143 protein-coding genes and 1 pseudogene are annotated in these 165,175 nt (G+C 65.3%); 56 read left to right on the plus strand and 88 right to left on the minus strand.

What is annotated here, in order from left to right:
- Nucleotides 1-139: 139 nt before the first annotated feature.
- From DNX69_RS02010 to DNX69_RS02055, 11 genes are all read right to left on the minus strand, one after another.
- On the minus strand, nucleotides 140-1,399 hold the full coding sequence (locus DNX69_RS02010) for a phage major capsid protein (RefSeq protein ID WP_110784358.1): 1,260 nt from the start codon (nucleotides 1,397-1,399) through the stop codon (nucleotides 140-142).
- 108 nt (nucleotides 1,400-1,507) lie between these two features.
- A complete protein-coding gene (locus tag DNX69_RS02015; RefSeq protein WP_110784359.1) occupies nucleotides 1,508-2,047 on the minus strand; it encodes a hypothetical protein in 540 nt (179 codons plus the stop codon).
- A complete protein-coding gene (locus tag DNX69_RS02020; protein WP_133255961.1) occupies nucleotides 2,044-2,310 on the minus strand; it encodes a hypothetical protein in 267 nt (88 codons plus the stop codon). Before DNX69_RS02020 ends, DNX69_RS02015 begins: the two co-directional genes overlap by 4 nt.
- Nucleotides 2,311-2,441: 131 nt before the next feature.
- Nucleotides 2,442-3,122: an HK97 family phage prohead protease gene (locus tag DNX69_RS02025; protein ID WP_110784361.1), complete on the minus strand. Its 681-nt coding sequence runs from the start codon at nucleotides 3,120-3,122 to the stop codon at nucleotides 2,442-2,444.
- An 86-nt stretch (nucleotides 3,123-3,208) separates the two neighbouring features.
- Nucleotides 3,209-3,388: a hypothetical protein gene (locus tag DNX69_RS02030; RefSeq protein ID WP_110784362.1), complete on the minus strand. Its 180-nt coding sequence runs from the start codon at nucleotides 3,386-3,388 to the stop codon at nucleotides 3,209-3,211.
- 4 nt (nucleotides 3,389-3,392) lie between these two features.
- The gene (locus tag DNX69_RS02035) at nucleotides 3,393-3,593 is read right to left on the minus strand and encodes a hypothetical protein (RefSeq protein WP_110784804.1); all 201 of its coding nucleotides are present in this window, start codon (nucleotides 3,591-3,593) and stop codon (nucleotides 3,393-3,395) included.
- A 93-nt stretch (nucleotides 3,594-3,686) separates the two neighbouring features.
- Complete coding sequence (locus DNX69_RS02040; RefSeq protein ID WP_110784363.1) at nucleotides 3,687-4,280, minus strand: hypothetical protein; 594 nt, start codon at nucleotides 4,278-4,280, stop codon at nucleotides 3,687-3,689.
- 116 nt (nucleotides 4,281-4,396) lie between these two features.
- On the minus strand, nucleotides 4,397-5,572 hold the full coding sequence (locus DNX69_RS02045; protein ID WP_110784805.1) for a phage portal protein: 1,176 nt from the start codon (nucleotides 5,570-5,572) through the stop codon (nucleotides 4,397-4,399).
- 141 nt (nucleotides 5,573-5,713) lie between these two features.
- Nucleotides 5,714-7,393, minus strand: a complete 1,680-nt coding sequence (locus DNX69_RS02050) for a methyl-accepting chemotaxis protein (protein WP_110784364.1) — start codon at nucleotides 7,391-7,393, stop codon at nucleotides 5,714-5,716.
- A gap of 268 nt (nucleotides 7,394-7,661) precedes the next feature.
- Nucleotides 7,662-7,814: a hypothetical protein gene (locus DNX69_RS26210; RefSeq protein ID WP_165825164.1), complete on the minus strand. Its 153-nt coding sequence runs from the start codon at nucleotides 7,812-7,814 to the stop codon at nucleotides 7,662-7,664.
- Between the two features lie 238 nt (nucleotides 7,815-8,052).
- A complete protein-coding gene (locus DNX69_RS02055) occupies nucleotides 8,053-9,555 on the minus strand; it encodes a hypothetical protein (RefSeq protein ID WP_234826818.1) in 1,503 nt (500 codons plus the stop codon).
- A 309-nt stretch (nucleotides 9,556-9,864) separates the two neighbouring features.
- On the opposite strand from DNX69_RS02055, the gene DNX69_RS02060 reads away from it, so the two are divergent.
- On the plus strand, nucleotides 9,865-10,551 hold the full coding sequence (locus DNX69_RS02060; protein WP_110784366.1) for a methyltransferase domain-containing protein: 687 nt from the start codon (nucleotides 9,865-9,867) through the stop codon (nucleotides 10,549-10,551).
- Between the two features lie 209 nt (nucleotides 10,552-10,760).
- Here the strand turns inward: DNX69_RS02060 and DNX69_RS02065 are convergent, their stop codons facing one another.
- The 3 genes from DNX69_RS02065 to DNX69_RS02075 all read right to left on the minus strand — a co-directional run bounded on the left by DNX69_RS02065 (nucleotide 10,761) and on the right by DNX69_RS02075 (nucleotide 14,154).
- Nucleotides 10,761-10,931 carry a Flp family type IVb pilin gene (locus DNX69_RS02065; protein ID WP_110784806.1) on the minus strand — a complete coding sequence of 57 codons (171 nt, stop codon included), beginning with the start codon at nucleotides 10,929-10,931 and terminating at the stop codon, nucleotides 10,761-10,763.
- Between the two features lie 104 nt (nucleotides 10,932-11,035).
- A complete protein-coding gene (locus DNX69_RS02070) occupies nucleotides 11,036-12,436 on the minus strand; it encodes a TAXI family TRAP transporter solute-binding subunit (RefSeq protein ID WP_110784367.1) in 1,401 nt (466 codons plus the stop codon).
- A gap of 128 nt (nucleotides 12,437-12,564) precedes the next feature.
- Nucleotides 12,565-14,154, minus strand: a complete 1,590-nt coding sequence (locus DNX69_RS02075; protein ID WP_110784368.1) for an MDR family MFS transporter — start codon at nucleotides 14,152-14,154, stop codon at nucleotides 12,565-12,567.
- Between the two features lie 213 nt (nucleotides 14,155-14,367).
- Between DNX69_RS02075 and DNX69_RS02080 the strand changes: the two genes are divergently transcribed.
- Nucleotides 14,368-15,435, plus strand: a complete 1,068-nt coding sequence (locus tag DNX69_RS02080; protein ID WP_110784369.1) for a linear amide C-N hydrolase — start codon at nucleotides 14,368-14,370, stop codon at nucleotides 15,433-15,435.
- A 72-nt stretch (nucleotides 15,436-15,507) separates the two neighbouring features.
- Here DNX69_RS02080 and DNX69_RS02085 read toward each other — a convergent pair whose 3' ends face one another.
- On the minus strand, nucleotides 15,508-15,810 hold the full coding sequence (locus DNX69_RS02085) for a BrnA antitoxin family protein (RefSeq protein WP_110784370.1): 303 nt from the start codon (nucleotides 15,808-15,810) through the stop codon (nucleotides 15,508-15,510).
- Nucleotides 15,803-16,054: a BrnT family toxin gene (locus DNX69_RS02090; protein WP_110784371.1), complete on the minus strand. Its 252-nt coding sequence runs from the start codon at nucleotides 16,052-16,054 to the stop codon at nucleotides 15,803-15,805. The genes DNX69_RS02085 and DNX69_RS02090 overlap by 8 nt, the downstream gene beginning before the upstream one ends.
- Before the next feature lie 131 nt (nucleotides 16,055-16,185).
- On the opposite strand from DNX69_RS02090, the gene DNX69_RS02095 reads away from it, so the two are divergent.
- Nucleotides 16,186-17,358, plus strand: a complete 1,173-nt coding sequence (locus tag DNX69_RS02095; RefSeq protein ID WP_110784372.1) for a serine hydrolase domain-containing protein — start codon at nucleotides 16,186-16,188, stop codon at nucleotides 17,356-17,358.
- Nucleotides 17,359-17,670: 312 nt separating this feature from the next.
- Here DNX69_RS02095 and DNX69_RS02100 read toward each other — a convergent pair whose 3' ends face one another.
- From DNX69_RS02100 to DNX69_RS02110, 3 genes are all read right to left on the minus strand, one after another.
- The gene (locus tag DNX69_RS02100; RefSeq protein ID WP_110784373.1) at nucleotides 17,671-18,963 is read right to left on the minus strand and encodes a hypothetical protein; all 1,293 of its coding nucleotides are present in this window, start codon (nucleotides 18,961-18,963) and stop codon (nucleotides 17,671-17,673) included.
- A gap of 26 nt (nucleotides 18,964-18,989) precedes the next feature.
- Nucleotides 18,990-21,026: a S8 family peptidase gene (locus tag DNX69_RS02105; protein WP_110784374.1), complete on the minus strand. Its 2,037-nt coding sequence runs from the start codon at nucleotides 21,024-21,026 to the stop codon at nucleotides 18,990-18,992.
- 69 nt (nucleotides 21,027-21,095) lie between these two features.
- Nucleotides 21,096-22,235, minus strand: coding sequence for a patatin-like phospholipase family protein (locus DNX69_RS02110; protein WP_110784375.1), 1,140 nt, complete (start codon nucleotides 22,233-22,235; stop codon nucleotides 21,096-21,098).
- 314 nt (nucleotides 22,236-22,549) lie between these two features.
- Here DNX69_RS02110 and DNX69_RS02115 point away from each other — a divergent pair, with 314 nt between their 5' ends.
- Nucleotides 22,550-23,083 (plus strand): hypothetical protein, encoded by a 534-nt coding sequence (locus DNX69_RS02115; RefSeq protein WP_234826819.1) that lies wholly within the window; start codon nucleotides 22,550-22,552, stop codon nucleotides 23,081-23,083.
- 5 nt (nucleotides 23,084-23,088) lie between these two features.
- On the opposite strand, the gene DNX69_RS02120 is transcribed toward DNX69_RS02115, so the two are convergent.
- Nucleotides 23,089-24,411, minus strand: coding sequence for a caspase family protein (locus tag DNX69_RS02120; protein ID WP_110784376.1), 1,323 nt, complete (start codon nucleotides 24,409-24,411; stop codon nucleotides 23,089-23,091).
- 374 nt (nucleotides 24,412-24,785) lie between these two features.
- On the opposite strand from DNX69_RS02120, the gene DNX69_RS02125 reads away from it, so the two are divergent.
- From DNX69_RS02125 to DNX69_RS02135, 3 genes are read left to right on the plus strand one after another with little or no spacing between them, the layout of a single operon-like run.
- Entirely contained in the window at nucleotides 24,786-27,101 is a 2,316-nt protein-coding gene (locus DNX69_RS02125) for a TonB-dependent siderophore receptor (protein WP_110784377.1), read from the plus strand.
- Nucleotides 27,098-28,243, plus strand: a complete 1,146-nt coding sequence (locus DNX69_RS02130) for a PepSY-associated TM helix domain-containing protein (protein WP_110784378.1) — start codon at nucleotides 27,098-27,100, stop codon at nucleotides 28,241-28,243. The genes DNX69_RS02125 and DNX69_RS02130 overlap by 4 nt, the downstream gene beginning before the upstream one ends.
- Entirely contained in the window at nucleotides 28,240-28,446 is a 207-nt protein-coding gene (locus DNX69_RS02135; protein ID WP_110784379.1) for a hypothetical protein, read from the plus strand. Before DNX69_RS02130 ends, DNX69_RS02135 begins: the two co-directional genes overlap by 4 nt.
- Nucleotides 28,447-28,708: 262 nt before the next feature.
- Here the strand turns inward: DNX69_RS02135 and DNX69_RS02140 are convergent, their stop codons facing one another.
- A complete protein-coding gene (locus tag DNX69_RS02140; RefSeq protein ID WP_165825166.1) occupies nucleotides 28,709-29,626 on the minus strand; it encodes a LysR family transcriptional regulator in 918 nt (305 codons plus the stop codon).
- 103 nt (nucleotides 29,627-29,729) lie between these two features.
- Between DNX69_RS02140 and DNX69_RS02145 the strand changes: the two genes are divergently transcribed.
- From DNX69_RS02145 to DNX69_RS02160, 4 genes are read left to right on the plus strand one after another with little or no spacing between them, the layout of a single operon-like run.
- The gene (locus DNX69_RS02145; RefSeq protein WP_207803103.1) at nucleotides 29,730-31,085 is read left to right on the plus strand and encodes an acyclic terpene utilization AtuA family protein; all 1,356 of its coding nucleotides are present in this window, start codon (nucleotides 29,730-29,732) and stop codon (nucleotides 31,083-31,085) included.
- The gene (locus tag DNX69_RS02150; protein WP_110784381.1) at nucleotides 31,078-31,422 is read left to right on the plus strand and encodes an AtuA-related protein; all 345 of its coding nucleotides are present in this window, start codon (nucleotides 31,078-31,080) and stop codon (nucleotides 31,420-31,422) included. The genes DNX69_RS02145 and DNX69_RS02150 overlap by 8 nt, the downstream gene beginning before the upstream one ends.
- A 41-nt stretch (nucleotides 31,423-31,463) precedes the next feature.
- Nucleotides 31,464-32,423, plus strand: coding sequence for a TAXI family TRAP transporter solute-binding subunit (locus tag DNX69_RS02155; protein WP_110784382.1), 960 nt, complete (start codon nucleotides 31,464-31,466; stop codon nucleotides 32,421-32,423).
- On the plus strand, nucleotides 32,420-34,348 hold the full coding sequence (locus tag DNX69_RS02160) for a TRAP transporter permease (protein ID WP_110784383.1): 1,929 nt from the start codon (nucleotides 32,420-32,422) through the stop codon (nucleotides 34,346-34,348). The genes DNX69_RS02155 and DNX69_RS02160 overlap by 4 nt, the downstream gene beginning before the upstream one ends.
- Before the next feature lie 60 nt (nucleotides 34,349-34,408).
- Here DNX69_RS02160 and DNX69_RS02165 read toward each other — a convergent pair whose 3' ends face one another.
- The 4 genes from DNX69_RS02165 to DNX69_RS02190 are packed head-to-tail and all read right to left on the minus strand — an operon-like array spanning nucleotide 34,409 to nucleotide 40,178.
- Nucleotides 34,409-35,146 (minus strand): sulfite exporter TauE/SafE family protein, encoded by a 738-nt coding sequence (locus DNX69_RS02165; RefSeq protein WP_110784384.1) that lies wholly within the window; start codon nucleotides 35,144-35,146, stop codon nucleotides 34,409-34,411.
- Between the two features lie 54 nt (nucleotides 35,147-35,200).
- Nucleotides 35,201-35,710: a YcgN family cysteine cluster protein gene (locus DNX69_RS02170; RefSeq protein WP_110784385.1), complete on the minus strand. Its 510-nt coding sequence runs from the start codon at nucleotides 35,708-35,710 to the stop codon at nucleotides 35,201-35,203.
- Nucleotides 35,707-39,045, minus strand: coding sequence for a tetratricopeptide repeat protein (locus DNX69_RS26495; RefSeq protein ID WP_234826820.1), 3,339 nt, complete (start codon nucleotides 39,043-39,045; stop codon nucleotides 35,707-35,709). Before DNX69_RS26495 ends, DNX69_RS02170 begins: the two co-directional genes overlap by 4 nt.
- Nucleotides 39,042-40,178: an AAA family ATPase gene (locus tag DNX69_RS02190; RefSeq protein ID WP_110784386.1), complete on the minus strand. Its 1,137-nt coding sequence runs from the start codon at nucleotides 40,176-40,178 to the stop codon at nucleotides 39,042-39,044. Before DNX69_RS02190 ends, DNX69_RS26495 begins: the two co-directional genes overlap by 4 nt.
- A gap of 307 nt (nucleotides 40,179-40,485) precedes the next feature.
- On the opposite strand from DNX69_RS02190, the gene DNX69_RS02195 reads away from it, so the two are divergent.
- From DNX69_RS02195 to DNX69_RS02205, 3 genes are read left to right on the plus strand one after another with little or no spacing between them, the layout of a single operon-like run.
- The gene (locus DNX69_RS02195) at nucleotides 40,486-42,759 is read left to right on the plus strand and encodes a transglycosylase domain-containing protein (protein WP_110784387.1); all 2,274 of its coding nucleotides are present in this window, start codon (nucleotides 40,486-40,488) and stop codon (nucleotides 42,757-42,759) included.
- Between the two features lie 43 nt (nucleotides 42,760-42,802).
- Entirely contained in the window at nucleotides 42,803-43,381 is a 579-nt protein-coding gene (locus DNX69_RS02200; RefSeq protein ID WP_110784388.1) for a DUF1214 domain-containing protein, read from the plus strand.
- Nucleotides 43,378-43,947, plus strand: a complete 570-nt coding sequence (locus tag DNX69_RS02205; protein ID WP_110784389.1) for a DUF1254 domain-containing protein — start codon at nucleotides 43,378-43,380, stop codon at nucleotides 43,945-43,947. Before DNX69_RS02200 ends, DNX69_RS02205 begins: the two co-directional genes overlap by 4 nt.
- 32 nt (nucleotides 43,948-43,979) lie before the next feature.
- Here DNX69_RS02205 and DNX69_RS02210 read toward each other — a convergent pair whose 3' ends face one another.
- The 3 genes from DNX69_RS02210 to DNX69_RS02220 all read right to left on the minus strand — a co-directional run bounded on the left by DNX69_RS02210 (nucleotide 43,980) and on the right by DNX69_RS02220 (nucleotide 46,013).
- The gene (locus tag DNX69_RS02210) at nucleotides 43,980-44,861 is read right to left on the minus strand and encodes an oxygenase MpaB family protein (RefSeq protein WP_110784810.1); all 882 of its coding nucleotides are present in this window, start codon (nucleotides 44,859-44,861) and stop codon (nucleotides 43,980-43,982) included.
- Nucleotides 44,862-45,015: 154 nt separating this feature from the next.
- Complete coding sequence (locus tag DNX69_RS02215; protein WP_110784390.1) at nucleotides 45,016-45,795, minus strand: hypothetical protein; 780 nt, start codon at nucleotides 45,793-45,795, stop codon at nucleotides 45,016-45,018.
- Between the two features lie 17 nt (nucleotides 45,796-45,812).
- Nucleotides 45,813-46,013 carry a hypothetical protein gene (locus DNX69_RS02220; RefSeq protein WP_012495401.1) on the minus strand — a complete coding sequence of 67 codons (201 nt, stop codon included), beginning with the start codon at nucleotides 46,011-46,013 and terminating at the stop codon, nucleotides 45,813-45,815.
- 176 nt (nucleotides 46,014-46,189) lie between these two features.
- On the opposite strand from DNX69_RS02220, the gene DNX69_RS02225 reads away from it, so the two are divergent.
- The 3 genes from DNX69_RS02225 (at nucleotide 46,190) to DNX69_RS02235 (ending at nucleotide 49,020) form a co-directional block, all read left to right on the plus strand.
- Nucleotides 46,190-46,729: a hypothetical protein gene (locus DNX69_RS02225; RefSeq protein WP_110784391.1), complete on the plus strand. Its 540-nt coding sequence runs from the start codon at nucleotides 46,190-46,192 to the stop codon at nucleotides 46,727-46,729.
- 78 nt (nucleotides 46,730-46,807) lie between these two features.
- Nucleotides 46,808-47,890, plus strand: coding sequence for a polysaccharide deacetylase family protein (locus DNX69_RS02230; RefSeq protein ID WP_110784392.1), 1,083 nt, complete (start codon nucleotides 46,808-46,810; stop codon nucleotides 47,888-47,890).
- A 152-nt stretch (nucleotides 47,891-48,042) separates the two neighbouring features.
- Nucleotides 48,043-49,020: a DUF2336 domain-containing protein gene (locus tag DNX69_RS02235; RefSeq protein WP_110784393.1), complete on the plus strand. Its 978-nt coding sequence runs from the start codon at nucleotides 48,043-48,045 to the stop codon at nucleotides 49,018-49,020.
- On the opposite strand, the gene DNX69_RS02240 is transcribed toward DNX69_RS02235, so the two are convergent.
- The 5 genes from DNX69_RS02240 to DNX69_RS02260 form a co-directional block, all read right to left on the minus strand.
- Nucleotides 49,021-49,362, minus strand: coding sequence for a DUF1491 family protein (locus DNX69_RS02240; RefSeq protein ID WP_110784394.1), 342 nt, complete (start codon nucleotides 49,360-49,362; stop codon nucleotides 49,021-49,023).
- A 188-nt stretch (nucleotides 49,363-49,550) separates the two neighbouring features.
- Nucleotides 49,551-50,018 carry a DUF4411 family protein gene (locus DNX69_RS02245; protein WP_110784395.1) on the minus strand — a complete coding sequence of 156 codons (468 nt, stop codon included), beginning with the start codon at nucleotides 50,016-50,018 and terminating at the stop codon, nucleotides 49,551-49,553.
- Between the two features lie 6 nt (nucleotides 50,019-50,024).
- On the minus strand, nucleotides 50,025-51,197 hold the full coding sequence (locus DNX69_RS02250) for an ImmA/IrrE family metallo-endopeptidase (RefSeq protein ID WP_110784396.1): 1,173 nt from the start codon (nucleotides 51,195-51,197) through the stop codon (nucleotides 50,025-50,027).
- 213 nt (nucleotides 51,198-51,410) lie between these two features.
- Entirely contained in the window at nucleotides 51,411-52,196 is a 786-nt protein-coding gene (locus tag DNX69_RS02255; protein ID WP_425327284.1) for a peptidoglycan-binding domain-containing protein, read from the minus strand.
- Nucleotides 52,189-54,018, minus strand: a complete 1,830-nt coding sequence (locus tag DNX69_RS02260) for a PAS domain-containing sensor histidine kinase (RefSeq protein ID WP_110784398.1) — start codon at nucleotides 54,016-54,018, stop codon at nucleotides 52,189-52,191. The genes DNX69_RS02255 and DNX69_RS02260 overlap by 8 nt, the downstream gene beginning before the upstream one ends.
- A 405-nt stretch (nucleotides 54,019-54,423) precedes the next feature.
- Here DNX69_RS02260 and DNX69_RS02265 point away from each other — a divergent pair, with 405 nt between their 5' ends.
- Both DNX69_RS02265 and DNX69_RS02270 read left to right on the plus strand, forming a co-directional pair.
- Nucleotides 54,424-54,846: a DUF5330 domain-containing protein gene (locus tag DNX69_RS02265; RefSeq protein WP_110784399.1), complete on the plus strand. Its 423-nt coding sequence runs from the start codon at nucleotides 54,424-54,426 to the stop codon at nucleotides 54,844-54,846.
- 117 nt (nucleotides 54,847-54,963) lie between these two features.
- A complete protein-coding gene (locus DNX69_RS02270; protein WP_110784400.1) occupies nucleotides 54,964-55,392 on the plus strand; it encodes a SufE family protein in 429 nt (142 codons plus the stop codon).
- A gap of 24 nt (nucleotides 55,393-55,416) precedes the next feature.
- Here the strand turns inward: DNX69_RS02270 and DNX69_RS02275 are convergent, their stop codons facing one another.
- Nucleotides 55,417-56,031, minus strand: a complete 615-nt coding sequence (locus tag DNX69_RS02275) for a DUF6456 domain-containing protein (RefSeq protein WP_110784401.1) — start codon at nucleotides 56,029-56,031, stop codon at nucleotides 55,417-55,419.
- Nucleotides 56,032-56,152: 121 nt separating this feature from the next.
- Nucleotides 56,153-56,791 (minus strand): TetR/AcrR family transcriptional regulator, encoded by a 639-nt coding sequence (locus DNX69_RS02280; RefSeq protein WP_110784402.1) that lies wholly within the window; start codon nucleotides 56,789-56,791, stop codon nucleotides 56,153-56,155.
- A gap of 80 nt (nucleotides 56,792-56,871) precedes the next feature.
- Between DNX69_RS02280 and DNX69_RS02285 the strand changes: the two genes are divergently transcribed.
- A complete protein-coding gene (locus DNX69_RS02285; RefSeq protein ID WP_110784403.1) occupies nucleotides 56,872-57,612 on the plus strand; it encodes an SDR family NAD(P)-dependent oxidoreductase in 741 nt (246 codons plus the stop codon).
- A gap of 7 nt (nucleotides 57,613-57,619) precedes the next feature.
- On the opposite strand, the gene DNX69_RS02290 is transcribed toward DNX69_RS02285, so the two are convergent.
- Both DNX69_RS02290 and DNX69_RS02295 read right to left on the minus strand, forming a co-directional pair.
- On the minus strand, nucleotides 57,620-58,036 hold the full coding sequence (locus DNX69_RS02290; RefSeq protein WP_110784404.1) for a MucR family transcriptional regulator: 417 nt from the start codon (nucleotides 58,034-58,036) through the stop codon (nucleotides 57,620-57,622).
- 193 nt (nucleotides 58,037-58,229) lie between these two features.
- A complete protein-coding gene (locus tag DNX69_RS02295) occupies nucleotides 58,230-59,366 on the minus strand; it encodes a hypothetical protein (protein WP_349626945.1) in 1,137 nt (378 codons plus the stop codon).
- Here DNX69_RS02295 and DNX69_RS02300 point away from each other — a divergent pair.
- Together DNX69_RS02300 and DNX69_RS02305 are read left to right on the plus strand one after the other, a co-directional pair.
- Nucleotides 59,365-60,147 carry a class II aldolase/adducin family protein gene (locus tag DNX69_RS02300; RefSeq protein WP_110784406.1) on the plus strand — a complete coding sequence of 261 codons (783 nt, stop codon included), beginning with the start codon at nucleotides 59,365-59,367 and terminating at the stop codon, nucleotides 60,145-60,147. The genes DNX69_RS02295 and DNX69_RS02300 overlap by 2 nt on opposite strands.
- A 308-nt stretch (nucleotides 60,148-60,455) precedes the next feature.
- Nucleotides 60,456-61,787: a methyl-accepting chemotaxis protein gene (locus DNX69_RS02305; RefSeq protein WP_234826821.1), complete on the plus strand. Its 1,332-nt coding sequence runs from the start codon at nucleotides 60,456-60,458 to the stop codon at nucleotides 61,785-61,787.
- Nucleotides 61,788-61,824: 37 nt separating this feature from the next.
- On the opposite strand, the gene DNX69_RS02310 is transcribed toward DNX69_RS02305, so the two are convergent.
- The 7 genes from DNX69_RS02310 to DNX69_RS02340 form a co-directional block, all read right to left on the minus strand.
- On the minus strand, nucleotides 61,825-62,118 hold the full coding sequence (locus tag DNX69_RS02310) for a DUF3325 domain-containing protein (RefSeq protein WP_110784408.1): 294 nt from the start codon (nucleotides 62,116-62,118) through the stop codon (nucleotides 61,825-61,827).
- Nucleotides 62,115-63,689, minus strand: a complete 1,575-nt coding sequence (locus DNX69_RS02315; protein WP_110784409.1) for a PepSY-associated TM helix domain-containing protein — start codon at nucleotides 63,687-63,689, stop codon at nucleotides 62,115-62,117. The genes DNX69_RS02310 and DNX69_RS02315 overlap by 4 nt, the downstream gene beginning before the upstream one ends.
- 64 nt (nucleotides 63,690-63,753) lie before the next feature.
- Complete coding sequence (locus DNX69_RS02320; protein WP_110784410.1) at nucleotides 63,754-64,035, minus strand: DUF3649 domain-containing protein; 282 nt, start codon at nucleotides 64,033-64,035, stop codon at nucleotides 63,754-63,756.
- Complete coding sequence (locus DNX69_RS02325; RefSeq protein WP_110784411.1) at nucleotides 64,032-64,754, minus strand: cobalt ABC transporter substrate-binding protein; 723 nt, start codon at nucleotides 64,752-64,754, stop codon at nucleotides 64,032-64,034. Before DNX69_RS02325 ends, DNX69_RS02320 begins: the two co-directional genes overlap by 4 nt.
- A gap of 73 nt (nucleotides 64,755-64,827) precedes the next feature.
- Nucleotides 64,828-67,149 carry a TonB-dependent receptor gene (locus DNX69_RS02330; protein ID WP_110784412.1) on the minus strand — a complete coding sequence of 774 codons (2,322 nt, stop codon included), beginning with the start codon at nucleotides 67,147-67,149 and terminating at the stop codon, nucleotides 64,828-64,830.
- A gap of 334 nt (nucleotides 67,150-67,483) precedes the next feature.
- Nucleotides 67,484-68,890: a M20/M25/M40 family metallo-hydrolase gene (locus tag DNX69_RS02335; protein WP_110784413.1), complete on the minus strand. Its 1,407-nt coding sequence runs from the start codon at nucleotides 68,888-68,890 to the stop codon at nucleotides 67,484-67,486.
- A 202-nt stretch (nucleotides 68,891-69,092) separates the two neighbouring features.
- Nucleotides 69,093-70,703, minus strand: coding sequence for a helicase HerA-like domain-containing protein (locus tag DNX69_RS02340; RefSeq protein ID WP_110784414.1), 1,611 nt, complete (start codon nucleotides 70,701-70,703; stop codon nucleotides 69,093-69,095).
- 334 nt (nucleotides 70,704-71,037) lie between these two features.
- Between DNX69_RS02340 and DNX69_RS02345 the strand changes: the two genes are divergently transcribed.
- The 17 genes from DNX69_RS02345 (at nucleotide 71,038) to DNX69_RS02425 (ending at nucleotide 84,582) form a co-directional block, all read left to right on the plus strand.
- Nucleotides 71,038-71,409 carry a DUF2267 domain-containing protein gene (locus DNX69_RS02345; RefSeq protein WP_110784415.1) on the plus strand — a complete coding sequence of 124 codons (372 nt, stop codon included), beginning with the start codon at nucleotides 71,038-71,040 and terminating at the stop codon, nucleotides 71,407-71,409.
- A gap of 17 nt (nucleotides 71,410-71,426) precedes the next feature.
- Nucleotides 71,427-71,834, plus strand: a complete 408-nt coding sequence (locus DNX69_RS02350; RefSeq protein WP_110784416.1) for a DUF4332 domain-containing protein — start codon at nucleotides 71,427-71,429, stop codon at nucleotides 71,832-71,834.
- 65 nt (nucleotides 71,835-71,899) lie between these two features.
- Entirely contained in the window at nucleotides 71,900-72,757 is an 858-nt protein-coding gene (gene folP / locus DNX69_RS02355; protein ID WP_110784417.1) for a dihydropteroate synthase, read from the plus strand.
- Nucleotides 72,754-73,119 carry a dihydroneopterin aldolase gene (folB, locus tag DNX69_RS02360; RefSeq protein WP_110784418.1) on the plus strand — a complete coding sequence of 122 codons (366 nt, stop codon included), beginning with the start codon at nucleotides 72,754-72,756 and terminating at the stop codon, nucleotides 73,117-73,119. The genes folP and folB overlap by 4 nt, the downstream gene beginning before the upstream one ends.
- 1 nt (nucleotide 73,120) lies before the next feature.
- A complete protein-coding gene (folK, locus tag DNX69_RS02365) occupies nucleotides 73,121-73,612 on the plus strand; it encodes a 2-amino-4-hydroxy-6-hydroxymethyldihydropteridine diphosphokinase (RefSeq protein WP_110784419.1) in 492 nt (163 codons plus the stop codon).
- A gap of 157 nt (nucleotides 73,613-73,769) precedes the next feature.
- Nucleotides 73,770-75,641, plus strand: a complete 1,872-nt coding sequence (locus tag DNX69_RS02370; RefSeq protein ID WP_110784420.1) for a methylmalonyl-CoA mutase subunit beta — start codon at nucleotides 73,770-73,772, stop codon at nucleotides 75,639-75,641.
- The gene (locus DNX69_RS02375; protein WP_110784421.1) at nucleotides 75,638-76,102 is read left to right on the plus strand and encodes a GFA family protein; all 465 of its coding nucleotides are present in this window, start codon (nucleotides 75,638-75,640) and stop codon (nucleotides 76,100-76,102) included. The genes DNX69_RS02370 and DNX69_RS02375 overlap by 4 nt, the downstream gene beginning before the upstream one ends.
- Nucleotides 76,103-76,164: 62 nt before the next feature.
- Nucleotides 76,165-78,324, plus strand: coding sequence for a methylmalonyl-CoA mutase (gene scpA, locus DNX69_RS02380; protein ID WP_110784422.1), 2,160 nt, complete (start codon nucleotides 76,165-76,167; stop codon nucleotides 78,322-78,324).
- 5 nt (nucleotides 78,325-78,329) lie between these two features.
- Nucleotides 78,330-78,608 (plus strand): type II toxin-antitoxin system Phd/YefM family antitoxin, encoded by a 279-nt coding sequence (locus DNX69_RS02385; RefSeq protein WP_110784423.1) that lies wholly within the window; start codon nucleotides 78,330-78,332, stop codon nucleotides 78,606-78,608.
- Nucleotides 78,605-79,027, plus strand: coding sequence for a type II toxin-antitoxin system VapC family toxin (locus DNX69_RS02390; RefSeq protein WP_165825167.1), 423 nt, complete (start codon nucleotides 78,605-78,607; stop codon nucleotides 79,025-79,027). Before DNX69_RS02385 ends, DNX69_RS02390 begins: the two co-directional genes overlap by 4 nt.
- A 79-nt stretch (nucleotides 79,028-79,106) precedes the next feature.
- On the plus strand, nucleotides 79,107-79,421 hold the full coding sequence (locus DNX69_RS02395; protein WP_110784425.1) for a nucleotidyltransferase family protein: 315 nt from the start codon (nucleotides 79,107-79,109) through the stop codon (nucleotides 79,419-79,421).
- Entirely contained in the window at nucleotides 79,422-79,766 is a 345-nt protein-coding gene (locus tag DNX69_RS02400) for a HepT-like ribonuclease domain-containing protein (RefSeq protein WP_110784426.1), read from the plus strand.
- 40 nt (nucleotides 79,767-79,806) lie between these two features.
- Entirely contained in the window at nucleotides 79,807-80,595 is a 789-nt protein-coding gene (locus DNX69_RS02405) for a DUF3298 and DUF4163 domain-containing protein (RefSeq protein WP_110784427.1), read from the plus strand.
- 197 nt (nucleotides 80,596-80,792) lie between these two features.
- Complete coding sequence (locus DNX69_RS02410) at nucleotides 80,793-81,386, plus strand: beta-class carbonic anhydrase (RefSeq protein WP_110784811.1); 594 nt, start codon at nucleotides 80,793-80,795, stop codon at nucleotides 81,384-81,386.
- An 86-nt stretch (nucleotides 81,387-81,472) separates the two neighbouring features.
- Nucleotides 81,473-82,462 (plus strand): methylmalonyl Co-A mutase-associated GTPase MeaB, encoded by a 990-nt coding sequence (gene meaB / locus DNX69_RS02415; RefSeq protein WP_110784428.1) that lies wholly within the window; start codon nucleotides 81,473-81,475, stop codon nucleotides 82,460-82,462.
- On the plus strand, nucleotides 82,459-83,106 hold the full coding sequence (locus DNX69_RS02420; protein ID WP_110784429.1) for a pyroglutamyl-peptidase I: 648 nt from the start codon (nucleotides 82,459-82,461) through the stop codon (nucleotides 83,104-83,106). The genes meaB and DNX69_RS02420 overlap by 4 nt, the downstream gene beginning before the upstream one ends.
- Nucleotides 83,107-83,223: 117 nt before the next feature.
- Complete coding sequence (locus DNX69_RS02425) at nucleotides 83,224-84,582, plus strand: TIGR03808 family TAT-translocated repetitive protein (RefSeq protein WP_110784430.1); 1,359 nt, start codon at nucleotides 83,224-83,226, stop codon at nucleotides 84,580-84,582.
- Between the two features lies 1 nt (nucleotide 84,583).
- Here DNX69_RS02425 and DNX69_RS02430 read toward each other — a convergent pair whose 3' ends face one another.
- From DNX69_RS02430 to DNX69_RS02440, 3 genes are read right to left on the minus strand one after another with little or no spacing between them, the layout of a single operon-like run.
- On the minus strand, nucleotides 84,584-87,787 hold the full coding sequence (locus DNX69_RS02430; protein WP_110784431.1) for an ATP-binding protein: 3,204 nt from the start codon (nucleotides 87,785-87,787) through the stop codon (nucleotides 84,584-84,586).
- Nucleotides 87,784-88,476 carry a hypothetical protein gene (locus DNX69_RS02435; RefSeq protein WP_110784432.1) on the minus strand — a complete coding sequence of 231 codons (693 nt, stop codon included), beginning with the start codon at nucleotides 88,474-88,476 and terminating at the stop codon, nucleotides 87,784-87,786. The genes DNX69_RS02430 and DNX69_RS02435 overlap by 4 nt, the downstream gene beginning before the upstream one ends.
- A 5-nt stretch (nucleotides 88,477-88,481) precedes the next feature.
- Entirely contained in the window at nucleotides 88,482-89,483 is a 1,002-nt protein-coding gene (locus tag DNX69_RS02440; protein WP_110784433.1) for an endonuclease domain-containing protein, read from the minus strand.
- A 290-nt stretch (nucleotides 89,484-89,773) separates the two neighbouring features.
- Between DNX69_RS02440 and DNX69_RS02445 the strand changes: the two genes are divergently transcribed.
- Nucleotides 89,774-90,013 (plus strand): PilZ domain-containing protein, encoded by a 240-nt coding sequence (locus DNX69_RS02445; protein WP_110784434.1) that lies wholly within the window; start codon nucleotides 89,774-89,776, stop codon nucleotides 90,011-90,013.
- Between the two features lie 125 nt (nucleotides 90,014-90,138).
- Here DNX69_RS02445 and DNX69_RS02450 read toward each other — a convergent pair whose 3' ends face one another.
- From DNX69_RS02450 to DNX69_RS02475, 6 genes are all read right to left on the minus strand, one after another.
- Entirely contained in the window at nucleotides 90,139-92,436 is a 2,298-nt protein-coding gene (locus DNX69_RS02450) for a TonB-dependent receptor (protein WP_110784435.1), read from the minus strand.
- A gap of 152 nt (nucleotides 92,437-92,588) precedes the next feature.
- Nucleotides 92,589-92,930 (minus strand): hypothetical protein, encoded by a 342-nt coding sequence (locus DNX69_RS02455; protein ID WP_110784436.1) that lies wholly within the window; start codon nucleotides 92,928-92,930, stop codon nucleotides 92,589-92,591.
- A gap of 316 nt (nucleotides 92,931-93,246) precedes the next feature.
- Nucleotides 93,247-95,313 (minus strand): HAMP domain-containing methyl-accepting chemotaxis protein, encoded by a 2,067-nt coding sequence (locus DNX69_RS02460; protein WP_110784437.1) that lies wholly within the window; start codon nucleotides 95,311-95,313, stop codon nucleotides 93,247-93,249.
- A 433-nt stretch (nucleotides 95,314-95,746) separates the two neighbouring features.
- On the minus strand, nucleotides 95,747-96,256 hold the full coding sequence (locus tag DNX69_RS02465) for a TIGR03809 family protein (RefSeq protein WP_110784438.1): 510 nt from the start codon (nucleotides 96,254-96,256) through the stop codon (nucleotides 95,747-95,749).
- A 534-nt stretch (nucleotides 96,257-96,790) separates the two neighbouring features.
- Nucleotides 96,791-97,594, minus strand: a complete 804-nt coding sequence (locus DNX69_RS02470; protein ID WP_110784439.1) for a hypothetical protein — start codon at nucleotides 97,592-97,594, stop codon at nucleotides 96,791-96,793.
- Nucleotides 97,591-98,160: a sigma-70 family RNA polymerase sigma factor gene (locus DNX69_RS02475; RefSeq protein ID WP_110784440.1), complete on the minus strand. Its 570-nt coding sequence runs from the start codon at nucleotides 98,158-98,160 to the stop codon at nucleotides 97,591-97,593. Before DNX69_RS02475 ends, DNX69_RS02470 begins: the two co-directional genes overlap by 4 nt.
- A gap of 374 nt (nucleotides 98,161-98,534) precedes the next feature.
- Here DNX69_RS02475 and DNX69_RS02480 point away from each other — a divergent pair, with 374 nt between their 5' ends.
- Entirely contained in the window at nucleotides 98,535-99,680 is a 1,146-nt protein-coding gene (locus DNX69_RS02480; RefSeq protein ID WP_110784441.1) for a GGDEF domain-containing protein, read from the plus strand.
- A 77-nt stretch (nucleotides 99,681-99,757) separates the two neighbouring features.
- Entirely contained in the window at nucleotides 99,758-100,870 is a 1,113-nt protein-coding gene (locus tag DNX69_RS02485) for a DUF2336 domain-containing protein (RefSeq protein WP_110784442.1), read from the plus strand.
- Nucleotides 100,871-100,891: 21 nt separating this feature from the next.
- Here the strand turns inward: DNX69_RS02485 and DNX69_RS02490 are convergent, their stop codons facing one another.
- From DNX69_RS02490 to DNX69_RS02510, 5 genes are all read right to left on the minus strand, one after another.
- Nucleotides 100,892-103,102 (minus strand): TonB-dependent receptor family protein, encoded by a 2,211-nt coding sequence (locus DNX69_RS02490; protein WP_110784812.1) that lies wholly within the window; start codon nucleotides 103,100-103,102, stop codon nucleotides 100,892-100,894.
- A gap of 32 nt (nucleotides 103,103-103,134) precedes the next feature.
- On the minus strand, nucleotides 103,135-105,357 hold the full coding sequence (locus tag DNX69_RS02495) for a TonB-dependent receptor family protein (RefSeq protein WP_110784443.1): 2,223 nt from the start codon (nucleotides 105,355-105,357) through the stop codon (nucleotides 103,135-103,137).
- A gap of 57 nt (nucleotides 105,358-105,414) precedes the next feature.
- The gene (locus DNX69_RS02500) at nucleotides 105,415-105,798 is read right to left on the minus strand and encodes a DUF2946 family protein (protein WP_110784444.1); all 384 of its coding nucleotides are present in this window, start codon (nucleotides 105,796-105,798) and stop codon (nucleotides 105,415-105,417) included.
- Nucleotides 105,799-105,890: 92 nt separating this feature from the next.
- A complete protein-coding gene (locus DNX69_RS02505) occupies nucleotides 105,891-106,529 on the minus strand; it encodes an NrsF family protein (protein WP_110784445.1) in 639 nt (212 codons plus the stop codon).
- Between the two features lie 2 nt (nucleotides 106,530-106,531).
- On the minus strand, nucleotides 106,532-107,077 hold the full coding sequence (locus DNX69_RS02510) for a sigma-70 family RNA polymerase sigma factor (protein WP_110784446.1): 546 nt from the start codon (nucleotides 107,075-107,077) through the stop codon (nucleotides 106,532-106,534).
- A 252-nt stretch (nucleotides 107,078-107,329) separates the two neighbouring features.
- Between DNX69_RS02510 and DNX69_RS02515 the strand changes: the two genes are divergently transcribed.
- From DNX69_RS02515 to DNX69_RS02525, 3 genes are all read left to right on the plus strand, one after another.
- A complete protein-coding gene (locus DNX69_RS02515) occupies nucleotides 107,330-107,998 on the plus strand; it encodes a hypothetical protein (RefSeq protein ID WP_110784447.1) in 669 nt (222 codons plus the stop codon).
- Between the two features lie 86 nt (nucleotides 107,999-108,084).
- Nucleotides 108,085-108,864, plus strand: coding sequence for an enoyl-CoA hydratase (locus tag DNX69_RS02520; protein ID WP_110784448.1), 780 nt, complete (start codon nucleotides 108,085-108,087; stop codon nucleotides 108,862-108,864).
- Nucleotides 108,865-109,061: 197 nt separating this feature from the next.
- A complete protein-coding gene (locus DNX69_RS02525; RefSeq protein WP_110784449.1) occupies nucleotides 109,062-110,480 on the plus strand; it encodes a TolC family outer membrane protein in 1,419 nt (472 codons plus the stop codon).
- A gap of 33 nt (nucleotides 110,481-110,513) precedes the next feature.
- Here DNX69_RS02525 and DNX69_RS02530 read toward each other — a convergent pair whose 3' ends face one another.
- The 7 genes from DNX69_RS02530 to DNX69_RS02560 all read right to left on the minus strand — a co-directional run bounded on the left by DNX69_RS02530 (nucleotide 110,514) and on the right by DNX69_RS02560 (nucleotide 120,143).
- Complete coding sequence (locus tag DNX69_RS02530) at nucleotides 110,514-111,413, minus strand: siderophore-interacting protein (RefSeq protein ID WP_110784813.1); 900 nt, start codon at nucleotides 111,411-111,413, stop codon at nucleotides 110,514-110,516.
- A gap of 2 nt (nucleotides 111,414-111,415) precedes the next feature.
- Nucleotides 111,416-112,243: an ABC transporter ATP-binding protein gene (locus DNX69_RS02535; protein WP_110784450.1), complete on the minus strand. Its 828-nt coding sequence runs from the start codon at nucleotides 112,241-112,243 to the stop codon at nucleotides 111,416-111,418.
- A complete protein-coding gene (locus tag DNX69_RS02540) occupies nucleotides 112,240-113,298 on the minus strand; it encodes a FecCD family ABC transporter permease (RefSeq protein WP_110784451.1) in 1,059 nt (352 codons plus the stop codon). Before DNX69_RS02540 ends, DNX69_RS02535 begins: the two co-directional genes overlap by 4 nt.
- Nucleotides 113,295-114,461: an ABC transporter substrate-binding protein gene (locus DNX69_RS02545; RefSeq protein ID WP_110784814.1), complete on the minus strand. Its 1,167-nt coding sequence runs from the start codon at nucleotides 114,459-114,461 to the stop codon at nucleotides 113,295-113,297. The genes DNX69_RS02540 and DNX69_RS02545 overlap by 4 nt, the downstream gene beginning before the upstream one ends.
- Before the next feature lie 29 nt (nucleotides 114,462-114,490).
- The gene (locus DNX69_RS02550) at nucleotides 114,491-115,426 is read right to left on the minus strand and encodes an alpha/beta hydrolase (protein WP_110784452.1); all 936 of its coding nucleotides are present in this window, start codon (nucleotides 115,424-115,426) and stop codon (nucleotides 114,491-114,493) included.
- A gap of 9 nt (nucleotides 115,427-115,435) precedes the next feature.
- A complete protein-coding gene (locus tag DNX69_RS02555) occupies nucleotides 115,436-117,799 on the minus strand; it encodes a TonB-dependent siderophore receptor (protein WP_165825168.1) in 2,364 nt (787 codons plus the stop codon).
- Between the two features lie 208 nt (nucleotides 117,800-118,007).
- A complete protein-coding gene (locus DNX69_RS02560) occupies nucleotides 118,008-120,143 on the minus strand; it encodes a TonB-dependent receptor (protein WP_234826822.1) in 2,136 nt (711 codons plus the stop codon).
- A gap of 260 nt (nucleotides 120,144-120,403) precedes the next feature.
- Between DNX69_RS02560 and DNX69_RS02565 the strand changes: the two genes are divergently transcribed.
- Nucleotides 120,404-121,399: a helix-turn-helix transcriptional regulator gene (locus tag DNX69_RS02565; protein WP_110784455.1), complete on the plus strand. Its 996-nt coding sequence runs from the start codon at nucleotides 120,404-120,406 to the stop codon at nucleotides 121,397-121,399.
- On the opposite strand, the gene DNX69_RS02570 is transcribed toward DNX69_RS02565, so the two are convergent.
- The 5 genes from DNX69_RS02570 to DNX69_RS02590 all read right to left on the minus strand — a co-directional run bounded on the left by DNX69_RS02570 (nucleotide 121,396) and on the right by DNX69_RS02590 (nucleotide 128,977).
- A complete protein-coding gene (locus tag DNX69_RS02570; RefSeq protein ID WP_234826823.1) occupies nucleotides 121,396-121,611 on the minus strand; it encodes a hypothetical protein in 216 nt (71 codons plus the stop codon). The two genes, DNX69_RS02565 and DNX69_RS02570, sit on opposite strands and share 4 nt — an antisense overlap.
- A 234-nt stretch (nucleotides 121,612-121,845) precedes the next feature.
- The gene (locus DNX69_RS02575) at nucleotides 121,846-124,968 is read right to left on the minus strand and encodes an efflux RND transporter permease subunit (RefSeq protein ID WP_110784457.1); all 3,123 of its coding nucleotides are present in this window, start codon (nucleotides 124,966-124,968) and stop codon (nucleotides 121,846-121,848) included.
- Between the two features lie 155 nt (nucleotides 124,969-125,123).
- Nucleotides 125,124-126,362, minus strand: a complete 1,239-nt coding sequence (locus tag DNX69_RS02580; protein WP_110784458.1) for an efflux RND transporter periplasmic adaptor subunit — start codon at nucleotides 126,360-126,362, stop codon at nucleotides 125,124-125,126.
- Between the two features lie 217 nt (nucleotides 126,363-126,579).
- Nucleotides 126,580-127,977 carry a CoA transferase gene (locus tag DNX69_RS02585; protein ID WP_110784459.1) on the minus strand — a complete coding sequence of 466 codons (1,398 nt, stop codon included), beginning with the start codon at nucleotides 127,975-127,977 and terminating at the stop codon, nucleotides 126,580-126,582.
- 49 nt (nucleotides 127,978-128,026) lie between these two features.
- Nucleotides 128,027-128,977 carry a LysR family transcriptional regulator gene (locus DNX69_RS02590; protein WP_110784460.1) on the minus strand — a complete coding sequence of 317 codons (951 nt, stop codon included), beginning with the start codon at nucleotides 128,975-128,977 and terminating at the stop codon, nucleotides 128,027-128,029.
- 80 nt (nucleotides 128,978-129,057) lie between these two features.
- Here DNX69_RS02590 and DNX69_RS02595 point away from each other — a divergent pair, with 80 nt between their 5' ends.
- Complete coding sequence (locus tag DNX69_RS02595) at nucleotides 129,058-130,011, plus strand: NAD-dependent epimerase/dehydratase family protein (RefSeq protein WP_110784461.1); 954 nt, start codon at nucleotides 129,058-129,060, stop codon at nucleotides 130,009-130,011.
- Between the two features lie 6 nt (nucleotides 130,012-130,017).
- Here the strand turns inward: DNX69_RS02595 and DNX69_RS02600 are convergent, their stop codons facing one another.
- From DNX69_RS02600 to DNX69_RS02610, 3 genes are all read right to left on the minus strand, one after another.
- A complete protein-coding gene (locus DNX69_RS02600; protein ID WP_110784815.1) occupies nucleotides 130,018-130,683 on the minus strand; it encodes a class I SAM-dependent methyltransferase in 666 nt (221 codons plus the stop codon).
- Between the two features lie 824 nt (nucleotides 130,684-131,507).
- Nucleotides 131,508-133,529, minus strand: a complete 2,022-nt coding sequence (locus DNX69_RS02605; protein WP_207803104.1) for a pentapeptide repeat-containing protein — start codon at nucleotides 133,527-133,529, stop codon at nucleotides 131,508-131,510.
- Nucleotides 133,530-133,822: 293 nt separating this feature from the next.
- Nucleotides 133,823-134,254: a hypothetical protein gene (locus DNX69_RS02610; RefSeq protein ID WP_110784463.1), complete on the minus strand. Its 432-nt coding sequence runs from the start codon at nucleotides 134,252-134,254 to the stop codon at nucleotides 133,823-133,825.
- 630 nt (nucleotides 134,255-134,884) lie between these two features.
- Between DNX69_RS02610 and DNX69_RS26020 the strand changes: the two genes are divergently transcribed.
- On the plus strand, nucleotides 134,885-135,820 hold the full coding sequence (locus DNX69_RS26020; RefSeq protein WP_133255962.1) for a hypothetical protein: 936 nt from the start codon (nucleotides 134,885-134,887) through the stop codon (nucleotides 135,818-135,820).
- Nucleotides 135,821-135,856: 36 nt separating this feature from the next.
- Here the strand turns inward: DNX69_RS26020 and DNX69_RS02615 are convergent, their stop codons facing one another.
- The 3 genes from DNX69_RS02615 to DNX69_RS02625 all read right to left on the minus strand — a co-directional run bounded on the left by DNX69_RS02615 (nucleotide 135,857) and on the right by DNX69_RS02625 (nucleotide 141,771).
- The gene (locus tag DNX69_RS02615; RefSeq protein ID WP_110784464.1) at nucleotides 135,857-139,366 is read right to left on the minus strand and encodes an error-prone DNA polymerase; all 3,510 of its coding nucleotides are present in this window, start codon (nucleotides 139,364-139,366) and stop codon (nucleotides 135,857-135,859) included.
- A gap of 133 nt (nucleotides 139,367-139,499) precedes the next feature.
- On the minus strand, nucleotides 139,500-141,098 hold the full coding sequence (locus tag DNX69_RS02620; RefSeq protein ID WP_283809319.1) for a Y-family DNA polymerase: 1,599 nt from the start codon (nucleotides 141,096-141,098) through the stop codon (nucleotides 139,500-139,502).
- Nucleotides 140,986-141,771 carry an ImuA family protein gene (locus tag DNX69_RS02625; RefSeq protein ID WP_110784465.1) on the minus strand — a complete coding sequence of 262 codons (786 nt, stop codon included), beginning with the start codon at nucleotides 141,769-141,771 and terminating at the stop codon, nucleotides 140,986-140,988. Before DNX69_RS02625 ends, DNX69_RS02620 begins: the two co-directional genes overlap by 113 nt.
- Nucleotides 141,772-141,939: 168 nt before the next feature.
- Here DNX69_RS02625 and DNX69_RS02630 point away from each other — a divergent pair, with 168 nt between their 5' ends.
- From DNX69_RS02630 to DNX69_RS02645, 4 genes are all read left to right on the plus strand, one after another.
- Nucleotides 141,940-143,178, plus strand: a complete 1,239-nt coding sequence (locus tag DNX69_RS02630) for a putative DNA modification/repair radical SAM protein (RefSeq protein WP_110784466.1) — start codon at nucleotides 141,940-141,942, stop codon at nucleotides 143,176-143,178.
- A 149-nt stretch (nucleotides 143,179-143,327) separates the two neighbouring features.
- Nucleotides 143,328-144,815, plus strand: a complete 1,488-nt coding sequence (locus tag DNX69_RS02635) for a UdgX family uracil-DNA binding protein (protein WP_110784467.1) — start codon at nucleotides 143,328-143,330, stop codon at nucleotides 144,813-144,815.
- Between the two features lie 218 nt (nucleotides 144,816-145,033).
- Complete coding sequence (locus DNX69_RS02640; protein ID WP_110784468.1) at nucleotides 145,034-146,269, plus strand: ABC transporter substrate-binding protein; 1,236 nt, start codon at nucleotides 145,034-145,036, stop codon at nucleotides 146,267-146,269.
- 169 nt (nucleotides 146,270-146,438) lie between these two features.
- Nucleotides 146,439-147,719 carry a glycerate kinase type-2 family protein gene (locus DNX69_RS02645; RefSeq protein ID WP_110784469.1) on the plus strand — a complete coding sequence of 427 codons (1,281 nt, stop codon included), beginning with the start codon at nucleotides 146,439-146,441 and terminating at the stop codon, nucleotides 147,717-147,719.
- 122 nt (nucleotides 147,720-147,841) lie between these two features.
- Here the strand turns inward: DNX69_RS02645 and DNX69_RS02650 are convergent, their stop codons facing one another.
- Both DNX69_RS02650 and DNX69_RS02655 read right to left on the minus strand, forming a co-directional pair.
- The gene (locus tag DNX69_RS02650) at nucleotides 147,842-149,416 is read right to left on the minus strand and encodes an adenylate/guanylate cyclase domain-containing protein (protein WP_110784470.1); all 1,575 of its coding nucleotides are present in this window, start codon (nucleotides 149,414-149,416) and stop codon (nucleotides 147,842-147,844) included.
- 126 nt (nucleotides 149,417-149,542) lie between these two features.
- The gene (locus DNX69_RS02655) at nucleotides 149,543-150,127 is read right to left on the minus strand and encodes a DUF3124 domain-containing protein (RefSeq protein WP_110784471.1); all 585 of its coding nucleotides are present in this window, start codon (nucleotides 150,125-150,127) and stop codon (nucleotides 149,543-149,545) included.
- Between the two features lie 48 nt (nucleotides 150,128-150,175).
- Here DNX69_RS02655 and DNX69_RS02660 point away from each other — a divergent pair, with 48 nt between their 5' ends.
- Complete coding sequence (locus tag DNX69_RS02660) at nucleotides 150,176-151,906, plus strand: cation:proton antiporter (protein ID WP_110784472.1); 1,731 nt, start codon at nucleotides 150,176-150,178, stop codon at nucleotides 151,904-151,906.
- Between the two features lie 79 nt (nucleotides 151,907-151,985).
- Here the strand turns inward: DNX69_RS02660 and DNX69_RS02665 are convergent, their stop codons facing one another.
- The 3 genes and pseudogenes from DNX69_RS02665 to DNX69_RS02675 form a co-directional block, all read right to left on the minus strand.
- Nucleotides 151,986-152,417 (minus strand): hypothetical protein, encoded by a 432-nt coding sequence (locus tag DNX69_RS02665; RefSeq protein ID WP_110784473.1) that lies wholly within the window; start codon nucleotides 152,415-152,417, stop codon nucleotides 151,986-151,988.
- A gap of 10 nt (nucleotides 152,418-152,427) precedes the next feature.
- Complete coding sequence (locus tag DNX69_RS02670) at nucleotides 152,428-153,432, minus strand: hypothetical protein (protein WP_133255963.1); 1,005 nt, start codon at nucleotides 153,430-153,432, stop codon at nucleotides 152,428-152,430.
- A gap of 242 nt (nucleotides 153,433-153,674) precedes the next feature.
- Nucleotides 153,675-154,193 (minus strand): annotated as a pseudogene (locus DNX69_RS02675) (MarR family winged helix-turn-helix transcriptional regulator).
- A gap of 162 nt (nucleotides 154,194-154,355) precedes the next feature.
- On the opposite strand from DNX69_RS02675, the gene DNX69_RS02680 reads away from it, so the two are divergent.
- Genes DNX69_RS02680 through DNX69_RS02690 form a run of 3 tightly spaced genes read left to right on the plus strand, consistent with a single transcriptional unit; the run spans nucleotide 154,356 to nucleotide 157,890 of the window.
- Complete coding sequence (locus DNX69_RS02680) at nucleotides 154,356-155,396, plus strand: branched-chain amino acid ABC transporter permease (RefSeq protein ID WP_165825169.1); 1,041 nt, start codon at nucleotides 154,356-154,358, stop codon at nucleotides 155,394-155,396.
- 5 nt (nucleotides 155,397-155,401) lie between these two features.
- Nucleotides 155,402-157,174, plus strand: a complete 1,773-nt coding sequence (locus DNX69_RS02685) for an ABC transporter permease subunit (RefSeq protein ID WP_110784818.1) — start codon at nucleotides 155,402-155,404, stop codon at nucleotides 157,172-157,174.
- Entirely contained in the window at nucleotides 157,171-157,890 is a 720-nt protein-coding gene (locus tag DNX69_RS02690) for an ABC transporter ATP-binding protein (RefSeq protein ID WP_110784475.1), read from the plus strand. The genes DNX69_RS02685 and DNX69_RS02690 overlap by 4 nt, the downstream gene beginning before the upstream one ends.
- Here DNX69_RS02690 and DNX69_RS02695 read toward each other — a convergent pair.
- The 7 genes from DNX69_RS02695 to DNX69_RS26500 all read right to left on the minus strand — a co-directional run.
- A complete protein-coding gene (locus DNX69_RS02695) occupies nucleotides 157,828-158,682 on the minus strand; it encodes a GGDEF domain-containing protein (protein ID WP_110784476.1) in 855 nt (284 codons plus the stop codon). The genes DNX69_RS02690 and DNX69_RS02695 overlap by 63 nt on opposite strands.
- Before the next feature lie 308 nt (nucleotides 158,683-158,990).
- Entirely contained in the window at nucleotides 158,991-160,148 is a 1,158-nt protein-coding gene (locus tag DNX69_RS02700) for an ABC transporter substrate-binding protein (protein ID WP_110784477.1), read from the minus strand.
- Nucleotides 160,149-160,229: 81 nt separating this feature from the next.
- Nucleotides 160,230-160,649, minus strand: coding sequence for an acyl-CoA thioesterase (locus tag DNX69_RS02705; protein WP_110784478.1), 420 nt, complete (start codon nucleotides 160,647-160,649; stop codon nucleotides 160,230-160,232).
- 155 nt (nucleotides 160,650-160,804) lie between these two features.
- On the minus strand, nucleotides 160,805-162,700 hold the full coding sequence (locus DNX69_RS02710; protein ID WP_110784479.1) for a feruloyl-CoA synthase: 1,896 nt from the start codon (nucleotides 162,698-162,700) through the stop codon (nucleotides 160,805-160,807).
- Nucleotides 162,701-162,712: 12 nt separating this feature from the next.
- Nucleotides 162,713-163,519, minus strand: coding sequence for a crotonase/enoyl-CoA hydratase family protein (locus DNX69_RS02715; RefSeq protein WP_110784480.1), 807 nt, complete (start codon nucleotides 163,517-163,519; stop codon nucleotides 162,713-162,715).
- Between the two features lie 361 nt (nucleotides 163,520-163,880).
- Nucleotides 163,881-164,342 (minus strand): DUF3237 domain-containing protein, encoded by a 462-nt coding sequence (locus tag DNX69_RS02720; protein WP_110784819.1) that lies wholly within the window; start codon nucleotides 164,340-164,342, stop codon nucleotides 163,881-163,883.
- Nucleotides 164,343-164,463: 121 nt separating this feature from the next.
- The coding region (locus DNX69_RS26500; protein ID WP_234826824.1) for a TRAP transporter large permease at nucleotides 164,464-165,175 on the minus strand (712 nt) is incomplete at its 5' end.

Consider the following 165,175-nt stretch of genomic DNA (forward strand, 5'->3'; position numbering starts at 1 on the left):
AAAACCCTGCCGCGATGCCCCTGTTGTGGCCTCGCGGCAGCATCAAGCCGGCGGCGGAAACTTATGACGCAGTAGTACTAACCCACCCTACACCCCTCCCCTCTCCCCCGCGCGGGAGAGGGCGAGCGGGCGCTGCGCTTCAGCTCGCCGCGAACTTCACCAGCTTGATGGCGTCGAAATCCTGGACGCCGCCGCCGACGCGCTTGGTGGTGTAGAACAGCACGTAGGGCTTCGACGAGTACGGGTCGCGCAGCACGCGCACGCCCTGGCGATCGACGATCAGATAGCCGCGGCGGAAGTCGCCGAACGCGATCGACAGCGAATTCGCCGCGATGTCCGGCATGTCCTCGGCATCCGCGAGCGGGAAGCCGGCGAGGCTGGCGCGGCCGCCGGCGGTGACCGGCGGCTGCCACAGATAGGCGCCCGAGGAATCCTTGAACTTGCGGATCGCCGCCTGCGTCCGCCGGTTCATCACGAAGCTGGCGTTCTGGCGATAGCCCGGCCGCAGCGCGTAGATCAGATCGATCAGCACGTCGCCGGGCGCGGTGGCGGCGAACGCGCCGGCGGCGCCGGTCGAGATGGTGCCGAGCTTGCCCCAGCTCCAGGCGCTGTTGGCCGCGGTCGGCACGGCGAGGAAGCCCTTCGGCTTACTGACGCCGTCGCCGGACACGAAGGCGATGCCCTCCTGCTCGGCGAACGCCTGGTCGATCTCGCCGGCCAGCCAGTCGTCGATGTTCACTGCAGAGTCGTCGAGCAGCGTCGCGGTCGCGGCCGGCATCGCATACAGCTCCATCGCCGGAAACGACAGCGCATCCAGCGACGGCGACGCGGTCTGCGGCCGGGCGTCGCTCTCGCCGACCCAGCCGGTCGCCGGCCCGGTGGTGACGAACGGCTTCTTGTACACCCCGCCGGAGATCTCGCGCACGGTGGCGAGCGAGCGGATCGGCGAGATCGCGGCGAGCCGCGCCGAGATGGTGTGCTCGAGCTCGGTCGGCACCAGATAGCCGCCGTCGGGATCAGAGCCGACCGACAGCGCCTTGGTCTCCAGCCGGCGCAGGCTGGCGGCCTCGCCGCTGCGCACATAGGCCTCGAACGCGCTCTTGTGCTCGCGCTGATCGGCGGCCGGCTGCGGTCGCTCCGCCGCAAGCTGCGGCCGCGCCGCCTTCAGGGCGAGTTCGTCGAGCCGGCGCTGCTGGTGATCCAGCGCGGCGTCGATCCGCGCCAGCTTCTCCTCGGCCAGCACGTCGCCCTTGCCAGTCTCGATCGCCTTCAGCCGCGCGTCGTTCTCGGCCTTGTAGTCCTCGAACGCGCGCATCAAGGCATCGAACACCTGCTGCGCATCGTCGCCGGCAAAGCCGGCCTTGGTCTCGGGAGCAGCACTGACGCGATCGTAGTTCATCGGTCTCTCCTAGTTGAAGCTTGGACGACAGCCAAACAAAAACGCCGCGGCGGAAGCCACGGCGTGATAACTAGCCAATAGAGTAAGTAAGTTCAGTAGAACGTTGTTCTAAGCGGGAACCAGCTTGTGAGATGCATGCCGGAAATCGCGGAAAGCACGGCCAATCGTCTCCATCTCGGAAACCCTCTGAACCGGCTGCTCGTCGGAGGCAAGATACTCAGCCATCGCCGAACGAGCCTTCACGCCCCAGATCGGATGGGTATAAGTCATGGCCATAAATCCAGCCTGACAAGCCTTTAAGAAGAGCTCCGTTGATTCCGGCTTCTGGGACACGAACAGGACCTCTTCTTGGCCAATCGCCCTCGCACTCTTCTTGGCCTCCACCAGTCTACGACTGTACACCATGTAAAGACCCATCGCGGCGTTCTTGTTAGCAATACAAGTGTTGATACCCTCGAGTAATTCGAGCCAGTCCTTCGGGATTTCGGTCTTCAGCGATTTCTTTGTTAGATTGAAAAACTGGTCGGACCAGTACTCGTAAGCTGTCAGCCGTTTAATTTCCATCTCGGCAAAACGCGCGTAGCCCAAGAACGCCAGTACCGACGCTGCGACAAACGCAAGTAGAAGAAGCGCATGTGGCAAAGTCATTTTACCTTCCCTCGTGCTTGCTGGATTGCGCTCTGGATGTTGGACTGCTTGCCTTCGACCTTTCTTTGTACGTCAAGCATCAAGCGGCGATGTTTCAAGACAATCTCTAAAGTCTTGTTAAACGCTTGGACTAAAGCCGGGCCCCGAATGATAAAGGCTACACCGAACGATAGAGTCAACACGAGTAACAGCGCACCACCGAGTCCGATCCGCTCGACCACTTCCGGCCACTGGCCTGGATCAATTGTAACGTTACTGTTCACAATATAGTTCCGACCTCAACATCGCTTCAAAAAAAACTTGAGAAAATCTGAATTACAGTCGGAATCGAGTTAAATCAACGCGACATTCGAAGGCGATCAAGAACAAATCGAGCACACACCAGGGCATTCGGCTAGCCCTCTGTGAAACGTACTGCCCGGCTGCGACTGATCCCTGCCAGCGCCTGTTTGCGGCCGGCGCGGGTGGACAGCGTCGCCGCGATCCTCCCGCGCCGGATCGGCGATGCCGGTGCCTCCGCGGCATCGTCCGAACGGGTCGGTACTACGTCCTGCACGCGGCGCCACGCCGCCTCCGCCGCGGCGCGCTGCGGCGAGGGCCGCGGCGTGTGCTTGACGGTCGCGATCCGCGCGCCGTTCAGCAGCGGAAAGGTGACGATCGAGATCTCCCAGAGATCGACCTGATACAGCCGCCGCACCCGCGTCTTCGGATCGATCTGGCCGCGCACCGTGCGATAGCCGATCGACAGCCCGTCGATCGCGCCGGCGCGGAGCAGCGCCAGGAGTTCACGGCCGCGCGCCACATCCGGGATCAGCCGGCCGCGGGCACGCAGGCCCCGCAGGTCTTCGGCCAGCTCCAGCCAGACCCCGACCGGCTCGGCCGGATCGTGCTGGAACAGCATCGGGATTTTTCGCAAGCCGCGCTGCTTCAGCGTCTGGGTGAAGGCGCCGGGCATCACCATGTCGCGGGCCTGGTCGATCTCGCCGAACAGGCTGGCATAGCCGTCGATGCTGCCGTCCTCGGCCAGCGACAGCCGCGCCGGCAGCGGCGCAGGCAAAGGCGACGGGGCGAGCATGTGCGGCCTCGCAGGATACGAGTGAGTTCGGATGGCGATGGAGAACGCTGGTATGCGCGGCGGAGTAGCCGCGGGCTGCGCGGCGGTTACTTCGCCCGCTTGGCCGAGCGCTTGCGCGGCGGCGGCTTGGGCGCGGCGCGCCGCGCCGCCGGCTTGCGATGCGCGCCGGCCAGATGCGCCAGGAACTCGCGGAAGATCGTCTGCGGATCCTTCGCCGATTTGGTCTCGGCGCGGCCCCGGTTCAGCACGGTGGAGAGCCGCTGCATCGCCCTACTCCTCGTCAATCGCCCGGCGCCGCGCGCGGCGGTTGAACAGCTCGAGCGCGTGGACGAAATCATCGAACCGCCGCACCGCCGCCGCCCACTCGCGAAGCACAAACCACAATCCCAAACTGGCGCCGACTGCCCACAGCAGCAAAGCCACGTGAGCGAGGTCACCGCGCTCGGAAAACATCTTGATCAGATCGGACATCGGCATCTCGCCCGCAGACACCCGCGTAGTGGGGAGTCGTCCACCCGCCGTCAGTTATTCGGCATCAGCAGAGAAACGTTCTGCGCTCGCAGCTCAGCGGCGCAAAAACCCGAAGCCGTCGCCGGGTGGCTGCTCGTTGATATCTTCATCCCGCAATACGCGTGGCTCCGGCCCGGGTTTGAAGAAACCCGGGAAAGGAAAGGTTTTCGGTGGAAGATCCTTGCCGTCGACCCATTCGATGCTGGTCGGTAGTTCGCCGTCCCGCTCCATGAACTCCTTCACGGCGGGCCACGCTTGCGCGTAGGGAATAAACAGACCGATCGGCCGCAAATCGCCCTGCAGCGTCCGCAACCACTCCTTGATCCGGCTCATGTCACCCTTGGAGTAACAATCAAACGGCTGCCTGATCCGGCCATCCCATTTTCGGTAGTACAGGAAAATGCCGAAATCCGGCGTGCCCACCATCGTGAGGCTCGCGGTAACCTGATCGATCCCGGGCTGGCCGTCGGTGCCGTACAATCCCGAAATCTCGAGCCCGAACTCGTCGTTTCCGTGCGGATCGGGAGCCCACGGATTCTCGGCCGGCGCCAGGAAGTAAGGCGCTAGCTCGCCGGGCTCCGGCCAACCGTCCGGGTCCAGATCTTGAAAGTAGATCCGTTTCCTCACTTCCTTCTCCAGACTTGCCATTCCCCCTGCCGCATCACGCTCGCACGACCTGATCTTGCCTCACGAATCGTGACATGAGGATTGCCTAATTGCAGTCCGACTTTCGGCAACAGGTGCAGCCTGCGAGCCGCCCGTCCTCACCCCAGCCGGTCGCCGCCATCGATCGGTGCGTAGCCGACCGCTTCGCGCTTTTCGTTCAGGGTGAGGAACGGCGCTGCCGTGACGCGATCCCACAGCGCGGTGCGGTCGGGCGACAGCGCGTCGATCCGGTCGGTGTCGATCACCAGGCGGACGCCGTCTCCGAATTGCGGCGACAGCCACTGCGCCAGCGCATTGCCGACCCGCGTCGCCAGCGGCAGCACGGTCTGGCGCACGAAGCTGCGGTTGGCTTCCTGGTAGTTCGAGAATGTGTTGTCGCCCGGGATGCCGAGCAGCATCGGCGGCACGCCGAACGCCAACGCGATCTCGCGCGCGGCAGCGTGCTTGGCCTCGAGAAAGTCCATGTCCTTCGGCGACAGCGCCATCGCCTTCCAGTCGAGCCCGCCTTCGAGCAGCAGCGGCCGGCCGGCATTGGCGGCGCCTGCGTAAGTGTTCTCCAATTCGCGCTTCAGCCGCTCGAACTGGTTCTCGCTGAGCACCGCGCCCTCCGGGCCGGCATATACCAGCGCGCCCGAGGGCCGCGCCGAATTGTCGAGCAACGCCTTGTTCCAGCGCGCAGCGGCGTTGTGGGTGTCGACCGCGACCGCGGCGGCTTCGAGCGGCGCCAGGCCGTAGTGGTCGTCGAGCGGATGGAAGAACGTCAGATGCAAGATCGGCGAAACCGGAACGGCATGCTGATCGAACCGCACGGTGCGGCCGCCGACGCTGTAGTCATACGCCTCCGCCCAGCCATCGGCGCCGGGGATCAACTTGATGCGGTCGGGGCGCAGCGCGTAGAGCCCGTGCACGGCCTCGCCGAGCGTCACCGCTTCGATATAGGCGTTGCCGGCGAGCAGCAGATGCGCGTACAGCGTCTCCAGCAGCGCAGCGCCGTCCTGGCGCGGGTTGGGGCGCGCCAGCAGCGCGGCGAGCGGATGCGCCTCCTTCTCCTGCGCGCCGTCGAACACACCGAACACGCAAGCCGCTGCATTCTCCGCCACCAGCCTCACGCAGCGATACACGATCGCGTTGCCGACATATCCCTCCCGCGCCAGGCCGGTATAGTCCCGCGGCGTCCACCGCGGCCGTCCGCCGAACCCCACCGCAAGTACCTGCGCGGTGCGCGATGTCTTCGCTTCGGGGGCTCCGAGAAACGCCTTAAGACGCTCGAGCATCGGCAAATCCATCTGACGCTCCTGGTATGAGGGAGTTCCGTTGCCGACGCCCCAAGATCGGGGCGGCCGAAAACACGAAGGCCCCGCGCACGCAATATCAGCGCGCCGCGAGGCCCTTGTTCAAAACGTTCAGGCGGAAGATTAGCCGGCTGCGATCCGCGCCGCCTCGGCGGCCGCGCGTTGCATGCTGTTCGACATCTCGCTGGTCACGGTGCTCTGCTCTTCGACCGCGGCAGCGGTCGAGGTGACGTATTCGCTGACCTCGTTGATCGCCTGCTTGATAGCGTTCAGCGCCGTGGCGACATCGCCGGAGATCGAATTGAGGCTGCTGATTTCCTCGCCGATCTTGTCGGTGGCCTGCTTGGCCTGATTGGCGAGATTTTTGACCTCGGCTGCGACCACCGCGAAACCGCGGCCGGCCTCGCCGGCACGCGCCGATTCGATGGTGGCATTCAGCGCCAGAAGGTTGATCTGGCTGGTGATGTTGTTGATCAGCTCGACGATGCCGCTCATCGATTGCGCCGCGCTGGTGAGGCGCTGCGCCTGGGCGTCGGCATTCGACACGCGATCGACGGCGCCGGCGGCGGTCTCGCGGGACTTGGTCATCGTCGAGGAAATCTCGCGCACCGACGCGTTGAGCTCCTCGGCGCCGGCGGCCACGGTCTCCATCATGCCGCGCACCTTTTCGTTGCCGATTCGCGCGAGCACCTGCTGGGTGACGTCGGTGGCGTATTTCACCACCTTGAACGGCTTGCCGTTGAGGTCGAGGATCGGGTTGTAGGACGCCTGGATGTACACTTCCCGACCGCCTTTGCCGATCCGCTTGTACTCCGCCGCCTGGTACTGGCCGCGGCTCAGCGCTGCCCAGAATTCGCGATACGCAGCTCCGTCGCGTTCGGACGGATCGACGAACATGCTGTGCTGCTTGCCCTTGATTTCTGCGATCGAGTAGCCCAGCGCGTTCAGGAAATTGTCGTTCGCATTGAGGATCGTGCCGTCCATGCTGAACTCGATGACCGCCTGCGATTTGCCGATCGCCTCGATCTGCCCGGCGAGATCGGCATTCTTCAACTTCTCAGCGGTGACGTCGACGGCGAATTTCACCACCTTGGCGGGCTTGCCCTTGTCGTCGAAGATCGGATTGTAGGAGGCCTGAATCCAAACCTCCTTGCCACCCTTTCCGATCCGCTTGTACTCGGCGGCCTGGTACTGGCCGCGGTTGAGCGCCGCCCAAAATTCGCGATAGGCGCCACTGTCGCGCATCGCCGGCTCGACGAAAATGCTGTGGTGCTTTCCCTTGATCTCATCCAGGGTGTAGCCCATCGTCTTCAGGAAGTTCTCGTTGGCGGAACGGATCGTGCCGTCCATCTCGAACTCGATTACCGCCTGGGAGCGGTTGGCGGCGGCGACCTGTCCGGCGAAGTCGACGTTCTGCAGGCGGATCGCGGCGTCCGCCCATTCAACCACGACGCCGGCGCGGCTGCCGTCGGGGTTGTTCAGCGGCGTCGCCACCAGATCGAAGCTCCGGGTGCCGACCTTGATAGTGGCGCGGTGCACCGAATTGAGCGCCTTCAGCATTTGGCGCTGATGGCTGGGATTCTTATGGAAGCCGTCGATATTGGTGCCGACCAGGGTATCGACGTTGAAATTCGGCATTTCCTTCTTCATGTCCGGCTCGGCTTCGCGCAACAGCGCGGTCACCGCGTCGTTCATGTAGACGATATTGAGATCCGCATCCGACACCATGATGTTGGCGGATACCAGCTTCGTCGCCATCAACGCCAGAGCGCCGGAATCCTTCTTCGAGCCACGTCCAAACATTCCGGGTCTCCTCGCATCCGATTTTCATTCGGCTGCGAAGAGCTATGACCGGAGGATCGAAAACAGAGGCTTAACTACACGTCTCGTAGTATTACCTAACAATTACCAATTCAAATGTTCGCAACCAAATGCTCGTCACACAATTCAACATTTCTGGTGCAGCAGCTTGATGCCTTGCCGATACGTACGCGCCGACGGCGCTTGAATTTTGCACCCGCCCCGTAAGAATACCACCTGCATCAACCGACGGTGCTTGCGACGGTTCGCCTCACACCCTGAACCACACGAACCAGATCACCCCCAGGATCATCACCGCGAGGCCGGTACTGATCGTGAGGAGTGCCAGAACCGAGGGACCGCGCTCCCCCTGCCGCGCTTCGATCGGATTCTCAACGATACGGCCATTCTCACGCGTCGCCATGCATCCCTCCCTGGTTGATCCGGCGCAGTCCGCACGCCATCGAGGGTCCAACGCGTCATCCCGATACCTGTTCCCGACAGGTCGCCTTCGCCCTCGCAAGAATATCAAGAGGAGGTATCGGCGCAGAACGCGCGTTGAACAACGCCGAAGCGCCCGACACGTCAGCGTCGCGCCGTCGTCCAAACCCAATTGTGGAGCATGGCCGAACCCTATGCGAGGAGCGTCACGCTGTCAAGGACTATTTTCTTAGAGCGGGACCCCGGGCAGCGTCCTGCTGCCGCGCCTGGCTGCCGAGCAGCAGCCCGGCGAGCAGCATCAGGAAGCCCATCGCGGGGGGCGCGAACAGCGCCTCCTCCTGGAACAGGCCGTTGGTCAGCACCACCAAGATACCGAAGGCCGCCATCCCGAGCAGCAGGACGCCTGAGCGCGCATAGAGTCGCCAGCATGCCAACGCCACCATCGCGTAAAAGCCGAGGGGGACCAAAGCCGCCACGCCCATCTGATACAGGAGGACGCCGACCGAGCTTTCGGCGGCGCCCTCGACCGCGCCGGCCTGCTGCGCGGCTTGCCAGTTGATGCCGGAGAAGCCCTCCGTCAGATTGCCGCCCAGTCCGATACCACGACCGAGCGGCGCGTGCAGGAACCCATTCCATCCGCCCATCAGGCCGATGACGTGATAGTCCCCGATCTGTAGTCCAGTGCGAATCACGAAGCCTGCATAGGCTGCGAGCACCACCACCGCGCCGCAGAGCACCAGCACGGGGCCGACCAGGATCGTCCCGATCCAGGCGGCGGCGACGAACAGCACCATGATCGCCGCCCCCTTGACGCCGCACAGCAGCATCAACACGAGCGCCAAACCGCCGAGCCCCCCCCGCCCGACCGCGAGCAGGAACAACGCGAAGAAGCCGACGCCGTAGGCGAAGCTGACCGGGCTGATATTCGGTCCGTACAGCCGCAACATCTGGCCGAGGCCGAGTCCCTTCAGCAGCGTCGTGTTGAAGAAATCGACAACGAACAGATCCTTGATCCCGACGATTACCTTGCCGGTGGCCCGCATTTCGCGCTCCCACACGCCGGAGTTTGTCGCCTTGATCTCCTCGAGCCGCCAGTAAGCGTGACCGTTGGTGATGTCCAGCCAGGCGTCGCGGAACGCGAATTCGATGCCGCCGCAGATCACGACCAACACGGCGATCACCACCACATAGGGCGTCACTCGGATCCGGTGGTTGGCGGCTGCCAGCAGCGCTAGCTGAAACAGCAACACCGGCAGCGCGATGTTGCGAAGATAGATCGCCGCGGCCTTCGGCTCACGGGTGAGCCCGATGACGAAGTACACGCCCATCACTGCGAGCACCGCGGTGCTCGTCAGCAGCAGCCGGTTCAGCATCGGCGATCGCCGCGAAACCGCCGCCCGCGCGAAAGCCACCAGCCACAGCACCGCACAGATCAGGAAATTGTAGCCCTTCAGGAATTCGAGTTCGGACGGCTCGGTCACGAGAGGTGAAAACAGCGACACGAACACGTTCTGAAACATCATCAGAAAGATCGCGATCACCGGTCCCTGAGCGGGCATCGCGATTGCGATCGCGATCGCGACCAGCGTCTCTACCGTAATGGCCAGCATCGGGCTGGCGACATGCAGCAGCGGCGAGCACGCCGTGGCGGTGAGCGCAACGACGAAGGTCAGAAGGATCCTGCCGAGCGGTTCGCCCGCGAGGGGGACATCGGCATTCGGCATCGCGTCGGATCGCGCATCAGGAACAGCGGACGTGCCGGCGAGCCGCATGGTTCGTGCCTCTGTTGCGCTGGTCGGTTGAACCACGAGCGATAGCACGCAACGCCAAAGAACCGGTTAACCATCGTGAGTTCCCCTCGCCCGCAACTCGCGGTCCGGCGCAACGTTAATCATTCGGCAAGAAACGTGGTGTGCGAGCCATCCGCTCGCGACCGTTGCGCTTGATTCGCGACACACGCGCATACTACGAAAATGGCTCAATCGAAGACGTCACCAACAAGGCGTCACTGAACCAGACTGGAGCGCGGGATCATGCGGAGCATCGGACAGATCATTGGCGACTACGACAATCCGAACAGCCTCGGTTCCAAGTTTCGGCGTCGGCGCAGCGCCCCGCTGCGGCGGATGATCGAAGCCGTCTACGCCGAAAAGGGCGAGGTGCGGATTCTCGATGTTGGCGGCATGGAATACTATTGGGATATGCTCGGCCCGGATTACCTCGCCCAGCACAAGGTCTCGATCGACCTGCTCAATCTGAAGGACGACATCCGTCCGGTGAAGAATCCGGAGTTCTTCCGGGCGATCGAAGGCAACGGCTGCGAGCTGCCGTTCCCCGATAACGCTTACGACATCTGCCACTCGAATTCAGTGATCGAGCACGTCGGTAATTGGCACAACAAGCTGTCGTTCGCGCGCGAGACGACACGCGTGGCGCCGCGCTACTTCCATCAGACACCGAACTTCTGGTTCCCGTGGGAGCCGCATCAGAGCATGGCGTTCTATCACTGGCTGCCGGCACCGATGCAGCTGTGGATCGCGCGGCATCACCGGCTTGGCTGGGCCAAGACCAAGGCACAGACGGTCACCGACGGGATGTGGGCAGTCGAGCACGCCAGCATGCTGGATCGCACCATGGTCGACAGCCTGTTCCCCAACGCCAAGATCATCGTCGAGTACTTTGTCGGCCTGCCGAAGTCATTCGTTGCGATGCGCGCCTGACATCATTCAGTTCCGGCCGGAGCAGAACCGAAGCTCGCTGCTCGAACGACGGCGGCGATCTTCCTGCTCCGCCCGATCCGCGTCGCACGACGTGGAATCCGCTGCCCTGATGCACGCGGCTCAAAGCAAAAGCCGGACTCCGGGGAATATCGCGCCCAGAACCGGCAAGACACCGGTCCGATCCGGCAGGACATACGCCGGCGCGAAAGCTACGGCTTCTTGATCGCGTCGCTGACCGAGGTGTATTTGGCGGTCACGTTGGTACCGAGCGTGGTGATCACGGTGACGATCACGGTGCTGATACCGGCTGCAATCAGGGCGTATTCGATTGCGGTGGCGCCACTGGTATCTGCTCGAAAACGGGCAATCAGTCGTCGCACCGAACTCTCCTGCGCTCGCACCCCGCGCTCCGACTATGATCGGAACGGCGGCACCCTAGAGGTGACAAGTTACAGGAGTCTTGATGGCGATCCGCAAAACGCCGTCATGGATCGGTGGCTCGCAGCGCCGCAGGATGTGCCGGCACCAGACCGGGCCCGGCTCCGGTCAGCGCCGCACGACGATCCGCCACCGCGTGGTGGAACTGCTCCAGCACCAGGCTGAACGGCTCGAGATCTTCGATCGCGCCGTCGTCGTAACAGTCGAGCGTATCGCGTAAAATCTTATCGATCTCGTGCTGCAGGGTGTCCAGTGCCTGAAGCGTCTCCGCTTTGCGCGCCTTGCCGATCATGGCTAGCGCCCGATCGCGCATCTTGGTGCCGGCCTCGCGCTCGTCACGGGTCAAGTAACTACGAAACCAGGCGCCGGCCGAGCCGAGGCCGGACAACAGCAATACCAATCCCCAAATGTAGTCGCTGTTGCGCTCCATGAAGGTGCGATCGGTACCGTCGATGAACGCCGCAGCGCCGCGATGCGCAGGGATCGCCGCGTCCTTCTCGGTGTCGGGCGCTTCGATCTTGCCGGCGAGCGGCATCTCCCGGGCGATCTGCTGACGCGCGGCGAAGATCTGCCGCGCCAGCTTGGTCACCATCACCGACGACAGCGACTGTCGCGCCACGATCAGATGGTTGACGCTGACGGTATCGACCTTGTCTTCCGGCCGCGCGGGCTGGGTCGAGAAGATGCTGGCGGGGATCTCTTCCGAATCGTAGATCGGGTATTTCTTGGCAATCGCGTCACCAACATCGATCGGCAGGAAGCGCAACTCGCCCCTCGCCTTCGCGGTCGCGGCGATCGCTTCCCCGGTGATCTTGCTGTCGAGCGGGCCGACGGCGAGGAAGGCATCGAGCGACGGATCGCGCGCCATCTCGGCGAGCTGGCCGGTAGCGAACTGTTCCTTGTGGACCTTGTCGGGCACCACGCCGGACTCGGCCAGAATGATGTCGAACAGTTTGACGTTGGCCGGCGTCCGTCCAATCACGCCGACCCGGCGGCCGGCAAGATCGGCAATGGTCTTGACCGACTTCTTCCCCTTCCCGGCGGATGACGGCGCCCACAGCACCACGACGTTCTTGCGCAGCACCGCCACCGCCTGTGCATCGGCCGGCAAATCGAGATCGGCGCGGGTCACGGCAAGGTCGGCCTTGTGATCGCGAAACGCGTCGATGCTCGGCGTCGCCCCGCCCGTCACCAATGGCACCAGCCGCACCGCAGCCCGATCCCGGGCAAAGCTCTGGGCCAGCGCCTGGACCAGCTTCAGATCATCGCCGCCGCCCGGCCCGACCGCGATCTTCAAGCTCACCGGCCGCAGTTCATAGAACACCAAGGCGAGGACGCCGACGGCTACCAGAATGAGAGTCAGCACCGTTGCCAACGCAAAGCGGGCACGATTGCGCCGGCGCCGGTTGCGGAACGTATCGTTGCTACTGCCTTCCGGGGATGCCATCCCGCCACCCGCTTCTTGCGCCCGAACGGCGCCAGCCAACGCCGTGCACCGAGCTTCCGGCCGTTGTGCGGCAGCCTACTCGATTTTCAGTTGCGGGGTATCAGCAAATCCGCCGGCCCTCAGGCGCCCTACTCTGGGAGCGCGAGCGTCGGCTCGGGGCCGGCGAGCTTACGTTCTTCCATCACCACGATGCACAGCGCCGAGGCCGCCAGCATCAGCGCCGCCGCGCCGAATACCCAGCGGAACGCCGCCACCATGTCGGCGGCTGCGACGTTGCCGGTGACGTGGCGATGCTCGCCGCCGCCGAGCTGAATGTCGCCGCCGAGCGCAATCAGCAGAATCGCCGTGAACGCCGCGACCGTGAACGAGGCCATCAGAGCCCGAAAGAAATTCATCGCGCCGGTCGCGGTGCCAATCTGCGGCCGCGGCACCGCGTTCTGGATCGACACCACGCTGACCGGAAACACCGTGCCGAGGCCGAGCGAACACAGCGACAGCAGCGTCAGGAACAGCCACAGCGGCAGCGGCGTCAGCAGCGCGATCGCCGCAGCCATCAGCGCCGCGAAGCTGGTGCCGAGGATCGCGATCCGCTTGTAGCGCTCGACATGCACCATCGCCCGGCCAGTGAACGCCGCGCCGAACACCGAGATCGCCGCGATCGGGATCAGCGCCAGGCCGGATTGGCTCGCAGTCAGCTGATACACCGCCTCGTAATACAGCGGCATGTGCACCGTCAGCGCGATCATCGCCCCCATGGTGAAGGCGCCGCCGGCCATCGCCCACGGGACGACCGTCCCGCTCATCAATTGCAGCGGCAGGAACGGCTCGCGCGCCCGCAGCGCGTGCCAGACGAAGCTCACCGCCAACAGCACCGCCGCGCCCGACAGCGCCAGGATTGTCGGCGACAGCCAGGCAAAGCGATTGCCACCCCAGGTCAGCACCAGCATCACCGCCATTGCCGCAGACATCAGCAGCACGCCGCCGAGCCAATCCACTTTGCGGCGGCGGTGATACACCGGGATCTTCGCCATCTTCGGCAGCAGCAACGCCAGCGCGCCGATTGCGAGCGGCAGGTTGATCCAGAAGATCATCGACCAGTGCAAATGCTCGGCGAAGAAGCCGCCGAGGATCGGCCCGCCGATTCCGGCCGATACCCACACGCCAGAGAAATAAGCCTGATACTGGCCCCGCTCGCGCGGACTGACGACGTCGGAAATCACCGTCTGCACGATCGGCATGATGCCGCCGCCGCCCAGCCCCTGCAGCGCGCGGCCGAGGATCAGGACCAGCAAACTCGGCGCCAGCGCGCACATCACGGAGCCGGCGACGAACAGGCTGAGCGAGACGATGATCATCACCCGCCGGCCGTAAATGTCGGCCAGGCTGCCGAACACCGGAGCGACTGCGGTCGAGGACAGCAGATACGCGGTGATCACCCAGGACAGGTTTTCGACGTCGCCGAACTGCCGTCCGATCGTCGGCAGCGCGGTCGCGACGATGGTCTGATCGAGCGCGGCGAGGAACATCGCCAGCAGCAGGCTCATCAAGATCGCGCGAACTTCGCCCTGGGTCAGCGCACCGGCCGGCGCTAGCGGCGGCGCGTCGCCGAGATTGATCACTTCGGTCGGAATGCTGGAGAGTTCGGCGGCGGCTTCGTCGGACAGCAGATGGTGGGGCGCGCCCACAGGTTGACGGCTCTGGCGTTCGGACATGCTCATGCGGGCGCGGAATCTCGTCGGGCTGAAACGATGCGGGGGACATTCGCCAGTGCATCCTACTAACGCATCCCCTGCTGGGACGACAGCAACGTCAGCGCATGGGTGCACCGCGTACCGCTGCCGGTCCATGGACTCGGGATATGATCAGCAGCCGGCGGAATGTTCCGCATGGCAAAATACGCCCACGCTTCGTGTGGGGAACGGAGGTCAGCCATGATCGGGTTCAAGCGACGTCTCCTCGCCACCTGCGCCGGCGCAGCCGCCATCGCGGGATTGTTATGGCCGCCGGTCGCCGACGCCTGCACGCGCCTGGTCTATCTCGGCGCCGACAATCAGGTGATCACGGCGCGATCGATGGATTGGGCGCGCGACATCGGCACCAATCTTTGGATCTTCCCGCGCGGCATCACACGCTCCGGCGAAGCCGGCTCCAATTCTGCACAGTGGACCGCGCGCTACGGCAGCGTCATCGCGTCGGCCTATGATGTCGCGACTTCGGACGGAATCAACGAAGCGGGGCTGGTCGCCAATGTGCTGTGGCTGGCAGAATCGCAGTATCCGCCGTTCGACGGCTCCAAGCCGGGGCTGGCGCTGTCGCTGTGGCCGCAATATGCACTCGACAACTTCGCCACCGTTGCCGAAGCGGTCGACGCGCTGGCCAAGGAACCGTTCACGGTCGTCACTGACAAGATGCCCGGTGAGCAGCGCATTGCCACGGTGCACCTGGCGCTGTCGGATGCCTCCGGTGACAGCGCCATCATCGAATACATCGACGGCAAGCAGGTGATCCATCACGGCCGGCAATACCAAGTGATGACCAATTCGCCGACCTTCGAGCAGCAGCTCGCGCTGAACTCGTACTGGCAGCAGATCGGCGGCACGGTGATGCTGCCCGGCACCAATCGCGCCGCCGACCGCTTCGCGCGGGCTGCGTTCTATGTCGGCGCGATTCCGAAGACACCCGACCCGGTGGAATCGATCGCCGCCGCATTCAGCGTAATCCGCAATGTGTCGGTGCCGTTCGGGATCTCGACGCCCGATCAGCCGAACATCTCCTCGACCCGCTGGCGCAGCGTCGCCGACCACAAGCGCAAACTGTACTTCTTCGAATCCGCGCTGACGCCAAACGTGTTCTGGGTCGATCTGACCAAGATCGATTTCTCCGCCGACAAGGGCGTGGTGAAGAAGCTCGACCTCGGCCCCGGCCAGCGCAACATCTTCTCCGGCGAAGTGCACGATCGCTTCAAGCCGGCGGAGCCGTTCAAGTTTCAGGGGCTGTGAGGTCCGTCGACAGCGCAACAACAGAGTCGAACTGCAGTCTCCGAGAGCTTCTCCGGAGACGAAACGTCGGGGTCACTTGATCTTGTTGATGCGACGCAGATCGGCGTCGATCCGCGACTGCCAGCCGGGACCTCCGGCCTTGTAGGTGTCGATCACCTCCGGCGACAGCCGCAGTGACACCAGTCGCTTGGTCGGCGCCTTGTTCGGACCGCGCCCTCGGCGGATCGACGCGGCGAGATCGGGAAGAACTTCGGCGAATGGCTTGGCCTTCGCGAGATCCTCGGCGGTCCATTCCGGATTGTCGCCGACCTCGTCCCAATCCTGCTCGCTGTAGCCGCGGCCGGGCTGAAACGTCTTCAACGTCTGCTTAGCCATCGATCAACGCCCTTTCTTTCCGGCTTGCCGGTCGCATACTGATGATACTGACTGCGTCACGCCCCAACGGCTTGAACACGACGGTGATCACTTCCCCACAGTTTCGACCAAACGCCAGAAGGCGGCTCGAATGCGAAGGTCGGATCACCGCGCCTTCGAAGAACTCCAAGTCGAGCGCGGCGAAATCGAGGCCGTGATGCACGATATTGGCGAGCCGCTTCGGCTCGTCCCAGACAATGATCATCACACCAACTCATTATAATGTATCTACAATAAAATCGGCGTCAAGCTGGGCGAGCGGCAGCAGACGGGCTGCCAGCATGGACCGTCAGCGGCCGAGCGCCTACATCATCCGAGTACCCACCTGGAGTTTGCATGCCCCGTTCCGATCTCGCCGCGCCGGAGGACGCAGCCGGCGCCACGCTCGCCAATTGGCGCGAGCTGCCGTTCAGCCGCTGGTCGTTCCGCAACATCGAAGCGCTGATCCCGACCGAACCAATTGCCAACGCGCCGGATAATATCTGGTCCCTGCCTACGGCACCGCGCGAGCTCACTGGCTTTCGCGTCCGCGCCCAGGGCGGCGAAATGCTCGACCGAGACGGTTTCCTCACCGCCACCGACACCGACGCGCTGGTCGTACTCAAGGACGGGGCAATCGCGTTCGAGGCCTATGCGAACGGCACCACCGCCACGACACCGCACATCATCATGTCGGCGTCGAAATCGATCACCGGGCTGATCGCCGGGATCCTCAGCGAGCGCGGCCACCTGCAGCTCGACGCTGAGGTGACGACACTGATTCCGGAAACGGCAGGCACCGCCTATCAGGGCGCGACGTTGCGGCAGATGCTCGACATGCGGACCGGCATTCTGATCGACCTCGACGCGCAGCGCGCCTATGCGGCCGCCGCCGGCTGGGATCCTGTGCCGCCGGATCGACCGCCGACCGACCTCAAGTCGTTCTACAGCAACCTGGCGATCAAGCCGCAGCCGCATGGCGGGCCGTTTCGCTACGTCTCAGCCAACACCGATCTACTCGGCTGGGCGATCGAACGCGCCACCGGCACCCGTTTCGCCCAGCTGGTTTCCGATCTGTTGTGGCGCCCACTCGGGGCCGAGCAGCCGGCCTCGATCACCACCGACCGGCAGGGCCAGGCACGCACCACCGGCGGCTTCAGCATGGTGGCCCGCGATTTTGCCCGGATCGGACAGATGGTTCTCGACGACGGCCTGCGCGACGGGCGGTCGATCGTCCCGTCGTCATGGATCGACGATCTGTGGCGTGGCGGCGACCGGGATGCCTGGCGGCAGGGAGAATGGCAGAGGTTGTTTCCGTACCGGAATTTCAGCTACCGCGGCGGTTGGTACGTGATCCACGACGAACCGAAAGCGATGTTCGCGATGGGAATCCACGGCCAGAACCTGTTCGTCGATCCGGAGAGCCGACTGGTGATCGCCAAGCTGTCGTCGCAGGGAGCTGCAGTCGATAACGCCGCCTGGGCGGTGACGCACCGTGCGCTGCCGGAATTCCGCCGCTGCCTCGGCTGAGCGGCATTCTCGATCAGTTCGAGCTGCTGCCCCGAGATCCGGCAGCCGCCCCCGATCGGAATTCCAATGGCGATCCGACGACAAAGAAAGAGGCCCGGTCGCCAATCGGCGCCCGGGCCCAAGTCTAGGGAGGAAACGCCCCAAGGAAGGGGACCGCGACGAACCGCATCGCGGATGTTCAGTATGTGACACACTTGCCGCGTGTATTCTATCTGGGCAAATCCCGAGTCCGGGAATGCCCCGATCGTAGTTTTACGGATGCGACCGTGCCCTGCACAGCAGCAATCGCGGACCGGCCGGGCTGGCCGCAGGTCAGGCCACAACCTTGTCGAGCAGGTCGATCAGATGCGGCTTGCCGTCGGCGACGATCTTCACCTTGGCGGCCAGTTCCGGATTGTCCGCGAAGAACGCGACCAACCCCTGCTCCTCCGCCGACCAGTCCGGCCGCACACCGCCCTTCGGCGGCTTGGCCCGGTTCGCCTCCTTTGCCTGCTGCTTGGTCCAGTCGGCCTCGCGCGCGGCATCGATCTCCTCAATTGGATAGGTCAGATGGATCGTGTAGTCGTCGTCGACACCGCGCGCATCGAGCAGCATCTGCAAGGTGGCGCGCTCTGGATTGCCGTGGTCGCCGTTACCGGAAAACACGTAGTGATCGGCCGTGACCCGTTCGAAGAACGACGTCTCCATATTGTTGTCGCTGCCGTGGTGCGGCACTTTGAGAATGTCGACGTGCAGCGTCTCCCCCTCCGCCAGCTTGCCGGCCATCTCGAGCCCTTCGATGATCTTGTCGCCGCGGGCGTCGCCGGTCAGCAGCATGGTCTTGCCGCCGCATTCGGCCAGCAAAACGATGCTCGACAGGTTTGGCACTGATTTGTCGACGAACGCAGCCAGCATCGCCGACGCAGTCGGTCTGGTGCCTTCGCTCTTGCGCCGCCGCAGCCATTGATCGTGCAAGTCCTGCAGGGCTTGCAGCTCTTTCTGCATCGGGCCGGCGACGGTGATGGACACGCAATTGAGATCGACCGGCGCAACCTCCGGCGCGGTGAGGATCAGCTTGCCCTTGAACTTGTGGTTCGGCTTCCAGCCGAGATCGGCAGCGTCGTCGCGCAGGGTCCGCCCTTGCGGCACGCTGGCGAGCACGGCCTGCGCCGCGGCTTCCTCCTCGTTGTCGCCGACCTCGACGCCCGCGAACAGATTGGCGTCGGCGCCGGCCAGGATCGAGGCGGTGCCGAAGCCGCTCGTCAGTTCGTCCGGCTTAGTCGACAGCAGATCGTCGAAACTGTTGTGCCACAGGCTGGTGACGGCGAGCCGGAGACCGGCCGCCCGTCTGCGCTGCTCGTGGGTCAGATCGAGGATGCCGCGAATATGGTCGTCGTCGATATGGCTGACCAGCACGACGTCGACCGGCAGCGGATCGGCGGTGTCGAGCAGCCCGGCGCGCTCGCGCGCTGCCCGCAGCTTCTGCAGCCGCGGCTCAAGCGACTGCGCGTACACCGTTGCCGGTCCGCCGTCGATCAGCATCACCCGCGGCCTGTCCTCGGTGCCGTAATGCAGCATCAGGCAATCGCCCTGCCTTGCTCTCAGCACATCCAGACTGAAATACATCACCCTGCTCCTACGCGTCGGTGCCTTCAGATCGACTGGAATGCACGCAGAACGTCCAGCATGCCGTGCCCCTGGAAGCTGCGTTCGCGGCCGAGATCGGTGGCGCTGGCGCAGAGGATTTGCTTCACCCGCCGCGGCTGGCCGATCAGTTCCTCGTAGCGCGCCAGCAGCATCGCGGCTGCGCCGCTGACATGCGGCGCCGCCATGCTGGTGCCGGACTCCGGCGCCCATCCGTGGTTCAGCACGGTGGAGTAGACCCGCTCTCCCGGCGCCACCAGATCGGGCTTCAGACGACCGTCGCCGGTCGGGCCGCGGCTGGAGAAAAAGCTGATGCCGTAGGTCTGCGGCCAATTGCCGTGAGTCGAGCCGACGGTGATGACGCCATCGCCATTGCCGGGATCGGTGATGCTGAAGGCGGCGTAGTTCTCGAACGGACCGTCGACGGTCTGGAACTTCTGAAAACCACGATTGCCCGCCGCAGCCACCACGACGACGCCACTCTCCACCAGCCGTTCGCATTCGTTGCACACCGGCGTCCGGCCGCAGGCGTAGTTGCGGACGTTGTGCGGAATCGAGAGGCTGAGATTGACGCCGTGCACGGTGATGTAGTTGTGCCGCTCGTTGATGTAGCGGATGTACTGCAACGCCGCGATCACCGCGAATTCGGTGTCGGCCGCGGTCTTCCCCAGCACACGGAAGTCGTACAGCCGGATATCCGGGCACATGCCGTTATAGGCCGAGCCGACGAGATCGCCGTCGGCGCCGATGATGCCGGCAACGTGAGTGCCGTGCGGATTGGTCGGCGGTGGCGGATCTTTCAGCGTGATCAGCTTCTCGACGTCGCCCCAATTGATCGGCCGCCGGTTCTCGGCGTCGGCAGCGACCTGCTTGAGATATTTCTGCGTCGCCTCGAACGACAGGCCGGTGGTTCGCGCGATGCGATCGACCTCGGTCGGCCCGACATCGTCGACCTCGCTGGTGACGATCTCGCGGATCCGGGTGAAATCGAAGGTCTTCTTCACCCGGCTCGTATAAACTGGATTGTTCGGATCGGTCGTCGCCAGTTCATCGATCATTTGCAACGCTGGATGGCTGCCGTCGATCCCGGAATCGATCACACCCCAGACGATCCGGTCGCACATCACCCGGAACAGCGACTGTGCCGCGTCGGCCTTCACTGCAGGGACCGAGCGATCGAGCGCGGTGTCGGCGCGGCGGTTCAGCGACACCTGGAAGATGTACCCCTCGGCCAGTGCGTCACCGGCGAGTTCGCCTATCTCGGAGCTCTTGCGCACCAGTTCGGCGAGATCCTCCTCGACCTTGGGATAGGCCTTGAAGATCTCATCGACGATCTCGGCGGCAAACGGCGCATACTGCGCGAAGGCCAGATCCTCGTCGAGTTCGGGCAAGTTGAGCAGCGTCGCGGCGCTGCCTGTCGCCTGCCCCGGCAGTTGATCTTCGGCACGCCGCTCGCGCTTGCCAATCCAGAAGATCAACCCGGCGAGCGCGATATAGCGTTCGAGCGATGAGTAGTTGTCGCGCTCGACATTGATCCCTGCCTTGCGGGTGGCGCCGGGCGGCGTCTGCAGCAGCTTGATCAGCGCCGCCCGGCGCTCCTCGACCTGTTTGATCCGGCCGGCGCCCTGCTGCTGCCGCCACCACAGCGTCAGCGGCACCAGGATGCACAGCACTTCGTCGAAATACAGCTCGGCTGCGACCAGCCCCTGCAGATAAGCGATCTTGGCGGATTCGAGCCGGCGCGACAGTTGCGCATCGACCATCTCGTTGCGCGATCTGTTCCAGATCGGCCGTCCAAGCCGGATCATGCTGGCGACGTCGGCGGCCGTCGCCTTGAAGTGCGGGGTGATCAGCACGTCCTGACGCGCGCCGGGATCGAGCGCATAGGCGGCCCAGACATCGCCGAGCAGCGGCGAATCCTGCAAGACCCGGCGATCGTCGGCGGGGCCGAGCAGGATGGTCTCGACGATCTCGCCGGGCAGCGAGAACTGCTTAGGCCGGCCGTCATCGCCGCTCGGCCATGAGGACACGTCGCTCCGCGCCATTGCTTCTCTCCCGGAAAACGAGGCGACCAGCATCCGTCCGTGCGCTGAGCCGGCACGACCGCCCCGATCTCACACGCCCGATTGCGGATAAGGAAACTGTTTCGGCGCCGGCAACCCGGCATCGACGTGTTTCCGCAGCGCCGCGTCGCACACCGCGTAGCCCCAATTGATCAGCCGATCCTGGGTGACGTCGTCGAGCCGCTTCAGGCGGGTCGCGATCTCGGCGAGCTGCATGGTGCGGATGTGCGGGCACGGCAGCGCGTCGGAGAGCTGATAGTCGGTGATGTCGGTGCGGATGCCCCAATAGGCGCCGCGCCGCACATGCGATTTGAACGAGTCGATCAGTTGCCGCTTGCGCAACGAGCGGACCTGATTGTCGACCAGATTGAGCACACGATAGGAGTGCTGTGCCCAATCGGTCGCCGGCTCTTCCTCGGCAGCGACTTGGCCGCCGGCATCGCTGACCAGCACGGTCGTATAGCGCTTCCACGCCGTCTCGAGCCCGAGATTGTCGTAGACCCCGCCATCGGTCAGAAACACCCGGCTGGTGAACGGCTCGCGTTGCAGATCGTCGCCGGAATTCGGCGTGAATTTGGTCGGATCGAGCCGGAGCTGGAACGGCGACAGTACCGGCGGAAACGCCGACGACGCCGTCACCGCCTGCGCCAACGTCACCGTTGGATTCCGCACTTCGCCGACCCGATAGTCGCGCATATAGGGCTTGGCGAACCGCCACAGCACGCCCGACTGCACATTGGTGGCGTTGATGACGAAGCGCGGCGCGTCCGGCAGATCCTGCAGCGTGGCGCCGTGAAACAGCCCGTTGTCGTAGGCCTTGGCGATCTCGTCGCCGATCGACACGCCGGGCAGCGCGATCCCCCACAGGATCGATCCCGCATCGATGGTTTCGCCCGCGAAGGCGCGCAGCGGCGCCACCACCTCCCCCACGAACTCCGTCGTGGTGCTGCCCGCCGCAAAACTCAATGCCGGCCATTTCAACGCCAGCAGGCCGGCCGTGATCGAACCGCCCGATACGCTGGAAATCCGTTTGACGGTCTTCAGGATGCCGGCTTCGTGCAGCCGCCACAGCACGCCGACATGAAACACCATCGCGCGGTAGCCGCCACCGGACAGGCACAGCGCGATGCCGTCCTCGAGCTTCGGTGCGACGATTTCAGTCGGAACACGTCCTACAGGAGAGTCGGTCATGCCCTTGCCCTCACAAATCGGCTGGACGACCAGTCAGTTCAATTCCCGATGCGGCGCATGACGCGCCGACAATCCAACTATCAATCAAGCAGCAAAATACGACCTATGGTTGAACGCTAGCACCGCTCGATCCTGCTGTAAAGTAATCAGCTGCTAAGTGGCGCGTCGTCAGGTCGGGGTGCAACGCGTACACAAGCTGGACTTGACTGCTACCAGCGCACCGGCAAAGCTGGCAGAGGGAGGATGCGTCATTCTGCGCTTCGGTTCTCGATGCGCAGGCTGCGGATTGGTCCCCGATCGACCGATATCCGATCATGATGATCAGTCCGGAAGGCCGCTCGATGACGACAATCGCGACCCGATCCATCATCCGTGCCGCGCTGCTGTCGGCCACGCTGGCATTCGCCGCATCGCCACACCTCGCCGTCGCCCAATCCGGTAGCGCCGGCGGCAGCATCGGCAACACCGACAAGACGCTGTCCGGCTCCCGCAAGGTCGTCCGCGAGTCCGCCCCGCCGCGCCCGTCCCGCGCCAGCCGGTCCGAGCCCCGCGAGCGGCGCAGCACAAGACGTAGCAGCGGCGGCGGCGACAATTTCGACGGCGCCTGGCTGGTCGCCAGCGTCGGCCGGCCGTGCGGTGCGGCTTCAGAGGCCGTGCTGATCAGCAGCGGACGGATCGTCGGGCAATACACGTCCGGACGGCTCGCCGCGAGCGGACAGGCCACCGGCTCCGGATCGTCCGGCGGGGTGAGCTGGACATCGTCGGGACGGTTCTCCGGCCGTCACGGCTCCGGCACGTTCCGGCGCTCCGACGGCTGCGTCGGCACCTGGACCGCATCCAAGCAGTAGCCCCGTCAGCGGCCGGAGCCGTCGGCACAGACCGCGCCGATGATCCGGCATCCCTTGCCGGACTTCGCGCAGGAGCTCAGCGCCGCGTCCTTGGCGAGTTGCAGGCTCTCGCGGTCGAGCAGCGCCCAAGAGTCGCGCGAGACCGCAAACGCGCCGCAGCGCGAGCCGTAGAAGCTGAGTTCGACGGCGCACGGCGCCGAGCCACAGTTCGAGCGCGCGTCCGTCACCGCAGCCTTGCGGCTGCGATGATTCCAGGAGATGCCCCATTTCTCCTTGTCTGGATCGTAGACGATCGAGCCCCACGGCCGCAGATCGACGGTCTCGCGCAACCGGTCGAGCAGCCCCTCGGTCGCCTCCCCGGTCTGCGGCAGTTCGGCCTTCTGCTGATACTTGGTGATGGCGCGGCGCAGGCCGTTGCTCGGGTCGGGCTGATCGGGATCGAAATTCAGCTCGTACAGCCGCTCGCGCAATTCGCGCAGCTCGACCGCGCCGGTCAGCATTGCCCGGTCGCGGTCGCTCCGCGGCTCGCTCAGCCGCGCCTCCTCGGTCGTGGCCGTCCCGGCCGGCTGCGGCGCGACGAAGTAGAACGTGCCGTCGATCGGCGACGACGACACCCACGGCTGCTGCGCGCCGGCGGTCGCCCGCATCACCGCCAGGCCGACCTGGTTGAAGGTCTGAAAGATGTCGAGCCCGACGCGCCGCACCGTCGCCGACAGCGCACGCGTGTACGGGCTGTGGCCATCCGCGCCATCGAGCGCGACACTGCCGGGCTGGGTCGCATAGGAGATCAGCGTGCCGTCGGGCGCCCGCATCTGCGCCAGCCCGCCTCCGCCGGCGCGCAGCCCGCGCGCGCCGAACGGGTTGTTGCGGCAGGCATCGAGGACCACGATCTTCAGCCGCGTCCCCGCCCCCTGCATCTGCCGCAGCACGACGTTGACGTCGACCATCTGAAAATCGACATCGGCCTCCCGCACCGGATTGGCGGCGACCGGCACCAGATAATTGGCGCCGCCGACCTGGACGCCATGGCCCGCATAATAGAACAGCGCGACGTCGGCGCCCTCGCTCTCCCGACCGAATGCCTGAATCGCGCTGTCGAGCGCTGGCTTGTCGAGATCGAGCCGGGCGCCATCGCCGACCAGATCGAATCCGATCGCGCGCAGCGTGTCCGCCATCAGCGTCGCGTCGTGCTTGGGATTGTCCAGCCGCGCGACGTGCTGATAGCCGGAATTGCCGACCACCAATGCAACACGCTTGTCGGCGGCTGCTGGCGACTGCCACAGCGCCGCCACCACTATCAGCGCAACCCCGGTCGCGATCCGCCCCATGCCAGATCCGTTCAGCCCCGCTTTGAACCGCAGCCTACCCGGATTCCACGACGTGGCAAAAGCCAGTTTCGTCCGCATGTTACCAAGCTCGGCTCTGAGGACGGTCTCTGCAACGTCGTCGAGCGCCGATATCCCCGAGCCGGCAGCGCTTGATTGGAGCGATTCAAAAAGACGAACCGCTCGGCCCGTCGCTGTCGCCACGCACCGCTCGCTTCAATGAAATCAAGGCGATGATCCGCCGTGACGATCACTGCCGCGTTCTGGCTCGATGATCTTCAATCAATTCCAAACTGGCTTCGCGCAATAGCTTTGCAACAGCGTTGATACACGCGGCGGCATTCGAATACTCCCCTGCCTCGACTTGGGGGTGAGCGATGAAGTTCGTCAATGCCGGCGCGAATGCCGGTCGTAATTCTGTGGCCAGCGCACTGTTGCTGCGCAGCGCGTTGATCGCACCATTGGTGTCGATGCCGGCGGCGGCCGTCGCGCAAAGCGCTAAACCGCAAGCAACCGAGCTGCCCGCGGTCGAGGTCGCCGCCCCGGAGGCCAGCCGGCGCCAGGCGCAGCCGGCACGCGACAGAAGCCGCTCCGCGGCAGGCCGTGCGCGACGCCCCGCGCAGCGTGCCGTGCAAGCGCCGCAGCCGGTGCAGCCGGTGCAGCGCGCGGTGTTCGAGCGCGGCACCGATCCGGTTGCCGGCTTCGTGCCGAGCGTCAGCGCCAGCGGCACCAAGACCGACACCAAGCTGATCGAGACGCCGCAGTCGGTCTCCGTGATCAGCCGCGACAATCTCGATGCGCGCGGCATCGACACCGTGGCGCAGGCGCTGCAATACACCGCCGGCGTCGCGGTGCAGACGTTCGGCGGCGATCCCCGCTACGATCAGGCGCGCATCCGCGGCTTCGAGACCAACGGTTTTTCCAATTTCCGCGACGGCCTGCGCGACACCGCCAACGGCTCGGCCTATTTCTCGGTGTTCCGCAACGAACCCTACGGCGTGCAGCGCATCGACGTCGTCAAGGGCCCCAGCTCGGTGATGTACGGCCAGAGCCCGCCCGGCGGCCTGATCGACCTGATCAGCAAGCGCCCAACCGAGCAAGCGTTCGGCGAGGTGGTCGGCCTGATCGGCAGCGCCGACCGGCTGCAGGGGGCATTCGATGTCGGCGGCCCGGTCGACAAGGACAAAACCGTGCTCTATCGGCTCACCGGCGTGCTGCGGGATTCCGACGCGCAGGTCGCGAAGTTCTCCGACAAGATCAAGGACGACCGCGCCTATATCGCGCCGGCGGTGACTTGGCGGCCGACCAACGACACCACCCTGACGATCCTCAGCGACTATCAGCACGACGTCACCGGCATCGCCAGCCCGCTGTCGATCGCAACGGTCCGCGGCGGCAAGGTCGTCAACATGCGCGCGCTGCCGCTGTTTGCCGGCGATCCGTCGTACAACACCTTCGACCAGACCCAGTACCGGATCGGCTATCAGTTCGAGCACCGCTTCAGCGACAATCTGATCGTGCGCTCGCGGGCGCGCTACGGCCACGTCGATCTGGAGTATCGTTCCATTACCCAGGCCGGCACGCCGCTCGACACCCAAACCGTGTTTCCACGGAACGCGCGCCGAGTGCTCGAGAACAGCGACAGCTTCGGCATCGACAACCACGTCATCGCCAAGACCTCGACCGGTCCGCTGCAGCACACCGTGCTGATCGGGACCGATTATCAGGCGTTCAAGCTCGACGGCGAGTCATTCGGTGGCATCGCGCCGTCGCTCAACCTACTCAATCCGATCTACGGCCAGCCGGTGGCGATGCCGACGTTCCGGCTGCAGAGCTACAAGCAGAACCTGAACCAGGCGGGCGTCTATCTGCAGGACCAGATCAAGCTGCAGAACTGGATCCTGACGCTCGGCGGCCGCTACGACGCCGCCCAGCAGACCATCCTCAACCGCCTCACCGGCGTGCCGCAGCCGAACGACGACACCGCCTTCACCAAGCGCGCCGGCCTGACCTACGTGTTCGACAGCGGCCTCGCGCCCTATGTCAGCTATTCCGAATCGTTTCTGCCGACAGGGGGCGTCGATTTCAACTCCAACGCCTTCAAGCCCACCAAAGGGAAGCAATACGAGGGCGGCATCAAGTTCCAGCCGAACCGCGATCTCCTGTTCACAGCCGCGGTGTTCGACCTTACACAGGACAATGTGCTGACTGCCGATCCGAACCATCTGAATTACAACATCCAGACCGGCCAGGTGAATTCGCGCGGCCTGGAGCTGGAGCTGCTGGCCAAGCCAGTGCCGGGACTCAATATTCTGGCGAGCTACACGCTGCAGAATTTAAAGAATACCCAGAGCAACAACGGTGACGTCGGCAAGATGCCGGTGCTGATCCCCCGCCACATGGCGTCGGCCTTCGCCGACTACACCCTGCAGAGCGGACCGCTCGCCGGATGGGGCTTCGGCGCCGGCTTCCGCTACATCGGCGAGTCCTACATGGACACCCTCAATACGCTCACCAACGACGCGTATACGGTGTTCGACGCCGGGCTGCATTATCGCCAGCCGAAGGGCATCAACCTGGCGCTCAACGTCAAGAATATCGCCAACAAGGACAATACAATGTGCACCGCCACCGGCGGCTGCCAGTACATCGCCCCGCGGGTGATCACCGCGACCGCGAGCTATCGCTGGTGACCGGGACACGGAGCTTACGGATCTGGAGCAAGGTCCACACCTGGACCTCGCTGATCAGCATGCTGTTCATGCTGCTGTTGTGCCTCACCGGCCTGCCGCTGATCTTCCATGAGGAGATCGGGGAACTGACCGAAGAGCACTTCGTGCCGCCGAACCAGATGCGCGAGGCACCCGCTGCGCCGGTCGACGACGTTGTCCGGGCCGCGCAAGACTCCCGCCCCGGCGATCATGTACTGTTCGTCAACTGGCGCGACGAACAGCCGGGCGTGGTCGTGGTGACGATGTCGCCGACACCGAAGCCGATGCGCGGGCAATTCTATCGCCTGGTGATGGATGCCCACAGCAAGGCGGTGCTCGGCGAAGAGAAGCCGCAGCGCGGCGTGATGGACATCATCCTGCTGCTGCACAAGAACCTGTTGCTGGAGCTGCCCGGCGAACTGTTCCTCGGTGCGATGGGCCTCGTGCTTGTGGCGTCGATCGTCTCCGGCGTCGTGGTCTATGCGCCGTTCATGCGCAGGCTCGCCTTCGGCACGGTCCGGCAACGTTCGCGGCGGCTGAAATGGCTCGACCTGCACAATCTGTTCGGGATCGTCACCACGGTCTGGCTGTTCGTCGTCGGGATCACCGGCGCGATCAACACGCTGGCGATGCCGATGTACGATTACTGGCGGAGCCAGGAGCTGCCGCCTCTGCTGGCGCCGCACCGCGGCGAGCCGGTGGCGCAGGCATCTTCGCTCGACCAGGCCATCGCGCGGGTCCGCGCTGCGCTACCCGACGGCCGCCTCACCTCGATCACGATGCCGACCGCGGAGAATTTCGGCAGCCCGCGGCATCTGGTGGTGTGGATGAAGGGCGACTCGGCTTTGACGGCGCTGATTGCCACGCCGACGTTGGTCGACGTCGACCAGACCGTACCGGTGCTGGTGCCGCCGATGCCGTGGTACCTGACGCTGCTGCAGATGTCGCGGCCGCTGCATTTCGGCGACTATGGGGGCCTGCCGCTGAAGATCCTCTGGGCCCTGCTCGACCTCGTCTGCATCGTCGTACTGGCCAGCGGCCTGTATCTGTGGATCGCGAAACAGCGCTTCGGCGGCAGCGCCCGCAGCGCCCCGATGCAGCCCGCCGACGTGAGGCCCGCATGACCAGGACCCGTCGAGCGTCTCAGACCACCGCGCAGATCTTCGCCGCCCCGCTCGCAATCGGCGTCATCACCGCCCTCGGCCTGACGACGGCGTTGCTCGGCGATGGGCTGTGGGACTGGATTTCCTGGATCGCGCTCGCACTGCCCGTTGCGGTGGCGGTGGTGTACTGGCGCCTTGGCGCAAAACCAGCCCCGTCTCGATAGAGCCACGGCCCGTCCACACGCACAAAGTCATCGCCCGGCTCGTCCGGGCGACCCAGTATCCCAGAGCGCTGCTGTATTCGTCTCGTGGGGTCGAACAGGCCGAACGCGACCACTTTGGAATACTGGATCCCCGCTTTCGCGGGGATGACGACGCAGAGTGGGGCTACGCCGGTCATGTCATGCATGCGACCGCTCTCCTGGCAGCTCCGACGACTTCACCAATTCACACCCGCCCTCTGCAATTGGCCGCGTCTGGCCGCTGTCAGTCCGGTGGCTTGGCGGCGGTGAACACGCGCTTGTTGGCGGTCGCGAACGCCTTACGCACGGCTTCCAGGAGGAAGCGTGCCTGCGCCGACGGCGTGCGCTCCTTCAACGTCAGTACGCCCATCCGGCGATGGATCGCCGGCTCCTCGAGCGGCCGCACCGCTAACCGGCGTTCGTCGAACATCGCCAGGGTCAGCGCCGGCAGCGCAGTGACGCCGAGGCCGGCCGACACCAGCGTCACTGCCGACAGGATCTGCTCGACCTCGTAGCGCGGCCGGACGGCGATTCCGGCCTGCGCCATCGCCGCGTCCGTGAAGCGGCGCACCGAGGTGGTCGGCAGCAGCGCGATGAACGGATAGTCGGGAAGATCGCTCCATTGCGCGGTCTTGTGCCGCGCCAGCGCGTGGCCGCGTTCGCACACGAGAAAGAACGGATCGGCGCCGAGTTCTTCGTAAGCCAGTTCGGGATACGAGCCGGCCTGGATCGTCACCGCGAAGTCGACCACGCCGTTGCGCAGCAGCGCCACCGCGCGATCCTGCAGCACGTCGTGGACCGCGATGTCGATCTCCGGAAACTGTTTGGCGAAGGCACGTAGCGCGCGCGGCAGTACCGTGGCAGCGACCGACGGCAGAACCGCCAGCGACACCCGGCCGCGCTTGCCGGCGGCGCGCACCGCGATGCCATCGAGCGCGGATTCGAAATCGCGGACCAGATCCTCCGCGACCGCCGCGAGATCGCGGCCGTCTGGAGTGAGTAGTAATGAGCGCGTGGTGCGATCGAACAGCTTGAAGCCGATCTGCGCCTCGATCTTGGCGATGGTGCCGCTCAAGCTCGGCTGCGAAATCCCGAGCTTGTCGGCGGCCTCGCTGAACGAACGCGCGCGGCTCGCGGCGACGAATACCTGCAGCTGTCTCAAAGTTATATTCATAGGTATCGATTATATATCGGACTTTCTTCATCGTTGACACCTATTTTCCTCCACGGCATCGTTGCCGCCGACAAGAACACGAGGAAACGCGATGGGGATGCTGATCGGCGGCGGCGCCGGATTTTCGGGCGACCGTATCGACGCGCCGGTGGCGGTGGTGCGCGACCTGCGCGCGGCGGGGACACGCGCCGCGATCATTTTCGAGACGCTCGGCGAACGCACCCTGGCGCTGGCGCAATTGCGGCGGCGCGAAAACCCGTCGCTCGGTTACGAGCCGAAACTGAAGCCGCTGCTGGAGCCGGTGCTGAAGGACTGCCTCGAAGCCGGCATCACCATCGTCGGCAATTTCGGCGCCGCCAATCCGACGGCCGCCGCGCGACTGATCGCCGATCTCGCCGCCGAGCGCGGCACCAGGGCCAGGATCGGCGTGGTCACCGGCGACGACATGCTCGGCCCTGAGGGCCTTGCGGTCCTGCGCGAAGCCGCCCCGGATCTGCCGCGCGACGATCTACTCGTCTCCGCCAACGTCTATCTCGGCGCCGCGCCGATCGTGCAGGCGCTTGGCGACGGCGCGCAGATCGTCGTCACCGGCCGCGTCGCCGATCCGTCGCTGACGCTCGGCCCGCTGATTCATCATTACGGCTGGGCGTTCGACGACTGGTTGCGGCTCGGCCGCGGCACCATGGCCGGGCACCTGCTCGAATGCGGCGCGCAGGTCAGCGGTGGTTACTTCGCCGATCCCGGCTTTAAGGACGTGCCGATGCCGGAAGACATCGGCTTTCCGATCGCGCAGATCCAGTCGGACGGCGGCTTCGTGATCGGCAAGGCGAAGGGCGGCGGACTGGTCGATCGCCGCACCGTCACCGAGCAATTGCTGTACGAAGTGCATGATCCTGCCGCCTATCTGACGCCGGACGTGGTCGCCGATATCAGCGACGCCAGCGTCACCGAGCTCGGCGGCGACCGGGTGCGGGTCGACGGCGTCCGCGGCCATCGCCGCCCCGATACGCTGAAGGTGACGGTCTGCTACGACGGCGGCTGGCTCGGCGAAGGTGAGATCTCATATTACGGCCCGAACGCGCTGGCGCGGGCGCGGCTCGCCGCCGACGTGGTCCGGCGCCGCGCGCCCGGCAGCCTGAAGATCCGCTGCGACGCGATCGGCGTGCTCAGCGTGCTCGCCGATGACGGCGGCGATGCGTGGTCGATGATGAGCGGCGCCGACCCGCGCGCCGCGCGCGACGTGCGGCTGCGCGTCGCCTTTGCCGGGCCCGACAAGGCCTCGGTCGAGCGCGGGCTGGCCGAAGTGGAATCGCTGTACTGCACCGGCCCCGCGGCCGGCGGCGGCATTCGCCTGGCGATGCGACCGCGGATCGCCGCGACCTCGTGCTACGTACCGCGTGACGCGGTCGCCCCGAGGGTCGAGATCATGGAGGCCGGCCATGCGTGAGCTGCCGCTGCACGCCCTCGCCCACGCCCGCGCCGGCGACAAGGGCGACCGCCTCAACATCTCGCTGATCGCCTACGCGCCGGAACTGTACGAGCTGCTCGCGCGCGAGGTCACCACCGCCGCGGTGGAAGCGATGTTCGCCCACCGCAAGCCGACCGAGATCGCGCGCTACCTGCTGCCGAAGCTGTCGGCGATGAATTTCGTGCTCGACGGCGTGCTCGACGGCGGCGTCACCCAGGCGTTGAATCTGGATTCCCACGGCAAGACGCTCAGCTTCCGCCTGCTCGAGCTGACGATCGCCGTGCCCGACGAGCTCGTGCAATTCGCCAAGACGTAGACCACCACAATCAAAACAAACGAACAAACAGGAGGAACCCCATGCTCAAACGTCTCGCCGTCGCGGCCGCGCTGCTATGCGCCGGCACCACTCTGGCGTCCGCACAGCAGAAACTGCTGATCGGCTCGACCAGTTCGTCGTCGTCGCAATACGGTTACTTCGTCGCGGTGTCGCAGCTGATCAATTCCAAGGTCAAAGGCGTCGACAGCGCCGTGGTCGAGACCGGCGCCACCGTGGACAATCTGCGCCGGCTCGACCGCAAGCAGATCGACCTCGGCCTGGTGACGACGAACACCGGCTATCAGGCATTCGCCGGCAAGGAGTCGTTCGCCGGCAAGCCGGTCGATGTCCGCCTGTTGTGGGTCTACACCGCCGCGCCGCAGAACGTGATCGTGCGCGCCGACAGCGGCGTAGGCTCGCTCGCGGGTCTCGCCGGCAAGAAGTTCAATCCGGGGCTACGCGGCTCCTCGACGGAGAAGACCGCCGAAGCCGTGTTCAAGCTGCTCGGCGTCAATGTCGATGCGGTGCGCGGCTCGACCTCCGACATCGTCGACGCTGTCAAGGACAACCGCGCGATCGGTTACGTCAAGAGCGGCGCCGGCAACAAGCTCGACGGCTCGACCCTCGACATCGCCACCTTCACGCCGATCAAGGTGCTGTCGCTGACCGATGATCAGGCCAAGAAGATCCAGACCGAGATGCCCGATCTCGGCGTCGTGGACGTTCCTGCCGGCGCCGCCGACGGAGTGCCGGCCTACAAGACCTGGAGCTTCGGCCTCGCTGTGGTCGGCCGCGCCGACCTGCCGGAAGACGAGGTCTACAACATCGTCAAGGCGGTGATGGAGGACAGCAGCGTGCAATCCAACGCGCTGGCCGAACTGAAGGGCGCCGACATCGCCAAGATGACGGTGGACTACGGGTCGATCCCGCTGCATCCCGGCGCGGCGAAGTATCTGCGTGAGAAGGGCCTGACGATTCCGCAGCGGATCGCGCCGAAATGACCGGCGAAACCGAACTCAACGAAGAAGGCCGGACGGTGCACAAGCCGTCCGGCGCGCGGGCCTTCGGCGTGCGCTGGCTCTCGGTCGCGCTGTCGCTGTTCGTGCTCTACACCGCGGCGTTCGGGCAGTTCGACAGCCTGATCCAGCGGCCGGTGTTTGCCGCGCTGGTGGTGGCGATCACCGCCCTGCTCTACCCGCTCGGCATCGGCACGCGCTGGCGGCCGATCGGCATCGTGATCGATGCAGCCATCATCGCCGTCGCGGTTGCGGCCAGCGCCTATGTGGCGTTCAACCACGACCGTATCATGGTCGATCTGCCGACCGCCGAATGGTACGACCGCGTCCTCACTTTCGGTTTGGTGTTCGCGGTGCTGGAAACCGCGCGCCGGGCTGTCGGCCTGATCTTTCCGGGAATCGTGATCGCCTCGCTGCTGTACGCGTTGTACGGCCATCATCTCGGCGGTCCGCTGTCGCATCGCGCCTTCGACGCCGACTTCATCACCGAGACTCTGCTGCTCGGCGACCTCGGCATCTGGGGCCTGCTGACCGGCGTCGCCGCCACCACCATCGCCGCCTTCGTGCTGTTCGGCAGCGTGCTGCTGTTCACCGGCGCAGGCCAGACCTTCATGGATCTGGCGGTGCTGCTCGGCGGTCGTTCCCCGGGGGGCGCGGCCAAGATCGCCACCATCGCCTCCGGCCTGTTCGGCACCATCAACGGCAGCGCGGTCGCCAACGCCGCCACCGTCGGCAACTTCACCATTCCGCTGATGCAGCGGCTGAAATATCCGTCGGCCTTCGCCGCGGCGGTCGAGGCGGTCGCCTCCACCGGCGGCCAGATCGCGCCGCCGGTGATGGGCGCCGGCGCGTTCGTGATGGCCGAGATCATCGGCACCAGCTACGCCGGCATCATGCTGGCGGCGATCCTGCCGGCGGTGCTGTTCTATCTCGGCGTGTTTCTCACCATCCACGTCCGCGCCGTCAGCGGCGCTCTGCCCGTGGTGCCGGAGAACGAAATTCCGCAGTGGCGGCGCGTACTCACGTTCGCGCGGGTCGCGCCGATCATTGCCGCGTTCGGCGGTCTGCTCGCCGGCGTGTTCCTCGGCCGCTCGGTGCAGACGTCCGCATTCTGGGGCATCGTCGGCCTGATCGTCACCTACGCGGCGGTGCAGGTGCGCAGCCTCACCGATCTCAAGGCGCTCGGCGTCGTGACACTGGACTCGCTCGCCGATGCCGGCCGCGGCCTGGTGCTGATCGGCGTACTGCTGATCGGCGCGCAGATCCTGGTGGCGATGGTCAACATGACCGGGCTCGGCATTTCGCTGTCGAACCTGATCGCCTCGCTCGCCGGCGAGTCGATGTTCGTGCTGGCGCTGCTGGTCGCGCTGATCTGCCTCGTGCTCGGTATGGGCATCCCGACCACCGCGGCCTATGTGCTGGTCGCGGCGGTGCTGGCACCGGCGCTGATCAAGGCCGGCTCCGGCACCCTGGTGGCGCACATGTTCGTGTTCTACTTCGCCACCATCTCGGTGATCACCCCGCCGGTCTGCGTCGCGGTGTTCGTCGCCGCCGGCATCGCCAAGACGCCGTGGCTGCCGGTCGGCATCGGGGCCTGCAAGATAGCCGCGGTGACCTACGTCGTGCCGTTCCTGTTCCTGATGTACCCGGGCATGCTCGGCGCCGGCGGAGCACTGGCGATCGCGGATGCGACGATCTCCGGCATCCTGTTCGTGGTCGCGTTTGCGCTGCTGTTCGGCGGCGCGCGCATCACCGGGCTGCGGGCGCTCGACGTCGTCGCCACGGTGGCGATGGCCGGGCTGGCGATCGCGCCGTATCGGATCGGCCTCGTCGCCTCGGTGCTGGTCGGGATCGGATTGTGGTGGGCGTGGCGCAAGCGCAGTGCCGGCAATCGGCCGGCGCTGGCGTGAACGCAAGTCGGCGGGCCGGCGCGGGGCGCGATCAGCGATCACGCACCGCGCCGCTCATCCTCAGCGCAGGAACAGCCCGATCGTCAGCGCAATGCCGAGGGCGACGACGCCCACACGCAGCCAGGTTTCGTTGACCCGGCGCAGCACCCAGACGCCGAGCAAGTAACCGACCGTCGACGACACCGCCAGCACCAGCGCCTCGAGCCATTTCACCTCGGGCGAGAACGCGAACATCGCCACCGCCGAGGCGTTCATCGCCGCCGCCAGCGCATTCTTGGTGGCGCCGGCGTTGCGCGCGGTCATGCCGGCGATCGACAGCGCCGCCATCATCAGAAAGCCGATTCCGCCGCCGAAGTAACCGCCATAGACCGAGATCAGAAACTGAATGCCGATCAGCACCGGCGCGCCGACCTGCCCGGCTTGCGCGGTCGGCTTACGGCCGAAGCTGCCCCAAGCGAACATCGCGGTGGCGAACAGCACCAGCCACGGGATCATCTTGGCGAACACAGTCGGCGGCGTGATCAACAGCAGCAGTGCGCCGGCGGCGCCGCCCACAAGGCTGGTGAACACCAGCGCGCGGAAGCTGACCTCGCCGACGCCGCGCACCATGCCGCGGCCGGCATAGCCCGAGGCGAGCTGCCCCGGAAACAGCGCCACCGTGGAGGTGATGTTCGCCGACAACGGCGACAGCCCGGCCAGCAGCAGCGCCGGCAACGTGACGAACGATCCGCCACCGGCAAGCGTGTTCTGAACGCCGGCCCACAGGCCGGCGACGGCGATGATGATCAGCGCGGTCATGCAAGTCCTTCAATAGAGCGGCGGCGGGCGCCGCCGGTGGCGAGGGAAGCGGAGCTACCTCGGCCGTTGTTTCAGCTTGGCGCGCTTCGGCAGCAGGGCCGGCCACGACACGATGTGATCTTCGAGCTCCTCGACCGGGACCTCGGTCTCGGTCCGCTCCACCCGCCCCCGCACCGAGACGCCGGCCTCGTGCACGGTGTTCGGATCGCCGGAGATCAGCGGGTGCCACCAGTACAGGTCGCGGCCCTCGGCGACGAGCTTGTAGGCGCAGCTCGGCGGCAGCCAGGTCAGCTCGCGGACCTCTTTCGGGGTAAGCCGCACGCAGTCCGGCACCCGATCCGACCGGTTCGGATAATCCCGGCAGGCGCAGCCGCCCGCATCGAGCAGCCGGCAGCCGACCTCGGTGAAATAGATCCGCCCGGAGTCCTCGTCCTCGAGCTTTTCCAGGCAGCAGCGCGCACAGCCGTCGCACAGGCTCTCCCACTCGGTTGGGGAGAGCTGTTCCAACGTCTTGGTCTTCCAGAAGAAACCGTCCTGGGGGGAGCGCTTCTGCGGTTTTGTCATGCGATCTGGCGTTTACGCGGTCGTCCACGCTTACGCGCGGGCTTATCTGGAGTTGCAGGAGACCGGTCCGCACGCGAATTCAGCCAGCGGAACATCTTTTCGGCCGGTTTACGGACTTCCGGGCTGAAGTCCAGCAAGAACCGCTCACCGCGCACGAAAGCAACGAATGCCGCGTAGACCGGCGCCTGTCGTTCCGCCTGCCCGGATTGGTTGAACCACGCGATCAACTTCTCGCCATAGCCGCGTTTCACCGCGATCCGGAGCAGCCGGAGCAGGTCGTCAGAAAACGTCGAGTGAAGTTGCCCCTGGTCACCTTCCAGAGCACGTTGCAGATATTCAGCCGCCTCGCCGAAATTGTCGCTCGCGAGCGCGCGAGCTGCCTGAAGGAGGTCACATCCAACAGGATCGAGATCATCGAGCAAAACAACAATCTGATCAGCTTCGTCAAGCCGATCCAAGGCGACCAAGAGCCAAGCTAGATTGGCCCGCGGCAACACAGGATCGCCGGAGATTGCAACCGCTTTGCGATAGGCAGCCTCGGCTTCTTCAAAGCGGTCTGAATGATCGGCAATCACATTTCCTTGCCTACACCAAGCATCGTCATCGTGTGAGTTGAGTTCAATGGCGAAGCGTAGGCATCGCTCTGCCTCTGAAAACTGCCCCTTTTCAATGGCAATCACAGACGTCTCTTTGGCTGCCAAAGCCGCCACAATCTGCATACTAGGAACTCGAGGAACGCCTGTCGCGAAAAAGTCTCGGTAACGACTTGTCGCCTCTTCGAATACTGCGAACGCGTTGTCGATCTGCCCCAGAGACCTAAGGTTTAGTCCCTTACCAACCAACGCACCCAACACTAGTGAAAGTAGCTCCGGCTCCCGTACATTACCGAACTGTCTCACAATATCATCATACGATGCAATTGCCCCCTCAATCTGCCCCAAGCCCCCGAGCACCCCCCCCTTGTAGAATCGCGCAATCGCAACTCCCCAAAGAACATTAAGGTCCGACGAATGTCCAAACCGACTGATAATATCGTCGTAGATTGCTATTGCGTCATCGCTCCGACCATCCGCCTCAAGGGCCTGCCCTTTGTTGACCAAGGCTTGAGCAACTACTCTGAGAGATGACACCGCCCCGGAATAACCAAAACTGGTTATTACTTGATCAAAGATTGCAATAGCACTCGAATTTCTCCCCAATGCCTGCAAACCCGCCCCCTTGCAGACCATCGATCTAGCAACCTGTATACGCAGCTCCGGTTCATTGGCACCACCGAACCGATCGATAACTTTGTCACAAACGGATATCGCATCCACGTTCCGCGCAAGAGTTCCATATGAGACGGCCGTATTTACCAATGCGCGCGAAACCGCTTCGCGGAGCACCAGTTCCTCCGCTTCACCATTCCGACTGACCACCTCGTCATAACACGCGATAGCGTCTTCCAACCTTCCCAAGGCTTCAAGCATGACAGCTTTGTTGATGAGAGCGTCAGCCACTTCCCCTCGAATCTGAATATCCTCCATCGCCGCAAAGCGATTGACCACCTCGACATAGGTAACAATCGCTTCTTCGTGACGCCCCAACATTCCAAGCCTCGCTCCTTTGTTCACCAACGCTCGGGCGACTTGGAGTACCAGTCCAGGCTCTTCTGCCGCAGCAAAGTGTTTTGCTATCTCGTCATAAATCCCGACTTCATCATCAGAACGCCCAAGTTCTCCGATGGTAATCGCCTTATTGAATAGAGCACGAGCAACGTGGCTAAGCACGTCGGCATCCTTGTCTCCCGCGAAGCGCCGCACCACCTCATCATAGGCAGCAACTTCGTCATCCACTCTTCCCAATACCCCCAGCGCGACTCCTTTGTTAAACAGTGCACGAGCAACTTCTTCCCGAATCTCCGGTTCCTCGTAAGACCCGAATGCACTTACGACTTCGTCACAGACCGCAATTGCTTCTTCATTTCGTGAAGCAATCGCAAGTTGCTGAGCTTCGTCCAAGCGACGAACAATCTTGGTAAGAGCAGAGCGGCCACCCGACTTCACGGTTCGGTCGACCAACTCAAACGGCCCAATCGCCTCCAAAGCCTCACGATATAGCGGATGTAGTCGCAAGCTGACCTCTGCCTTCATCTTGATCAGCTCGGCAGGCGCATAGAAACTACTGAGGAACGCCGTCAGCCAGGCCACCTTCTGCCGGGTGCGGCGAGTGCCGTGGCGCATTAGGTACCAGATGTTGAAGAAACGCTCGACGAGCTGATAGCCGGCGCGCGCGCCGGAGGTTTCTACCTCCTCGATCACGCCGTCGTTCTTCAGCCGATTGAGCTGCGACGAGATCGTGGTGATCTCGACGGCGGTGATCTCGCCGAGCTGCTTCGACGTGACCGGATGCCAGTGCAGCGCGACGGCGTCGATGATCGCGCGCTGCAACTCCGTCTGGTATTCTTCGACGCGCGCTTTGTAATACGGCGTCATCTGATCGAGCAGCACTTCGAGATCGCGAAACACGCTGTCGCTCTCGGTGCGCTCAAGCAATTGATAGACCAGCACCAGCACCCGCGGATTGCCGCCGGTCAGATTATGCAGTGTGCGGATCCGCTCCGGCTCGCGTTCCAGCACCTCGCGCACCGGCCGGCCGGATTCGCCGCGCGCTTCGGCCAGCCGATACATACATTGCCGCAATTCGGTTTCCGACAGCGGGTGCAGCATGTGGGGATGAAAAAACTCGTAAAACGCGGCATCGCGATCGGCGCTCTGCCGCAGCATGTGCGTCGCCGCACCGAACACAATCGGCCCGCCGGGCGCCTGCAGCGCGCGCCGCAGCTCCCAATTCTGTTGCGGCGACAAAGCGTCCAGGATCAGATCGAGATTGTCGACCAACAGCACCGGTCGCCCACCGAGCCGCGCGCAAAGCAACTGGAAGGCTTGCGCAGCAGAGCCCGACTCGCGCCACACCTCCGTTGCGAGGCCGCGGTCGATCTCATCGGCGACGTCTTGCTTGCCGACGTCTTCGCACGATTCGGCGAGCGACTCCGCACAGTTGCGCCAGAATGCATCGAGCGATCGAACGTTGTACTGTTCCTCGCGGAAGCTCAGCGGAATGAACCGTTGCTCGAGCACCGGGTCGTCGGCGATGCCGATCGCAAGTCGGCGCAACAGGCTGGTCTTGCCCATGCCGCGCGGCCCGACGATCAGTTGATGCTCGGCGACCTCCGTCATGTGCCGCAGCTTGTCGAGCAGGAAATCGACGAAGTCGCCGCGCGCGACGAAACCGGCTAGGAAGTCCTCGCGGCCGAGACGACGTGGGTCGTATATGGCGATGCCGAGCGTGGTCATGCGTGGATATACTTCAACCAGTATCGACGCAGCAGGCCGGAACGAAAGCGCCAGCGGCCTTCGGTCTCGGTCACGAAGCCGTCGTTGGCCAAGGCAGTCATCAGATTCATCAGATCGCGATGCGTGACCGCGGGATGCCTTTGATTGACGCCGGCGAGGATGGTCGACGCAATCTCGCCGCCTCGGGCACCGCAGCAACAATCCAGGATCGCGTACAGAACATCGGTGTCCGGCTTTGGGAAGTTCTTGTTGAGGTGCTCTTCCCAGGCGACGAAATTATTGCGGTAGGCGTGCCCGAGGAGTTCGTCGAAGGCGCGGTCGATGTCTGCAATCGTCGGGACGGCCGTCGCTCCGCCATCGTTAGACGACAGCCTGATCCGATTGGCAATCAGTTCGAGATAATAGGGCGACAGCCAACCGAGCTCTGCGGCCAGATAATCGAAGCCGGCATCGTCGAGGACGAACCGCCACCGCACCTTGCGACCCGCACACAGCGCGTCGATGAACGCACGAGCCTCCTGCGCGGAGAACGGTTCGAGCGGAAAGATTTCGAGATCGATCAGGGCGCCGCCGAGCCCCAGCCGCCGCGCCACGACGTCGAGTCCGATCGATCCGGTCAGCAGCCAGCGCACGTTGGGGTAGGACTGGCGCAGCTTGCGCAAGTGATACAGGAACGCCTGCGCCGCCTCCGGCCCCTTCGAGATCAGCGCCGATACGAACAGCGAAATCTCGTCGATCAGGATCAGCACTTTGGCGTTTTGCTCGTGGAGAGAAGCCACCAGTGCCTCGGAGAATTGCTTGACGTCGACTCGGCCGATCGCACCAATCAGATTGCCGCCTTCGATGCTCGCGGTGGTGAGTTGCTCGAGCCGATGCAGGATCTGACCGCGAGCACGCTCGGCAAGCGACCCCGCATCCTCGATTTTCTTGCAGAGATCGCGGAGGAACTCTTCTTCGTTCGCCATCCCCTCGACATCCGAGAAGATCGTCAGCCATCCTTGCTGTTTGAGCTGCCGCTCGACCTCGTGCATCAGCCAAGTCTTGCCGACCCGCCGCGGCGCTAGCATCTGGATGCTCTTTCCTGCTTCCAGCAGCCGTAAAATCTCTTCCGTCTCGCAATCCCGGTGCGCCATCGGACGCCTCCACAATACCATTATTCAATATCGGCGATATATTCATTTTTGGATTTATTCGTCAATGAATAGTTGCGAAGCCGCCTAGCGCTTCACTTTGCTGAATTCGATCCGAACGAGCCGAGGTGTGGGCCGTCTGCCTCGGGGTTCCCCGAAATCGCTGCGGCACCATTGGTTTGTCTGCCCAGCTCCGCTAGAAGGAAAAGGATTTCGAAGCGCGTCGAATCGCCTTTGGTTTGCCGCAACGCTGCCGCAAGACGTCATTCCGGCGCCGAGGCGGCGTCGTTACCCAAGGGTCGGAAGCCCGGTGCCGAAGATTCTGCCAGACAATTGGAAGCAGCGGGTCCGGAACTGGTTTCTGGATCTCGACGCTCGCCTCGACTCGACGCTGTTCTCATCGGCGGTCGGTATCCGAGAACTGTGGGAGCGGTTCTCGACCTATATGGACCGCTTCTATGTCGGCGGCTGGAAGCGCTGGGTGTTCATCGAGCCGCTGTCGGAAGCCGCCTCGATCGGCCTGCTCGGCCTGATCGCGCTGCTGGCGCTGGCGCAGCCGGCGTTTCGCGAGACCGCCGACGAGGACTGGCTGAAGAAGTCCGATCTCGCCGTCACGTTCCTGGACCGCTACGGCAATCCGATCGGCAGCCGCGGCATCAAGCACAACGACGCGATCCCGCTCGAGGACTTCCCGGACAATTTGATCAAGGCCACCCTGGCCACAGAGGACCGGCGGTTCTACGACCATTTCGGCATCGACGTCGCCGGCACGCTGCGCGCGCTGGTCACCAATGCCCAGGCCGGCGGCGTGCGCCAGGGCGGCTCGTCGATCACCCAGCAGCTCGCCAAGAACCTGTTCCTGTCGAACGAGCGCACGCTCGAGCGCAAGATCAACGAAGCGTTCCTGGCGATCTGGCTGGAAACCCGGCTGACCAAGAACGAGATCCTGAAGCTGTATCTCGACCGCGCCTATATGGGCGGCGGCACCTTCGGCGTCGACGGCGCGGCGCATTTCTACTTCAACAAATCGGTGCGCGACATCAACCTCGCCGAGGCCGCGATGCTCGCCGGCCTGTTCAAGGCGCCGACCAAATACGCCCCGCACATCAACCTGCCGGCAGCGCGCGCCCGCGCCAACCAGGTGCTCGACAATCTGGTCGACGCCGGCTTCATGACCGAGGGTCAGGTGTTCGGCGCGCGGCGCAACCCCGCCTCGGTGGTCGACCGCCGCGACGAGAACTCGCCGAACTACTATCTCGATTGGGCGTTCGACGAAGTCCGCAAGATCGTCGACACCTTCCCGAAATCCTACACCGAGCGCGTGTTCGTGGTCCGCACCGCGATCGACATGAACGTGCAGCGCGCCGCCGAGGGCGCGATCGAGAACCAGCTCCGCCAGTTCGGCCGCGACTATCACGCGACCCAGGCGGCGACGGTGGTGGCCGATCTCGACGGCGGCGTCCGCGCCATGGTCGGCGGCCGCGACTACGGCGCCAGCCAGTTCAACCGCGCGGTCGACGCTTATCGCCAGCCCGGCTCGTCGTTCAAGCCTTACGTCTACACCACGGCGCTCTTGAACGGCTTCAAGCCGAACTCGATCGTGGTCGACGGCCCGGTCTGCCTCGGCAATTGGTGCCCGCAGAACTACGGCCACTCCTATTCCGGCTCGGTGACGCTGACCCAGGCGATCACCCGCTCGATCAACGTGGTGCCGGTGAAGCTGTCGATCGCGATCGGCGGCAATCCGAAGAACCAGTGGGACTCGGCCAAGAAGGGCCGCGCCAAGATCGTCGAGGTGGCGCGCCGCTTCGGCCTCACCGCGCCGCTGCCGGACACCCCGTCGCTGCCGATCGGCGCCGACGAGGTCACCGTGGTCGAGCACGCGGTGGCCTACGTCACCTTCCCGAACAAGGGCATGGCGGTGAGGCCGCATGCGGTGCTGGAAATCCGCACCGGCGCCGGCGATCTGGTGTGGCGCTGGGACCGCGACGGCCCGCAGCCGAAGCGCGCGATCCCGGCCAACATCGCCGCCGATATGGCCGGGATGATGAGCCACGTCGTCACCGAGGGCACCGCGCGCCGCGCCCGGCTCGACGGCATCCCGGCCGCCGGCAAGACCGGCACCACCAACAATTATCGCGACGCCTGGTTCGTCGGCTACACCGGCAACTTCTCCTGCGCGGTGTGGTACGGCAACGACGACTACTCGCCGACCAACCGGATGACCGGCGGCTCGCTGCCGGCCCAGACCTGGCACGACATCATGACCGCCGCGCATCAGGGTGTGGAGATCAAGGAGCTCGCCGGCGTCGGCATGGGCGAGAAGCTGCCGGCCGCGCCCGGCGCGCGCCCCACCGGCGCCGAGACCGCCGACGTCAAGCAGGCGCCGCCGGTGCTGACACGGCGCGGCGCCGAGATCCTGGTGCGGGTCGAAAAGATGCTCGACGACACCTTCCACACGCTCGATGCAGCTCCGGCTGCGGCGCCGGCCCAGACCGGCCGCAAGGTCTCGTCCGGCGCGGCGGGTTTCCCCGACAGCCTGGCGGCGGCGTCGAGCGACGCGCCGGCCGCGCGCAAGAATTGAGCGCGGCGATGATTGCCTTGACGACATCGGGGATGGCTGCGACGTGCGCCTGATAGTCCTCACTCTGTTGACGCTGCTGATCGCCGCCGGCGTCGGCATCGGTGCCACCTGGACCACCGCGACGATCGGCACCGATCTCGGCACGCTGACGATCGGCGCCTGGACGGCGCGGCCGCGCGTCGGCACCGCGGAAGTCGATCCCTACACCCGCGCCGCGATCGTGCGCAGCGGCGCGCTGCCGGTCGGCGCCGGCGACGGCATCTCGTTCCTCGCCACCACCGACGACAATAAGCGCCCTCTCGACGGCCGCTGCGACGTCGAGGTCAGCGGCGTCACTCCGGCGGCGCGGTTCTGGACGCTGACGCTGTACGATCCGCGCGGCAATCTGGTCGCCAACACGCTGGAGCGCTACGGCTTCACCAGCCAGGAAATCATTCGCGACGCCGAAGGCAAGTTCAAGATCCGGATCGCATCCCGTGCCCGCGGCGGCAACTGGCTGCCGACCGGCGGCGTCGATCGTTATTGGCTGATGCTGCGGCTGTACGACACGCCGGTCGGCATCGCCACCCGGACTCAACGCGACGCGCCGATGCCGGCGGTCGCCACCATCGGCTGCCCATGATCCGCATCGCCATCGCCATCGTCGCCGGTCTGGTGCTCGGCGGCATCGTGCATCTCGTCACCATCCTGGTATTGCCGCGGATCGCCGGCCAGGACGCCTACGCCCGGCTGACGCCGCTGACCCAGGTCAACGCGGTGACGCAAATGCCGGACGTCACGCCGAACAGCGCGCCGCTGCCGCTGCTCGATCCGGCATTCGCGATGGCGGTGTGCCGCTACGATCTCTCCAAGGGACCGATCAAGCTGGCAGTGCCGGTGAGCCAAGCCTACACTGCGGTGTCGTTCTACACCCGCAATGAAGTCGCCTACTACGCGATCAACGACCGCTCCGCGGGCCGCAAGGTGATCGAGCTCGACCTGATGACCGCCGAGCAACACGCCGAAATGCCCGAGGAAGAGGACGTCACGGCCGCCGACCGGCTGATCATCGACTCTCCCACCCCCACCGGTCTGATCGTGATGAAGGCGCTCGCCTCCGAGCCCGGCCTGATGCCGCAGGCACGGACCGCGCTGAAAGCCGCGACCTGCAAGGTGCAACCGGAGCCGCGAGCCAAGTCGCAATCCTGATCACAGCATCGGCAACCCGCCAGCGCTGATCGTCAAGCGCCCTTGGCGCGGGGAAACGTGCCCAACTCTTCGATATTGTAGCCTTCCGGATAGGTCCGGCCGCCGATCTCCTGCCACTTCGGCGCCCGGCGCTTCGGCAGCAGCTTCAGGATCACGCGGCGCAGTCCGAGCCCGCCCAAGGCGAGCGCGCGCAACGGAGCGGACGGATACTTGAATCCCAGTGCCTCGACCAGCGGCCGGTCGGTGATGGCCAGCGCAACCTGTCGCCCACCGCGATGCAGAATGCGCGGCACGAAGTAATCCGACAACACGAGGTCGATCGTCCGCTCGGAGATCAGCCGGTTCGACGGCGCATAGACGAACCGGGTCCGCTCGAACTCGTCCGCAAACGCGCGAAACGATTGAATGTCCGGATACAGCCCGTCGATGCCCATCCGCCGCCCGAACTCGTTCCAATAGACGAACCACAAATGCTGTTCGACCTCGGTCATCGGCCGATGGCCGAAGCGGCCGACCCAATCGATCGGCGCGAAGACGAAGGTCGAGAGGACGTACAGGTAATCGTCATTGGCGATGCGGAAGCGTCCGTGCATCGCGTTGATGCGGTCGAACGCGCGACGCGCCCGATCGCTGTCGAAGCCGTTGCGCAGCACCTCGCGGATCAGCAGCGCCGTATCGTCGTATCGCTTCGAGACGCGCTTCGAGAATTCGCCGGTTCGCGCCAGAAGCCCGGAAATCGACGGCACCGCATACGTGCGTAGCAGCGCGAATTCCAGCGCCTTGTTGATGTCCCACGGGAAGTCGATGTGAGCCATGCGCCAAACCGCACGCTGGGCTTCTGCCAATTCGGGAGAGCCGTTCGGTGCGGTCAAGGCGTCAGCCGTCGTGACCTGCGGCTCGAGCGAGTCGATCATCAGCATATCCTCCAATACCGCGCACACAGTCGTTTGCCGCATGGAGAATGGTCTTGCGTATAGAAGCTGGGAGGTCGTCACCGACATGCGGCGCCGCGTCATTGAAATGACGCGATGCGAGGTCCGCGGATCACCGGCGCCGACTACTCGCGGCTCATCCCTTCCGCACCACCGCCGCGCCCTGCGACGGCGGTTGGCCGGACCGGCCGATAGTGTTGGCCTGCGCTTCGAGTTCGGCGATCAGCCGGTCGGCGTCGGCCGCGATGCCGTCCGGCGCCATGATTACCAGCCGCTCCAGCGCCCAGCGATACGACGACGCGCGCCGCCGCAGGCACTGCTGCACCCATTGCACGATCAGCGCATTCTCTTCCATCCGCGCCACCGCGTCCTCGCGCTCGCGCGGCGACAGATCGGAGATGTACTTCAGGCTGGCGTTGCGCTTCTGGTCGAGCTCCAGCACCCGCGCCGCGGTGAACTGAAACGGCTCGAACATCGTCAGGTCGTTGCGCACGTCCTGGATCAGCTCGTTGTAGCGCGACGAGTGCGAACGATGCGGCTCGTCGATCAGCAGCTTGCCGTAGGCTGTGCGATCGAACGGCGGCTGCTGCCGCCACGGCGCGGCGATCGGCTGATAATCGCCGAACACGCTCTTCCACGCCGGGCGCGCGTGCGGAGCCTCGATCAGCGGATACGCCATGTCGCGCATCGTGCGCTCTTGGTCGGTGAGCTGAAACGCCGACGCCTTGAGGCCGATGCTGCCGGTCGCCTCGGCGCCGATCCAGCGATGCATGTCGTCGGTGACGAAGTCGCGGCGGGTGCGGCCGAAATCGCCGCCGGCGCAGCCGCCGAGTGCGAGGGCGGCGAGCGTGGGAAGGAGCAGAGCCGTTCGGGCGGCCCCGCCCCGGATCAGGACCGGACGGCCGACCGCGGACATTGACGAGCTGACTCTGTTCAGGAGCGAGCGCGGCGGCGCCGGCGCCGGCCGGGCGCATCGCCCTGCTTCGGCCCGCCGTCGCTGCCGGCTTCGGCGTGGCGCTCGATTCGGATCACCGGAAGGATCGTCACGGTAGCGGAGCGGTCGGACGATGCGACCATGGGCGACCCCGGCCGCCGCGATGCCGCATCCGCCGGGAATTCAATGATGGTGCCCATTCCGGTCTCTCCGCGTCCTTTCCCCGAGCCGATCACCGCGCGCCGCATTAAGGAGCCGTTATGGTTAATGCACTGTTAATGGCAGAGCGCCTCGCGGTTGCAACCCGGACGGGTGCGGTGCTAGCGTCACTGTCGGGGATGGGGAACCTGACGTCGACGTGAGGCTTGTGACCTCCATGATCGAGATTCCGCCAACCGATCTGCGTGCCCGCCCTCTCCCCGCCCTCGGCGCCCAGCCGATTGCGATTGCGGCCGCTGCCTTGTTGCTGATCGTCGCTGGAATCGGCACGATCTTTCTGTGGCGGATCGCCAGCGGCACAAGCCCCGAGCAGGAACGCGTCGTCGCCGGCCGCCAGGTGCAGGCCCGCGTCGCCCAGACCTCCGAACAGCTGGTGGAACGAACCAAGGGGCTGGAGCTGACCCAGCAGCAGTCGATCGATCAATTGCAGGCGCTGCAGGATCAGCTCCACGACATCCAAGCGCTGGTCGCGGCGCAGCGCAGCGAGATCCGCAAACTATCCGAGCAGATCGGCGAGATCGGCACGGGTCTCGACAGCCTGCGCCAATCCTTCGCCCAGGCGCAGCCGGCGGACACCGCCGAACGGCCGGCCGTCCGCAGTAAGCCGGCCGCGCGCGCCTCCCGCGCCACCCGCAGCAGGGCGGCCAAACCACGCGCCGCCAAAACGCAACGCAAATCCGCAAAACCGCGCCGTTAGCTCGAATTGCACACCGCCGCTTAACCAATTTGCGACCAAGTTCGCTTGGCGAGCAGCGAGTATGTGTAGGAGTTGACGATGCGTAAATTTGCGGTGCTGGCGGCCGGCTGTAGCGCGCTTGCCGTTCTGGTCGGACTCGGTGCCGGCCGCGCGTGGTTCAGCCTTCCGTCCGGGAAGATCGACGCCGCCCGCGCTTCGGCGACCTCCGACGAACTCGTCACCGGCACGATCGCTTCGCGCTGGCCGGTTCCCGGTGGCGCACCGCAGAGCGCAGCGCCGGCACCGGCTATCCTGCCGGCTCGCGCCACCACCGACTCCCCGATGAGCGCCAAGCCCACCGCGCTTCCGGCCCCCGCCCCCGCCCCCGCCCCCGCCCCGGCGCGGCAGACCTGCAGCAATCCGAACGCGCTCGGCATCTCGCGCACGGTCGAAATCGACACCACCGGCGGCCCGGGCCTCGGCATGTCGCAATATCGCGACTACGACTTCCTGCAGCCCGGCGAAGTCGCGTTGACCTTCGACGACGGACCGTGGCCGGTGAACACTCCGGCGGTGCTCGCGGCGCTCGCGGCGCAATGCGTCAAGGCGGTGTTCTTCCCGATCGGCAAGCATGCAAGCTGGCACCCGGCGATCCTCAAGCAGGTGATCGCGGCCGGCCACACCGTCGGCTCCCACACTTGGTCGCACGCCAATCTCGCCAGCAAGCCGTTTGCCGAAGCCAAGAGCGAAATCGAGAAGGGCATCAGCGGTGTGGTGCTCGCAGCCGGGCAGCCGACCGCGCCGTTCTTCCGCTTCCCGCAACTGCGCCAGACGCCTGAGCTGAAGGCGTATCTCGGCGAGCGCAACATCGCGGCATTTTCGATCGACGTCGATTCCGAGGATTTCCGGATTCACAAACCCGATCAGCTCGTCGCGGGCGTGATGGCCAAGCTGAAGAAGGCCGGCAAAGGCATTCTGCTGTTGCACGACTTCCAGAAGTCGACCGCGCAGGCGCTGCCCGAGCTGCTCGCTCAGCTCAAGGACGGCGGTTACAAGATCGTATTCATCACCGCCAAGGACAAAGTAACCACGCTGCCGGAATACGACGCCCAGGTCGCCCCGGCTCAGCCGACCGCCAGCGCCGCGAAGCCGATCGCCAAGGTGATCCGCACCGTCGATTAGCAGCGGTCATTACCCGAATAGTGATCTCGACCAGACGGGCGCGCCAAGCGCCCGTTTTCGCGTGTCCGGTCTACTTAACAAACCGTTGAGCTTAACGTGCTGTTAAAGCAGTCGAACTAATCTACCGGCACCTCGTACCATTTTGCATCGCCATGACCACGTTCACACCCTTTCCCGGATACGACGGGCTGATGTCGCTGTCGCGCCGCGAAGGCGTCGACATTCGCCCGACGCTGCTCAGGGTGTTGACCGATCTGTATGTGCAGAGCCCTTCGCACACCGACGAGGAAGAACGGCAATTCGTCGAGCTGACGTCGCGGCTGATCGACGAAGTCGACGACGCCACCCTCGCGGTGGTGCGCGCGCGGCTGTCGATCTATCCGCACACCCCGCGCGCGATCGCGCTGCGGCTGTCGCTGTCGGCCGCTGGCGATCAGCGCGTGCCGCTGGCTGCCCCCATTCCGCCGACGGCGGGTAGCGTCTCACCGGCCCGGCCCTCACCGCGTATCCCGACCGAGGCCGAACAGCGCGCCGCCAACCTGTCGATGCAGCCGGAGGACGCCGCGCAATTGTCCGAGATGTTCTTCTCGGCAACCGGTCCCGAGCGCACCCAGATCCTGTACAATCTCGCTGAAACGCCGCTGCGCCCGGCGGCACGGATTCATCCGCCGCGGGCGATGCGCGCCTCCGAAGTGCTGCACATGGCGGCATTCGTGTCCGATATCGAGAACTTCACCGCCGAACTCGGCGACGCGCTGCTGCTCACCACGGCGACCGCAGAGCGCGTCGTGTTGGACGAAGGCGGCGAAGCACTCGCCTGCGCGCTGAAGGCACTCGGCATCAAGGGCCAGGTGTTCGAGCAGATTTTGATGTTCCTCGATCCGGCCAAGGGTTCGTCGGTCGAATGGGTCTATCGGCTGTCGCGGCTTTATGATCGCTTGAGCGAGCGCGCGGCGCTGATCATGCTGGCGGCATGGCGCGGCGCCACCGTCGCCTCCACCCGCGCCAAATATCGCTCTGCGCTGTATGACGACGAGCGGCATCGCGCCCGCAGCGCCACGCCGCAGGCGCGCCCCGTGGTTCAGCCCGGCACCGCCTGGTCGCCGCGCATCGGCACCACGCGCAGCTAGCTACTTCGCCAGATCGAGAAAGTGCCGCCCGGCGCGATCTTCCGTCTCGACGATCCAAACGTCGGGATCGAACCGGATTTCCTTGGCGAGGCGCGCATCGACGTCGGCCTCCGGCTGCGGCGCCGGCGATGCCGGCACGAACACCCGATCGAACGGACGCTCGTCCTCGTAAGCAGTCTGCGGCGCCGGCACATACAGCATCGCCTGTCCGTTCAAGGTCACGACCTTGACGAACACCGCCCCCGCGTCCTCGGCGCCGCGCCGGCTCACCGCGCCGAACACGCCCTCAGTCTGGCAGCGGCGCAGATAAGCCGACACCCAAATCGCACTCTTCAGTCTCATGGAGCGGCTTGTAGAGGATTTCGGGAGCGGAGCAAATCGGAAGCATGAAAATTGCCCTGCCGCACCGACGCAACGCGGATGGCTGCGAGGCCGGGAGCGAGCTCGGCTATTTCCTTGTCCGCGACAAACTGGCCGAACGCTAGTTCATCGATGGCCACTTCACTGAGATATGTGAGCTTCGCCGCAAACTACCCGAGCACCCAATCCTGTTCATCGATCAATTTCATCAGATTAATGCAGTCGACCTTCATGGCGTTGCAGACGCCGGGAATCTTGCCGAGACTGCCTATCCCTGTCTCTTCGGTGACCACCGTATAGCCGTACACCTTGGCCAGAGCGATCACGAAAGGATCGGCTTGAAACTTCTCTTTACCCGCGGTCACCAAGCCCGTGTAGGTGTTCACGATATGATCAACTTGCAATTGTACGGCTTCGTCGGGCGTGGCGAACATGGCTTCGCGCAACTTCAACCATCCGTACAACTCTTCGGACCGCTTGCTGCATTCGCGTAGCACCAGCGTCGAAGACACCAAGCGACCGCTCGCGACGAGCTGATCGAATTGCTCCCATAGTTTCGGGAAACGGTTTGGCTTGTACCGTTCGTACCAGGCCGCAATTAGCGCACTGGTGTCGATGCAATAGATCGTTCCAGCCATGCCGGCTTAGCTCGCAATGCCGAACGCTGCCTTTTCCATCGCAGGAACCGTCGCAACCTTCATGTTCAAAAGACCTGCGACGTCGCGCAGCGTGAAATAGCGATCGTGATAGCCATGGAAAATAAGTTGAGTGAAAGTTCGGCCGAGCTGGCTCAGCACCACATAGTGGTACTTCGGGCCGCCTTCGGCGGCCTCCTTTTGCTCGTCGAGCTCGGCGTAGATCTTCTGAAACTCGGCCCGCTTGCTCTCGTAAAATGTTTGCGTTGTGCGGCCTAGCGTCAGCAGGCGGCGCAGGACGACCTCCTGGCTGACGCCGAAGCGCCGTCCCAGCGTCTCCAGTTCGTCGTCATCCCAGGTCCTCTGGCTGCCCTTCTGCACCACCAGCGGCTCCCTGAGTAGCCAGTGGCGCGGCATCAACGCCGCCGCGGCGACCGCGTTACAGAACGTCTCGACTTCGGGATGAGGCGCGTCGTTGCGATCGCCGCCTATATTGCTGACGCCGCTCTGGCGCAGCGTCAGGTGACAGAGTTCATGCAGCAGGGTGAAGACGCGCCCGTTGCCGCGATCCTTCCCGTTGATCAGGATCACCGGCATCGTCCGCTCGGCCAGGGCGGTACCGCGCATCTCGCGGATTTTGAGCCGAGGCACGACAAAAACCAGAATGTCCTTCGCTTCGATCGCAGCCCGCCAGCCCTCGAACGCCTTGCGGCCGAACCCCTGCTGGATGATCTCGGTGACACCGAGATAGTCGCGGAGGTGTCGGCCCAATTCCTCAACGTCGGATTTGAGCGTGGCCTCGATAGCGAACTTCTGAACCGGCTCGCCGAGCTGAGCGCGGACGGCCAGGGCGATCTCACGACGTTCCCGGGCGAGGCGGATGGCGTAGGTCAGAGGCGGCGAAAAGCCCTCGTGAACGCCGGGCAGACGCCGGAAATCCTGGATGGGCTGCCAGCCCTTCGGCGCCGTCCTGAGATAGAACAGGCTGACCGGTCGCTTGTAGAGGTCGGCGAAATCAAGCAGCTTGGCGAACGTCGGGGCCTCGTCGCCGCTTTCGAACGCGGCCAATCGCTCCGGGTCGATATCGAGACGGCGCGCGGCCTCGTCCGGGCTGAACCCGGCCTGCTCCCGCGCCCATGCAAGCATGGCCGGGTTGATCAAGGCCTTCACGCTCTTCGCCATCGTCCGCTCCCCGGAGGAGACTCTACTCCGGCTGGCCGGGAGCACAACTTCCAGGGTCGGTTCAGCAGTGCATTCGAGCTGTCGCACAATTGCGCCGGAGCGCAAAGGAACTCTGATATTACCGCGCCGCCAACTCGGTCCAATCCTCTCCAAGATGGGCCCGGCAGCTGGAAGGTCAACGCAGCGGCATAGCGATCTACCCGCCCCCGCCCCTTAATCGATCGAATGCCCGATCATCAGTCCGAGCTCGCGGACGACGCGGTCGGAGACCTGGCCGGTGACCGGCAGGTTGCGCGAGCGCTCGAACCGGGCGATCGCGGCGTGGGTATCGGATCCGGCGGTGCCGGTCGGCTTGAGCTGGCCGTAGCCGTATTGCGTCAGCGCGCGCTGCACCGCTGCGATCCGCCGCGACGAGGTGATCATCTGGCCGAGCGGATCGCGCCCGGCACTGGGAATAGCGGCCGGCGGACGCGGCACGTTGGCGGAGGCGGCGGCACCGTGCGGGGCGGTCGCACGCACCAGATTGCCAAGCGGATCTTCGGAGTCGGCGGTGCGGCCGCGCGCCGGGCGCGGCTCCGGCAGGCGGATATCGGCGGCCTTTGCCTCCACCGGTTTGATTTCGACCGCCTTGGCTTCCGCAGCCTTCGATTCCGGCGGCTTCAGCTCGGTCGCGGTCGGCTCCAGCAACTTCTGGTCGAGCGCCTTGGTGTCGGCGCGTTGCTCGGCATCGAACGGACGCGGACGCGGCAGCGTAACGATCGACACCGATGCGAGCGATGCCGACTTGCCGAACATCGGCGACGGGTGCTGCCCGGCCTGCATGAAGATCGCGTTGGTGACGATTGCGATCACCGCGGCCGAGGCGAACATCGCCGCGATGAAATCCTTCGGGCTCGACAGCATCAGCCGCATCGCCAGACCGCGCTCCTCACGATCTGCAACCACTGCCGCCGCGGCGCCGCGGCGCGACGATCCGCCGTCCTTTCGCTTTTTAGGCACTCTTCTTCACCTGGTAGTCTTGCGCCGGCGCATCCGCCGACGCCGTCGAATTCAACGCCAATGCGGTGACGTTGCTGGAAACCGGCATCGCCAGAGGCAGCGACACCGTGACGGTGGTGCCGCAATCGATCTGGCTCTGCACTTCGATCTCGCCGCCGTGCATCCGCACCAGACTCTTGACGATCGACAGCCCGAGGCCGGTGCCCTCGTGGCGGCGCTGATAGGTCTTGCCGGCCTGGAAGAACGGATCGCCGAGCCGCTTCAGATCTTCTTCGGCGATGCCGACGCCGGTGTCGCTGACGCGCAGCACCAGCCGCGAACCTTCGACCGCAGCCGAGACCGTGACCGTGCCGCCGCGCTCGGTGAACTTGATCGCGTTCGATACCAGATTGAGTAGGATCTGCTTGAACGCACGCGGATCGCCGACCACATCCGGCAGGTTTTCCGGCGCGCGCGTGACGAGGTCGATGCCGCTGTCGCGCGCCTTCAGCGCCAGCAGGTTGCAGCAATTCAGCAGCGCCGGCCGCGGCGCGAACGGCTCCGGCACGATTTCGAAATTGCCGGACTCCATCTTCGACATGTCGAGGATGCCGTTGACCACCGACAACAGATGCTGGCCGGAATCGTTGATCAGCTGCGCGTATTCCTTGCGGCGCTCGGCGCCGAGCATCAGCGCCTCCTCCTGCGCGATCATGTCGGAGAAACCGATGATCGCGTTCAGCGGCGTGCGCAGCTCGTGGCTCATGGTGGCGAGGAAACGGCTCTTGGCGGCGTCGGCGCGCTCGGCTTCGGCGCGCGCCTCGTCGAGCGCATGCTCCTGCAGCTTGCGCTCTGTGATGTCGCGCATCACCGCGACGACTTCAGTCTCGCCTCCGCTGGGGGCGGCCGATGCGGCTTCGAGCGGCCGGCAACGCATCTCGACCCAGACAAATTCGGGGGCCGACGGCCGGCCGCGTTCGTCGCGCACCACCTGACGACGAAGGCGGAATTCGACGCTGCCGGTCTCGCGGCCACGCGCCGCGTCCGAGATCGCTTTCAGATAGGCCGGACGATCGGCGACGTGGACGCGATCGAACAACCCGTGTTCGGCGAGCTGCGGCGACGCAACGCCGAGCAGGCTCTCCGCCGCCGGCGAAATGAAACGCACCGCGCCGCTGCGACTATGGCGCGAGATCACGTCGCCCATGTTGCGAGCGAGCAGCCTATAGCGCTCCTCCTCGACGTCGAGCAAAGCGCGGTTGGTGCGCGCCAGCCAGGCCGCGCCGTAAGCAAGGCCGGAGGCGTACAGCGTCGCCGAGGTGATTCCGAAGGCCGCGAGCGTGATGCCCGAGACCGCGCTGGCGGCGGGCGCCGGTAATACGCCGAACAGGCCGAGCCCGATCAGCAGCGCGGCACCTCCGAGCGCCAGCGACACCGCGAAGGTGACGATGCGGCGCGACGCCGACAGCGCCGCTTCGACCGGGATCACCACCAGCCACACAGCCGCGAAGGATTGGATGCCCCCGGTGAGCGCGGCGACGCCGATCACCAGCGCGGCGAGCGCCAGCGACGACAGGAAATGCGCATCCTCGTAACGTCCGGTGCGCGACAAGAACCACGCCACCAGGATCGGAACGATCAGCCAGGCGAACGCCGCCGCTTCGAGCGCGGTCGGAGCGCCGCGCAACACCAAGTACAAAGGAAAGGCCGCGAAGGCGGCGAGGCTACCGAGCATGCGCGGTGCGATGAAGGCACGATGCCGCGCGCTCGCGAGCGCGTCGTGACGCGCCGAGGGATGCAGCAACGCATCGAGACATTCACCGATGATCTTGGATACTGCCACGCTGCTCGCGCTCGCTGGTCGCCTCGTAACGGGAGGCGTTCTGCGCCCCACGTGTGGTTGGCCGAACCTGTCAGAGCGACCTTAAACGAACACTAAGGCGATCGCAGAGTGAGGCCCGCCCCGGCGTCGAGAGGGCTCGGCGCACCGCATTTGAACCGCATGGTGAACGCAAGGTTTCGAAGCGCGCGGCGATATGGTTTCGAATTGGTGGACGCGTATCGGTCGCGCGCCGAGAAGGCGAGCGACGTCAATCGAATGTTTACGCCGAATCGGCTCGGCGGAATTTTTCGCGGATTTCGCTCGAATTGTAAGTAACCGAATCACTCCGGATTCACTGCCGCTCGATACGACGGAGTTCGATTGCGAGGCCAATCGCAACGGGGATTTGGACGACGGGGACGCGAGATGTTCTTTCTGCTTCGCTTGGCATTTTGGATCGGCGTGGTGCTGGTGTTCCTGCCGCGCGAGTCGACACCGGATTCGGAGAAGCTGCCGCAGATCGGTGCCTCGGAGGCGGTGTCTGCGGCGAGCGCCGCGGTGTCGGACTTCAGTCAATTCTGCAAGCGCCAACCGGCGGCTTGCGAAGTCGGCGAACAGGCCGCGACGGTGATCGGCCATCGCGCGCAAGAAGGTGCGCGCAAGCTGTATCAGATCATCACCGAGAAACGCGGCGAACCGACCGGTGCAATCGGCGGCGGCGACGCGCCCGATCCGTCGTTGGCGCCGCGCGACACGCTGACGGCGGAAGACCTGAAGATCGAGTGGAAACTGCCCGGGGCGGAGACCGCCGCGGTCGATGCAGGCGCAAAGCCGACTGCCACCAATTAGGGCACCCCACGACCATCGGGGCAGGCGATTCTCGCTTTCGAGCACGCCTGCGAAGCCATATATCTGTCGGTACAGGTTCCATCGCGCGCGAACCGCGACCGACAGATACGGGGCACGATGACGATTGACGAGATCAGAGACAATTTCGCGCTGCTCGACGAGTGGGACGACCGCTACCGCTACGTGATCGAACTCGGCCGCACGCTCGAACCGATGCCCGAGGAAGAGCACTCGTCTGCGAACAAGGTGCAAGGCTGCGCCAGCCAAGTGTGGCTGTCGCGCAAGCTGACGCGCAACGCGGCCGGCGAGCCTGTGCTGAACTATCTCGGCGACAGCGACGCTCACATCGTTCGCGGCCTGGTCGCGATCCTGCTGACGCTGGTGTCGGGCCGCACGCCGCAACAGATCCTCGCCGCCGAGCCGATCGCGGTGTTCGACGAGCTGGGCTTCCGCGAGCATCTGACGCCGCAGCGTTCCAACGGTCTGCGTTCGATGATCGAGCGGATCAAGGCCGACGCCCGCGATACCCTCGCCGCATCGAGCTGATCAGCGCCGGTTCCCGCACCACCCTCACGGCACCACGAACGCCGCATCGTCCGCCAGCCAGGTGCGCAGCCGCGGCTGGGCCTGAACGCTGCGCGGCATCAGGCCGTAGTGCCGCGCCAGCCGATCGAGCCCGAGCTGCAGCACCACTTTGGCGGAACGCGACGGCCAGCCGCGTTCGCGCTCGACATCCTCCAGTCCGCGCAGGAAGCAGCAGACATCGAGCAGGATGCCGGAGAACTCTGGACCACAGGCCTCCACGGCGTGCTGCACCCGCTGCCGCGCCGCCACCACCACGTCGGCCATTTCCCCTGCCCCGCCCCCGCTGCCGGCGCGACCGGTCGGCGCTCCCCAGTTCGAGGTCACGCGTGGTGTCAGGTTGCCGCGGGTGAAATCGGCACGGAGTCGCTCGCCGGCAACGAACTGCTCGGCGCTGATCAGCGCGCGGCCGTCGCGCCCCTTGCGGCGGGCCAGCCATGCCAGCGGGCTTTCGCTATCGTCCATCGTGACGCGCGCCAGACCTTCGGCGGTCATGATGTCGCGCTCGGCCAGCGTCAGATGACTGGCGCGGAAGCCGTCGACCTCGGCCGTGCCTTGGTCGCGTGGTGTGGCGGACTTCCGCCCGCGGCGCTTGGTGTGCATCTCGTCCGCCTTTCCCAGAGCTTTGTTATGGGAAAATATTCTCATATCGAGCGGAGGACGGCAAGAGCGTCACGGCGCGATCTTCGGATTTTTTTCCTCTACCCGCAAGCCCAGCGCAGCTTCACAGACCGGCGCCCCACCCCGCTAAGGCGCGGTGCGCCACCGCCTCGAGCTCGGCCCGGGAGGCACCATCGCGAGCCAGGATCGACATACCGGCCTGGATCGCCTGGATGAGTCGGGCCTGTCCATGGACGTCGGCCGCTGCCGGCAGCTCGCCGTCCGCGACCGCCGCGCTGAGCCTCGCCTCGAGCCGCTGCAGCGCGCCCGCCCGGGCGCTCCGCACCAGTTCTCCCAGCGCGGCGTGCCCTTCGCTGCCGACCGCCGACAGCGTCACCATGCAACCGAGCGGGTGATCGTCCGGACTTCCGGTCAGCACTGCGGCGGAATCCAGCAGATAGGCCGTCACCGCCTCACGGGCGGTCGGGGCCGCGTGAAACCTGTCCCAGACCAGGTGCTCGTAAGAGGCCTCGTAATGCCGCAGCGCTTCGGCATAGAGCGCCTCCTTGGCGCCGAACGCCGCATACAGGCTCGGCGCCCCGATCCCCATCGCCTCGGTCAGATCGGCAATCGAGGTCGCCTCATAGCCCTTCGCCCAGAACAGCCGCATCGCCTGCGCCAGCGCCCGCCCCCGATCAAACGCCCGCGGCCTTCCGCGCGGCCGTGCGGTTCGATCGCCCGAGGTCGGTTCGGATTTCTGCATTAATCGCTATATAAATCGCTTGCCCGCCCGCCGCAATTCGCCTACGAATTATATATCGATTCCTACAAAATGAGGATGACATGGTTGAGCTGGCGGGCAAGCGGGCTCTGGTCACCGGAGCCTCTCGCGGGATCGGCGCCGGTATCGCGGTCGAGCTGGCCGCCAAGGGCGCGGACGTCGTGATCACCTATGAGAGGTCGGCAGAGCGCGCAGCCGAAGTTGTGCGCGCGATCGAGGGTAACGGACGCCGCGGCTTCGCGATTCAAGCGAACAGCGCCGATCCGGCGGCCTTGAAGTCCGCAGTGGACGAGGCTGCGGTCAAGCTCGGCGGCCTCGACATTCTGGTCAACAATGCCGGCATCGGGCATGTCGGACCCATCACGGAACTCGGCCTCGCCGATCTCGACGCGCTGCTGAACGTCAACGTGCGCGCCGTAGTGCTGGCGTCGCAGGCCGCGATCCCGCACCTCCGTGAGGGCGGACGGATCATTTCGATCGGCTCGACGCTCGCCGAGCGGGTGCCGTTCGCAGGCTCGACCGTCTACGCGATGACCAAATCGGCGCTGCATGCCTTCACGCGCGGACTGTCCCGTGAGCTGGGCCCGCACGGCGTTACCGTCAATCTGGTTCAGCCGGGCTCGATCGACACCGACATGAATCCGGCCAATGGCGAACAGGCCGACCAGCTCCGTGCCCTGACGGCGCTCGGACGCTACGGCAAGCCCGAGGAGATCGCCGCCGTGGTCGCCTTCCTGGCCAGCCCTGCGGCCGGCCTGATCACCGGCGCGATGATCACCGCGGACGCCGGCTTCTCAGCGTAGGGCCGCGTTACTTCCGCCGACGACGTTGCTGGCCGAGCCCCATCTTTTTGGCGAGCTGCGAGCGCTCCACCGCGTAGTTCGGCGCCACCATCGGGTAGTCCGCGGGAAGTCCCCACTTCTCGCGGTACTGCTCCGGCGTCATCTTGTACTGGGTGCGCAGGTGCCGCTTCAGTGATTTGAAGCGTTTGCCGTCCTCCAGGCAGATCAGATACTCCGGGGTCACCGACTTCTTCACCGGCACCGCCGGCTTGGAAGGCTCCTGCGGTGCCGCCTCGGGACGGCCGGCGGAGAGCCGCTGCAGCGCGGCGTGCACTTGGCTGATCAGCGTCGGGATCTCGCTGGCCGGGGTAGTGTTATGGCTGACATAGGCCGAAACGATCGAGGCGGTCAGCTCGACGTGGCTTTTGCCCGTGGTGTCACTCATCGACCGTCCTTCGTCGCTCGTTCGAACGCAAGCGCGGCGGGCCGCGGTGCGCTGCATAAATTGTACGGGATACTTGGCGCTAAACGGCAGATCGCCGACGCGCGACGACTCTAACCTTGCCGATACCGAAGTCTATTTTCGATGGTGCAGTCGAGCAAGGTAGACCAACAGACGAACGGTGCGCAGGCGTGCATCAGCTCCGCTGTTCGAGGTGGTCGCGAAGCTCGTCGATCGACTCGAACCGCATCATACCTTCCGGCATCTGCGCCTCGATCGAGCCATCGGAATACAGCGAGTACGCCATGCCGTCGACCACGCCGGACTTCAGGACGGTGACCTGCTGCATTTCCTCGCTGCGCGGCGCCGGAGTCGGCTCCAGCAGCCCAGATCGCTCGGTCGCCGGCGCCTCGTCGGCCCCAGTTGCGGACCGCTTCCGCGGCCAGGCATTCTCGAAGCTAGTCGCTGCTCCGCCAAGCAGATCACCCGACGCCGCATCACCGTCAGCCTGGGCCGCCCGCTCCCGCTCGCGCCGGGACGACGCGAACAGCAGGTTGCGCCGCTTCGGCGGCACCGTCTCCTCCTCGGGCTCGGACTCAGCCGAATCCTCTGCCAACGCAGAAGGCGGCGGCGGTGGCGGCTTGATCTCAGGCGGCGGCGCGATGCGTTGGCGCAGCCGGTCGCGCGCCGCAGCTTCTTGCTGCCACGGCGCAGAGCCCGCTGGCTCCGCTGCGGCCGGCAGAGGCTGCGGCGGCAACGACGGCTCCGGCCGGTCGCCTGGGAACAGCGCATCACTGTCAGTGCCAGCGGCGGGCGGCACAAACGTGGCCCGCGCCGGAGCTCTGGTCACGCCCGGTTCGGTCTCCTCGGCCGCCAGACCGGCACCGATCAGCCTCAGCTCACGGATCACCGCCGCCAGGCCGAGCAGCAGCGCGCCGGTGCACGCCCCGACCACACCCGACAGGATCAACGTGTTGCCGAAGCTGAACTCCTTGACCGGAACGCCGACCATGATCGACGCCGCTCCGGCCAGCAGGAAGACGATGCCGGCGACCAGAAGCAATATCATTCTCAACTCCACGCCGGGGCGCATCGCCACGGCAGCCCTCGTTACGATAGCGTCATCCGTGCCAGATCGGCAATCGCTGCAGAGCTTTACGAACAACTTGTTGGGCCGCGGTTGCGCGCTCCCGCCGCTTCCCGCCGCCGACGCGCGCCGCCCACCACATGCCTGCCGCGCTTCGGTCGGCGCTTGCTGCAAGACATTCGCAGCACTAGGCTCGCGCCACGTCAACGCGCCGGACAACGGCGCCCACAGGAAGAGGAAACGCATGTCGCCAGCCGAAGCCGCACGCCTGAGAGAAGTTCCCTCCGATATGACCGAGGCCGAATGGGAGCAGCGGGTCAACCTCGCCGCCTGCTACCGCCTGGTTGCGCTGTATGGTTGGGACGATCTGGTCGACACCCACATCTCGGCGCGGGTGCCCGGCCCTGAGCACCACTTCCTGATCAACCCCTACGGCCTGATGTTCGACGAGATTACCGCTTCGAGCCTGGTCAAGGTCGACCTCGACGGCAACCAGCTCAGCGACAGCCCCTACAAGATCAATCCGGCCGGCTTCACCATCCACTCGGCGATCCACGAAGTGCGCGAGGACGCGGGCTGCGTCCTGCATCTGCACACCCCGGACGGCACCGCGGTGGCGAGCTGTATGGAAGGCCTGCAGCCGCTGAACCAGACCGCACATTTCGTCACCGGCGACCTCGCCTATCACGACTATGAAGGCGTCGCGCTCGACCACGACGAGCGTCCGCGCCTGCAGCGCGACCTCGGCGACAAGAACCACATGCTGCTGCGCAATCACGGCACGTTGACGGTCGGCCGCAGCGTCGCCTCCGCGTTCGAGCGGATGTACCACCTCGAGCGCGCCTGCACGATGCAGGTCCGCACCCGGATGCTCGGCCCGACCGCCTATCCGATCGAGGACGTCGCGATCGACAAGAACCACGAGCGGATGACCAACCGCGACGCGATGGAGCTGCGCTCGACCAAGCTGGTGTGGCCGCCGCTGCTGCGCAAACTCGACCGTATCGATCCGAGCTATCGAACCTGAGTGACGCGTCGAGGTTGAAATCAGCGGCCGTAATGATAATGTGACCGCATCACCCTCTACGCTATCGGAATCCAAACGCCGCCCAATTCCGGGCGGCGTTTTTGCGTTGGCTTCCGTCAAGTCGCTCGGCTTTCGCTCTACTCCGCCGAACTCGAATTGGCCGTGCTGATATACATTCGCATTTCGATGCCAACGCACAGTTAACGACCTTGTATCAACATGGGCCACACCAACTCACTGATTCCCGAGGCTCCATGTCGCTCCTTTCGCCCATGCGCAAGACGATGCGCGACGCCGTCGATAATTCCGTGGCCGCTGAACTCGCAGAAATACGAGCTCGCGACGAGACCCTCGCCGCCTGTATCGATCGCATCGCTGAAGGCCACTATGACACGACGCTCCCCTCCGGCGACGATCAGCTCAGTCGCGCGATCGGTCGCCTCTTGCAAACGCTGTCCGGCAATGTCTCGCGCAATCTCGACCGAATGGTCGATCTCAGCATCCAGACCAGCGAGACCGCCGTCGCGTCAGCGAACCTGCTATCGTTCAGCCGCCAGATCGATCAGCGCTCACAGGCGCTGGCGAGCGCCAGCGAAGAGCTGGTGACGTCGATCGGCCAGATCGGCGTCACGGCGCAGAAGGCGGCATCCGAAGCTGCCGACATGCGCGTCAGCGCCCAGCACGGGCTGGCTACCGCAAACACCGCGGCCTCCGCCATGAGCCGCGTCAGCACCACCGCCGAACTGGCAGCGGAGAAAATCGCCGAACTCAGTGCTGCGTCCGACGCGATCGGTAGCATCGTGTCCTCGATCGATGCGATCGCGCGGCAGACCAACCTGCTCGCGCTGAACGCGACAATCGAGGCCGCTCGCGCCGGCGAAGCCGGACGCGGCTTCGCCGTGGTGGCAACCGAGGTGAAAGGACTGTCCCAGCAGACCAGCAATGCCACCGTCGACATCCGCAGCCGGATCGATCGATTGCGCGACGACATCGCCACTATCGTCAGCGCGATGTCGGACTGCACCAGCGCGGCAGTCGAAAGCCGCGAAGTGGTGAACTCGCTCGGCGAAGCGATGAACGGCGTCTCCGAACGCGTGGCCGGCGTGACCGACGGAATGGCGGAGATCGCCACCATCCTGAATCAGCAGTCACAGGCGTCGAGCGAGATCGCGAACGGAATCTCGACGATCGCCGAACAAACCGAGAAGTCCGTCGCCCAGGTCGGGCACATCTCCGATCAACTCGATCAGGTGCAGGCATTGGTCGGCGGAGATCTCGAGGAATTGTCCCGAATGACCTTCGACGGTCTGATCCCACGCCTCGCCAAGGCCGATCACATCGCCTGGAAAAAGCGGCTCGCCGATATGGCCGTTGGACGCGCCAAGCTGAGCAGCAGCGAATTGACGGATCATCACTCGTGCCGGCTCGGCAAGTGGTACTATGGCGACGCCTCGAAGGGATCGCGGACCCATCCAGCTTTCGCCGCTTTGGAACAGCCGCACGCGCTCGTGCATGAACACGGCAAAGCCGCCGCACGGCTGATGCAGTCCGGCGATCTCGCCGGCGCGATGGCAGAGATCGACCAGGTCGGACACGCCTCGAAGGAGGTGCTGCGACTGATCGATCGGCTCGTGAAGTAGCGTAGCTCGCTGCCTACAGCGAACGCAGATCGTGTGGTCAGGATCGTGCTTTGAGTACGCCCCTGCGGCCGTAACCGATCAGCGTCACGTAGATCAATGCCGCGGCCAACGTGGTGTGGCCGCTGAATTTGACCAGACCGAAGCCCCAGCCGGATGTGCCGACCAGCATGGCGAGCGCAGCCAGCAGTGCGCAGGTGCCGACGGCGCGGAGCGCGAGGACCACCGGCCGCCGCAGCGAACGGCGCAGGATGTCGTGCTGCGGCCGGCGCAGCCCGAACGCCAAGGCGGTGAAGCCCAGCAGGCAGAGAAGCTGCGCCAGCGCATGGCTCATGTCGCGGCCTCTCCGGAGATGGCCACGCGATCGCCGCGCAGCTCCGAGGCGCGCGAAGGACGCAGCCGTGCCCCGTGCCGCGCGGTGCGGATCGCCAGCACCGCATGCAGCAGCGCCAGCGCCCAGCACATCAGGTCGGTGCCGGCGAACACCCAGTCGCCGTTCGCGAGGCTGTGCCACAGCGGGCGCTGCGTCGTCGCAGCATTCAGCACCGGGACCAGCGCCAGCAACGCGGCGGCGGCCCAGAGCTGCTCGACCCACGCCGCCCTGGCCGGCCGCAGCAGCGCATGCAGCAGCGTCAGCCCCCAGACGATGAAAAACAGATGGACCTCCCAGAACGCCCGCTCCTGCATCTGAACAGGTAGCAGCCGGTTCGCCCACAGGAACCCCGTCATCGCGATCGACAGTCCGGGGATGCTGGCGATGTTGAGCCTCTCGACCAGCCGGAAGCCGACATGCGGCCGTTCCGGATCGGGCAGCTTCTGCCGCCGCTTCACCGTCCACATCACCAGCCCGGTGCCGACCATCGCGGTGCCCATCAGGCTGGCGAGGAAGTACAGCCACCGCGTCTCCAGATCGCTGAAGCGGCCGAGATGCAGCGCGTACATCACGCCGCGGGTCTCCGCTGCGGCGCCGACACGATCATGCACGGCGAGCAGCTTGCCGGTGGCGCCGTCGAACTCGACGTAATCGGGGCTCATCGATACGCGCCCGGCATCGCCCCTAGTTACTGCGATGCGTGCCGTCGCGTCGCCCGGATTGGTGGCGTTGACGCGCCCGACATCGATCGTTCCCCAGCGCTGCTGCGTCTGCCGCACCATCGCCTCGATCGACCCCAGCGGGACCTTGTCGCCGCTCGGCTTGCCGGCCTGGATGAAGGCGCTGAGTTCGGCGGTGAGCTGCTGGCGTTCCGCCGGCGTCTTGATGGCGGCGCGTTCGCCCCACGGCACGTACAGCGCCATCAGCGTCACCAGACCGGTGTAGGTGATCATCAGATGGAACGGCAGCCCGAACACCGACAGCGCATTGTGGGCGTCCAGCCAGGAGCGCTGGCCCTTGCCCCAGCGGAAGGTGAAGAAGTCGGTGAAGATCTTCTTGTGGGTGATCACGCCGGCCACGATCGCCACCAGCATGAACATCGCCGCGAGACCCGCGAGCAACCGTCCCCAGAACGGCGACATGTAGTAGAATTGAAAATGGAAGCGATAGAAGAAATCACCGCCGAGCGTGTCCCGTGCCTCGACGCGATGGCCGGTGACCGGATCGAAGTGGTCTTGACCGAACGCGCGTGCGCCCTTTCCGCCGGGAATCCGCCAGAACGCGTAGACGGTGTTGCTGCGCTCGTCGGGAAGTTTGATGCTCCACTGCGTCGCATTCGGCGCGATCCGGCCGATTTCGTCGGCGACCCGCTGCGCCACCACCGCCGGATCGAGCGGCTGCGTCAGGCGGGGCAGCTCCGGCCGCATCCACTGCGACAGCTCTTCCTTGAAGTACGACACCGTGCCGGTGAGGAACATCGCGTACAGCACCCAGCCGAGCAGCAGGCCGCTCCAGGTGTGCAGGCCGGACATGCTTTGCCGGAGGCCGCGATGGGTGGCTCGTCGATCGTGGGGCTTGGTCACGCCTCGCGCCTCATCAGGAAGCCGACCACGCCAGCGGCGCCAGCAGCGCGGCGAAGATGGCGAGGCCGATCCATACTCTCAGCGCGCTCTGCGCCGCGAATGCCCAGATCACCACGGACGCACAGACTGCGAAGCTCGCGAGCTGGCCGGTGAGCACCGCCTGCGGTTTGCTGATCGGCAGCGCCAGCACCGCAACGCTGCAAAGCGCAGCCAGCGCGTAGCCGCCGAGCAGCGCTGCGACGATGCGCGACGCCAGCGCACCGATCGACCGAACGCGATGCGCCCGCGCCGTCATTTACGCGGCGCAGCCGGCGTCGCCGGTGGACCGGGCGGAAGCGGCGGCAGCCCGTCCGGCTTCTCGTAAGTCACGGCGGTGGCGTAGCTGATTGCGTCGTACTTCTCGCCCGCACGCTCGCCCGCGGCCTTGTCGGTGACGCTGACTTCGGCGACGTAGATGCCCTTCCATGGCATATCGAAGGAGACGAGGCCCTGCGCGTCGGTGCGCGCTTCCTTCGCCCACCCCGACTGCGTCGTCAGCGTCACCTTGGTCTTCGGCTTCGGCTGGTCCTTGAACACCAGCTTGAACTGGCCCGGCTGCCCGGTCGGTACCAGATCGAGCGGCAGCTTCGGCTGCTGGGCGTTGAAGCCGGTGATCAGGCGGGCGCCCGGATAGAACCAGCTCCTTACCTCCTTGTCCTGCTGCTTCCAGGTGTAGAGCGGATAGTTCGCATCCTCGGCGACGATGCTGTCTCCGGTCGCCGCGGCGAACGGCAGCTTGAAGCCATCCGCCGACTTGGTTGCATCGGCGTTCTGCTCGCCCTTGGCGGAGACGAGTGTCGCGGTCACCTTGGCGAACTTGTCGAGCAGCCCCGGCGAGGCTTCACGCAGGTTTTCGCCGAACTCGCCGAACCGCACCACGGCTGCGCCGTCCGCCTGCTCGATCCAGATCTGGTGCGCCTGCGCGGAGGTCATCGCGCCGAGCATTGCAAGCATCGCGAGAGAGAGTTTTTTCATTCCGATCACCTTGCTTCGAAACGTGGGTGCCCGGCGCGAAGCCGGGCACGGTGTTTGCCAATCGCAGCCGCGATCAGAAATCGAACGCGGCCGACAACAAGTAGGTCCGCGGCGCGCCGACCGTGACGAAGGTCCCCGTGGTCAGCCAGTAGTTTTCGCCGGTGACGTTTTCAATGCTGGCACGGAAGGTCACCGGCTTGCCGGTGATCGCGGTCGTGGTGTAGCGCGCACCGAGGTCGAGCCGCGTCCAATCCGGGAAGCGTTGCGTCGGCAGGTTGGCGCTCGTCAGATACGAACCCGAGGTGTAGATCACCCGGCCGTTGAGCGCGAGCCCGCGCACCCACGGCGTATCCCAGTCGAGGCCGGCGGAGACGGTCGTATCCGGCACGCCGGCCGCATCGTTGCCTCGCTCCAGCGGGTTGGTCGGATTGGTCAGCTCGGGCTTGAGGAAAGTCGCGCTGGCCATGCCGCGCAGCCCAGGCAGGATCAGGCCGTACACCGACAGCTCGACGCCGCGGTTGCGCTGCTCGCCGTCATAGGCGAGTTCGTTGGCGGCGTTGCGGATCGAATTCGGCCGCGTGATCTGGAACACCGCCGCAGTGGTGGTAATGGTGCCCCAATCGACCTTGATACCGGCTTCCTGCTGCTTCGACTTGTACGGCGCCAGCACCGCACCGGTGTTGGCATAACCAGCACCGACGATTGTGCCACGGCTCAAGCCCTCGGCGTAGTTGGCGTACAGCGACACGTTGTGCCACGGCTTGATGACGATACCGGCGAGCGGCGTCGTGGCGCTGGCGTCGTAGCCGCTGGTCAGCGCCCCCGTGGTGGTGTTGAAGCTGTCCACCTTCACGTTCTGCTGGCGAGCGCCGAGCGTCAGCAGCACCGTATCGTTCAGGAACGACATCGTGTCGGCAATCGCGACACTGGTCAGCGTCGTGTCGGAAGACTTCTGCGGAGCGTTCCGTGCACCCGTGACGAACGGCAGCGGCGACGGATTGTAGATGTTCGACGGTACCGACTGCGCCGCGGAGTTGGCCACATAGGCGTTGCCGGCTTCCTGATTGAAGCCGGTGTAGGCGACGTTGACCGAGTGGCCGATGAAGCCGGTGTTGAACTTGGCCCGCACACCGGCATTGCCGCTGACCGTCTGGCTGTACGAGTCGTAGTAAGCGTTGATCAGCCGGAAATTGCCGAACTGATCGATGCCACCCGTATAGCCGGAGACCCGGGAATCCGGGAAGGTCTGGTAGTTCTCGCCCTGCCGATAGCCGAGGCCGGCATAAGCGGTCAGCCAATCGGTGATGTCGTATTCGAGCCCGGACGCGATGGTGTGATCCCGCTGATTCAGCACTGTCCCGGGATACCAGTTACCCCGCGCGTCCGGCGGCGCGGGAATGAACGGAACCCCCGTCTGGATGCTCATCTGCGGGCGGAAGTTCTTGGTGTCGTCGTTCTGGGTGATGGCGTCGAGCGTCCAGCGCAGACGATCGCCGCGATAGTCGACCGACAGGGCAGCGACGCCGCTACGCCAATTGCCACCGTCGACCGAGGCTTCGCCGTTGCGCGCGACGCCGTTGAAGCGAACGCCCCATTCCTTGTTGGCGCCGAACCTCTGGCTGGAGTCGAGCTGGACGCCGTAATTGCCGGCGCTCATGAAGAACGGCGTGACCCGCGCAAACGGCACCTCGGTGGCGCGCTTGGTGACGATGTTGACGGCGCCGCCGATGCTGCCGCCGGGCGCGATGCCATTGATCAGCGCGCCGGGGCCCTTGAGCAGTTCGATCCGCTCGATGATCTGTGCCGGCACACGGCTCGACGACACCAGACCGTACAGACCGTTGAGGCCGACATCCGTCGCATTGACCTGGAAACCGCGGATCTGGAACGTGTCGTCGAAACCGTTCGGGCCGGTCGACAGCCGCACTGACGAATCGTTGATCAGAGTGTCGGCGGCGGTGCGGGCCTGCTGATCCTGGATCAGTTGCGAGGTGAAGTTCACGGTCGAGAACGGCGTGTTCATCACGCTGGTCGAGCCGAGCAGGCCGAGCGTGCCGCCCTGCGCCACCTGGCCGCCCGCATAGGCCGGCGCCGGTGCGCCGATGGTGCGGGTCGAACCCATGGTGGTCGGCGGCGCGGCCGGAGGCGGCGGCGGTTCGGCGGCGCGGCGCGGCGCCACCCGCGCGGCGCGCTGTGGTGTGGCGCGCGGCTGCGCGGTGCGCGTGGCGGGACGTGCGCGCTGCTGCGGCGCGTCGACCGAGACCGGCGGCAGCACGCGCCGCTCTGCGTCCTGCGCCCGCACCGGCGATGCACTCAGGCTCGCCACAGTGGCCGTGACGACGCCCGCAGCGACGCCCAGGTAAAGACGATTCTTGTTGTTCTTGAAGTTGCTCACTCAACGCCCCCAATTCCAATGATTGGGGCCGGGGTAGGAGACGCAGACGAGAGAGGCAACGAGGTACGGTTTAGAATCGATATACGTCGATCGGAGCGCCGCACTAACAACTTAGAACGGCTCTATTGTTCCTGCTGTGACCGATTTGCGCGGCCTGCGTGTCGTCGCCGAATTTGCCGAAAGCAATCGCTTGCCAGGCAACGCCTATGATGGCGTTGCGCCACCACAAGCGATCGCGCAGCTCAATCTAGAACGATTCCGAACTTGCGCGACTTCGTCGAGGATCAGCACGAGGCTCGCGCAACGCGAGGTGACGTTGTGACGCGGTGTTCGTTCACCGCGGTGCGTCCGCAAGCGCGCCGAGAATCCGCACCCACGAGCGAATCCCCTTCTGAAAACTGTTCAGATCGTATTTCTCGTTCGGCGAATGGATATTGTCGTCGTCGAGCCCGAAGCCGATCAGCACCGAGTCGAGGCCAAGCGTCCGCTTGAAATCGGCCACGATCGGGATCGAGGCGCCGGAGCCGATCAACACTGCGTCCTTGCCCCACTCGTCGGTGAGCGCGCGGCTCGCTGCAGTCAGCGGCTTCATGTCCCACGGCAGCGCGATCGCTGCGCCGTTGGAGTGGTCGAGGAATTCGGCGCGGCAATCGCCCGGCAGCCGCGCAGTAACGTAGGCGCGGAAGGCGTCGCGGATCTTGTTCGGGTCCTGCCCTTCGACGATCCGGAACGACACCTTGGCCGAAGCTTCCGCGGCGATCACCGTCTTCGAGCCCTCGCCGGTGTAACCGCCGACGATGCCGTTGATGTCGCAAGTCGGCCGCGAGATCAGTTGTTCGATCAGCAGACGATCGTCCTCGCCGGCCGGAATCGACAGCCCGATCGGGCCGAGGAAACTCTCGGCGGTCAGGTTCAGCCCCTTCCACTGCGCCAAAATCTCCGGCGGCAGATCCTTTACCCCGTCGTAGAAGCCCGGAATGGTGATGCGGCCGTGCTCGTCGTGCAGGCCGCCGAGAATCCTGGTCAGCACCCGGATCGGATTCTGCGCGCCGCCGCCATAGACGCCGGAGTGCAGATCGCGGTTCGCCGCCTTGATCTTCACCTCTTCGTAGACCAGGCCGCGCAGCGAGGTGGTGATCGCCGGCGTCGCCGGGTCCCACATCCCGGTGTCGCAGACCAGCGCGAAGTCGGCGGCAAGGTCCTTCTTGTTCGCATCGAGGAACGGCACGAAGTTCTTCGAGCCGACTTCCTCCTCGCCCTCGATCACGATGGTCAGGTCGATCGGCAATTCGCCTGTCGCATCCTTCCACGCCCGGCAAGCTTCGACGAAGGTCGAGAGCTGGCCTTTGTCGTCCTGCGCACCGCGCGCCACGATGATCTTGCGGCCGTCGGCATGGTCGGCGATCACCGGCTCGAACGGCGGCCGGTGCCACAGCTCGACGGGATCGACCGGCTGCACGTCGTAGTGGCCATAGAACAACGCGTGCGGCCGGTTGCCGGTGTTGGTCTTGGCTTTGGCGACGATCGCCGGATGCCCCGCGGTCGGCCGCACCTCGGCGTCGAAGCCGATCGACGCAATGTCGGCGGCCAGATGCTCGGCCGCCACCTTGCAGTCCGCCGCGAACGCCGGATCGGCCGAGATCGACTTGATCCGCAGCAGCGCGAACAGCCGCTGCAACGCGGCGTCGAAATCGGCATCGGCGCGGGCGAGCACCGTTTGAACGTGAGAGCTGGCGGACATGATGTGTTCCTTCTTTAGATGTGTCCGATGCCGCGGCCCTCATCCTTCGAGACGCGGCCTAACGGCCGCTCCTCAGGATGAGGAAGCTGCGACATGTCGCAAAGAGCGAACGAAGGCGATCTCGCACAGCCTCATGGTGAGGAGGCGCGCAGCGCCGTCTCGAACCATGCTGCCACGCGCCTGTGTCCAAACCGCAAACGCCTCACCGACGCAACATGCCGCCGAGCGTGCCACGCACGATCGAGCGACCGACCGAGCCGCCTAGCGAGCCGCCGACCTTCTTGCCGAGTTCGGCGGCGAGGCCGCCGACCACAGTGGTGGCGACAGTGCGGGCGACGTTGCGCGCCACCACCTGGCCGGTCGTGAGCTTGCCGCGCGGCGTGTTGGTGCCGAAGATTGTCGATACCATGCTGCCGAGCTGGCCGAACAGGCCGCCGCTGCCGGGCTCGGCCTCGTCACCGGCGGACTTGCCGTCGATCCGCGCGCGCAGTTTCTCGTAGGCGGATTCCGAATCCACCGCGGTATCATATTTGCCCTTCACGGGGCTCGCCGCGATGATCGCCTTGCGCTCTTCCGGCGTGATCGGTCCGATCCGCGCCGACGGCGGCCGCACCAGGACACGCTCGACGATCGCCGGCGTGCCGTTGCCTTCGAGGAACGATACCAGCGCCTCGCCCTTGCCGAGCTCGGTGATCACCTTGGCGGTATCCAGCTTCGGGTTCGGCCGGAAGGTGTCGGCCGCGGCCGCCACTGATTTCTGGTCGCGCGGCGTGAAGGCGCGCAGGGCGTGCTGCACCCGGTTTCCGAGCTGCGCGAGCACGCGGTCCGGCACATCGATCGGGTTCTGGGTGATGAAGTACACGCCGACGCCCTTGGAGCGGATCAGCCGCACCACCTGTTCAATTTTGTCCATCAACGGCTTGGGCGCATCGTTGAACAATAAGTGCGCCTCGTCGAAGAAGAACACCAGCTTCGGCTTGTCGGGATCGCCGACTTCCGGCAGCTCCTCGAACAGCTCCGACACCATCCACAACAGGAACGTGGCGTACAGCCGCGGATTGTTCATCAGCTTGTCGGCGACCAGAATATTGACCACGCCGCGGCCCTGACTGTCGGTGCGGATGAAATCCTTGAGCAGCAGCGCCGGCTCGCCGAAGAATTTCTCGCCGCCCTGGTTCTCCAGAACCAGAAGCTGGCGCTGGATGGTGCCGACGGTCTGCTTGGTGACGTTGCCGAGTGCCTGCGCGGCCTGACGGATGTCGGCGTTGACGTCGCCATTGTCCGCCACCTTCTGGGCGATCGGCGCGATCGCGTCGAGCATCGCGCGCAGATCCTTCATGTCCATCAGCGGCAGGCCCATGTCGTCGGCGACACGGAACGCGACGTTGAGCACGCCCTCCTGCACGTCGTTGAGATCGAGCATGCGCGACAACAGCAGCGGCCCCATCTCGGAGACGGTGGCGCGCACCGGATGGCCCTGCTCGCCGAACACGTCCCAGAACACGGTGGTGAACTGATCCGGCTGGAATTTCAGCCCGATCTCCTGGGCACGCTTGAGGATGAAATCCTTGGCCTCGCCGACTTCCGCAATACCGGACAGATCGCCTTTGATATCGGCGGCGAACACCGGCACCCCGGCCCGCGCGAAGCCTTCGGCCATCACCTGCAGCGACACGGTCTTGCCGGTGCCGGTGGCGCCGGTGACCAGACCGTGGCGATTGGCGAGATTCAATGACAGCCACGCCGGCTGCTCGCCCTTCCCGATGAAAATCTTGCCGTCGGTATCACCGCTCGCGATGCCGCTCGCCGTCATCTTGTCGTTCCCTCGCCCGAAAACATCCCCACCGGCGATCGGTCGCCTGGTGCCGCACGCATCCTGCCTATCACAACGGAACCATTCAACGACGATCGCGGCGAGACGTTGTCGCGATATTCACCCTACCGCGCGCAACAACGCTTGATGCGTAGATTCCGACCGGCACGAGAGCGTATCCGGCGGCCACGGCTTTGCAATGTTGCAACACTGCCGGGACGAATCATACGGAAGGACTGTCGCGATCACTGGGGTCGCTTGTGTTTCGCGGAAGAGCAGATCAGGATGAATTCACAACATGGACCGGCCTCAGAGCCGGCGTGGCGGGGGCGTGATGGACGAGTTGATTGAAAGGCTGGCCGACAAGGCCGGTCTGGACCGGTCTGTTGCCGGCAAAACCATCGGCATCATTCTCGCTTTTCTCCGCAATGAAGGACCGCAGCAGCCGGTCCAGGCCTTGATCGACAGCATTCCGGGCGCCGAAGCCGCGATCGAAGCGGCGGACACATCGCGCAGCGGGCTGAGCCGCCTGATCGGCGGCGGAGGCGTGATGGCGATGGGCACGCGACTGCTCGGGCTCGGCCTCAGTGTCTCCGACATCCAGACCATCGCCCGCGAACTGTTCAAAGCGGGCCGCGACAGAATAGGGGCGGAGCAAATGGGCGCGATCCTCGAAGGCACGCCCGGCATCCGTCAATTCACCTGAACCTTGTATCGAGTGCCATGACATATCCAATCTCTCAGCTCGATGGCATCACCGAGGTCGCCGCGAGCAAATTGAAATCGGTAGGAATTCGCACCACCGAAGCGCTGCTCGAAGCCGCCCACACCGTGAAAGGCCGCAAGGCGCTGGCCGCCAAGACCGGCCTCACCGAGCAGCAATTGCTGCAATGGGCCAATCTCGCCGACTGCATGCGGGTTCCCGGCCTCGGCAAGGCCAAGGCCGATCTGCTGCGCGCCGCCGGGGTCTCGACCTTGCGCGAATTCACCCACCGCAATCCGGCACGGCTGGCGCAGAACATGAAAGAAGCCAATCTCAAGCGCAAACTGGTGCGCACCCTGCCCTCCGAGAAAGAAGTCGGCCAACTGATCGAACAGGCCCGCAAGCTGCCGTTGAAGATCACCTACTAATATCCGTCCCGGTGACGCCGCCAGGCGCTTGACAGGCTTTCGCGGACCGCGCAAAGCGCTGGCGCATGATCGCTTCCCCATCGCCGCCCGCATCGCCCGCCGCTCCGGCCGAGCCGCCACGGCTGCGCGATCTATTGGCGCGGCCCGCCGCGGCAGTGATGGGCATTCTCAACGTCACGCCGGACTCGTTCTCGGACGGCGGTGATTATCTCGCGCCCGAGCAGGCACGCGCCCATGCGGCCGAGATGATCGCGGACGGCGCCGAGATCATCGACATCGGCGCGGAATCCACCCGCCCCTACGGCTCGCAGCCGGTGTCCGCGGCTGAAGAGCTGCGGCGGCTGCAGCCGGTGCTGGACGCGGTGGTGGCGCTCGGCACGCCGGTGTCGATCGACACCATGAAGGCCGAGGTCGCAGCCTGGGCGCTCGACCACGGCGCGGCGATCGCCAACGACGTCTGGGGACTGCAGCGCGATTCCGAGATGGCCGGTGTGATCGCCGCGCGCGGCGCCCCGGTGATCGTGATGCACAACCGCGACGCCGCCGACCCGGAGATCGACATCGTCGCCGACATCAACGCGTTCTTCGAACGCTCGCTGAGCATCGCGGCGAAAGCCGGCATCGCCGAGGAACTGATCATCCTCGACCCCGGTATCGGCTTCGGCAAGACCCCGCAGCAGAGCATGATCACGCTGGCGCGGCTCCGCGAATTCGCAAGCTTCGGCCGGCCGCTGCTGGTCGGCGCCTCGCGCAAGCGATTTATTAGTAGCGTCGTGTCGAGCGAGCCGAAGCAGCGGCTCGGCGGCTCGCTCGCCGCGCATCTGATCGCCGTCGACAACGGCGCCAGCATCATCCGCGCCCACGACGTCGCCGCGACATCGCAGGCATTGAAAGTCGCCCACGCCATCAGGGACAGCCGATGAACGATACCATCTTCATTACCGGCCTGGTGCTGCACGCCCGTCACGGCGTGATGGAGCACGAGACCGAAGTCGGCCAGCGCTTCGTGATCGATCTCGAACTCACCGCCGATCTGACCGAGTCTTCGCACACCGACAAACTGTCCGACACGGTGTCGTATTCGAACGTGGTGGCGTGTACCACCGCCGCGTTCAAGGACGCCAACTACCGGCTACTGGAACGCGCCGCAGGCGCGGTCGCCGATTCGATTCTGGCGAGCTTCGACAAGATCACCGCGGTCAAGGTCACCGTTCACAAGCCGCACGCGCCGATCCCGGCGATCTTCGACGATGTCGGTGTGATCATCACCCGCAGGCGGAGCTGAGATGCCGCGCGCCCTGATCGCGCTCGGCGGCAATGTCGGCGACGTGCGCGCCACGTTCGACAAGGCGATCGCCAATATCTGCGGCATGACCCAAGGCGAGCTGATCGCGCGCTCGCCGGACTACGCGACGCCGCCATGGGGCGACGAACAGCAGGACCGTTTCGTCAACGCCTGCGTGGCGATCGACACCGCGCTCGATCCGCACGCGCTGTTGTTCACGCTGCACAAGATCGAGAAGCGTTTCGGTCGCGACCGCGCCAATGAACGGCGCTGGGGACCGCGGACGCTCGATCTCGATCTGATCGCCTATGACGACGCGGTCATCGACCGGCCCGATCTGACGCTGCCGCATCCCCGGCTGTTCGAGCGCGCCTTCGTGCTGGTGCCTCTGCTCGACATCGTGCCGGACCAGGTGATCGCCGGCCGCTCGCTGAAACAGGCTCTCAGCGGCCTGTCGACCGCCGGGATCGAGCGGCTACCGGACCGCGGCTGAGCCAGCGCTTCTCGGAATATCCCGCAACACGGTCGCCGCAGCGCAAACGCGCCTCATCTCGTCCTTATTGCCTCAAACAACTGTTTGGCATCGCCGCCCACCCGTGGCATTTTCCGGCCAAATCACGTTTCGGTACTCTGGGAGTTCGATTTCACCAATGTCTTCTGCAAACCAAGAGCTGCGGCTCGCCGCCGATTTCGCCCCGGCCGGCTATGAGGACTGGCGCAAGCTGGTTGACGGCGTGCTGAAGGGCGCGCCGTTCGAGAAGCTGATCAGCAAGAGCGCCGACGGCATCCAGATCGATCCGATCTATGTGCGGGCGCGCGACGCCGCGCTGATCGCCGGCCGCGCTCCCGCGGCACCGTGGCGGATCATGCAGCGGGTCGATCATCCGGAGCCGAAGCAGGCCAACAAGCAGGCTCTGCAGGACCTCGAAAACGGCGCCACTGGCCTGACGCTGGTGTTCGCAGGCAGCGTCGGCGCCCGCGGCTTCGGTCTGCCGGCCACGCAAGAGGCGATCGCACAAGCACTCGAGGGCGTGCATCTCGACGCCGGCATCACGATCGAACTGCAGTTCCCGCCGCAGTCCTGTGATGTGGTCCGCCACCTCGCCGAACTGATCAAGAGCCGCGGCACCGACCCGGCCGCCTGCGACATCCGCTTCGGCATCGATCCGCTCGGCGCGCGCGCCGTTGCGGGGGCGAGCGCCACCGAATGGAGCGAGATCGCCAAGGGCCTTGGCCAAGTCGCCACCGGCCTCGCAGGCGCCGGCTTCAAGGGCCCGTTCCTGGTCGCGGACGGCCGCGTGATCCACGATGCCGGCGGCTCGGAGGCGCAGGAGCTGGCTTACGTGCTCGGCTGCACCGTCGCCTATCTGCGCGCGCTGGAAGCGGCCGGCGTCTCGCTCGAGGCCGCCCGCGGCATGATCTACGCGCGACTGTCGGCGGATGCCGATCAGTTCCTGACGCTGTCCAAGTTCCGCGCGCTGCGGCTGTTGTGGGCGCGGGTCGAGCAGTCCTGCGATCTGGCGCCCAAGCCGCTGGTCGTCGTCGCCGAAACCGCGTGGCGGATGCTGACCCAGCGCGATCCTTACGTGAACATGCTGCGCGCCACGATGGCGACCTTCGCTGCCGCGCTCGGCGGCGCCAATTCGGTGCAGGTGCTGCCGCACACGCTGGCGCTCGGCCTGCCCGACACATTGGCGCGCCGCGTCGGCCGCAACACCCAGCTGATCCTGCTGGAGGAATCCAACCTCGACAAGGTCGCCGATCCGGCCGCCGGTGCCGGCGGCATCGAAGCGCTGACCAAGGAGCTGTGCGACGCAGCCTGGACCCAGTTCCAGGAGATCGAGCGCGCCGGCGGCGCCTTCGCCGCGCTGCAGGCCGGCCTGATCCAGCCGAAGGTCGCGGCGAGCCGCGCGGCCCGCGACAAGGCGATCGCCAAGCGCCGCGATGTGCTGACCGGCGCATCCGAATTCCCGAACCTGCACGAGGCGCAGGCCAAAGTGCTCGACGTCCAGCCGGCCGCAGTGCCGCCCGCCGGCGAGGCGAAGATAAGCTTCGCGGCGCTGACGCCGATCCGTGTTGCGACCCCGTTCGAAACGCTGCGCGACAAGTCCGACGCGGTGCTCGCCGCCAAGGCATCGCGGCCCAAGGTGTTCCTCGCCAATCTCGGCACTCCGGCCGACTTCACCGCCCGCGCCACCTTCGCCAAGAGCTTCTTCGAGACCGGCGGGATCGAGGCGGTCGATAGCGAAGGCTTCACCGATGCGGCTGCACTCGTGGGCGCCTTCAAGGCGTCCGGTGCGGCGTTCGCCTGCCTGTGCTCGTCCGACAAGGCGTATCCGACCTATGCGGCCGCAGCCGCCCAGGCGCTGGCCGCCGCGGGCGCCAAGCGGATCTATCTGGCCGGCCGCCCCGGCGAGCAGGAAACCGCGTTGCGCGAAGCTGGCGTTCAGGAGTTCGTGTTCGCCGGCGGCGACGCGCTGGCGACGCTGAGCGACGCCTGGAAGGACATCGAAGCGGCATGACCGGAACCGGCAAAGCGTTGCTCTCCGGCGGCTGCCAGTGCGGCGCGATCCGCTACGCGCTGTCGGCGCCACCGCTGCGCACGGCTTTGTGCCATTGCCGAATGTGCCAGAAGGCGACCGGCGGTCCGTTCGCCGCGATGGCCGAGATCGCCAAGGACTGCTTTGCCTGGACCCGCGGCACGCCCGCGTCGTTCCGCTCCTCCTCGGTCGCCGAGCGCTACTTCTGCAAGGACTGCGGCACGCCGCTGGGCTATCGGCTGCTCGAGAGCGACAGCATCGAGATCATGACCGGAACCTTCGACCGGCCGGATCGCGTGGTGCCGACCCTGCAGTACGGCACCGAAGCCCGGCTCGGCTGGACCGGCACCATCTCGAACCTGCCGAGCAAGACCACGTTGCAGAACTACGGGCCCGACAGGATGGCGCAGGTGTTCAGCTATCAGCAGCCGGACCACGATTAACCCGACGAAATGACGAAAAACGGCGACCGTGTTACGATGGGTTGCAGTGAGATCAGATAAAAATGAGCAAGATTCCGAACTTCGCCGAGATCGCGTTCCAGCCCACGGTCGCCCCTGCGCCTGCAGGTGAGGCCCAGCCGTGGCTGACGCCCGAAGGCATCCTGGTCAAGCCGGGCTACTCCGAGGCGGACGTCGCCGGCATCGATTTCCTCGACACCTGGCCGGGCGTCGCGCCGTTCCTGCGTGGCCCCTACCCGACCATGTACGTCAACCAGCCGTGGACGATCCGGCAATATGCCGGCTTCTCGACCGCCGAGGACTCCAACGCGTTCTATCGCCGCAACCTCGCCGCCGGTCAGAAGGGCCTGTCGGTGGCGTTCGACCTCGCCACTCACCGCGGCTACGACTCTGATCATCCGCGCGTCGCCGGCGACGTCGGCATGGCGGGCGTGGCAATCGACTCGATCTACGACATGCGCACGCTGTTCGCCGGCATCCCGCTCGACCAGATGAGCGTGTCGATGACCATGAACGGCGCGGTGCTGCCGATCCTGGCGCTGTACGTCGCCGCCGCCGAGGAACAGGGCGTCTCCCCGGAGAAGCTGTCGGGCACCATTCAGAACGACATTCTGAAAGAGTTCATGGTGCGTAACACCTACATCTATCCGCCGGTGCCCTCGATGCGGATCATCTCCGACATCTTCGCCTACACCTCGCAGAAGATGCCGAAGTTCAACTCGATCTCGATCTCCGGCTATCACATGCAGGAAGCCGGCGCGACGCAGGACCTCGAGCTCGCCTATACGCTCGCCGACGGCGTCGAATACGTGCGCGCCGGCATCGCAGCGGGCCTCGACGTCGACAAGTTCGCGCCGCGGCTGTCGTTCTTCTGGGCGATCGGCATGAACTTCTTCATGGAAGTCGCCAAGATGCGCGCCGCGCGCCTGCTGTGGGCCAAGCTGCTGACGCAGTTCGACCCGAAGCAGCAGAAGTCGCTTTCGCTGCGCACCCACTGCCAGACCTCGGGCTGGTCGCTGACCGCGCAGGACGTGTTCAACAACGTGATGCGCACCACCATCGAGGCGATGGCGGCCACCCAAGGGCACACCCAGTCGCTGCACACCAACGCACTCGATGAAGCGCTGGCGCTGCCGACCGACTTCTCGGCTCGAATCGCGCGCAATACCCAGCTGTTCCTGCAGCAGGAGAGCGGCACCACACGGATCATCGATCCGTGGGGCGGCTCGTACTATGTCGAGCGGCTGACCCACGATATCGCGGTGAAGGCCTGGGCCCACATCCAGGAAGTCGAAGCGCTCGGCGGCATGGCCAAGGCGATCGAAGCCGGCGTGCCGAAGCTGCGCATCGAGGAAGCCGCCGCCAAGACCCAGGCGCGGATCGACACCGGCCGGCAGTCGGTGATCGGCGTCAACAAGTACAAGCCGACCGACGAAGCGCCGATCGACGTGCTCAAGGTCGACAATTCGACCGTGCGCCGGCTGCAGATCGACAAGCTCGGCCGGCTCAAGAAGGAGCGCGTTCAGGCCGACGTCGACGCCGCACTGGCGGCGCTGACCCGTTCGGCCTCGGAAGGCAGCGGCAATCTGCTCGCGCTGGCGATCGATGCCGCGCGCAAAAAGGCCACCGTCGGCGAAATCTCCGACGCGCTGGAGACGGTCTATGGCCGGCATCGCGCCGAGATCAAGTCGATCACCGGCGTCTACAAGCGGGAGGTCGCATCGATGGCGGACCGGATGGAAAAGGTGCAGGCACTGATCGACGCTTTCGAGGACGCCGAGGGCCGCCGCCCGCGCATCCTGGTCGCCAAGATCGGCCAGGACGGCCACGACCGCGGCCAAAAGGTGATCGCCTCGGCGTTCGCGGATATCGGCTTCGACGTCGACATCGGGCCGCTGTTCGCCACCGCCGACGAGGCGGCGCGGCAGGCGGTTGAAAACGACGTCCACATCCTCGGGGTGTCGTCGCTCGCCGCCGCACATCTCACCGCGGTGCCGGAACTCAAGGCTGCGCTGAAGAAGCAGGGCCGCGAGGACATCATGATCATCATCGGCGGCGTGGTTCCGCCGCAGGATTACGACGCGCTGTACAAGTCGGGCGCCGAGGCGATCTTCCCGCCCGGCACCGTGATCGCCGACGCCGCCGAAGAACTGATCCACAAGCTCAACGCCCGGCTGGGGCATTCCAGTCAGGCGGCGGAGTAGCTGCAATGAAGCATGTTGCCATCGACGACGCAAAGTCTCGGCTTGAAGCGTTGGTGGCTGAGATCGAGTCGAGCGGCGACGACGTTGTGCTTACTCGCAACGGCGTTGCGGTTGCACGGCTGGTGCGGGAAGGGCCCCAGTCGCGGCACCTCGAGCTGACGCCCGAGCAGATCGAGAAGCGCCGACAAGCAATCGCCAGCATTCGCGAACGTGCGGCGGCGATCGACCTGAAAGCGACGCCCGAAGAGATCAAAAGCTGGATCAACGAAGGGCGTCGTGTTTGATTGTTCTCGATGCTTCGATCACGATCGCCTGGCTACTCAACGAGACAGGCTTCTCCGCGCGAGAGCTGAGCGAGGCCATCTTGGGCGAAGCCGTGATTGTGCCGGCGCACTGGTCGATGGAAGTCGGAAACGTTCTTCTGACCAACCTGAGACGAAAGCGAATCGCGGCGCACGACGTCGACGCTGCGCTCTCCGACTTGGCGACGCTGGACATCGAAATCGAACCGCCAATTCGGTCGGCGCAGATGTCCGATCTGTTGCGCTTCGCGCAGGACTACGGATTGACGTACTACGACGCGGCCTATCTCAGCTTGGCTCGTGACAGGGGCGCGACGCTCGCCACGCTGGATCGCCAGATGCAGCATGCGGCGGTTAACGCCGGTGTGATCATATTCCCGACCACTTCCTCAAACAATTGACCTGAGCGTTCGGCCATCTTCCGCGAGCGCTCGGCAACTGTGTCGTGCACAGATATGGCGTCTGTGGTAGGATGACGGCATGACCGCCCTCATCGACATGCCGCTGGACACCATCCTCGCCAGATTGCGCGAGAGGGGCGATGCATTGCGCGCCGAAGGCGTGGCCAAGCTATATGTGTTCGGCTCGCGCGCCCGCGGTGACGCGCGACCAGACAGTGATCTGGACGTGCTGGTGGAGGTGCTGCCGGATTACGAGCTGACTTGGAAGACGCCGCTTGATGTCGGCTACATCTGCGAAGCGGCTACAGGCATCCCGACACACGTCATGCTGCCCAGCGAGTTGACTCCACGTATCAGGGAGCGAATGGCCGACGATCTTGTCGAGGTGCTGTGAATGCCCCCTTCGATGGAAGACAGGCCCCTGGACATTCTGCGTTCGACGTCTCGCGTCCTAAGCCTCGTCGAGAGACGCAGCTTCGATGAATTCTCGCAAGACGAAGTGCGCGGTATGGCGGCCGAGCGTTATCTTGAGAGGGTCTGCGAGGCAGCACGCAAACTCCCGGATGAGCTGAAGCAAGAGGCGACCGACATAGACTGGCGTAAGATGACCGACTTTGCCAATCGGCTGCGTCATGCCTACCACGCGATCGACGTCGAGATCGTCTGGGACATTATCCATCATCATGTCCCTCCTCTGCGTTCCTTCGCCGAGCGGCGCATCGGCGCCGCCAATTCGTAATCGTTTTACCCTTCTCCTCGCGACTTTGGTCAGGCTCGACATGCTCTCATCTCACTTCCGTGCTTATCCGCTCGTCATTCTGGCCTGTCTGGCGATCGGCTCCCCCGCCCTCGCCGAGCCGGCGAAGCCGAAGCCTGACTTCGCCGTGAAGACCAAGGCGATCGACGGCACGGTGACGCTCGATGCGGCGATCAAGGCCGATGCCAAGCTCGCCGAGAACTGCCTGGCCGAGGGCAAGAAATGGATCGCGGCGCAGCGCACCGACGCCGAGCCGGAGTACAAGAGCGATCCGGAGCTGTTCCGCAACGGCCCGTGGACCTACGAGCGCAGCTACGCGGCGGATTCGGAGGTCGCCGGCCGCTACGTCTCGATCCTGCGCACCGACTATAGCTACACCGGCGGCGCCCATCCTAACACCGACATCGACACCATTCTGTGGGACAAGCAGCTCGGCAAGCGCATCAGCATCCGGCCGTTCTTCACCGATCTGTCCGACGGCAGTCCGGCGATGCAGGCGATGGTCAAGGGCGTGATCGCAGCGCTGAGGGCCGAGAAGAAAGCGCGCGGCACCGAGGATGACGGCGAAGACTACGTCAAGAGCATGGAGCCGAAGCTGCTGAAGATCGGCCCGGTGACGTTGGCGCCGTCGACAGAATCCGGCAAGAGTTCCGGCCTGACGTTCCACTACGCACCCTACGCCGTCGGAGCCTATGCCGAGGGCAGCTACGACGCCTTCGTACCATGGACCGCGCTGAAGCCGTATCTGTCGGCGGAAGGCAGCGCGATCTTCGGCGGCGATCTCCCGAAGCAGGATCGCAAGGCCGAGTGAGCCTGAGGGAACGTCACTGGCGGTTTAGAACAGGGCATCTGTGGCGCGCCCGGTTTCTAGCATAAGCGCACTCTCCGGCGCCGAATAACAAACGCCACTTCCACGCCAACTCTGCTTCTCTTGCCGACGATTCCCATTCGCTGAGCCGCCCGGCGCAGCGAGCGGGACGCTGTCAGCAAAGTTGCGGAGTGGACGACATGACTAAGTCAGCCGGCAATTACGACGCCGTGTTATCGGCCAACAATCAGTATGCTCAGGACTTCGGCGACAAGGCCAATCTGGCGCTGCCACCGGCACGGCACTTCGCGATTTTGACCTGCATGGACGCCCGGCTCGATCCTGCCAAATACGCCGGCCTCGCCGAAGGCGACGCGCACGTCATTCGCAACGCCGGCGGCCGCGCCTCCGACGACGCGATCCGCTCCCTGGTGATCTCCCACAAGCTGCTCGGCACCCAGGAATGGTTCGTGATCCATCACAGCGATTGCGGGATGCAGCTGTTCACCGGCGAGGTGATCGCCGATCTGCTCGAAGACAATCTCGAGACCGCCAGCTTCGATGGCCACAGCTGGAGCAATCCCAAGCACGGCGGTGGCTCGGTGGCCGGTCATTTCGTGCATTGGCATACGTTCCAGGACAATGCCAAGAGCGTCACCGAGGACGTCGCGCGGATCCGCAGCCATCCGCTGGTGCCGAAGCACATCCCGATCTACGGCTTCATTTACGACGTGAAGACCGGCCGGCTCGACGAGGTCGCGGAGGCCAGCGCCGCCGGCAAGCCCGCCGCCTGAGGCGTCATCAACAGGGAGATCCGACCGCGGCCGTTCCGCGCCGGACTCCCCTCGCTCCTGGCGCCCAATCGTTGTAAACGGGCGCCATGACTCTAGCCCGACGCACCGGCGACATTGCCAATCTCGCCAGCGAGGTCCGCAGCGGCCATCGCGCCGCGCTGGCGCGCGCCATCACCCTGATCGAAAGCCGCCGCGCCGACCATCAGGCGTCAGCCCGCGCGCTGGTGCAGGAGCTGCTGCCCGACACCGGGCGAGCGATCCGGGTCGGCATCACCGGCTCGCCCGGTGTCGGCAAATCGACGACGATCGACGCGCTCGGCATGTATCTGATCAGCCAGGGTCACAAGGTCGCGGTGCTGGCGGTCGACCCGTCCTCGGCGCGCACCGGCGGCTCGATCCTCGGCGACAAGACCCGGATGGCGCGGCTGTCGGCCGAGCCCGACGCCTTCATCCGGCCCTCGCCCTCCTCCGGCACGCTCGGCGGCGTCGCCGCCAAGACCCGCGAGGCGATGCTGCTGTGCGAGGCCGCCGGCTTCGATGTCGTGCTGGTCGAAACGGTCGGCATCGGCCAATCGGAAACCGCGGTCTGCGACATGACCGATTTCTTCCTCGCTTTGATGCTGCCTGGCGCCGGCGACGAGCTGCAGGGCATCAAGAAGGGCCTGGTCGAACTCGCCGACATGATCGCCATTAACAAGGCCGACGGCGACAACATTCCCCGCGCCAATCTCGCCGCCGGCGAGTATCGCGCGGCGCTGCATATCCTGACGCCACGCTCGATGCATTGGCAGCCGCCGGTGATCACCTACTCGGCCGCGACCGGCAACGGCATCGCCGAGCTGTGGCAATCTGTGCTCGACCATCGCACGGCGACGACGCCATCCGGCGAGTTCGACGCGCGGCGGCGCGAACAGCAGGTGAAATGGATGTGGACGCTGCTGGAGGATCGCTGGAAGGCGAAGCTGCGCAGCGATCCTTCGATCCGCGCCAAGGTCAGATCCACCGAGGCTGCCGTCGCCGAAGGCACGATCACGCCGACGCTCGGCGCCGACCAGGTCGCGGAGCTGATCGGATGAGCGGCCTGCGCATCCTGATCACCGGCTTCGGGCCGTTTCCCGGAGCGCCGTTCAATCCGACTCCCGCGCTGGTCGATCGTCTCGTGAAATTGCGCCGGCCGGCGTTGGACGACATCACGCGCGCCGGCCACGTCTTCAACGTCAGCTACTGCGCGGTCGATCGCGACCTGCCGGCGCTGCTGACGCAGCATCGGCCCGATGCACTGCTGATGTTCGGCCTCGCCGCGTCGACCCGGCACGTCCGGATCGAGACCCGCGCCCGCAACGCCATCACCACCCTGTGGCCCGACGCCGAGCAGGTGACGCTGCGTCACGGCCAGATCGCGCCGGGCGAAGCTGCGCGCGGGTTCGGCCCACATGGCGCGAGGTTGGCGCGCGCAGCGCAGCTCACCGGGATCGATGCGCGGCTGTCGCGCGACGCCGGGCGCTATCTCTGCAACTATCTGTGTTGGCGCGGAATCGAAGCGACGCAGGCGCCGGGGGGCCCGCGCCTCGCCGCCTTCGTGCATGTGCCGCTGATCAGCCGCGACGGCACGGCCTGGCCGGGAAGTCGGATCACCGCCGAGCATCTGGTCGATGCCGGCGAAGCGATGCTGCTCGAACTGGTGCGGCTGACCCGCGCGGCACGCCGCGCCGCAGCCTGAGCCGGGTTAACCCTACGGCCAAACATCGCTACTCCGGCGCGGCGCGATCGTCAGCGCCACGGCGGATTCTGCGTTAATCCTGGCAACAGCAGATCATCGCACAGGAGCACGCGCGCCATGGCCCCGCACCGCCGCGACGTCCTCGGCACTCTGGCATCCGCCGGCGCGCTGGCGCTGACCGCCACCCCGCTCGCCGCCGCTCCGACGTCGCGCCGCGGCCGCGATGCCGCGCTGTCCGGCGTCCGTCCTGATAGCTCCGAAGACCAAACCACCGCGCTGCAGCGCGCGATCGACGACGCCGCCGAGCGCCGCGTCCCGCTGGCGCTGCCGCCCGGCACCTATCGCACCGGACCATTGCGGCTGCCGTCCGGGGCGCAGCTTTCCGGCGTGCGCGGCGCCACCCGCCTGCTCTTCACCGGCGGGCCATCGCTGTTCGACAGCCAGGGCGCGGAGACGGCGACGCTGTCCGGTCTCGTCATCGACGGCGCCGGCATTCCGCTGCCGAGCCGGCGAGGTCTCGTGCACTGCATCGCCGCGCAGGACTTACGAATCCAGGATTGCGCCATCACCGCCAGCGGCGGCTCCGGCATCTGGCTGGAGGCCACGTCCGGCGCGATCAGCAACAACATCCTGACCAAGATCGCGGTCACCGGCGTGGTGTCGTTCGACGCCAAGGGCTTGCGAGTGACCGACAACACCATCATCGATACCAACGATAACGGCATCGAAATCCTGCGTACTGCGATCGGCGACGACGGCACACTGGTTACCGGCAACCGGATCGAAAACATCAAGGCCGGCCCCGGCGGCTCCGGCCAGTACGGCAACGCCATCAACGCGTTTCGCGCCGGCAACGTGGTGATCAGCGGCAACCGCATCAAGGATTGCGATTACTCCGCAGTGCGCGGCAATTCGGCCTCGAACATCCAGATCACCGGCAACAGCGTGTCCGACGTGCGCGAGGTGGCGCTGTATTCGGAATTCGCCTTCGAAGGCGCGGTGATCTCGGGCAACACCGTCGACGGCGCCGCGCTCGGCGTCTCGGTCTGCAACTTCAACGAGGGCGGCCGGCTCAGCACCGTGCAGGGCAACATCATCCGCAACCTCAAGCCGAAGCGGCCGATCGGCACCGCGCCGGACGACGACGCCGGCATCGGCATCTATGTCGAGGCCGACACCGCGGTGTCGGGCAACGTCATCGAGAACGCGCCGTCGTTCGGCATCGTCGCCGGCTGGGGCAAGTATCTGCGCGACGTCGCGATCACCGGCAACGTCGTGCGCAAGAGCTTCATCGGCATCGGCGTCTCGGTGATGGACGGCGCCGGCACCGCGACGATCACCGGCAACACGATCGCCGAAACCCCGCGCGGCGCAGTGGTCGGGCTCGATCATGCAAGACCGGTGACGCCGGACCTGACGGCAGCGGGCGCCACGAAGCTCGCGCAAGTGACGCTCGGCACCAATCACGCGCGGTGAGCTATCCTGCCAGGACAGACCGTCGCGCCAGAGAAACGACTTCGCTGGGTGTCGGCGGATTGGGCGGATGATAGCTCAGGCAGATCGGTGTGCGGACCTTGGCAGGTTTGCCGGATCCTTCCGTGGCGAAGTAGAATTCGCCTGCCTTGAGCTTGCCGATGTCGTCCGCCCGTCCGCCGCTGGCGGCAATGATATCCTGAGCTGCCGCGATGGTCGCCGGCGCACTCTGCTTGCCGATGAACTGCGTGGTGCAATTCGACACGATCTGGTTGTGAATGCCGCGCGGCACCTGGGTCGCCACCACCATCCCGAGCCCGTATTTGCGCGCCTGGGCGACCAGCTTGATGCCGCTGCCGAGACTGAGCGCAGGCTTCTGCGACGGCAAGAACGTCTGCGCCTCGTCGACGACGTAGAGCAATCCGGTCTCGGAAGGATGCCGCTTGATCCAACCGAACAGCGCCATTTGCAGCCGGTTGACGAAGTCCTCGCGCGCGGCCTCGGTCGCCAGTCCCGACAGGTTGATCACCGATAGCCTGACGCGCGCCGGATCAGACCCAAAGAACAACAGCTTCGGATCGAGTACAGGGCCGTCGGCGCGGAGCAGCGGATTGGTCGCGACCGCGGCATGAAGCTGGTCGGCCATTCCCGATGCCAGTTTGGCGGCGTTGCCGATCGGACTGAGACCATCGGGCAGATCCGTCAGCAGTTCGATGAAGCGATCCAAATCACCGCCGCCACCGCTTGCGAAGTGCCGCAGCGCCTCTGTCAGAACCCCTTTCTGCAATGCATTTTTTGCTCCAGCCAGCGGCCCCAGCGTCTCGGCCGCCATGTCGATCGCCTGCTGGCGCTCGTCCTTGTCGGCACCGAGACTCGCAAAGTCCGGCATCACCGACAGGAACAGCGGATTTCCGCCGTGCACGCCCGGCGTCCACACGACGACCTCCACTTTGCCGGCGTAGCGCCGGGCCTTGTCGTCGTCCTTGGCGGTGAACGACACCGGCCGCGCCGGCCACGGATCGCCGAGCCGCGACAGGTCGTTGTTCGGATCGATGACGATGGCGGGAATCCCCGCCAGGGCCGCCTCCTCGACGATCCGGCGCAACAGCACAGTCTTGCCCGAACCGGAGCCGGCAATGATCGCGGTGTGGCGCGGCAAAAGCCTGAGCGGCACACTCACCTCCGCCTCGCCCACACCGATGCGCCGACCAATCGGGATGGCCTCCGGTCTTGCTTGTGGCACCGCAGCCGGTCGAGGTGTCGGCGTTGAAGGCGAGGTCGGGTCGGGCGCCTCCCCGGCGACGGATTGCGGAGACATTCGCGTCGGTGATTTCGGCACCGGCCTAGCCGGCTCGGCATCGGGCACAATCGCGCCCTCGTCGGCCTTCGGCGTCACCGGAGGCGGGCTGAGCCCAGCCGCTCGGAAAAACTGCGTCGCCAGAAGCGGTTTCTCGGCGCGCAGCCAGGAATCAAACTCAGCGCCTCGACCGTCAGTCGCGGCGTCTCGGCTCAGCTGGCGCAACGCCACGAACACTTTCAGATCCGCATCCATCGGGTCGACGACGATGCCGCCCGATCTTTCAAACAGCTCGAACAACTGTTTGGTCTTGGCCCCACCCGGAATCGGGCTCCGCCGCACCAGGACAAGATGCCGATCGGCGATCTTGGCATTGATGCCGGACGCGGTCAGCGCTGCGCGGAGCCGCGCCTGAAACGAGATTGCGTGGGTGTGTTCGAGCGCACGGAAGCAGAAGTGCCGCTCGCGATCGTTCTGGTCGTGGTACGTGAACGTCAATCTTCCATGCAGCGGCGGCACCCGTTGCGCCGGATCGCCGCGACTCTCCAGATCGACGGCCTCGTTCGGCTCGAATTCGCGCGCGTAGAGATCGAACACCTCACGGAGCAAACCAGCAAGCTTGCCGTCGTCGTCCGCAACGATCAGATCATCGATATCCACGGCGGATGAAAGTTGTCGAAGCTGTTGGGCAAAACCGTCGGGTGCGGCAGGACTGTTGGGGGTGGCAACCGCCTCGGTCAGGCGTTCGCACTCAGTCACCTCGCCCGCGTCGATGCAGCGGCGACGGAATGCATCGCAGCGCATCAGAATCGTCCGCGGGGTGGAGATGATACCGGCCGCACCGGTGATCGCGTTCTCGCTGAACGGCCAGCTCGCATAGGGCGGTGTGAAGTTGACGGACGCGTAGGCCGGCGCCAGCCGGCTGACGATCAAGCTGCGAACGTCCGCCGGATCTTTGATCTCGCGCAGGTTCAACGGTTCGCGAAAGCGCTGGCTGAATGGAATCAAGCCCCTCGTCTGCAGCGCCTGCCACGAGTTGAACAGGCAGGTGACGACGGTCATGCTGCGATGTCCGACGTCGTAGAGCTCGAGCAATCCAGCCGCCAGCGCTTCTCCGAGGCCTTGGTTCGGGGCGTCCTCGTTGAGATGGGCGGTGACGATGCTCGGGTTGACCACGCCGTCGATCTGGTCGATCGCCACCATGGTCGGCCCGGCCAGGCTCATGATCCAGGACATGCCCCTGACGAGATCGACCGGCTGGGGCGGGGGTTTCAGAAAACCGAGAGCGGCACGCGCCTGTTCGTCGGCATCGTAGCCCTGCAGCCAGGCATGCGCGAGCCCGGCACTGTTGATGTCGTTGGATCGCAGCAGGCACATCGCACGAAACACGTCCTGGTGCCGCAACGTGTTCTGCACGTCGTGCCGCATCAACCCCTTGACCAGCACGTCGACAATCTTGCGCGCCTCGATATTCGGGATGTTGAAAGCGGTCTCGACTTCCTTCTCGACTTTGAAGCGGCGCGCGACGCCGGCCAGCACCGCTTCGAGTTGCCGCCGTCCATCGGACATCGGCTGCAGCAGCGACGTGACGTAGCTCAGTGCCGCATTGCGCCAGAAATCGGTCAAGCCCAGCACTTCGAGCAGCACGAACCACCCGCCATCGTCCCAAACGCGACGACGTAGCTGGCTGACAAAATGCGTCTTGCCGATCCCGGCATGTCCCGTCAGCGGGATACCCGGTGCGCGCGATCTGGGCCCGAGCGTTTCGCGAAGAAATTCCTGCGAGACGTGGTCAATGATATCGGCGTTCGGGCCGACATCCGCAGCCGAATTTTCGTCGAACCAGATGCTGTCCAACGAGCGAACCCAGTTGAAATCGACGACACGAAGCGCCTGTAGAGCTGCGTTCATGATTGAAACCAAATGAAGTGATACGGGTCTCCGCCGGTGCTGAAGGCGGCTTCAGCCTCGTCGGGTGAAATGCTCTTCGGATCGTCGTTCCGACCGAATCCGGCGTTGGTTTCGGTCTGGTGAATCCTCAACAGCGCGCCATCCACCGTGGTGCGGTCGAGGTCGGACAATTGCTCACGGAGCTGCCCAAGTGGCACGGGCACTCCTCTCCGTCCGTTGGTGATCACCAAATACGCCTGCTCGATTCGCGCCCGCAGTTGCTCCGGCGACGGCGCATCCGGCTGGTCGCGGCCTTTGGTCTTCTTGCTCTTGGACTTTCGCTGCGCGGGAGACTTCTTCCTGCGCGGCTGCTTCGGCGGCTTTGCGGGCGGCCATTCGGGCGCAGGACCGATGAACTCCGCGAGCGTGACGCCGCTGCTCTCGAAATGCTGCTTCAGCATCGCCAGCCATTGCTGCAGCACGTGATAGTTCTTCGGCAGTTCGTCACCGAGGTGTTCACCGGCCCAATTCCACCCTTTGTCTTCCAGCTTCAATCCGAGCGCGCGGCCGATCTTGGAACTCGAGATCAATCCGTCGGCGACCAGCGCCTCCCGGTCCTTCTTGTCGACCTCGGGACGAATCTCGGCCTGCAACGCCTGGCCCTTGCGGCCCAGTAGGCACCACACGATCAACGTCTGTTTCGGGGTCATAGGCGTTACCGTAGGTTGAGGGTTGTTTTTCGAAATCGAACGACAGCGCGGATCTTTTCGATGGCGGCTTGCAGATCGGTGGCGACCTGTTGATTGGTGATACGCAGCACCAGATAGCCGGCCACTAGGAGTTCGTAGTCGCGGTGACGATCGTTGGCGAAATTCGGATCGCCTTGGTGCTCGGGGCCGTCGAGCTCGACGACGACGCGCCCGTCCCGCCACAACAGATCGACCCGCGGGCTGCCATAGCCGTCGATAGCGACAGTCTGGTTACAGAGAAACAGCGAGGCGAGTTCTCCGTCTCGGAGCAACGCCGCCTCGACGCGCTGCTCGACCACACTGGCGTGATGCGCACGGCTGCTTGGGGCAATGAAGCGGCTTTGCAGCGGCTCGATCGCCGACACCACGTCGACAGCACCATACAACAGGCGATCGAACGGAGCGACGGCGAGCGGTCTGCTCGGAAAGATCGCAACCACCGACGCCGTATGGCTTGCACACCACTCCAGAACCTGAATGACCGGTGCGGCGCGGGCGGTGTCGAGTGGATCAATCGTCGCGAACAGCAACAGGTCGGGCGGATCGATCGCTTGCATCAATTGCCTGAATTCGATCGATCTCGCCGTCCGCCGACAACGCGGCCGGTGTCCATTTGCCGCTCGCTTGGACGCCGCACGAAACCATGCCGCCGCAATCCTAGGGTGGTCAGCAGCAATCTCACTCCCATCTGCCGTGGAGCAGTCCACCCCATACCAACGCGGCCAGCACGCCAGGGCAAGATCTGCAAGATCATCGAGAAGATGGTTCAGGATCGCATCGGTACTGCCCGCCTCGGGAAGAACCAACGCCGAGCGCTCGGCTTCAATGGTCGTCAGCGCTCGTCGAACCTCGTTGATACCGATCCCGGTGACGGTCAGAAGCGCGCCCCGGGGCAGCCGGACGATCCGGTGTCCCAATTCCTCGACGTCGATCGCCGTCGAACCTTTCAATTGCAGCAATTGTTCCATGCAACCGAAAGATGGCAAACTCTGCAGCGCAGTGCAACCTTGACGCGGACCAAGTGTCTCGCCTCAACCTGGTCGTCGTCGGGAGGCGGGCCGCTGGCCCCTCTGCGCGGGACGCGTTCATCCAGATTGTACTTGGCAGCAACACACCCGGTGACTGCACACTACGACATCCACCTTTCCGTGCGCACTACCAGTGCCGCAACTAAGTACGACCGATCAATCGGCGCCTCCGGCGTTACACGAGGCAAGACATTCACAAAAACATAAACGTCTCATGCTCAAACTTTCGAATGGATGAGCAGAGGAAAACTCCGCGTCGACGCGTCCTGAAGGCCGGCACGATCGACGTCGGCGGCGGCGCGATCGACTGCCGCGTGAGAAACGTTTCGGAAGCCGGCGCGGCGTTGGACGTCGTGTCGCCGCTGTACATCCCCGATCGCTTCACGCTCTACGTCCCGAGCGATCAGATCAAACGAGCCTGTCGGGTGATCTGGCGAAAGGACGGACGGATCGGCGTTTCGTTCGATTGAGCGAAGGCACCGTAAACGTACTGGCGGCACGACCCCGCCGACCGGCAACCTGGTCACCGGGGATTTCCACTGGCCTGAGGTGAGCTTTCGGGGCCGCTCCCAATCGGGAACGGCCCCGAGCGCGATCAGAACGACACGGTCAGTCGCGTGTTGAACGAGCGTCCCATGCCGGGCACGCCGTAGCCCCAGATCGGGGATGATCCGCCCATCATCGAGGCCGCGCGGTAGTCGACGAGGTCGGCCCCACCGAGCGGCAGCGTGTAGTACTTGTCGAATACGTTATCGACGCCGACATCGAGACGGACATTCTCCCAGCGATAGCCGGTCCGCAGGTTGAGCAGTGCATAGGCCGACGTCGTGGTCTCGTTACGCACCTCGCTGACCTGGGTCTTGGCACCGACCAGTTGCAGCTCGATTCCATTGACCCAGCCGCCGATCTCGTGATCGAGCGCCAACTTCGCGTTGACCGGCATCACATGATACAAATTGATGCCGTCGGTACGGCGGCCGTGCACGTAAGCGAACTGCCCGCGCAGCACGCCGCGCCCGTAAGCTGCATTATCCCACGCCGTCAGCCGGCCGTCGAGATTGACGCCGTACAGTTCGGCGTCGTGGTTGGCGAATTGCAAGAAAACGAAGGAGTTGCTTGCTGTCAGGTTCGCCGCGGAGCAGCTTCCGATCGCACAGCGGTTCACGTCGATATAGTCCTGCACGTAGCTGTAATACGGCGTGACACGAATCTCCCAGAGCTTCTGCGCCGGGTCATGCCAGGCTGCGGTGAAGCTCACGGTATGGGCCTTCTCCGGCTTCAGATCGACGTTGCCGACATAACCATTGCCATCGCCGAACCAGCCGATCATGTTCATCGCCATCGCCGAGGTCGACCAAGCGTAGCGCTCATACAAATTCGGCGAGCGCGTCTTGCGGGCGAAGCCGAGTTCGAACTGGCTGATCGCGTTGGGTGTGTAGCGAATGAGCGCCGAGCCGTCGAAATTGACGTCGGTGCGATCGCGGTCACGCCCGTTGAAGCGGGCCGCATCAGCGGCGTACATGGCGCTATAGCCTTGGACGTTGCCGGTCCCCATCCACACCACGTCGTTGCGCAGGCCGAACACCGTGGTCCATTCCGGGTTCCAGTGACGCTCCCACTCGACGAAAGTGCCGAGCCGGGTGCGGCGGCCGTCGTTGATGTTGATGAAAGTGTTGGGCGACATCATCATCCCGGAGCCCGGCACCGGATCCCACCAATCGTCGAGCCGATAGGCATGGGTCTCGTTGCCGATCCGGATCAGATCGTGATCGGAGGCGATTACCGAGGCCTTGATATTATAGCCGAGGTCGGTGCCGCGGGTGTCCATCGGCATGTCGGCGACCTTGTCCGGCGCGATAAAGCCCATCGTGTGCCGGATGCGATGATAGAACGCCGAGGTCTCCAGCTTGCCCCAGTCGAACACGCCGTCGTAGCGACCGTTGACGAACATCGATCGGTTCGAGACCATGTCCATGTACTGGTTGACGTAGCCCTGATACGGGATGAACTGCCCGCCGACCTGAAGCGTGAACAGGTTGCCGGCGCTCTGCCGCGAAATGCTGACCGCGTGGTTCTGCACCTCCCACAGCGTCGATTTCACGGTCATGCCGTTGCCGGCCTTGTAGTTGCTGGAGCGGGCCCAGCCGCCGGTGTAGGTGACGCTGGTGTCCTGATTGGCGATCGTGGCGCGCGCATCGGCGCCGTAGGCGTTGCCGTTGCTGCGATAGAAGCCCGAGACCGTCGCCGTGGTCAGCAGGCTCGGCCCGGCCGCGAACAACGGCGGCGCAGTGGTGACGTCGATCTTGCCGCCGATGTAGTCGCCGCCGACGCTGACCGGCGCAACGCCGAGGTAGGCGCGCATGCTGGCGATCATCTGTGGATTGACGAAGGACAGCGGCGGATTCATCTCGTTCGGGCACGCCGGGCTGATCAGCATCGAGTTGATCGCCACCTGCACCCGATCGGCACCGACACCGTTCAGCGCCGGCAGGCTGGAGACGCCGCCGGCGCCCCACACGGCACCGCCAGGAATGTCGGTGACCAGCGACGCCGAGTCGCTGGTGCCGAGGCTGCGCGCAACGGCGGTGGAGCCCGGCAGCGTCGTGGTCGAGGCCGAAACCGGCCCGGACGACGGCGCGACGGGCGGCGGCACCGCAGCGTCGCGGATCACCGGACCACGCTGCGGCGAGGCCGTGGTGGCGCGCGCTCGCGGCTTAGCGCGCGGTCTGGCGGGATCGACCACGATGGTCGATAGCCGACTGGCGGTTTGTGCCGAAGCCGGCGCCGATGACAGCGAGGCCGCCGAGAAGACGACGGTCGCCAGCGGTAGCGACAGCAGCGAAGTGGACAGCAGCAACGACCGGCTGAGGCCGGCGGACGAGACGGATGGCATGGTAACAACTCACGGATGATCGAGTGCGCGCAGCGCGTGGCTGACGCAGGACATGTGCCCCCGTGCGCCGCGACGAAGTGGGCGCGACGATGGCAACAGCGAAACGGCAAAGCATCGCCACCGCGCAAAAGACGCGATCAGCGAACGTGCGGTTACGCCAGATCCGGAGGTCCGCGAGCGGAATGCGAGGAAATCGGAGCGCTGCGCGGGGCAGCCTCGGCGACCGGCCAGCGCTGCGCCAGCCACGCCCAGGCCAAGCTCGGTGCCGCGGTGACGACCAGCGACGGTGGCGGCAAGCTGCACGCCAGGACACAGGCGATGCATTTGAAATGCACCACCACCCGATCCTGCGAATCGGCCGGCGCAGACGTGTCGATCGAATGGCAAATGCCGGCGCTGCTGAGAACGTCCAGCGACGCGGCGCTCGCGGGCGGCATCGCCGACAGCGCGATCTGCAGCAGCAGCGCGAGGGTGACGATCCAACTGGTCGACATCCGTAGCGCGGCGCCGCCGAACCACGCCGACCCGTTGCGGACCGCGCGCGATCGGCTCGGCCGGCGCGCATGCGCGACCGATGCTCTAGCCTCTACCCCGCTCCGCAATGCCCTCAGCACATTCGTCCCCAGCCTGTGCGAGGCACAGTAATCACAGCGCTGGAGGTGCAACAATACTGCGAAGTAATGAGATACCGCGCCTCATGACATTTGGAATAGATGTCACTTTTGGATCACAGATCGCGCAAACGCGTACGCCCGGGACAAGGGCCCCGGGCGCACTGCAGTTGCAAACTGTTTGCGACAACGCGGCGGCTTATGCAGCCCGCACTGTCTCCATGAAGCGATCGACTTCGTCCCTCAGACGCGTGCTGTCGCGCGACAGCGACTGTGCGGCGGACAACACCTGCGACGAAGCCGAGCCGGTTTCGGTCGCACCGCGCTGCACATCGGCGATGTTGGACGAGACCTCGTGGGTGCCGCGCGCAGCTTGCTGCACGTTGCGCGAGATCTCCTGCGTCGCGGCGCCCTGCTCTTCCACCGCGGAAGCGATGGTCGAGGCGATCTCCGACATCCGCTCGATGGTACCACCGATCTCGCGGATGGCACCGACGGACTCCTGGGTCGCCGACTGCATGCTGCCGATCTGCGAGCTGATCTCGCCGGTCGCTTTACCGGTCTGTTCGGCGAGCGCTTTCACTTCCTGCGCCACCACCGCGAAGCCGCGGCCGGCATCGCCGGCGCGCGCCGCTTCGATCGTGGCGTTGAGCGCCAGCAGGTTGGTCTGACCGGCGATGGTGTTGATCAGGTCGACGACGTCGCCGATCCGGTTTGCGGCCTGGGCGAGCGTCCCGATCCGGTCGTTGGTCTTGCGCGCCTGATCCACCGCTTCGCTAGCGATCCGCGCCGCTTCCTGCACCTGACGGCTGATCTCGGTGATCGAAGACGCCATCTCTTCGGTCGCGGACGCCACCGATTGGACGTTGGCTGAGGCCTGCTCGGAGGCAGTGGCGACCGAGCCGGCGAGCATCTGCGAATGCTCGGCGGTGCTGGTCAGCGTGCCGGCCGACGCTTCGAGTTCGGTCGATGCGGACGTCACGGTATCGATGATCTCGCCGACCGCGCCTTCAAAGTGATCGGCGAGGCGTTGCATCTCGGCCTTGTGCTCGGCGGCAACGCGGCGTTCGGCCTCCTCCTGCTCTGTCTTCAGGCGATCGCATTCCAGCGCGTTATTGCGGAACACCTCGACCGTGCAAGCCATCAACCCGATCTCGTCGAGCCGGCCAGAGCCGACGATCTCGACGTTGGTATTGCCGGCTGCGAGCTCTTTCATCACGCCCGACATCGCCACGATCGGTTTCGACACGGCGCGTCCGATCAGCCAGGCGAGCACGAAGCCAATCGCCATTGCACCGAGGGTGATGAAAAGGATCTGGTTCTGCGTGTCGCCGATCAGCGCCTGGGACTCGCGGGCGATCTGCCTCTGATCCGCGACACCGGACGACTTGATCGTCGCCGCGTCTCCGGAGAGCGCCTCCGCAACCTTCATCATCGATGCGATCGCCGCATCGATTTCGTTGACATCGCGCACCGACTGCTGGAAGCCGTCCGCGTAGATCGCGAGATCGGCTTCGATCGCAGCGAGCAGTTTGCGTTCGGCATCCCCAGACAGCACGGTCTTCATCGTCGACAGCGAGGCGCGGAATTCCGACAGCGCTTTCTGTGCGCCCGCTTGCGCCGACTTCTCCAGCCGGATGCCCAGCACCTTGGCGGCTCCGAGCCGGAGTAGCAGGAACTGTTTCAGCGACTTCCCGACCAGGAGCGCCTGATCGCCGTTGCCGTCGCCGCCCATTGTTGCGGACTCGAGCTGCTCGAGTTCGCCGACGATTCGCTGCCCGACCGGCCCCAGCACCGTCAGCGACAGCCTGTTCTGGTCCTGACGCAGCCTGGTGAGGCCTTCGAACTGGGAGACATACGAGTCGACCTTGGCGCTCAGCTCGGCCATTGCGGCGTGGCGGTTCGAGGCCTGGATCTGCTGCAACGCCTGCTTGATGTGATCCTGCAGCTCGGTGCGACGCTTGCTGGCTTCGGCGATCAGATAGTCCTCGCCGGTGAGGCTGTATTCACGCACGACCCGGCGAAAGGCGTTGAAGTCCTGTTCGACATCGCGCACCGCGTCGACCACGCCGACGCGATGATCGAAATTCGTAAAGGCGGCGCCGACCTTGCTGAAGCTGGAATAGTTCAGGATGGCGAGTATCGCCATCAGGACCTGCACGGCGGCGAAGCCGATGGCGATTTTGGCGCCGATCTTGAGGTTGGTGAAGAATGAGAACGAAGCCGCCGCATGGGGCGGGATGGGCGACGAAGAAGCACTCGACATGATCTCTTTCCCGACGAGTACGCGCCGAAGCGTGTCTGCACGCGGCGCATGAGAGAGAGAGAGACCCGCAGCACGGCGGAGCCGCGCGTGTCGCCGCGAATCTCCCCGCTGTGATTTCATCTTGTGAGCGAATCCAGAAGCGGACCGCACGCAATAAGTGCACGGCAATTCGTTCCGATCCGTTAAATCTCCGCGGCGCAATTCAGCGCTGATTGGCGCCAGTTTGCGCTCATCGCGGCATCGTGAATCGCGCGCACGGATTGATCGACGTCAAACGACGTCATAAAGCTGAACTAACAGATGGAGTTAGGAGATCAGGACGGAGCGCGGTGACGGCGTTGAGCGCGCGACGATCGGTCAATTACTTAGAACGAAGGTCGTAACGACCACACTGTGTATAATCACGCCATCATGAATCGGCGCAGGCCGCCCATCAGCCCACCGTGCGCAACAGCGAGTATCGCTGCTGCAGCCGCTCCGGGTCCAGCGCATGCAGCCAAGCCGGCACCTCGTCGGGAGCGATCGCGGGCGCGGGTTCGGGGATGGGTTGCGGACGCACCGCCGGTTCGACCGGCTTTGCTGGCTTCGCCGGCTCGGCAGAGCGTACGGTTCGGGCTGCCGACGGGCGCGGCTGTGACGACGAACCGTTAACGAGATCGCCATCGAAATAGAACGTGACGCGGGGAGCAACCTGCTTGTTGCGGCCGAGCCAGGATAGATCGACCGGCTGATTGTCGAGCGTCGCTTCACGGCGCAACAGGTCACGCCACGTCTCGACCGCAGCCTTGGCTTCCTGAACGTTGGTCAGGAACTCGCGCTCGCCAAAGAAGCGACGCCACCGGCCGCTTTCGAACAGTTCGGTCAGATATTCGAGCCGCTGTTCTGCGAGCACGCACCAGCGCTCGACGAGCACACGTCCGCGCTCGGCGTCGGTCTGTTCCATGGTCAGTCCGCCAGGAGAGGAAAAGGAACGCGACGCAACCTACGAATCGACGAGCAGCTTACGAACAATGTTGTTAACAAAAATTTACCATGTCCAGCTCAGCGGTAACTCGTAACTGTACGAGCCCGGACCCAGCGGGTGGAATTTTTCGAAATCAGGAGTCCCAGCCAAGCGGCGGCGGCAGTGGGGCCGCAAAACGAAAGACCCGCCCGGGGGGACAACCGGGCGGGTCAAAAGCCATATCAGCGCAGGGGTGGATGGGCGCTCGCGCCGAATGGCCTCGTTGGGGAGGTGGTTTCCGCTCCCACAACGATTGGTCTGCCGACAACGCCGGACGTTCAAAGCGGTTGCGGATTTTTTCGGACGTCTCGCGGGATGGTGAAGCGCCCCCGCTTCGGCCCCATGCTCCGGCCGCGCCCAGGCGGTCAGCAGTTGGCTTCGGCGAAATGTCGCTGTTCGGAGGGCAACAGCCTTGTTGAGGCGCGCTGCGCGTCAGCGCGCTCTCGCTGCAAGCATCGGCGTCGGGTTCGCTTCTTAAGGAGCAGACAGCACCACGCTGATGATCGGCTCTTTCTGCAGCCGGCCGATCAGATCGTCCTGAGCCTGTTTCGACAGCGCACGATTGCCGAATTGCAGCCGGAACACCCCGCCCCTGGAGCTCTCGGTCACCACCGCGTCGTAGCGGTCGAGCAGCGCCGAGATCTCCGCGGCGCGGGCGTCGGGCACGAATTTCACCAGCGCACGCGGCCCGGTCTGCGGCGCCAGGCTGCGGACCACCGGGCCACCCGAACGTTCCGCCATCACCATCGGTGCAGCCGGCCTCGCGGATTCGGCGGTGCGCTCTCTGGTCGCAGCGCCGGACGGCGGTGCCGGCGCGGCATCCTGCTGCGGCTGATAGGAGGCGGTCTGCACCTCGCCCGGACGATGCCAAGCCAGCATCGCACCGATCAGGCCCGCCTGCAGCAGCAGCGCCAGAGCAGCCGCCGAGGCCGTCCAGGCCAACGCCTTCGGCGACAGACCGGCAAAGAAGCCGGCGAATCGCGCGCCGAGGCCTGGTCCACCGGCCGCCGCCTGGGCCGGCTCGGCATCGATCGCCGCGAACAGCTTGTGCATCGTCCGCGACGACGGCGCGCCGAGGCTCTCGTTCAGTTCGATGGTCGCGGCATATTCTTCCAGGATCACGGCGTATTGCCGGGCCAACTCGGGATCGCGGTCGAGCGCCTCGGCAACCCGGCGGCTGTCGCGCGCATCCAATGTCCCGGCGGCGTACCACGGCAGCAACGCCTCGATGTCGCCCGGCTCACTACGCTCGGGCATCGTCTTGCTCATCGCCATCATGGCCAGCCTCGCTGGACACCGGCCGCCAGCAGCAGGTCGGCGAGTTTCTTGCGCGCATAGAACAGCCGGGTCTTCACGGTGTTCTCCGGAATTCCGACAATCTCGGCGACTTCTTGGACGGACTTCTCATGGTAGTACACCAGATCGACGATCTCTCGATGCTCGGGCGACAGCGACGTCAGACACTGCCGCAGCACCTCGCCCGTATCCTTCTTCTGCACTGCGATCTCCGGATCATCGGCGGGATCCTCGATCGCAGCAGCGGCCTCGTCGTCCAGTTCAGCGTCCTTACGGCGTCGCAGCGCAGACAGCGCCTTGAACCGCGTGATCGCGAGCAGCCAGGTTGAAACAGCAGACCGTCCCTCGAATTTGCCGGCCTGACGCCAGACGTCGAGAAACACTTCGCTGATAAGATCCTCGGCGATCTGTTCGTTCCGAACCAGCCGGAGTCCGAAACGAAAGACTTTGACGTGATGCCGGCCGTACAGGACCTGCATCGCAACCCGGTCCCCTTGAGCGATCCTGGCGATCAGAGCCTCGTCCGTGGCAGCCTGCTTGCTCGTCACTGGCGATCTCTTGACTTAGGTCGGCCCGGCCCGGCGGAAGGTTCGATAAACAAAAGCAAATTTAATATCCCCGGGATTGTCGCAGGACCCTGTTGTGGCGCGAACCGGGGCATTTCCACGCCCTTTCCGCAGTCCGGCTCGCACTGAGTCGGCGGTTCCGACTGGGCGGAGGTTACCAAGCTGCGATGCGTTTTGCGCGACATATCCGCATGGCGGTGGCAGCCGACCACACCGGAAATCCCGCGAACCAGAAAATCGTCCGGAAAGTCAGCCCGCTACCGGGCCCCTGCGGCAATACCTACAACCATGCGGATACCAAAACGAAAGGCTTTTTCACGTAGGTTCCCAGAACTCTACTCTCGACCGGGCGGACGATGGGACGAACTGCCGCGATCTCGGGTGCCCTGCCCGATCCCCAAGCCTGCGCAGACGATGCGCGGACGCTCGCCGTCCGTGGCCGGCGCATGCGGCAGCGCCGGCGGATGTTGGACCTGATCATCGTCAGCTTCATGATCGACGCGGCGATCCTGTTGATCTACGTCCAGGCGGGCACCATTCAACCAATCGTAGCCGTGGCCTTCGCCGTTTGCGGCGGCGTCCTGGTCAGCATCCTGTTCGCCCTGTCCGAATCCGGGTTCAACGACCGCTTCTCCGACCATTATCTGACAGTCCCGATCGCCATCACGCATCTGGTGCTGATTGTCGGATTCGCGGCTTGGGTGCCGCAGATCGGCGCATTCTTCCTGTTTGAACTGTTCGTCCTGTTCGGTTTCGCCGCGCTGCGCGCGGACCGGCGGCAGGGGCTGATTTGCTGGGGGGCGCTGTTGTGCGTGTTGTCCCCCTTGTTCCTGCTTACCGACCTACCGCTCAGCCTGCCGCATCAGTCGCTGCTGGAGCGGTTCGCCACCCTGCTGGCCCTGGTGCTGACGGTCGGCCGCTGCATGTTCATCGGGGCGTTCTCGAAGGCGATGCGGGATTCGCTGTACAAGCGCGGTGTCCAGCTCCGCGAGGCGTATCAGCGGATCGAGGAGCTGGCCGAGCTCGACGAACTGACCGGGGCCTATAATCGCCGCTGCGTGATGCGGCATCTGGATAACGAAATCGAACGTGCGGCGCGCCATTGCGAGCCGATGTCGCTGGCGCTGATCGATCTCGATTTGTTCAAGCGCATCAACGACACCTACGGTCATCCGATCGGCGACGAGGTGCTGCGCACCTTCGCGATCACGATCTTCGCCAACATCCGCAGCTTCGACCGGTTCGGCCGCTACGGCGGCGAAGAATTCCTGCTGATGCTGCCCAACACCGACCAACGCGAAGCGCAGCAGATCCTGGAGCGGCTGCGCTTGATCGTCGCCGAGCTGGACTGGAGCGCGTTCTCGCCGAGCATGATGGTCACGCTGTCCGCCGGCGTCACCACCATGACCTCGGCGGAATCCGCCGATTCCGTGCTGTCGCGTGCCGACCATGCGCTGTACGAGGCCAAGCACGGCGGACGAAATAGGATCGCTTACGCCTGAACACACAGCACCGATACTGATTGCGAACTGACTGCGCCTGAAGAAGCAGGCGTCAGCCCGGACTCTAGGAAAGAGTAATGTTTTCGAGATCGAAGCGGCCCGCCCTCCGTCTCCTCGACGAATTGCAAGCCATGCTGGCCCACGGCACCGTGGCGCGCAGGGTCGAGACGTTGCGCCGGGTCACCGACCTGTTTATCGGCGGCGCCGTCGAGTACAATGCAGAGCAGATCGAGGTGTTCGACGACGTTTTCACCTGCCTGGTGGAGAACATCGAGTCCAACGCCAAGGTGCTGCTGGCGCAGCGGCTCGCCCCGGTGCAGGCGCCGCCGCGGATCATCCGGCAGCTCGCCTTCGAAGACCGGATCGAGATCGCCGCGCCGGTGCTGTCACGCTCCGAGCAGCTCGACGACGCGACGCTGATCGCCAATGTGCGCGCCAAGAGCCAGCAGCACATGATGGCGATCTCGACCCGCCGTATCCTCAGCGGCGCCGTGACCGACGTGCTGGTCGAACTCGGCGATCCGGCCGTGGTGCAGAGCACGGTCAAGAACCCGGGGGCCGAGTTTTCCGACAACGGCTACTGCACGCTGGCGCAGCGCGCCGAGCACGACGACGACCTCGCCGATGCGCTCGGCCAGCGCGCCATCCCCCGCGCGCAATACCTGAAGATGATCGCGATCGCTTCGGCGACGGTCCGCAGCAAGCTCAGCGCCGCCAATCCGCAGGCCTCGGCCGACGTCGAGACGGCCGTGCGGGAGGCGAGCCGGCTGGCGCGCTCGGCCACCAGCAGCATCAGCCGGCAAACCAGCATCGCCCACGGCCTGGTCCGCTCGCTGTTCGAAGAGGGCCGTATCGACTCCGCCGAAGTGCACAGTTTCGCCGTCCAGCGCAAATTCGACGAAACCAATCAGGCGATCGCCTGCCTCGCCAACATTACGGTCGAGACTGCCGAGGCCATGATGGTTGAGTCGCGTGACGAGGGCGTGCTGATCCTGGCCAAGATCTGCAACCTGACCTGGGACACGGTGCGCGAGATTATCTACATGCGCGACGAGATCAACGGCACCCGCTCCCCCGATCTCGAGGAATGCCGCGAGACCTACGAGCGGCTGCGCCCCTCGACCGCCCAGCAGGTGCTGCGCTTCCACCGCATGCAGCAAGCCGCCGCCGCGGCGTCGTCGGCCGCCTGATCGGCCGACGACGAAACACGCTCACATCCGGTAGCGCAGACCGCCGAACACGGCGCGCCCCATCCCCGGATTGAACAGCGCCGACGCTGCCGTGGCGGTCTCGACCGCAATCGTGGTCGAGATGTAGCGCTTGTCGAGCAGGTTGCGGCCCTCGATATAGCCGGACCAGCCGGTGCCGTCATCGTAGCCGAGCTTGAAGTTCAGCAGCGCGTAAGGATCGACCGTCAGCGTGTTGGCGTTGTCGGCGAAGAACGCCTGCGGCATCCACTCGACGTTCGGGCCGGCGTAGAAGCCGCTGGCATGCTTGTACAGCACCTCGGCGCGGACATAGTGCGCCGGCACCGCGGGAAGCTGGTTGTTGCCCCAGGTCGCGTCGCCGTCGAAGCGGAAGTCGCTGTAGGTGTAGGCGACGTTGAACCAGAATCGGTCCTCCTGCGCGAAGGTCGATTTCAGGAACGCGACGCCGAACCCGGCCTCGACGCCCTGATGCACCGTGCGGTCCGCATTGCGGATCGTGCAGGCGCCGGGCGTCGTCGGGCTGGTGAGACACTGCAGCTCGTTGCGGATCTCGGCGCGATACAGCGACACGTCCCAGGTCAGATCCGGCCGCCGGCCGCGGGTGCCGATCTCGTAGGTCGTCGCGGTCTGAGCGTTGATGTCGGTGCTCGCCGGTGACGCGAAGGTGGTGACGTCGTAGGTCGGCACCTCGGCGCTACGCGAGATGTTGCCGTACACCTGCCAGGCCGGATCGACATCCCACAGCACACCGATCTTGGGGCTGAACGGATTGTAGACACGGCGTCCCGACTGATCGCCGTTCGCCAGGAACCGGTCCTGCTGGTCGCGCACCGCGTGCAGGAACTGCGCCCCGGCGACCAGCGCGACGTTGGGCAACAGGTAGAACGAGTTGTCGGCGTAAGCCGAGACGTTCTGCGACTTCCACAAGTAAGACGCCGCCAGCGGTCCCTTCACCGCCGCGCCGACGTTCCAATACTGGTTGATGTCGATGGTGCCGTTCTGGATGTTGAGGCCGGTGATCAGACGGTTGCGGAAGCCGCCGATGAAGCGGTCGTCGGTGGCTCGGGTGAAGCCGCCGTAGTCGTGGACGTGAAAATCCAGCCACTGATAGATCGGATGCATCACGTGGCGTTCGAGCACGAAGGCGCCGAAATCCACGCTGGTCTCGCCAAACCGCAACGTCGTCTTGTTGGCGACGCGCACCGAGTCGATGTTGCGCTGCTGGTCCTGCTGCACCCACACCGGATTCGCCGCACGCGGCGAGTTGAGCGCCTGATCCTTGGTGACCTCACCCGGAATCTGCGCCCGCCACCGGCTGACGTTCAGATAGAACCGGGTCTCCGCGTCCGGCGAGAACTGATAGCCGACATTGGCATTCAGCCGTTCGGCGTCGGTCTTGCTATGCTCGCGATAGCCGTCCTCGCGCTGCGCCGACATCGTCATGTACCAGTCCGCGGCACCGGCGACACCGCCGGTCGCGACCTGCGATTTCAGATAGCCGAAACTGCCGCCGTCAATCCGCGCTTCGAATTCCGGCGCATTGCGCCCGGTCGGCATCACGAAATTGATCGCACCGCCGAGCGAGTTGGCGCCGTAGCGCAAGCCGTTGGCGCCCTTGTAGACCTCGATATAGCGATAGGCTGTGGGATCGATCTCATAGAGGTCGAACAGCCCGTCCGCGGTGTTGATCGGGATGCCGTCCATCAATGGATTGATGCCACGGTTGCCGTAGGCACGCGACAGGCCCGAGCCGCGGATCGAAATCCGCCCATCCGGCCCCCAGCGCTGCTGGATCAGCACGCCCGGCACCCAGCCGAGCGCGTCCTTGACGGTGCTGGCCGGCGAATTCTTGAACTCGGTGTCCGGCACCAGTGCGACGCCGCCGGGGATGCGCTGAATCTCCTGCCGCGCCTGCGCGGTGGTCGGCACCGTCAGGCTGGCGGGCGCGCCCGAGCCCGGCTCGCTCGCCGCGCCCGCGACCGGCTGCACAGGCGCGGCGCCGCGGCGACCCGCGCGCACCGTGCGGCCGCTACTCGCGGCGGTGCGTGGCTTCGGCCGCGCAGCGGGACGTGGCGCCGGATCGGGCGCCTGCACGGTCACGGGCGGCAGTGGATCGCGGCTCTGCGCCGACGCCGCCACGCCGAGCCACGGCGCGGACGCCACAACGGCAGCGGACGCCAGCAGGACGCGGCGGAACGACGGCATGGACGACATTTGAAACTCCCGAAAACCAATCATCGCGCGCATCACCAGCGCGCCTTGAAGCCGGCATAGACGGCGCGGCCGGTGCCGGGTTCGAACAGCGGCGAATTGCCGTTCGCCTTGTCGATGATGCTGGCCGACGCGATGTAGGTCTTGTTCAGCAGGTTGCGGCCCTCGATGTAGATCGAATACGGCCCGCCATTGTCGATGCCGGCCTTGAGGCCGAGCAGCGCGTAGGGTTCGGTCTGCAGCGTATTGGCGCTGTCGACGTAGTAGGCCTGCGGCACCCACTCGACGTTCGGTCCCGCATAGAAGCCGTTCGGGTTCTTGTAGAGCAGCTCGGCGCGCAGATAGTGCCGCGGCGCGCCGGGCAGCAGATTGTTGCCGAACCTCGCGTCGCCGTCGAAGCGGAAGTCGTTCAGCGTGTAGGCCATGTTCAGCCACAGCCGGTCCGGCGCGCCGGCGCGCTCGAACAGATGCTTCAACAATGTCACGCCGAGACCGGCTTCGACGCCTTGATGCATGGTGCGGTCGGCGTTGGTGACGTTGCAGTTGCCGAACGCGCTGTACAGGCACAACAGCTCGTCCTTGATCTCGGCGCGATACAGGCTGAGATCCCAGGTCAAATCTGGCCGCCGACCGCGGGTGCCGATCTCGTAGGTCGTGGCGCGTTGCGGCCGGATACTCGTGAACGGGATGAACGGAATCCCCGGTCCCGACGCGCTTTCGCCGAAGCTCGGCACCTCGGCGCTGCGCGAGATATTGGCGAACGCCTGCCAGGTCGGATCGATCTGCCACAGCAACCCGCCCTTCGGACTCCACAGATTGAACGTGGTCGAGCCGGACTGATCGCCGTCCGACAGGAAGCGATCCTGGCGGTCGCGGGTGGCATGCAGGAACTGCGTGCCGGCAATTAGGGCGACGTTGGGCAGGAAGTAGAACGAGTCCTCAACGAAGACGCTGGTGTTGGTCGACTTGTCGAGCGACGACGATGCCAGCGCGCCCTTCTGCCCGACGACGTTGACGTATTGTTTGTTGTCGATCCGGCCGTTGAGCAGATTGACGCCGGCGACCAGTCGGTTGCGATAACCGCCGATGATGCGATCGTCGGTGACCTTGGCGAATCCGCCGTAGTCCTGATAGCGATAATCGAGCCACTGGAAGATCGGATGCATCAGATGCCGATCGACGCCGAACGCACCGAAGTCGACCACCGTGTTGTCGAACCGGATCGTGGTCTTGTTGGCGAGCCGCATGGTGTCGATGTTGCGCTGCTGATCGAGCGCGAGATTGCCGGCCGCAGCGGTCTGCGGCGAATTGAGCGCCCCGTCCTTGGTCACGCTGCCGGGAATCCGCTGCCGGACGTGGTTGGCATTCAGATAGAACCGGGTTTCGATATCCGGCATGATCTGGTAGCCGACATTGGCGCTGAGCCGGTGCGCCTCCCCGTCGCTGTGATCGCGGAAGCCTTCGGCAGCCTGGGTCGACGCAGTGACGTAGCCGTCCCAAGCGCCGTTGACGCCGCCGGCATTGGCCTGGAGCCGGCGATAGCCGAACGCGCCGGCATCGACGCTGACGCCGTTGGGGAACGGATCGCGGCCGGTCCTGGTGACGAAGTTGATCGCGCCGCCGAGCGAATTGGCGCCGTATTGCAGCGCGTTGCCGCCCTTGTACACCGCGACGTAGTTGTAGGCGGTCGGGTCGATCTCCTGGAAATCGCCGTAGCCGTCGGCAGTATTGATCGGGATGCCGTCCATATAGAGCTGCACGCCGCGCAGGTGGAAGTTGCGCGACAAGCCCGAGCCGCGGATCGACAACCTTGTGTCGTCGCCCCATTTCGGCTGCGCGAACACGCCGGGCACGTAGTCGAGAATGTCCTTGATGGTGTTCGCCACCGTCGAGTTGCGATAGGCGTTGGCCGGCACCAACGCGACGCCGCCCGGCGTCTGTTGGATGTCGGCGAGCGCTTGTTGCACCGTCAGCACAGTCAACGCCGGCCCGCGACCGACCTCGTTGGCCGACGCGGCTGGCGCCTGCGCGGCGGGCTCTACGCTCCGCACAGCGCGGGTGGATCGCGACGTCGCGCGCGGCTTTGGACGCGCCGGTGCGGGCCGCGTGGCCTGATCGGGCGCCTGCACGGTGACCGACGGCAGGGTGTTATCGGGGCGACTTTGCGCCGCGGCGGGGAGGACGACGAGGCAGGTGGAGACGAGCGCGGTGGCGTGCGCGAGCACACGGCTGCGTGACCGCGGACATGCGGATGACATCAGATAACTCCGGCAACTGATCGGACGATGAGGCGGGCGCGTGCGAACGCGCGATCGTCAGGTCAGGGCCGGCGGACCGCGTGGCTGGTAATCGAGCGACGGCTGCAGCGCGACGAACGGCGCCGCACGCGGGACTTCGTAGCGAATGCTGAATGCGACCCGGATCGCCAGCGCCGGAGGCAGCGGCGGCGGGGTTGCGCTGACATGCTGGCCGAGACACAGCGGGCAGCGGATCGGAACGGCCTTGGCCGGCTGGCCGGCATCACCCGAGGCGCTATCGGCGTCGGCAGCAGCGAAGCAGAATTCGTGGCCGGTGAGGAGTTGCGTCGGCGACTGGCTGGCAAGCAGCGCGCTGGCGAGGACGACATTGAACACGAGCGCGTAGGCGGCGATCCATGCCGCCACCAACGCCCTCGCCCGCCGTCGTGAAAACCCGCTCATTCAGCGCCCCTTGGTGTTTTGCTACCACAGGCACAAAGCGAGTCAAATTCATTCGCAATCAGTTACATCCCGGAGGCGAGCCGGGCATTGCCTCAATAGCGCAGCACCCGCGGCCCGAGCAGCGCACCGATGGCGGCGACGATCGCGGTCGCAAGCGTGTACCAGGTGGCGACGAACAGCGGCGAATCGTCGACGCAATGCACCGCGTACAGCGTGCCGGCGAGACCGGCCGACAGCATCCCGGCAACCGCGCCGGCCAATGCAGGATGCGATGGTGCACCGCGCCGCAGACCGAGCAGCGCCGCGCCGAGGATCGGCAGCGACAGCACCGGAATCGCGCCGAGGCAGAGCATCGAATTATGCCCGACCAGCCGCGTCATCGCCGAGGTGCGATGCGGCAACATCGCTTCTGCACCGATCGCAAGGCCGAGAATCGCCAGCGGCGTCAACAGCAACAGGCGCCAGCCTTTCGCAGTCGCCTCGGGGCGCGACAGATGCAGCGCCACGATGATCGCCGACAGCGACAGCGTCAGCGTCACAACGAACTTCAAATCGAAGAACGGATTGTGCATCGCCGCGGACAGATCGGGGCGAAGCCCGAGCGTCGACAGCAGCAGCGCGGCTGATACTGGCAGCGCGACCAGCAGCGAGGCGGCCAGCACCTGCCCCACCGGCCGGTCGCGGTCGGCGCCGTCGGCGGCGAGCGCTTGGATCAGGCGATCGGTTTCCATGGTCACACCGTTCTCAGTTTGGCGGCGAGCGCCGACAGGCCGCGATGCAGCGCCACCCGCACCGCGCCCTCGGTCATCGACAGCTTCGCCGCGGTGTCCTTGATCGAGGCGCTGTCGACCGCGATCGATTGCAGTACCTCGCGCTGCCGCGGCGGCAGCGCTTCGAGATGCTTCGTCACTTCGCTCGCCGGCAGTGTTTCGCGCGGCTGCTCGCTCGCCAGCGTCTCGGCAAAGTCGTCGATATCGACGAACACCCGGCGGCCGCGGCGACGCAGCGTGTCGATCAGCTTGTTGCGAGCGATCGCGAATAGCCACGGCGCGAACGGCGCGCCGGAATCCCAAGTGTGCCGCTTCAGATGCACGGCGAGCAGAATTTCCTGCACGATATCCTCGGCCTGATCGACGGGTTGTCCGGCTCGCGCGAGCCCGCGACGCGCCCCTGCGCGCAGCACCGGCGTGACGGCCTCCAGCAGGCGCCGATAGGCGATGCTGTCGCCGGCATTGGCCGACAGCATCAGTTCCGTCCATTCGTCGTCACGTCCGTGCACGCACGCTCCCGCAAGACAGTTCGGCTCCGACGGCCGTTCGTTACGCTTTCCGGACGATCACGCTACCGTGACCGGGCGGGAGGCGATGCCACGGCCGGGCGAACTCATAGCATTGTTCGGCCAGCGCCAACCATCTTCCCCATCGCTGCCAAGATGTTGCCGCGGATCGGCAATGATTCCTCATGGTTTGGCCCCGCTGACGCCACCGCACTGCGCTTTGTGACGGCCGGGCTGGCAAATGGGGAGAATGTCATGGACATCAAAGCCAGCGGGCGCTCGGCTCTGGTCATAGCAGCAGGATTGACGGTGGGGTTGTGGTGCGTCGCGCCAGCAACTCCCAGCTTGGCGGCACCGCAGACGGCCGCCAGCGACAGCGGCAGCGCCGCCAAACCCTCGCCGAAAAAGAAGATCGTCAGGCACCACGCCAAGCCGGCCAAGGCCAAGCACTCCGCGGCCAAGCCGGTGGTCAAATCGCCGGTCGACGAAGACCGTGCCGCCAACACGCCGCAGACCGAACCCAAGCCGCTTGCCGACGCCAGCGGCGCGCTGCCGGCCTCGATCGCCAACGCCCACGCCGAAGCCACTCCCGCCGAAGTCGGCAGCAGCCAGACCGGCGCAGCCGCCGAACCGGCCAAGCAGGCCGAGGCCCCTTCCGCCACGCCGAGCGCGCCCGAGGTGATCGCCGCCGATCAGGTCAACGATCTCGACCGCGCCGCAACCGACGCCGCGCAAATGCAGGCCCAGGTTCAGCCCCAGCAACCGGCGGCCAACGAAGCCGCCACGGTCGCGCAAGCTCAGCCGCAAGCACAGGCCACCGAACACGACGACGCCTGGGACAAGGCATCGTTGATCGGCAAGATCTTTATCGCCGCCGGCGGCCTTCTCACCCTCGCCTCCGCGGCGCGGATGTTCATGGCCTGACGACGCACTTGCCCACCCCTTGAAGCCGCTGGCGGCAGCGGGCAGATTGCCCGCGGCCACGGTCGGCCTTCCCGGGGACATGCATCATGAGCACATTCGAATTCATCATCGTCGAACGTCAGAACGCGGTCGGCATCATCAAGCTCAACCGCCCGAAGATGCTGAATGCGCTGTCGTTCGGCGTGTTTCGTGAGATCGGTGCTGCGGTCGAGGATCTCGAAGCCGACGATACGATCGGATGCATCCTGATCACCGGCAGCGAGAAGGCGTTCGCCGCCGGCGCCGACATCAAGGAGATGCAGCCGAAGGGCTTCATCGACATGTTCAACGAGGACTTCACCTCGATCGGCGGCGATCGTCTGGCGCGCTGCCGCAAGCCGACCGTCGCCGCGGTCGCCGGCTACGCACTCGGCGGCGGCTGCGAACTGGCGATGATGTGCGACATCATCATCGCCGCCGACACCGCCAAGTTCGGTCAGCCGGAAATCACCCTGGGCACCATTCCGGGCATTGGCGGCACCCAGCGCCTGACCCGCGCGGTCGGCAAGTACAAGGCGATGGATCTGTGCCTCACCGGACGGATGATGGATGCGCAAGAAGCCGAGCGCTCCGGGCTCGTCAGCCGCATCGTGCCAGCCGACAAGCTGATGGAAGAAGCCGTCGCCGCAGCCGAGAAGATCGCCACGATGTCGCGCCCCACCGCCGCGATGGCCAAGAGCGCGGTGAACCGTGCGCTGGAAACCACGCTGGCCGAAGGCCTGGCGGTCGAGCGCGACCTGTTCCGCTCGACCTTCGCGCTGGACGATCGCGCCGAGGGCATGGCGGCGTTTATCGAGAAGCGCAAGCCGAACAATCAGAACCGCTGACAACACGCTGACGGATTGCCGCAGTCACGACCTCAAAGGCGCGTGAGACCACGCGCCCGATCGTCGCAGCGTTGCCGCATCACAACACCTCGGCGGCCAACCGTCGCCTTTCCCGCCCACTGATTGCCTCGCGCTGCAGTGCGTTCTACAAACGCGCAGGCATCACGGGGCGGATGTCCAGGAGGGCGCGGGACCGCATGGTTTGGTGGACGACACTCGTTGGCAGCGCGCATCGCGCACATCGTTCGGCGTGGACCCTGGGGGTTGCCGCCGCGATCGGCGTCGCAGCGGCCGGACCGGTATCGGCCGAAGGACTCACCGACGCGCTGGTCAAGGCGTACCAATCCAACCCGCAACTGATCGCCGAACGCGCCCGCCAGCGCGCCACCGACGAGAACGTCCCGCAGGCGCTTGCCGGCTACCGGCCACAGCTGATGGCGTCGCTCGGGGTGGGTTTGCAGCAGGTTCGCAACCTGCTCCCCGGCAACACCTTTCAAAGCGATACGCTGAAGCCGTGGACGATCGGCGTCACCGTCACGCAGACGCTGTTCAACGGCTTCCGCACCGCCAACAGCGTGCGCGTCGCCGAACTGCAGGTGAAGTCCGGCCGCGAGGCGCTGCGCAATGTCGGCCAGGGCGTGCTGCTCGACGCGGTCACCGCTTATACCAACGTGCTGGCCAATCAGGCGCTGGTGGCTGCACAGAAGGCCAACGTCGACTTTCTCAGCCAGACTCTCGACATCACCAACAAGCGGCTGAATGCCGGCGACGTCACCCCGACCGACACCGCCCAGGCTGAAGCCCGGCTCAACCGCGGCCGCGCCGACCTCAACGCCGCGGAGGTCAATCTTGCCATCAGCCAGGCGACCTATGCGGCGGTAATCGGCAACCTGCCCGGCAAGCTCAGCCCGGCCTCCCCGGTCGACCGGCTGCTGCCGCGCAGCCGCGAGGACGCGATCGCGCTGGCGGCGAAGGGCAATCCGGCAGTGCTGGCGGCGGGCTACGATGTCGACGTCGCCTCCACGACCATCCGGGTCGCCGAGGGTTCGCTGCTGCCGACCGTAACCCTGCAGGGCAGCGCCAGCCGCAGCCGCCAAGCGGATTCGACGCTCGGCACCTTGGGCACCGACCAGGCCTCGCTGATCGGCCAGATCAACGCGCCGATCTACGACGGCGGCACTGCCGCCTCGCAGACCCGGCAATCCAAGGAACTCGCCGCGCAAAGCAGGTCGGTGCTCGATCTGGTGCGCAGTCAGACCCGCACCGCGGCGATCGGCGCCTGGGTGTCGAACGAGGGCGCCAAGATCGCGGTCAGCGCCGCGGAGTCCGAAGTCCGCGCCGCCGAGATCGCGCTGCAGGGCGTCGGCCGCGAAGCCCAGGGCGGCCAGCGCACCACCGTCGACGTGCTCAACTCCCAGCAGGACGTGATCCAGGCGCGGGCGCGGCTGATCGGCGCGCAGCGCGACCGTGTCGTCGCTTCCTACACCCTGCTCAGCGCGATCGGCCGGCTCGACGTGCAGACGCTCGGCCTGAACACCCCGGACTATCTGCCGGAAGTGCACTATCACCAAGTCCGCGACGCTTGGCACGGCCTGCGCACCCCGTCGGGGGAGTGAGCCGATCCCTTCGCGCCACCGATCCGAACCGGATCAGTGGTGATGATGTTCACCGTCGTGATGGTGATGGTCGTGGCCGCCGTGATGCTCGTCCAGCATCGCGAAGTATTCGTCGTCGCGATCGTTGCGGAACGCATCGGCATAGGCCGGCTCGGTCATGCCGCGCCGCCAGTAACCGATCGCCAGCACCTGGCGGGGACCGAACCCGCGCTGCTTGCGCGCGTGGGCGCGTAGCCGGCGGACGGTGGCGGATTCGCAGCCGATCCACACGAAGCCATCGTCCGGCGACGGCCAATCCATGCCGAGCACCGCGTCCTGAATCAGCGTCGAATCGCCGGGATCGACACCGTTGCGATGCAGCCAGGTGAGTTCGATGTCGGCGCGGCAGTCGATCGGCTGCTCGTCGGCCGGGCCCGGCACTTCGATGAAGGCACGGCCGCGCGCGGTCGGCGGCAGGCTTTCCATGATCCGGGCGATCGCCGGCAGCGCGGTGTGATCGCCGGCGAGCAGATACCATTTGGCCGGCGCCACGGTGAGCCCGGCGGGCAGGCCGACGCCGAGCAGATCGCCGGGCTTGGCGTTCCCCGCCCAGCGCGAGGCGACGCCGTGCTCGTGCATCACGAAATCGACGTCGATCTCCCGCGCCACCGGATCGTAGCGGCGCAGACTATAGGTGCGGAGTGCGGGGCATTTGTCCGGCGCCGGCCAGATCGGCCGGCCGCCCTCGCCGGCCAGCGGCCATTCCGGCTCGGTGACGCCGGGCGGCGGCACCAGCAGCTTGATGTTCGGTCCGTCGCCGTAATTCTCGAGTTCGTCGCCGCCGAGCGTGATCCGGCGCATGTTCGGAGTCAGCAGCCGATTGCGCACGACGTGCAGCACACGGACATCGCGGAAGCGCTTCGGCGCCATCTTCGGTTCGACCACAAGCGTCATGATCACACACTCCTGTTACGCAGCCCGGCGGCATCGCGATGCGACGGCGATACGCCTTCGATGATGATGTGAGGGCGGCCCTGCTCGCCCGGTTCGATCCGCGCGACGACGCCGTAGACGTCGGCAATCGTCGCCGCGGTCAGCGCCTCGGCCGGCGTTCCCGCCGCCGCGCAGCCGCCATGATCGAACACCACGACGTAGTCGGCCCAGCGCGCCGCCAGATTGAGATCATGCAGCACGACGATCACCAGATGGCCTTCTCCGGCGAGCCGGCGCAGCGTGTCCATCACCACGATCTGGTGGCGCAGATCGAGCGCGCTGGTCGGCTCGTCGAGCAGCAGCAGGCGCGGGTCGCGCACCAGCGCCTGCGCCAGACTCACCAACTGACGCTGGCCGCCGGAGAGCTGATCGAGCGACTCCAGCCCGAGGTCGGAAATGCCGAGACGATCCAGCGCCACGGCGGCCCGATGCGCGGCGGACCCGCCCGGCAGATGCGGCTCCGCCGTCGCCGAGGCGCGCAGCGCGACGATCACCGACTCGATCACCGTCAGCGCCACACCCTGCGGCAGCGTCTGCGGCGTGAACGCCATCACCTTGGCGCGATCACGCGCCGACAGCGCCGACAATTCATGATCGCCCAGCGCGATCGTTCCGGTCGACGGCAGCAGGCCGGCGAGCGCCATCAGCAGCGTGGATTTGCCGGCAGCGTTCGGACCGACGAAGGCGATCAGCTTGCCGGTCGGCAGCGGCGGTAACGTCAGGTCGCGGATCACCGGGCGGCGCGGATAGCCGGTGGATAGTCCCTTGATCAGCAGGTCGGGCCCGGTCATTCGCGCCCCCGCCGGATCAGGATCAGCGCCAGGAAGAACGGCACGCCGATCAGCGAGGTGACGAGCCCGATCGGCAGCACGATGCCGGGAATGATCAGCTTGCTGGCACAGGACGCCAGCGACAGCACCAGCGCGCCGGCGCAGGCGCTGGCGGGAAGAAAGAAGCGATGATCCTCGCCGACCAGAAGCCGGGCGATATGCGGACCGACCAGGCCGATGAAGGCGATGGTGCCGACGAACGCGACGGCAGCGCCGGTCAGGATCGAGATGCGTAGCAGCGCGAACAGCTTCAGCCGCCGGACGTTGACGCCGAAGCTGGAGGCACGGTCCTGCCCCAGCCGCAGCGCGGTGAGCTGCCACGACGACGCCATCGCCAGCGGAAACGTCAGCACGACCACCACCGCGAGCACCGCGACGCTCTGCATGTTGGCGCGGGTGACGCTGCCCATCGTCCAGAACACCAGTTGCTGCAGCGCCTGTTCGGTGGCGATGAACTGCATGATCGCGACCAGCGCGTTGAAGGTGAAGAACAGCGCGATGCCGAACAGCACCTGGGTCTGGCCATCGGTGCCGCGCAACCGGCCGAGCACCTGGATCAGCAGCGCCGACCCGAACGCGAACACGAACGCATTGGTCGAGATGATGCCGATCCGCGGCACGCCGGGAATGCCGATGCCGAGCACGATCGCGAGCGCCGCGCCGAAGGTCGCGGCCGACGACATGCCGAGCGTGAACGGGCTCGCCAGCGGATTGGCCAGCACGGTCTGCAGCTCGGCGCCTGCCACCGCCAGCGCCGCGCCGACCAACGCGGCCATCAGCGCTTGCGGCAGACGAATCTCCCAGACGATCACCGCCGAGGATCGGCTGAGGCTCGACGGATCGAACAGGCCGCGCAGCAGATCTGCCGTCGTCAGCGACGACGGACCGGTGCCGAAATCGAGCTGCAGCGCGATGATCGCGGCGATCCCCAGCAGCACCACGACGGCGGCGCGGCGGCGCGTGCGCCGCAGATGCCCGGCGACGATCGCTTGCGCCGGTGCGGTGAGATCGCTCATCGGCCGCGCTCCGCCGGTTTCGGATCGAGGCTGATCCAGAACGTGCCGACCAGCGGCACAGGCAGAAAGCGGCTGTTGAGCTCGCGCAGGCTTTCGTCCGGGTCGACGTCCTTGAACAGATCGGGGTGAAACCACTTCGCCATCACTTCGACCGCCAGGAAGTTGAAGGGCACGTTGTTGAACAGATGCCAGATGCCGTGCACGCGGCCGGTCCGCACCGCGCGCAAGCCGTCGAGGCCAGGTTTGCTCACCACCTTGGCGAGGTCCTCGCGCGAGGTGGCCGGATCGACGCCCGGCCCCATCACCAATCCGCCGAGCGCCTGCAGATGCAGCCCGCCGGTGCCGACATAGACGTCGGGATCGCGTGCCAAGACATATTCGAGGCTGAGCTGACCGCGCGCCATCGTCTCGTCGAGGCTGGGCCGGCCGGCCGGCTGCTTCAGCACGTCGACCGCGATGTTGTGACCACCCGCAATGTCGATGAATGCGCCGATCGTCACGCGGCCCGGCGAATTGCAGCACTCCATGTGCCCCGCATGCGCGTGCATCAGCACATTCGGTAGCGGCGGCTTGGCTTCCGCCAACCGCTTGGTGATGCGGTCCATGTGCGACTGATAGAACGCGATGAACTGCTCGGCGCGCGCCTCTTCGCCGAGCAGCCGGCCGAGGATGCGCATGCTCGGCACGGTGTTGGTCAGCGGATCCTCGACAAAGTCGATGAACACCACCGGAATGCCGGCAGCTTCCAGCTTGTGGACGACATCGTCCGACCGCCGAGACGGACCATAACCGCCGCTCAGGATCGCCACGTCCGGGGCTGCGGCCAGCGCCTGCTCGACCGAAAACGTGTCGGGACTGCCGCGGCTGATGAACGGCACACGATCGAGGAGTGGGAATTTCGCGCGATACAGATCGTATAGCCGCTCGTCCTGCCGCCGCATATCGGCCGACCACGCCGCCAGCAGCGACGCCGGATGCGGATGCAGCAGCGCCAGCGCCACGAGCTGCCGGCCTTCGCCGAGCAGGATGCGCTTGACCGGAGCCTCCAGCGTCACGTCGCGCCCGGCGACGTCGTGCACGGTGATCGTCCCTGCGGCGGCCGGTGTGGCGATCGCGACCAACAGCCCGGTCATCAGGGCGACGATCAACGAGCTCAGTTTCATGTTCTCTTCTCTCTCGGTTCGGCCGATCATCACGGCCGCCGTGCCAGCGCGAAGCCGACCGCACGGCTCAGGGCGGCGGGAACCACCGAGCCGTGGTCCTCGCCGGCGAACATCGCAAAGCAAACTTCGGGCCCCTGCCCCGGCAACGCGGCCAGCCAATCGGATAGTTCGCGCGCGTTGTCGACCATCCGGTTGCGCCGCTTCCACGCCGCGCGCGTCGCCGTCTCCGCAGCGCTCGCTTCGGCGACCGTCAGCCGCTGTTCGAGCTCGCCGATCGTGACCAGCACCTTGGCATCGACGCCGGTGGTGCGGACCAGCTCCGCGAACGCCGCGACATAGTCGTCGGCGACGTAGCGATGCCACCAGATCGATGGGCTCGCAGCGATATAGTGACTGAACGCATCCGGACGGGTGAACAGCGCGTGCAGCGCGAACAGTCCGCCGAACGAATGGCCGAACAACGCCTGCCGCTGCGGGTCGACCGGAAATTTCCGCGCGATCAAAGGCCGCACGACATCGAGCAGGAAGGCGAGAAACGTGTCGGCGCCACCGACTGTCCCCCAGCGCGATCCGTCCGGCCGCGGCGGCAGCTCGGTCGCGGTCACCGGCGGCGTGTAATCGGCCGCCCGGCGGTCGAGATCGAACGGCTGATCACCGGGATAGCCGATCGCGACGACGACCGCCGGAACGATCCCGGTGGACTCCGGTTTGCGCGAGCGCATTCCGACGATCTCGGCGGCGGTGCCGAACGCCGCATTGCCGTCGAGCAGATACAGCACGGGATAGCCGGCGGCATCGGCAGGCGGCCCGACCGGCGCCGCGATCATCAGATCGTAAGGCTGTCCCTGGGCGGAGACGACCCGGATCCGCTCGCTGCCGGGCACGACATAACCAGGCCCGACAGGCGGACGGTCAGCCTCCTCCGGCACGGCACGCACGCTCGATGTCTGTCCGATCGCATTCATGCCGAGCTGTCACCACCGATACCGCAGCGTCGCCAGCACCGTGCGGCGCAGGCCGTAGTAGCAGCCGGCATCGAAGCTGGTGCCGACGCCGCACGAGGCGACATAGACCTTGTCGAACAGGTTGCTGGCGTTGATCGAGAACCGTGTCCCCTTCATCGACGGAGACAGATAGCCGAGATCGTAGTGCAGCGCCGCGTCCGCCACGGTGAAGCTCGGAACCACCAGGGTGTTGGTCGAATTGCCGAAGCTCTCGCCGACATAGCGCACGCCGGCACCGAGGCTCAGTCCGCCGAGCGGACCCGAGGCCACATGCTTAAAGTGATACATGCCCCACAGCGCCGCCATATGCTCCGGCACCTGCACCGGCCGCTTGCCGAGCTCCGCGGCGGTGTTGGTCGCGGTGATCTTCATGTCCTGGTAGGTGTAGGAGCCGATCAGATCGAGTCCGAACGCGAGGCTGCCTTTCACCTCGACCTCGACGCCGCGCGTCCGCACCTCGCCGGTCTGGACGTTGCAGCGCGCGGTGGCACTCGCGCAACCGATGTGGGTCGGGTCCGGATCAGGCGTCTGCACGTTCTGCTGGGTCAGCTCGTAACCGGCGACCGTCGCCAGCAACTGGCCCGGCAACTCGTATTTCAAACCGCCTTCGATCTGCTCGCCTGTGGTCGGCTTGAACGCCGTCTTGTCGTAGCTCAGCACCGTGCCGGTCACCGGCTCGAACGAGGTCGAGTAGCTGACATACGGGGCAAAGCCGCTGTCGAAATGATACAGCGCGCCGACCCGATAGGTCCAGGCGTCGTCGGATTGCGACGCCAGGGTCCGGGCATTGGTGGCCAGCGTGGTCTGCCGATAGTCGAAGCCGGCGTGATCGTGGCGTCCGCTCACCATCAGCACCAGCCGGTCGAACTTGATCTGGTCCTGCAGATACACGCCGAACTGGGTGTTGACCTGGGAGGCGTCGGTTTGGAACGCGGGCGGCGCCGTGATCGTGCCGTAGACCGGATTGAGAAAGTCGATCGTCGGGACCGCCGTCGACGACCCGAGCAGCCGCGAGGCGTCGGCGTACTGATAGTCGACACCGAACAGCACGGTGTGGCTGAAGGCCCCGGTCAGGAACTTGGCTTCGGCCTGATTGTCGATCGCAAAGGTGTCGACCTGCTCGACCACTTTGGATTTCGATCGGGTCAGGGTGTGCAGATTGGCGCCGAAGCCGCTGACCGACACGCCCTGAAAATCGGTGGCGAGGTTCATGTAGCGGACGTTCTGCCGGACGGCGAACGCATTGTTGAAGCGGTGTTCGAACTGATAGCCGACCGACGCCTGTTTGCGGCTGAACACTTCATAGGTCGGATCGCCGGCGTTGAAACTGGTCGGGATCTGGCCGAACGGGTTGGACTCGACCGTACCGCGCTGCGGCAGGAACACGCTGTACCAGCTGTTCGGATCGTAGGTGTAGTTCGCCAGCACCGTCAGCGAGGTGTTGAGGCTGGGCCGATAGGTCAGCGCCGGCGCGATCATGTAGCGCTGGTCCTTGGTGTCGTCGACCTGGGTGCCGGAGTCGCGCACCAGCCCGGTCATTCGATACAGCCACTTGCCCTCGGCATCGGCCGGCCCGCCGAAATCGAACGTCGCCTGCTTGCGATCCCACGATCCGCCGCTGAGTTCGATCTCGCCGAACGCCTTTTCGGTCGGCTTCTTGCTGACGAGGTTGACCAGGCCGCCGAGGCTCGACTGGCCGTACAGGATCGACGCCGGCCCGCGCAGCACCTCGATGCGTTCTAGGCCGTAGGAGTCCACGGTCGGCACTGCGAACGAGATGCCGCGCTGCAGTTTCAGCCCGTCCTGGAAGCCGACGAAGTTCTGCAGCACCCCGTTGTTGTTGCCGAAGCCGCGGACCGGAACGATGTCGTAGCGGCTGGAGGGACGCAGATCGACGAAGGTGCCGGCGGTGTAGCGCAACGCCTGCGATACGCTCTGGGCGCCCTGATCGCTGATCTGATCGCGGGTCACCACCGACACCGACGCCGGCGTTTCGATCAGCGGCGCATCGGTCTTGGTGCCGGTGGCGCTGCGGCCGGCGACATAGCCGGCGACCGGCCCGGTCGCGGTCTCCGCCGCGCTGGTGGCGGTCGCCGCGGTCGGCGGCGCGGCCGTCGTGGTGCGGCTGCGCTGGGGCCGGACCGCGGCGCGATTGGCGCTGCGCGCGGGTTGCGGTCGGGCCGCCGGACGAGCGCGGCTCGGCGCATCGACAACCACCGCAGGCAGCGACGACCGCGACGCCGACGGCGTTGCCGTCTGGGCATGGCCGTCCGCCGGCACCGCCAACGTCACCGCCAATCCACCGACGGCCGCCAGCCATCCCCGCGCCGCCATGCCCCGCTCCTGCATCACTCGATCCCCACTTGCTGATGAAGCTGATGAGCAGGATCAGTTACGGCAGGTGCTGCAGCGCAGCCATACCGGGAGTTCTGCGCAGCCGCGATTCTTCTCTGCCAGAACGTGGAATCGTTCCAATCCACACCGACCCGCTCCGCAGTTGAGTGACGCCGCTTGCATGGACAGCCTGACCAGTCAGCCCCGCTCAGAAGCTGCCGCGCATGCCGATTCCGAACATCCTCGGCTCGGTCATGCTCGCCTCAGTGCCGCCGATGCCGCGATTCTCCTGCATGTAGGTCGGAGCGCGCTCGTCGAAGACATTCTTCACGTAGCCGTAAATCTCCGCCATCTGATGGAGCTTGTAGCTGACGCGAAGGTCGGCCACGGTGTATGGATCGATGGCGTATTTCGCGGTGTTGGCGACGTCCGAATAGTATTTGTCGAGGTGACGGACCTGCCCCGAAACGTTGAGCTTGTCGGTCGCGTCCCAGCTCGCGCCGAAACTCAGCATGTAGCCCGGCGATCTCGCGAACTCGTTGCCCTCGTAGCTGACGTTGCTCGAAATTTCGTCGATCCTGGTACGCAACACACCGGCACCCGCGCGCAGAGTCAGGCCGTCGATCATCCGATAGTCGACCGCCAACTCCAGGCCGTAGGCGTGCGCCTTCTCGGCATTGATGACGTAGGTCTGGGCGATGCCGGTCGAGATCACCACAGGGATGTTGTACTGGGCGTTCTTGAAATCCATGAAGAACAAGTTGCCGTTCACCGTGAGCGTGTCGTTCAGCAGATTCGCACGCGTGAACAGCTCGTAGTTCCAGAGCGATTCCTCCTTGAAGGCGGTCCATTGCCGGGAATTGAGATTGAGCGACACGCCGCCTGGATTGTAGCCGCGGCTGACGAGCGCGCCGACGCTCAGTTCGGGAGTGAGCGCATAGGACACCGACAGCTTCGGCAACAGCGCGGTGAACGTGTTGTCGTAGTCGATCCGCTGCGGCGCGTAGACGGACAGGCCTGCACGCTGGATATGATCGTGCTGGGAGCGCAGCCCTCCGGTCAACGTCCAGCGATCGGTGAGCCTATAGGTCAGTTCGCCGAACACGCCGAGATTGGTCTTGCGGTCGTCGAATGTCGAGATGCCGCTCAGATACAGAATCTCGTCGGCTTTGGTGTAGCCGTAGTAGACGCCGGCAAGTCCGCTGAGCACCGAACCCTGGTCGCCGAACGTCATGCGGGTTTCGTTGGAGACGTTCTTCCGCTCAATATCGGCATTGCCGTTCGAGGCCACCGGCGCGACGCGATGGACCGACGAGCCGGTGTACTGCACCTGATTGAACAGCTTGAACCCGTTGTAGAAATCGTGCTTCAGATCGAAGATGCCGGTGTCGTTGACCTGGTTCCAGGTCGGCATCGTCGTGGTGATGTGCTGCAGCTTCTCGTAGGGCGCCGACGCCGCCTCCTGGCCGGGACGATTGCTGGAATTATGCGCGTAGGTCAGCTTCGCCTCGAGGCCGGGGATCGCCTGAGGCAGCCACAGCAGTTTGAATCGCGCGTCGAGCGACCGGAAATCCTGGTCGGTCAATCCCCGCTGGAAGTTCGGGCTGACGTAGTCGATGAAAGTATCGCGGCCCGAATAGTCGATCGCGAGCCGCGCCGCCAATTCGTCTTTGATCAGAGGACCGGACACCGCCACCGAGGTGCGCCGCGAATTGTAGCTGCCGATCTCGGCCTGATAGGCGCCTTCCGGCTTGAAGGTCGGATCCTTGGTGTTGACGATGATCGCGCCGGCAATGGCGTTCGCCCCCTGCGACGTGGTTTGCGGGCCGCGGAACACTTCGATGTTCTTCACGTCCCAGGCGGAGGTGGCGCCGAAATAGAACTCGCTGTAGCTGAGATAGTGCCCGTCGAGGTTGATCGTGGCGCGCGGAACGGTGCCGCCCCAGAACGAATATTGGCCGGTCAGCGGCCCCTGTGTGTCCTGCCCGCGGATCACCGGCGCACTGACCGTGTCGGTGTAGACGACATTCGGGACGCCGTTGATCACTTCGGACACCGAGGCGTCGCCCGTCTTCTCGGTTTCGATTTGTTTCTCGGTGATCACCGAAACCGACGAGGCGGTGTTCTTCTGGTCGCGCTCGACCTTTTCGCCGGTGACGACGATCGCGTCGAGCGGGATTCCGCCGCCTGCGCCCGACGACGACGCAGCGGCCTGCCCGAATGCCGGCGCGGTGGCGATCGCGGACAGGATCGACAACGTGCCGATACTGCGCGCGCCCAGCGTCGTCGCCAATTGGCCTGCCACCGATCGCGGATGCCGACTTGTCGCCGCTCGATTTCGCATCACTCATTCCCCACTGCCGAGTTCAACTAGCGGGATGAGTTACGACAACGTGTCGCCTGACGGCCATGGGCGGGAGTATTGCGCGGACGTGATTCTTCTTTGCCGGAGCTTGAAATCCTTCCAGTTCGCCGCCGAGCGCCGATGTCGGGGCGATCGGCCCGGCAGCTAATCTAGAGACGTTATAGGTCGCAGGCAGGACAATCCTGATCCGGGCTGGTGTATGCTGCTGGTTTGCAATTCGTGAAGCTCAAGGGTGATCGATGCTTTCGGACCGGCAACGGAAGGTCGTCAGCGCCGACGATCTCAAGCGCCTGGCCGGCGCCTCCGACAGCGCGTTTCGGCTGGTGACGCCGGGATTGGCAGGTAGTTCGCCGATCCTGGTCGGAGAATTTCGCCGAATTCACTTGCGGCAGGGATTGACGCTGCACACAACTGATACGCGCGAGATCCACGACCTGCACACCGAGGCGGCGCAGCCGCCCGGCCTCACCGTGGCGCTGTTCCTGCAAGGCTGCGTCCACGTCTGCCTGGGCGGCCATCCGATGGAGCTGGGCAGCACGGAAGGCGCACACGAGATCGAAGCGGTCGCGATCGCCCGTTCGAAGTTCGACAGCTTCGCCCGACAGTCGGTCAGAGGCGCTCACATCCGCAAAGTCAACGTCACGCTCAGCCCGGAATGGCTCGACCAGGAGGCGTTGGCGGATTCACCGGCATGCGCCGAGGCGTTGCGCTTTCTCCGCGGCCATCTCGCCACCCGGCGCTGGAAGGCGACACCGCGTCTGATCGCGATCGCCGAGCAGATCCTCAATCCGCCGCCGCTCGCCGAACCGCTGGAGCGGCTGTATCTTGAGTCCCGCTCGATCGAGATGGTGGCGGACGCTCTGCAGGCGATCACCGATGCGTCGGCGTGCTTCGAGGGCACAGTGCTGCATCCGGCGCATCGCCGCTGCGTGCAGCGCGCCTGCTCGTTCATCGACGCCCATCTCGACCAGGAACTGACGCTGCAGACCATCGCGGCAGCGGCGGGGCTCAACCCCGGCAGCTTGCAACGCGGCTTTCGCGTGCTGCACGGGACGACGATTTTCGACTACGTTCGCGGCCGCAAGCTCGACTATGCGCGCGAGATGCTCGAACGCGATACGCTGTCGGTCGGCGAAGTCGCCCATATGGTCGGGTACCGTACTCTCGGGAACTTCTCGACCGCGTTCCGCCGGCGCTTCGGCATCAGCCCCCGCCAGATCCGCGCGCGCTACTAAGGCCCCGCGGGACCGTGTCCCTCGACAAGCTCAGACGATCGCGGCGGGAACCCCGGGCTGCGCGTCGCGGTGGTGACCGCGGCGGTGTCGCCGAGCGCGCGGCCGGTCGCGAGGCTGATGAAGTGCTGCTGCGAGCATGCCAGGCAGTAAACCTGCTCGTAGGTCGGCCGCTCCCCGCCGACCACTTCGTCGGCGATCCAGGTCTGAGTCATCAGACCGTTCTGAGGACATCGGTAAACCAGGAGCTTAGCCATGGCCGAATGGTGCCACGACTTCACCTCTCCTCCTTGACGCAGGTCAAGCTGCGACTGCGATGTATCGACGCGACTGGACGTCACCGCCGCGTCACAAATGTTAGCACGCGAAGTCAGCGCGTATTATCAACACGATCTCGCCACAAGCGTGGCGAACTTCGCACGATTACCAGGTCGCCGCCGCGGGCGTGACTAGTTTGTGCGGCGCCGGGAGAAATACGAGATCAGCACCGGCAGCGTGATCAGAATCACCCCCGGTGCCAGCATCATGCCGGTGACGACCACGATCGCCAGCGGCTTCTGCACCTGCGAACCGATGCCACTCGACATCGCCGCGGGCAGTAGGCCAACACCGGCGATCACGCAAGTCATCAGCACCGGCCGAAGCTGCAGCTCACCGGTTCGGACCACGGCGCGCAGCCGGTCGAGCCCCTGATCGATCAGCTGATTGTACTGCGACAGGATAATGATGCCGTCCATCACCGCGATGCCGAACAGCGCGATGAAGCCGATCGCCGCCGACACGCTGAACGGAATGCCGCTGATCAGCAGGCCCATCACCCCGCCGAAAATCGCCATCGGGATCACGCTCATCGCCAGCAGCGTGTCGATCAGCGAGCCGAAGTTGAAGAACAGCAGCACGCCGATCAGCGCCAGGCTGATCGGCACGACGATCGACAACCGCTTGATCGCATCCTGCAGATTGCCGAACTCGCCGACCCATTCGGCTCGCGAGCCGGGCGGCAACCGCACCTGGGCGGCGACTTTCTCCTGCGCCTCCTGGATCGCACTGCCGAGATCGCGCCCGCGCACCGAGAACTTGATCGGCAGATAGCGTTCCTGATCCTCGCGATAGATATAGGCGGCGCCGGACACGAGCTGAATGTCGGCGAGCTCGCTGAGCGGGATCTGGGTGATGCCGTTCGGGCCCTGCACGCCGATCCGCAGATTGTGGATCGCCTCGGCGCTCTTGCGATACTCCGGGGCCAGCCGAACGATGATCGGGAAATGCCGGTCGCTGCCGGGCTCGTACAGATCGCCGGCGCTGTCGCCGCCGATCGCCACCCGGATGGTGGCGTTGATATCGCCCGGCGTCAGCCCGTAGCGCGCGGCGCGCTCCCGGTTGACGTCGATCTGGATGGTCGGCTGGCCGAGCGAGGTGAACACCGCAAGGTCCTGCACGCCCTGCACCGTCGCCAGCACCGCCTTGATCTGGTTGGCGGTCTCGGTGAGCGCCTTGAGATCGTTGCCGTACAGCTTGATCGAGTTCTCGCCCTTCACGCCGGACACCGCCTCGGAGACGTTGTCCTGCAGATATTGCGAGAAATTGAACTCGACGCCGGGAAACTTCGCCTGTAGTTGCTTCAGCATCCGCGCCGTGAGTTCATCCTTGTCGTGACTGCCCGGCCATTTCGACGCCGGCTTCAGCGGCGCGAAGAACTCGGCGTTGAAGAAGCCGGCGGCGTCGGTGCCGTCGTCGGGGCGGCCGTGCTGCGACACCACCGACTCGACCTCCGGGAAGCTGGCGATCAGCTTGCGCATCTGGTTGACGTAGCCGTTGCCTTCGGTGAGCGAGATCGTCGGCGGCAGCGTCGCACGGATCCAGAGATTGCCCTCCTCCAGCTTCGGCAGGAATTCGAGCCCGAGGAAGCGGGTGGCGATCACCGTGGCCAGCACCAGGCCCAACGCGCCGGCCATCACCATCGGCCGGTTCTTCACCGCCCAGCCGAGCCAGGGCATGTACAGCTTGTGCAGCATCCGCATCAGCCAGGTCTCGGTCTCCTTGACGTGATGCGGCAGGATGATGGCGCTCAGCGCCGGCGTCACCGTGAAGGTCGCCAGCAGGCCGCCGGCGAGCGCGTAGGCATAGGTGCGCGCCATCGGGCCGAAGATGTTGCCCTCGACACCCGACAGCGTGAACAGCGGCAGGAACGCCGCGATGATGATCGCCGCGGCGAAGAAGATCGACCGCGACACGTCGGCGGCGGCCGAGCGGATCGCGTGCTTCTTCATCCCCATGATGGTGTCGGCGGAGATCTCGTTGCGCTCCTCGGGCGACAGCACCGTGGAATGCGACAGCCGTCTGAAGATCGCCTCGACCATGATCACGGTGGCGTCGACGATCAGACCGAAATCGATCGCGCCGACCGACAACAGGTTCGCGGACTCGCCGCGCAGCACCAGGATGATCACGGCGAAGAACAGCGCGAACGGAATCGTCGCGCCGACGATCAGCGCGCTGCGCAGATCGCCGAGGAACACCCATTGCAGCAGCACGATCAGCAGAATGCCGACCACCATGTTGTGCAGCACGGTGTGGGTGGTGGTGTCGATCAGATCCTTGCGGTCGTAGATCCGTTCGATCCGCACGCCGGGCGGCAGCACGCCGGAGGCGTTGATCTTGGCGACCGCCTGCTCCACCCGCGCGATCGTCGGCGAGCTCTGCTCGCCGCGCCGCATCAGCACGATGCCCTGAACGATGTCGTCGTCGTTGTTGATGCCGGCGATGCCGAGCCGCGGCTTCTCGCCGACGCTGACCTTGGCGATGTCCTTCACCAGCACCGGATTGCCGCCGTTGGAGGAAATCATCGTATTGGACAGATCGTCGATCGAGCGGATCAGGCCGACGCCGCGCACCACCGCGGACTGCGCGCCGATGTCGACGGTGTTGCCGCCGACATTGATGTTGGAGTTGGACACCGCCTGCAGCACCTGCGGCAGCGTCAGGCCGTAGGCGATCAGCTTGTTGAAATCGACCTGGACCTCGTAGGTCTTGGTCTTGCCGCCCCAGCCTGTGACGTCGATCACACCGGGCACGGCGCGGAAGCGGCGCTGCAGCACCCAGTCCTGCAGTGTCTTCAGATCGAGCACGCTGTAGCCGGGCGGGCCGACCAGCCGATAGCGGAAGATCTCGCCGATCGGGCTGAGCGGTGAAATGCCGGGCTGGGCGTTGCCCGGCAGCGGCGGCAGCTGCGACAGCCGGTTGAGCACCTGCTGCAGCGCCTGCTCGTAGGTGTAGTCGAACGAGAACTGCAGTTTGACGTCGGACAGGCCGTACAGCGAGATCGTCCGGATCGTCTTCAGGTTCTTGATGCCGGAGACCTGGGTTTCAATCGGGATGGTGATGTAGCGCTCGATTTCTTCGGCCGACAGCCCGGGGCTCTGGGTGACGATGTCGACCATCGGCGGGGTCGGATCGGGATAGGCTTCGATGTTGAGATGTTCGAACGCCGCCACGCCGCCGGCGAGCACCAGCACGAACAGGGCGAGCATCAGGAAACGGCGGTTGACCGCGAATTCGACGAGGCGGCCCATGGACCGGACCTTTCAAGGGAGGCCGAGGCTGCGCAACGCGGGTCCGGCGGGTGTGTCGATCATCGGCGCGGGCGGTTCGAACGAACGGTGCGACGACGGGCAGAGGCAGGCACGCCGGCGGAAGAGCCGCGCGGCGTGTGACGTGGGAGCGTGACTTACCCGGTCGCGGCGCGGTCGATGAACAGGCTGCCCTTGGTGACGACCTTCTCGCCCGGCCGCAGATTGCCGATGACTTCGACAAGATCACCGGCCGACAGGCCGGGCTTGACCGTGCGCAGCTCGATCGAGCGGTCGTCATGGGCGACCCACACCCGCACCTGATCGCCTTCATAGATCAGCGCCTGCCGCGGCACGCCGACCGCCGGATGGTCGGACGGCGAGTAGATCGTGACGTTGGCGAACATCTCCGGCTTCAGCAGACCGCCGGGATTGTCGATAGTGGCCCGCACCGTCAGCCTTCGGCTGGTCGGGTCGATCGCGGCGGCGACGTAGTCGATCCGTCCGGTCAGGGTGCGGCCGGGCAGCGCCAGCACCTTGAAGCTGACGTCCTGGCCTTCTTCGACATCGGCGGCTTCGCTCTCGCGCACGAAGGCGGTGAGCCACACCGTCGACAGATCACCGATCATGTAGACCGGATCGCTGGCGCCGGCGTTGACGTATTGGCCCGGGCCGACCTTGCGCTGCACCACGGTGCCGGCGATCGGCGCCACGATGGTGGTCTCGGGATTGATCTTGCCCTTGTCCTGGAACGCCGAGATCGCGGCCTCGCTGAGGCCGACGATCCGCAGCCGATTGCGCGCGGCTTCGAGCGCGGTGGTGGCGGACTGGAAGTCGTTCTGGGCGGTGATCAGCGCCGCCTGGGCCTGCTGATAATCCTTCAGCGGCACCGCCTTGCCCTCGAACAGATCGCGGGCGCGCTTGTCCTGGAGCTGCGCCAGTTCGAGCTGCGACTTGGCCTTGTTGAGCGCGGTCGAGGCGGTGATGAAATCGTTCTGCGCCTGCACCGTGTCCGGCGCCTCGATGGTGAACAGCGGCTGGCCCTTGGTGACGTGGTCGCCGGGCCGCGCCAACAGCTTGGTCACCCGGCCCGCATAGGGCGAGAACACCGGGGTGGCGCGGTCCTCGTCGATCGCGATCTTGCCTTCGGTGACGTGCTCGGCGCGGAAGCTGCGGTCGCTGACCGGCTCGATCGTCAGGCTGGCCCATTCGGCCGGCGTCGGCGTGTAGCGATCGGCGCTGCGCCGCGACTGGCTGGAAATCTCGGTGTGACCGGGATCGGCCTGTTTGACCTGATACAGCTCGTAGCCACCGATCGCGGCAGCCGCGGCGACGCAAGCGGCCGCGATCAGCCATTTGCTGCGAAGATTCACAGATTGGAGAAATTGTTCGCGCATGCCTGCCCTGACCCCGGCTTGATCGCCGCGTTGCCTCCCTGACGGCTGATAGTGCCCGAATCGTGGCCAGCGCAAAGTGAAAACGGCAAAATGCGCTTAGCACCGATCAATGACACCTACGCGTCAGCCGCCGGCCGAGGCGCGCGCCCTTGGGGCGAGCCTTACGGCTCCCAGCCTGAACGGCACATTAACCGCGGGACCAGCGAGGCCTTATCGCTCAGCCGCGGGCCGGCCAGGCGGCCGGGTCGGTCCCGAGCGCCACCGCCGGGCGGGCCCAGGCGGCCGGCGTCGCACTCAGCACAGCAGAATGCCGGACCGCCCGCAGTGTGCCGAAGCCGGATTCGACGGATTCGAGATACGGCGCCGCCGCCTCCGGGCTGATCTCGGGCGTGGCCAGACCGTGCGGCAGCCGTCCCATCTCCCACAGCCATTTGCCGGTGCGCGCCAGCGACACCTGGACGTGCCAACTGCCGCCCTCACGCGCCTGGCGTGCTTTGGCAACCATCGCGCCGAACGCCATCAGATAGCCGGTGGCGTGGTCGAGGATCTGCATCGGCAATTCCTTCGGCCCCGTGACGCCGGCCGCCTGCCCTTCGGCATGGTTGAAGCCGGTGGCGCATTGCACCAGGGAGTCGAAACCGCGCCGCTCCGCCCAAGGGCCGGCGCGTCCGTAGGCGGATAGTGAGACGTAAACGATGCCCGGATTGATTGCGGCAGCCTGCTCCGGCGAGAAGCCGAGCGCCGCCAGCGAGTGCGGGCGATAGCCCTGGCTGAAGATGTCGGCTTCGCTCAGCAAGTCACGCAAGGCGGCGTGGCCCTCTGGCGTGGTGAGATCGGCGAAGCTCGACAGCTTGCCACGGCCGGTGTCGATCACGAGCCACGGGATCGACGGCAGCTTCGGACTCGAGACCAGCATCACGTCGGCGCCGTGCGCCGCCAGCGTCCGCCCCGCAACCGGTCCGGCGATGATGCGCGACAGATCGAGCACCCGCAGGCCGGCGAGCGGCCGGCCGCCTTCCGGCCACGGCTTCGGCGCCGCCTCGCCGATCTTGCTGATCTCCACCAGCGGCAGCGCATCGAGCGCGGCGGCCTGCGGCAGCGCCTGCCATTCCTCGCGCGATCGCATCAGCGCCACCACGCCGCCGGCCGCATAAGCCGCGGTCTCGAACGCCGCGCCGTCCCACTGCAGCAGCGCCGCTGCTACCTTCTCGCGGGTCGGCTCGCAGGCCAGCACCCTGCAGACGGCATCGCGATGATGCGGAAAGTTGGTGTGCAGCCGGACATAGCGGCCGTCCTTCACCTGATACACGCCGGCAAGCGGATCCCAAGCGGGCGGCGGCGGCTCGTCGTTGCGGCGCAAGTAACGCTCGGAGCGGCACTCGATCGCGGCGGCGCGGATGTCGACGCTGACATCCTGCGCCTGCCCGCTCCGCATCGCCCAGATCTGCGCGGCCGCGAGGCCGCTCGCCGCGATCGCCACCTGCGCCGCCGCATCGACCCGGAACGACGACGGCAGTTGCGGCTCGTCGCCGGTGAGCGTCACGCGCTCCAGCGCGGCAGCATCGCCGCCGACGGAGGTCCACAGATCGGTGAGCAGGTCGCGGGGAGATTGCATGCGGCTTCCTCCCGGCTCCCATCGGAGCCGCCTTGGTGACGGCGCGCGGCTAAGTCGGTCGGCGCGCCGCGCGTTGACGACGCTCCGCATAGGCCGGTCCGGCGACCTCGCGCAAGAGGCCGCGAAACCAGACCAGCAGCGGATCAGCATTGCGCAGATGCGACCACACCAGCGTCATCGGCAACTCGATCTTGGTGAACGGCGGCGGCTTGACGATCAGATCGAAGGCGCCGGCAAAGCGGCTCGCCAACGCGCGGGAGATCGTCGTCACCATGTCGGTCGCGGCGACGGCTGCCAGCGCCGCGGTGAAATGCGGCGTGACCAGCGCGACCCGGCGGCTCACGCCTGCGGCCGCCAGGATGCCGTCGAGTTCCGAACGACCATCGTCGAGCAGCGCGATGCCGACATGGTCGACGTCGGCGTAGTCGCCGATCCGCCAAGTGCGGCTCGCTTTCGGATGGCCGCGCCGCATCACCAGCGCGAGGCGGTCGTCGGCGATCGGCATGCTCACCGCGCCGGGCGGCAGATCGGTGGTGGCCAGCGCGAAGGCGAAATCCAGCGCGCCGCTCTCCATGCGCTCGCGCAGATCCGCGCGGTAGGGCTCGAAGCGCAGATCGATGCCGGGCGCCTCGCGAGCCAGCCGCGCCATCAACGGCGGCGCCAGCAGCACGGTCTGATTGTCGGACGCCGCGATGCGGATGGTGCGTTGTTCGGTGGCCGGGTCGAACCGGCGTTCGCGAAACAGGTCCTTGAGGTCGGCGACGGCGACGCTCAGGAGCGGCACCAAGGCTTGCGCCTTCGGCGTCAGCACCAAGCCGTGATGACCGCGGACCAGCAGCGGATCGGCGAGCAGACTACGCAAGCGCGACAGTGCGCGGCTCATCGCCGGCTGGCTCAGGCCGACGTCCTGCGCCGCGTGGGTGACGTTGCGCCGGCGCAGCAGCGCCTCGAGCGGCGGCAGCAGATTGAGGTCGAGCCCGGCTAAATTCACCTCGTGCATGATGATGATATAAACAATGCATTTTTGATATGCAAAGACAACGCTTAGTCTGCCGTCATCGACTTTGAAAGGAGTTGACCATGACGCCGGAGATCGTCGTTCTCGGCTACGGTCCGGTCGGCCGCGCCACCACCGAATTGCTCACGGCCCGGGGAGACACGGTGCGGGTGGCGCAACGATCCCGGCCCGCCGATCTTCCGCGCCGCGCGGTGTATCAAGCCTGTGACGTCCTCGATCCGAGTTCGGTCGCCGCTGCCGTCGCGGACGCCAGGCAGATCGTCGTCGCGATCGGCTTTCCCTATCTCAGTGAGGTGTGGCGCACCGCGTGGCCAGCGGCGATGCAGAACCTGCTCGCGGCCGCCGCTGCGGCGAATGCGCGGATGGTGTTCGTCGACAACCTGTATATGTACGGCCCGCAGCACGCGCCGCTGCGCGAGGACATGCCGCTGACCGATGCCGGCGTGAAACCCGCGGTGCGCGCCGCCATCACACGGCTGTGGACGGCGGCGAGCGCCGCCGGCCAGGTGCGCGTCGCAGCGCTGCGGGCGCCGGACTTCTACGGGCCGGGCGTCGGACTGTCGCATCTCGGCGATCTCGCGTTCGGCGCACTCGCCAAGGGCAAGCGCGCGATGCTGATCGCGCCGCCGGACACGCCGCACGACTTCGCCTACGTGCCGGATATCGCGCGCGCGGTCGCGACCCTGCTCGATGCCCCGGACGACGCCTTCGGTCAGGCCTGGCACATGCCGAGCGCGCCGATCCGCACCCCGCGGCAGATCCTCGAACTCGGCGCCCGGGCGCTCGGCACATCCGTGCGTATTTCGTCACTGCCGCAATGGCTGCTGCCGGCGATCGGCACGGTGTCGCCGATGCTGCGGGAGATGAGCGAGATGCGATTCCTGTGGGACCGTCCGTATCGGGTCGATGCGCGGAAATTCACCAGCCGGTTCTGGTCGGACGTCACGCCGTTCGAGATCGGCGCCGCGGCGACCGCGTTGTCGTTCCGCGAACGGGCCGCCGCACTGGCGGCGTGATCGCCATCACGCGTAAGCCACCCAGCCGCGAAACGCGAAGCCAGCGTAGAACAGGCTGACCCCGCTGAAGCCTGCCTCGCGCAACAACTGTTCGTCGTCCTGCGGAGAGAGGATCGGCAGACGCTCGGCGATGCCGATGCGTGCGGCATTGGCCTGGACGGGGTCGATGCCCGACGAGATCGAGAAGGCTGCGTAGCGGGACAGCCACAAGTCGAGCTCGCCGTCGGGGATGCTGTAATGCGCGGTGACGAAGGGGGCACCCGGCTTGAGGCGACGCCGCACGTCCTCGAGGGTGCGCAGCCGCTCCTGACGGTCGATGAAATGCAGGGTCAGAATGCAGGTCGCGCCATCGAACGGACCGTTTGGCGCGCTGTCGATGTAGCCCTCGTGAAAGTGGATGCGGCTGCCGTGGTCACCGACGGTGATCCGCGCAAGGTCGAGCATTGCGGCGGCGGGATCGACGCCGACGAACGACCACTCGGGCTGAGCATCGGCAAAGACTTTGAGTTCGAGTCCACCACCGGCGCCGAGAACAAGCACCTGGGCGTTGGGCGGAGCGCGTTCCGTAAGAAGGAGCATCGCCATGCGCTGCATGTCGGCAAAGCCCGGCACCATACGCGGCGGATTTTCAGCGTAGCGGGCGACAGCTTGAGGATCGGAGAATGCATTCATGAGGATATTGTAGCGGAATAAATCGATGTCTTGAATGTCGGTCGGGGTCACATCGGCGAGACGGCCTCGTCAATGAAAATTCCGCGACGGCGGCCGGATGCGGACGTCGCGGGGGTGGCGATGGCGTTGAGCGGGGGCGTCGGGCGTGTCGCGGCGGTCGCCGTTGTTCTGTGATCGATTATCCGCTCTGCGGCGAACGAAAGCACCTTGTGCTGTCTCCCCGCGCGTCACCGACGATAGTTTTGGCGACCAGAGCCGTCGTTCCGGAAACGGGCGCGATGCGCTCCGCACCGCTTGATCCGGCGGGCCTTCCCCCGCCTTCACCCGGCGCGCGTCTGGCGAACTCACACATCGCAGAGCCTCGTAGGTGCCCCGGACCGAGACCCGATACCTCCTGGACACGGGCTTCCGAAACCGGTCGCGCGGGACGCCGCGTTGCTCCGGCCTCGCCAACCGTTGCTGGCTCCGACAAATTCGCCCGGCCGGTCACTGCCGATCGATTTGCCCCACACCAAGACGCCTCCCGATGCGCGCCCGTTGGACAGCACAGAGAGAAACATCGTCATGATAGGATTATTATCAAGACGAGAAGGACATGAAGGCTTGGTGTTTGTGGGCGAAGATGAACTCCGACCCATGTCTGCATTGGGCCAGAAGTGGACTACCGCTTGCGGCGTGCTGAGGCGTACGCGGTCTTCTCGAGCATCAACAACGAAACAGGCGCATTCTCGCGCGCAGCCTATTAATGAGAGCAGGTTCATATTCAGGTGTGATTTTCTCCATTTCGTCCGCGTCTTGCCCTCCGACAGATCTCGCGCGTCATTCTAGCGCGGATTTGCTAGACTTGGCACTTCGGCCGACTCAATTTCCTGTTTGATGCTGAGAAGCGTCGACCGATCCGCGTCGGTCAGCGACGCGGCGACAGGGCAGTCGGCGCTGTTCTTGTTTAAAAGCTCTGCAATTAAAGCGCGCGCGGCAGGACCAGCTCGCTGAAGCTGGCCAAATTTAGCGATGGCGCGTATGACAAGTACCTCGTTTTCGTCTCCCGGGCAAAAAAGCGCTCTCAATGATTCCGCAAGCGCGGCTCGATAGGCCTGAACGCCAACACTGTTCTTCATAACAGCGTTTTTCCACTCGGCGGCTTCGACGGGTGGGGCCAAGGAGGGGTCGCAAGACTGGAGCCTCTTGTCAGAACCTGAGCAGTTGAGGACCTCAATCCTTTTCAGTGCTGCCTCGCGCGAGGGGCCAGACAGGAGCAATTGCAGGCTTGAACGTAGCTTCTGGTAGTCCTTGTCATCCCATGCTCGAACTTGCCCCATCGGGTCCCGCTGTCGCGGACTCCAAGTGTTGCCATCCTCCACCACCCGGATCGCCGAAAGCACCGCGGGTATCCCTGCTTGGTTGCTCCGCCAGAGATAGGAGCCACCGAGATCGGTCCCTCTTAAAGTCGCGCTTGAGAAAGACACCCCAAGAAGCGGCGCCGAGTCGAGCAACGCTGCCTGAAGGGACGCTCCGTCGAGCGACGCCCCCTGAAGTTGTGCACCGGAGAGCTTTGCCCCCTGAAGATGAGCCCCCTTCAACGAAGCGCCCTGAAGTTGCGCACCAGATAGGTTTGCCGCAGCAGAGAGGTCTGCCCCTTGAAGGTACGCCCCGTCGAGCGACGCCCCCTGAAGTTGCGCGCCCGAGAGGTTTCCCCCCTGGAGCTGCGCCAAGTCGAGCGACGCTCCTTGAAGGTTCGCCCTCTGGAGCGACGCGCCCTGAAGTTGCGCGTAAAGAAGTCGGGCGCCCCGAAGGTCGGCACCGGTGAAATCGACCTTTGGCAAACTGGCGAACGTGAATATCGCTCCCCTCAGATCGCGCTCGCCGGAGCGGAAAACGAAGTCCCGCCACTTCGCCTTCCCGGGATCGTCGATTCCGAGGTCTTCGTAGACGTTGAGGCTCGGCAGGACGAGCGTGTTTGAGAAAGGGAATCGGCGGTGAGTGACTAGGTTGGGTTCGGCGCTGAACAGCGCATCATGTACTGCAACTGCCCACGTCGGTCTGGTCCATGTTTCTTCTTGCCACTCGCCGGGAAAGGTTGCAATCGCGCACGAGAACGCAATGGCAAGGGAACTGGTAAGCAGCCCTAGCCCAACCGCGATCGATGATGCCCTCGTCGCGGTCGCATCGTTCTCGCCACCTGAGAGGATTTTTCGCCACAGCCACCAAACGAGCGCGAGGTCCAACAGCAGCGCGATTCGCTGTGTCCACACGACGCCGCTACTGTGATAAGGCAGGAACTGAATCTGGATAGTTAGAAGCAGAAGCACAGGGGCTACGACGAGCGTGATCCAAGCTATCACTCGTAGGAGCGATCCAAATGCACTTTCACGCAAGTCGGACGGGCCAGCGAGGAATTGGATAAAAATGTTGCTCGGCAGCTGCCGCCTAAGCTTGTCGCGCGTTGCTGTGCGCCGCTCGGACTCCGACTCGTTCGCGTCCTCGATTTGAGCGTAAAGCGCTTGATGATAGCGCTTCGCCTTGTCCGTCAACATGACGAGATGCACGAGCGTGTACGTATGCACAATCACGAACAGTATTGGCGCCAAGAAGAAGAACGCAAGTAACGGCAGCTCGATCCCGAGAAATGGCAGCTTGACAGCCTTTTCAAAGAAAAGGTCCTTGTGAGTCACCGCTCCCGCCGCGACCGCGAGATAGAAGAGGACGAACAGGTAGGATAGCCAGAGGCCGCCACCTACGGACGATGCATCGTCGACCGCCTTCTTTATCGCCTCGAGGTCATCGGCCTTTTTAGCAAAATCCGGCAATTCGGGCGTGCCTTTGTCGTCGCTATGCTCGCCGCCCACGACCTCCCCCTCTTGCCGATGGGAGAGCCATTTCACGAGGTTCGAAAACAGGATGTTGGACCGGCAACTGGACACCGGCTCCCTCAAGGCTCGGCCTAACTGTCCTGCAGTGGGATTCGCGCCGTCCCCTCTCATGACATTCGGCTCCCAATAATATGGCTGCCTGACCTTCAGCCAGGGTTAGAGCGTCAACCAAGTTTAAAGGCGTCAAGCGCATTGTGGCAAAGTCACAACGGGAGTAGTCCGATTTTCGATCGCGGAACGTCCCGTACGTGCCTTGCTAGGAGCCTGACCTAGCCTCCCAAAAAGATCTTCACATCGTCTAGTCGTCCACGCACGACGGCCCTAGTAGCCAGATACCCGCTCATTCCAACGGGATCTTCCCCATGTGCGCCACCGGCACAATTGCCGTGCGCACCGTTGAGCAATGCGTCCAATTCACCCTGAGCAATATCAATTTGTTGCAGCGCGTCTTTGGTTTGACCTTGTGACAAAGCCACTCTGGCAGCGGCGAGCGCATTCACCGCTGCGTCACCGTGGCCCTGCAACTGTGCCCAGTTAACTGGAGGTACTCCGTGCGCGCCACCTGAGCACCCCTGGCTCATCGAAATGACCATGTTCTGGATCTGAGACGTTGCTTGGGTCAGCACCGTTTGTGCACCGGAGCTCGCATTCTGGGCGGCCACGTTGCTGAGCGAAATCAGGAAGATAACTCCGCTGATCATCGCGGCGGTCCCAGATCTCAGAGAACGTGTCCTCAGCGGACTGCATCGTGCGATTGCGAAAGCCACTTGAAAGCTCTTCTCTGCTTGGTTTCCCTCATAACGAATTCTGCCGTGATTTGAACAATCGAGAGGCGAGAGCTGATAATACGCATTTTGAGTCAGCAACCGCCACACTCCATCGATTCTCTTGAGGTCGTCGGCGCCCAGTCCTACATTCGGAAGTCGCAACTCGGACGCAACCTTCCCCGAATTTCGCTTCTTTGACAAGCTCGTGCGGTCGACCAGCTCTTGACGTCCAGAGGCAGGAGGAGCGCGAGCTGCCTCGCGCGGCAAGTTTTTCCCGGAAGTATCAGCTAAGCGAGCGTTGAGAACGCCGGACATCGGCAGTTGCGTGCACGCCGCCGGCGACCAAAACCGCCGCGGTGTCGCAGCCGTGGTTAAGTAACTACCACCCCTTGAGCCCCGCAAGCGCGGAGAACTTTGAAATAGTGGGGCTGAACTGGCGGATCAGGATGCCCTCTACAACCGGCGGCCCCGGCACCAGACCTCCGCACCGGGCCATAAACAGACCTACTGAACCTCCCGCAGAAGTGGTAATTTGGAGGACCGAGTAGGAGGGAGGGTGATAGAATGTCTGACGAATCAAGAGTTGCGCTGGTCTCTCACAACGCCATTTGGCAACCGGACGCACTCACGCCGGCACGACTCAAGGCTGGCACCCTGCTCTTTGACAAACTCCTCTTCGTCAACACGAATGAGGAGTCATTGCCCGACTATGTCACCTCATTTCCATCTGCAGATGGTCGAAATGAAGCCGTCAACGAGGGGAATAAGCGTAGGTTGTCAAATTGCTGGGAAAGCACTGTTGGGCAAGCCCCCTTTTTCAGCATCTACGGCGACTTCGATCACACGTTCCCAGATCAAGATCGTTCGAAATGGCCCTGGGACTCTGCCCCGGATTCACTGAAGAATGCGACTAGAGCCGTCGTCGAGAGACTTTATCAGACAAGTCTTGCAGAGGATTCAGGTCCGGCAGGCTATGAAGCCTACAAATACGGCGGCTATATCATGAGCGATATATTATATTGGAGGCAGTTTTTTCCTCGGGCATCCTTCCTGGGCGATACTGCGAGCGAAGATATCTTAAGACACATTGCGGTAGGAGATCAGCTGCAAGGCCCAATCTGGACCGACGTAGAAATACCCGGATTCAACGGCTTGTCCTGGGATGACGTGGCGGAGCTGAGGCAGTCTGATTACCTCAAGGCCTTTCGGACCAAATTCTTTCAGCTATCAAACGCCGGTAGATCTAGTCGGATTATGGACGAGTACCGTGATGCACTTGAGCGTCTCGCAGACTATTGCCGGCCCAAAGTTGGGCGAAATGTTCTTTTAGGAGTCCTTGGTAACATTCCCCTACCAATCCCAATCAATCCCATATCGATCGGTTCGAGTGTACAAACAGTTGCAAAAGACCTGCGGATGAAGTCGGAATTTGGGTGGGCCTTCTTCGTAAGAGACGTTCAAACTCGAATAACCCAAATCACGCCTGCTGACGGCCGATAAGTTCTGCTCCGGGTCATAAGCGGCACTGTGCTCCCCTCAATGAAAATCCCGCGACGGCGGCAGGATGCGGACGTCGCGGGGGTGGCGATGGCGTTGGGCGGGGGCGTCGGGGGTGTCGCGGCGGTCGCCGTTGAGGGCTTCATAGCCGCGCTTCTCGGAGGTCAGTTGCTCGTAGAGATCGACGCCGTCCGGCAGCGCCGGGCGGGCGAGGCCTTCGGACAACCGCGCCATCTCGTGGCTGCGGTCGATCAGCCGCTCGGCGACCAGATGCACCACGCCTTCCGGGCTCGCTTGGATCTTGCCTTCGACCAGGATCAGCCGGGCGCCCATCACTTCCTTGCGAAACTTCTCCATGATGGCCGGCCACACCACGATGTTGGCGATGCCGGTCTCGTCTTCGATGGTCATGAAGATCACGCCATTGGCGCTGCCCGGCCGCTGCCGCACCAGCACCACGCCGGCGCAGCGCACGCGCCGGCCGTTGCGCCGCGTGTCCGACACCTCGCGGCAGGTCACCACCCGCTCGGCCGCAAACAGCGCGCGCAAGAATTCCAGCGGATGGCCCTTCAGCGACAGCCGCACGGTCTGATAATCGGCGACGACGTGCTCGGCCATCGGCATCAAAGGCAGCGGCGCGGCGTGCTCGTCCTGCTGCTCGCGCGCGCTCGCCGCTTCGAACAGCGGCAGCGGCACGTCGTCGGGCAGGCGTCGCACCGCCCACAGCGCGGCGCGGCGATCGAGCCCGAGCGAGCGGAACGCGTCGGCATCAGCCAGCAGGATCAGCGCGCGCTTCGGCAAGCCTGTGATCCGCGCGAATTGCTCGAGCGAGGTGAACGGCCCCCTCGCCCGCGCCGCGACGATGCGCGCCGCCCAATCGTCGGACTGCAGCTCGCCGGCGGCGAGACGCACCCGCTCCTCGTCCGGATCGGCCCAGCGGAAGCCGTCGATCATGCGGAAGCCGAGACGCACCGCATGATGTTTGCCGCAGCGCTCCTCCAGCGTGCATTGGCCCTCGCTGAACGACACGTCGACCGGCCGCACCTCGACATTGTTACTTCGCGCATCGCCGACGATCTGCGCCGGCGCGTAGAACCCCATCGGCTGCGAATTCAGCAGCGCGCAGCAGAACGCGTCGGGATGCTCGCACTTCATCCACGCCGAGACATAGACCAGCTTGGCGAAGCTGGCCGCATGGCTCTCCGGAAAGCCGTAGGAACCGAAGCCCTTGATCTGCTCGAAGCAGTTCTTGGCGAAGGTGGCGTCGTAGCCGCGCGCCATCAGATTGCCGACCATCTTGGCTTCGAACTTGCCGATGGTGCCGACATTGCGGAACGTCGCCATCGCGCGGCGGAGCTGATTGGCCTCGTCGGGCGTGAAATGCGCCGCCTCGATCGCGATCCGCATCGCCTGCTCCTGGAACAGCGGCACGCCGAGCGTCTTGCCGAGGATCTGACGCAGTTCATCCTTGTCGGCCTCGCCGGACGGCGATGGATACACCACCGGCTCCTGGCCGTTCCGCCGCCTTAAGTAAGGATGCACCATGTCGCCCTGGATCGGCCCCGGCCGCACGATCGCGACTTCGATGACGAGGTCGTAGAAGCAGCGCGGCTTCAGCCGCGGCAGCATGTTCATCTGCGCCCGGCTCTCGACCTGGAACACGCCGATCGACTCGCCGCGCTGGAGCATCTTGTAGACGGCGTTGTCGTCCTTCGACTTGATGTCGGAGAGCTGAAACCGCACACCCTTGTGCTGCGCGATCAGATCGAAGCCTTTGCGGATGCAGGTCAGCATGCCGAGCGCCAGCACGTCGACCTTCATCATCTTGACCGCGTCGATGTCGTCCTTGTCCCACTCGATGAAGGTGCGATTGTCCATCGCGGCGTTGCCGATCGGCACGTAGCTGTCGAGCCGGTCCTGCGTCAGCACGTAGCCGCCGACATGCTGCGACAGATGCCGCGGAAAGCCGATCAGCTCGGTGGCGAGCTCGACGGCGCGGCCGATCATCGGGTTGTGCGGATCGAGCCCGGCCTGCCGCACCTGCATCTCATTGAGGCCCTTGCCCCAGCTTCCCCACACCGTATCGGCGAGCGCCGCGGTGACGTCTTCGGACAGGCCCAGCGCCTTGCCGACGTCGCGGATCGCCGAGCGCGGCCGATAATGGATCACGGTGGCGACGATCGCGGCGCGATGCCGACCGTAGCGGCGATAGATGTATTGCATCACCTCTTCGCGGCGCAAATGCTCGAAATCGACGTCGATGTCCGGCGGCTCGTCGCGTTCCTCGGAAACGAAGCGTTCGAACAACAGGTCGATCTCGGTCGGGTCGACGCAGGTGATGCCGAGCACGTAGCAGACGGCCGAATTCGCCGCCGAGCCGCGGCCCTGGCACAGAATATCTTGCGACCGTGCGTAGCGAACGATGTCGTGCACGGTGAGGAAGTAATGCGCGTAATCGCGCCGTTCGATGATCGCCAGTTCCTTGTCGATGGTGGCCTTCAGCTTGTCGCTGATGCCATGCGGGAAATATTGCTGGATGCCCTGCTCGGTGAGGTCCCTCAGATGCGCTTGCGCGGTCTTGCCGGGCGGCACCGGCTCGTCGGGATAGTGATATTTCAGTTCGTCCAGCGTGAAGCTGATGCGACCCGCGAACCTGAGCGTCTCGGCGATCGCGTCCGGATCGGCACGGAACAGCCGCGCCATCTCGGCGGCGGGCTTCAGATGCCGCTCGGCATTGCTCTCCAGTTTGCGCCCGGCCTTGTCGATCGTGGTCTTTTCGCGCACGCAGGTCAGCACGTCCTGCAACGCGCGCCGCGAAGCATGATGATACAGCACGTCGTTGCTGGCGATGCACGGCGCCTGTGCGGCCGCCGCGATCCGCCGCAGCCGCGCCAGCCGCCGCTTGTCGTCGCCGCGATAATACGGCGAAAGGCCGAGCCAGACGTTGGGCGTGAGCGTGGTCAGACGCGTGAGCGCTTCAGCTATTTTCTTTGACTGAAACCGATACGGCGGCATCAGCACGAGGAGAATGTCGGAGCTACCGGCCTTGCGTTTTCCGCCGTCATGCCCGGGCTTGACCCGGGCATCCACGGACACCAGCACGGCCTTGCTTGTGGGCGTGGATGGCCGGGTCAAGCCCGGCCATGACGAAGGTGGTCGTTGATGGATCGAAGCCTCGTGGACGAACGCTTCCAGGTCCGCGAACGTCAGATGGCATTCGCCCTTGTCGGCGCGGAGCTTGCCGGCGCTGAGCAGGCGGCAGAGGCGGCCGTAGGCGGCGCGGTCGGTCGGATAGGCGAGCAGGTCGGGCGTGCCGTCGACAAAACACAGCCGCGTGCCGATCAAGAGCTTGGGCTTGTGGATCAGCTCGTCATTGTCGAGTTCGCCATAGGCGCGCACCACGCCGGCCAGCGTGTTGCGGTCGGCGATGCCGATGGCGTCGAGGCCGAGCCGGCTCGCTTCATGGACATAGTCCTGCGGATGCGATCCGCCTTCGAGAAACGAGAAATTGGTGGTGACGCCGATCTCGGCGTAACGCGGGGCGGTCATGGGCGTCTCGGTTCAAGTTAATTAGTTCGTCATTGCGAGCGAAGCGAAGCAATCCAGAAACGCCGTGCACTGAGCCCCTGGATTGCTTCGTCGCTTCGCTCCTCGCAATGACGGGGAGAGGCATGGCCGCCTTTCACGCAAACAGCCCGTGCATGTACCAGCGCGGCTGGCCGCTGCCGCCTACTTCCGGCATCACCTCGCTGCCGTACAGGCCGTCGCGATACAGCCAGAACCGCGCGCCGGCTTCGTCCTCGATCCGGAAGTAATCGCGGGTCAGCCCCGGCTCGGCGGCGCGCCACCACTCTATCGCGATCCGCTCCGGTCCTTCGGCGCGGGCGACGCGATGGAGAACACGTCGCCAGGTGAATTGCGCCGGCGGACCGTCCGGCACGCCGGCCAGCACCTCGATCGGCTCCGGCGGCTGCAGCAGCCGCAAGGGGCGCAGCGGCGGCTCGTCGGCCCGCGCCGGCCACGGCGCATCGCCCGGCTCCGGCGGACAATGCTGCACCGGCACGGCCAGCGCGGCGCGCTCGGGGATATGCGTATCCTGCGGCAGATAGCGCACCACCCGCTTGGCCCCGAGCCGTGCCGCCAGCGTGTCGGCCAGCAAGGCGACATCCTCGGCCTGATGCGCGGTGGTGTCGAAACCGCGCTGCGCCTCGGTCACGGCCACGCTGACGCTGGCGGCGAGCCGGATCAGATCGAAGCCGAAACCGGGATCGAGCGGATCGTTCAGCGCATCGAGCTTTTCGGCGAACAGCCGCTGCACCACCTCGACCCGCGTCACCGGCTGCCCGGTCTCGACGCTGATGCTGCGCACCGCGCCGTCGCTGCGGAAGAAGCTGGCGGTGAGCTGCCGCGCGCCTTTGCCGCTCCGCTCCATCGCAGCGATCAGCAGCCGCGCCAGCGCCAGCAGCGTCGGCAGAATGACCTCGAGGGTCGCGACCGGTTCGGGGAAATTCTTGTCGACCACATAGTCCGGCGCCGGCTTGCGCGGCGAGATCGGCGCGTCGTCTTCGCCGGTCGCCTGACGCAGCACTGCGACGAAGCCTTCGCCGAACCTGGCGGCGAGTTCGGACGGCTGCCGCGCCAATACCTCGCCGACGGATTTGAGCCCGGCGCGGCGCAGGCCGCGGACGATCGCATCATCGACCCCGAGCGCCGCCACCGGCAGCGGCGCCACCGCCCGCGCCTCCTCGCCCGGAGCGACGATCAGGCCGGAGCCGCCGCGGGTCAACGCCCGCGCCGCCACCGCGGTGCCGGCGATCGCGGCGCTGACCGCAAAGCCCTGCCGCGTCAGCGCCGCGGTCAGCGTGGTGAGGAGCCTCGCCTCGTCGCCGAACAGATGCGCGCAGCCGGTGATGTCGAGCAGCAGCCCGTCGGCGCCGTCGAGCGCCACCAGCGGCGTGAAGCGATCGCACCAATCGGCGACCGCATTCAGCAGCACGGCGTCGGCGAAAGGATCGTGATCGATCACGTCGAGCGCAGGGTGCATCGCCCGCGCGGTGGCGAGCGGCATCCCGGGCATCACCCCGCCACGACTCGCACGCGCGTCGCAGGCCACCACCACCAGCGCGTTGTCGCGCTTGGCGGCGACCACACGGAGCGGGCGCGCGGCCTCAGCCGGCGAGGCGCTGCTCGGAGACAGCGACTGGCGTTCGAACCGGTCGGTCGACAACCTCGGCAGCCAAAGGCCGAGGATACGCCTGCGGTTCACGGAAGCGGCACGCATCACAATTCCATTCCATGATCCAGCGGCCGGTTGGGCCGCGACGATTGCGAACAAGCGAGGTGTCGAGCACCGGAGCGCCCCAGCCTTCGATCGGCGGCGAAGGCGCCGCGCGCACCACCCAGCGGGTTTCCGCGGTCGAAGCCTGCGGCGCAGCGGCGATCCGCAGCATCAAGGCGGTGACGCCGGACTGCTGCGCCGCCAATGTCAGTTTGCGCGAGGCGACGGAATCGAACGCGCGGGTCTCGCCCCACAGCTCGGTAATCACCGCGCCGAGCCCGTTGCAGGCCAGCGCATCGGCGGCGGCGCGCAGTGCGCTGTCGGCATCATGGGCGCGCACCATCACCAGGCGGCGCGGGTCGAAGCCGAGTTCGGCCAGCCCCGCCATCGCCAGTTCGCCGTTCTCGCGCGCGGAAAAATCCTGACGGATCCACAGCAGGAAACGCTGTTCGGCGAGCAGTTGCGCCACGCCGGCGACGAAGCCGGTCGCAGCGCTGGCCTGGTGGCCATCGCAGAACACTTCGTGCAGCGCGCCCTGCATCAGGCCGCCGTGCAGCACCGCATCGACGTCGTCATGGCCGAGCGGCACGCGGCGCAGCGTCTCCACCGTCCCGCTTTCGAGCCGGTCGATCTCGCCCTGTAGGCGCGCAAGCATGCCGAGGCGCGCGCTGTCCATGCGCCGCTCCTTTTCCGTTGCCGTTTTTTCGGATTCGATGAACCCGTTGCCGGCTCATTTGTTCATGATATGTTCTAATAAATCCCTGCTCCCCGGCGGAGTCAATCGGGATCGCACCGAGGTCTGGCGGCAAATTTTTTCGCGAGACGAATCAAGGAGATTCCAAGCATGGACGTGCAGCGCAAGCTGGCCATCCTGGCGGACGCGGCGAAATACGACGCCTCCTGCGCCTCCAGCGGGACGGAGAAACGCGACAGTCGGGACGGCAAAGGGCTCGGCTCGACCGCGCCCGGCATGGGCATCTGTCATTCTTATGCGCCGGACGGCCGCTGCATCTCGCTGCTCAAGGTGCTGCTCACCAACGCCTGCGCCTATGACTGCCTGTACTGCGTCAACCGTGCCTCGTCGAACGTGCCGCGCGCGCGCTTCACCGTGGGTGAGGTGGTGCAGCTCACGCTCGACTTTTATCGCCGCAACTACATCGAGGGGCTGTTCCTGTCCTCGGGCATCATCCGCAGCGCCGACTACACCATGGAGCAGATCGTCGAGGTGGCGCGGCGGTTGCGTGAAGACCATCAGTTCCGCGGCTACATTCATCTGAAGACGATTCCGGAAGCCGACGACGCGCTGATCGCCAAGGCCGGCCGCTATGCGGACCGGCTCAGCATCAATATCGAGATGCCGGAGGAGACCAGCCTCGCTCAGTTGGCGCCGGAGAAGAACGTCCGCGCCATCCGCCGCACCATGGGCCGGCTGCGGCTGAAACTGGATGAAGCAACCGAAGCGAAGAAAGCGCCGACGCGGACCAAGCCGCCGCGCTTCGCACCGGCCGGCCAGAGCACCCAGATGATCGTCGGCGCCGACGCCGCCACCGACCAGACCATCCTGAACACATCCGCCAATCTCTACGGCTCGTACAATCTGAAACGGGTGTACTACTCGGCGTTCAGCCCGATCCCGGATTCCAGTCGCGCTTTGCCCTTGCAGGCGCCGCCGCTGGTGCGCGAGCATCGGCTGTATCAGGCCGACTGGCTGATGCGGTTCTACGGCTTCGAGGCCGGCGAGATCATCGATCCGGCCGCCGGGATGCTGTCGCTGGAGATGGATCCGAAACTGGCCTGGGCGCTGCGCCACCGCGAGCGCTTCCCGCTCGACGTCAATCGCGCCAGCCGCGAGGAATTGCTGCGCGTCCCCGGCTTCGGCCGCAAGGCGGTCGACCGCATCATCGACACCCGCCGCCACAGCGCGATCCGCAGTACAGATCTCGCCAAGCTCCACATCCCACGGAACAAGGCGCTGCCGTTCATCGTTCTCCCCGACCACCGCCCGCCGGCTTACCAGCTCGACGGCGCAAGGCTGGCGGAGCGGTTTCGGCCGAAGGCGCAGCAACTGGGATTTGGGTTTTGAGAGTGTCGTCATTGCGAGGAGCGAAGCGACGAAGCAATCCAGCACTTTGCCCTGAGCTGGATTGCTTCGCTTCGCTCGCAATGACGGAGATGGGTGATTAGCTACAAGCGCGACCTGTGCGTAACTAACAAGTGGACAACCAAAGGCACATGCACCGCATCCGGCTCGACGGCGACACCGATTTTGGCGGCTGGCGCAAGGCGGCGCGGGAGCTGGTGCTGGCGGACGTGGCGCCGGCGGATATCAGTTGGAGCGTGACGGGCGACGAGCCGGAGCTGTTCGACACGGCGGGGCTGGCACCGGATACTAAGTCCGTCGCTGAAACGGCTGCGCCGTTCTCGCACCCTACCCAATCGCCTTCCCCCACGCCGACCTTCAACGTTCCCGCCCGCTTCGTCGAGCTGGCGCAGACCGCGATCCTACACCGCGATCCGCAGCGTTTCGCCTATCTGTATCAACTATTATGGCGGCTGCGCGCCAATCCCGAATTGATGCAGGTGGCGACCGATCCGGACGTGATGCGGCTGTCGGCAATGGCCAAGGCGGTGCGGCGCGACGAGCACAAGATGCACGCCTTCGTCCGCTTCCGCGAGATCGGCCGCGAGCCGAAGTCGCGCTACGTCGCCTGGTTCGAGCCGGAGCACCATATCGTCGAGCTGGCTGCGCCGTTCTTCGCCCGCCGCTTCGCCGATATGGAATGGTCGATCCTGACGCCGGACGTCTGCGCACATTGGGACGGCCACGCCATCGCGATCACGCCCGGCGTCACCAAGGCGATGGCGCCGTCGGAGGACCGTCTCGAACAAACCTGGCTCACCTATTACGCCAGCATCTTCAATCCGGCGCGGCTGAAGACCAAGGCGATGCAGGCGGAGATGCCGAAGAAATATTGGCGCAATCTGCCCGAAGCGGCACTGATCAAGCCGCTAATCGATCACGCCGAGCGCAAGGCGCACGCGATGGTCGCAGCCGAGGCGACTGCGCCGAAGAAGCCGCAGCGACAGGAGCCGCCGATGACAAAAGCCAAGCCGAAGGCCGATACGCTGGCGCATCTGCGCGAGGAAGCGAAGGACTGCCGCGCCTGTGACCTGTGGAAGGACGCGACCCAGACGGTGTTCGGCGAAGGCCCGCCCCACGCCACCGTCATGCTGGTCGGCGAACAGCCCGGCGACAAAGAGGACCTCGCCGGCAAGCCGTTCGTCGGCCCGGCCGGGCAGATGCTCGACCGCGCGCTGGCGGAGGCCGGCGTCGATCGCAACAAGACCTACGTCACCAACGCGGTGAAGCACTTCAAATTCGTGCCGCGCGGCAAGATCCGCCTGCACCAGAAGCCGAACACCCCTGAGATCAAGGCGTGCCGGCAGTGGTACGAGCGCGAACTCGCCGCGGTGCAGCCGCTTCTGGTGGTGGCGATGGGCGCCACCGCGGCACAGAGCGTGGTCGGCAAGGTCACCCCGATCAACAAGACCCGCGGCCGCCTGATCGACCGCGACGACGGCCCGCAGGTGCTGGTCACCGTCCATCCGTCTTATCTGCTGCGCCTGCCCGATGCCGAAGCCAAAGAGCGCGAATACGCCCGCTTCGTCGACGACCTGAAACTCGTCGCCGCGCATCTAAACAAGGCGGATGCAGCGTAGCCTCGTGTGACGCGCCGATGACGCGGCGCGGAGTCGGTGCGCCGGGCGCACGTCTCCGGCAGCATCTATTTCCACTTGACGGAATGGACGCGGAATTCGGTAACCGTCGCAACTCGCGCGGGTTGAGCAACCGTTCCGAACCGGCTAACCCTCGCTGCACTGCCAACGCTGCACTGCAACGTACGCCGCAAGACCAACAACAACACGCGAGGAATTCGATGTCTGCCCTCTCCCGATCGATAGCCACCCTGGCGACCGTCGCCCTGCTGACCGCTTCGAGCGGCCAGGCTATGGCGCAGAAGAAATACGGCCCCGGCGCCAGCGACACTGAAGTCAAGATCGGCAACATCGTGCCCTATTCGGGCCCCGCTTCCGCCTATGGCAGCGTCGGCCGGGCGCAGGAAGCCTATTTCAAGATGATCAACGACAAGGGCGGCATCAACGGCCGCAAGATCGTCTACATCTCCTATGACGACGCCTATTCGCCGCCGAAGGCCGTCGAGCAGACCCGCAAGCTGGTCGAGAGCGACGAAGTGCTGTTCATGTTCTCGCCGCTCGGCACGCCGTCGAACACCGCGATCCAGAAGTATCTCAACGCCAAGAAGGTGCCGCATCTGTTCCTGGCGTCGGGCGCCACCAAGTGGAACGACCCGAAGCACTTCCCGTGGACGATGGGCTGGCTGCCGAGCTACCAGAGCGAAGGCCGGATCTACGCCAAGTACATCCTGAAGGAGAAGCCGGACGCCAAGATCGCCGTGCTGTATCAGGGCGACGACTTCGGCAAGGACTATCTGAAGGGCCTCAAGGACGGTCTCGGCGCCAAGGCGTCGCAGGTCGTGATCGAGGACAGCTACGAGCTGACCGAGCCGACCGTCGACTCCCACATCGTCAAGATCAAGGCCTCCAACCCTGACGTGCTGGTGATCTTCGCGACGCCGAAATTCGCCGCGCAGACCATCAAGAAGGTCGCCGAGCTCGCCTGGAAGCCGATGATGATCGTGCCGAACGTGTCGGCGTCGACCGGCAGCGTGATGAAGCCGGCCGGCTTCGAGAACGCCCAGGGCGTGATCTCGGCCTCCTACGCCAAGGACGCCACCGACAAGCAGTGGGAGAACGACCCCGGCATGAAGGCGTATTACGAGTTCCTGGCGAAGTACGCGCCGGACGCCAATCGCGCCGATTCCTCGTTCATGACCGGCTACAACATCGCCGAGACGGTGGCGGTGCTGATCAAGCAGTGCGGCGACGACCTCACCCGCGCCAACGTGATGAAGCAGGCTGCCAGCCTGAAGGACGTCCAGCTCGGCGGCCTGCTGCCCGGCATCAAGCTCAACACCTCGGAGACCGACTTCGCGCCGATCGAGCAGCTGCAGCTGATGAAGTTCGAAGGCGAACACTGGAAGCTGTTCGGCGACGTGATCGAAGGCGAAGTTCACCAGCCGAACGGCGGCTAGTCGCTTCGCACGCACCGTCATTCCGGGGCTCCGCGCAGCGGCGAACCCGGAATATCGAACTGCCCTGAACCTCTGGATCCCGGGTTCGCTCGCGCAGCGAGCGCCCCGGGATGACGGCCTGAGACGGCCGCCACTTGCCGCCCCGCGGCGCGCCTGCCACAACGGGCGCATGACCGATCATCGCCCCCTGCTCCGCGCCATCTTCGATGCGGCCGTCGCCGCCGCGCATCCCGATCGCGTGCTCGCCGCGCATCTGCCGCCAGCGCCGCGCGGCCGGATCATCTGCCTCGCAGCCGGCAAGGGTGCCGCCGCGATGGCCGCCGCCGCCGAGCGGCACTACCTCGACACATTGGCCCTGGAAGCGTCGCGGCTGGTCGGCGTCGCCACCACCCGTCACGGTCACCGCGTGCCGACCCGCTGCGTCGAGGTGATCGAGGCCGGCCATCCGATGCCCGACGCCGCCGGCGTCCGCGGCGCCGAGACCAGCCTCGTGCTCGCCGCCATCGCGACGCCGGACGATCTATTGCTGGTGCTGCTGTCGGGCGGAGGCTCGGCCAACTGGATCGCTCCAGCCGCAGGTGTGACGCTGGCGCAGAAGCAGCAGGCGACCCGCGCGCTGCTGCGCTCCGGCGCGCCGATCGGCGAGGTCAACACCGTCAGAAAACATCTGTCGCGGATCAAAGGCGGCCGCCTCGCCCGCGCCGGGCAGCACGCCGGTCAGATCGAGACGCTGGCCATCTCCGACGTGCCGCGCGACGAGCCGTCTGCGATCGCGTCGGGCCCGACCGTGCCGGACCCCACCACGCTGGCCGACGCCCGCGCGCTGGTGGCGCGCTATGATCTGCAGCTCGATCCGGCGGTCGCTGCCGCGCTGAACGATCCGGGCAACGAGAGCGTCAAGGACGGTGACGCCGCGTTCGCGCGCGCGCGGTTCGAGATCATCGCACGGCCGCGGCAGTCGCTCGATGCGGCGATCCAAGTCGCGCGTGGCGCCGGCTACGAGATCGCCGATCTCGGCGCCGACCTCGAAGGCGAAGCCCGCGACGTCGCCGCCGCGCACGCGCAGCTCGCGCGCGAGGCCCGCGCATCGGGGCGTAAACTGGCGATCCTGTCCGGCGGCGAACTCACCGTCACGGTGCGCGGCCAGGGCCGCGGCGGCCCCAACCAGGAATATGCGCTGGCGCTGGCAAAGCACCTGTCCGACCTGCCCGACGTCGCCGCACTCGCGGCTGACACCGACGGCGCCGACGGCGGTGCCGGCGACGCCGACGATCCCGCCGGCGCGCTGATCGACGCAGCGACCTTCGCGCAGATCGCGGCGCTGCAGCTCGATCCCGCCGCCTATCTCGCGAACAACGACGCCACCGGCTTCTTCACCCAGACCGGCGGCCTGCTGATCACCGGCCCGACGCTGACCAACGTCAACGATATCCGGGTGATCTTGGTGTGAGGCGTCCACCCCTATCGTCATTGCGAGGAGCGCAGCGACGAAGCAATCCAGGACGCGGGGCACGGAGCTTCTGGATTGCTTCGCTTGGCTCGCAATGACGACGTCTCTCGACTTGGAGCCTGCTACTCCGCCGCCTTCGGCTGTCGCCGGTCGAGCGAGGACAGCGCCTGCAGCAGCACCGCGCGGACGCGGTCGTTGTCCGTGGCGGCGACGGCTGCGGTGTCGAGGCGGAAGTCGAAGCCGGGCACCTTCTCGATCACCACCGCCGAGGCCTCGCTGCCGTCGCGGAGGTGGTCGACCGCATACGGCACCACCTCGCGGCTGATGCCCTTCATGGTGATCGACGGCAGTGCGTGGGCGTCGACGACATCGCTGACCAGCGCGTAGGTCTCGTAGCTGATGACAATGCCCCCGGGTTCGGCGATCGATTGCAGCCGTGCGGCGAGGTTCGCCTCGGCGCCGATGATGGTGTAGTCCATCCGGTCGGCGCTGCCGAAATTGCCGACGTTGCAATAGCCGGAATTGATCCCGATTCGCGACCGGAACGGCTGCTCGATCCCCGCGGCGCGCCATTTGGCATTGAGCTCGGACAGCCGGCGCTGCATCGCCCACGCCATCCGCACGCAGGCCTGGGCGTCGGCGCGGTCACCCTTGGTTTCGGGATCGCCGAAGAAGATCAGCATCGCATCGCCGATGAATTTGTCGATCGTGCCGCCGTAGCGGTGCGCGATCTCCGACATCTCGGTAAAGTACTCGTTGAGCAGCTGGGTGATCAGCTCGGGCTGCAGCCGCTCGGTGGTGGCGGTGAAATTCTGGATGTCGGAGAAAAAGATCGTCAGCTTCTTGCGCTCGGTGTGGATGGTGACGTCCTTCTGCCCGGAGAAGATGCTCTTGTAGATCTGCGGCGGAATGTAGCGCGAGATCTTCATCGACAGCGACGCCAGGAAGTCGTTGTTGGTCTCGAGCTCGCGGTTCATCGCGACGATCTTCTGCGACTGCCGCCGCTGCATGGTGAGGAACGACACCCCACACACGGCGGTGAGGACGAAATAGGCCAGCAGGAACTTGAACGAGAACAGATTGGCGGCGATCGGCTGGGTGATCATCACCTCCTGGATGCCGCGAACGTCACCCACCTTCCAGTCGCGCTTCGGACTTTCGGGGTGGGTGTTGTGGCAGGCGACGCAGGCCGGCGCCATCGTCACCGGCGACACCAGCCGGACGCTGTCGCTGAACAGGCTCGCGGATGCCGACACGATGTTCTCGCTGGCGTCCTTGCGCAGCGCCGCGAGCGCATCCCGCTCGAAGGCGTCGAGCTGGTGCGGCGCGCGATTGGCGAACGGATAATCCGAGACGAAGCGGTAGGTGATGTTGCTCTGCTGCTCGCCGATCACCTTGCCGAGCTCGAGCGACAGCGTCGCCGGGATCGGGATGGCGCCGGGCACGTTCTCGTAGTCGTGGATCACCTGGACCTGGCCGGGATGGGCCAGAATCCGCCCGACCACATTGGCGGCATAATAGTGCCGGACGCTCTTGATCACCGAGTTCAGGTCGGAGGCCTGCCGGCGCAGCGCCGCGTCGGCAAGGCTGGTGAGATCGAGCCACACCGCCAGCGGCAGACCGAGCAGCAGTGCCGCGATCGCGAGACCGGTCCACCATCCGCGGGCGCGCAGATTGTTGGTGTCTGACTTGTCCATGCCGCGCCCGCCCTCGTTGCCGCCGTGGCCGGCAACCTAGAATGCGGGCGGTATAAAAGGAAGCTCTCGCGGTGCAGCGCTACCAGTCCGAGCTAGCCGTTCGGGCGCTCCGCAGTGGCCGCCGGCTCAAGGCGCGCGCGACGTCCGGATCGGGCGGCCCTGCGAGATGAAGGCGTAATGGCCGTTGGCGAAGGTGCCGATCATCAGAGCCTCGGTCACCGGCTCGGCGATGTCGCCTGCCGCCGACCAGTCGATCACGAAATTGGCCCCGGTTCCGCCGCGGGTGTCGAGCGTGGGGACGAAAGCCTCGATCGTGGCGAACGGCTTCAGCGCCACTGGCGCGTCCAGATAGCTCTCCACCATCTTGCCGGCGCCGTCGTAATAGCCGATCCGCTTGATCACCAGCGGCTTGGTCTCGGAGGCGTTGTGGATGCTCAGCGTCACCGAAAAATTCGCCCGCGTCGCGCCCTGGTTGATCGACACGCTGGAATAGGCCGGCACATAGACCGAGCCCCCGACCGTGAGCTGATCGGCCGGCAATGCGGTAAGCGAGGCAGCGAACGCCTGGGCGATGCCCCGCGGGGCCGATGATTGCGCCAAACACGGTGCGCTGGACGACAGAATCAGGCATGTCACCCAGAGAATCACGGGAACGCCGAAGCGACGGCGTCCCGTTCCGCGAGCCGGGCTCCCGATGCATTGTCTCAGCATGGCTGTCCCTTTAATGTTCGCGCCAGGGCGTTCCACGGCGGCAGGTGCATGCACGAACTGATTGGCGATATCACGCTGAGCATCCTGTTCGCCTGGCTGCTCGGTCTGGCGGCGCATTTTTTCCGTCAACCGCTGATCCTCGCCTACCTTATCGCCGGCTTCGTGATCGGTCCATTCGGCCTTGGCTGGGTCAAATCGCAGAATTCGATCTCGGTGATCTCCGAGCTCGGCCTGATCTTCATGCTGTTCATGATCGGGCTGGAGATCGACCTGAAGAAGATCATCCGCGCCGGCCCGGTGATCCTGGTGGCGGCCGGCGGCCAGATCGCCGGCGGCGTCGCGCTCGGCATCGCATTCTTCATCGGCATTGGGCTCGCGTTCGGCGGCGGCCATTTCGACGCGCTGTATTTGACGGTGGCCTGCGCGCTGTCCTCCACCGTGATCATCGTCAAGGTGCTGTACGAGAAGCGCGAGCTCGACACCCTGCCCGGCCGAATCACGCTCGGCATCCTGGTGCTGCAGGACATCTTCGCGATCCTATTCCTGGCGGTACAGCCAAGTCTGGCCGACCTGCAGATCTCGGTGCTGCTGCTGTCGGTCGGCCGCGTCGCCGTGCTGGTGGCGACCGCGGCGCTGTTGGCGCGCTACGTACTGCCCTGGCTGTTCCACCGTATCGCCCGCACCCCCGAATTGGTGCTGCTCGGCGCGCTGGCGTGGTGCTTTCTGATCGGCGGCATCGCCGAGCACCTGCATCTGTCGCGAGAGATGGGCGCGCTGGTCGCCGGCGTGTCGCTGTCGACCTTCCCCTACGCGCTCGACGTCACCGCCAAGGTGACGACGCTGCGAGACTTCTTCATCACGCTGTTCTTCGTCGCGCTCGGCATGACGATTCCGATCCCGAACGGTTCGGTGATCGGGCTGGCGCTGACGATCGCGGTGTTCACGCTGGCGAGCCGGCTGCTCACCACCTTCCTGCCGCTGTATCTGATGAAGCAGGGCCTGCGCGCCAGCCTGCTGCCGGCGCTCAACCTGGCGCAGATCAGCGAATTCTCGCTGGTGGTGATCCAGACCGGCGTCGCCGCCGGCCATATCGGCACCCAGACCGCAAGCGCCGCCTCGTTCGCCTTCGTGCTGCTGGCGGTGCTGTCGACCTTCGTCATCATGCGCAGCGATCCGATCAGCCGCCACGCGATCGGCCTGCTGACCCGGCTCGGCTTCCGCGATCTCGGCCAGCAGCAGAGCGGTGCCGAAGCCGCCGCCGAAGCGGGCCACGGCGCGGTGCACCGCATCGTCATCCTCGGCTTCTTCCGCACCGCCAGCGCCCTGGTCAGCGAGATCGAACGCCACGCGCCCGAACTGCTCAAGCAGATCAGCGTGATCGACTTCAACCCGCTGGTCTACAGGACCCTCACCACGCGCGGCATGCACGTCATTTACGGCGACATCAGCAACGTCGACACGCTGCTGCATGCCGGCGTCGCCAAGGCCGAGATCATCATCCTCAGCGTGCCGGATTCGCTACTGAAGGGCGCCACCAACGAACGCCTGGTGCGCCATGTCCGCGCCCTCAACCCGACCGCACAGATCGTCGCCACCGCCGATCTGCTGGCCGACGTCGAGGCGATGTACCGGGCCGGCTCCAACTACGTCATCGTGCCGCGGATCACCGAGGCGCAGGAGCTGTTCGAGGTGATCGAGGCGGCCGACCACGGCCTGCTCGCCGACAAGCGCACCGAACTCGACACCCGCCTCGCCGAACGCCGGGAAGTCTTGCCGTAACAACACTCGCCGCGCCCCCTGCCGGTCAAACATCCGGCTCGGCCGGTTCGCGTTATCGACTTGTCGGGTCGGATGAACTTCAGCCCTGTTTGCCGAATTCGCACTGATTAGGATCGGGGCCGGCGTCGATCCTTGCCAGCAATCGATCCGTATCGCGCGCGGAAGCCGTACCCAAACCTCCGACGATGTGGCGGCCGACGCGATGGGTATGCATGCGGTGCTTGACGACGAAATCTTTAACGAAATTCACCGTCTCCGCCGGCAGCGTCACCTGTAACCGCTGGCGCTTGGAACCGCTGACAAGCTTGTTGAGATGCCCCTGCGTCTCGATCATTTTCAGTGCCCGGATGACGTCGTGCAGTCCTATGCGGATCGTTGCCGGCGGATTGAGATAGACGGGGGTCACCGGCTTGTTGGCCTCTTTCCTGGCCGCTTTGACCTTCGTCGCTTTGGCCTTTGTTGATTTTGCCTTTGTCGATCTGGCCTTCTTTGTCTTGGAAGCCTTACCCATGACATCCTCCCTAAGGCGTGATGACGAACGTTGGACGGAATAGCTTCAACGCCAGTGCTTGGTTCACCGCTTCCGCCGCCGATGCCTCCGCGCTTGATGTCGGCCGGGCGCTGACGAGCGGCATAAACGGATAGCCTCTTACTTCAGCCAACATCGGTGCACCGGAATCAGCCACCGCCAAGCCCATCGTGATCTTGTGCAGATCGGTCCGGATCGCTTCGCCAGTTACGGTGGCATCGACGACGTTGAGACCCGAGCGCGCCTGTGTGAACTGGATCTTCGGCGACAGGCTGCCACTGATGATAGTCTCGAATTCGAGAGCATCCACCAACGTCGGAGGGCCAGCCGGCTTGTCCTTCGGACCGCCAAGCCTTTCAAAGATTGTCATGTTGATGAAATCCTTGATGAACCCCTTAACTCCAATCTGCCCGGTGATCGGATAGACATAGTTAGGCGGAACCAAGTGGTTGTAGTCACGGCCGATCGAGGTGCCAGTGCAGTAGTGATCCGGCAATTGAAGCAAACCGCTAAAACTATCGGTGATGGTAAAAATACGTTCGTTCTTCCGGGAGCGATCCGCTTTCGCCTTGACACCGAAGGTGAGGTTCGAGGTCGTGAAGGGCTTCAGCAGATTAATGTCGGTATTCAGGTTGTTCTGTTCCGTCATTTCCAAGTCGAAGGTGTAGGCAACGCCCGTATCGAAGAACAGCTTCAGTACGTCCCGAGCGTGACCCGAGAACTGCTTTGGATCGAACTTTTGGATCGGCAGCTTCCTGTTCGCGAATTGAACGCCCAATGCATGAGACTTTGCATCGACCCGACCATTGGCCAAATTCTGTTCAGCGGTGAGCCAACCGAGCGCAAGATCCCGTATTGCCTCCCGCGTCTCACAGCGCACTTGCTTCACAATCACATTGGTCGGAACGCCGGAGAAATCTTCGGGAAGTGGACGGATAGCGCAACCGGCCAGCGAGATACTCAGGACAGCGACCGCAATTCTATGCAAACCACTCATCGTCTCCTCCCCAGGAAGCCGAAGCGGTTACGAGGGCGAGCAATATACGCCCCACTCAATCAAAGGTTATCTTGAGCCGCGGGCAGAGTCTGTTGCCGTGGCGCCACAACAGCTGTCAAATCGTGCGGCCCGAGCTATCAACTTGAGCTAACTAACATACCCAATAGGAGGACAAGCAGATCCGAGCGCCCATCGGCCGCCGTGGCCGAGTTATCAACCTTCTCGCAGCTTGGTGAACCAGCTCAGAACTCGCGCGCGATCTTGGCGAGCATCGCAAGCAGCGCCTCGCTGTTGTCGCGGCCGAGCAGTTCGATGAGCCGGGCCTCGTGGCGTGTGGCGACCAGCTTCTTGGCGCGTGCCAAGGTGGCGCGGCCCTTGTCGGTCAGCACCAGGATGTGCGAGCGGCGGTCGCTCGGCGAGCGCGTACGCTGGCACAATCCGCGGCCTTCGAGCGCATCCAGCATCGCCACGAAGTTGGGTCGCAGGATGCCGAGCGTGGTGGCGATCTCGGTCTAGTTGCGGCCGGGATTGGCGTCGAGCAGCAGCAGCACGGAGAACTGCGCCGGCGTGAGTTGTACCGGCGCAACCGATTGCAGAAAGTCCTCGAACACGCGAAGCTGGGCGCGCTTCAGCGCGTAGCCGAGCAGCTCCGACAGCTCGCCCATCACCAATTCTGAGGCCTCGGCGACGGACTCGGCCGGCGGCTCCTTGCGCGCGGCGCGTGCCGGCTTGACGGCGGCGGCGGTTTTCGATGCGGTCATCGCCGGGCTCGATCCTGACAGAGCAAACGGCCTGCACCAAGCGTCGCAGGCCTTGAGCTTATAGTCGATAATTGTTATGCACCATATCAAATAGCCTGAGCAGAATACAACTGCCGGCGGACGAAGGCGCGCAACGACGCCTTCGCGGGAGGGGACGTTCGCGTGAACACCACGATTCTGCTGTTCCTGTTGCAGGACGGCGTCACCAACGGCGCGATCTACGCATTGCTCGGCCTGGCGCTGGTGCTCGTGTTCGCCGTGACGCGCGTCATTCTGATCCCACAGGGCGAATTCATCACCTTCGGCGCCCTCACCTACGCGACGCTGTCGGCCGGCGGCGTACCCGGCACCGCACAGCTTGCCCTGGTGATGGGGGTGGTCGCATTCGGTTTCGAATTGTTCAGTGCCCGCAAATCGCTGCACCTCGCCAAGGTGGTGCGGGCGGCGTTGATCTACATCCTGTTTCCCGCCGTGGTGCTGGCGCTGGCGACGTGGCTGCCGGCGCACAAGCCCGGCGTCGCCGTCAACATCGCGCTGTCGCTGCTGATCGTCGCCGCGATCGGGCTGTTTCTGTATCGCATCGCCTTCCAGCCGCTGGCCCACACCTCGGTGCTGGTGCTGCTGATCGCCTCGGTCGGCTGCCATCTGGCGCTGCAGGGCTTCGGCCTGGTGTTCTTCGGCGCCGAAGGCCTGCGCGGTCCACCGCTGTCCGACATCGCGCTCAGCGTCGGACCGCTGCTGTTCACCGGTCAGAGTCTGGCCGTCTACGGCATCACCCTGGCGCTGATGGCGGCGCTGTGGCTGTTCTTCGGCTTCACCCGCTACGGCAAGGCGCTGCGCGCCACCGCGGTCAACCGGCTCGGCGCCCGGTTGGTCGGCATCCGCACGTCGCTCTCGGGCCAGATCGCGTTCCTGCTCGCCTCGGTGATCGGCGCGATCTCCGGCATCCTGATCGTGCCGATCACCACGCTCTATTACGACACCGGCTTCCTGATCGGCCTGAAGGGATTCGTCGCCGCGATCATCGGCGGGCTGGTCAGCTATCCGCTCACCGCCGTCGCCGCGATCGTGGTCGGCATCGTCGAGTCGTTCTCCTCGTTCTACGCCTCGAACTACAAGGAAGTGATCGTCTTCACGCTGATCCTGCCGGTGCTGGTGCTGCGCTCGCTCGCCGCGCCCGCGGTGGAAGAAGAGAAGGACTAAGCGTGATGCCGCGTTGGTTGCCGATCCTGCTGTTCGCCGCCGTGATGACGGCGCTGCCGCTGATCCCGGGCATTCCGCCGTTCTGGATCGTGCTGCTGGACAATATCGGCCTCGCCGCGCTGGTGGCGATGGGCTTGGTGCTGCTCACCGGCGTCGGCGGGCTAACCTCGTTCGGCCAGGCCGCGTTCTGCGGCTTTGGCGCCTACACCACCGCCTACCTCAGCACCGTCTACGGCGTGTCGCCGTGGCTGGCGCTGCCGGCTTCGCTTGTCGTCGCCGGCATCGCCGCGGTGCTGCTCGGGCTGATGACGGTGCGCCTCTCCGGTCACTATCTGCCGCTCGGCACCATCGCCTGGGGCATCGCGCTGTACTATCTGTTCAGCAAGCTGGATTTCCTCGGCCGTAACGACGGCATCTCGCAGATCCCGCCGCTGTCGGTCGGCTCGGTCGAGATGTTCGATCCGGACACGATCTATTTCGTGATCTGGGCGATGGTGCTGATCAGCGCGGTGCTGACCATGAACCTGCTCGACAGCCGCACCGGCCGCGCGATCCGCGCGCTGCGCCGCGGCCACGTCGCCGCCGAAGCGTTCGGCGTGCAGACCGCGCGCGCCAAGCTCCTGGTGTTCATCTATGCGGCGGTGCTGGCGGGCCTGTCGGGCTGGCTGTACGCGCACTTCCAGCGCAACGTCAATCCAACGCCGTTCGGGCCACAGGCGGGTATCGAATATCTGTTCATCGCCGTGGTCGGCGGCGCCGGCTACGTCTGGGGCGGCGTGCTCGGCGCCGCGATCGTGATCATCCTGAAAGAGGTGCTGCAGGGCTATCTGCCGCTGCTGTTCGGCGGCCAGGGGCAGCTCGAGATCATCGTGTTCGGCATTCTCCTGGTGGTGCTGCTGCAGCTCGCGCCCGGCGGCGTCTGGCCGTGGCTCGCCAATCTGGTGCCGCTGAAATTCCGCCGCGCCGCCACCGGCACGGCCGGCGGCCTGCCGGCGCGCGAGCGTGTCGGCGGCGCCACCGCGGCGCCGCTGCTCAAGGTCGAGCGCGCGCGAAAACAGTTCGGCGGCGTGGTCGCGGTCAACGACGTGTCGTTCGAGGTCAACGCCGCAGAGATCGTGGCGCTGATCGGCCCGAACGGCGCCGGCAAATCGACCACCTTCAACCTGATCACCGGCATCCTCACCACCACCGGCGGCCGGATCGAAGTACACGGCAAGCCGGTCGACAACACCCCGCCGCAGGAGGTGGTGAAGCTCGGCATCGCCCGCACCTTCCAGCACGTCAAGCTGGTGCCGGACATGACCGTGCTGGAAAACGTGGCGATCGGCGCGCATTTGCGCGGTCGCTCCGGCGCGGTGGCCAGCATGCTGCGGTTCGACCGCGGCGACGAGGCCAAGCTGCTCGCCGAAGCCGCCCGCCAGATCGAGCGCGTCGGCCTCAAGGCCGAGATCGATCAGCTCGCCGGCAGTCTCTCGCTCGGCCAGCAGCGCATCGTCGAGATCGCCCGCGCGCTATGCGCCGATCCGGAATTGCTGCTGCTCGACGAGCCGGCCGCCGGCCTCCGCCACATGGAAAAGCAGCGGCTCGCTGCACTGCTGCGCCAACTCAAGGACAGCGGCATGTCGGTGCTGCTGGTCGAACACGACATGGGCTTCGTGATGGATCTCGCCGACCGCATCGTGGTGCTCGACTTCGGCACCCGGATCGCCGAAGGCACGCCCGACGCGATCAAGACCAATCCGGACGTGATCAAGGCCTATCTCGGAGCGCTGGCATGACCGCCCTGCTTTCGGTATCCGGCGTCTCGGTGTCCTACGGCAAGGTCGAGGCGGTGCGGAACGTGTCGCTCGAGGTGCGGACGCGCGAGATCGTCACCGTGGTCGGCGCCAACGGCGCCGGCAAGACCACGTTGCTCAACGCCGCGATGGGCGTGCTGCCGCTGAAGGGCCGCGTCACCTTCGACGGCGTCGATGTCGCCCGGCTCGACATCGAGGACCGCGTCGCGGCCGGGCTGTCGCTGGTGCCCGAGCATCGCGAGCTGTTCGCCACCATGACGGTGGAGGACAATCTCGAACTCGGCGCGTTTCGGATCGCCAAAAGCATCGCCGCGCAATCGCAGGAGCGCGTCTACGGCCTGTTTCCGCGCCTCAAGGAGCGCCGCAAGCAGCTCGCCGGCACACTCTCCGGCGGCGAGCAGCAGATGCTGGCGATGGGCCGCGCGCTGATGGGCGCGCCGAAGCTGTTGATGCTCGACGAGCCGAGCCTCGGCCTCGCGCCGATCATCGTCGCCGACATCTTCCGTATCGTCGGCGAGCTGCGCGAAGCCGGGGTCTCGGTGCTACTGGTCGAGCAGAACGCCAAGGCGGCGCTCGCAATCGCCGACCGCGCCTATGTGATGGAGCTCGGCGAATTCGTGCTCGACGGGCCGGCCTCAGAGGTCGCCCGCAACGAGGCGGTGGTCGCGAGCTATCTCGGCTTCTCGCACCCCGCCTGACGGTTCGGCAGGCAGCATCGGCAAGGCATCGCTGTCGCCGAGTTGCACCACGCAGTTGCGGCCGAGATCCTTGGCCCGGTACAGCGCCAGATCAGCGCGCCGCATCAGCGCCGACAATTCACCGCCCGTATAGGCGGCAAGACCGAAGCTCATCGTCACCGCGACACGCCGGCCGTCGCAGGCCACCTCGGTGGCGCACAGCCGGCACAGCTCGAGCGCGTAGTCATTGGCCTGCGCGTCGGTGACACCGACCATCAGGCCGGCGAACTCCTCGCCGCCATGACGCGCGATCAACATTCCACGCGGCGCCGAGAAGTCGCGCAGGATGCCGCCGATTTCGGCCAGCACGCGATCGCCGAGATTGTGGCCGTAGTGATCGTTGATCGCCTTGAAGCGGTCGATGTCGCACATCAGCGCCACCACCCGCTGACCGGCCGAAGCCGCCTGCGCCAGCAGCGCCGCAGCAGCGGCGTCGAAGCCACGCCGATTGAGCAGCCCAGTCAAGGGATCGGTGCGCGACATCCGCACCAGTTCGGCCCGTGTCGAGGTGAGTTGCCGCATCAGCTGCGCCGACCGATACGCCATCGCGCCGGACAATGTGGTCGACACCCCGAGCGCAACCATCATCGAGGCTTTCACCACCGCACCGACCTGGGCCGTCGCACTCCAGTCGGTGCCGAGGTCGGAGATCAGAAAGATCATGGTGACCAGCGCCGTCATTCCGGCCGCGACGGCTACTCTGCCCGCCGTATAGCGGATCACGTCGCCCTGCGTGACGATCTGGCTCGGCATCGCTCACCGTTGTTGAGGCCGCGCCCGCGCGGAAGCGTAACCGCTCCGGCTGGTCGCTGGCCCGATGCGCGGCGCTGCGCCGCGCGATCCATTGTACCCTGGTAGTCTTACCAGAGGCCGGCAGCCGGTCACGTTAACTCCGCGCAATTCGAAGCATCAGACTTAACGCGGCGCTAAAGCGGCTCGGCTTTTCGGCGCTGCGGAAGGAACCGATCGATGCTGCGGGAACGGTCTCGCCCAGCAAAAAGCCGGCCTCACGCGGAGGCCGGCTTTCGCAAGGTGCAGGCGGATGCCGCCGGCGCTAACGGTTACTTCACCATCACGTACTTGCCGTCCTTCACCGTCAGCAGGATGCGGGAGCGGTCGTCGAGGCCGTAGCGATCGGTCTCGGTGAAGCTGTACACGCCCTGGCTGGCCGCGATGTCCTTCTCGGTGATCAGCGCCTTGCGGATGGCATCGCGGAATTCCTGCGTGCCCGGCTTGGCGGTCTTCAGCGCCACCGGCACCACGCGCTCCAGCACCTTGAAGGCGTCGAACGAATGCGCCGCGAACTGGCTGCGGCTGTTCGGGCCGTATTTGGCTTCATACGCCGTATTGAGCTCGAGGCCTGGCTTCTTGGTCAGCGCGCTGTCGGGCTGATCCTCCGGGTCCATCACCGGACCCGACGCCATGATCACGCCCTCGGCCGCCTTGCCGGCGATACGGATGAAGTCCATCGAGGCGGCGCCGTGGGTCTGATAGATCAGGCCCTTGTAGCCGCGATCGCGCAACGACGTCTGCGGCAACGCCGCAGCGGTGCCGGAAGCGCCGACCAGGATCGCGTCGGGATTGGCGGCGACCAGCTTCAGCACTTGACCTGCGACCGACGTATCCGGACGTGCGAAGCGCTCCTCGGCGACGACCTTCAGCCCCATCGCCTCGCCCTGCTTCTTCAGGTCGTTGAACCACAGGTCGCCATAGGAATCCGAATAGCCGATGTAGCCGACGGTCTTGATGCCGTGCTTCTTCATGTGCTCGTACAGCACCTTGCCCATGATCGGGATCGGCTGCGGCATCGCCACCGACCACTTGGCGCGCTCGGGCGTGATCGGCAGCGGCGCCAGCGCGATATGCGGCACCTGCGCTTCGTTGGCGACGTTGGAGACTGCCACGGTCGGCGGCGTCACCGACGAGCCCATGATCACGTCGGCCTTGGACTCCGTGACGAAACGCCGCGCATTGGTGGTCGCCGCGGTCGGGTCGCCGCCGTCATCGAGCACGATCACCTTGAGCGGATGGCCGCCGATTTCCTTGGGCACGAATTCCAGCGCGTTGCGTTCCGGAATACCGAGCGCCGCGGCCGGACCGGTGGTGGTGACGGTGATACCGATGGTGATTTCGTTGGTTTCGGCGAGCGCGGCACCGGAAAGCCCCGGCAACGCGAGGGCCACGGCGATCGCCGCAGCGGACAGCTTGAACTTGGTCACGTTCTCCTCCTCCCACTGTTATGGTATCGGCCGTGTTCGGCGCGATCTTGTCATCCTGTTTACGGCATCACCGGCGGCGAGTCAGCCCCGCATGAACTTGGCCTTCACCTCCTCCGGCACCGCGACCGATTTCAGCCGGCTCGGATCGTCCGGATGGCGGCCGACCAGCACCCGCGTCTCGAAGCCTTCGAGCGCCAGCTCTTCGCCCTTGAACACCTTGTGCAGCACTTCGAAGCTGGACCGCCCGAACCGCTCGATCCGACTCTCGATGCTGATCACGTCGCCATAGGTCGACGGAATGTAGAACTTGGCGCGGGTGTCGACCATCGGAATCCCGACCAGGCCGTAGACCTTGATCAGATCGCGCTTCGAACAGCCGGCGGCGACGAACAGCGCCGAGGTGGAATCGTCGAACATCGCAAAATAACGCGGGTAGTACACAATATCCGCCGGGTCACAATCGCCCCACTGGATCTGCACGTCGCGGCGGTTGGTGAACATGTCGCGCTATTTCCAAACAAGAACATCCAAGTTCGTCATTCCGGGACGCGCCCCTTGGCGCGGGCCCGGAATCCATATCCCCTGGCGGTGGTTATGGATTCCGGGCTCGCCGCTGCGCGGCGCCCCGGAATGACGAACGCTGAGTTTCGCATCCGCTACTCCAGCGCGATCACATGGTCCGGCGGCGGGTGGGCGTAGAGGTCGGCGATCAGGCCGGCGCGATATTCCAGCACGGCGCGCTGGTTGACCGAGCCCTTGTCGGTGATCTCGCCCTTGTCGATCGACAGCGGTTCGCCGAGCAGCACCGCGCGGGTGATGCGGGTCGACGAGCCGGTCGCCTGCGTCAGCAACGTGGCGAAGCGGTCGCGGAAGGCCTCGCGGATCAGCTGGTCAGCCGCCATGCCGGCGAGGTCTTCCAGCGGCAGCGTGGCGTTGATCAGCTTGCAGCCGTCCGGATCGAGGATCGCCAGCGCGGTGACGTAGTCCCGGTCGAGCCCGGCGATCACCACGTCGCGCACCAGCGGCGCGCAGGCGGCGATGAATTTCGCCCGCAGCGGCCCGACGCTGACCCAGGTGCCGGAGGCGAGCTTGAAGTCCTCGGAGATCCGGCCGTCGAAATCGAAGCCGCGGGTGAGGTCGTCGGCATCGACCGGCTTCAGCGCGTCATTGAGCTTGTAGAAGCCTTCCTCGTCGAACGCCTTCTCGGTCAGCTCCGGCGCGCGCCAATAACCCGGCGTGATGTTCGGCCCCTTGGCGCGGACTTCGAGCTTGCCGTTGTTCGGCACCAGCTTGGCCGCGTTGCCCGGCACCGGCAGACCGACATGGCCGGACCGCGAGGTCTGCGGCGTCACCGACATGAAGAACGGCGCGGTCTCGGTGGCCCCGAGGCCGGTGAGCATCGGTACCCGTGCGCCGGTCTCCGCCACCGCCACCTCGTCGAGCCCGTTCCAGACGTGCGCGGCGAGGCTGGCGCCGGAGAAGAACATCGCATGCAGCCGGCTGAAGAACAATTTGCGCAGTTGCTGGTCTTCCCGCAACACCGGCAAGAGCGACTCGTAGCCCTTCGGCACGTTGAAGTACACGGTGGGCGCGATCTCGCGCAGATTGCGTATGGTCGCGGCAATGCCGGCCGGCGTCGGCTTGCCGTCGTCGATATACATCGAGCCGCCGTTGAACAGCGTCAGCCCGATATTGTGATTGCCGCCGAAGGTGTGGTTCCACGGCAGCCAATCGACGATCACCGGCGGCTCGTCCTTGAGGAACGCCATCGCCTCGCGGATCATCACCTGATTGGCGCAGATCATTCGCTGGGTATTGATCACCGCTTTCGGATTGCCGGTCGAACCGGACGTCAGCAGGAACTTGGCGATGGTGTCGTGGCCGATCGCCTCGTGCCTGGCGGCAAGCTCGGGATGCTCCGGCATCACCAGCAATTCTGCGAGCGACGTCACCTTGCGGCCCTCGACCGTGCCACGGGTGGCAGCGAGTTCGACATCGGCCGGCACCGTGGCGAGGATCGCCGGTGCAAAGGCGGTAATGTCATCGGCGAAGATCAGACCCGGCGTCAGCAGCCCGACGATGTGCCGTAGCTTGCCGTAGTCCTTGGAGACCAGAGAATACGGCGGCGACACCGGACACATCGCGACGCCGGCATACAGCGCGCCGAACATCACGATCGCATGGTCAATCGAATTGCCGGACAGGATCATCACCGGCCGTTCGACTGACAGCCCGCGCGCGATCAGTGCCGAGGCGATGGTCTGCGCCGCGCGCAGCATCTCGGCGTAGCTGATCTTGCGCCAGCCGCCCTCGCCGTCGCGCTCGGCCATGAACACCCGGTCCGGCGCCACTTCGGCGAAATGATGCAGCCGGTCAGTGATCCGCACCGGGTAGTCGGTGAGCGTGGTGGTCGACCGCACGTAGATCGTGCCGTCCGGCTTGCGCTCGGTGGCGATGCCGATCTCACCGAACGAGATGTCGCGCAGCGGATGAGCTGACTCGCGCCCCGCGGCGCCGGCGGCGAATGCAATGGGATCGGTCATAGCGTCCATCACGGCTCCGTTTCAGGTCGGCCGAACCTTGGCTGTCTTGTGATCGAGGAAAGCGCGAATACGGTTCTTGGCTTCCTGGTCGCTCTGCGCCACGGTCGCCATCAGCGATTCCATCAGCAGGCCAGTTTGCGGATTGGCCTCGGCGATCATCGGCAGCGCCTGCAGCACCGCGAAATTGGTCAGCGGCGCATTCTGCGCCACCCGATGACCGAGCTCCAGCGCCTTGTCGTAGGCCGAGCCGTCTTCGATCAGGTACTGGGAGAAGCCGTGCACGACGCCTTCGGCGGCGGAGTACACCCGGCCCGTGAGCATCATATCGGCCATCCGCGCCACGCCGATCAGCCGCGGCAACCGCACCGAGCCGCCGCCGCCGACGAAGATGCCGCGGCTGCCTTCCGGCAGCGCGTAGTAGGCGGAGGCCTCGGCGACGCGGATATGCGCCGCGCAGGCGAGCTCGAGCCCGCCGCCGATCACCGCGCCTTTCAGCGCCGCGATCACCGGCACCCGGCAATACTGGATCTTGTCGAACACCCGGTGCCAGGTCTGCGAATGCACCAGCCCCTCGGTGGCGTCGCGCTCGCGCAGCTCGGACAGATCGAGGCCGGCCGAGAAGTGATCGCCGATGCCGTGGATCACCACCGCACGGATCTCGTCCGGAATCTCGGTGAGGCAATCCTTCAGCGCCGCCATCAGCCCGTCATTGAGGGCGTTGCGCTTCTTGGGGCGATTGAGTCCGATCGTCAGCACCGGGCCGACGGTGTCGACGACAAGCGTCGATGGGTCCGCGAGCGTCGCGGCCTGAGCGTTTCCTGTGAGCACTTATTACGTCCTGTGCAGAATAGTTATAGACTATAACGATCACTCGGGGCCGGCGTCAATCGGCATTGCGGCAACGAGAGCGGCCCTGGCTCATAAAAGCTGGGATTGGCGGGCGCGGCGCGCGAGTGCCGCCTGCGAGGCGCGCTCCCTCTCCCCGCCCTTCTGCGGGGAGAGGGTTGGGGTGAGGGGCCGGGCACTGCATACCCACATCCGCAGTGATAATAGGAAGGCTCGCCGAAGCGACCGGATGGGCCTTTCCCGTCGCACCTCAGTGCCAGGCCCCTCACCCGCCCCGGCTCCGCTGCGCTCCGCCGGGCCGACCTCTCCCCGCAAAGGGCGGGGAGAGGTTAGCAAGGTAACCTCACAACACCTGATGCACGTCGATCACCACCCGGTCGGCGTGACGGGCGGCGGAGCCGACGAACAAATGCTGCATCAGCCACTGATAGTTCGGGTGGCCGGTTTCGAACCGCGGCCGGGTGCGGAAATAGATCAGCTTCGGATCGACCGGCTCGCCGCGCTTGAGCTTCTGCAACAACTCGACCGGCCCGAACCGGATGCCGATGTTCTCGACGTAAACCACCGCACCGTCGTCGGTCTCGAAGGCGTATTTGGCCTCCAGCTCGATCAGCTCGTTCGGCCGGATGATCTGGAAATCGGCGCCCGACGGCAGGATCCTGGCGCTGATCCCCTCGCCCTTGACCTCGCCGCCGATCACCGGGATCACCCGCCGCACCCCGGCGCCGGTGTCGCCGGCCGAAATCACCTCGCCGATCCGCGCGGTGATGGTGAAGACGTATTTGGTTTCGAGGGTCGGGGTCATCGCGTCCATCCATTTTGGTCGTCATGCCCGGCCTTGTGCCGGGCATCCACGTCTTGCGGCGTCGATGATCTGCAAAGACGTGGATGGCCGGGGCGAGCCCGGCCATGACGACGTCTTCGAACTACCCGATCATCCGCATCGGCAGCCACAGCGCGATGATCGGGAACGCGATCAGGATCACCAGCCGGATCAGGTCGGTGACCACAAACGGCAGCACGCCGGCGAACACGGTGGACATGCTGACGTCCTTGATCACGCTCTTGATCACGAACACGTTCATGCCGACCGGCGGATGGATCAGGCCGAGCTCGACCGTCATCACGATGATGATGCCGAACCAGATCGGATCGAAGCCGAGCGCGGTGACCACCGGAAACACGATCGGCACGGTGAGAATCACCATCGCCATCGCGTCCATCAGGCAGCCGAGCACCAGATACATCAGCAGGATCAGCGCCAGCACGCCGTAAGGCCCGATGCCGAGCCCGGTGAGGAATTCGGTGACGTATTGCGGCGTCTGGGTGATGGTGAGGAAATAGCCGAAGCACAGCGCGCCGATCAGCACGGTGAACACCGCAGCCGCGGTGCGGGTCGCCTGCAGCAGCGACTGCAGGATGCCCTCGCGATTGAGCTTGCCGCGCAGGATGCCGATCAGGAAGGCGCCGACGGCGCCGACCGCACCGGCCTCGGTCGGGATGAAGAACCCGCCATACAGCCCGCCGATCACGAACAGGAACAGCAGCAGCGGCGACCACACGTCGCGGAACGCGGCGAGGCGATCGGCCCATGAGCTCTTCGGCCCGGCCGGCAGGAAGCCCGGCCGGGCCACGCCG

Origin of the sequence: Rhodopseudomonas palustris (assembly GCF_003226555.1) — a bacterium.
Lineage (GTDB): Bacteria > Pseudomonadota > Alphaproteobacteria > Rhizobiales > Xanthobacteraceae > Rhodopseudomonas > Rhodopseudomonas palustris_I.

Bases quoted from the DNA above. Each gene is read 5' to 3' on its own strand.
- DNX69_RS02010 (WP_110784358.1), bottom strand. From the start codon at position 1,399: ATGAACTACGATCGCGTCAGTGCTGCTCCCGAGACCAAGGCCGGCTTT.
- DNX69_RS02015 (WP_110784359.1), bottom strand. From the start codon at position 2,047: ATGACTTTGCCACATGCGCTTCTTCTACTTGCGTTTGTCGCAGCGTCG.
- DNX69_RS02025 (WP_110784361.1), bottom strand. From the start codon at position 3,122: ATGCTCGCCCCGTCGCCTTTGCCTGCGCCGCTGCCGGCGCGGCTGTCG.
- DNX69_RS02030 (WP_110784362.1), bottom strand. From the start codon at position 3,388: ATGCAGCGGCTCTCCACCGTGCTGAACCGGGGCCGCGCCGAGACCAAA.
- DNX69_RS02035 (WP_110784804.1), bottom strand. From the start codon at position 3,593: ATGTCCGATCTGATCAAGATGTTTTCCGAGCGCGGTGACCTCGCTCAC.
- DNX69_RS02040 (WP_110784363.1), bottom strand. From the start codon at position 4,280: ATGGCAAGTCTGGAGAAGGAAGTGAGGAAACGGATCTACTTTCAAGAT.
- DNX69_RS02045 (WP_110784805.1), bottom strand. From the start codon at position 5,572: ATGCTCGAGCGTCTTAAGGCGTTTCTCGGAGCCCCCGAAGCGAAGACA.
- DNX69_RS02050 (WP_110784364.1), bottom strand. From the start codon at position 7,393: ATGTTTGGACGTGGCTCGAAGAAGGATTCCGGCGCTCTGGCGTTGATG.
- DNX69_RS26210 (WP_165825164.1), bottom strand. From the start codon at position 7,814: ATGGCGACGCGTGAGAATGGCCGTATCGTTGAGAATCCGATCGAAGCG.
- DNX69_RS02055 (WP_234826818.1), bottom strand. From the start codon at position 9,555: ATGCCGAATGCCGATGTCCCCCTCGCGGGCGAACCGCTCGGCAGGATC.
- DNX69_RS02060 (WP_110784366.1), top strand. From the start codon at position 9,865: ATGCGGAGCATCGGACAGATCATTGGCGACTACGACAATCCGAACAGC.
- DNX69_RS02070 (WP_110784367.1), bottom strand. From the start codon at position 12,436: ATGGCATCCCCGGAAGGCAGTAGCAACGATACGTTCCGCAACCGGCGC.
- DNX69_RS02075 (WP_110784368.1), bottom strand. From the start codon at position 14,154: ATGAGCATGTCCGAACGCCAGAGCCGTCAACCTGTGGGCGCGCCCCAC.
- DNX69_RS02080 (WP_110784369.1), top strand. From the start codon at position 14,368: ATGATCGGGTTCAAGCGACGTCTCCTCGCCACCTGCGCCGGCGCAGCC.
- DNX69_RS02085 (WP_110784370.1), bottom strand. From the start codon at position 15,810: ATGGCTAAGCAGACGTTGAAGACGTTTCAGCCCGGCCGCGGCTACAGC.
- DNX69_RS02090 (WP_110784371.1), bottom strand. From the start codon at position 16,054: ATGATCATTGTCTGGGACGAGCCGAAGCGGCTCGCCAATATCGTGCAT.
- DNX69_RS02095 (WP_110784372.1), top strand. From the start codon at position 16,186: ATGCCCCGTTCCGATCTCGCCGCGCCGGAGGACGCAGCCGGCGCCACG.
- DNX69_RS02100 (WP_110784373.1), bottom strand. From the start codon at position 18,963: ATGTATTTCAGTCTGGATGTGCTGAGAGCAAGGCAGGGCGATTGCCTG.
- DNX69_RS02105 (WP_110784374.1), bottom strand. From the start codon at position 21,026: ATGGCGCGGAGCGACGTGTCCTCATGGCCGAGCGGCGATGACGGCCGG.
- DNX69_RS02110 (WP_110784375.1), bottom strand. From the start codon at position 22,235: ATGACCGACTCTCCTGTAGGACGTGTTCCGACTGAAATCGTCGCACCG.
- DNX69_RS02115 (WP_234826819.1), top strand. From the start codon at position 22,550: ATGATGATCAGTCCGGAAGGCCGCTCGATGACGACAATCGCGACCCGA.
- DNX69_RS02120 (WP_110784376.1), bottom strand. From the start codon at position 24,411: ATGGGGCGGATCGCGACCGGGGTTGCGCTGATAGTGGTGGCGGCGCTG.
- DNX69_RS02125 (WP_110784377.1), top strand. From the start codon at position 24,786: ATGAAGTTCGTCAATGCCGGCGCGAATGCCGGTCGTAATTCTGTGGCC.
- DNX69_RS02135 (WP_110784379.1), top strand. From the start codon at position 28,240: ATGACCAGGACCCGTCGAGCGTCTCAGACCACCGCGCAGATCTTCGCC.
- DNX69_RS02145 (WP_207803103.1), top strand. From the start codon at position 29,730: ATGGGGATGCTGATCGGCGGCGGCGCCGGATTTTCGGGCGACCGTATC.
- DNX69_RS02150 (WP_110784381.1), top strand. From the start codon at position 31,078: ATGCGTGAGCTGCCGCTGCACGCCCTCGCCCACGCCCGCGCCGGCGAC.
- DNX69_RS02155 (WP_110784382.1), top strand. From the start codon at position 31,464: ATGCTCAAACGTCTCGCCGTCGCGGCCGCGCTGCTATGCGCCGGCACC.
- DNX69_RS02160 (WP_110784383.1), top strand. From the start codon at position 32,420: ATGACCGGCGAAACCGAACTCAACGAAGAAGGCCGGACGGTGCACAAG.
- DNX69_RS02165 (WP_110784384.1), bottom strand. From the start codon at position 35,146: ATGACCGCGCTGATCATCATCGCCGTCGCCGGCCTGTGGGCCGGCGTT.
- DNX69_RS02170 (WP_110784385.1), bottom strand. From the start codon at position 35,710: ATGACAAAACCGCAGAAGCGCTCCCCCCAGGACGGTTTCTTCTGGAAG.
- DNX69_RS26495 (WP_234826820.1), bottom strand. From the start codon at position 39,045: ATGACCACGCTCGGCATCGCCATATACGACCCACGTCGTCTCGGCCGC.
- DNX69_RS02190 (WP_110784386.1), bottom strand. From the start codon at position 40,178: ATGGCGCACCGGGATTGCGAGACGGAAGAGATTTTACGGCTGCTGGAA.
- DNX69_RS02205 (WP_110784389.1), top strand. From the start codon at position 43,378: ATGATCCGCATCGCCATCGCCATCGTCGCCGGTCTGGTGCTCGGCGGC.
- DNX69_RS02210 (WP_110784810.1), bottom strand. From the start codon at position 44,861: ATGATCGACTCGCTCGAGCCGCAGGTCACGACGGCTGACGCCTTGACC.
- DNX69_RS02215 (WP_110784390.1), bottom strand. From the start codon at position 45,795: ATGTCCGCGGTCGGCCGTCCGGTCCTGATCCGGGGCGGGGCCGCCCGA.
- DNX69_RS02220 (WP_012495401.1), bottom strand. From the start codon at position 46,013: ATGGGCACCATCATTGAATTCCCGGCGGATGCGGCATCGCGGCGGCCG.
- DNX69_RS02225 (WP_110784391.1), top strand. From the start codon at position 46,190: ATGATCGAGATTCCGCCAACCGATCTGCGTGCCCGCCCTCTCCCCGCC.
- DNX69_RS02230 (WP_110784392.1), top strand. From the start codon at position 46,808: ATGCGTAAATTTGCGGTGCTGGCGGCCGGCTGTAGCGCGCTTGCCGTT.
- DNX69_RS02235 (WP_110784393.1), top strand. From the start codon at position 48,043: ATGACCACGTTCACACCCTTTCCCGGATACGACGGGCTGATGTCGCTG.
- DNX69_RS02240 (WP_110784394.1), bottom strand. From the start codon at position 49,362: ATGAGACTGAAGAGTGCGATTTGGGTGTCGGCTTATCTGCGCCGCTGC.
- DNX69_RS02245 (WP_110784395.1), bottom strand. From the start codon at position 50,018: ATGGCTGGAACGATCTATTGCATCGACACCAGTGCGCTAATTGCGGCC.
- DNX69_RS02250 (WP_110784396.1), bottom strand. From the start codon at position 51,197: ATGGCGAAGAGCGTGAAGGCCTTGATCAACCCGGCCATGCTTGCATGG.
- DNX69_RS02265 (WP_110784399.1), top strand. From the start codon at position 54,424: ATGTTCTTTCTGCTTCGCTTGGCATTTTGGATCGGCGTGGTGCTGGTG.
- DNX69_RS02270 (WP_110784400.1), top strand. From the start codon at position 54,964: ATGACGATTGACGAGATCAGAGACAATTTCGCGCTGCTCGACGAGTGG.
- DNX69_RS02275 (WP_110784401.1), bottom strand. From the start codon at position 56,031: ATGCACACCAAGCGCCGCGGGCGGAAGTCCGCCACACCACGCGACCAA.
- DNX69_RS02280 (WP_110784402.1), bottom strand. From the start codon at position 56,791: ATGCAGAAATCCGAACCGACCTCGGGCGATCGAACCGCACGGCCGCGC.
- DNX69_RS02285 (WP_110784403.1), top strand. From the start codon at position 56,872: ATGGTTGAGCTGGCGGGCAAGCGGGCTCTGGTCACCGGAGCCTCTCGC.
- DNX69_RS02290 (WP_110784404.1), bottom strand. From the start codon at position 58,036: ATGAGTGACACCACGGGCAAAAGCCACGTCGAGCTGACCGCCTCGATC.
- DNX69_RS02300 (WP_110784406.1), top strand. From the start codon at position 59,365: ATGTCGCCAGCCGAAGCCGCACGCCTGAGAGAAGTTCCCTCCGATATG.
- DNX69_RS02295 (WP_349626945.1), bottom strand. From the start codon at position 59,366: ATGCGTTTCCTCTTCCTGTGGGCGCCGTTGTCCGGCGCGTTGACGTGG.
- DNX69_RS02310 (WP_110784408.1), bottom strand. From the start codon at position 62,118: ATGAGCCATGCGCTGGCGCAGCTTCTCTGCCTGCTGGGCTTCACCGCC.
- DNX69_RS02315 (WP_110784409.1), bottom strand. From the start codon at position 63,689: ATGTCCGGCCTGCACACCTGGAGCGGCCTGCTGCTCGGCTGGGTGCTG.
- DNX69_RS02320 (WP_110784410.1), bottom strand. From the start codon at position 64,035: ATGACGGCGCGGGCGCATCGCGTTCGGTCGATCGGTGCGCTGGCGTCG.
- DNX69_RS02325 (WP_110784411.1), bottom strand. From the start codon at position 64,754: ATGAAAAAACTCTCTCTCGCGATGCTTGCAATGCTCGGCGCGATGACC.
- DNX69_RS02335 (WP_110784413.1), bottom strand. From the start codon at position 68,890: ATGTCCGCCAGCTCTCACGTTCAAACGGTGCTCGCCCGCGCCGATGCC.
- DNX69_RS02340 (WP_110784414.1), bottom strand. From the start codon at position 70,703: ATGACGGCGAGCGGCATCGCGAGCGGTGATACCGACGGCAAGATTTTC.
- DNX69_RS02345 (WP_110784415.1), top strand. From the start codon at position 71,038: ATGGACGAGTTGATTGAAAGGCTGGCCGACAAGGCCGGTCTGGACCGG.
- DNX69_RS02350 (WP_110784416.1), top strand. From the start codon at position 71,427: ATGACATATCCAATCTCTCAGCTCGATGGCATCACCGAGGTCGCCGCG.
- folP (WP_110784417.1), top strand. From the start codon at position 71,900: ATGATCGCTTCCCCATCGCCGCCCGCATCGCCCGCCGCTCCGGCCGAG.
- folB (WP_110784418.1), top strand. From the start codon at position 72,754: ATGAACGATACCATCTTCATTACCGGCCTGGTGCTGCACGCCCGTCAC.
- folK (WP_110784419.1), top strand. From the start codon at position 73,121: ATGCCGCGCGCCCTGATCGCGCTCGGCGGCAATGTCGGCGACGTGCGC.
- DNX69_RS02370 (WP_110784420.1), top strand. From the start codon at position 73,770: ATGTCTTCTGCAAACCAAGAGCTGCGGCTCGCCGCCGATTTCGCCCCG.
- DNX69_RS02375 (WP_110784421.1), top strand. From the start codon at position 75,638: ATGACCGGAACCGGCAAAGCGTTGCTCTCCGGCGGCTGCCAGTGCGGC.
- scpA (WP_110784422.1), top strand. From the start codon at position 76,165: ATGAGCAAGATTCCGAACTTCGCCGAGATCGCGTTCCAGCCCACGGTC.
- DNX69_RS02385 (WP_110784423.1), top strand. From the start codon at position 78,330: ATGAAGCATGTTGCCATCGACGACGCAAAGTCTCGGCTTGAAGCGTTG.
- DNX69_RS02395 (WP_110784425.1), top strand. From the start codon at position 79,107: ATGACCGCCCTCATCGACATGCCGCTGGACACCATCCTCGCCAGATTG.
- DNX69_RS02400 (WP_110784426.1), top strand. From the start codon at position 79,422: ATGCCCCCTTCGATGGAAGACAGGCCCCTGGACATTCTGCGTTCGACG.
- DNX69_RS02405 (WP_110784427.1), top strand. From the start codon at position 79,807: ATGCTCTCATCTCACTTCCGTGCTTATCCGCTCGTCATTCTGGCCTGT.
- DNX69_RS02410 (WP_110784811.1), top strand. From the start codon at position 80,793: ATGACTAAGTCAGCCGGCAATTACGACGCCGTGTTATCGGCCAACAAT.
- meaB (WP_110784428.1), top strand. From the start codon at position 81,473: ATGACTCTAGCCCGACGCACCGGCGACATTGCCAATCTCGCCAGCGAG.
- DNX69_RS02420 (WP_110784429.1), top strand. From the start codon at position 82,459: ATGAGCGGCCTGCGCATCCTGATCACCGGCTTCGGGCCGTTTCCCGGA.
- DNX69_RS02425 (WP_110784430.1), top strand. From the start codon at position 83,224: ATGGCCCCGCACCGCCGCGACGTCCTCGGCACTCTGGCATCCGCCGGC.
- DNX69_RS02430 (WP_110784431.1), bottom strand. From the start codon at position 87,787: ATGAACGCAGCTCTACAGGCGCTTCGTGTCGTCGATTTCAACTGGGTT.
- DNX69_RS02435 (WP_110784432.1), bottom strand. From the start codon at position 88,476: ATGACCCCGAAACAGACGTTGATCGTGTGGTGCCTACTGGGCCGCAAG.
- DNX69_RS02440 (WP_110784433.1), bottom strand. From the start codon at position 89,483: ATGGAACAATTGCTGCAATTGAAAGGTTCGACGGCGATCGACGTCGAG.
- DNX69_RS02445 (WP_110784434.1), top strand. From the start codon at position 89,774: ATGGATGAGCAGAGGAAAACTCCGCGTCGACGCGTCCTGAAGGCCGGC.
- DNX69_RS02450 (WP_110784435.1), bottom strand. From the start codon at position 92,436: ATGCCATCCGTCTCGTCCGCCGGCCTCAGCCGGTCGTTGCTGCTGTCC.
- DNX69_RS02455 (WP_110784436.1), bottom strand. From the start codon at position 92,930: ATGTCGACCAGTTGGATCGTCACCCTCGCGCTGCTGCTGCAGATCGCG.
- DNX69_RS02460 (WP_110784437.1), bottom strand. From the start codon at position 95,313: ATGTCGAGTGCTTCTTCGTCGCCCATCCCGCCCCATGCGGCGGCTTCG.
- DNX69_RS02465 (WP_110784438.1), bottom strand. From the start codon at position 96,256: ATGGAACAGACCGACGCCGAGCGCGGACGTGTGCTCGTCGAGCGCTGG.
- DNX69_RS02470 (WP_110784439.1), bottom strand. From the start codon at position 97,594: ATGATGGCGATGAGCAAGACGATGCCCGAGCGTAGTGAGCCGGGCGAC.
- DNX69_RS02480 (WP_110784441.1), top strand. From the start codon at position 98,535: ATGGGACGAACTGCCGCGATCTCGGGTGCCCTGCCCGATCCCCAAGCC.
- DNX69_RS02485 (WP_110784442.1), top strand. From the start codon at position 99,758: ATGTTTTCGAGATCGAAGCGGCCCGCCCTCCGTCTCCTCGACGAATTG.
- DNX69_RS02490 (WP_110784812.1), bottom strand. From the start codon at position 103,102: ATGTCGTCCATGCCGTCGTTCCGCCGCGTCCTGCTGGCGTCCGCTGCC.
- DNX69_RS02495 (WP_110784443.1), bottom strand. From the start codon at position 105,357: ATGTCATCCGCATGTCCGCGGTCACGCAGCCGTGTGCTCGCGCACGCC.
- DNX69_RS02500 (WP_110784444.1), bottom strand. From the start codon at position 105,798: ATGAGCGGGTTTTCACGACGGCGGGCGAGGGCGTTGGTGGCGGCATGG.
- DNX69_RS02505 (WP_110784445.1), bottom strand. From the start codon at position 106,529: ATGGAAACCGATCGCCTGATCCAAGCGCTCGCCGCCGACGGCGCCGAC.
- DNX69_RS02515 (WP_110784447.1), top strand. From the start codon at position 107,330: ATGGACATCAAAGCCAGCGGGCGCTCGGCTCTGGTCATAGCAGCAGGA.
- DNX69_RS02520 (WP_110784448.1), top strand. From the start codon at position 108,085: ATGAGCACATTCGAATTCATCATCGTCGAACGTCAGAACGCGGTCGGC.
- DNX69_RS02525 (WP_110784449.1), top strand. From the start codon at position 109,062: ATGGTTTGGTGGACGACACTCGTTGGCAGCGCGCATCGCGCACATCGT.
- DNX69_RS02530 (WP_110784813.1), bottom strand. From the start codon at position 111,413: ATGACGCTTGTGGTCGAACCGAAGATGGCGCCGAAGCGCTTCCGCGAT.
- DNX69_RS02535 (WP_110784450.1), bottom strand. From the start codon at position 112,243: ATGACCGGGCCCGACCTGCTGATCAAGGGACTATCCACCGGCTATCCG.
- DNX69_RS02540 (WP_110784451.1), bottom strand. From the start codon at position 113,298: ATGAGCGATCTCACCGCACCGGCGCAAGCGATCGTCGCCGGGCATCTG.
- DNX69_RS02545 (WP_110784814.1), bottom strand. From the start codon at position 114,461: ATGAAACTGAGCTCGTTGATCGTCGCCCTGATGACCGGGCTGTTGGTC.
- DNX69_RS02550 (WP_110784452.1), bottom strand. From the start codon at position 115,426: ATGAATGCGATCGGACAGACATCGAGCGTGCGTGCCGTGCCGGAGGAG.
- DNX69_RS02555 (WP_165825168.1), bottom strand. From the start codon at position 117,799: ATGGCGGCGCGGGGATGGCTGGCGGCCGTCGGTGGATTGGCGGTGACG.
- DNX69_RS02560 (WP_234826822.1), bottom strand. From the start codon at position 120,143: ATGCGAAATCGAGCGGCGACAAGTCGGCATCCGCGATCGGTGGCAGGC.
- DNX69_RS02565 (WP_110784455.1), top strand. From the start codon at position 120,404: ATGCTTTCGGACCGGCAACGGAAGGTCGTCAGCGCCGACGATCTCAAG.
- DNX69_RS02570 (WP_234826823.1), bottom strand. From the start codon at position 121,611: ATGACTCAGACCTGGATCGCCGACGAAGTGGTCGGCGGGGAGCGGCCG.
- DNX69_RS02575 (WP_110784457.1), bottom strand. From the start codon at position 124,968: ATGGGCCGCCTCGTCGAATTCGCGGTCAACCGCCGTTTCCTGATGCTC.
- DNX69_RS02580 (WP_110784458.1), bottom strand. From the start codon at position 126,362: ATGCGCGAACAATTTCTCCAATCTGTGAATCTTCGCAGCAAATGGCTG.
- DNX69_RS02585 (WP_110784459.1), bottom strand. From the start codon at position 127,977: ATGCAATCTCCCCGCGACCTGCTCACCGATCTGTGGACCTCCGTCGGC.
- DNX69_RS02590 (WP_110784460.1), bottom strand. From the start codon at position 128,977: ATGCACGAGGTGAATTTAGCCGGGCTCGACCTCAATCTGCTGCCGCCG.
- DNX69_RS02595 (WP_110784461.1), top strand. From the start codon at position 129,058: ATGACGCCGGAGATCGTCGTTCTCGGCTACGGTCCGGTCGGCCGCGCC.
- DNX69_RS02600 (WP_110784815.1), bottom strand. From the start codon at position 130,683: ATGAATGCATTCTCCGATCCTCAAGCTGTCGCCCGCTACGCTGAAAAT.
- DNX69_RS02610 (WP_110784463.1), bottom strand. From the start codon at position 134,254: ATGATCAGCGGAGTTATCTTCCTGATTTCGCTCAGCAACGTGGCCGCC.
- DNX69_RS26020 (WP_133255962.1), top strand. From the start codon at position 134,885: ATGTCTGACGAATCAAGAGTTGCGCTGGTCTCTCACAACGCCATTTGG.
- DNX69_RS02615 (WP_110784464.1), bottom strand. From the start codon at position 139,366: ATGACCGCCCCGCGTTACGCCGAGATCGGCGTCACCACCAATTTCTCG.
- DNX69_RS02620 (WP_283809319.1), bottom strand. From the start codon at position 141,098: ATGCGTGCCGCTTCCGTGAACCGCAGGCGTATCCTCGGCCTTTGGCTG.
- DNX69_RS02625 (WP_110784465.1), bottom strand. From the start codon at position 141,771: ATGGACAGCGCGCGCCTCGGCATGCTTGCGCGCCTACAGGGCGAGATC.
- DNX69_RS02630 (WP_110784466.1), top strand. From the start codon at position 141,940: ATGGACGTGCAGCGCAAGCTGGCCATCCTGGCGGACGCGGCGAAATAC.
- DNX69_RS02635 (WP_110784467.1), top strand. From the start codon at position 143,328: ATGCACCGCATCCGGCTCGACGGCGACACCGATTTTGGCGGCTGGCGC.
- DNX69_RS02640 (WP_110784468.1), top strand. From the start codon at position 145,034: ATGTCTGCCCTCTCCCGATCGATAGCCACCCTGGCGACCGTCGCCCTG.
- DNX69_RS02645 (WP_110784469.1), top strand. From the start codon at position 146,439: ATGACCGATCATCGCCCCCTGCTCCGCGCCATCTTCGATGCGGCCGTC.
- DNX69_RS02650 (WP_110784470.1), bottom strand. From the start codon at position 149,416: ATGGACAAGTCAGACACCAACAATCTGCGCGCCCGCGGATGGTGGACC.
- DNX69_RS02655 (WP_110784471.1), bottom strand. From the start codon at position 150,127: ATGCTGAGACAATGCATCGGGAGCCCGGCTCGCGGAACGGGACGCCGT.
- DNX69_RS02660 (WP_110784472.1), top strand. From the start codon at position 150,176: ATGCACGAACTGATTGGCGATATCACGCTGAGCATCCTGTTCGCCTGG.
- DNX69_RS02665 (WP_110784473.1), bottom strand. From the start codon at position 152,417: ATGGGTAAGGCTTCCAAGACAAAGAAGGCCAGATCGACAAAGGCAAAA.
- DNX69_RS02670 (WP_133255963.1), bottom strand. From the start codon at position 153,432: ATGAGTGGTTTGCATAGAATTGCGGTCGCTGTCCTGAGTATCTCGCTG.
- DNX69_RS02685 (WP_110784818.1), top strand. From the start codon at position 155,402: ATGCCGCGTTGGTTGCCGATCCTGCTGTTCGCCGCCGTGATGACGGCG.
- DNX69_RS02690 (WP_110784475.1), top strand. From the start codon at position 157,171: ATGACCGCCCTGCTTTCGGTATCCGGCGTCTCGGTGTCCTACGGCAAG.
- DNX69_RS02695 (WP_110784476.1), bottom strand. From the start codon at position 158,682: ATGCCGAGCCAGATCGTCACGCAGGGCGACGTGATCCGCTATACGGCG.
- DNX69_RS02705 (WP_110784478.1), bottom strand. From the start codon at position 160,649: ATGTTCACCAACCGCCGCGACGTGCAGATCCAGTGGGGCGATTGTGAC.
- DNX69_RS02710 (WP_110784479.1), bottom strand. From the start codon at position 162,700: ATGGACGCTATGACCGATCCCATTGCATTCGCCGCCGGCGCCGCGGGG.
- DNX69_RS02720 (WP_110784819.1), bottom strand. From the start codon at position 164,342: ATGACCCCGACCCTCGAAACCAAATACGTCTTCACCATCACCGCGCGG.